Annotated in this window: 202 protein-coding genes and 11 pseudogenes (2 of these 213 cut by a window edge); 87 read left to right on the plus strand and 126 right to left on the minus strand. The window is 58.3% G+C overall.

The window, feature by feature from the left end:
* The 12 genes in view from J3D54_RS19565 to J3D54_RS19620 are tightly spaced (at most 23 nt apart) and all read right to left on the minus strand, a layout consistent with a single transcriptional unit that may run on beyond the window.
* Positions 1–607, minus strand: the beginning of a protein-coding gene (locus tag J3D54_RS19565) for an oligosaccharide flippase family protein (protein WP_253421697.1). The gene continues 698 nt to the left of window position 1, outside the view; the window shows 607 of its 1,305 coding nt (coding positions 1–607); the start codon lies at positions 605–607; its stop codon lies off the left edge, out of view.
* Entirely contained in the window at positions 604–1,617 is a 1,014-nt protein-coding gene (locus J3D54_RS19570; protein WP_253421700.1) for a polysaccharide deacetylase family protein, read from the minus strand. Before J3D54_RS19570 ends, J3D54_RS19565 begins: the two co-directional genes overlap by 4 nt.
* A gap of 12 nt (positions 1,618–1,629) precedes the next feature.
* Positions 1,630–2,766 carry a glycosyltransferase gene (locus J3D54_RS19575; protein ID WP_253421704.1) on the minus strand — a complete coding sequence of 379 codons (1,137 nt, stop codon included), beginning with the start codon at positions 2,764–2,766 and terminating at the stop codon, positions 1,630–1,632.
* Positions 2,759–3,727: a glycosyltransferase family 2 protein gene (locus J3D54_RS19580; RefSeq protein WP_253421706.1), complete on the minus strand. Its 969-nt coding sequence runs from the start codon at positions 3,725–3,727 to the stop codon at positions 2,759–2,761. The genes J3D54_RS19575 and J3D54_RS19580 overlap by 8 nt, the downstream gene beginning before the upstream one ends.
* Complete coding sequence (locus tag J3D54_RS19585) at positions 3,724–5,091, minus strand: O-antigen ligase (RefSeq protein ID WP_253421709.1); 1,368 nt, start codon at positions 5,089–5,091, stop codon at positions 3,724–3,726. The genes J3D54_RS19580 and J3D54_RS19585 overlap by 4 nt, the downstream gene beginning before the upstream one ends.
* Positions 5,088–6,179 carry a glycosyltransferase family 4 protein gene (locus J3D54_RS19590; protein WP_253421712.1) on the minus strand — a complete coding sequence of 364 codons (1,092 nt, stop codon included), beginning with the start codon at positions 6,177–6,179 and terminating at the stop codon, positions 5,088–5,090. Before J3D54_RS19590 ends, J3D54_RS19585 begins: the two co-directional genes overlap by 4 nt.
* Positions 6,176–7,771, minus strand: a complete 1,596-nt coding sequence (locus J3D54_RS19595) for a Wzz/FepE/Etk N-terminal domain-containing protein (RefSeq protein WP_253421715.1) — start codon at positions 7,769–7,771, stop codon at positions 6,176–6,178. Before J3D54_RS19595 ends, J3D54_RS19590 begins: the two co-directional genes overlap by 4 nt.
* Before the next feature lie 17 nt (positions 7,772–7,788).
* Complete coding sequence (locus J3D54_RS19600; RefSeq protein ID WP_253421727.1) at positions 7,789–8,817, minus strand: polysaccharide biosynthesis/export family protein; 1,029 nt, start codon at positions 8,815–8,817, stop codon at positions 7,789–7,791.
* Positions 8,818–8,840: 23 nt separating this feature from the next.
* The gene (locus J3D54_RS19605; protein WP_253421729.1) at positions 8,841–9,485 is read right to left on the minus strand and encodes a CpsD/CapB family tyrosine-protein kinase; all 645 of its coding nucleotides are present in this window, start codon (positions 9,483–9,485) and stop codon (positions 8,841–8,843) included.
* Positions 9,486–10,232, minus strand: a complete 747-nt coding sequence (locus J3D54_RS19610; RefSeq protein ID WP_253421731.1) for a sugar transferase — start codon at positions 10,230–10,232, stop codon at positions 9,486–9,488. It abuts the gene before it with no gap.
* An 11-nt stretch (positions 10,233–10,243) separates the two neighbouring features.
* A complete protein-coding gene (locus tag J3D54_RS19615; protein WP_253421737.1) occupies positions 10,244–11,287 on the minus strand; it encodes an NAD-dependent epimerase in 1,044 nt (347 codons plus the stop codon).
* On the minus strand, positions 11,284–12,636 hold the full coding sequence (locus J3D54_RS19620) for a UDP-glucose/GDP-mannose dehydrogenase family protein (RefSeq protein ID WP_253421740.1): 1,353 nt from the start codon (positions 12,634–12,636) through the stop codon (positions 11,284–11,286). The genes J3D54_RS19615 and J3D54_RS19620 overlap by 4 nt, the downstream gene beginning before the upstream one ends.
* Positions 12,637–13,033: 397 nt before the next feature.
* On the opposite strand from J3D54_RS19620, the gene J3D54_RS19625 reads away from it, so the two are divergent.
* The 4 genes from J3D54_RS19625 to J3D54_RS19640 all read left to right on the plus strand — a co-directional run bounded on the left by J3D54_RS19625 (position 13,034) and on the right by J3D54_RS19640 (position 19,130).
* Positions 13,034–14,731: a sulfatase-like hydrolase/transferase gene (locus J3D54_RS19625; protein ID WP_253421743.1), complete on the plus strand. Its 1,698-nt coding sequence runs from the start codon at positions 13,034–13,036 to the stop codon at positions 14,729–14,731.
* A gap of 197 nt (positions 14,732–14,928) precedes the next feature.
* Positions 14,929–15,597 carry an ABC transporter ATP-binding protein gene (locus J3D54_RS19630; RefSeq protein ID WP_253421751.1) on the plus strand — a complete coding sequence of 223 codons (669 nt, stop codon included), beginning with the start codon at positions 14,929–14,931 and terminating at the stop codon, positions 15,595–15,597.
* Between the two features lies 1 nt (position 15,598).
* Positions 15,599–18,070, plus strand: a complete 2,472-nt coding sequence (locus J3D54_RS19635) for an FtsX-like permease family protein (protein ID WP_253426661.1) — start codon at positions 15,599–15,601, stop codon at positions 18,068–18,070.
* On the plus strand, positions 18,060–19,130 hold the full coding sequence (locus tag J3D54_RS19640; protein ID WP_253421752.1) for a lipocalin-like domain-containing protein: 1,071 nt from the start codon (positions 18,060–18,062) through the stop codon (positions 19,128–19,130). Before J3D54_RS19635 ends, J3D54_RS19640 begins: the two co-directional genes overlap by 11 nt.
* Positions 19,131–19,606: 476 nt before the next feature.
* On the opposite strand, the gene J3D54_RS19645 is transcribed toward J3D54_RS19640, so the two are convergent.
* The 5 genes from J3D54_RS19645 to J3D54_RS19665 all read right to left on the minus strand — a co-directional run bounded on the left by J3D54_RS19645 (position 19,607) and on the right by J3D54_RS19665 (position 25,541).
* Entirely contained in the window at positions 19,607–21,475 is a 1,869-nt protein-coding gene (locus J3D54_RS19645; protein WP_253421754.1) for an ATP-binding protein, read from the minus strand.
* A 516-nt stretch (positions 21,476–21,991) separates the two neighbouring features.
* Positions 21,992–23,017 (minus strand): hypothetical protein, encoded by a 1,026-nt coding sequence (locus J3D54_RS19650; RefSeq protein ID WP_253421756.1) that lies wholly within the window; start codon positions 23,015–23,017, stop codon positions 21,992–21,994.
* 132 nt (positions 23,018–23,149) lie between these two features.
* Positions 23,150–23,755, minus strand: a complete 606-nt coding sequence (locus J3D54_RS19655) for a hypothetical protein (protein WP_253421758.1) — start codon at positions 23,753–23,755, stop codon at positions 23,150–23,152.
* 235 nt (positions 23,756–23,990) lie between these two features.
* Positions 23,991–24,797, minus strand: coding sequence for a protein regulator of cytokinesis family protein (locus J3D54_RS19660; protein WP_253421761.1), 807 nt, complete (start codon positions 24,795–24,797; stop codon positions 23,991–23,993).
* Positions 24,798–25,025: 228 nt separating this feature from the next.
* Entirely contained in the window at positions 25,026–25,541 is a 516-nt protein-coding gene (locus tag J3D54_RS19665; RefSeq protein WP_253421764.1) for an Hcp family type VI secretion system effector, read from the minus strand.
* Positions 25,542–26,012: 471 nt separating this feature from the next.
* Between J3D54_RS19665 and ligD the strand changes: the two genes are divergently transcribed.
* Complete coding sequence (gene ligD / locus J3D54_RS19670; RefSeq protein ID WP_253421766.1) at positions 26,013–28,562, plus strand: DNA ligase D; 2,550 nt, start codon at positions 26,013–26,015, stop codon at positions 28,560–28,562.
* A 78-nt stretch (positions 28,563–28,640) separates the two neighbouring features.
* Here ligD and J3D54_RS19675 read toward each other — a convergent pair whose 3' ends face one another.
* Both J3D54_RS19675 and J3D54_RS19680 read right to left on the minus strand, forming a co-directional pair.
* A complete protein-coding gene (locus J3D54_RS19675) occupies positions 28,641–28,922 on the minus strand; it encodes a DUF3303 domain-containing protein (RefSeq protein ID WP_253421768.1) in 282 nt (93 codons plus the stop codon).
* 212 nt (positions 28,923–29,134) lie between these two features.
* Positions 29,135–29,536, minus strand: a complete 402-nt coding sequence (locus J3D54_RS19680; protein WP_253421770.1) for a hypothetical protein — start codon at positions 29,534–29,536, stop codon at positions 29,135–29,137.
* A 194-nt stretch (positions 29,537–29,730) separates the two neighbouring features.
* Between J3D54_RS19680 and J3D54_RS19685 the strand changes: the two genes are divergently transcribed.
* Positions 29,731–30,075 (plus strand): cupin domain-containing protein, encoded by a 345-nt coding sequence (locus tag J3D54_RS19685; RefSeq protein ID WP_253421771.1) that lies wholly within the window; start codon positions 29,731–29,733, stop codon positions 30,073–30,075.
* 130 nt (positions 30,076–30,205) lie between these two features.
* Here the strand turns inward: J3D54_RS19685 and J3D54_RS19690 are convergent, their stop codons facing one another.
* From J3D54_RS19690 to J3D54_RS19725, 8 genes and pseudogenes are all read right to left on the minus strand, one after another.
* Positions 30,206–31,246, minus strand: a complete 1,041-nt coding sequence (locus J3D54_RS19690; RefSeq protein WP_253421772.1) for a YncE family protein — start codon at positions 31,244–31,246, stop codon at positions 30,206–30,208.
* A 131-nt stretch (positions 31,247–31,377) separates the two neighbouring features.
* The gene (locus tag J3D54_RS19695; RefSeq protein ID WP_253421773.1) at positions 31,378–31,830 is read right to left on the minus strand and encodes a chromate resistance protein ChrB domain-containing protein; all 453 of its coding nucleotides are present in this window, start codon (positions 31,828–31,830) and stop codon (positions 31,378–31,380) included.
* Between the two features lie 161 nt (positions 31,831–31,991).
* Positions 31,992–32,138, minus strand: a pseudogene (locus J3D54_RS19700) (chromate resistance protein); the annotation flags it as partial.
* 68 nt (positions 32,139–32,206) lie between these two features.
* Positions 32,207–34,246 (minus strand): bifunctional DedA family/phosphatase PAP2 family protein, encoded by a 2,040-nt coding sequence (locus J3D54_RS19705; protein ID WP_253421775.1) that lies wholly within the window; start codon positions 34,244–34,246, stop codon positions 32,207–32,209.
* A 310-nt stretch (positions 34,247–34,556) separates the two neighbouring features.
* Positions 34,557–35,180 (minus strand): DUF4157 domain-containing protein, encoded by a 624-nt coding sequence (locus J3D54_RS19710; RefSeq protein ID WP_253421778.1) that lies wholly within the window; start codon positions 35,178–35,180, stop codon positions 34,557–34,559.
* Positions 35,181–35,351: 171 nt separating this feature from the next.
* The gene (locus tag J3D54_RS19715) at positions 35,352–35,852 is read right to left on the minus strand and encodes a GNAT family N-acetyltransferase (RefSeq protein WP_253421782.1); all 501 of its coding nucleotides are present in this window, start codon (positions 35,850–35,852) and stop codon (positions 35,352–35,354) included.
* Between the two features lie 111 nt (positions 35,853–35,963).
* On the minus strand, positions 35,964–36,284 hold the full coding sequence (locus J3D54_RS19720) for an isochorismate lyase (protein ID WP_253421784.1): 321 nt from the start codon (positions 36,282–36,284) through the stop codon (positions 35,964–35,966).
* A 58-nt stretch (positions 36,285–36,342) separates the two neighbouring features.
* Complete coding sequence (locus tag J3D54_RS19725; RefSeq protein WP_253421787.1) at positions 36,343–37,242, minus strand: LysR family transcriptional regulator; 900 nt, start codon at positions 37,240–37,242, stop codon at positions 36,343–36,345.
* 92 nt (positions 37,243–37,334) lie between these two features.
* Here J3D54_RS19725 and J3D54_RS19730 point away from each other — a divergent pair, with 92 nt between their 5' ends.
* Positions 37,335–38,342, plus strand: a complete 1,008-nt coding sequence (locus J3D54_RS19730; protein ID WP_253421790.1) for an aldo/keto reductase — start codon at positions 37,335–37,337, stop codon at positions 38,340–38,342.
* Between the two features lie 109 nt (positions 38,343–38,451).
* On the opposite strand, the gene J3D54_RS19735 is transcribed toward J3D54_RS19730, so the two are convergent.
* The 5 genes from J3D54_RS19735 to J3D54_RS19755 form a co-directional block, all read right to left on the minus strand.
* The gene (locus J3D54_RS19735; protein ID WP_253421793.1) at positions 38,452–41,547 is read right to left on the minus strand and encodes an efflux RND transporter permease subunit; all 3,096 of its coding nucleotides are present in this window, start codon (positions 41,545–41,547) and stop codon (positions 38,452–38,454) included.
* Entirely contained in the window at positions 41,544–42,656 is a 1,113-nt protein-coding gene (locus J3D54_RS19740; RefSeq protein ID WP_253421796.1) for an efflux RND transporter periplasmic adaptor subunit, read from the minus strand. Before J3D54_RS19740 ends, J3D54_RS19735 begins: the two co-directional genes overlap by 4 nt.
* 29 nt (positions 42,657–42,685) lie before the next feature.
* Complete coding sequence (locus J3D54_RS19745; RefSeq protein WP_253421799.1) at positions 42,686–44,281, minus strand: efflux transporter outer membrane subunit; 1,596 nt, start codon at positions 44,279–44,281, stop codon at positions 42,686–42,688.
* A gap of 27 nt (positions 44,282–44,308) precedes the next feature.
* Complete coding sequence (locus tag J3D54_RS19750; RefSeq protein ID WP_253421802.1) at positions 44,309–44,524, minus strand: hypothetical protein; 216 nt, start codon at positions 44,522–44,524, stop codon at positions 44,309–44,311.
* A gap of 133 nt (positions 44,525–44,657) precedes the next feature.
* Positions 44,658–47,555 (minus strand): AAA family ATPase, encoded by a 2,898-nt coding sequence (locus J3D54_RS19755; protein ID WP_253421804.1) that lies wholly within the window; start codon positions 47,553–47,555, stop codon positions 44,658–44,660.
* A 232-nt stretch (positions 47,556–47,787) separates the two neighbouring features.
* Here J3D54_RS19755 and J3D54_RS19760 point away from each other — a divergent pair, with 232 nt between their 5' ends.
* The 7 genes from J3D54_RS19760 (at position 47,788) to J3D54_RS19790 (ending at position 56,542) form a co-directional block, all read left to right on the plus strand.
* Positions 47,788–49,446 (plus strand): bifunctional 3-(3-hydroxy-phenyl)propionate/3-hydroxycinnamic acid hydroxylase, encoded by a 1,659-nt coding sequence (locus tag J3D54_RS19760; RefSeq protein WP_253421807.1) that lies wholly within the window; start codon positions 47,788–47,790, stop codon positions 49,444–49,446.
* A gap of 2 nt (positions 49,447–49,448) precedes the next feature.
* The gene (locus J3D54_RS19765; protein WP_253421810.1) at positions 49,449–50,093 is read left to right on the plus strand and encodes a TetR/AcrR family transcriptional regulator; all 645 of its coding nucleotides are present in this window, start codon (positions 49,449–49,451) and stop codon (positions 50,091–50,093) included.
* 237 nt (positions 50,094–50,330) lie between these two features.
* A complete protein-coding gene (locus tag J3D54_RS19770) occupies positions 50,331–50,945 on the plus strand; it encodes a TetR/AcrR family transcriptional regulator (RefSeq protein WP_253421812.1) in 615 nt (204 codons plus the stop codon).
* Positions 50,946–51,029: 84 nt separating this feature from the next.
* Positions 51,030–52,121, plus strand: a complete 1,092-nt coding sequence (locus J3D54_RS19775) for a VOC family protein (protein WP_253421815.1) — start codon at positions 51,030–51,032, stop codon at positions 52,119–52,121.
* Positions 52,122–52,203: 82 nt separating this feature from the next.
* Positions 52,204–53,160, plus strand: coding sequence for a fumarylacetoacetate hydrolase family protein (locus J3D54_RS19780; protein WP_253421818.1), 957 nt, complete (start codon positions 52,204–52,206; stop codon positions 53,158–53,160).
* Positions 53,160–55,061 carry an acyl-CoA synthetase gene (locus J3D54_RS19785; protein ID WP_253421821.1) on the plus strand — a complete coding sequence of 634 codons (1,902 nt, stop codon included), beginning with the start codon at positions 53,160–53,162 and terminating at the stop codon, positions 55,059–55,061. The genes J3D54_RS19780 and J3D54_RS19785 overlap by 1 nt, the downstream gene beginning before the upstream one ends.
* A gap of 161 nt (positions 55,062–55,222) precedes the next feature.
* A complete protein-coding gene (locus J3D54_RS19790; RefSeq protein WP_253421824.1) occupies positions 55,223–56,542 on the plus strand; it encodes an outer membrane protein transport protein in 1,320 nt (439 codons plus the stop codon).
* A 46-nt stretch (positions 56,543–56,588) separates the two neighbouring features.
* On the opposite strand, the gene J3D54_RS19795 is transcribed toward J3D54_RS19790, so the two are convergent.
* The 7 genes from J3D54_RS19795 to J3D54_RS19825 all read right to left on the minus strand — a co-directional run bounded on the left by J3D54_RS19795 (position 56,589) and on the right by J3D54_RS19825 (position 68,028).
* Complete coding sequence (locus J3D54_RS19795; protein WP_253421827.1) at positions 56,589–56,900, minus strand: hypothetical protein; 312 nt, start codon at positions 56,898–56,900, stop codon at positions 56,589–56,591.
* Between the two features lie 202 nt (positions 56,901–57,102).
* Entirely contained in the window at positions 57,103–57,885 is a 783-nt protein-coding gene (locus J3D54_RS19800; protein ID WP_253426663.1) for a hypothetical protein, read from the minus strand.
* Positions 57,886–58,057: 172 nt separating this feature from the next.
* Positions 58,058–60,604 carry a tetratricopeptide repeat protein gene (locus tag J3D54_RS19805; RefSeq protein WP_253421830.1) on the minus strand — a complete coding sequence of 849 codons (2,547 nt, stop codon included), beginning with the start codon at positions 60,602–60,604 and terminating at the stop codon, positions 58,058–58,060.
* Positions 60,601–62,715, minus strand: a complete 2,115-nt coding sequence (locus tag J3D54_RS19810) for a glycosyl transferase family protein (protein WP_253421833.1) — start codon at positions 62,713–62,715, stop codon at positions 60,601–60,603. Before J3D54_RS19810 ends, J3D54_RS19805 begins: the two co-directional genes overlap by 4 nt.
* Positions 62,716–62,727: 12 nt before the next feature.
* Positions 62,728–64,941: a hypothetical protein gene (locus J3D54_RS19815; protein WP_253421835.1), complete on the minus strand. Its 2,214-nt coding sequence runs from the start codon at positions 64,939–64,941 to the stop codon at positions 62,728–62,730.
* 41 nt (positions 64,942–64,982) lie between these two features.
* Positions 64,983–66,221, minus strand: coding sequence for a non-hydrolyzing UDP-N-acetylglucosamine 2-epimerase (gene wecB / locus J3D54_RS19820; RefSeq protein ID WP_367399652.1), 1,239 nt, complete (start codon positions 66,219–66,221; stop codon positions 64,983–64,985).
* 742 nt (positions 66,222–66,963) lie between these two features.
* Positions 66,964–68,028 (minus strand): alpha/beta fold hydrolase, encoded by a 1,065-nt coding sequence (locus tag J3D54_RS19825; protein ID WP_253421839.1) that lies wholly within the window; start codon positions 68,026–68,028, stop codon positions 66,964–66,966.
* 206 nt (positions 68,029–68,234) lie between these two features.
* On the opposite strand from J3D54_RS19825, the gene J3D54_RS19830 reads away from it, so the two are divergent.
* Positions 68,235–68,699, plus strand: coding sequence for a VOC family protein (locus J3D54_RS19830; RefSeq protein ID WP_253421840.1), 465 nt, complete (start codon positions 68,235–68,237; stop codon positions 68,697–68,699).
* Positions 68,700–68,774: 75 nt separating this feature from the next.
* Positions 68,775–69,044, plus strand: a complete 270-nt coding sequence (locus J3D54_RS19835; RefSeq protein ID WP_253421841.1) for a hypothetical protein — start codon at positions 68,775–68,777, stop codon at positions 69,042–69,044.
* A 102-nt stretch (positions 69,045–69,146) separates the two neighbouring features.
* Here J3D54_RS19835 and J3D54_RS19840 read toward each other — a convergent pair whose 3' ends face one another.
* The 5 genes from J3D54_RS19840 to J3D54_RS19860 form a co-directional block, all read right to left on the minus strand.
* Positions 69,147–70,016, minus strand: coding sequence for an AraC family transcriptional regulator (locus J3D54_RS19840; RefSeq protein WP_253421842.1), 870 nt, complete (start codon positions 70,014–70,016; stop codon positions 69,147–69,149).
* A 433-nt stretch (positions 70,017–70,449) separates the two neighbouring features.
* Positions 70,450–71,046, minus strand: a complete 597-nt coding sequence (locus J3D54_RS19845) for a hypothetical protein (RefSeq protein ID WP_253421843.1) — start codon at positions 71,044–71,046, stop codon at positions 70,450–70,452.
* 253 nt (positions 71,047–71,299) lie between these two features.
* Complete coding sequence (locus tag J3D54_RS19850; RefSeq protein WP_253421845.1) at positions 71,300–71,785, minus strand: DUF3592 domain-containing protein; 486 nt, start codon at positions 71,783–71,785, stop codon at positions 71,300–71,302.
* Between the two features lie 693 nt (positions 71,786–72,478).
* Positions 72,479–72,838, minus strand: a complete 360-nt coding sequence (locus J3D54_RS19855; protein ID WP_253421847.1) for a hypothetical protein — start codon at positions 72,836–72,838, stop codon at positions 72,479–72,481.
* Positions 72,839–73,055: 217 nt separating this feature from the next.
* Positions 73,056–73,502 carry a hypothetical protein gene (locus J3D54_RS19860; protein ID WP_145020947.1) on the minus strand — a complete coding sequence of 149 codons (447 nt, stop codon included), beginning with the start codon at positions 73,500–73,502 and terminating at the stop codon, positions 73,056–73,058.
* 290 nt (positions 73,503–73,792) lie between these two features.
* Between J3D54_RS19860 and J3D54_RS19865 the strand changes: the two genes are divergently transcribed.
* A complete protein-coding gene (locus J3D54_RS19865; RefSeq protein ID WP_253421851.1) occupies positions 73,793–74,356 on the plus strand; it encodes an NADAR family protein in 564 nt (187 codons plus the stop codon).
* A gap of 67 nt (positions 74,357–74,423) precedes the next feature.
* On the opposite strand, the gene J3D54_RS19870 is transcribed toward J3D54_RS19865, so the two are convergent.
* The 4 genes from J3D54_RS19870 to J3D54_RS19885 are packed head-to-tail and all read right to left on the minus strand — an operon-like array spanning position 74,424 to position 77,322.
* Positions 74,424–74,660, minus strand: coding sequence for a hypothetical protein (locus tag J3D54_RS19870; RefSeq protein ID WP_253421853.1), 237 nt, complete (start codon positions 74,658–74,660; stop codon positions 74,424–74,426).
* Entirely contained in the window at positions 74,657–74,926 is a 270-nt protein-coding gene (locus J3D54_RS19875) for a hypothetical protein (RefSeq protein WP_253421854.1), read from the minus strand. Before J3D54_RS19875 ends, J3D54_RS19870 begins: the two co-directional genes overlap by 4 nt.
* A gap of 6 nt (positions 74,927–74,932) precedes the next feature.
* The gene (locus tag J3D54_RS19880) at positions 74,933–76,126 is read right to left on the minus strand and encodes an MFS transporter (RefSeq protein ID WP_253421856.1); all 1,194 of its coding nucleotides are present in this window, start codon (positions 76,124–76,126) and stop codon (positions 74,933–74,935) included.
* On the minus strand, positions 76,123–77,322 hold the full coding sequence (locus J3D54_RS19885; RefSeq protein ID WP_253421858.1) for a serine hydrolase: 1,200 nt from the start codon (positions 77,320–77,322) through the stop codon (positions 76,123–76,125). Before J3D54_RS19885 ends, J3D54_RS19880 begins: the two co-directional genes overlap by 4 nt.
* Positions 77,323–77,440: 118 nt before the next feature.
* On the opposite strand from J3D54_RS19885, the gene J3D54_RS19890 reads away from it, so the two are divergent.
* Entirely contained in the window at positions 77,441–78,373 is a 933-nt protein-coding gene (locus J3D54_RS19890) for a LysR family transcriptional regulator (protein WP_253421861.1), read from the plus strand.
* On the opposite strand, the pseudogene J3D54_RS19895 reads toward J3D54_RS19890, so the two are convergent.
* The 4 genes and pseudogenes from J3D54_RS19895 to J3D54_RS19910 form a co-directional block, all read right to left on the minus strand.
* A pseudogene (locus J3D54_RS19895) lies at positions 78,343–78,541 on the minus strand (DUF3363 domain-containing protein); the annotation flags it as partial. The gene J3D54_RS19890 and the pseudogene J3D54_RS19895 sit on opposite strands and share 31 nt — an antisense overlap.
* A pseudogene (locus tag J3D54_RS19900) lies at positions 78,540–78,689 on the minus strand (LysR family transcriptional regulator); the annotation flags it as partial. The pseudogenes J3D54_RS19900 and J3D54_RS19895, both read right to left, overlap by 2 nt.
* Before the next feature lie 340 nt (positions 78,690–79,029).
* Positions 79,030–79,815, minus strand: coding sequence for an alpha/beta fold hydrolase (locus J3D54_RS19905; protein ID WP_253421864.1), 786 nt, complete (start codon positions 79,813–79,815; stop codon positions 79,030–79,032).
* A gap of 278 nt (positions 79,816–80,093) precedes the next feature.
* Complete coding sequence (locus tag J3D54_RS19910; protein ID WP_253421869.1) at positions 80,094–80,429, minus strand: cytochrome c; 336 nt, start codon at positions 80,427–80,429, stop codon at positions 80,094–80,096.
* A 562-nt stretch (positions 80,430–80,991) separates the two neighbouring features.
* Here J3D54_RS19910 and J3D54_RS19915 point away from each other — a divergent pair.
* The 3 genes from J3D54_RS19915 (at position 80,992) to J3D54_RS19925 (ending at position 83,257) form a co-directional block, all read left to right on the plus strand.
* On the plus strand, positions 80,992–81,246 hold the full coding sequence (locus J3D54_RS19915; protein ID WP_253421871.1) for a hypothetical protein: 255 nt from the start codon (positions 80,992–80,994) through the stop codon (positions 81,244–81,246).
* 401 nt (positions 81,247–81,647) lie between these two features.
* Positions 81,648–82,061, plus strand: coding sequence for a hypothetical protein (locus tag J3D54_RS19920; protein ID WP_253421874.1), 414 nt, complete (start codon positions 81,648–81,650; stop codon positions 82,059–82,061).
* Positions 82,062–82,477: 416 nt separating this feature from the next.
* Entirely contained in the window at positions 82,478–83,257 is a 780-nt protein-coding gene (locus J3D54_RS19925; protein ID WP_253421876.1) for a zinc ribbon domain-containing protein, read from the plus strand.
* 59 nt (positions 83,258–83,316) lie between these two features.
* Here J3D54_RS19925 and J3D54_RS19930 read toward each other — a convergent pair whose 3' ends face one another.
* Both J3D54_RS19930 and J3D54_RS30415 read right to left on the minus strand, forming a co-directional pair.
* A complete protein-coding gene (locus J3D54_RS19930; RefSeq protein WP_253421878.1) occupies positions 83,317–84,093 on the minus strand; it encodes a nucleotidyltransferase domain-containing protein in 777 nt (258 codons plus the stop codon).
* 475 nt (positions 84,094–84,568) lie between these two features.
* Complete coding sequence (locus J3D54_RS30415) at positions 84,569–84,838, minus strand: cytochrome c (protein ID WP_367399620.1); 270 nt, start codon at positions 84,836–84,838, stop codon at positions 84,569–84,571.
* Positions 84,839–85,138: 300 nt separating this feature from the next.
* Between J3D54_RS30415 and J3D54_RS19935 the strand changes: the two are divergent.
* Positions 85,139–85,598 (plus strand): annotated as a pseudogene (locus J3D54_RS19935) (IS66 family transposase zinc-finger binding domain-containing protein); the annotation flags it as partial.
* A 232-nt stretch (positions 85,599–85,830) separates the two neighbouring features.
* On the opposite strand, the gene J3D54_RS19940 reads toward J3D54_RS19935, so the two are convergent.
* The gene (locus J3D54_RS19940) at positions 85,831–86,298 is read right to left on the minus strand and encodes a hypothetical protein (protein WP_253421880.1); all 468 of its coding nucleotides are present in this window, start codon (positions 86,296–86,298) and stop codon (positions 85,831–85,833) included.
* Positions 86,299–86,765: 467 nt separating this feature from the next.
* On the opposite strand from J3D54_RS19940, the pseudogene J3D54_RS19945 reads away from it, so the two are divergent.
* From J3D54_RS19945 to J3D54_RS19970, 6 genes and pseudogenes are all read left to right on the plus strand, one after another.
* Positions 86,766–86,975 (plus strand): annotated as a pseudogene (locus J3D54_RS19945) (hypothetical protein); the annotation flags it as partial.
* Between the two features lie 212 nt (positions 86,976–87,187).
* Positions 87,188–88,384 (plus strand): enoyl-ACP reductase FabV, encoded by a 1,197-nt coding sequence (gene fabV / locus J3D54_RS19950; RefSeq protein ID WP_253421882.1) that lies wholly within the window; start codon positions 87,188–87,190, stop codon positions 88,382–88,384.
* A 222-nt stretch (positions 88,385–88,606) separates the two neighbouring features.
* Entirely contained in the window at positions 88,607–89,044 is a 438-nt protein-coding gene (locus tag J3D54_RS19955) for a hypothetical protein (RefSeq protein WP_253421886.1), read from the plus strand.
* Between the two features lie 273 nt (positions 89,045–89,317).
* Positions 89,318–89,623, plus strand: a complete 306-nt coding sequence (locus J3D54_RS19960; RefSeq protein ID WP_253421889.1) for an NIPSNAP family protein — start codon at positions 89,318–89,320, stop codon at positions 89,621–89,623.
* An 82-nt stretch (positions 89,624–89,705) separates the two neighbouring features.
* Positions 89,706–90,923 (plus strand): annotated as a pseudogene (locus J3D54_RS19965) (IS1182 family transposase); the annotation flags it as partial.
* A gap of 502 nt (positions 90,924–91,425) precedes the next feature.
* Positions 91,426–92,007: a DUF4157 domain-containing protein gene (locus J3D54_RS19970; protein ID WP_253421892.1), complete on the plus strand. Its 582-nt coding sequence runs from the start codon at positions 91,426–91,428 to the stop codon at positions 92,005–92,007.
* 9 nt (positions 92,008–92,016) lie between these two features.
* On the opposite strand, the gene J3D54_RS19975 is transcribed toward J3D54_RS19970, so the two are convergent.
* Both J3D54_RS19975 and J3D54_RS19980 read right to left on the minus strand, forming a co-directional pair.
* The gene (locus J3D54_RS19975) at positions 92,017–92,469 is read right to left on the minus strand and encodes a thiol-disulfide oxidoreductase DCC family protein (protein ID WP_253421895.1); all 453 of its coding nucleotides are present in this window, start codon (positions 92,467–92,469) and stop codon (positions 92,017–92,019) included.
* 179 nt (positions 92,470–92,648) lie between these two features.
* Entirely contained in the window at positions 92,649–92,819 is a 171-nt protein-coding gene (locus J3D54_RS19980; protein ID WP_253421898.1) for a hypothetical protein, read from the minus strand.
* A gap of 226 nt (positions 92,820–93,045) precedes the next feature.
* On the opposite strand from J3D54_RS19980, the gene J3D54_RS19985 reads away from it, so the two are divergent.
* Positions 93,046–93,741 carry a tRNA (adenine(22)-N(1))-methyltransferase TrmK gene (locus tag J3D54_RS19985; protein ID WP_253421901.1) on the plus strand — a complete coding sequence of 232 codons (696 nt, stop codon included), beginning with the start codon at positions 93,046–93,048 and terminating at the stop codon, positions 93,739–93,741.
* A 67-nt stretch (positions 93,742–93,808) separates the two neighbouring features.
* On the opposite strand, the gene tssI is transcribed toward J3D54_RS19985, so the two are convergent.
* Positions 93,809–94,984 (minus strand): type VI secretion system tip protein TssI/VgrG, encoded by a 1,176-nt coding sequence (tssI, locus tag J3D54_RS19990; protein WP_253421904.1) that lies wholly within the window; start codon positions 94,982–94,984, stop codon positions 93,809–93,811.
* 359 nt (positions 94,985–95,343) lie between these two features.
* A complete protein-coding gene (locus tag J3D54_RS19995; protein ID WP_253421907.1) occupies positions 95,344–96,447 on the minus strand; it encodes a polyamine ABC transporter substrate-binding protein in 1,104 nt (367 codons plus the stop codon).
* Positions 96,448–96,585: 138 nt separating this feature from the next.
* Here J3D54_RS19995 and J3D54_RS20000 point away from each other — a divergent pair, with 138 nt between their 5' ends.
* Complete coding sequence (locus tag J3D54_RS20000) at positions 96,586–97,377, plus strand: response regulator transcription factor (RefSeq protein ID WP_253421909.1); 792 nt, start codon at positions 96,586–96,588, stop codon at positions 97,375–97,377.
* A 202-nt stretch (positions 97,378–97,579) separates the two neighbouring features.
* Here J3D54_RS20000 and argC read toward each other — a convergent pair whose 3' ends face one another.
* Positions 97,580–98,509, minus strand: coding sequence for an N-acetyl-gamma-glutamyl-phosphate reductase (gene argC / locus J3D54_RS20005; protein WP_253426665.1), 930 nt, complete (start codon positions 98,507–98,509; stop codon positions 97,580–97,582).
* A 114-nt stretch (positions 98,510–98,623) separates the two neighbouring features.
* Here argC and J3D54_RS20010 point away from each other — a divergent pair, with 114 nt between their 5' ends.
* Positions 98,624–99,508: a LysR family transcriptional regulator gene (locus J3D54_RS20010; protein ID WP_253421911.1), complete on the plus strand. Its 885-nt coding sequence runs from the start codon at positions 98,624–98,626 to the stop codon at positions 99,506–99,508.
* Positions 99,509–99,542: 34 nt separating this feature from the next.
* Here J3D54_RS20010 and J3D54_RS20015 read toward each other — a convergent pair whose 3' ends face one another.
* Both J3D54_RS20015 and J3D54_RS20020 read right to left on the minus strand, forming a co-directional pair.
* Complete coding sequence (locus tag J3D54_RS20015) at positions 99,543–100,157, minus strand: LysE family translocator (protein WP_253421914.1); 615 nt, start codon at positions 100,155–100,157, stop codon at positions 99,543–99,545.
* A gap of 208 nt (positions 100,158–100,365) precedes the next feature.
* Positions 100,366–101,226, minus strand: coding sequence for a LysR family transcriptional regulator (locus J3D54_RS20020; RefSeq protein WP_253421918.1), 861 nt, complete (start codon positions 101,224–101,226; stop codon positions 100,366–100,368).
* A gap of 193 nt (positions 101,227–101,419) precedes the next feature.
* Here J3D54_RS20020 and J3D54_RS20025 point away from each other — a divergent pair, with 193 nt between their 5' ends.
* The gene (locus J3D54_RS20025) at positions 101,420–102,946 is read left to right on the plus strand and encodes an MFS transporter (protein ID WP_253421921.1); all 1,527 of its coding nucleotides are present in this window, start codon (positions 101,420–101,422) and stop codon (positions 102,944–102,946) included.
* 87 nt (positions 102,947–103,033) lie between these two features.
* Here J3D54_RS20025 and J3D54_RS20030 read toward each other — a convergent pair whose 3' ends face one another.
* From J3D54_RS20030 to J3D54_RS20050, 5 genes are all read right to left on the minus strand, one after another.
* Positions 103,034–103,774: a Mut7-C RNAse domain-containing protein gene (locus tag J3D54_RS20030; protein ID WP_253421924.1), complete on the minus strand. Its 741-nt coding sequence runs from the start codon at positions 103,772–103,774 to the stop codon at positions 103,034–103,036.
* Positions 103,775–104,260: 486 nt separating this feature from the next.
* A complete protein-coding gene (gene phnE / locus J3D54_RS20035) occupies positions 104,261–105,028 on the minus strand; it encodes a phosphonate ABC transporter, permease protein PhnE (RefSeq protein ID WP_253421927.1) in 768 nt (255 codons plus the stop codon).
* Positions 105,025–105,852, minus strand: a complete 828-nt coding sequence (locus J3D54_RS20040; protein ID WP_253421930.1) for an ABC transporter permease — start codon at positions 105,850–105,852, stop codon at positions 105,025–105,027. Before J3D54_RS20040 ends, phnE begins: the two co-directional genes overlap by 4 nt.
* The gene (locus tag J3D54_RS20045) at positions 105,846–106,643 is read right to left on the minus strand and encodes a phosphonate ABC transporter ATP-binding protein (protein ID WP_253421944.1); all 798 of its coding nucleotides are present in this window, start codon (positions 106,641–106,643) and stop codon (positions 105,846–105,848) included. Before J3D54_RS20045 ends, J3D54_RS20040 begins: the two co-directional genes overlap by 7 nt.
* The gene (locus J3D54_RS20050) at positions 106,640–107,491 is read right to left on the minus strand and encodes a putative selenate ABC transporter substrate-binding protein (protein WP_253421946.1); all 852 of its coding nucleotides are present in this window, start codon (positions 107,489–107,491) and stop codon (positions 106,640–106,642) included. The genes J3D54_RS20045 and J3D54_RS20050 overlap by 4 nt, the downstream gene beginning before the upstream one ends.
* A gap of 516 nt (positions 107,492–108,007) precedes the next feature.
* Here J3D54_RS20050 and J3D54_RS20055 point away from each other — a divergent pair.
* A complete protein-coding gene (locus tag J3D54_RS20055) occupies positions 108,008–108,601 on the plus strand; it encodes a hypothetical protein (RefSeq protein ID WP_253421948.1) in 594 nt (197 codons plus the stop codon).
* Positions 108,602–109,685: 1,084 nt separating this feature from the next.
* Here the strand turns inward: J3D54_RS20055 and J3D54_RS20060 are convergent.
* The 3 genes from J3D54_RS20060 to J3D54_RS20070 all read right to left on the minus strand — a co-directional run bounded on the left by J3D54_RS20060 (position 109,686) and on the right by J3D54_RS20070 (position 112,683).
* On the minus strand, positions 109,686–109,949 hold the full coding sequence (locus J3D54_RS20060) for a hypothetical protein (RefSeq protein WP_253421950.1): 264 nt from the start codon (positions 109,947–109,949) through the stop codon (positions 109,686–109,688).
* Between the two features lie 77 nt (positions 109,950–110,026).
* The gene (locus tag J3D54_RS20065) at positions 110,027–111,268 is read right to left on the minus strand and encodes an OprD family porin (RefSeq protein WP_253421953.1); all 1,242 of its coding nucleotides are present in this window, start codon (positions 111,266–111,268) and stop codon (positions 110,027–110,029) included.
* A gap of 119 nt (positions 111,269–111,387) precedes the next feature.
* On the minus strand, positions 111,388–112,683 hold the full coding sequence (locus J3D54_RS20070) for an MFS transporter (RefSeq protein ID WP_253421956.1): 1,296 nt from the start codon (positions 112,681–112,683) through the stop codon (positions 111,388–111,390).
* Positions 112,684–112,968: 285 nt separating this feature from the next.
* On the opposite strand from J3D54_RS20070, the gene J3D54_RS20075 reads away from it, so the two are divergent.
* From J3D54_RS20075 to J3D54_RS20085, 3 genes are all read left to right on the plus strand, one after another.
* On the plus strand, positions 112,969–113,916 hold the full coding sequence (locus tag J3D54_RS20075; RefSeq protein WP_253421960.1) for a LysR family transcriptional regulator: 948 nt from the start codon (positions 112,969–112,971) through the stop codon (positions 113,914–113,916).
* Positions 113,917–114,007: 91 nt separating this feature from the next.
* Positions 114,008–114,811: a putative hydro-lyase gene (locus J3D54_RS20080; protein WP_253421969.1), complete on the plus strand. Its 804-nt coding sequence runs from the start codon at positions 114,008–114,010 to the stop codon at positions 114,809–114,811.
* A gap of 82 nt (positions 114,812–114,893) precedes the next feature.
* Positions 114,894–115,454: a hypothetical protein gene (locus J3D54_RS20085; RefSeq protein WP_253421972.1), complete on the plus strand. Its 561-nt coding sequence runs from the start codon at positions 114,894–114,896 to the stop codon at positions 115,452–115,454.
* Positions 115,455–115,596: 142 nt separating this feature from the next.
* On the opposite strand, the gene J3D54_RS20090 is transcribed toward J3D54_RS20085, so the two are convergent.
* The 6 genes from J3D54_RS20090 to J3D54_RS20115 form a co-directional block, all read right to left on the minus strand.
* Positions 115,597–116,628, minus strand: a complete 1,032-nt coding sequence (locus J3D54_RS20090) for an HlyD family secretion protein (protein WP_253421975.1) — start codon at positions 116,626–116,628, stop codon at positions 115,597–115,599.
* Between the two features lie 6 nt (positions 116,629–116,634).
* Positions 116,635–118,110: an MFS transporter gene (locus J3D54_RS20095; RefSeq protein ID WP_367399653.1), complete on the minus strand. Its 1,476-nt coding sequence runs from the start codon at positions 118,108–118,110 to the stop codon at positions 116,635–116,637.
* A 71-nt stretch (positions 118,111–118,181) separates the two neighbouring features.
* Entirely contained in the window at positions 118,182–119,717 is a 1,536-nt protein-coding gene (locus tag J3D54_RS20100; protein WP_253421980.1) for an efflux transporter outer membrane subunit, read from the minus strand.
* Positions 119,718–119,830: 113 nt separating this feature from the next.
* Positions 119,831–120,235, minus strand: coding sequence for a cupin domain-containing protein (locus J3D54_RS20105; RefSeq protein ID WP_253421983.1), 405 nt, complete (start codon positions 120,233–120,235; stop codon positions 119,831–119,833).
* Positions 120,236–120,416: 181 nt separating this feature from the next.
* Positions 120,417–120,896, minus strand: a complete 480-nt coding sequence (locus J3D54_RS20110; protein ID WP_253421986.1) for a carboxymuconolactone decarboxylase family protein — start codon at positions 120,894–120,896, stop codon at positions 120,417–120,419.
* A gap of 86 nt (positions 120,897–120,982) precedes the next feature.
* Positions 120,983–121,732, minus strand: a complete 750-nt coding sequence (locus tag J3D54_RS20115) for an SDR family oxidoreductase (protein ID WP_253421989.1) — start codon at positions 121,730–121,732, stop codon at positions 120,983–120,985.
* Between the two features lie 227 nt (positions 121,733–121,959).
* Here J3D54_RS20115 and J3D54_RS20120 point away from each other — a divergent pair, with 227 nt between their 5' ends.
* Both J3D54_RS20120 and J3D54_RS20125 read left to right on the plus strand, forming a co-directional pair.
* On the plus strand, positions 121,960–123,534 hold the full coding sequence (locus J3D54_RS20120) for a winged helix-turn-helix domain-containing protein (protein WP_253422004.1): 1,575 nt from the start codon (positions 121,960–121,962) through the stop codon (positions 123,532–123,534).
* 14 nt (positions 123,535–123,548) lie between these two features.
* On the plus strand, positions 123,549–124,982 hold the full coding sequence (locus J3D54_RS20125; RefSeq protein ID WP_253422006.1) for a mechanosensitive ion channel family protein: 1,434 nt from the start codon (positions 123,549–123,551) through the stop codon (positions 124,980–124,982).
* A gap of 79 nt (positions 124,983–125,061) precedes the next feature.
* Here J3D54_RS20125 and J3D54_RS20130 read toward each other — a convergent pair whose 3' ends face one another.
* Positions 125,062–125,541 (minus strand): VOC family protein, encoded by a 480-nt coding sequence (locus J3D54_RS20130; RefSeq protein WP_253422009.1) that lies wholly within the window; start codon positions 125,539–125,541, stop codon positions 125,062–125,064.
* A 152-nt stretch (positions 125,542–125,693) separates the two neighbouring features.
* Between J3D54_RS20130 and J3D54_RS20135 the strand changes: the two are divergent.
* A pseudogene (locus J3D54_RS20135) lies at positions 125,694–125,843 on the plus strand (AsnC family transcriptional regulator); the annotation flags it as partial.
* Between the two features lie 133 nt (positions 125,844–125,976).
* Positions 125,977–126,960, plus strand: a complete 984-nt coding sequence (locus tag J3D54_RS20140; RefSeq protein WP_253422011.1) for a GlxA family transcriptional regulator — start codon at positions 125,977–125,979, stop codon at positions 126,958–126,960.
* A 25-nt stretch (positions 126,961–126,985) separates the two neighbouring features.
* On the opposite strand, the gene J3D54_RS20145 is transcribed toward J3D54_RS20140, so the two are convergent.
* Together J3D54_RS20145 and J3D54_RS20150 are read right to left on the minus strand one after the other, a co-directional pair.
* Positions 126,986–128,443, minus strand: a complete 1,458-nt coding sequence (locus J3D54_RS20145; protein ID WP_253426667.1) for a sensor domain-containing diguanylate cyclase — start codon at positions 128,441–128,443, stop codon at positions 126,986–126,988.
* Between the two features lie 210 nt (positions 128,444–128,653).
* The gene (locus tag J3D54_RS20150) at positions 128,654–129,892 is read right to left on the minus strand and encodes an SGNH/GDSL hydrolase family protein (RefSeq protein ID WP_253422013.1); all 1,239 of its coding nucleotides are present in this window, start codon (positions 129,890–129,892) and stop codon (positions 128,654–128,656) included.
* A gap of 109 nt (positions 129,893–130,001) precedes the next feature.
* On the opposite strand from J3D54_RS20150, the gene J3D54_RS20155 reads away from it, so the two are divergent.
* Both J3D54_RS20155 and J3D54_RS20160 read left to right on the plus strand, forming a co-directional pair.
* On the plus strand, positions 130,002–130,907 hold the full coding sequence (locus J3D54_RS20155) for a LysR family transcriptional regulator (protein ID WP_253422015.1): 906 nt from the start codon (positions 130,002–130,004) through the stop codon (positions 130,905–130,907).
* Positions 130,908–131,034: 127 nt separating this feature from the next.
* On the plus strand, positions 131,035–131,943 hold the full coding sequence (locus J3D54_RS20160; protein WP_253426669.1) for a helix-turn-helix domain-containing GNAT family N-acetyltransferase: 909 nt from the start codon (positions 131,035–131,037) through the stop codon (positions 131,941–131,943).
* Between the two features lie 8 nt (positions 131,944–131,951).
* Here the strand turns inward: J3D54_RS20160 and mug are convergent, their stop codons facing one another.
* Positions 131,952–132,458 (minus strand): G/U mismatch-specific DNA glycosylase, encoded by a 507-nt coding sequence (gene mug / locus J3D54_RS20165; RefSeq protein ID WP_253422017.1) that lies wholly within the window; start codon positions 132,456–132,458, stop codon positions 131,952–131,954.
* A gap of 8 nt (positions 132,459–132,466) precedes the next feature.
* Positions 132,467–133,093: a TetR/AcrR family transcriptional regulator gene (locus J3D54_RS20170; RefSeq protein ID WP_253422019.1), complete on the minus strand. Its 627-nt coding sequence runs from the start codon at positions 133,091–133,093 to the stop codon at positions 132,467–132,469.
* Positions 133,094–133,352: 259 nt separating this feature from the next.
* Between J3D54_RS20170 and J3D54_RS20175 the strand changes: the two genes are divergently transcribed.
* From J3D54_RS20175 to J3D54_RS20195, 5 genes are all read left to right on the plus strand, one after another.
* Entirely contained in the window at positions 133,353–134,480 is a 1,128-nt protein-coding gene (locus tag J3D54_RS20175; RefSeq protein WP_253422021.1) for an HlyD family secretion protein, read from the plus strand.
* Entirely contained in the window at positions 134,480–135,964 is a 1,485-nt protein-coding gene (locus tag J3D54_RS20180) for a DHA2 family efflux MFS transporter permease subunit (RefSeq protein ID WP_253422028.1), read from the plus strand. The genes J3D54_RS20175 and J3D54_RS20180 overlap by 1 nt, the downstream gene beginning before the upstream one ends.
* 19 nt (positions 135,965–135,983) lie before the next feature.
* Positions 135,984–137,474, plus strand: a complete 1,491-nt coding sequence (locus tag J3D54_RS20185) for an efflux transporter outer membrane subunit (RefSeq protein ID WP_253422029.1) — start codon at positions 135,984–135,986, stop codon at positions 137,472–137,474.
* Positions 137,475–137,505: 31 nt separating this feature from the next.
* A complete protein-coding gene (locus tag J3D54_RS20190; protein WP_253422030.1) occupies positions 137,506–138,456 on the plus strand; it encodes an aldo/keto reductase in 951 nt (316 codons plus the stop codon).
* A gap of 66 nt (positions 138,457–138,522) precedes the next feature.
* Positions 138,523–139,473: a LysR family transcriptional regulator gene (locus J3D54_RS20195; RefSeq protein WP_253422031.1), complete on the plus strand. Its 951-nt coding sequence runs from the start codon at positions 138,523–138,525 to the stop codon at positions 139,471–139,473.
* Between the two features lie 44 nt (positions 139,474–139,517).
* Here J3D54_RS20195 and J3D54_RS20200 read toward each other — a convergent pair whose 3' ends face one another.
* The 5 genes from J3D54_RS20200 to J3D54_RS20220 all read right to left on the minus strand — a co-directional run bounded on the left by J3D54_RS20200 (position 139,518) and on the right by J3D54_RS20220 (position 144,237).
* Positions 139,518–139,790: a DUF2790 domain-containing protein gene (locus J3D54_RS20200; protein WP_253422033.1), complete on the minus strand. Its 273-nt coding sequence runs from the start codon at positions 139,788–139,790 to the stop codon at positions 139,518–139,520.
* Between the two features lie 270 nt (positions 139,791–140,060).
* Positions 140,061–141,776: an amidase gene (locus tag J3D54_RS20205; protein ID WP_253422035.1), complete on the minus strand. Its 1,716-nt coding sequence runs from the start codon at positions 141,774–141,776 to the stop codon at positions 140,061–140,063.
* Between the two features lie 197 nt (positions 141,777–141,973).
* Positions 141,974–142,201: a hypothetical protein gene (locus J3D54_RS20210; RefSeq protein WP_253422037.1), complete on the minus strand. Its 228-nt coding sequence runs from the start codon at positions 142,199–142,201 to the stop codon at positions 141,974–141,976.
* 141 nt (positions 142,202–142,342) lie between these two features.
* Positions 142,343–143,179, minus strand: a complete 837-nt coding sequence (locus J3D54_RS20215; RefSeq protein ID WP_253422039.1) for an SDR family oxidoreductase — start codon at positions 143,177–143,179, stop codon at positions 142,343–142,345.
* Between the two features lie 74 nt (positions 143,180–143,253).
* On the minus strand, positions 143,254–144,237 hold the full coding sequence (locus J3D54_RS20220; RefSeq protein ID WP_253422041.1) for an aldo/keto reductase: 984 nt from the start codon (positions 144,235–144,237) through the stop codon (positions 143,254–143,256).
* Positions 144,238–144,335: 98 nt separating this feature from the next.
* On the opposite strand from J3D54_RS20220, the gene J3D54_RS20225 reads away from it, so the two are divergent.
* Positions 144,336–145,241: a LysR family transcriptional regulator gene (locus J3D54_RS20225; protein ID WP_253422043.1), complete on the plus strand. Its 906-nt coding sequence runs from the start codon at positions 144,336–144,338 to the stop codon at positions 145,239–145,241.
* A 13-nt stretch (positions 145,242–145,254) separates the two neighbouring features.
* On the opposite strand, the gene J3D54_RS20230 is transcribed toward J3D54_RS20225, so the two are convergent.
* The gene (locus J3D54_RS20230; protein ID WP_253422045.1) at positions 145,255–146,169 is read right to left on the minus strand and encodes a helix-turn-helix domain-containing protein; all 915 of its coding nucleotides are present in this window, start codon (positions 146,167–146,169) and stop codon (positions 145,255–145,257) included.
* 156 nt (positions 146,170–146,325) lie between these two features.
* Here J3D54_RS20230 and J3D54_RS20235 point away from each other — a divergent pair, with 156 nt between their 5' ends.
* A complete protein-coding gene (locus J3D54_RS20235) occupies positions 146,326–147,315 on the plus strand; it encodes an aldo/keto reductase (RefSeq protein ID WP_253422047.1) in 990 nt (329 codons plus the stop codon).
* 125 nt (positions 147,316–147,440) lie between these two features.
* On the plus strand, positions 147,441–148,334 hold the full coding sequence (locus J3D54_RS20240) for a LysR family transcriptional regulator (RefSeq protein ID WP_253422049.1): 894 nt from the start codon (positions 147,441–147,443) through the stop codon (positions 148,332–148,334).
* Positions 148,335–148,372: 38 nt separating this feature from the next.
* Here the strand turns inward: J3D54_RS20240 and J3D54_RS20245 are convergent, their stop codons facing one another.
* The 13 genes and pseudogenes from J3D54_RS20245 to J3D54_RS20300 all read right to left on the minus strand — a co-directional run bounded on the left by J3D54_RS20245 (position 148,373) and on the right by J3D54_RS20300 (position 160,314).
* Positions 148,373–149,161 (minus strand): carboxymuconolactone decarboxylase family protein, encoded by a 789-nt coding sequence (locus J3D54_RS20245; RefSeq protein WP_253422051.1) that lies wholly within the window; start codon positions 149,159–149,161, stop codon positions 148,373–148,375.
* Positions 149,139–149,633, minus strand: a complete 495-nt coding sequence (locus J3D54_RS20250) for a cupin domain-containing protein (protein ID WP_253422053.1) — start codon at positions 149,631–149,633, stop codon at positions 149,139–149,141. The genes J3D54_RS20245 and J3D54_RS20250 overlap by 23 nt, the downstream gene beginning before the upstream one ends.
* A gap of 21 nt (positions 149,634–149,654) precedes the next feature.
* Entirely contained in the window at positions 149,655–150,707 is a 1,053-nt protein-coding gene (locus J3D54_RS20255) for an alpha/beta hydrolase (RefSeq protein WP_253422055.1), read from the minus strand.
* A 63-nt stretch (positions 150,708–150,770) separates the two neighbouring features.
* Positions 150,771–151,865, minus strand: coding sequence for an alpha/beta fold hydrolase (locus J3D54_RS20260; RefSeq protein WP_253422058.1), 1,095 nt, complete (start codon positions 151,863–151,865; stop codon positions 150,771–150,773).
* Between the two features lie 134 nt (positions 151,866–151,999).
* Positions 152,000–152,131, minus strand: a pseudogene (locus tag J3D54_RS30355) (hypothetical protein); the annotation flags it as partial.
* An 83-nt stretch (positions 152,132–152,214) separates the two neighbouring features.
* Positions 152,215–153,375, minus strand: a complete 1,161-nt coding sequence (locus J3D54_RS20265; RefSeq protein ID WP_253422062.1) for an iron-containing alcohol dehydrogenase — start codon at positions 153,373–153,375, stop codon at positions 152,215–152,217.
* 3 nt (positions 153,376–153,378) lie between these two features.
* Complete coding sequence (locus J3D54_RS20270; protein ID WP_253422065.1) at positions 153,379–154,770, minus strand: aldehyde dehydrogenase family protein; 1,392 nt, start codon at positions 154,768–154,770, stop codon at positions 153,379–153,381.
* A gap of 7 nt (positions 154,771–154,777) precedes the next feature.
* A complete protein-coding gene (locus tag J3D54_RS20275; protein WP_253422068.1) occupies positions 154,778–156,151 on the minus strand; it encodes a glutamine synthetase family protein in 1,374 nt (457 codons plus the stop codon).
* 263 nt (positions 156,152–156,414) lie between these two features.
* Positions 156,415–156,777, minus strand: a complete 363-nt coding sequence (locus J3D54_RS20280) for a DUF6124 family protein (protein WP_253422071.1) — start codon at positions 156,775–156,777, stop codon at positions 156,415–156,417.
* A gap of 379 nt (positions 156,778–157,156) precedes the next feature.
* Positions 157,157–158,833: an MFS transporter gene (locus J3D54_RS20285; RefSeq protein ID WP_253422074.1), complete on the minus strand. Its 1,677-nt coding sequence runs from the start codon at positions 158,831–158,833 to the stop codon at positions 157,157–157,159.
* A 239-nt stretch (positions 158,834–159,072) separates the two neighbouring features.
* Positions 159,073–159,453 (minus strand): RidA family protein, encoded by a 381-nt coding sequence (locus J3D54_RS20290; protein ID WP_253422076.1) that lies wholly within the window; start codon positions 159,451–159,453, stop codon positions 159,073–159,075.
* A 170-nt stretch (positions 159,454–159,623) separates the two neighbouring features.
* Positions 159,624–159,950 (minus strand): hypothetical protein, encoded by a 327-nt coding sequence (locus J3D54_RS20295; protein WP_253422077.1) that lies wholly within the window; start codon positions 159,948–159,950, stop codon positions 159,624–159,626.
* A gap of 64 nt (positions 159,951–160,014) precedes the next feature.
* Positions 160,015–160,314: a hypothetical protein gene (locus J3D54_RS20300; RefSeq protein ID WP_253422080.1), complete on the minus strand. Its 300-nt coding sequence runs from the start codon at positions 160,312–160,314 to the stop codon at positions 160,015–160,017.
* Between the two features lie 302 nt (positions 160,315–160,616).
* On the opposite strand from J3D54_RS20300, the gene J3D54_RS20305 reads away from it, so the two are divergent.
* The 3 genes from J3D54_RS20305 to J3D54_RS20315 all read left to right on the plus strand — a co-directional run bounded on the left by J3D54_RS20305 (position 160,617) and on the right by J3D54_RS20315 (position 162,976).
* The gene (locus J3D54_RS20305; RefSeq protein WP_253422083.1) at positions 160,617–161,837 is read left to right on the plus strand and encodes a helix-turn-helix domain-containing protein; all 1,221 of its coding nucleotides are present in this window, start codon (positions 160,617–160,619) and stop codon (positions 161,835–161,837) included.
* Positions 161,838–161,887: 50 nt separating this feature from the next.
* A complete protein-coding gene (locus J3D54_RS20310) occupies positions 161,888–162,520 on the plus strand; it encodes a PQQ-binding-like beta-propeller repeat protein (protein ID WP_007938786.1) in 633 nt (210 codons plus the stop codon).
* Between the two features lie 270 nt (positions 162,521–162,790).
* Positions 162,791–162,976: a hypothetical protein gene (locus J3D54_RS20315; RefSeq protein ID WP_253422086.1), complete on the plus strand. Its 186-nt coding sequence runs from the start codon at positions 162,791–162,793 to the stop codon at positions 162,974–162,976.
* Between the two features lie 29 nt (positions 162,977–163,005).
* Here the strand turns inward: J3D54_RS20315 and J3D54_RS20320 are convergent, their stop codons facing one another.
* Positions 163,006–163,275, minus strand: coding sequence for a hypothetical protein (locus tag J3D54_RS20320; protein WP_253422089.1), 270 nt, complete (start codon positions 163,273–163,275; stop codon positions 163,006–163,008).
* A 459-nt stretch (positions 163,276–163,734) separates the two neighbouring features.
* On the opposite strand from J3D54_RS20320, the gene J3D54_RS20325 reads away from it, so the two are divergent.
* Both J3D54_RS20325 and J3D54_RS20330 read left to right on the plus strand, forming a co-directional pair.
* Positions 163,735–164,823, plus strand: a complete 1,089-nt coding sequence (locus tag J3D54_RS20325; protein WP_253422093.1) for a hypothetical protein — start codon at positions 163,735–163,737, stop codon at positions 164,821–164,823.
* Positions 164,824–164,839: 16 nt separating this feature from the next.
* Complete coding sequence (locus J3D54_RS20330) at positions 164,840–165,193, plus strand: DUF1428 domain-containing protein (RefSeq protein WP_253422097.1); 354 nt, start codon at positions 164,840–164,842, stop codon at positions 165,191–165,193.
* Between the two features lie 13 nt (positions 165,194–165,206).
* Here J3D54_RS20330 and J3D54_RS20335 read toward each other — a convergent pair whose 3' ends face one another.
* Positions 165,207–165,401, minus strand: a complete 195-nt coding sequence (locus tag J3D54_RS20335) for a hypothetical protein (RefSeq protein ID WP_018930099.1) — start codon at positions 165,399–165,401, stop codon at positions 165,207–165,209.
* Positions 165,402–165,526: 125 nt separating this feature from the next.
* Here J3D54_RS20335 and thpR point away from each other — a divergent pair, with 125 nt between their 5' ends.
* Positions 165,527–166,066 (plus strand): RNA 2',3'-cyclic phosphodiesterase, encoded by a 540-nt coding sequence (gene thpR, locus J3D54_RS20340; RefSeq protein WP_253422105.1) that lies wholly within the window; start codon positions 165,527–165,529, stop codon positions 166,064–166,066.
* Positions 166,067–166,250: 184 nt separating this feature from the next.
* On the opposite strand, the gene J3D54_RS20345 is transcribed toward thpR, so the two are convergent.
* The 5 genes from J3D54_RS20345 to J3D54_RS20365 all read right to left on the minus strand — a co-directional run bounded on the left by J3D54_RS20345 (position 166,251) and on the right by J3D54_RS20365 (position 171,747).
* Complete coding sequence (locus J3D54_RS20345; RefSeq protein WP_253422108.1) at positions 166,251–167,348, minus strand: polyamine ABC transporter substrate-binding protein; 1,098 nt, start codon at positions 167,346–167,348, stop codon at positions 166,251–166,253.
* 265 nt (positions 167,349–167,613) lie between these two features.
* Entirely contained in the window at positions 167,614–168,498 is an 885-nt protein-coding gene (locus J3D54_RS20350) for an ABC transporter permease subunit (protein ID WP_253422110.1), read from the minus strand.
* The gene (locus tag J3D54_RS20355; protein WP_253426672.1) at positions 168,495–169,376 is read right to left on the minus strand and encodes an ABC transporter permease subunit; all 882 of its coding nucleotides are present in this window, start codon (positions 169,374–169,376) and stop codon (positions 168,495–168,497) included. Before J3D54_RS20355 ends, J3D54_RS20350 begins: the two co-directional genes overlap by 4 nt.
* A 29-nt stretch (positions 169,377–169,405) precedes the next feature.
* Positions 169,406–170,548 (minus strand): polyamine ABC transporter ATP-binding protein, encoded by a 1,143-nt coding sequence (potA, locus tag J3D54_RS20360; protein WP_018930104.1) that lies wholly within the window; start codon positions 170,546–170,548, stop codon positions 169,406–169,408.
* A gap of 437 nt (positions 170,549–170,985) precedes the next feature.
* Positions 170,986–171,747: a gamma-glutamyl-gamma-aminobutyrate hydrolase family protein gene (locus tag J3D54_RS20365; protein ID WP_253422112.1), complete on the minus strand. Its 762-nt coding sequence runs from the start codon at positions 171,745–171,747 to the stop codon at positions 170,986–170,988.
* Positions 171,748–172,026: 279 nt separating this feature from the next.
* On the opposite strand from J3D54_RS20365, the gene J3D54_RS20370 reads away from it, so the two are divergent.
* The 4 genes from J3D54_RS20370 to J3D54_RS20385 all read left to right on the plus strand — a co-directional run bounded on the left by J3D54_RS20370 (position 172,027) and on the right by J3D54_RS20385 (position 177,421).
* On the plus strand, positions 172,027–173,403 hold the full coding sequence (locus tag J3D54_RS20370) for a glutamine synthetase family protein (RefSeq protein WP_253422114.1): 1,377 nt from the start codon (positions 172,027–172,029) through the stop codon (positions 173,401–173,403).
* A gap of 282 nt (positions 173,404–173,685) precedes the next feature.
* Positions 173,686–175,176 carry an aldehyde dehydrogenase gene (locus tag J3D54_RS20375; protein ID WP_253422117.1) on the plus strand — a complete coding sequence of 497 codons (1,491 nt, stop codon included), beginning with the start codon at positions 173,686–173,688 and terminating at the stop codon, positions 175,174–175,176.
* Between the two features lie 52 nt (positions 175,177–175,228).
* Entirely contained in the window at positions 175,229–176,512 is a 1,284-nt protein-coding gene (locus tag J3D54_RS20380; protein WP_253422118.1) for an FAD-binding oxidoreductase, read from the plus strand.
* 360 nt (positions 176,513–176,872) lie between these two features.
* On the plus strand, positions 176,873–177,421 hold the full coding sequence (locus J3D54_RS20385; protein ID WP_007938772.1) for a cupin domain-containing protein: 549 nt from the start codon (positions 176,873–176,875) through the stop codon (positions 177,419–177,421).
* A 57-nt stretch (positions 177,422–177,478) separates the two neighbouring features.
* On the opposite strand, the gene J3D54_RS20390 is transcribed toward J3D54_RS20385, so the two are convergent.
* Entirely contained in the window at positions 177,479–178,300 is an 822-nt protein-coding gene (locus J3D54_RS20390) for an MBL fold metallo-hydrolase (protein ID WP_253422120.1), read from the minus strand.
* A 62-nt stretch (positions 178,301–178,362) separates the two neighbouring features.
* A complete protein-coding gene (locus J3D54_RS20395) occupies positions 178,363–179,442 on the minus strand; it encodes an SDR family oxidoreductase (RefSeq protein ID WP_253422121.1) in 1,080 nt (359 codons plus the stop codon).
* A 74-nt stretch (positions 179,443–179,516) separates the two neighbouring features.
* Here J3D54_RS20395 and J3D54_RS20400 point away from each other — a divergent pair, with 74 nt between their 5' ends.
* From J3D54_RS20400 to J3D54_RS20420, 4 genes are all read left to right on the plus strand, one after another.
* Complete coding sequence (locus tag J3D54_RS20400; protein ID WP_253422123.1) at positions 179,517–179,906, plus strand: MerR family transcriptional regulator; 390 nt, start codon at positions 179,517–179,519, stop codon at positions 179,904–179,906.
* 444 nt (positions 179,907–180,350) lie between these two features.
* Positions 180,351–182,057, plus strand: a complete 1,707-nt coding sequence (locus tag J3D54_RS20410; protein ID WP_253422124.1) for a ShlB/FhaC/HecB family hemolysin secretion/activation protein — start codon at positions 180,351–180,353, stop codon at positions 182,055–182,057.
* Positions 182,058–182,081: 24 nt separating this feature from the next.
* Complete coding sequence (locus J3D54_RS20415) at positions 182,082–191,210, plus strand: filamentous hemagglutinin N-terminal domain-containing protein (RefSeq protein ID WP_253422125.1); 9,129 nt, start codon at positions 182,082–182,084, stop codon at positions 191,208–191,210.
* A complete protein-coding gene (locus tag J3D54_RS20420) occupies positions 191,207–191,812 on the plus strand; it encodes a hypothetical protein (protein WP_253422127.1) in 606 nt (201 codons plus the stop codon). Before J3D54_RS20415 ends, J3D54_RS20420 begins: the two co-directional genes overlap by 4 nt.
* Positions 191,813–191,905: 93 nt before the next feature.
* Here J3D54_RS20420 and J3D54_RS20425 read toward each other — a convergent pair whose 3' ends face one another.
* Positions 191,906–193,099 (minus strand): IS4 family transposase, encoded by a 1,194-nt coding sequence (locus J3D54_RS20425; RefSeq protein WP_253422129.1) that lies wholly within the window; start codon positions 193,097–193,099, stop codon positions 191,906–191,908.
* 440 nt (positions 193,100–193,539) lie between these two features.
* Here J3D54_RS20425 and J3D54_RS20430 point away from each other — a divergent pair, with 440 nt between their 5' ends.
* From J3D54_RS20430 to J3D54_RS20460, 7 genes and pseudogenes are all read left to right on the plus strand, one after another.
* On the plus strand, positions 193,540–193,776 hold the full coding sequence (locus J3D54_RS20430; RefSeq protein WP_253422132.1) for a hypothetical protein: 237 nt from the start codon (positions 193,540–193,542) through the stop codon (positions 193,774–193,776).
* 83 nt (positions 193,777–193,859) lie between these two features.
* Positions 193,860–197,315: pseudogene (locus J3D54_RS20435) on the plus strand (DUF637 domain-containing protein); the annotation flags it as partial.
* A gap of 4 nt (positions 197,316–197,319) precedes the next feature.
* On the plus strand, positions 197,320–197,568 hold the full coding sequence (locus tag J3D54_RS20440) for a hypothetical protein (RefSeq protein ID WP_155944825.1): 249 nt from the start codon (positions 197,320–197,322) through the stop codon (positions 197,566–197,568).
* Between the two features lie 424 nt (positions 197,569–197,992).
* Entirely contained in the window at positions 197,993–198,637 is a 645-nt protein-coding gene (locus tag J3D54_RS20445; protein ID WP_253422135.1) for an amidase, read from the plus strand.
* 310 nt (positions 198,638–198,947) lie between these two features.
* The gene (locus tag J3D54_RS20450; protein ID WP_253422137.1) at positions 198,948–199,943 is read left to right on the plus strand and encodes an isocyanide synthase family protein; all 996 of its coding nucleotides are present in this window, start codon (positions 198,948–198,950) and stop codon (positions 199,941–199,943) included.
* Positions 199,943–200,659 carry an HAD family hydrolase gene (locus J3D54_RS20455; protein WP_253426675.1) on the plus strand — a complete coding sequence of 239 codons (717 nt, stop codon included), beginning with the start codon at positions 199,943–199,945 and terminating at the stop codon, positions 200,657–200,659. Before J3D54_RS20450 ends, J3D54_RS20455 begins: the two co-directional genes overlap by 1 nt.
* A 27-nt stretch (positions 200,660–200,686) precedes the next feature.
* Complete coding sequence (locus J3D54_RS20460; protein ID WP_253422141.1) at positions 200,687–202,447, plus strand: L-tyrosine/L-tryptophan isonitrile synthase family protein; 1,761 nt, start codon at positions 200,687–200,689, stop codon at positions 202,445–202,447.
* Positions 202,448–202,519: 72 nt separating this feature from the next.
* Here the strand turns inward: J3D54_RS20460 and J3D54_RS20465 are convergent, their stop codons facing one another.
* Positions 202,520–202,813: a fructose-bisphosphate aldolase gene (locus tag J3D54_RS20465; protein ID WP_253422144.1), complete on the minus strand. Its 294-nt coding sequence runs from the start codon at positions 202,811–202,813 to the stop codon at positions 202,520–202,522.
* A 506-nt stretch (positions 202,814–203,319) separates the two neighbouring features.
* On the opposite strand from J3D54_RS20465, the gene J3D54_RS20470 reads away from it, so the two are divergent.
* The gene (locus tag J3D54_RS20470) at positions 203,320–203,742 is read left to right on the plus strand and encodes an HD domain-containing protein (RefSeq protein ID WP_253422148.1); all 423 of its coding nucleotides are present in this window, start codon (positions 203,320–203,322) and stop codon (positions 203,740–203,742) included.
* Between the two features lie 149 nt (positions 203,743–203,891).
* Here J3D54_RS20470 and J3D54_RS20475 read toward each other — a convergent pair.
* Positions 203,892–204,109, minus strand: a pseudogene (locus tag J3D54_RS20475) (PLD nuclease N-terminal domain-containing protein).
* A 1,446-nt stretch (positions 204,110–205,555) separates the two neighbouring features.
* On the opposite strand from J3D54_RS20475, the gene J3D54_RS20480 reads away from it, so the two are divergent.
* The 4 genes from J3D54_RS20480 (at position 205,556) to J3D54_RS20495 (ending at position 207,455) form a co-directional block, all read left to right on the plus strand.
* Complete coding sequence (locus J3D54_RS20480) at positions 205,556–206,344, plus strand: DeoR/GlpR family DNA-binding transcription regulator (RefSeq protein ID WP_253422152.1); 789 nt, start codon at positions 205,556–205,558, stop codon at positions 206,342–206,344.
* A gap of 61 nt (positions 206,345–206,405) precedes the next feature.
* Positions 206,406–206,642: a hypothetical protein gene (locus J3D54_RS20485; RefSeq protein ID WP_253422153.1), complete on the plus strand. Its 237-nt coding sequence runs from the start codon at positions 206,406–206,408 to the stop codon at positions 206,640–206,642.
* Positions 206,643–206,766: 124 nt separating this feature from the next.
* Positions 206,767–206,991 (plus strand): hypothetical protein, encoded by a 225-nt coding sequence (locus J3D54_RS20490; RefSeq protein WP_253422154.1) that lies wholly within the window; start codon positions 206,767–206,769, stop codon positions 206,989–206,991.
* A 65-nt stretch (positions 206,992–207,056) separates the two neighbouring features.
* The gene (locus tag J3D54_RS20495) at positions 207,057–207,455 is read left to right on the plus strand and encodes a DUF5329 domain-containing protein (RefSeq protein WP_253422155.1); all 399 of its coding nucleotides are present in this window, start codon (positions 207,057–207,059) and stop codon (positions 207,453–207,455) included.
* Between the two features lie 15 nt (positions 207,456–207,470).
* On the opposite strand, the gene chrA is transcribed toward J3D54_RS20495, so the two are convergent.
* The gene (chrA, locus tag J3D54_RS20500) at positions 207,471–208,829 is read right to left on the minus strand and encodes a chromate efflux transporter (protein ID WP_253422156.1); all 1,359 of its coding nucleotides are present in this window, start codon (positions 208,827–208,829) and stop codon (positions 207,471–207,473) included.
* Positions 208,830–208,859: 30 nt separating this feature from the next.
* On the minus strand, positions 208,860–209,711 hold the full coding sequence (locus tag J3D54_RS20505; protein WP_253422157.1) for a CAP domain-containing protein: 852 nt from the start codon (positions 209,709–209,711) through the stop codon (positions 208,860–208,862).
* Between the two features lie 182 nt (positions 209,712–209,893).
* Here J3D54_RS20505 and J3D54_RS20510 point away from each other — a divergent pair, with 182 nt between their 5' ends.
* Positions 209,894–210,514, plus strand: coding sequence for a cell wall hydrolase (locus J3D54_RS20510; protein WP_253422158.1), 621 nt, complete (start codon positions 209,894–209,896; stop codon positions 210,512–210,514).
* A gap of 35 nt (positions 210,515–210,549) precedes the next feature.
* Here J3D54_RS20510 and J3D54_RS20515 read toward each other — a convergent pair whose 3' ends face one another.
* Entirely contained in the window at positions 210,550–211,998 is a 1,449-nt protein-coding gene (locus tag J3D54_RS20515) for a PAS domain S-box protein (protein WP_253422160.1), read from the minus strand.
* A gap of 434 nt (positions 211,999–212,432) precedes the next feature.
* On the opposite strand from J3D54_RS20515, the gene J3D54_RS20520 reads away from it, so the two are divergent.
* The 4 genes from J3D54_RS20520 to J3D54_RS20535 all read left to right on the plus strand — a co-directional run bounded on the left by J3D54_RS20520 (position 212,433) and on the right by J3D54_RS20535 (position 218,906).
* A complete protein-coding gene (locus J3D54_RS20520) occupies positions 212,433–214,334 on the plus strand; it encodes a potassium transporter Kup (protein ID WP_253422163.1) in 1,902 nt (633 codons plus the stop codon).
* A 322-nt stretch (positions 214,335–214,656) separates the two neighbouring features.
* Complete coding sequence (locus tag J3D54_RS20525; protein ID WP_253422165.1) at positions 214,657–216,135, plus strand: tyrosinase family protein; 1,479 nt, start codon at positions 214,657–214,659, stop codon at positions 216,133–216,135.
* A gap of 10 nt (positions 216,136–216,145) precedes the next feature.
* Positions 216,146–216,922, plus strand: a complete 777-nt coding sequence (locus tag J3D54_RS20530; RefSeq protein WP_367399623.1) for a DUF2182 domain-containing protein — start codon at positions 216,146–216,148, stop codon at positions 216,920–216,922.
* Positions 216,915–218,906 carry a hypothetical protein gene (locus tag J3D54_RS20535; protein WP_253422168.1) on the plus strand — a complete coding sequence of 664 codons (1,992 nt, stop codon included), beginning with the start codon at positions 216,915–216,917 and terminating at the stop codon, positions 218,904–218,906. The genes J3D54_RS20530 and J3D54_RS20535 overlap by 8 nt, the downstream gene beginning before the upstream one ends.
* A gap of 100 nt (positions 218,907–219,006) precedes the next feature.
* Here J3D54_RS20535 and J3D54_RS20540 read toward each other — a convergent pair whose 3' ends face one another.
* Positions 219,007–219,348, minus strand: coding sequence for a DUF190 domain-containing protein (locus J3D54_RS20540; protein WP_253422171.1), 342 nt, complete (start codon positions 219,346–219,348; stop codon positions 219,007–219,009).
* 14 nt (positions 219,349–219,362) lie between these two features.
* Positions 219,363–219,746 carry a fluoride efflux transporter CrcB gene (crcB, locus tag J3D54_RS20545; RefSeq protein ID WP_253422173.1) on the minus strand — a complete coding sequence of 128 codons (384 nt, stop codon included), beginning with the start codon at positions 219,744–219,746 and terminating at the stop codon, positions 219,363–219,365.
* Positions 219,747–219,961: 215 nt separating this feature from the next.
* On the opposite strand from crcB, the gene J3D54_RS20550 reads away from it, so the two are divergent.
* Positions 219,962–221,011, plus strand: a complete 1,050-nt coding sequence (locus J3D54_RS20550; protein ID WP_253426678.1) for an alpha/beta fold hydrolase — start codon at positions 219,962–219,964, stop codon at positions 221,009–221,011.
* A 135-nt stretch (positions 221,012–221,146) separates the two neighbouring features.
* Here the strand turns inward: J3D54_RS20550 and J3D54_RS20555 are convergent, their stop codons facing one another.
* The gene (locus J3D54_RS20555) at positions 221,147–221,308 is read right to left on the minus strand and encodes a DUF2986 domain-containing protein (protein ID WP_018930247.1); all 162 of its coding nucleotides are present in this window, start codon (positions 221,306–221,308) and stop codon (positions 221,147–221,149) included.
* A 230-nt stretch (positions 221,309–221,538) separates the two neighbouring features.
* On the opposite strand from J3D54_RS20555, the gene J3D54_RS20560 reads away from it, so the two are divergent.
* The gene (locus J3D54_RS20560) at positions 221,539–222,261 is read left to right on the plus strand and encodes a tetratricopeptide repeat protein (protein WP_253422174.1); all 723 of its coding nucleotides are present in this window, start codon (positions 221,539–221,541) and stop codon (positions 222,259–222,261) included.
* 87 nt (positions 222,262–222,348) lie between these two features.
* Here J3D54_RS20560 and J3D54_RS20565 read toward each other — a convergent pair whose 3' ends face one another.
* Complete coding sequence (locus J3D54_RS20565; protein WP_253426681.1) at positions 222,349–222,747, minus strand: hypothetical protein; 399 nt, start codon at positions 222,745–222,747, stop codon at positions 222,349–222,351.
* A gap of 332 nt (positions 222,748–223,079) precedes the next feature.
* On the opposite strand from J3D54_RS20565, the gene J3D54_RS20570 reads away from it, so the two are divergent.
* Both J3D54_RS20570 and J3D54_RS20575 read left to right on the plus strand, forming a co-directional pair.
* The gene (locus J3D54_RS20570) at positions 223,080–223,916 is read left to right on the plus strand and encodes an AraC family transcriptional regulator (RefSeq protein ID WP_253422175.1); all 837 of its coding nucleotides are present in this window, start codon (positions 223,080–223,082) and stop codon (positions 223,914–223,916) included.
* A 108-nt stretch (positions 223,917–224,024) separates the two neighbouring features.
* Positions 224,025–224,621 (plus strand): LysE family translocator, encoded by a 597-nt coding sequence (locus tag J3D54_RS20575; RefSeq protein ID WP_253422176.1) that lies wholly within the window; start codon positions 224,025–224,027, stop codon positions 224,619–224,621.
* A gap of 295 nt (positions 224,622–224,916) precedes the next feature.
* On the opposite strand, the gene J3D54_RS20580 is transcribed toward J3D54_RS20575, so the two are convergent.
* From J3D54_RS20580 to J3D54_RS20590, 3 genes are all read right to left on the minus strand, one after another.
* Complete coding sequence (locus J3D54_RS20580) at positions 224,917–225,435, minus strand: cysteine hydrolase family protein (RefSeq protein WP_253422177.1); 519 nt, start codon at positions 225,433–225,435, stop codon at positions 224,917–224,919.
* 312 nt (positions 225,436–225,747) lie between these two features.
* A complete protein-coding gene (locus tag J3D54_RS20585) occupies positions 225,748–226,173 on the minus strand; it encodes an N-acetyltransferase (RefSeq protein ID WP_253422178.1) in 426 nt (141 codons plus the stop codon).
* A 47-nt stretch (positions 226,174–226,220) separates the two neighbouring features.
* Positions 226,221–227,075, minus strand: a complete 855-nt coding sequence (locus J3D54_RS20590; RefSeq protein ID WP_253422179.1) for a LysR substrate-binding domain-containing protein — start codon at positions 227,073–227,075, stop codon at positions 226,221–226,223.
* Between the two features lie 104 nt (positions 227,076–227,179).
* Between J3D54_RS20590 and J3D54_RS20595 the strand changes: the two genes are divergently transcribed.
* On the plus strand, positions 227,180–227,821 hold the full coding sequence (locus tag J3D54_RS20595) for an FMN-dependent NADH-azoreductase (RefSeq protein WP_253422181.1): 642 nt from the start codon (positions 227,180–227,182) through the stop codon (positions 227,819–227,821).
* Between the two features lie 20 nt (positions 227,822–227,841).
* On the opposite strand, the pseudogene J3D54_RS20600 reads toward J3D54_RS20595, so the two are convergent.
* Positions 227,842–227,982 (minus strand): annotated as a pseudogene (locus tag J3D54_RS20600) (AsnC family transcriptional regulator); the annotation flags it as partial.
* A gap of 335 nt (positions 227,983–228,317) precedes the next feature.
* On the opposite strand from J3D54_RS20600, the gene J3D54_RS20605 reads away from it, so the two are divergent.
* Positions 228,318–228,821, plus strand: coding sequence for a hypothetical protein (locus tag J3D54_RS20605; protein WP_253422182.1), 504 nt, complete (start codon positions 228,318–228,320; stop codon positions 228,819–228,821).
* 241 nt (positions 228,822–229,062) lie between these two features.
* On the opposite strand, the gene J3D54_RS20610 is transcribed toward J3D54_RS20605, so the two are convergent.
* The 3 genes from J3D54_RS20610 to J3D54_RS20620 all read right to left on the minus strand — a co-directional run.
* On the minus strand, positions 229,063–229,662 hold the full coding sequence (locus tag J3D54_RS20610) for an XRE family transcriptional regulator (protein ID WP_253426684.1): 600 nt from the start codon (positions 229,660–229,662) through the stop codon (positions 229,063–229,065).
* A gap of 44 nt (positions 229,663–229,706) precedes the next feature.
* Positions 229,707–229,868 carry a hypothetical protein gene (locus J3D54_RS20615; protein WP_253422184.1) on the minus strand — a complete coding sequence of 54 codons (162 nt, stop codon included), beginning with the start codon at positions 229,866–229,868 and terminating at the stop codon, positions 229,707–229,709.
* Between the two features lie 118 nt (positions 229,869–229,986).
* On the minus strand, positions 229,987–230,686 hold the 3' portion of the coding sequence (locus J3D54_RS20620) for a LysR substrate-binding domain-containing protein (RefSeq protein ID WP_138867784.1). Its footprint extends 161 nt past the window's final position; the window shows 700 of its 861 coding nt (coding positions 162–861); the start codon falls outside the window, past its right edge; its stop codon occupies positions 229,987–229,989.

Consider the following 230,686-nt stretch of genomic DNA (forward strand, 5'->3'; position numbering starts at 1 on the left):
TCAAGGGTTGCGCTCGTTTGAGCCAGACCCAACCGGCCAGCACCACCAGGCTGATGCCGGCCAGCCAACTGATCAGCGCCGCTTCCAGCGCGGCGTCTTTCCACATCCAGAACAGGGCGATAAACAGCAGCAGTGGCGCCAGCGATTCCACCAGCCGCAAGGCATTGAACGCCACCACACCGCCCGACGCGTTGTGCAAGGTCAACAGGCCGCTCTTGAGCACGGTCAGTGGCACCGCCAGCAGCAACAGCCAGGCGAGCAATCCCAATTGTGTGGTGATGTCGAGTTCGCTGCCGAACTGCCGCACCAGCGCCACCACCAGCAACGTCAGCAAACCCGCCAGCAGGCAACCGAACACCAGCACCTGGCTCAGCAGCAAACCCATCGGTCGTTGCTTGGCCGCCTGATAACCCACCGCCGAATTCAGCCCGCCGCTGGTGGCGGCGCTGATCAAATCGGGCAGGGTACTGAGCAGCGCGAACAGGCCGCGCTCGCTGGGCCCCAGAATCCGCGCCAGCAACACGTTGCGCAGCAGCCGCAAGCCGATCATTGCCAGTTTGGTGCCCATGCTCAGGGCCAGGTGTTTGAGGTAGTGGCTGCGACTCATGGCCGGGCTCCGCGGTAGATGCGCCACGACAGCAACTCCGGATTGCGTGCCGTGCGCTGGCTGATGCCGATCCGCGGCAAGGCCAATGGATCGTCGACGCCACGGTAAATCCCGCTGGCGGTGCCCAGGGCAAACGCAAAGTCGTGGTCGGCCACGTGTTCGCGCACGCGCGCATCATGGTCGCCATTGGGGTAGCAGTAGACCGGCAGCGGCCGGTTGCAGCCGTTCAACAGTGCATTGCGGCTGCGGCTCAATTCTTCATCCAGGTGTTGATCGTCAAGGCTGGTGAGGATTGTGTGACTGGCGCCGTGAGGGCCGAAGCGGATCAACCCGCTGGCTTCCAGCGCGCGCACTTGATGCCAGTCCAGGGCCTGGGGCAACGACTCTTCAGGGCATTGGCCGGTGAGCCGGTTCAGTTCGCCCGGCGGCAGGTTTTTCAGGCTTTGCAGAAAATGCAAAAGCGCCAGGCTACGGCGCTGCACATCCAGATCATCGAGCAGCACCGGTAACGGTCGCCCGATCTGTTGCAGGCATTCAATCAAATGCATCCGGGCTTTTTCACCGTGGCTGTGCCACAGGGTTTCCCCCAGGCTTTCCCACCAGAAGCGTTGCCGGCTGCCGATGTAATCGGTGGAGAGAAAAATGCTCGCCGGCATCTGATACCTTTTCAGCAACGGGAAGGCATTCAGCGCGTTGTCACGCCAGCCATCGTCGAAGGTCAGCGCGACTTTGGGACGCTCCGACCTGGGCTCCGATCTCAGTGCGCCGGGTTGCAAGATCTCCATCAGCGGCACGCAATCGAAGTGTTTTTTCAACCAGAGCAGCAGATGGGCAAAGGCCTTCGGCCCGACGCACAGTTCATTGCGATGGGGCAGGTCGGCGGCGCGGTCATTGGGCAACACCCGGTGCAGCATCAGGATCACCCCGGCACCGTGCAGTTGGTGACGGCCTACCGGCGAGTTGAGATAGAGCCAGCCACTGGTGCGTTTTAATAGTTGTTTGATCGCCATGGAGCGGTCCTTTCAACGATTTTGCTCGGGGTTCCACTGCGCGTACCGCTGTCCACGCAGGAACTGCCATAGGCCGATACTCATCCCGGCAAGGGTCACCAGAAAGAATGCGGCGAGGCGAAAGGGTTTGGGCAAACGGTGTTGCACATCCAGCAGGCCGGCGACGGCCACCGCATAACCGAGCAGTTGCGCGATCAGGCTCAGGCGATAGAAGCCATGTACGTTCCACAGCCAGAAGTTGCTCAGCAACAACGGCAGCAACAGGATCGGTACCAGGCGTCGAATCAGTTTGTGGCTGATCAGCGCAATCGCATACAAGCCATGGCGCCAGGGGTTCAACAGTTCCCGACGCTGGGCCAGGCTCTGCAGACCGCCGACGGTGATGCGCAGACGACGGCGCCATTGTTTGTCGATCTCATCGACGCCCTGGTCGATCACTCGGGCTGTGGGCACATAGACAATGCGTTTGAGCGCCACTGGCGCGCAGGTACTGATAAAGAAATCATCGTTGACCTCCGCCGGCACGTTCTGGAACAACTCGCGGCGCAGGGCGAGCAGGGCGCCGTCGGCGGAGACCATGCAGCCGGTGCGATTTTCCACCCGGCGCAGCCAGCCTTCGTAGTGCCGATAAAGGCTGTCGCCCAGGCTCAGGCCCTTGCCCGTCACCGGGATCAACATGTGCCCGGCGCAGGCGCCGACCTGTGGGTCGGCCAGGGGCGCGAGCAACTGGCGGAGGGTGTCGGTCGACCATTGGTTGTCGGCATCGGTAAACACCAGAATCTCGCCCGTGCTCAAGGCGACGGCGGCATTCAAGGTAGCCGTCTTGCCCTGACGGGGCAGGTCGAGCACGCTGATGCGCGGGTCGATGACCTTGTGGGCGCAGGCCACGGTGTCGTCGGTGGAGCCGTCGCTGGCCAGAATGATCTGTAGCGAACGCGCCTGATAATCCTGGGCGAGCAACATGCGCAGCTTTTCTTCGATGTACTGGGCTTCGTTGTGCGCGGCGATGACGATGCTCACGTTCATCGGTTGCGCTGGCTCATAACGGCGCGCCGCAAACAACGGCGAGAGCAGTGTCAGCAGCAGCGGGTAGCCGAGCCAGGCATATACCGGCAATAACAGGCACCACCAGAACACGAATTCAGCCACGGGCGGGTCTCCTGGCATTCCAACGACAAAGGCTCAGGATGAGCGCGGCACCCGCCAGGTGCAGACGCACCCAATGCAGGCCCCAGAGTTGCAGCATCAGGCGCAGGTCACGGTGTTTCAGGCTTTGCCGCAGGCTCTGGGCGAGCGCTGGCAGGCTGGTGACGAACAGCATGAATAGCGCCAGTCGGGGGAAACCGTTGAGCAGGGCGGATAGCGCCGTGAAATCCAACACCCAGGCAATGATCGACAGCATCGGGAAACGCAGTAAGCGCAGATTCATGCCGTGGCTGCGCAGTAATTGCAGGTGACTGCCCTGACGCCAGAACTCCTTGCCCATCCATTCGCGCCAACTGCTCTCGTAACCCCAATGCAGGGCAACGCTCTGGTTGACGGACAACAGGCGTGCGCCGGAGTGGGAAAGACGCATGGTGAAATCTTTGTCTTCGCCGGTGCTCAGGTTTTCGTTGAAGCCGCCGACCTTGTCGAACCATGGACGACGCATCAACAGGTTGGAGCTGGGCAGCCATCGCACGGTTTTCACCGTTTCATCGTTCGGGCGCAACGTGCGGCGTTGCCAGGCATTGGCATACCACGGGGCTTCGGCCGGGGTGTGCAGGTCCAGTCCCAGGACGTCGACCTGAACCGCGGGTTGGATGCTCAACAACAGCGTGAGCCAGTCTTCGGGCATCTCGATATCGGCATCGATGAAGCCCAGCCATTCGCCTGTCGCCATCGCCGCCCCGCGATTGCGCAAGGCGCCGATCCGCAGTCCGGGCAGCACCAGCACCTGCGCCCCGAGCTGGCGAGCGATGTGCGGACCCTGATCGTTGGAGCCGTTATCGACCACGATCAACTCGCATTCCATCCCGGCAGCCTGCGCGGCTTTTTTCGCGGCAAGCAAGGTACGGCCGATGTGTCGGGCCTCGTTGTACATCGGGATGGCGATGCTGATGCGGTTCATGCCCTGGCCTCCGTCGGCGGACGTTCTTCAGCCTTGAGGCGCAGTACCCAGGTCAGGGCGAGCATGATCCACAGGTACTTGTGATTCGGTGCGCTGAGGAACATCAAAAACAGGGTCAACGATAGATAACTGATGCCCAGGTGCGTGATCAGGTCGGCCTGCTCCCAATCCCGTCGCAGCATCCAGGCGTGACGGGCACGGACCAGGTTGTACATCCCGAGGCCCAGCATGCCGACGAACAACAACCCGGCGGGAATCCCCAGTTCACTGAAGATTTCCATGTAGGTGTTGTGAGCGCGACGGTACAAGTCGCCGGGCTTGCGGTTGGCGGAAAACACCTTGGCGTAACCGGAGGTGGCGTAGTGCAGCGGGAAGGTGCCGGGGCCGCTACCGAGTAACGGATGCTCACGAATCATCTGGCCGCCGACCACAAGGTATGACGTGCGGCGGCCGAGGGATTCGTCCTGGCTTTTGGCGCCTTCTTTCAAGACGCTCAAGGACTGGATGCGCTTGAGGTAACCGGCCGGCATCGAATAGATCCCCACCGGGATCACGAGTGCAAGGCCGAGCATGGCAAAACCCAAGTGGCGCGGCCGGATGCGTGGCAGCTGCGCGCGGTAGTGCCAGGCGCCGATCATCAAGCTCAGGAACAGCACCACCAGCCCGGAACGGGAATCGGTTTTGGTCATGCCGCCCAGCAGCAAAATGCAGCAGCCGCCCCAGAACAATCGGTGCAACAGATTCGGGCCGCGGATCACCAGCAGCAGGCCCAACGGCACGGCGAAGGCAATCAGCAGGGCAAACGAGTTCGCGTCTTCCAGCAGCCCGGCGGCACGGCCCTGGTCCTGATACTTGGTGGAGAACATGGCCAGCACAGAGGTCGCGGCGACGCTGAGAGTCACCAGCCGGGCGAACAGATCGAGGTTCAACTCACGGCCGATCAGCAAGGTGATCACAAACAGAACCATGCCGACGCTCATATCCCGCAGATGACTCTGGGACATGTCCATGCTGTCGGTATTGATCATGCTCAACCCGTACAACACGATGAAGCCGATCAGGTAGCGCCAGATGTTGCTGCGCAAGCGCTCGGACGGAATCTGGTGAATGGCCAGTTGCAACATCAGGATCAGGGCCAGTGACGCACCGATGAATTTGGTGCCCGACAACGCGTTGCCCTTGAAGAAACCTTCGAACGGCACCAGCGCCGCGATGCCCAACAACCCCCAGGCGGGTTTTCGGTAGAGCACACCAACAGCGACCATGCCCAGCACCGCGCCTGGCGCCAGATAGGGGTAAGGGCTGGCCAGCAAACCGAGGCAGACCAGGGCGAGCAGACTGACGATCGAGAGCGGAAAGATCATGCGCGTGCCTCCCGTGCAGTACGGATATAAAGCTGCGACCAGCGTTCGGCCAAGGCCTTCAGGTCGTAACGGTCCTGTTGCGTACGTCTTGCGTTGTCGATCAGTTCGCGAGCCAGTGCCGGCTCACTCAGTAGCGTGTCGAGCTGTCGGGCGAGGGCGGCACTGTCGGTGGGGGGCGCCAGCAGGCCGTTGTGCCGATCCTCCAGCACATCGGGCACCCCGCCGACGCTGAACGCCACCACCGGCACTCCGGTCTGCATCGCTTCGAGCAAAATCATCGGCGTGCCCTCGGTGCGCGAGCTGATCACCAGCGCATCGAGTTGCGGCCACCAGCGGTTCATGTCGGTCTGATAGCCCGGCAGGGTGATGCGGTTGTGCAAGCCGGCAGCGGCAATTCGCGCCAGCAGGGTTTCCCGTTCCGGGCCGTCGCCGAGCATCACCGCGTCCAGTTGCGGGTGTTGCTGACACAGCGGAATCAGCGAATCGAGAAACAGGTCCGGGCCTTTTTCATGGGTCAGCCGACCGACGTAGCCCGCAAGCCAGCGCGGGTGTCTGGCGTTGTGGGGCAGCAGGCCGTTGGCCGTTGGCAGACCATTGGGAATCACTTGCAGCTTCTCCGTTCGAACACTGGCCTTGCGGTGCAGCACCGCGATGCTTTCGGCCACGCAAACCACTCTATTCACCGACGCCGTGCGGCACAGTTGCAGGCTCAGCCAGCCGTAGAAGCGTTGCTTGCGACTGCGCGGGGTGAAACCGTGTTGGGTAATCACCAACGGCAAGTCCAACAATGTCGCGCCGACCCAGCCAAACAACAGGCCTTTGAAATTGTGCGTATTGATCAGCGGCTGTTCAGCCCGCCGATAACGTAAATGCCCCAGCAATTGCCCCAGCCCCGTGAAAGCGCGGCAATCGACCCCGGCCTCGCGGAACCGGTCGATCAGGGCCGGCGGCGCATCCAGAAACAGCACCTGATGGTGTCCCGGCGTCGCCAGGCAATGGTCCAGCAACATCCGCTCAGCGCCATAAAAGCCGCCGCTGCTGATCAAATGCATGATCGGCAGCGCGTTGGCGCTGAGCGGCCCGTTCAATGGCGCACCCAATACATGAAGCTAGGCACGGTCCAGTTCTTGTGCGGGTTGTTCGGCAGAACGTCCTGATCGTTGATCACCAACAGCACCGGCAATCCCAGTTCATGGGTGATTTGCGCTGGATGTTTGAAGCTGTGATCGAAGAACTCACGCACGTAGACGAAGGCAATCGCCAGCAGCAGACCGGTCAGCATCCCGAACGGAATGATCAGCAGCGGTTTGGGAAACGCCACCTCGGACGGTTCGAACGGCGGGCTGAGCACCCGGGCGTTGGACAAATCGCTGTCCAGCGCGCGGGCGGTGCTGCTTTCGGCAAAGCGCTGGGCGTAGGTGGAGAACGCCGCGTGCAAGGCATTGATCTCGGTATCCATCTGCTGCAACTTGCTCTGCGCCACTTGCAATTGGTGGATACGGTTCTTGAACTCGGCGATGCGCGCGGTTTTCTGGTTGATCACCGAGGTGACAATGGCCAGGTCGCTGGTGCGCTCCTGAATCCGGTTGCTGACGATTTTCAGGAACTGCTGACGGGTGCGGGTAATTTGTTCGCGGGCCAGCAGCATCGGTTCGCTGCCCGGCTGGAACACCGCCAGGTCGTTCATGTAGCGACTGACTTGAGTCGTCAGTTGCTCACCGATCTGCCGGATCTCCCGGTCTTCGAAGGCAATGTTGTCCACCGTGGTGGTGAAGGTGAAGGGGAAGGTGTAGTCGTTGAGCCGAGAGGTATTGTTGGCCGCCGCCAGCGCGGTTTTCAGGTAGTCGAGCCAGCGCTGGCTTTGCAGCAAGCGATCCTGATACTGGTTGAGGTTCTCTTCCTCGGTGTTGATGGCGTTGAGGCGGAAGGTGATTTCTTCCTTCGGATCGGACGCGCCGATCTTTTCGAGTAACGCCAGTCGAGTGCCTTCCAGGCCATCGAGCCGCACCTGATACTGCTTCTTCTTGGTTTCGTAGAAGCTCTGTGGCAGGTCGATCGATTGCAGTTCCTGACGGCTGGCCAGGTAGTTTTGCAACATCGTCGCGACAAACCGGGTGCCTTGGGCCGGGTCGCTTGAGCTGTAGATAATGGAGATCACGTTGGAGCCGGGCAGGGTGTCGATCTTCAGGTTATCGATGGCTTCCTGGGTGAAGGTATCCAGGGTGGTGTCCCGCACCGGATCGATTGCAAGCCCGAGCGCGCCACGCACCGGATTGATCACGTATTCACGCAAGGGGTTGGTCACGAAGCGCTGGATCGGTACGGTCACCAGTTTGTTGAAGGCCCCGGGGTTGGGCGTGTATTCGCCTTTGGCCTGCAGGTCACTGATGGTCTGACGGATCAGGGCCGGCGAGCGCAGGATGTTGCTCTCGGTTTCCATGTCTGCCAGTGACGGCGGAATGAAAGAGGCGTCGCCCTGGGTCAGGGATGTGGTGGCGTCTCCCTGAGAGAGTTTTTTGGACTGCACGAGCACCTGCGCTGTGATATCGAAGCTCTGTTTGAGCACCAACGGCAGGAGCAGGGCGATCACTGCAAAGCTCAGGAAGATTCGCTTCACCAACCGTTTGTTGGCGAAGAAAATCCTGAAGAACTCATGCAGGTAGTTTTCCTTTGGATTCATGATGGGTCCCCTGAGAGTTAGTTGCTGCCGCTGCTGCCTTTGTTGTCGACACGGTAGGCGAAACTGAAGCCCACCCCCTGAAACAACACCACGTCCGCCAGTTGCCGTGCGAGCTCGCCGGCGCTGGCCAGTTTGGTCTTGGGCACATAGAGCATGTCGTCCGGTTGCAGGTAAGCAATCTGCGACGCGTCACCGGACAAGGCTTTCTCCACGTCGTAGTGCACGGCCTGCACCTGGTTGCCGTTGCGGCGCATGATTACCACCGAATCGAGGCGCGCCTTGATGCTAGTGCCACGGGCCAGGGTTAACGCTTCGAGCACCGAGACCGGGCGGCGAATCGGGTAGGAACCCGGCTGCCCGACTTCACCCAGCACATAGATTTCGTTGCCCGACGTGGATTTGAGCATGACGTCGACCGTCATCCGCCCCGGCAATTGCGCATAACGTTGATTGAGGAACGTTTCCAGTTGGTTCACGGTCATGCCTTGCAGCGGCACGGAGCCGATTTCCGGAAAGCTCGCATAGCCGTCGTTACCCACGGTGATCTCCCGGCTCATGCCGGTGGCGGGGTGGTTCAGGGCGCTCTTGAGGTTTTGCTCGTTGCTCAGCGGGCTGGTCACGAGCACCGTCAACTGGTTGCGATTGGGCTGGAACAGGGCTTTGCGGTTATAGGCGCGCTGGATTTCATCCCGCGCTTGGACCGAGGTCATCCCGCCGATTTTCACCGAGGTGTTGGCCCCCGGCAGTTCGATGGTGCCATCGGGCAGCACCAGTTGCGTGCCGTTGAGCTGGCTGGCCGCGGTGAAGTTCAGCGCGACCTGGTCACCGGGCTGAATGCGGTAAGCCTCCGAGCCACTGGTACTGACGTGGAAGATCACGTCCAGCACGTCCTTGGGCCGCAAGGTCTGTTCGACCTTGGGCATATCGGTGGCCTGGGCGTTAGCCGGCTCGGCCGTGAGGATCTGCACCGGCATGTTCTGGGTTTCATTGGTGCTGGAGCAACCTGCAAGCGGCAGCAACAGCAGGACAAGCACTTTGGCGTTCATGACGTCATCCTTCAGGTGGTTGCTTACAGGTTTTTGTAGAGCCATTTGGGCATGTAGTACTTGCGCCGGTTGAAGACGCTGCCCACCAGTTTTGCGCCGGCCTGGGTCAGGCGCTGGGCCGCGGCCTGGGCCACTTCCCAGCGGGTGTCTTCCGCGCGCACCACCATGATCACGCCGTCCACCAAAGTGCTGATGACCAGGGTGTCGACGGCCTCATACACCGCATCGCCGTCGATCACCACGAAGCGATACCGATCGACCAACTGTTCGAGCAACGGGCTCAGCTGTTCGCTCGTCAGGTGCTCGGCGCCGCGGATGTGCCGCCCGTACGGCAAGATGTGAAAGGGCAGGCTGGAGACGGTCACCAGGCAGTCCTGCAGCAGCGGCGGGGAGTCGTTGAACAGCAGGTCGCGAAAGCCGCGCTCTTTGCTCAGCCCCAGCTGTTGCGTGAGGTTGTCCGCCGACTGGCTGGCGTCTACCAGCAGCACTTGGCCGCTGCTCATTGCCGCCAGTTGGCTGGCCAGCGCCAGGGCACAGGTGGTGGTGCCCGTGCCCGCGTTGGCAGCGGTCAGAAAAAGGATCCGCAGATCCAGGTCGAGCACGGTCGAGGTCAGGTTGGACTCGCTCGGGCTGGCGATGGTCAGGCTTTTATTCGATGAACCGTCCATTTAACTCGCTCCGTGGCCGTTGAATACAATGAAGGGGGTTTTCAAAAGAATCTTCAGATCAAGCAACAGGCTCTGCTCGGCGATGTAGGTGAGGTCCAACTCTACGCGCTGGTCGAAGTCGATATTGCTGCGCCCGGAGATCTGCCACAGGCCGGTCATGCCGGGGTAGATGCTCAGGCGTGCAAGGTGGCTGTCCTTGTAACGACGGGCATTGAATGAGGTCGGTCGCGGACCTACTAAACGCATGTCGCCGCTCACCACATTGATCAGGTTGGGTAATTCATCGAGGCTGCTGCGCCGCAGGAAGCTGCCGATGGGGGTAATCCGCGGGTCGTTGTCGATCTTGAAGTCGATGGCGTCGGCGCCGTGCTTGTTCAGATGCCGCAGGGACTCCTTGAGCTCCTCGGCGTTGGCCACCATGGTGCGGAACTTGTACATGCCGAACATGCGGCCGCGGTAGCCGGTGCGTTTCTGCACGAACATCACCGGCCCCGGGCTGCTGAACTTGATCGCCAGTGCCAGCCCCAGCAATACCGGGGAGATCAACAGCAAAATCACCATTGCACCGAGGCAGGCGAACACTCGATTGGTGCGCGACAGGGTCCAGGGCCGACCACCGTTGCGGCCGGTCACCCAGCCGTGACCCTGCACGTGAATCGCCTTGTCGAGGCGCATTCGGTGCTCGGGATCCAGGCGGTTGTCACGTTGCATGTGATCGAGCAACATGCCTTTTTCATGTCCAGTCATAGAGTCCTCCGCTAAAGCCCGGCCATGTATGGCGTGCGGGCGCTACGCAGTGGGTAGTAGTCACGGAACCAGGCGATGAATCGTCCGAGTCCTTCATCCAGCGCTATCCGTGGCTGGAAACCGATGGCCTGTGCCAGGTCGCTGGCATCGGCGCAGGTGTTGAGCACGTCGCCCGGTTGCTGCGGCAGCAACTCGACGAGGGCCTTTTGCCCGAGGTGCTTTTCCAGCAGCGCCAAGTAGTCCTTGAGCGCTACCGGCTGCTGTCCGCCAATGTTGTAAATGCGCCATGGCGCCATGCTGCTGGCCGGGTCCGGTTGCTCGCGGTTCCAGTCCGGTGCCGGCTGGGGCGCGCGTTCGATCAGGCGGGCGATGCTCTCGATGATGTCGTCGATGTAGGTGAAGTCCCGTTGGTGCTGGCCGTAGTTGAACAGTTTCAGCGGCTGCCCTTCGGCAATCGCCCGGGCGAACTGGATCGGCGACATGTCGGGCCGACCCCAGGGGCCGTACACGGTGAAAAAACGCAAACCGGTGCAGGGAATGCCGAACAGATGGCTGTAGCTGTGGGCCATCGACTCGTTGGCTTTTTTGGTCGCGGCGTACAGCGACAACGGATGGTCGACGTTGTCCTTGACCGAATATGGCGTGTGCTGGTTGGCGCCGTACACCGAACTGGAGGAGGCATAGAGCAAGTGCTTGACCGGGTGATGACGGCAGCTTTCGAGGATGTTGAGGAACCCGCTCAGATTGCTGTTGAGGTAGGCCCGGGGATTTTCCAGGGAGTGCCGCACCCCGGCCTGGGCCGCGAGGTGAATCACCACTTCCGGTTGTTCACACTCAAACAGTGCGTCGAGGGCCTCGGCATCGGCCAGGTCGACTTTTGCGAGGGGGAAATCGCCGACCTGCTCATGCACCCAATTCACGCGGTCATGTTTGAGCTGCGGGTCGTAGTAGTCATTGAAGTTGTCCAGCCCGAACACCTGATGCCCGTCGCGCAACAGCCGCAACACACAATGGGCACCAATGAAACCGGCGGCTCCAGTGACGAGTATCTTCATGATCGTGGCGCCCCGGGAACGATGTGTCGAAGCCCGATGCCGCTGTAGTGCAAACCGGCTGCCGCCACATGTTCCGGGTTGTACAGGTTGCGGCCATCGACGATCACCCGCGCGCGCAGTTTGCTCGCCAGCAGTTCAAAGTCGACCACACGGAAGTTCTTCCACTCGGTGCAGATCACCAACGCATCGGCATCTTCCAGAGTGTCATCGCGGGTGGCGCACAGGTGCAGGCCATTGCGGTAGCCGTAGATGCGCCGGCATTCGGACATGGCTTCCGGATCGTAAGCCTGTACGCTCGCGCCTTCGGCCCATAGCGCCTCCATCAGATAACGGCTGGGGGCTTCGCGCATGTCATCGGTATTGGCCTTGAAGGCCAGGCCCCAGATGGCGATGGACTGACCGGCCAGCCCATTGGGGAATTGCGCCTTCAGTTTGCTGAACAGGATGTGCCGTTGGCTGTCGTTCACATCGGTGACGCTGCGCAGCAGACGCAAGGGCATGCCGTGGTGTTCGGCGGTGTGCAACAGGGCGCGTAAATCCTTGGGGAAGCACGAGCCGCCGAAGCCGCAACCGGGGTAGATAAAGTGGTAACCGATGCGTGGGTCGGAGCCGATGCCTTTGCGCACCGCTTCGATGTCGGCGCCCAGCAACTCGGTGAGATTGGCCAGTTCGTTCATGAAACTGATACGGGTGGCGAGCATCGCGTTGGCGGCGTACTTGGTCAGCTCGGCGCTGCGGTTGTCCATGAACATCAGCTTTTCACGGTTGCGGCAGAACGGTGCATAGAGTTCGCTCAATTGGCTGCGCGCTTCGTCGTCATTGGTGCCGACGATGATCCGGTCCGGGCGCATGCAATCGGCCAGGGCACTGCCTTCCTTGAGAAACTCCGGGTTGGACACCACTCGCACCTTCAGCGCACTTTTGCCCCGGCGTTGCAGCTCTTGACCGGCAGCGCTCGCCACCTGGTCCGCGGTGCCGACAGGCACGGTGGACTTGATGATCAGGGTGCGATCGGCCTCCATGAAGCTGGCGATCTGCCGGGTTACATTCAGGACATGGCTGAGGTCGGCGGAACCGTCTTCATCGGCGGGTGTACCCACCGCGATGAAAATCAGCTCGGCGTGTTCGACCGCGTCGCTGGCCTGAGTGGTGAAGAGCAGGCGACCGGTCTTGATGTTGTCTTCCAGAATGCTGGGCAGGCCCGGTTCGCTGATCGGAGGCACGGCATGCTGCAGTTGTTTGATCTTGTTGCAGTCAACATCCACGCACAGCACGCGATGCCCGACATCGGCCAATGCAGCAGCTTGAATAAGGCCGACGTAGCCCGTACCAAATACGCTCACGTCCATACTGGCGTGCCTCGTAAAACGGTGGATGTAACTGAAATGAGACTGTCAAAAGGGGTATAGCCCAGCCTTGGGAAAGCGTGTCAGCAAAATGACGGGTAGCGCGGGCTGGAAACCCTGATTTCACGGGCTATTTGCTATCAAGTGCTTGCCGTTGCTGGATTTGTCGCGGTTTTGAGGGCTTGCTGAGGTTTTCAAGAAAACGATAAACGGTCGAAAGGCTTGTATTACAAGGGTTACAGGCGTTTTTGCGTGTCAGATTTGAGTCAACGTTTTTTTGACGCTTTTGGCAAAAAACCGGCATTTCTTGCGCTTCCATGACTTGGTGCTAGTGTCAGAAAATGGCTGACAATCATTGGTTTCCATCAGCTAATGACGGCCATGGAGGTACTGCACCACCATGATCCGATACCTTAAGGAACTGTTGCTGGTTCTGTATTTACTCAAGAGTTACGACTATTACCTCGATCGTCTCGACGCATTGGGCATCGGTTTGCCGATGTTGCTGTATGGCGGGATGTTCGTGGTGCTGACGATCGTGCTGTTCATGACCGCGTACATACGACAGACGTTGATCCGTCATTTGTTCGCGCTGGCGATGTTTGGCTCGGCGGTTTTCTTTGACGTCTATACGCATGTGACCGCCAGTTACCTGACTTACAGCAGCTTTGTGTCGCTGGTGTATTCCGGCGGGTTCATTCAGGAGGCGGCTTACCAGTACCGCAATGCGATCATCAGCGCGATGGTCAGTGGCTTGTTGTTGCTGTTGGGTATCGGGCTCAAGCCGCGTCGACGGCTGCCATTGTCGGGACCGCTGTTGGTGGCAGCGCCGGTGCTCGGCGTGCTGCTGCTCAGTGTCGTGCTGTTCGTGAGGGCGGGCGAGGGCGCCCGTGGCTTGCCGATCATGTACACGCCGTTGGCCTATCTGAATCTGTTTACCTATGAAGCGCTGCACAACACCGTCGGCCCGCGCGAACCGGTGAGCCTGGCGCGTGTCGATCAGCCGGTGAGCCACGACATCGTACTGATCATCGACGAGAGCATTTCCGGTAACTACCTGGACATCAACACGCCGTTCGGTGTGCACAGCAACCTCAAGCAAACGCATCCGGGCGTGGACATCTTCAATTACGGCTACGCCGCGTCCATCGCCAATTGCAGCGCCGACACCAACGTCACCCTGCGCTATGGCGGCACCCGCACCGACTACATGCGGATCAACACCACGCTGCCGTCGATCTGGCAGTACGCGAAAAAGGCCGGGCTGCGTACGGTTTACATCGATGCCCAGCGCACGGGCGGCAACTTGCAGAACCTGATGAACAATGCCGAGAAGCAAGACATCGACGAGTTCGTGCAATTCGACCAGACCAGTGTGCGTGACCGTGACATGGCCGCGGCAGCCAAGCTGATCGATCTGCTCAACGACAGCACGCCGGAACTGGTGGTGATCAACAAGGTCGGCGCGCATTTCCCCGTGAACGACAAATACCCGGACGCGTTCATGGCTTACCGCCCAACCTTGCCTCGGGGGCAGTTTGTCGAGGTGGCGGACACCGGTAAGCGCGATGGCTTCAACGGTCAGCCGGATGATTGGGTGCTGTACCGCAATGCCTACAAAAATACTGTGCTGTGGAATGTCGGAGAGTTCTTCGCACGGGTTTTCGCCCAGGCGGATTTACGCAATGCGCTGCTGATCTACACCTCGGACCATGGGCAGGATTTGCATGAGCGCGGTAACCCGGGGCTCAACACTCATTGCGGCAGTGATCCGGTGGAGGAGGAGGGGTTGGTGCCGTTGGTGGTGATTTCAGGCAGTGATTTGAAGACCCTGGACTGGCAAACACAGTTGCCGGCCAACAAGGATCACTCCAGTCACTACAACATCTTCCCGACGTTGCTGCAGTTGATGGGCTACGACCTGGCCGGGATCGAGGCGGTGTATGGCAAACCGTTGAGCGTGTCGACGGCGGATGACTTCACCTTCAACTATCGCTTCAATGCGCGGCTCGGCGCTGTGCCGGCGTGGAAGTACATTGACCTGAACAGCATTGTGACGCCGGGGGCGGCGATGCCGAGTGTGGCGGTGGGGGAGTGAGATGTTGAGTGATTGAGCGGGCCTCTTCGCGGGCAAGCCCGCTCCCACAGGGGGCGATGGTGTACGCAAGGTTTGGGGACACCTCAATCACCTGTGGGAGCGGGCTTGCCCGCGAAGGCGTCAGACCGCTCAACCAAAGATTATCGGGTGTACTCTCTCTATCCTTGCCCCACGCTCATCAAAGAGAGTTTCCCTTCATGCTCCACGTCCAGGGCGTCTTCAAAAGCTACACCACCCCCCAAGGCCCATTGCCGGTGCTGCAAGGCGTCGACCTCACGTTGAAACCCGGCAGCAGCCTGGCGCTGATGGGCGAATCGGGCAGTGGCAAAAGCACCTTGCTGCACCTGATCGCCGGCCTGGACAAGGTTGATCGCGGCAGCATTCGCAGCGGTGAGCATCGGCTGGAGCAGATGAACGAAGGCCAATTGGCCCACTGGCGGCGCACCGAAATCGGCCTGGTGTTTCAGCAGTTCAACCTGATCGGCAGTTTGCGGGTCGAGGATAATCTGGCGTTTCAGGCGCGTCTGGCCGGGCGCCACGATCCGCGTTGGCAGGCGCATCTGGCGCAACGTCTTGGGTTGCTGGATCTGTTGCAGCGCTATCCGGAACAACTGTCTGGCGGGCAACAGCAACGAGTTGCGCTTGGCAGGGCATTGGCCTCACAACCGAAACTGCTGCTGGCCGACGAACCCACCGGCAGTCTCGATGAAGCCACCAGCGATGAGGTGTTGAAGTTGTTGTTGGAGCTGCTCGACGACAGCCCGACGACGTTGTTGATGGTCACTCACAGCCCAAGGGTCGCCGCTCGACTGGCGGAAAAAGTGGTGCTGCACGGTGGCCGTCTGGCTGGCGCGGACGAGCGCTGAAGTGCGGGTTTTTCGCGAGACATTGCGGGCGCTGCTCAGCCATTGGCGGCAACACCCGGTGCAATTTTTCAGTGTGCTGACCGGGCTCTGGCTCGCCACCAGCCTGCTGACCGGCGTGCAGGCGCTGAACAGTCAGGCGCGGGAAAGCTACGCGCGGGCCAGTCAGTTGATCGGCGGCGAACCTCAAGCCAGCCTCAGCGCGCCCGGCGGCGGGGTGTTCCCTCAGCAATTGTTTATCGACCTGCGCCGCGCGGGTTGGCCGGTATCGCCCGTGTTGCGAGGCCGGGTGACGCTCAAGGGCCATGAAGACCAGCGCTTGCAGTTGATGGGCATTGAACCGGTGTCGCTGCCGGCCGGTTCCGCAGTGGCCGGCCGGTCGTTGCCGATCGAGCAGGTTGTCGAATTCTTCACGGCCCCGGGCAGCACCTGGATTTCGCCGCAAACCTTGCAGGCGTTGGGCATGAGCGAAGGTGAAACACCGCTGGCCCAGAGCGGTATCACCTTGCCGCCCCTGCGTGCCCAACCCGACATGGCCCCCGGTGTATTGCTGGTGGACATCGGCTTCGCCCAGCAGATTCTGCAGATGCCCGATCAATTGTCGCGCCTGCTGTTGCCCAAGGATTTCACCGCGACCTTGCCTGATCGGCTCAAGGGCCAACTCCAGCTCATCAGTAGCGGCGAAGAAAACAATCTCGCGCGCCTGACCGAGAGCTTCCACCTGAACCTCGATGCCTTGGGCTTTCTGTCGTTCGTGGTTGGCCTGTTCATCGTGCACGCGGCGATTGGCCTGGCGCTGGAGCAACGTCGAGGCTTGCTCAGAACCCTGCGTGCCTGTGGTGTCAGCGCGCGGATGCTGATTGCTGGCCTCGCCGTGGAGTTGGGTGGTCTGGCACTGATCGGTGGTGTCGCCGGTGTGGTCAGCGGCTACCTGCTGGCCGGTGTGCTGTTGCCGGATGTCGCCGCCAGTTTGCGCGGCTTGTACGGCGCCGAAGTGCCGGGCCAGTTGAGCCTCAGCCCGCTGTGGTGGTTCAGTGGTATCGGTCTGAGCTTGCTCGGCGCGTTGCTGGCTGGTGCCAACAGTTTGTTGCGAGCGGCGCGTTTGCCGTTGCTGGCGCTGGCCGATCCACAAGCCTGGCATCAGGCCCACGCGCGCTGGTTGCGGCGCCAGGGTTGGGTCGCGGCGATGACTGCGCTGATCGCGTTGTTGGCGTTGATGTTCGGCGACAGCCTGAGCAGTGGCTTCGTGCTGATGGCCGCGTTGTTGATCGGTGCCGCACTGGCCTTGCCGGTGGTGTTGAACAGCGTGCTCAACCGAGTGCTGCGGCACAGTCGTTCGGTGCTCGGCCAATGGTTTGTCGCCGACTGCCGTCAGCAGTTGCCGGCCCTGAGCCTGGCCCTGATGGCGCTGTTATTGGCGCTGGCGGCGAACATCGGCGCCGGCAGCATGACCGCCGGTTTCCGCCAGACCTTCAACAACTGGCTCGAACAGCGCCTGACCGCCGAGTTGTATGTCAGTCCGCAAAATCCGGCCCAGGCTCGAGAGCTGCACAGCTGGCTCAAACAACAACCCCACGTCAGCGCGGTACTGCCGAACTGGCAAGTGTCGATCCAGTTGCAGGGTTGGCCGGCGGACGTCTTCGGCGTGATCGATCACCCGACCTATCGCCAGCACTGGCCGCTGCTGGAAGCCTTGGGCGACGACCCTTGGGAGCGACTGGCCAAAGACGACGCGCTGATGATCAGTGAGCAACTGGCCCGGCGGTTGAAGGTGCGCCTGGGTGATCACATGACCATTGCCACGCCCAATGGTCCATGGTCGCCACGGATCGTCGGGATCTACGCCGACTATGGCAATCCCAAGGGGCATCTGTTGGTCAACATCAATCACCTGCTGCGCGGCTGGCCGCAGCTGACACCCACCCGTTTCAACCTGCGCATCGCGCCGGCATCGATTCCCGCGTTCCTGACCGCGCTGCAAGCGCGCTTCGCCCTGGACGACAGCCGCATCGTCGACCAGGCCCGGCTCAAGGGTTGGTCCACACAAGTGTTCGAGCGTACCTTCGCCGCCACCGCCGCACTCAACAGCCTGACGCTTTGCGTCGCGGGCGTGGCACTGTTCATCAGCCTGCTGACCCAGAGCCAGAGTCGCCTCGGACAACTCGCGCCACTGTGGGCGTTGGGCGTGACGCGGCGACAGTTGATGCTGCTCAACCTCGGGCAAACCTGGTTGCTCGCTCTGCTGACGTTGGTGTTGGCATTGCCGTTGGGCATCACATTGGCGTGGTGCCTGGACACAGTGATCAACGTTCAGGCCTTCGGCTGGCGCTTGCCGCTACGGGTGTTTCCACTGCAACTGTTGCAGTTGATGGGCCTGGCCTTGCTCGCCACGTTGCTCGCATCGGCGTGGCCGTTGTACTCGCTGTATCGCACGCAACCGGCGGATCTGCTGAGGACGTTTTGTCATGAAGATTAAAGTCGGCGTGTTGTTACTGGCGTTGCTGAGCGGCTGTGACAACACGCCAGCACCGGAAAAAGGCTTCGCCGGTCTCGGCCATCAGGCCGCGGCATTTACCCCAGTGGTGCCCGGGCGAGTTTTCAATTTCCCGGCGGACCATGGCGCCCACGATGGCTTTCGCATTGAATGGTGGTACGTCACCGCTAACCTCAAGGACGATCAGGGCCATGAGTTCGGCGCGCAATGGACGCTATTCCGCAGCGCCTTGAAAGCGACGCCCGAGCAACCCGGTTGGGCCAATCAGACCATCTGGCTGGGCCATGCGGCCGTGACATCCGCCACAGCACACCATGCCGCCGAACGCTATGCCCGAGGCGGCGTCGGCCAGGCTGGAGTAAGCCTGACGCCGTTCAACGCATGGATCGATGACTGGCGCTTCAGCAGTCAGGCTTCCGATGAAAACCCGTTGGCAGACCTGCAAATCAGCGCCCGCGACAAGGCGTTCAGCTACCAGCTTCGACTGACCTCAACCCGGCCACTGGTGCTCCAGGGAGACAAAGGCTTCAGCCAGAAATCTGAACAAGGCCAGGCGTCGTACTACTACAGCCAGCCGTTTTTCCAGGCCAGCGGCACCCTGGAAATCGATGGCAAAACCTACACCGTCAACGGCCCGGCCTGGCTCGACCGCGAGTGGAGCAGCCAACCGCTGACTGCCAACCAGACTGGTTGGGACTGGTTCTCCCTGCACCTGGACAGTGGCGAACAGGTAATGCTCTACCGCATGCGGCAAAAGGACGGCGCGCCATACCTCACCGGCACCTGGATCGACGCTCAAGGGCAGACGCAGCGGCTGCAAGCCGATGACATCAGCCTCACACCGCAAGATACCGCCAGGGTCGCCGGGCGTTCGATGCCTGTGCGCTGGTCGATCAAAATCCCGGGCAAGCACCTCGAAATCACCATCGACGCCCTCAACGCAAAGGCCTGGATGGACTTGCGCATTCCCTATTGGGAAGGGCCGGTGCGGCTGAGCGGCAGTCATGGGGGGCAGGGGTATCTGGAGATGACCGGGTATTGAGTCGGAACTCTTGGCGCCACGCGGTTTTCCTACGTAATGAAGTCTATTACCGGAGCCTGCCATGGGCGACGACCTCAAACCGCCCGACCTTGCCCTCCAGTATCGAGCTGATCATTACTTGTCCGTATTGATTGTTTTTGTGGGGCGGTTGTATAGAAACAATCAATCTTAAGGGTAGAGCTGGTGGGTTTAAGTAGTTTGTAAGCGTTGTGTAAGCAAAGCCTTACAAAATTTCACGTTTATACATGAGGACATATCTGCCAAATGCTATTAAAATCCTTGCTGTTCGCCCGGTGTCAGGGCTCTTTACCGGTGCATGGATTGCCAGGCCATTACACTGGGCGAACACCTTCTTCGGGAGGTGCTGTTTAAAAGTTTCGGATATAAGAATGGGCGACCTTAGGGGGCGCCCATTTTTTTTGGATGTTAGAACCGGTCCGGGTCAGGCGAACGCCATCAACAGCCAGATTCTGGCGTCAACTTGAAATGGCATCCACTACCCGAGTGCTGGCCTGGCGCTGCTGTCGGTAATTGGCTGCTCGTTGAAGCACTCGGGTCAAGGATTGAAAGTTTGCCGGTTTGGTTAAAATGTCATCGGCTCCGGCGGCCCTGAAACGTTCAATCTCGCTCGAAAAAGCGTTCGCAGTGAAAGCAACGATATAGCAAGTATCGCTCAGTGGTTGTTTGCGGATTTCACGCATGGCCGCTAACCCATCCATAACAGGCATGTTGATATCCATGAAAATGACATCTGGAGTCGATGCCATACAATGATTGACCGCCTCCAGGCCATTTGACGTGAGGTCAGGCGTATAACCCAGTGCCTGTAACATCGCCAGAGCAACTTTCTGGTTAATGGGGTGATTCTCCACCAGCAGGATATCCAGTGGATAATCCTGGGCAAAAGAGGCGTCGAAACCAACCGCTGCATGATTGTTCTCGACGGGTATCTCCGAGATTGAAAAATGCTCCATGGGGAGTGAGAAGGAGAACGTTGATCCGACGCCAGGCTGACTGGTAAAGGACAAAGTCCCCTGTTGCGCCTCGACCAGACTCTTGCAAATTGAAAGACCGAGTCCACTCCCGGTAAAGCGTTGACTGGCCGCCCCTTTAAACTGGGTAAAAGGCTTGAACAGGCTGCTTTGCCGCGCCACGGGGATACCTATGCCGGTATCGTGTATGGAGAAGTCGAGATGGGCTCGAGGGCCGTAGCCACTGGTCGTGACCATGAGTGATACGTGTCCGGCTTCGGTAAATTTAACCGCATTGCCCAACAAGTTGATCAATATCTGGCGGAGGCAATCGCTATCGGCCTTGACCCACGGAGGTACGTCCAGTGAGACCTGGGCCTCAAGGGCGATTGGCTTGTCCTGAATGTTTTGCCGGATTATTTCAATACTGGATGAAACCAGTGCTCTCACGTCAAATACACGAGGCTTCAATTCAAGTTTGCCCGCTTCGATTTTTGCCAAGTCAAGAATGTTGTCGATAAGAGACAACAGGTTTCGTCCACTGGTATGAATCGTTTTTACCAAATTGTTTTGCTCGGGGGGCAGGCCAGACCCAGCCAACAACTCGGTCGCGCCGATGACCCCGTACATGGGGGTGCGGATTTCATGGCTCATGGTGGCTAAAAATCTGGTTTTGGAACGATCAGCGTCCTCGGCGGCATTTTTTGCCTGATTCAATACCTGTTCGTTTAATTGCAGTTGCTGAAGATGCGCACGCATGCGTAAAAGGCTGAAGGCGAGAAACACCAGAATGGCAAGGATGATATTGTGCAGGGACTCCTCATTAAGTTGGTGGTAGTAGTCCGCCAACGTCATCTCCGCCCCCACCACATAAACTGTCCCGTCCTGGGATCTCATTGGGACGAAGACGGCTCGAAAATCCCCCCAATGATCTGAGTAATCGATCCAGTTGGGCTCGGTGCGCTCGAAACTGTCGAGTAAAGCCTGACTGGCATCTGGATAAGGGTCGAAAAAGCGTACGAAATTCTGCTCTTGGATTTCTTTTTTTGATGCGCTGGAACTGACCAGATAAGCTTCTCCAGCGCGTTTGACCACGCTGTAGACAAAGGCGGTGCCCATAGACTCATTGAACCTGGAAAGCCGTTGAATGGCATCCCGGTCCTGTGCTTCCGTTTTCGACTGTTTGTCGATCAGATTGTCATGGTAGCGGTCGCCGAGGATGGCCGAAGCGCCCAATGCGGCATGCAGTAGCTTGCTATTAATCTTTTCGGTGAGATTTTTTTGCGTCTCGGCGTAGAGATAGTAGATATAGCCACTGACACCTACGATGTAGACAAAGAGCAAAGTCCATGTTTTCTGTTTGAATTTGAACATGCATCACAGCCTCCATACTGTCAGTTCAAGCATAGATTGAAGGCTGGCTGAAAGCCATCTTTCTCTATGAGGAAATTACTTGACCGGATGGCCAATTTTTTTGGCTTTCTGGGTGGTCACGATTTTGCGGAAGAGTCCACCGTGGCGGAAGTTTGAAGAATTTTGCTTCTATATCAAGAAACTTGCAGGCGATGTTTTAGCAGCCTCTTGTGAAATGCTGCGTGTATAAATTTGAGGGATGATATTAAACGTCGGATATAAAAATGGGCGATCCTGGAGTCGCCGATTTTTACTGGCTGAATTAAAGCTGCGTCCGTAACCGCCGCCCGACCACGTCCAGCATGCAGCACATCGACAGGCGCTGCGGTGTCGAGCAAGCGGGGAAGGGATCGTGCAGTCGATGCCGTATCGAGTCATGGTTGAACCTCCTGAACGAAATTGGGCAAAGGGCAGATTACCCGTCACGAAGATTTGAATAAGTCTGCCTCTTGCGTTCGCTCATCTAGTTAAAGAAAGTCAGACTTCTTTTCTCCACGCGGAAAAGGTGATGGCTGTTCCTTCTTCCTCGTTATCCTTGATCTCGATCTTGTAGGTGGCACCACCTGCAACGCCTTCAATCAATGCCTGTTCATCGTTCGCACTTAACTCGGCACCCTTGGCATTCTGTTTGTAAAACTCGACGACGTCGGAGAACTCGGTATAGGTTTTCAGCATGACCTCGAAATCATGTCGTGGGCGGCCTGCCAATTCGTCGAAGTCACCGTAAATCGGTGCGCCTTTCATGCCGGGCGTGGTGTACACGCCATCGACGCCGGCGCCCGCCAGATGGGCATTCTTCGGAAGCAACGGGAGCATCGCCTTCGGGAAGTCGGAAGGTAATTGCGAGGCGTTCCAGGAGTCTTTTTTCGGGTCAGTGGTGATGTATTCGATCGTGGTAATTTTTTGCGCTCGAGCACGTGTTTCGGGATCTTCACTTTCGGCCCAATACGCAATCAATGGCGGCAACTGTTTGCTCCAGACAATGATTGGGTCAGCGTCGCTCTTCTTGGCGCCTTTCGCCTGGAAGATGGTCAGCACGGTTTCTGGGCCGGGATTGCAGGACAACGACTCTGTGCGTGATTTGACGGTACAGTGCCCATTGACCAGCCCAACGGCGATCAACTGCCCCTTTTCGTCCAGCAGCAGCGCGCCGCGTTCGTCGCCGTGGTTACCGTCATCCATGGCGGTAAGCATCTTGCGCCCGGCAGGCACACCTTCCTCAAACGTCGAGAACTCTGAATCGAGAGCTTCCAGTACTTGCGTCACGATCAACGAGCCATCGTTTGTGTAGCTGCCTGTCGCGTAACCGATGAAGTCAATCAAGGCGGCGCGTATCGCCGGATCTTCGTTGAGCTGTGGTGCGTGCTCCGGGGCAGGGTCGTTGGTGAGCAGCAGCACAGTGGCACCGTCTTCGCGCTTTTCTGATCGAAGTGACAGCGCAGCGGCGTCAAGAGAAAGGGTCAATGCCAGAAGCATGGCGAATGGTCGTGCAATGGTAACCAAGGGTTCATTCCTTTGTTGGGTGGTGATCCGATTTCTTTGGGAGTGACTTGTCGATGGCTATGCATCGGAAGCAAAAGGGGGACAGATTATTATCATGGTCACGTAGAAACAAATCTGTCCCCCTCATGGTTTTTAATATCGACGAACGCCGAGCGAGCCTGTCTTCTTGGTTAACGCTAAGGTAAATGCCTCCTCCGACGTGAACTTCAGCGTTTCCAGCCAGCTCATAAACCACTCGACGTCCAGTGCCGCGAATATCTTTAGCCACTCAGCTTTTTTGCTTTCGCAAGCGGGTACTGCTGTCCCACTCAGTCCATGACCCTTGCCTTCGAAAAACAAAAAGTAGTCATCGTCGTAGCAGTAGCCGATCAATTTTGGCCAGTCAGCGCTGTGGGGTTGCTCCGGTACAAGATCCTTTTCGGCAATCACATAATAATTTCGGACTTTGTGGGGCTGTAGGGGAGGACGGTAGCTAGAAAGCCAGATCAGGCATTGAGTTGCTTTATCGGCGTCGTCCATCCAAGTCGATACTTTCTTGTCCAGTTCTGTAAATGTTCCTGCTGTGCCCATGCGATAAAACATTAACCAACCGTCTCGTCCTTCGTTGACTATTAAGTAGGTGCACCCATGACCTTCGACGGTCAGCGACCAACAGCCGAAATATACTCGCTGATCCGAGAACTCGGTGACGGTGAATCCAGCATGTTGAACAGCATTTTGCAGATCGGGATAAGGCAATTGGCATACTCCTGGCAAAAGTCTAAGTTCGCACCTTGAATTTTGCGCCATCTCCGTGAGGAGGGGAGACAGGTCAGGCGATTCTCAGGTTTGTTTTCATGAGCGCTTCGGCATCGCTGTCGGCGCTGATGATCAGGTAGAAGGTGTTCACCCCCTGCAGCAGCGGGTTTTCGGATAACCAGACTTATGGGTTGATGTCTTCAGATGTCACGGCAGCCGTCCTTGATGAGTGAATTTAAAAACTCATATCAGCTTCAATATTTTCTTCGTAACTCGAGAACAATTTCATAATGCTTTCGTTCTCGGAGTATTTTTCTTTCAGCTGCTTTAGCTGCTGGTCGGTGCCCTTGCAATATTTATTTATATCGCTAATGACACGATCGAGATTATTCGGGTCGGCGGGGTCCCGTTCAGGAATATCTCCGCGCAAAGAATCACAATTGTCTCTGTTTTTGATGTAGCCGGAGACGTCGGTCGGAACGGACTCAGCATTTTCCGTTTCACAAGCATTTGACGTTGGCTCTACATCGTAACCTAGGCTCAAATACAAGTGACCGTTCAAATTCCCATTTTTTCTCGAGAAGAGATGAACGCCTTCTTGACTCAAGCAGGTGCTGATAGTTGTAGCTTGGTCCTTGACCTCAACGGCTGAGACGCCGTTTTCGGTTGCATTTTTACCAACTACAGCTATGCCGATGAAAGGCGCTGTGTATTGAATGTCAAGCCCATAGATGTGTATATCGGATTCGTTGAGCAAGTCCATTGCATCGACCTGCTGCTGTTTTTTTTCAGTTGTCTTTGTTAACTTGCAGCAAGCAACGGTTCCATCCTGAGGGAATTGGACTGAAATGACTTCGTTGCTTGAAATATTCTGGGTTGTATATAAATAAGTTTTCCCGTCCGGATTGTTTTTAACGAATCCAAATCCAGTGTCTTGGGCAAATACTGCCCCTGAAAAAATAGTCAGAATGATGAAAAGTGTATGTTTAATGTCCATTGGTTGATCAGTGTGGAGGATCGGAAGCAAGCTTTTTAGCTCCATGTGTAGTACCTGCTGGGTTCAAGTTGCTTATAGCCAAAAAGTAGCCAAAAGGTAACAGATTTATTTTCCGCGCCATGAAAATAAATCTGTCACCTTTTCTCCATGTCACCTTTTCTCCACGGCGCACGCCTACACCCAAACCGGGCGCTTGCGGACGCGAAAATTCTTGGAAGGCGCAAATGACATCGACCAGCAGAGCTGGCCGATGTTTGGAACCGTCAGCCGCGATTAAGCGACTGGAGCACGCCAGTCATCGGAACCCGAAGTACCGGATACTTCGTGGGTCCAGGTGATTTTGCGGTAGGTGAATTGCACTTCTTCCAGGTGCGTGAAGTGCGAGTTCGACGGATCCTGGCAGTTGTGCATTTTGTTGTTGATGGCGACGATGATCGCGTCTTCCAGTTTGGTGGTGTAGTAGTGCTCCTGGGTACCTTGAGCCGAAGTGCGGTACCACTGGATAACGATTTCGCTCATGCGCTCGCCGGAGGTCAGCGCCGCTTGCAGCAGTGGCGAAGACTTGTCGTAGACCTTGGTGATCACGACTGGCTTGTGTACACGCTGACCGGTCGGTTGGCCGGACTGAGGGTCACGCGGGATGATCACGTCGTGGCTGAAAGCCTGAACCATGACCTGGTCTTCGTGACCTTCCTGGTAGGTGTTGCCAACGGAGTCGGCGGTGAATGCGCCGGCAGTGATCAGGCCTTGTTTCTCGCCGGTAACGGACATGTACGCTGGTGTAGCCATGGATGTGCTCCTTGCTAAAAGTTAGGGTGCCCGGGAGGCGGTATCGCCCGGTGGGTGCCAGACTGTTATCAAGGAGCGTGCCAGAAATGATTTTTGCCATATAAATCAGGTGGTTGAGGCGATTTTTCAAACGTGGAGAGGTTTTTCAGCAACGATCACCTGAAAAAGTGCGCAACTTCTTGCGCAGTGGTGCGCAAGAAGTTGCGCACTCGGCTGGAGGGCTTGATACATCTGGCTTTCAGCGTTGTGGGGGGGCGTTTGGGGCGAACAACTGCGCAACTTCTTGCGCATCAAGGCCATGAGCCGTCATTCCGACAAACGTTGCAACGGACTGCACAACCCGATGATTAGCGAGCGGCGAGCCGTCTGTCCGGGGAATTCCAATGGTGATGGAATTTTTTTCCTGACCAGTCGCTCTGCTGATGTAGAGACGTGCCGATTCAGCGTCCGGCAGCGAGCACCCGGTAAGCCATGAACAAGACCCTGGACGATTACAACCGCATGCGTGATTTTGTGGCGACTCCGGAACCGGTTGCCGCCAAGCGCACGGGCAAAAAGACGGTGACGGATCATGCGCTGCAATTCTGCATTCAGAAACATGACGCCTCGCACCTGCACTATGACTTTCGCCTGGAGCTCGAGGGCGCGCTGAAAAGTTGGGCCGTGCCGAAAGGCCCGTCGCTGGACCCCAAGGTCAAGCGCCTGGCGATTCACGTCGAAGACCATCCGCTCGATTACGCCACGTTCGAGGGCTCCATTCCCGAAGGGCATTACGGCGCCGGCGAAGTGATTGTGTGGGACCGTGGGGTGTGGATTCCCCGGGACGATCCGGCCAAGGCCTACGCCAAGGGCCGGATGAAATTCGAGCTGCAAGGAGAAAAGCTCGGCGGCCTGTGGAACCTCGTGCGCACGCACATGCCGGGCAAGCAAGAGCAATGGTTTCTGATCAAACATCAGGATGGTGCGGCCAGGCCCGAAAGTGATTACGACGTGGTCGCCGCCGAGCCGGACAGCGTACTCAGCGATCGCACCATTGTCGCCAAGTCGAAACCCAATCCCGTCAAAAAGCCAGCGGCGAGGGCGCGCAGAGAGCGCTCATCAGAGCTGACAGGCGCCCGCAAAGCCAGGCTGCCGGAGCTGATCAAACCCGAATTGGCGACGCTGGTCGAATCCGCGCCGGATGGCGAATGGAGCTATGAGATCAAGTTCGACGGCTACCGGGTGATGGCCCGTATCGACCACGGCGAGGTCAATCTCTTTACCCGCAACGGTCACGATTGGACTCACAAATTGCCAGAGCAGGCCCAGGCGCTAGCGGCGGTGGGCCTGGAGTCGGCGTGGCTGGACGGCGAAATGGTGGTGGCCGACGAGCAGGGCGTTCCGGATTTTCAGGCGCTGCAAAACGCCTTCGATGCCGGCCGTAGTGGCAACATTGTCTACTACCTGTTCGATTTGCCGTACCTCAACGGTGTGGACCTGCGCGCAGTGCCTGTCGAGGAGCGCAGGGCGGCGCTGGCGACTGTACTCAAACTCAATGAGAACCCGTTGTTGCGATTCTCCGACGCGTTCGGCGAGTCCCCGGAGGCCTTGCTCAACAGCGCCTGCGAAATGCAGATGGAAGGCTTGATCGGCAAACGCCTGGGCTCGCCTTACGTGTCCCGGCGCACCAGCGACTGGATCAAACTCAAGTGCAAGCATCGACAGGAATTCGTTGTGGTCGGCTTCACCGATCCCAAAGGCGCGCGCAGTGCCTTTGGCGCGTTGCTGCTGGGGTTGCACGACCGCGACAGCGGTGAATTGCGCTATGCCGGCAAGGTCGGCACCGGGTTCAACGAGGCAACCCTCAAGCGTCTTTATGAACAATTGAAGCCACTGCAGACGAAAAAGCCGTCAGTGGTCAACCCGCCCACCGGGTTCGAGGCCAAGGGGGTGCATTGGCTCAAACCCAGCCTCCTGGCGGAAGTAGCCTTTGCCGAAATGACCAAGGACGGCTCGGTGCGCCATGCTGTGTTCCACGGGCTGCGCGAGGATAAGCCTGCCGAAGAAGTCACCGAGGAGGTGCCGAAAGCCGTGAAGACCCCAGCCAGCAAAAAGCAACCTACTCAAGCCGCACCCGCACCGTCACAAGTCGGCCTGGGGCAGGGCAAGGTGCGCATCACGCATCCGGATCGGGTGATCGATGCCAGCAGCGGCACCACCAAGATGCAATTGGCGGAGTATTACGCCAGTGTCGCCGAGTGGATTCTGCCGCAACTCAAGGACCGGCCGGTGGCGCTGGTGCGCGCACCGGACGGCATCGCCGGCGAACTGTTCTTTCAGAAAAACGCCGAGAACCTGGCCATACCCGGGATGATCACCCTGGACAAGGACCTGACAGGCCAACCGATGATGATCATCAACAATGCCGAAGCCCTGATCGGCGCGGTGCAGATGAGCATGGTGGAGCTGCATACCTGGAACGCCACGTCAGTCGATCTGGACAAGCCCGACCGCTTTGTCCTCGACCTTGACCCGGACCCGGCGCTGCCCTGGAAGAGCATGGTCGAAGCGACCCGACTGACCCTCACGGTGCTCGATGAACTGGGGCTCAAGGCATTTCTCAAGACCAGCGGCGGCAAGGGGATTCACCTGGTCGTACCGCTGACCCGCAAACACGGTTGGGACGAGGTCAAGGACTTCAGCCACGCGATTGTCAGTCACATGGCCAAGCTGCTGCCGGAACGTTTTTCCGCGGTATCGGGGCCGAAAAACCGGGTTGGGCGCATCTTCATCGATTACCTGCGCAACGGTTTGGGCGCCACCACGATCTGCGCCTACGCCGTGCGCACCCGCGAAGGGCTGCCGGTGTCGGTGCCGATCTTTCGCGAAGAAGTGGCTGAGCTCAAGGGCGCTAATCAATGGAACCTGCACACCGTGCATGAGCGCCTGGCCGAGGTCGGCGATGAACCCTGGGCCGACCTGAAGAAAACCCGGCAGATGATTACTGCCGAGATGCGGCGGCGGATCGGGATGAAAAAGTAATGAAGTAGAGCAGGGCGAGGTGCGCCCCCTGTGGGAGCGAGCCTGCTCGCTCCCACAGGGGGGCAAGCTCTTAAATAACTATTGCTTGCCGACTGCGGCAGCGAGCAGCGGTGCCACCTGTTCATCGGTCAATGCGGCGTGGACTTCCATGTTCATGAGGTCGCTCCATTCCAGCACCCACTTCTGAATCGCCACCGGATCACTGGCCTCGGCAATGCCCACACCGCTGGAGCCGCCGACGGCATGCCAGCGTCCCAGCATGCTGACGCCTGCGGGTGGGGCGCCACCGGTCTTGAGAAAACGTTCGATCGCGCTGTTACGTTGTTGCGGACTGATGGACCAACGGACGATGAATAACATCTGCCACCTCCTGCTACGGACTGGCACCGTGTATCTTCGCGTTCCTGGCTGGCGCCGGGGCCACGGTCACGCCTGAGTTTCCAGCGTCGTCCTGGCTGGCCTGAAACCTGTTCTCCCATGAGAAGGCATAGCAGCAGACCGTATCGCGCGTACGACCGCTGATCCTGTTTCAGGGCATTCGGATGAACGTATCGGGATAACGGTGCAAGCCATCAGGTATCACGCAACAAGTCGTTGGCATTGAGCAGCTCGTAGGCAACTTCCGGGTGCTTCTCCAGCCCTCGGCGAATGGCCGCCGGGATCGACTGACGGGTTTTGCGGCACAGGCCCGGCAGTTCGCCGAGGGTGATGTTGATGCCACGCATGGTGCGCACTTCATTGAAGCCTGGAGCAATCTCCACGCGCAGGCCCAACTGCTCATACATTCGCCGTTGCAGACGTTCCAGGTCGCTCAGGCTCTGGAGGTTCTCCAGGCGTTCGATCAGGCGTTTCTCTTCCGACTGGGTCAGGCTCAGGATGCGCAGATCCGTGCCGGGCGTTTCCAACAGCTGCTCACGCTCGCAGATGCAGGCACCTGGAGGGCAGGGTTGGCGGATCGAGAGAGAGGTCGTCATGGGGTTCAATCATAGAGCGCTATGATCGGGTTTGCCCATGGGGTTGTTGTGGCGTTGAACGCGATGTGTCCCGTCGATGCAACATGCCTCCTGTTGACACAGCGTTTAGTGTGTCGCCGGGCGGATTTATACCTCTGTCTGCTCTTAGGGTCTTTACTTCTAGTCAGGCCCTGTATGTACAGAGGGAGAGCACGATGAGCAACGAACAGGTGGCACCCGAAACGCAAGGTGTAGCGGTGAAGTTACTTGCAACGGTTGACCTTGGCCCCGAGATCGAAGGCATGGCAGGGCGCCAACTTAGAATGCGTATGGTGACGATCGAGCCTGGAGGCGTTTTCGGGCCGCTTCACAACCATAAAGACAGACCCGGCACCGTCTACATACTGCAAGGAACAATCACTGACCATCGAAATGGCGTCGCCACGGATTATGGGCCGGGTGTGGGTTGGCCCGAAGACAGGAACACCACGCACTGGCTTGAGAACAGAGGCACGATTGCGGCGGTGGAGATCTCGGTCGATATTGTCAGGCAAGAGTAAGTCCAGGTCCGACATCTAACGCGGTCGGCCGATTGCGGCCCGAAGGGCGGCAAATGACCGATTCTGTTGAAAAAGTCAGCCTTGCTCCATGGTTTGGGATTGTCGACGAAGCTCGAGTCGATTCAATGCGCTACCGGGGCTCCATAATCCGTAGTACCGGGTGCCCGTCGATATCCTTGAGCGGAAAATACGAGCGGTGTGTCGCGGCATCCACGGCCACGACATGCGCGCGTGGGCCCACGCTGCCATTGCCGATTTTCGTGACCACTGCCCCCTTGACGTGGAACATCGACACAATGCCGGCCTCTCCAGCGACATAAAGTGTGTTCAGCACTGGATCGAACGCAAGCACATCGGGGGCTCCCCCAGTATCGAATTCCTGGGTAACCCGCAGGGTGTGCATGTCCAGTACGAGGAGCTTGTCATTACCTTCGCACGCGATAAAGGCAAGCCGGTCACGCGGATTGATCAACAGGCCATGGTTGCCACGTGCCCCCGGCAGATCAATGCGCGCCACGATGTGGTCGGTCGCGGGATCGATCTCGATAAGTTGCCGACGAGTCTGGATATTGACGAAGATGTGTCGTGATATCGGGTCATATTGTGTATTGCCGACTTCACCTCCCAGTGGAATCGTCGCAACACGAGAGTTCGTGTTCACGTCGATCACCGTTTCGGTCTCGCCGTTTTCGTTCGATACGTAAAGCTTGTGAAGGTCAGGCGCATAAGCCATGCCGTCTGGATAGATGCCGCCTGGTATGCGACTGACAATTGCCAGGGTCGCTTCGTCTATTGCAACGATTTCGTTCGTACCCGTCGCTGAAGCGTAGACACGTGACAACTCAGGAATAACGAGCACACCGTGTACCGACGAGACGTTCGCAATGCGCCCGACAACGCGGGACTCACGCATGTCAAAGGCGATAATTTCACCGTCACCAAGATGTGCAATGAACATCAGGTTGCGCTCTGGATCGTAGCTCTCGTAGTCGAGCCGAGTGGCGCCACCGGGCAATGGAATGTCGGCGACGTGCTTCAGTGGCAAGTCGTTAATCGGCAGCTCGTCGGCGGCCTGACAGTAGCGAAAGCTTGCGAAGCCCATAACGGCTAGCACACTCAACAGAATCGCGAAGACTGGCAGAGCGAAACGTCGATTGTCTCGTATGTTCATGAGGCCTTCTCCTGCTCGGACAAGGCGGGTTCAACCGCCTCGCCCAAGTCTCAACAATGCGCAGATCAGAATGTGCAGTGTTTCACTGCTCATGAGCCCAGTTCCGGGCTGGACCTCCGTGTGGACGCCTCTCACATCTGCGGAGGCCAATTATGCGACTCGCCCTGACACTTCTTGCACCAGGCATAGAGGGCGTCATACATGATCAAACCATGTGCCAGCATTTCGTGGTCATCGGCATAACGCTGCGATAGTCCCAGCGAAATCGCATAGAGCCCGGCCGATTGCGGTGTCAGATCCAGGCGGGAGGTATCTGCTCCGCGCACGATTTTGGCCAACTGCTGCAAGGCAGGATCATTGAGTTGGTACTTGTTCAGGAACGCATCAAAGCTGCACAGCTCACCTACGTGGGAAAGCTCAACACCCGGAATGTCATAAGACGTTGCATCTTTCTCGGCGGCAATCTGCAGAACCTCTCTGCTGGGCACGTACAAGAACTCGGCCTGGGGATCGATAAAATGAGTGATCAGCCAGGGACAGGCGATGCGGTCGATCTTGGGTCGTTCACGGGTAATCCACCTCATGGAACACCTCCTGCCTAATTCAGTAGGCTGGGTGATCTGGCAGGCCCGGTGCCCGCCAGGGAATAGTTGATCGTTGCGCGCTCTAGCGCAGCAGGTGCACAGCCAAACCAACGAGTGCGCAGGCCGTCAGTACCTGAATCACACCGCGCTTGAAGCGGAACTGTGATTGGCCGGTTGCGACTATGTGGCTCGTCCGCAGAGAGCGCTCTGCTGACCGCTGTCTCAAGCTCCTGCAACGCCAAGTCGATCTGCTGCTTCGGCTTGCCTGAAAAGTAATCGATGTTGGTCAGCTGATCGTAGGCTTTACGCTTTAGTCCTGATTCAGGCCATGGGGAAGCGCTCCTTCAGAAGTAGGGCGGCAAACGACCCTGAACGGTCATTCATTTCTGTTTTTCACCGTGCGAGCTAACAGAACCTGCCCATCCCAATCCGCATCTGCCGTTCCTTCGGTCCGGGAAACGAGCCGCCCACCGTCAAGAACGGCCGCTAGCATTCTGCACGGTGTATTCGCATCGGGTTGTGTTGACGTCAACGTGACGAGAGAGAGGGGGTGATAGAAACGTTCCTCGACAACCGAGCCCATCCACAGCGGTATTGTTCGCCCGTTTGTGAGCTCGATATCGACGACCCACAATCGAAGCACCAGGCGTGAACCGGCAGATCCACCATCGTTATACGGTCGAACGAGGGTCAGACCGGGAAGGCGACCACTGGCGAAAAGAGGGATGACCGGAAGATCGGCAGGGTCAGCCTGGACGGTAAACCAGTTCAGCGTATTCAACAGTGTCCATGCCGCTGAGGTGCGCCATCCGTTGCGCTGCAGGACCTCTCGCAGATCCGGCAGGCCACCGGCCCATTGAAACGTCAGTGGCTCATTCGTCTCGCCAGTGAGGTCGATACGCCGCACCGGCAGCTGCTGCCAATCCGACGTCCACCAATCGGTGGCAGCCATGGTCAACGTCCCCACCTTGACGGCATAGCGACTGCTGTCCGTCGTATGGTTACGATAGATATTGAAGCCGCCGGCGAGGAGAAGTGTCACACATCCGAGGGCGAGCAGCCCCGCTGAGCCAATGTGCTCGGCCTGCCGCCGCAGGTAGAAGAGGCTGAGTAGTGCCAGCCACGCGGATCCGAATGCCAGCCCCCCGAGCACGTCGGAAAGCCAATGCGCCCCGAGGTAGAGGCGCGAGAATGCAATCAGAAATATCAGGGTGGCGGCGCCAAGAGCGACCACGAGGCGCCGTGCCGGGTGGGTATCACGCGCGATAAGGAAGGCGAGGAAACCGTATAGCACGACATTGATCGTGCTATGGCCGCTGGGGAAGGAAAAGGCACTCCACCCGGAATAGAGAAGTTCTGCGGGGCGAGTTCGATACAACGCTACTTTGATGGCAATGTTGAGCGCCGAAGCGCCGGCGATTGCAATCAGCCAATAGGCAGCGGTACGCCAGGCGCGTTTCCACATGAGCCACAGCAAGACAACAATCGTGACCGCCAGCACGACCTTGGTGTCGCCGAGTTCTGTGATGGCGATCATCACCGCATTGCCTGGTGCAGTGCGAAGATCCTGGAGCGCGCGGTATATCGCGCTATCGGCGAGCAGCAACGGGTCACCGTTGATGACGTCCTCAAGGACACCGAAGAAAAGCCATGCGGCACCGATGAGCAGGACCGTCGACAGTGCGAGAGCCCGTGCTTCGGGCCGTGAAGGATCGAGGAAGTGAGTGAGACTGCGGCTTAGCCAGGTGTCGTGGGTGCCGGCCCAGCTCCGCAACCGCTCCACTCCTGCGATGAGGCAGGGTATGCCGCGACGCAGCGTCCAGCGCACGATATGCAGGACCACCCAGCCCGCCGCGACTAGAATGACCAGCAGGATCGCGAGCGGCTTTGCCGCTGCACCGAGAACGCTGAACGTCGCGCCGACGAGCACACCGGGCAGGATATGCGACGGAGCCCAGGCGAGCGCCGACACGACATTGACGGCATAGAACCGACTGACCGCCATTCCCAGCGTGCCGGCGAGGAGCGGAACGAAGGCGCGGACGCCCGGCGTGAAGCGCGCGAAAAAGATACTTTTATCGCGATGACGGTTGAAAAAGGCTTCGCTGCGCTGAATCAGTTCAGGATGCCGGTTCAGTGGCCAGAGGCCAAGAATCTCGCGATGGTATCGGTGCCCGAGCCAGAACGAAAGACCATCACCCGCAATGGCGCCTGACGTGGCGGCGATCAGCAACGGCCAGAGCAATAACACGCCGCTCGGCACCAGGGTGCTGAGCGCAATGATCACGGCGGTGCCGGGAACGACGACACCGATGATCGGGATTGACTCGGAAAGCGCCAGGAGAAACACGGCCAGATACGCGATATGCGGGTGCGCCGTGAGGAACTCGATGATCGATGAGACCAAGGACGTCATATTTCGCGGCTGCCTATGGAGTAGCAGTGGGGCGGCGATCGACACGGGTGTCTGTAATTCCCGTCTGCACAATCAGTTTGCACAACAGACTAAGCATAGCTACTCATTAACTATCGCTTCGCCCACCGGCTGCTTTTTGGTCCAGCGTCGAGACTCTCGGAGGCTGTGATGGCGAGCGATTGCCTTCGCGATCAAGCGGCCGTGACTGAAATACCCGTCCGGGCAACCAGTGTTTCGGACGCGATCATGAACGGGTGGATGTGCGCTTCAGTCATGCCTGCAGACGGCAGGATTGCCTGGCCGTTTTAACTCAAGGATGTCGAGGAGGTTCTGACTGGGCCACGCTGGCTCTTAGCGCTCTGGCTACCTTGGCTTGAATCTCGTACGCAGGTGCCTCGACGGCTGTGTAATCACGGGTATAGCGAGTGGAAAACTCCCGAACCCCCCATTGCTGGTACTGCTGCACGTGCTTCAATTCATGCGCCCACAGCGCGACATTGTTAAGTGCATCATCGGGACTGCGAAAGACGATGATGTCTATCAGGGTGACTGCAGTGACATCGGGATTCTGCAGCATGGTGTTTGCGGCGTTCAGTTCCACATCATCGCCTACCTTGTAGCGAGCGGAATCAAGCACTTGAATGTCATAGTAGGGTTCGAGTTGGGCGCGGATATTCAGCGGGATTGTCCGAATATCGCCCGTTGCCGCGGTGTTGCGCGATTGCACAATCCAACTCTGTAATCCAGTGGAAGCCATTTGGTTCATGCTTTCAAAGATCGGCCCCATTTCCTCTTTGGAGCCTGGAGCACAAAAACAAGTGACCACGCAGGCTTCGTACTGCCCTGCTGGGCAGGCGTAAACAGAAAACGAAGTGCCAACGGAAAAGAGCAGTACCGATAACCGGAAAACTTGACGCAAAAAGACAACTGACAATGGGGTCTCCCCGAGGTAGTGGCGGTCGGCAGGTGATGCTCTTGGCATCTCGCACCCGGTGTTCAACGACGCGTTCGACCGCTGCGGCCACCGTTTGTTGCTCCAGAGCCCGCAGTCGCGCATTCAAGCGCCAGTTCGGCGCATCACCCGGCACTTGGCGCAGACAATCAGCTAAATCGAAAGACCAAGCCGATAGTCGCGCTCTGTCCCTTCTTGCCGAGACGCATGTTCGATCAAGAAGCCGCACCGTTCGAGCACTTTTGCCGAGCCGATATTTCCAGCGTATACGCTGGCAACCAGCTGTTTAAGGTTCCAATGCAACTGCGCCTCCTGGATCAGATGCCTCACCGCCAGTGTTGCCAGTCCCTGTCCGCAAGCGCTTTGGGCAATCCGATAGCCGACCTCTGCTGACCGCTCGGACATGTCGATGCCTTTGAGGTTCGCGCGGCCCACTATGTTTCCACCGTTATCTTCGATGATGAATGGGTGCCAGGTTCCGGCGGCAAACTCAGCTAAATAAGCTGCAATGTGCTCGGTGACGCCCTGCGCCGAGTAAAAAGCAGAATCGCGCGCGTCAATGTGGCGCTCGAACCATTCGCGGTTGTCCAGCTCGAACGTCAGCAACGCCTCAGCATCAGTACATTGCAGGGTACGAATTCTGACGGGCTTCATAAGGGCGCTCTCCTTGCGGGTAAAACTACTTGGATAATGGAGCAGTGGAACAACTGTCCGCCCTAGGCCGATCGCAGCCTGTCATGGTGGCGGACAGTCAGGACACTTGCGTCAGGCTTCGGCTTGATGAGCCACCCAGTGTTTCATCTCTTCGGCAATGAAGTGGTTGACCAGGTCGCTGTACATCTTCTCGATGGCATCCGGGCTCAGGCCCTCGGCTTCGGCCCACTCGCGTCGTGTCGCCAGCATGGCCTTGAAACGCTCCGGAGCGCGCACCGAAGTCTCCGAGGTTTTGAACTTCGAGGCGGCCAACACGTAGTGAAAACGCTTGCCCAACAGCTTGATAACGGCTTGATCCAAGGCATCGATTTCGCGCCGGATATCTTCCATGCCTGCACACTCTGCGGGCTGCAATTGATTGATGACTTCCATGTAGGTGACTCCGTTTGTTGAAAAAAATCGTGGGCTTCAAGTTTTGATTTTACGACGGCTACGCAGCCTCGCGGGCTCTGATAAATTCGATGAGTGCTTTCAAGGCGGGTGGCACATGGCGCCGGCTTGAGTAGTAAAGAAAGAACCGGCTGGGCGGTGCTTTCCACTCTTGGAGTATTTCTCTGAGATGCCCGTTCCGGAGATCGTCGCGCACCAGCTCCTCGTAGACATAGGCAATACCAGCGCCATCTTTCGCTGCCTGGATCATCAGCGCATCGTCTTCCAGAATCAGCGGGCCGGTGACGGATAACCGTATCGGTTGACCATCGGCTTGATACTCCCAGGCGTAAAGTTTGCCACTGGGAAAACGCCTGGCAATGCACGCATGGTCGAGCAAGTCGCGGGGGACGTGCGCGGTTCCCTTCGCGGCCAGATAAGCATCCGCAGCAACGGTCACGAACGATTGAGGGGCGCCGATCGGGACCGCGATCATGTCACCGGCCAGGCTTTCACCAAAGCGGACTCCAGCGTCAAACCCCTCATTCACGATATCAGTCAATCCATCATCGGTGATCAGGTCCAACTGAATACGTGGATACCTGGCCACGAAGGGCGCGAGCACTTTCGCAAACACGATGCGAGCCGCTGGACGCGCCACGTTGAGGCGAAGTTTGCCAGCGGGCACTTCCTGCATCGAGGTCAATTGCGCCAATGCATCGTTAACCTGGAGCAGGGATGGAACCAGCGTCGCCAATAGCTGCTGGCCGGCCTCGGTCGGGGTCACGCTACGCGTGGTTCGGTTCAGCAGTCGGATGCCCAAACGTGCTTCCAAGGCTCGCATTGCGTGACTCAACGCGGAAGCCGAAACGCCACGCTCGTCGGCGGCCTTGCGAAAGCTGCGATGGCGAGCGACGGCGGCAAAGGCATCGAGTTCAGAGAGGTCGGGGTGATAACTCATGAATATCGTTCAGTAGTTCAAATACGATTACTCATCTTATCGTCACGAGACCTCTGCCGGATACTTCCTCCATCATTAGTGGAGAGGTCGCTATGCAAAAGAATCGTCTTGGATCATCGGATTTTCTGATTTCGCCTATTGGCCTGGGGACATGGGCAATCGCCGGCACCGGCTGGGAGTACAGCTGGGGAGCACAGGATGACAAGGACAGCCTGGATGCACTTGAATATGCCGTCGAGCGCGGCGTGAACTGGATTGATACCGCTGCAGTTTATGGTTTGGGCCATGCAGAGCAATTAGTGGGGCAATTGCTGCGGCGGGTGCCGGCCTCACGGCGTCCTTTGGTGTTCACCAAAGGCAGTTTGGTCTGGGACCCGGTCACGAAGAAAATTTCGCATTCACTGGCCCCTCAATCCTTGCTCGCCGAGATCGACGCAAGCTTGCACCGGCTTCAAGTCGAGACGATCGATCTTTATCAGATCCACTGGCCTGCTTTTCCTGCCGACGCCAGCAGTGAAGGGATTGAAATGGCGCTTTCGGCGTTGGCAGCCGCACGCGATCAAGGAAAGATTCGCGCTATCGGTGTATCGAATTTCGATGTCGCTCAACTCAAGCGAGCGCAGGCAGTGACAGAGATCGTTTCGCTCCAGCCGCCGTACTCGGCCTTGATGCGGGACATCGAGAAGGACGTTCTGCCATTCTGCGAACAGGCCGGGATGGGTGTCCTTGCCTATTCCACGCTTCAATCAGGGCTGCTTTCCGGCAGCATGACGCGCGAACGCATCTCGCAACTGCCCGAAGACGATTGGCGCAAGGCCCGAAGTGCTGATTTCCAGGAGCCCCGTTTGAGTGCGAACCTGGCATTGGTTGACGTCATGGCACGCATTGGAGAAAGGCATGGGGTGGGCGCCGCTGCGGTCGCCATCGCCTGGGTGCTTCGCCAACCGGTAGTGACAGGCGCCATTGTCGGAGCCCGCCATCGCGCACAAGTAGACGGGCTGATTGCGGCTTTGGAGTTGCGCCTTAGCGCTGCGGAAATCGACGAAATTCGACCGTTCCTGCCGGCGGGCATGGGCACGAATGTGCCTGGTGCCGCCTGACACTAATGGCAGAGGTGAGTGTTCAGTTCTTCTATTGAATTGAATGCAGGCGTTCGATGGGTAGTAGAGCGGTCGATCAAGATCGCAATGCTACCCACCGGGGCACTCATCACTCAGCAGCGAGCGCGGTATCTCCCCGTACCTGTTGAGTGTCAGCAACCGTCTGGCGACCCACCTTGAACCATGCGGCGTACAACGCCGGGACGAAGAAGATCGTCAGTAGTGTCGCCACGGTAAGGCCGCCCATGATCGCAATTGCCATCGGCCCCCAGAACACACTGCGCGTTAGCGGGATCATTGCAAGCACGGTGGCCAGCGCCGTCAGCATCACCGGACGGGTCCGGTGAATGGCGGCATCCAGCACGGCATTCCACGGGTCGCGTCCTTCGGCGATCTCGGTTTGCACCTGGTCGATCAGGATGACCGAGTTGCGCATGATCATCCCACCCAGTGCAATGATGCCCAGGATCGCGACGAAGCCCAGCGGCGACTGGAACACCAGCAGCGCCGGCACCACACCGATCAGGCCCAGCGGTGCGGTCAGCACCACCATCCACATGCGAGAGAAGTTCTGCAGTTGCAGCATAAGCAGCAGCAGGATGCTGATCATCATCAGCGGGGCCACCGCCAGCAGCGCCTTGTTGGCCTTGTCGCTTTCCTCCACCGCGCCGCCCACGTCGATGCGGTAGCCCGACGGCAGTTTCGCTTCGATCTCCTTGAGCAACGGCTGGATCTGCTGCGTCACCGATACACCTTGCTCGCCATCCTTCACGTCGGCACGCACCGTGATCGCCATGTCTCGGTTGCGGCGCCACAGCACCGGCTCTTCCAGCTCAGAGTGCACCTGTGCGACTTGCGACAGTGGCACCACCGTGCCCTGGCGGGTGTAGAGGTTGATGTTTTTGAGTGTGTCGAGGCTCAAGCGCTCCTCAGGCACGGCACGGGCCACGATGTCGATCAGGTCCTCGTGCTCACGCAATTGCGACAGGGTTGCGCCGTTCATCACGGTCTGGGTCGCCAGCGACACGTCGGCCGGCGTGAGGCCCAGCGCGCTCGCCTTGTCTTGATCAAGCTGCACTTTCAGCGTGCGCACCGGGTCGTTCCAGTCGAGCTGGAGGTCGCGCACCTTCGGGTTGGACCCGACCACCTTCTCCACGTCGCGCGCGATCCGGCGCACCACCTGGGTATCGGGGCCTACGACGCGGAACTGCACCGGGTAGCCGACAGGCGGCCCCAATTCGAGCCGGGTCACCCGCACCCATGCCTGGGGGAATTGTTGGTCGGCCGAGGTCACCAGCCGCGCACGTACTCGCTCGCGTGCATCCAGGTCCTTGGTCATCACAACGAACTGGGCAAATCCGGGATTCGGCAGCTCGGGGTTGAGCGAGAGATAGAAGCGCGGTGCGCCGGCGCCGGTGTAGGCGGTATAGAAACGCACGTCCTCATCCTTCGCCAGGATCTCTTCCATGTGCTTGACCTGCTCGGTTGTCGCGGCGAACGAGGAGCCTTCCTTGACGCGCAGGTCAATGACCAGTTCAGGACGCGAACTGTTGGGGAAGAACTGCTGCGGCACTAGCTTGATACAAGCCAGCGCAAGCACCAGGGCGCCAAACGTCGCACCGATGACCACCCAGCGGTGCTCGATAGCGGCGTCGATCAGGCGGCGCAGGGTACGGTAGAACTTCGTGTCGTACAGATCACCATGCTGGTGCTTGCCCAAGTCGTTGGGCAGCATCTTGACCGCCAAATACGGTGTGAAGATGCCGGAGCAGATCCACGAGAACAGCACCGCGGCACCGACGATCCAGAAAATGCCACCTGCGTACTCGCCGGTAGTGGACTTCGAGAGGCCAATCGGCAGGAAGCCCACGACGGTGATCAGCGCGCCGGTCAGGCGCGGCATGGCGGTGGACTGATAGGAGAAGGCAGCCGCCTTCAAGCGGTCCATGCCGGTTTCCATCTTCGCCACCATCATCTCGATGGCGATAATGGCGTCATCCACCAGCAGCCCCAACGCGATAATCAGCGAGCCGAGCGAGATGCGTTCGAGGTTCCAGCCCATCGCCAGCATCACCAGCGCCACGCCGCCCAGCACCAGCGGCACCGTGGTCGCGACCACGAGGCCGGCGCGCCAGCCCAGGCTGGCCAGGCTCACCGCGATCACGATGATCAGCGCCTCGGCCAGCGCATGACCGAAGTCCAGGATGGCGTCCTTCACCGTGGTGGGCTGGTCGGCCACGAGCTCCAGCTCCACGCCGTGTGGAAGTTCCGACTGGATTTTGGCGACTGCCGTATTCATCGCCTTGCCAAGGTCCACGATGTTGCCGTCGCTGGTCATCGTGATGCCGAGCATCAGCACTGGCTGGCCGTTGTGGCGCACCGTGTAGGTGGGCGGATCCTCGAAGCCACGGGTAACGGTCGCAATGTCGCCGAGTTTGATCAGCCGGCCGCCCGCGCTGATGGGCACGTTGCGGATAGCCTCTTCGCTGGCGAATTGGCCGCTCACGCGTACCATCACGCGGTCGCCGTGGGTGTCGATCTGGCCTGCGGGCAACAGGGCGTTCTGGCTTTTGAGGCTTTCGGCGATGGCCAGCGGTGTAATGCCCAGCGCTGCCAGGCGCTCGTGCGAGAACTCGACGTAGACACGCTTGGCCTGCTTGCCGATGAGGTCGATCTTCTTGACCATCGGCACCTTCAGCATCTGGCGCTTGATGTCTTCGGCTGCGTCCGACAGGTCGGCGTGGCCGACGCCGTCGCCCTTGACGGCGTACATCAGGCCATACACGTCGCCGTACTCGTCGTTTACGATCGGCCCGATCACGCCGTCAGGCAGCTCGAGGCTCAGGTCGTTGAGTTTTTTACGCGCCTGGTACCAGGCCTCGCGCTGGTCAGCCTTGGAGGTGCCGCCGCGCACGGTGAGCGTCATGCCCGCGTAGCCTTGCCGCGCGTAGGTGACCACCTTCTCGAAGTTGTCGATCTGCTCGAATTTCTTCTCCATGCGGTTGAGGACCTGGTCCTGCATCTGCTGGGCGGTAGCGCCCGGCCAGATGACCATGGTGGTCATGGAGGGCACGGAAAAATTCGGATCTTCGAGCTGGCCGAGCCGGGTGAAGCTGAAGGCACCGGCCACCGCGACGAGGATGAGCATGAACAGGACGATGGCGCGGTGACGCAGCGCCCAGTCGGTGAGGTTGAAGTTGTTCATCGGGCGGCCTGCTGCGTGGTGTTCGCGTCAACAATCGCCGCGCCGGGAAGCGCGACTTTCAGCCCGGATGACATCTTCTGCACCCCGGCGGTGACGACCAAAGCGCCGGCCTGCGGCCCGGAGACGAGCACGTCGTCATTGCGATAGCCCCACACCGCCACCTGCACCAGTTCGACGATGCCTGCCGGACCCTTGCCCGCGGGCGTGACCACCCACAGCGCCGGCTGGCCGCCGCTTTGCGTCAGTGCCGTGGCCGGTACCGCCGCCACGGAGACACCGGTCATCATGCGCTCGGCCGTTACCGTGGCAGTGGCGCCCAGCGGCAGCGCCTGCACCGGCTTAAGCCGTGCGCGATAGGTGCGCGTCTGCGCCGCAGCCTGCGGCGACAGCTCGCGCAGCGTGACATCGAAGACTTCGTTCGGCGCACTGGCCAGCGAAGCCTTGAAACGCGCCTCCTTGAAAACCGACAGCTGATCCTCGGGCACATCGATGACGATCTCTGACTCATCCGGATTCGCAACCGAGACCACCGGTTGGCCTTCGGCCACGACCTGTCCAGCCTCAAAGCGCACAGACGTGACGACACCGCTACGCGAGGCGCGCAACACGGTGTACTTGAGCCGGTTACGCGCGAGCTCGAGCTTACGTGCCTCGGCCTCGGCGGTCGCATGCGCGGTTTGGGCGTTGGTCTGCGCGCGCTCGTCATCGGCCGCACTGACCGAGCCGTCAGCCTTCAGCGCGGTCAGGCGCTGGCGGTCCGAATCGGCTTGGCGTGTCTGCTCGACGGCAACCGTCCATTGTTGTCGCGACGCGTCTTCAGCGAGGCGGTAGTCGCTGTCATCCAGCACAGCCAGGATGTCGCCTTCGCGCACAAACTGGCCGACGTCGACCTTGCGCTGGGCGACCTTGCCGCCCACGCGGAAGGCCTGATCGACTTCGTGCCGCGACTGTACGGTGCCCACGTAACGACTGATGTCGCGGGCATTGTCGTAGTTGATTGCCGCGGTGCGTACCGGGCGTGGCGCCTGAACGGTGGGTTGTTCCGGGCTACAGGCGCAAAGCATGACGGCTACGGCCAGGGCGCCGGCGGCAGTAAGGGAGGTTTTCAAGGCGGTTCCTCTTTAAAAAACGGCAGTTCTCAGGAAAGTGGTGGCCGGTCGGCTTTGGTGGCTGCAGTGGAGGGGGCAGGTTGTTCGAACACCTGCCAGCCCCCGCCCAGTGCCTTGTAGAGCTGCACGCTATCGAGCAGCAGTCGGGTGCTGCTTTCGTTGGCGTTCAAGCGTGCCGCCAGGCGCGCCCGCTGCGAATCCAGCAGCGGCAACAGGTCGATCTGCCCGCGGTTATAGAGCGACTGGGCGCGGTTCTGCGCAGACTCCGCGGACGCGGCGGCCAATTGCAGCGACCCGGAGCGGCGACGCTCCTGCGTCAGCGTGACGAGGGCGTTCTCCACATCCTCGAGCGCCCGTACGATGCCGTCTTCGGCGCGCAGCAGCGCCTCTTGTTGAGCACTTTCGGCAGCGTCGTTGATCGCTTGCGTACGCCCGGCGTTGAAGATCGGCATCGCCAGCAAGCCCGCCACGTTGGTGAAGCGCGCAGCGCCGAGATTTGCGCCGTTCAGGTTCAGGCCCTGGCGACCGAAGGACGCGTCGAGGAAGAGCCGCGGAAACCACTCGGCCGCGGCCTGTTGGCGGCGCGCATTGGCTGCGTCGAGTTGCGCCATCAGCGCCAGCACATCAGGTCGACGTTGCAGCAGCGCGGCGGGCTGGCCCGGCTTGGCCTCGGGCACCACCACATCGCTATTGGAGGACTGGATGTTCGCGGTATTGAAGGACTGGTCGGCGATCAGCACCGCGATGCGATGGCGCGATACCTCCGTCAGCGTTTCCAGCGGCGGAATCTGTGCCCGTGCCGACAAGGCGTCGGTCTGCGCGCGCTCGACGTCGAAGGCGGATGCCAGCCCCACCTGCTGGCGCGCGGTGACCAGACGTAGCGTCTCGTCCTGCATCGCCGAGATGGCGCGCAGGGTCGCGACCTGGCGCTGCGCGCCGATCAGTGTGAAGTAATTGCTGACGACGTCGCTCATCACCAGCAGACGTACACCGCGCATGCTGTCCTCCGCGGCCAGCGCATCGGCATTGGCCGCCGCTGCGCCGGCGCGCAAGCGCCCGCTCAGGTCGAGTTCCCAGGAGACGTCCAGACCCACACTGGTGGTCTTGGTATCCGGATAACCCTGTTTCGTGGCCGAGTTGTAGCCGGTGCTGCGATCACTGCCAGAGGCGGATGCGCCGACGCTCGGGAGCAACCAGGAACGGCTGACTGTTTCGCCGGCGCGCGCGGCGCGCAGACGCTCGGCGGCCATCTTGACGTCGCGGTTCTCGCGCGCTGCTCGGCGCACCAGATCCGTCAGCACCGGGTCATGGTAGACCTCCCACCATGCCGCCTCGGGTTCCATCTCGGAGGCCGTGCTCGCGGCGAAGTTGCTCGGCAGTTCGACCGACGGCTTGACGACCGGCGTGGAGCAACCGCCCAGGGCGAGGGCGATCGAAGTGGCAAGGGCGGCCGCAACAACGGCGAGCCCGGCCCGTTGCAAGGTCGGCCGACCGGTGTGGAGGGGCAGTGGAAAGGAAACTGGAAGTCGCGGCATCGCATTGGACTCGTGTAGATTCGAGGTGGCATCAGCGTAGGGCCCGGTGTGCGCGAAGTCGTCAGCGAAGCGTCGCCATTCGGTCGCCATATCGAGCGCTCATTCAGGTTGGGGGCGTCACTCGCCGTCGGTGTCTGACGCGTGCTCGCCGGCCGCTGACGCGAGGTCCGAGTCAATCGACTCCAGCAACGCTTCGGCGGACGAAAACTTGCTTTGACGCCCGGTGACCAGGTTTTCGAGGCGGCCCACGAGAGCCCCGGGCATGGCATCGCTACGCAGCTTCACGACATACGAGCGACGGTTCGGGTATTTGGATTCAGGATTCAGGCTCATTGCAGACCAGGGGATCAGAAAGTTCGCCGACAGCGTAGGCTGTCCCCCCTGGTCGAGTCGTAAGCGAAAGGTCGGACTTCGGTCGGGACAGACATGAACACCGCAGTCCCACAGGTTTTGCGCCTTTAACTCTTCAAACGGGCCTTGTAGCCTGAAGCAACGAGTGCGCACGTCTCGCCAGTTCGGTTCCCTCGGTTTCAGGCAATTGATCAACCAGCGCCGCCAGGGCCTGGCGGTCCTCGGTTGCAGCGTCGTGGTGCCCGCACAGCTCGACCAGCGCCAGCAACTCCAGCCACGGTGCGGCCTGGGCGCGCGCCTCCTCAATCGCGCGCCGCGCTGCGGTGCTGCCGGCATCGAGCCGGCCCTGCATCCGCGCAATCGCTGCCTCCAGCAGCAACAGTTGCGGCAGGTACACGCGCTCGCCCAGTTCTTCCCCCACCCGTAGTGCTTCCTGTAGTTCGGCTTGCGCCGCGTCGAAATCACCCGCCAGCAGCAGCGCCTCGGCGGCGTAGCCGAGCACCTCGCTGGCACCGGAGCGCATGCCGAGTCCGGTGTGTTCGTTGTAGGCCTCGCGGATGTTGCGGTAGCCATCGCGCGGCGTGCCATTGCGCGCGTCGGCCCAGCCACGCCACCAGCGGCAAGCCGTGCGCCCCAGTGCGAGTGAATACTCGTCGACCAGCGTCTGCATGTCGTCAGCCAGCGCTGCCACACGCACAGAGTTGCCCATCCGCACCTCGATCAACACCTCCTGCCAGGTGGCGACCAGCCAGGTCATGGGCTGGCGAAGCGCCTGCGCGCGGGTCCGTGCCCGCTGGATGTGGTCCCGGCCTTGCTCAACCAGACCGGAACGCACGAGTTCTATGGCCAACATTCCGTGCAGCATGACCTGAGGATCGGCCGCGAAAATCTCATTCGCCCCGATGTCCAGCGGCTCGGCGATTGCGAGGGCGCGCTCTAGCCAATGGCGGGTCGCCTGCGTGCGCCCCTGGAGATGATGCACCTCGCCCTGAACGATGCACGCCACCAGCATGAGCGCCGGGTCGTTCGCCTCGCACGAGAGGGCTTCGGCGCGTTCTGCTACCGCCAGCGCCAGCGTGTAGTCGCCGCGCAGACCGAGCAGATAGCCGAAGCCGTGCAGCAGGCGACCGCGCATCGGATGCTCGGGGATCTCAGTTAGCAGTGTGTACGCGCGTTCGAATGCGTTCCTGGCTTCGTTGCCGACACCGAGCGTATGGAAAGCCGATACGCCCTGCAGCGTCGCCAAGGTAATTTCGAGCGTATCGCGCTCTATCCCTTCCGGTGCTTGCCGCAGCAGAACCTGCGCCCGCTCGGTGAGGCCGATGCACAAGGCCGGGCTGAAGTGCAGCAGCGCGGCTTCCGCGGCCTCGGCGTAGTAGCGCAGCGCGATCATCGGCTGCCGGGCCCGGTCGAAGTGCGTCGCCAATGCCGAGGCAGCAACTGGCACGCCGGCGATGCGCTCGTGTTCAAGCGCAGCGCCAACCTGGTGATGAAGGTGAGTGCGCAATGAGCGCGGCGTGCGGTCGTACAGTACCTGGCGGAAGAGGGCATGCCGGAACGAGTAGGGTAGCTCCGCCATCTCATCAGGTTCGGGGGCCCGCGACCGCGTGAGCCACACCTGCTCGCGCACCAGTTCCTCACAGGCGTGGACCGCAGAAGCGAGGTCGCGTTCGAGGGCCAGCGAAACCGTCTCGACACGAAATTCGACTCCGCATACCGCTGCCGCCGAGAGCAGCGCACGCTGCTCTGGCCCGAGCTTGGTGATGTAGTGATCAATGATGGCCGCAAGGTTTTCGGGAACTGCCATTCCCGTCAGCCGGGCTTCGATGGTGGCGTCGTCGTCCGCAGGGTCCATCACTTCACTGATGACTGACGACACGAACAGCGGCACGCCGTCGGTGCGCTCGTGCAGGGCACGCACGAAGGCTTCATCACGCGCCAGCGACGCCGAACGCAGCGCGACATAGTCAGCGACTTCGGTTTCCGAGAACGGATCGAGCACCACTTCCTCGCACAGACGTTGTTGACGCAGTTCGTGGCGCAACGAGTTGAACGGATGGTCGAGCGCTACCACTTCGGCGACGCGGAAGCTCGACAACCACATAAGCCGCGCGCGGCCACGTCTGCGCGCCACATAGTCGATGAGCTGGACCGTCGCCCGATCGCTCCAGTGCAGGTCTTCGGTCACCAGCAACAGCGGTCGCTGCTCCGTGTAGCGGTCCAGCAGTTCGCCCATTTCCCGCAGCATGCGATCCGGACCGATGCCCGCAAGCTCTCGCCGCAGCGCGTCTCGCTCTTGCGCTGTGCTCAGCCACGGCAGTTGCAGCAGCCAGGTCGGCGCCACGGTGCGCAGCAGTGCCGGCAGGGCAGGGTCGCTGCGGCACAGATCGGCCAACGCCTCCAGCACTGGCAGGTACGGTTCGCCGGTGCCGTAGTGCTCCACGCAGTGGCCGCGTGCGCAGGCGATGCTGCCAAGGCTGGCGAGGAAATGCTCGATCAACGTGGTTTTGCCAATCCCCGGTTCTCCGGCAAGCCAGACCACCGCCCGTTGCCCGCCGCAAGCCCGCTCCCATGCCTGCTGCAGTTTTGAGCGTTTGTCGGTGCGACCAATGAATGGCGGCGACGGATAGGCGACGACCGCCGGCACGGTCGTGGATGCAGACGGTATCGAAGGGGCAGGGGACGGCCCGGCGATGAACCGATAGCCGCGCCGCGACACCGTCTCGATGAAGCGGGGCTGCCTGGGGTCGTCGCCCAGCACCTTGCGCAGATCGCTGATGGCTGTCTTCAACACCGAATCGCTGACAAACCGATGCCCCCACACTTCATCAAGCAAAGCATCCTTGGTCACCAGCGATCCCGGCTGGCGTGCAAGTGCGCAAAGCAGCATGAAGGGCGTTGGCGCCAAAGCCACGGCTTCTCCATTACGTGACAGGCAGGCGTTGGCTTCGTCGAGCTCAAACTCGACGAAACAGAGCTGGACCGGGTTCGGATGGGACTGCGGACGTGCCACGTTGGATTCCTGAAAGCTGAAACAGAGTTATGCGCCGTGAGGCGTGGCTCGTGGTCACTCCAATAACAACGCTGATCGGCTCGGAAGCCAAGCCTCGTCGGTCGGAAACTGGTGTCGGAAAATTAATGACGGTAATTTCAATATTGAAATATGTTTCAATTTTACATACCTTCACCTTGCCTGACGATGGGACCTGCGTGTCTCACGACTTCAATCACAACAAGGGCTCGAGATGAACAACAACAAGAAAGGTTCCGAATTGCCTCCCACCGATGTCGATGTGCTGGTCGTCGGTAACGGTCCGGTAGGGGCGACAATCGCGGCGCTGCTCGGCCGCTATGGTGTAAAGACGCTGGTATTGGACAAGACCCATGAGGTCGTACTGATGCCCCGCGCCATTGCTTTGGACAACGAGGCGCTCCGCATCCTGCAACTCGCCGGACTGTCGGAAGACGCTTTCGAGAAGATCGTTATCCCTGAGGTGAAGATGCACTCTCCGGTCCTCGGGCAATTCAGTCGGGCCAATACCGAGGGGTGTATCGACGGCCATCCCAAACTGGTGACCTTCTATCAACCCGATCTCGAACACGCGATGCGCAAGCAGGTCTCCCGGCTGAAGTCAGTGACCAGCCTGGGTGGATTCGAGCTTGAGAATCTGGTCGAAGAGTCGGAGGGTGTCGTCGCCTCCATACGGGACCAGGATGGCCATGTGCATTCCGTTCGCGCCCGATACCTGATAGGTGCGGATGGTGCAAGCTCCAGGGTCAGGGGCTTGATTGGCCAGGAATTCGAAGGACAAACCTATGCAGAGGATTGGCTGATTGTCGATGCCAGAAACCGGCATCAGTCAGCCATCGATCACGTTGAGTTCATCTGTGATCCACAGCGCCCAACACCGCACATGCCCGCTCCCGGCGGCAGGGAACGCTGGGAGTTCATGCTGCACCCGGGTGAATCCCGGGAAGAGCTGGAAAGTCCGGAAAGCATCGCCCGGCTGATCGCGCCATGGGTCAATCCGCAGGAGCTGGAAATCGAACGCAAGGCGGTGTATCGATTCCACGCGCGGTGCTGCAAAAGATTCAGCAAGGGGCGCATCTTCCTCGCAGGGGATGCAGCCCACATCACGCCGCCCTTTGTCGGGCAGGGCCTGGTCGCGGGGCTTCGAGATGGCGCCAATCTTGCCTGGAAACTGGCCTGGGTCCTTCAAGGTCAAGCCACGCCTGCGATACTCGCCACCTATGATGTAGAACGTCGCCCCCATGCCCAGGCGATGATCAATCTGGCGAAACTCATGGGTCGTCTGGTGATGCCGAGAAACAAGATTGCAGCGTTCTTCATCCACGGCATGATGCGCACGCTGGCGTTGACCCCGGCGTCCAGAAAGTACTTTGAGCAACTGGACATCAAACCGAAGAACATCTTCAAGCACGGTCTGTTCGTGCAGCATCGTCGTGGCGACAGGCTGGTTCGTGGCAGTCTGTTCCCTCAAGCCTGGGTGCGTGACATGCACCAGCAAGTCCAGCTGAGCGATGATGCACTTGGACACAACCTGACGCTGGTTGGATTCGGCGTCGACCCATTGTCACTGCTGACCGCTGCCGAGGTCTTTTCCTGGATTAAGATGGGAGGTCACTTCTTGCAGATCGGATCCTGCGGTCAACGCTCCGGCAGCGGTTGCGACTTCGTTGAAGACCTGAACCATGACATCCTGCCGCGGGCTGCCAAAGGCACCCTCGTTGCGATTCGCCCTGACCGGATCATCATGCACCACGCTCCCGGCGCAGAAGCAGGCAGCCTGGTTCGAGACTGCCTGCTCCTGATGACTGGCGCCGATTCCACTGTCGATAGCGTTTCCATTACCATCAACGAACCCCCTCGATTAAGAGCGTGAAGATGCCTTCCCCCACTTTGCCTTCAGAAGCAACCGAGCAAGAACCTCTCACTCGAGGCCACAAGAAGCGTGAACGCACCCGTCGCGGTCTGGTGGATGCGGCGCTGCGTCTTGTCGCGCGCAAGGAGGTGGGGGAGATTGCACTGCTCGAGGTCGCCGCGGAGGCGGCGGTCTCCAACGGCACCATCTACAACTATTTTCGAACACGCGACGAAGTGCTGGAGGCGGTTGGCATCGCCATGGCAACCGAGTTCTCTGATGCCATTTCCGCCCTGAGTTCGGACGTGCACTGCGGTGCACAACGGCTTTCGATTGGTGTGCGCATGTTCGTACGCCGGGCGGCCTATGATCATCAATGGGCCAACGCGCTGCTGCGCATCATCCATTCCGATCAGACCATGCGCTCGCGCCTGGCTGCTCATGTGCTGGGCGACCTGCGTGAGGGGCTGCACGCGGGCACTTTCGCTTACGAAGACGAAGGGATCGCCCTGGACCTGGTCGTGTCGTGCACAACCGGGGCCATGCGTTCGGTTGTCGAGGGGCGTGCGGCGGCAGAGCATGATCTGTTGGTCGCCGAGATGATTCTCAAGGCTCTGGGCGTGACACCTGCCAAAGCCAGGAAAATCGTCGGCAAGCCGCTACCCTAGCCCTGATGTCGTCCTCGACTTAGCTTTTGCTGGATATCTGAACATTCGTGTTCATTGTGGTTGGCGAATAGAACTCCAAATCCCTTCATAGACTTCGAGAAACTACTCGGAGTATCTGATTCTATGCGGCATAGAAGGGTTTTGTTGGATGGCTTCGTTCTTGATTCAAAAAACGTTGTTGACTGAATATGAACACGCGTGTTCAATTGGGTCATAAGGTAATTTTGGAGAGAGAACGTGGAAACCCTGAATCCGATACAGCGCCGCATTCATCAAGCTGCCTTTCGCCTGTTCGCTGAAAAGGGCACCTCTCAGGTGAACATCCTCGACCTTGCACAAGAGGCAGGTGTGGCGCGTGGAACGATCTATAGCAACATCGACAACATGGAAAGCCTGTTCGAAGCGGTCGCCAGCCATCTCGCAAGAGAGATGCATGAACGCGTCAACAAGAGCTTCAATTCCCTCTCCGATCCGGCTCAGCGCCTTGCCAATGGCATTCGATTCTTCATTCGTCGAGCTCACGAAGACTCCCTGTGGGGGGCATTCATCCATAAATTCGCCATGAGCAATGCTTCGTTGCGCGAAATGTTCAGCAGCCAGGCAACTACCGATCTTCTGAGCGGACTTTCCACTGGACGCTACACGTTTGCGCAGGAGCAATTGCTCTCTGTACTGACACTGATATCGAGCAGTGTCTTGGGCTCGATTTTCCTGGTGCTGGAAGGGCACAGAACGTGGCGCGAGTCTGGCTCTGACACGGCCGAGCTCGTGCTGCGGGCATTGGGTGTGGCACCAGAGGAGGCTCGTGCGCTGGCGACTACAGAGCTGCCAACACTTCCTTCTCTCGACTAGTTCGTAAGCCGATTCAACTCAACGCCTCTGGATTTTCAGGGGTGCGGGGACGGCTTTACCCTAAAAACCCGGAAAACAAGAACAATGAACAACAAAGATGAAATACCCCGGTTGCCGACACAACAACCCGCCCGGCATCCACAGCCGACGGTGAAGGCCCAGGATCTGACTCACCTGATCTTTCAAAGGCCGGACTTGAACGAGGCGGCGCGGTTCCTGTCGGACTTCGGCCTGACGGTCAGTCAGCAGGACGCCGATACACTTTATCTGCGCGCCACCGCCCCCACTGCGTACTGTTACCGAGTCCATCGTGCAGAACAGGCACGTTTTGTCGGGTTCGCACTGGCAGTCCAGTCGCTCAAGGATCTGCAAAAACTGACGCGCATCCCAGGCGCCTCACCGGTAGAAAAATCGGAACATCCAGGTGGCGGGTATTACGTCAGACTGACCGATCCTTCCGGTTTCATCGTGGAAGCAGTTTGCGACCAGACTCCAGGTAAAACGCTGGTACACAGAGCGCCTCTTCCCTGGAATCTGGCGCAGGAGCAACCGCGAATCAATGCTACGCAGCGGCCGCCGATTGCTCCCCCTGAAGTACTCAGACTCGGCCACATCGTCATCGAAGTGGCTGACTACCAGGCGACCTGTGCCTGGTACACGAAGCATTTCGGGTTTATTCCCAGCGATGTGCAGGTACTCCCCGATGGCACGCCTATCGTCGCTTTCATGCGCCTTGATCTCGGTGACGTTCCCGCGGCTCACCATACGCTCGCGATAGCGCAAGGGTTCATGGCCACCTATAGCCATAGCGCCTATGAGGTTGTCGATGCCGATGCGGTGGGAATGGGGCAGCGCGTCCTGCGCGAACGCGGTTGGGAGCACTCATGGGGAATCGGCCGACACATTCTGGGTAGTCAGATCTTCGATTACTGGCAAGACCCCTGGGGCGATAAACACGAGCATTACTGCGACGGGGATGTGTTCACGGCCGCACAGCCCACGGGTATTCATCCCGTGAGCCCCGAGGCAATGGCGCAGTGGGGGCAGCGCATGCCCAAGAGCTTTACAAAACCCAGGATGAGCTTGAGCAAGCTGCGTGCGCTGATCCGTAACCTGCGCCGCAGTCCGGACTTGACCCTTCGCAAGCTGGTAACACTCATGCGGATGTTCGGGTAGAGCTGCCAGCCTTTCCACAGAACAACATCACAGATCTCGCGCTGCCGCGCGCGGGACAAACGCTGCTCCAGGAGTGCCTTCGATGTCTGCTGTACACGTAGTTCGCTTTGAATTTCAGAACGGTATCCACTGGGGCGTGCTACGCCAGGGCCGTATCACGGTTGTTCCCGGTATTTTTGAAACCACCGGTGATTTCATCCGCCACAACCGCATCGACGATCTCGCTCAACTGAAAGGTACGGAGCTGGATGAAGGCGAAGTGAAGCTGCTGTCGCCGATCACCCGTAACCAGCAGTTCGTCTGTCAGGGCGCCAATTATCGTCAGCATATGATCGAGTCGGGCATGGACCCGGATGCGAAGAAATTCAACATGATCTTCACCAAGGCGACCAGTTGCCTGGTGGCAGCGGACAGCGACCTGATCAAGCCGCGCTCCGTGCGCTTCCTGGACTACGAGATCGAACTGGGGCTGGTGATGAAACGCGCGATTACTGGCGCTGTTGCTGTCACCGACGCCAATCTGCATGAGTTCATCGCAGGCGTCGTCATCGTCAATGACTACTCGGCGCGTGACATTCAGATTCCCCAGATGCAGTTCTACAAGGGCAAGAGCTTCCGCACCTTTGGCCCGGTCGGCCCGTACCTTTGCCTTCTGGATGCCAAGAGCATGCCTTACCTCAAGGCACTGCATCTGCGTCTGACGGTCAACGACCAGGTGCGACAGAACGACAGCACGGCCAACCTGGTTTACGGCCCCGCTGAAACCCTTACCGAACTCTCCGCCGTGCAAGACCTCGCCGTTGGAGACCTGATTGCCACCGGTACGCCTGCCGGCTGTGCGCTAACAGTTCCTTCGCCTGCCAAACAGCGCATTGCGGCCCTGATGCCAGAAGCTACCAAGTGGAAGCTGTTCCTCAAGGCGCAAGAAAGCCGGCCGCAGTATCTCAAGCCAGGTGACGTGGTCGAGGCGCGCATTCGCAGCGCTGATGGTGTGATCGATCTCGGTGTGCAACGTAACCGAGTCGTGGAGCAAGCCTGATGGTCGTACAAACCCTGAGCGACATCGAAAGTCTCGAGCAAATCCCCTTGTCGGAGCGTGGCCTGGCATCCAGCACTTATGAAGCGCTGCGACAGGCGGCCCGGCGCACCCCTCAGGCGCCCGCGCTGAGTTTCTTCGCCGATGCCGCCGATTTCAGGCGCACCTACAAATGGAACTACTCCCAGCTCTTCGCGGACATCACCCGCGCCGCGAATGTCTTCCATGACCTGGGCATAGAACCGGGCGAGGTGCTTGCTTTCATCCTGCCCAACCTGCCGGAAACCCATTTCACGATATGGGGTGGGGAGGCGGCAGGCATCGTCATGGCGATCAATCCTCTGCTCGAAGCCAAGCAGATGGCTGGCTTGCTGAATGCCGCGAAGGCCTCCGTGGTGGTGACGCTCGCACCGACTCCGGGTAGCGATCTGTGGTCCAAGCTGGCTTCACAGCTGGATCAGTTACCTGCGGTCAGGTCTGTCGTTTGGGTCAGCATGGAACCCTATGTCGCCGAACCTGTGCGCGGGGCTCTGAAAGCCGCGGCACTGAAGGAGCGAGACTTGCACAGCGGAATCGCGATCCACGATTGGCTATCGTTGATGGATGGTCAGCCGCACACACACCTGAAAAGCGGTCGGCAAATCCGCGAGGATGAGTGCTCCTCCTACATCTGTACGGGCGGCACCACCGGGCTCCCCAAGATCGCCGCGCGAACCCATGGCTCGGAAGTATTCAATGCATGGGCCATGGCCGCTCACATGCAGCCACGCGGTGGTGGCCAGGTTATCTTTTGTGGCCTGCCGCTGTTTCATGTCAATGGACAAATGGTGACTGGTCTGATGCCTTGGACTCAAGGCGACCATGTGATCCTCGGGACGCCTCAAGGGTATCGTGGCGAGGGGGTGATCCCGCGATTCTGGGAGATGGTCGAGCACTTCGGTATCAACTTCTTTTCCGGCGTGCCAACGGTCTATGCCGCACTTCTGCAAAATGAATGGCAGGGTCGCGACCTGTCCAGTCTTCGCTATGCAATGTGTGGCGCGGCCCCCATGCCGGCTGAGCTTCTCCGAGAATTCGAGCGCCGGACCGGGCTAAAGATCCTTGAAGGTTACGGTCTTACCGAGGGCGCCTGCGTTTCCTCAATCAATCCGCCCCATGGCGAGCGCCGTATCGGCTCCATCGGGATACGGATCGCCTACCAGAATATGCGCGCGGTCTTGCTCAATGACGCGGGTGAGTACCTGCGCGATGCCAACGTGGATGAGATCGGGCTCATCACGATCAGTGGTCCGAATCTTTTCGATGGCTATCTGGAGGAGCGTCATAACCAGGGCCTCTGGATCGATATCGACGGTCAGCGCTGGTTGAATACAGGTGATTTGGGTCGCCAGGATGCGCAGGGTTACTTCTGGCTGACCGGGCGCAAGAAGGAGTTGATCATCCGCGGCGGCCACAACATCGATCCCAAGCAAATCGAAGAAGTTCTGCAGGCGCATCCCGCCGTCGCCTTGGCCGCGGCAATCGGCAGCCCCGACGTCTACTCGGGCGAGGTGCCGGTGGCCTACGTTCAATTGCGACCCGGGCAAGTTTGCAATGCCGAAGAGCTGGAGGCGTTCGCCCATCGCCATATCAGTGAGCGGGCAGCCGTTCCCAAGCGCATTGAAATCCTCGAAGCCTTGCCACTGACTGCCGTGGGCAAGATATTCAAGCCCGCATTGCAGCAGCAGGAAATTGCCAGAGTAGTCCAGCAGGAAGCGGGGCGCCTGGGGCTTTCGGATGTTGCTGTTGAGGTCGTGCAGGACACTCGTCGTGGGCCGGTCGCCTGCATCCGGGCCGGGGTTGGCCAGGAAATCCTGGCGCCGCTCTTGGGCCACTATAGCTTCCAGATCGAGTGGCTTAAATGAGTCCCTGATTCGCATCTGTCAGTCCAGCAGTCATGCCCTGGCGCAGTTCCGCCAGGGTCTTTTACACAACTTCGATCAACTCCAACCGGCGCTGAAAAGTACACAGGAAGGCGAAGCTTTGCCTGCGTGAAATCAACAAAAACAATAAACAGAGGTGGAAAATGAAACTGAATAGCCGTGTGAGCCCGTGTCTTTCTGTTCAGCGAAAGAGTGCTGTCTGGATTAAGTTCACCAGTGCCATGGCACTGCTCAGCGCCTCGACAATTGCAGGCGCCAATGGCATTGGCCTCAACGAACAAAGCGCAAGCAGCGCCGGAACTGCTTATGCGGGAAGGTCGTCTTCCGCGCTGGACGCCAGCACCATTTACGGAAATCCGGCAGGCCTGACCAAGTTGCAGCGCAATGAAATTTCCGGCGGGGCCGCAATCGTCTCGGTGAGCGATGACATCAGCGATGCGCAGAGCAGTGCCGCAGGAACGAACAAGGGGGATTCGGTACCTTTGGGGGTTGTGCCCTTCGCCTATATGTCGACACCGCTTGATGATCGTTTTTCGATAGGCTTGGGCCTCTACGCGCCGAGTGGTCTGATCAATGACTACGAGAGCACTTTTCAGGGTCGTTACCATGGTTCTTACAGCACGACCAAAGAGATAACCCTGCAGCCCACACTGGCCTATCGGATCAATGATTACGTGTCCATTGGTGGCGGACCGACCCTGAACCATTTCGATGCAAAACTTCAGAGTTACATGGCAACCGGCGCCCTGAACAACGGCCAGGACACGCTGGTCACCATCAAAGGCGATGACACAGCCATTGGCTACAACGTCGGCCTCTTGGTGGACTTTAGTGAGGCAACCCGTTGGGGGATGACTTATCACTCGAAGGTGAGCTATCACCTCAAAGGGCATACTGAGGTTTCCGGCTCCCCGAGCGTTATCCCACTGGACGGAAACTATGACACCCAGATAGATCTGACGATGCCTGAATCAGTGGACACGTCCATCACTCATCATTTCAATAGTCGTTGGACCGGATACCTGGGGGCCACCTGGACACGCTGGAGCCGGATCCAGAAGGTCGAGGCAATCAACAGCGGTGTTTCCGCCATGGGCGAGGCTGCTGGCCTGGGACGTGTGGCCGAACAAATGAACTGGCACGACATCTGGTCCACTGCGATTGGCACATCCTATCAATTGAACCCACAATGGCTGATACGTGCAGGCTATGCCTATGACCCGGCGCCCGTTGGTAATGCCGATCGCAGCGTGCGTGTTCCGGTCGGGAATCGCCAGGCCGTGACCCTGGGCGGCGCGTATTCGCCGAACCCCGATCTGACGATCGACTTTGCTTATGGTTATCTCTGGGATTCAAAAGTCTCCGTAAAACACTCGAACGACTCCGGTCTTCAACCGGAATACAGTGCCAATTACGAAAATAGTGCGAATGGAATTTCAGTGCAGGCAACGTATCGGTACTAACCGCCGCACCGCACGCTCCCACAGGGCCCGCTTCGCTACCGCTCTATCAGTTTTTGCACTCCGCCAATACCACATGGCAGGTAGTCGGCGAGCCACCAGATTGGCCGGCATAGCGTATGCAATTATCCATGGATCTTTGGCGAGCCATGTCCAAGGTGGAGCCCCAGGCCAAGCCACCTTCGCCGGCAGTGGGTAGTGCTTTTGCGTAGCAGCTTGAGCCTGCGCTTGAGTCTGTATTTGAGGCCGAATAGCGGGCCGTGGCAGCTTTGCCTGCACATCCCGCAGTCAGGGCCAGGTTGATGGCGAGCAGGGAAGGGAGGATCCATGACGAGCATTGACGTGCTGTTTTGCCGATCATCCCGTTTCCCCTGTATCAAGAGGCTGGAGGTGTGTTTGTGGTCGTGTTCTATTCAGATTAGACGGTGTTGTGCCTGCCCTTGGGGTGGTTTCTGTATATTTTTTTGCTCTGATGCTGTTGCCTCAAATATCCAGATCAATCACGCATGAGTCATCAAAATCAGGGCTTTCACTAATGCCGTCTTAAATGGCTGCTTTGCGATTCACCGCACCAGTTGCTCCACCAACTCAGGTGTCACGTAGTGCGGTCCGTCGAACAGGTAGAGCGAATAACCGTCATAGGCTGCGAGTTGCGGTTTGAGCTCGGCCGCGGTCGCGGAGCGGAATCCGCCGCCGAAATTGGGGCGAAAGGCTTCGACGATGATTCGCACACGGTCCTTGCCCAGGCGCTGGCGCATCGCGTCGGCGTAGGTTCGGGCCACTGGTGCGGTGCGGGCGTAGACGCCGACGCCATCCTGGAAGAACACGCCGATGTCATCCGGCAGCCATTGCTTGAGCCAATCGGCGGTGGCGGCGGGGCCGATGTTGGCGCCGTCGTAAACACTGATCCATAACGGTCGCGGCAGCTTGGCCAGCAGGGCGGGCAATTCTTTGGCGCGGCTCCAGCTGGGGTCGACTTCGGCCGGGAAATACCAGCCGGTGACGTGTAGCGGTGTAGGCAATTTGGCGATGCGTTCCGAGACCGCGGCCAGTTGCTCGATGTTGTCCCGTGAGCGTTTCTCGCTGAAGTAACCGGCCAGCCCGAGAATGACATCCTGCGCCCAGGGCGCCTTGGCGATGCGGGCCCAGTCGGGCAACACCGGCACGGTGGGCAGGCCGGTACCGGGAACGAATGCCTGATCGTCGACGACGGTCCACTGCACCAGCAGTTCCCGGGCGCCGAGTTTTTCCCAGTGGCCGTTGATGCCGACAGTCTTGTTGTCCGGCTGCCAGACGATGCCGACAATCCCCGGGTCAATAGCCTTGGTATGTGTCACGTAGAGCATGCCGGAACCTGCGCCGAGGGTTGCGATAAACAATAGGGCGACAACGGTCGCGCGACTGACGGTGTAGCCAAAAAATTTCACAGGGCTGCCTTTTTCAGGGGCGGGGGATGTGCCCACGTCGGGGGCAAGTTAAACCCCAAGCACAAATAATCTCGAACGTTCATACCAGTCCTCAATAAGAGTACGTCAGGCGAGCGAACACGCCTTGAGCACGGTCATCGCCCAGCACCTTCACGCGGTACTGCAGAGAAAAATCCACGTAGGAGCGTGGGGCGTTGTAGGCATCTTCGCGGAACCAGTACCGGACGTTGTTGCCAATGCCGATGCCTGCGGCCTTGCCGGATGATGAGCTCGTGCTGCCGTCGGTATCGGTCTCGCTGTTCATCTTTGAGTCATAGTCGAACGCGGCCACGACATGGGGGAAACTCACCCAGCGCGAACCTGCGCCGCCGATGGCGTAACTGCGGCCGACCTGCCATTCGCTGTTGAAATAGTCACGCGAATCATTGAGGTAGTGACCGGCTTCGGCAAACAACTGCGAGGTCCACCAACTGGAGGTATCGACCCGCAAATCGGTCCCGATACTTGAGCTATAGCCCAGGCGCAGCAGCCAGTCACCGTTGACGTCTGACGACCCCAAGGGGAATGTGCGCTCAACGGCAGCCATCACATTCAACGCGGTGAACGGTTTGACCCGCACACCAACGGCGCCTTGCAGGGCATCGATACCGGTAGCCGAATCGCTGTTCTTGCTCCATAGCGTGTCGGTGACGCGGCCGTAGAGTTCGACAAAACGTGCATTGCGATAGCCCAACGGGCGCCAGGACAGTTCGGTGCTGTTTTGCAGGCTGTCGTTGCTGTTACTGCCGCTGCTCGGCGCGGAACTCAGACCGCTGCTGGAACTGTTGCCGCGATAACTGGTGGTGCTGATCAAGCCCCAGGTACGCGACACATCGGCCACCGCGCGACGGGTGTCGAAGAGCTGCTGCGGGGACATGTCGAGTTCACCGGCATTTTTTGCGTCGATAACTCGCTTGAAATAGGTGACGGCTTGCTCGTCGTCATTGACCCGCATGGCGTTGTAGGCGGCATCCTGCGTTGCCGTCGGTGAGAGCCGGCTGCCAGCATCGGCTTTGCGAAACGATTCACGGGCGAGGTCATCGTCGCCGGCCTGGACCGACAAGTAGGCGATCTGCAGGTCGCTCATCGCTTCCAGTTCGCCGGTGTCCCGCGCCTGTTGCAGCCGTTCGCGCGCAGTTCTTCTCTGGCCGATGGCAGCATACAGACTGGCCTCTTCGTAAGCCGGCAAGCTGCCCAGGGCCAAGGCCTGGGTAAAATCCTGGCGTGCCCCGGCATCGTCCCCCGATTGTTGACGCAAGAAGCCGCGCTGGCTCAGCAGCCGGGCGTCATCGCCATTGGCCTTGAGACCATCGCTGGCCGCCGCGATGGCTTCGGGCACCTGCTTCTGGTCGGTCAGGGCGCTGACCAACAGGCGTCGATACGCCGGGTTCTGCGGCGCGCGGCCGACGGCTTGGTTAGCCTGGACAACCGCCGTTTCGACGTCCTTGCGGGCCAGGGCTGCGTAGGCCTGGGCGGCCATGTCGGTTCCGCCGTCGCGCTGGTTGCCCGGCCAGATATCACACACCAGGCCGAAGGCCGTTTCCTGACAGTTCAGGGCCGGAGCAGGGACGTGAGCTGCAGTGTTCAGATCCCCCTTGTTTTTCTGCCGCAACGCCACTCGTGCGGCGCTGCGTCGGCGGGCTATTTCGCCACCTTCGTCGTCGACCAGTGGCTGCAAATCATCGAGCGCCTGCTGAGGCTCGCCATGGGCCAGCGCGGCGTCGGCGGCGAAGAAACGAATGTCGCGGACTTGCGCTTGCGGCAGGCCATTGATGGCCAGGGCCTGCTTCAGGTCAGCTTGAGCGGCTTGAGTTTTACCCTGCCGATCAAGGGCGTAGCTGCGCAGAATCCATGGTGCGATTTCCCCGTCATCCTGTGCCAATGCAGCCGACGCGGCTTGCTCGGCCCCAGGGTAATCGTTGGCGGCGAGCAGGGCGCTGATCAGCAGTTGCTGGTTGGCGCCGATTTCCGGGGCCCAGGCGACGGCTTTTCTGGCCTGGTCCAAGGCCAAGGGGACATGGCCTTGCTGCAGGGCGCGATAGCCCTGAACCGCCAGCGGCACCGCCAGTTGACGACGAATCGCTGCGCGACGCGTCAGCAATGCGTCGTCGTCCGGGAACATCACAAGCGCCTGGGTGGTGGCTTGATCCGCTTCTTGCAGCTGCGGTTGGCGCTGCAAGGACTCGATCAGCAGCAGTCGATAGTCCATGCGTTTGGGCGCCTGAGCGATGGCTTTGCGTGCGGCCTGGGCAGCAGCGCCGAAGTCATCGCGGTCATAGGCCTTGAAGGCCTGGGCAGCGGCACCGAAGCCCGGAGCCTGACGTGATTGCGGGTAGCGCCTGGGATGATCGCGCAGGTCCTTGTCGCGCTGAGCCAGCACAATCAGTGTGTTCAAACGCTGGATATCGGCGCGCTGACGTAGCGCTTCGCGAGCCTTGGCGATGGCCAGGTCATAGTCTTTGCGCGCGTAAGCGCTGTACGCCTCGTTGGCGGTGACATAGGCCGGACCGGTCAATGGCAATGGCAGCGTCTGGGCATGAGCAAACGCAGGTATCAGGCTCAGCCCCGTGGCCATGAGGGTCAGTAAGGGGCGATTCATGCAGGAAGCTCCGCAGGGTAGTGGCTGTGCTGACGTGCCACGGCTTTTTCGATGGTGGCGCGAGGCAGCACGCCGCTGTCGACCAGATAGTCGCCGATGCGGCCGTGATGCTGCGGGCGGTACTGCAACATCGCGCGGCTGAACACATCGCGATCCAGCAGGCCCATTTCGATCAACAGGTCGCCCAGCAATGGCGCTCGGGCATCCGGCACGGATTGGCCTTCGCGCACGTTCAGTCGACGCAACTGCGCGACGATTTCGCTCTCCCGGGCAATCAGCTGCACTGGTTCGCTGCCCAGTTCGTCGCTGACCTGTTGCAGGCCTTCGGCCGGCAGTGGGCTGGCCACGGCGACTTGCGCGCAGCCGTCGGCATTCAAGCCAAGCGGTACCACGCGCCAGCGCAGGGCGAATTCATCGTCCAGCGTCTGGTTCGAATCCCGCGCCTTGGCGGCCACATCGAACACCCGCGGCAAGTCGTTCTGGAAGGCGATGGCTTCCGCGAGCGTTTCGTCGTCCAGCCAGCCGTTGCTGAGCAGAATCCGCCCCAATGGCATGTGCCGGGTTTTCTGTTCGACGAGAGCATTTTGCAGGTCGGTTTCGTTGATCGCCTGCCAGGACAGCAACACGCTGCCCAGCTTGCGCGGTGCGGCAGCGACCAGGTCGGTGGACGGGAAGTCGTGCATGGTCTTGTCCCACACCAGTTTGCGGTTCAGCGCCTTGCCGACCAGGAACATGCGCCAGGCCCGTGACGCGGCCATGAAGTTGACGAAGTTGCCCACGACCATGCGCGGGATCGACAGCAAACCATGCTGCCAGCCGTACAGCACGGTGGTGAAATAGCAGCGATGCGCGATGCGCCAGGCCAGCGCGATACCGTTGGCCAGCAGCAGGTATTGGATAAAGCCGTTGGTTTCAAACGGCGTCGGGAAACTCACGTCCCACAGACCGCTCTGGCGCAAAACAATCAGGCCCAGCAACTGCACCAGAATCACGTAGGCGATGATGCTGACGAACGCCGTCACTACGCCTTTGCGGTCGCGAAACAGCAGATAACGGTTGGCCAGCGAGCCGCTCCAGCCCATTTGCTCCCAGCCTTGCAGCCCGATGCCCAATGTCCAGCGGGCTTTCTGGCGGAACGCGGTGCGGAAGGTATCGGGAAAGAATTCGCGCACACACAACGGCATCTTCAGGGTCGATTCGTAAGGCTTGCGAAACCAGGATTTGCGCAACACGCGAAACTGCACCGGGAAGCGCACGAAGATCGCATTCATGCCGACCTTGGCCAGGCGTGCGCCGACGTCGTAGTCCTCGGTGAGGCTGTCGGTGTTGAACGGCTGGTTCTGGGTTTCCCCGGCCAATACTCGCAAGGCACGATGCGAAAAACAGGTGCCGACCCCGGCAGACGGCACGGTGTCGGTCATGCTTTCTCGCACCACCAGGTCCTTGCCGTGCCATTCGGCGAATTCGTCCATGTAGGTGCCGGCCACCCATTCGTACCAGTTGCGTTCCAGCGAAACCACGGGCAACTGGATCATGTCCTTGCGTGGCAACAAGTAGTTGAACAGGCGCAGTTCCAGCGGGTGCAGCACGTCTTCGCTGTCGTGCAGCACGACGCCGGCGAAGGTTATGCCGTGGGTTTTCTCGTGCAGGAAAATCGCCTGGATCACCCAGTTCAGGCAGTCGGCCTTGCAGGTCGGCCCGGCATGCGGGACTTCCACGCGATGCAGCTGCTTGTAGCGCCGACGCATGCGCTCCACTTCATCGATGGTGCGTTGGTCGTTGATGTAGGTGCCGACGAAGACCACATAGTTCTGGTAGTCCAGGGTCGACACCATGTTCTCGATCATCGGCGCGATGACGTCGTATTCCAGCCAGGCCGGAACCATGATTGCCAACGGTTGTTCATCCCGGGCCATCAGTTGCTCGGCGGTCAGCGGCCGGTACTTGCGGCCCACGGTGAATGTGCGAAACAGGCGACGAGACCAGTACCACAGGTCAATGAACAGATCGTCCAGGCTGGAAATCAGAATCAGCACCGCGACCACGATGGTCGAGATTTCCAGGAAGCTGTAGTAGTGGGCCAGCCAATAGGGCCAATAAAGCGACGTCATCGAGGGTTACCGTTACTGGCGATTGCGACGGGCGTTACGGCCGGCCAGCAACAGGATGAGGACCAACAGGATGCCACCGGGAATCAGCCACAACAGCGACGGTGTGCGCCAGGCGTCCAGCCCCTTGGGTTCTTCGTGATCGATCAATTGGCTGCCACTGGGATCCTGAGTGTCGAAGGTAGTCAGAGCGCCGTTGTCACTGAGGATGGCGACGTCGCCGCGACTCAGCAGAATCTGCCTGGCGAAGCGGGGCGCGTCTGTACCCAGGGTGCGATAGACCAGGCCGTGCTGGCCGCCGCTCTCCACGGCTTGCAACAAGGCCAGGTGGTTGAGGGGATGCACGTCGAGCAACACCTGATCCTTGTGATTGATGCGCAGGCGGCCCTGCTCGTCGGCCTGCACCGATTCTTTGCCGTCCTTGATCGGCAACTCGAAGGCCAGGAAGGCTTTGTCTGGCGTGACTGAGGCTTTCGGGTCGGCGCTGACATTCAATTGCGCACGCAGCGGCGACACACCGGCGGCGTCAGCCACCGAAATCACCTGCGGCAAGCTGCTTGCCGGGTGTTCGAGGTAGGCCTGCGGCACGAGGATCTGCGCGTTCACGGCAAAGCGTGCAGCCGTGCCGGAGAAGTCATCATCCAGCGCAGTCTTTTCCAACACGATATGGCTGGTCGGCAGCACCGAAACCGGGAAGGCTTGTGGCGTTTCGAGGCAGCGATCACTGACCGGCTGGCGCTGGAACGACACGCGCAGCACGTTGGTCGAGCCCATGGCGTAACGTGGGATCCGCGCTTCAATGCGTTGCTGTTCTCCGTTGGCCACGAGCTGTTGTGCGCCAATCAGATAATCGTTGAGAAACAGCGAGGCCACCGGCGCGGTGTCTGAGGCACCGGGTGCGGCCGAGACATCGATCACCGCCTTCACCGGCAGACGACCGTCGTAGGCCACGCTGCCCAGAGGGAACGAGGTGCTCCAGTCGGATTTGGCCAGCACGTCGATTGCGCCGGGTTTGCCGCCCAGGCGCGACAAGGCCACACGGCCGTCGGCGCTCAATGGCAACTGTGCTTCGCTGACGGTCAATTGGCGGCTGCGTGCCAGTGTGTTCCAGGCCGAGCTGAACAAGGCCAAGGCCTTGCCTGTCGCTTGCGGCGCGATCGTCAGCACCGGGCGGGTACCCAGCAATGCCAGTCGCACATTGTCTGTGCCGGTGGCGGCCAGGCCTGCATTGATATGCCGTACACGCCATTGCGCGAAGGCGCTGGCTGCGGTGGCGTCGAGACCTTGAATCTGACTTTGCAGCGCGTCCAGAGACTCATTGACGGCCTTGAGCAGTTGCGGGTCGTTGATGGCCAGATCCGCCTGGACGTTCGGGGTCTGGCCCAATATCAGCAGCGCGCCGATTTGCGCCGGGTTCTCCAGAACGTGCGGGCCTTTGCCGTTGAGGCTGGCGAACGCTGGAATAGTTTGCAGTTCGGCCGGGATGCGCAGACCGGTCAGGTCAACGCTGTCCTGTACGGCAGGGAAGGGCAGGATGCGGCTGTGCTTGCCGATCCGTTCCAGTGCCACGCCCAGACGCCAGGTGGCGTCGTAGGTTTCGGCGGATAAGGTGCCCGGCGCGACCATGATCCCCGGTTTGCCGGGCAATGCCGTCCAGGCCGCACCAACGTCCTGTAGCTGGCTGGCGTCGTAGCTGTAGTTGAGGCGGGTGCCCGGTTCGATACGCAGTACGTTGCCGATGGCGCGTTCGTCTTCACACAACACGCGGGACACGATCGACGACCAGGCAATACCCAGGCGCACCGAACCGCTGTCACGCGCGGTCTTGTCCACGCCCAGCGTGGCGCTGGCGTCACCTTGAGCTTCGCTGAGCCCTTCGGCGCGCACCGGATAGCCGTCCAGCGACAGCAGCAACGTGTTGCGGCCGCCTTCGCCGTTGAGGTAGCTGGCGTCGAAATTCAGCGTGGCATCGGTCAGTGGTACACCCGCCGGCACGGGTAAATACAATTCGCGCCGGGCATCGGTGGAACCCAGGATGATGGGTGTGTCGATCCCCAGATCGCTCAAGCGGATCTCACGCTCCTGCCGAGTGTCGGCGTTGAGTCGGTTGATCGCCTGGGTGAGCGGGCTGTCCGCGGCCAAGGCGAAGGCCGGCATGAGCGCGAGCAGGCTCACGCCCCAGGCAAGGGCGCTGAGCGCACCCGTATGGATGGCAACGGAAGACTTCATTCAGGTAGATCTCGAGCTGATAAGGGGAGGAGCGGTTCGGTTTAGTGAGAGGTGAAAGCCGGGTAATTTTCCTCGGGCACAGGTACCGCTGTCGGGTAATGCAGGAACTTGGGCAATGACTGCCGAGCGACGACGAACTCATCGACCGGACGCCCCATCAGCGCGTCGACGATGCGCGCACTGGCGCTGCCATCGCCGTATGGGTTGGCCGCCTGGGAGCATCGACGCCACAGCAACTCGTCATCGAACAACGCGTTGACACTCGCGATGATCGAGTCCGGCGAGGTCCCGACCAGGCGCACAGTGCCCGCCGCGACCGCTTCGGGGCGCTCGGTAACGTCACGCATGACCAGCACGGGTTTACCCAGTGAGGGGGCTTCTTCCTGCACGCCACCGGAGTCGGTGAGGATCACGTGTGCCCGTTGCATCAGGTGCACGAAAGCCAGGTAGTCCAGTGGCTTGATCAGGTGCACATTGGGCAGGTCGCCCAACTGCTCGGTGACCGGACCCATGACATTGGGGTTCAAGTGCACCGGATAGACGATCTGGATGTCGGCACGCCGGGCCAAATGGCTCAGGGCCTTGCAGATGTCGAGGAAGCCTTCGCCGAAGTTTTCCCGACGATGCCCGGTGACCAGCAATACCTTGCGGCCAGGTTGCAGGAACGAGAATTGCTCATCCAGGCCTGCGCGCAGGTCAGCGTCCTGTTCGATGCGCTGAGCGGTCATCTGCAAAGCGTCGATCACCGTATTGCCGGTCACGAAAGAGCGTCCCTGCAAACGCTCGTCGAGCAGGTTTTTTTGCGACTCGTGGGTCGGCGCAAACAGCATGTCCGCACCCAGGTCGATGCAGCGACGATTCATTTCTTCCGGCCACGGGCTGTAGATATCACCGGTGCGCAGGCCGGCTTCCACATGGCCGACCGGGATGCGCCGATGGAACGCAGCCAACGCGGCCACCATGGCCGAGGTGGTGTCGCCATGTACCAGCACCCGGTCCGGGTGGGCCATTTCCAGCACGGGATCAATCGCTTCGTATAGCGCCGCGGTCAGCGAATTAAGCGTCTGGTGCGGCGTCATCACATCGAGGGTGAAATCGGCCTTGAGGTCGAACAGATCCAGCACCTGTTTAAGCATGCTTTGATGTTGGCCGGTGATGCATATTTGCGAATGAATGCCAGGTTCCGCAGCGAGGGCTTTGACTAAAGGCGCCATCTTGATGGCTTCAGGACGGGTACCGAAGATCGAAAGGACTTTAAGCCTTGAATGATGGCGGACGATGATGCCTCCCTCGCGCAGTTTTAGTGCGCAACACAAAAGCTGCCCTAAGTTTTATTGGAACTTGAGCCACGCTAGCGTTATTTGAGTTTAGTAAAGGCCGGGATAGTCAACGTGAGCGCTGATGTTCACTTCATGTGAGAGGTACGTCGCCTGGAAACCCGGAAGCTGCCGGATTATTAGCATCAAAGGTGAGCATTTTAAAGCGTTATATGTGGTTTTTTTTATTTAATTAAAAAGTTTGAAACTTTTATATTTGCGCTCGGTCACTTATGGTTTTTAATTATTTTAAGATGTTTTTATTTGAATCTTGTTTTGATTTTATATTATTGATTTATATAGTTATTTTATATTTTTACTCCGTTCGTCGGTGCGTATGAATTATTCATTGATTGTCAGGGTCGCGTGGGTGCTGTTAAGTGTCTGTCTCTCTGGAGAATGGTGGTTGTGGCGGTCACTTAAATGACGCCTGAATATTGTCGTGATGCAGTAGGGTAATAAGTTTCTGTGAAATGGTAAATGACGTATTAATAGGAAGCGGATGTTTGTTAGTGGAGGAAAGCATTCACCAGGGGCCGCAAACACTTTCACGTAGTGGGCAAGCTACAGGTGCCCGGAGGCAAACCGGAGCGGTCAGGGACTTACTTGATTACCCTGACCTCGCCCTGAAAGGCTGCTACAGATCGCATTACAACGTAACTGACGGGCATTGCCTGTTCAGGGGGGCACGGAGCTTGGATTAGCCTCAAAGGTGATCCGCATCAATCACAGCCTTGGCGAACGCCTGCGGATCTTCCTGCGGCAGGTTGTGGCCGATGCCGCCGCTGATCAGCCGGAACTCATATTTACCGGTGAAGCGCTTGGTGTAATCCTCGGGGGCAGGGTGCGGTGCGCCGTTGGCATCGCCCTCAAGGGTGATGGTCGGCACGCTGATGGAAGGCGCCGTGGCCAGTTTCTGCTCGAGCGCCTCGTATCGGGTCTCGCCTTGAACCAGGCCCAGGCGCCAGCGGTAGTTGAACACGGTGATGTCGACATGGTCGGGGTTGGCCAGCGCCTTGGCGCTGCGGTCGAAAGTGGCGTCATCGAACGCCCATTTCGGCGAAGCCAGTTGCCATATCAGCTTGGCAAAGTCGTGGGTGTTTTTCTCGTACCCGGCGCGACCGCGGTCGGTGGCGAAGTAAAACTGATACCACCACTGCAATTCAGCCTTGGGTGGCAACGGGTTCTTGCCAGCCGCCTGATTGCCGATCAGATACCCGCTGACCGAGACCAGCGCCTTGACCCGCTCCGGCCACAGCGCCGAGACGATGTCGGCCGAGCGCGCGCCCCAATCATAACCACCGAGCACGGCTTGTTTGATCTTCAGCGCATCCATGAAGTCGATGACGTCACTGGCCAGCGCAGCCGGTTGGCCATTGCGAACGGTCTTATCGGACAGAAAATGCGTATCGCCATAACCACGCGCATACGGCATCAGCACTCGATAGCCCTTTGCGGCAAGCAACGGGGCGACCTCGTCATAGCTGTGAATGTCGTACGGCCAGCCGTGCAGAAGAATCACCACCGGCCCGTCAGCCGGGCCTGTTTCGGCGTATGCCACGTCCAACAGGCCGGCATTGACATGCTTGAGCGGGCCGAACGGGGAGGGTGTTGCATGAGTGGCGTCAGCATTGATCGCGGTTGGCTGCGCGGCTGCGGTCGTTTGTGCGTGGGCCGCACCGAGAACGCCGAACAGGGTAAACGCGAGGATCGACGAGCCGACCAGGCGGTGGCGGGTTTTGCCGGTTTTGTTCTGCAGTGCCATCTTCATGTGATGTCTCCGTTGCAAGCCGTTGGCCAGGGGCTCTGGCTGATCCCCTCGAAACCTTGCTTGCATTTGAACGCGTCGACGTATCTGGCCTGTGTCGAATTGCAGGCCAGGTGAAAAACCATGTATCAAGAGGCTGGTCAGACACACTGTGATACATAGCAGAGAGATCTCGGTATCAAATCGCATATCTGAAAAAGGTGAGGCCATTGAAATTAAAGTTCAGCCACGTCGATGTGCTCGTCAAAGACCTCGAGGGAGCGTGCAGGTATTACGCCCGTGTCCTCAGCGCCAAAATTTCAAAGACACTTGATTGGCAGCGCGACGGTTTGCATGTGCGCTATGCGATCGTCATGTTCGGAACGGAGCGCCTTATGCTGGTGCAACCGTTCACCGGAAATCTCAAGGCTCTGATGGACGCCAACGGCGAAGGCACAATCTACCGGCACTGTTATTCCACACCGGATATCGAGGCAGCCTACGACGAATTGATCGACGCAGGCGTTCAGCCGGAAAATGAGAACGGCAAGCCGCTGTCTCGCGACAATCTCCAGTCGCCAAGTGGGACGCGCATACTCTGGTTACCAAAACGCTTCGGGCATTTTTCTATTGAGCTGCTTGAAGAGAAAGAGCTGGAGGCATTTATCAAGGATGCATTTGCCGAGGAGAGATGAGGGAAGGCACTCGGTATCACCAGGCTGCGAGTTTATATAATCTCGCGAGATCTCTTGCACACTGAGGACTCCTGAATGCAGTCTGACCAGACTAGGCTACTCGCGCTTGGGCTACTTGAAATCAGGACATTGCTTGCTGATTACCTGGGCAGTGAAGTAGATGCTCCAATGAGCGTCCGCATCGCGGCTCATATGGCGTATGCACTCCACACTGAGGCGGAGGCTGCGTACAGCAACGCTGATTTTCATCTTGGTCACGCAACCATGAAAATCGCTGCGATCGATCAGATTCTTGGTGTCACGGATGCTGCCGCGTTATTGCGCAGGTTTAACGTCAAAGCATAGATATGTTCCGGATAACGTTTATCCCGGATGTCTGCTTTTGGCCGCTGCAACCCTGAGCGGACACTCGTCAATGTCCGTCAGGGGCGAAAGTTGTTTGCTCCGCTATTGCAGCGGAACATACACGTCAGTTTGCCATTGATCCTGCGGCGTCTCGGGATAGACGCTCAGGTAATTGAAGAACAGCGGGTGGTCACGCAGTTCCTCTCCACTGGCAGGAAGCCAATCGCGGTAAATCGGATAGATCGTTTCACCGATGTGATCCGGTGACCCCATGTGTCGAACCACGACGCAGCGACCGCCAGGAATGACGATCTCGCGCACACCGGACTCATTCGGCGCCACAGCCTCGTGAATCTCGCCGCAGATTGCGAAGCGGAATGCTTGTGGAGGTGTCGTATCGGGGTTGCCATAGGGAATGCCGAAGGTGCGACTCGATGCCACCGGCGACTGTCCGCTCTGCATACGCCATTCGATGAACTTGCGCACGCTCTCATTGACGAGCCCGGCGGGTCCGCAGTGTTCAAGCGCTGCTACCCTGATTTCAGCGAATTCCACGATTCGTACTTGCATGATGATAGTCCTGGAAAAGTGAGGGATTGCGAATACCGCATTCCAGACCTGCCAGTTCGGTTCCTTCCTGAACGCACTCGGCGTCATACCGAATGCCCGCCTGAACGCCCTGCAAAATGCCTCGGGGCTTTCAAAGCCGGCACCGAGTGCGGCGTCCAGTATCGAGTGATCCGCTGAGGCGGCCAGGCGATGTGCCGCGCGTCGTAGCCGCATCAGTTGCACATAACGTGAGACCGGCACTCCTGCGAACGCGGTGAACTGTCGATGGAAGTGAAACGCCGAAAAATTCGCCACGTGGCTCAACGTCTTCACCGACAGGTCACCTTCGAGATTGGCATCAATGTAGGTGAGTACGGCGTTGAAGCGTTTGGTGTAAGCGAAGTTGCTCGGCATGTCAGACACTGGGAAAAGGCTCCTGGAGGTACGGTCGGCAATAGAATCGACTATAGCGGCGTGAACGCGCCTAGCCGCGGTTGCTCAAGGTACGTTTTGGGTGGGCCAATGCGATCTCTCCCAAGGCGATGTAAAGGTCGGGGGGTATTCAAGGTGCCCAGTTCTGGCCGGTTGCTGTCTATCGCGAAGGGATGCAATCGACCGATTCTGTTGAAAAAGTCGGTTCTTCCAGACTGCCGCATATTGACCGCAGAAAATGCCTTTTTTGCGCGCTGCTACGCGAAATCCGAGCCCGGAATCCTCTGCTCAATGTAAAGATTTCAATCTCAAACGCGTACTTTTCTACCGTGGAAACCATCGCCGACTTTTTCAACAGAATCGACCCATAGCTGTCCTTCGCCAAGGACAGCAGATGGCCAATCTCCGGGCGAAAGCTCAACGACTAACTTTGGTTTTTACAGACGTTGTAAACCCGATTCTGGTCCATTAATTCAACGCGCTGCCCATATCCTGTCATCATAACGAGCTTTCGTTCAGTGATCCCGGTTGGCTGATAGGACTTTCCCTGGGCATCGATGTGAGGACGGAAGCCGGCGGCTGTCATCTCATCGATCAGCTTTTTTCGTAGGGGGACGTCAATAAGCCCTCTGTTGTTGCCGGTAGTAAGAAATACGGGGCGATCGGCTTTCAATAACCACACCGGCTGCGCGCTTACATCACCGTTGAAAATGTACATGCAGTCGGTTGAGGCACTGGTGAATTCAGCCTGGCGAACGTAATGGCCTTTCTCATACCCGACAAGTGTGAGTAAGCCGGGTTGGACCAGCGCAAGTGTATCTACCGTATCCATGCCTTCCTTTTGAACGCCATACTCAAAATAGGACCATTTCAGAGGGAGCATTCCTGGCGGTAAATGCTCCAAGTGAAGGTCTTGTTTCATACGGGCTAAATCTTCAGGTGATTCATAGGGAACTGTACTGCTGCATGCAGCAATCAGCGCGGCGCAGCTTCCAGCTAGTAGCATGTTTAGGAGGTTCACTGTCACTCTCCGTGTGTCCAAAAATATGTGTCGGCATTGGCCAACTGAATAGGTGGCCGGATGCTATCAGAAAGACGGCAGATTTCATGTTTAGAGCTTTCCATTTTGGCCGTTTTCTTCTCGTTATCACGGGCTACTCCAAGTCTTTGGCTACGCTTCTCAATGACCTTTTGGCCGATTGCTGTCGGTTGTCAAACCGTTGGCAGGGGCGATCAGATCAATGCAATACATGAGCAATAGCCGACTGTACACCTCAGTAGAAGCGATCTTCCTGCTTCATGGCAGAAATGCGGCTTATTGTTCTGAACGAGATGCCAAGAAACAACAATGCCAGCAATACACCGCCAGTCATGATGAAAAAGCCGGGGCGGTAGGTGTGTAGTTCGGTTGTGATACTACTGACTCGCGGGAACCAGCGTGAGTAAAGCAGCGAAATATCCTGACCCACTTCATATTGGGGGCGTTCGGCATAACGCTCGTCCCAGTATTCGCCATCGTGAACTTGGCGGTCGTAATCGACATATTGGTAGTGAATTATTTTGGCCATGTTGGTTCTTGGGATATTTTCCAGCTGCGTCACTGTGCCCGTGACCTCAACCGCGCTAAATTGGATGGTCGCATAGATTGATCCCTGGTGCCGTGCCATAGCGGCCAGTGATAGCAGTACACAGCAAGCAATGGTCAGCAGGATTATTCGGTTGTACAGATGATCTTTTTCTGCTTCGCGTGGATAAAACATCTTACGGTCCTTTGCATGAGGGCATTCAGCAACCGTGTCGGCGACTAAACCGGTTACTTGAGGTACTTCAGCGTTTATGGCTATTTTCGGACATTCCGTCGGCGGGCGAAGACGGCGTGTCCTGGGATCGTTCGGAGAGAGACTGAGCGTGCATGGCACACCGTATATCCAGTTTCATCGCAATCACTGAGTGAGCACTTTTGATCGACTGTTGCCCGTTGTAAGGGCCGCCATCGACTGGAAGTGGACTTTCAAGCTTAGTCATCGCGAATTGGTTTTACGAGCAACAGTTCGTAGGTCAAATCTCCTTCATAAAATGTGGTGCACCATTCTTGAAAGCCCGACCGGGGCTCGCACAATAGACGGACGATGAGTCAGTACTCCGTACTAAAAGTTTCTTTGACGACTGCGATATCTCCAGGCACCGCATCACGAGCATTTATCCAATCAAAATACACAGCCTTCGTAGAATCGACGTGGGTCAGTTTTATGAAGTCGCCTTTGGAAAGTGTCGTAGCTGTCGTTAATGCCTCATACAGGTTCAGATAAGGACCTCGTTCGAGTGACCGCTACTGGCCGATATCTGCCTGTCTCCACGTGCTGCAACCGAACCAGAGGTGTCAGCAACCAGTGTCAGTACGGAAGCCGGGGCTCGCTCCGTATTCTCCACTGAGAACCATCGCCTTCTTCCGACTACCACACCAAGATGGGAAATATATCGCGCCGCGTACTCACGACATAAGACTCCAATCCATTTTTCTCAGGAAAGATTTTCAAGATCATTTTCGTACTGAAGGTGATGGTGAAAACCCCAGAATTATCAATTGAAAAACTTTCTACATCGAGGTTTAGAAAGTCGAAAAGTAAAGGGCTGGTGGCAGAGTCTTCACCATGCCCCCACTTGCATACCCTATTGATATCACAAACGAATGGGCACTGAATTAACACGCTAGCCATATCACCAAAAAGCAGGATCTGCGAACCGATCCCGACAGTTACACCTGTTAGCGCGGAAGGAATCATTTCGGCCAAATCTGAATCATTTATCATCATTCCGTGCTCTTTTCATACAGGTGGTTATCGAAGAATCATAGGCCTGAATCGGCTCTCATTTGATAGGCAGATCATATGTCCATTTGTTAGGGCGGCCACCCAGGCTGACCGTCCGATTCTGGCCGCTCTTGGCCGGTTGCTCGCGGTCGCGAAGGTCTTCAATGGGCCGAACTCGGCCGACCGCATTGAGGGCACCTAGTGATAGAAAGGTTGAGCATCAGATACGGTCAAATTCTTCGATGCCGGTGACCTGCCCGTGAAGTCCAACCACTGTCCGTTTCCATGGCCCAGCACATGCGAATTTAGCCGCAATCTCAAAAATGAAAGAAACGACTTCGCCAGAGGTTGGCCATTCAGTACAAGGTATGGTCATTTCATCCACGAATCTTTGAGTCTCGGACAGAATTGTGGCCGTGACTATAACTGTTGGCTTAGTATGAAATGAAGACTTATCCAATTCCATTTTAGCCGCCCCAAGACAATCAAGAACGCCTAGAGCATCTTCAAAGTAGTCGCCTTGTGGCGCAGACCGGCCACTAAGAACCATCGCGTAAGCAGCGATGGCACGTTTGGCATCATCGCCCAATACTCGTCGTTGGAGTAACGCCAGCTCCGAGAGGCTTTGGCAACCGGACGCAGGACCAAATATTTCGCGTTCATTCATTCTATGAGAATCCATATTTTCTTTTGCGGTGACCGGCAGGTTCTAGCCGTTTTCTGCCTGTCGCCACTGGCAGTTATGGGTCGTTTTCTGCCTGTCGCGAGAGGCAGAAAACGACCCAAAGCTGCCTTTTGTGAGCTGCTAACGGACAGAATAGGTCTAACGTATCGCTGTTTGGTTTACATTCGAGAACCCGAGACTGAATTTGTCAGCCGAAGACCTACCAAGCTTCGTGGTTGCCTTGGCCAGCACTGTAGCTGTAACTTCGATCTTCAGTTAGCGAGGGTATCTCATTGAACGACTCAGAACATCTGAAAGAACTGTGCGCCCGTTTCAACTCAGGAGAACATCTGAGCTTTACGTTTTTCTGGGGGCACCAGCGTAACAAAATTGTCGTCACGGCTTCGTGCTTCAGCCAATGGTTCGAGGCCGGGTTTATTGTCGAGGGTCAACATTACCCGACGGCCGAACACTTCATGATGGCCGAGAAAGCGGCCTTGTTCGACGATCAGGAAATTCGTGCGCAGGTGCTCCGCGCTCCTACTCCTAATGCCGCCAAAGCACTTGGCCGCAACGTGCGCGGATTTAATGATAAGGTTTGGCTGCAACACCGATACGACATCGTCGTTCGAGCGAACCAGGCGAAGTTCTCTCAGAATCCGCAGTTAAACGAATATCTTCTACAAACCGGTTCGCGTGTTATTGTCGAAGCGAGCCCGGTTGATAACATCTGGGGTATAGGGCTCGCACAGGACAACGCGGATGCGAACAATCCAAATCTGTGGAAAGGCTTGAATCTACTGGGATTTGCGCTGATGCAGGTGCGGGACGGGGCCAGTATGCCAGCCCCAATGTAGCGACCTGACCTTACTCGCAAAACGCCGAAGCCTTGGCCAACGCCAGGGCTTCTTGCGTGCGGCCTTATTAAGACAGCGCGTCAATCAACAAAAGCGGAGTCACCGAATTTTCGTCGATACCTTCGAGCGGCTGCTTTTGGCCGACTGCTGCCTGTTGCGAAGGGCAGCAGTCGACCGATTCTGTTGAAAAAGTCGGTTCTTCCAGACTGTCTGCATACTGACCGCTGAAAACACCTTTTTTGCGCGCCGCTACGCGAAATCTGAGCCCGGAATCCTCTGCTAAATGTAAAGATTTCAATCTCAAGCGCGTACTTTTCTGCCATGGAAACCATGGCCGACTTTTTCAACAGAATTGACCCAAAGCAGCCCTCGGGAAAGGCAGTTACGGCCAATGGCGGACATGAAGAACGGCACCTGCGCTGGTGGTGTACGCACGGCATCGGGATGGTGCTGCATCCGATCATTGATCGAGATTGCGGTGACTTCTCGATATGCCGCCGCTCGGCGGCACGGGCGAAATGACGTATCTTCGGCGACGGCGATGAAACACCGCAAATGGCGCAGCGCCATCCAGCTTCATCTCCCCATTGCCGGAAAGCCGCGATGCCTGGCAGACCACACCACGACAAGCGTTGCCAGCAGCAGCAACAGTAGCGCAGGAGAGAACGCGCCGACGCCGAGGCGATCCAGCAACAAGCCGCCGATGATGCCGCCACCTGCGATCGCCATGTTCCAGGCCGTGACCAGCATGGACTGTGCGATATCCGCCGCGTCCCCGGCTGTTTGGGCAATTGCAGTCTGGAACAGGGTCGCGGCACCACCGAAGGCAAGGCCCCAAGCCCCGATCGCCGCATAGACGGCGACAGGTTCATTGCCCATCACGCCCAGCACCAGTGCCGCGAATCCGAACAAGGCCGTGCTGACAAGGGTCAGCGCACGCAGGTGACGGTCAATCAGTACGCCAATGATCCAGATGCCCAGTAACGACGTGACCCCGAACACCAGCAGGACCAGATCCGTCCGTTCCCCCATGCCGGCCGCCGCCAGAAACGGGGCGATGTAGGTATAGAGGATGTTGTGCGCGAGTACGAAGGCCAACACCACGAACAGCACCGGGCGGATACCCGGCAGAGTAAACACATACTTCAGTGACAACCGCTTGCCCATGGTCTGCCCGGAGAAGTCAGGCACCTTGAAGCGCACCCATACCATCAGGATCAGTGCCAACAAGCTCATGATGCCGAAGCACATGCGCCAGCCAACCAGGTTGCCGAGAAAAGTGCCTGCCGGCACACCCAGCGACAGCGCCAGTGGTGTACCCACCATGGCGATCGCGATGGCCCGTCCCTTTTGATGTTCGGGCACCATCCGGGCGGCATAACCAGCCAGCAGCGCCCAGAGCAGCCCAGCCGATACGCCCGCCAGGAGTCGGGCCACCATCGTCAAGGTAAAGCTGGTGGAGAGAGTCGTAAGGGTATTGGCAATGGCAAAGCCCGCGATGGCGGCCAGCAGCAACGGCCTGCGCCGCACTCCCTGGGTCGCTGCCATCAACGGGATGGCGGCGACCAGAGAGCCGATCGCATAGATGGTGACGAGCTGACCCGCGAGCGATTCGGACACCATCAGCCCGGCGCCGATCTGCAGAAGCAGGCCCGCTGGCAGCGCTTCGGTCAGGATCGTGACGAACCCCGCCAAGGCGAGCGCCAGCAATGCTGTGATTGGAAGCTGGGCGGGTCTTCCGGCTTCGCTGCAGCGGTCGCTGGCGTTCATTCGCGTGGCTCCGCAGGGACGGTACCGTAGACCGCATCGCGCAGGTCGGTGACAAAACGCCCGGACATGCCCTCGTACAAGGTGTTGGTGAAAGCCACCACGCTCAGGCCGCGTGCGGGATCGACGAACCATGCGTGGCCGTAGGCACCGCCCCAGCGCCAGGTGCCCGGCGATTCCGGCGACGCGGCGGCCACGGGGTCGCGCAGCACCGAGAAGCCCAGGCCGAAGCCGAATCCTGGCGCATTGGGCAATTCCAGTCCCCCGGTCTGGTCGCTCCCCATTTCCTTCACCAAGGTAGAAGGTAGCAATGGATCGCCGCCCTGGCGCAGCGCTTCCAGCAAGCGCAGGAAATCTCCGGCGCTGCCGACCATGCCGGCACCACCAGACGGGAACGCCTCGGCGTCGAAGACGCGCGCCGGCGCGTAGCGGATTCCAACAGAGCCCTCGAAGGCGGACACGACATCCACGTTGCGCATGCGGCGCGGTGCCGGTGTGCCGTTGACGTAGGCCGCCGCCAGCCGGCTGGCATCGCGCGCGACGAAGGCGGTGTCGTCCATGCCCAGTGGGCCGGTCACCAGCGCCTGCACCGCCTTGTCCAGCGACTGGCCGCAGACCCGCTCGATCACCGCACCAAGCACATCGATAGCCAGCGAATAGCCCCAGGTGGTTCCCGGCGGATACAGCAGCGGCACGCTGGCCAGGCGGCGCAGGTTTTCGGCCAAAGTGATGCCAGACTGGTCCATGCCGTCGGACACGCCGGCCCGGGCGTAGGGGCCGTTGTCGTCGGCCTCGAAGAAACGGTAGCCCAAGCCGGCCGTGTGGCTCAGCAACTGCCGCGCCGTGATCGACGGCATACTGCCATCGGGCAAGCACGGCCGGAAATCCGGCAGCCAGCGCTCGATGCCTTCGTCCAGGGCGAGCCGCCCCTGCGCCACCAGCACCATCGCCGCGATGGAGACGATCGGTTTGCTCACCGACGCCAGCCGAAACAGCGCGTCCTCGTTCATCGCCCGGCCCGCTTCACGGTCGGAGTTGCCGGCGGCGCGACGGTAGATCAGTTCACCGTCCTTGGCGACGAGCACCACCGCGCCGACCAAGCGCTGGTCGGCCAACGCCTGATCAACGACGGTATCGACACGGCCGGGTAAGCGCGCGGGCGGAACGCCGAGGCGCAACGGAGACGGAAGAGTTGGCATGCGGATTTCCTTGGTTCATGGATAACCCCTGAACGATAGGATTTCCGCGATAAAAGAAAAAGCAGGGTAGAGTTCCACGGTATGCGGAAATATTTGTCCGCAATTAGGGGGCAGGAACATGGATAGCCTGAATGGATTCACCGTATTCGTCCAAGTCGCCGAAACGCGCAGTTTCGTAGAGGCCGGCCGTCTGCTGGGGGTATCGGCATCGGCCGTGGGCAAGAGCGTGGCGCGGCTGGAAGCTAGGCTCGGCGCGCGGTTGTTCCACCGCAGCACGCGCAGCATCGCGCTGACCGCCGAGGGTGCTCAATTCTTGGAACGCAGCCGGCGCATCTTGGCCGAGATCGAAGCTGCGGAGCTGGAACTGTCGCATGCCACCACCGCGCCGCGCGGGCGCTTGCGCGTGAGTCTGCCGCTGGTCAGTTCGCTCGTGCTGCCAGTGCTCGGCGATTTCATGCGGCAGTACCCCGAAATCGAACTGGACCTGGACTTCACCGACCGTATGGTCGATGTGATCGAGGAAGGTTTCGATGCCGTCGTGCGCACCGGCGAGCCGGCCGATTCACGGCTGTCGGCGCGGCGGTTGGGCGAGTTCCAGATGATACTGGTGGCCTCGCCCGAATACCTAGAGCAGCGCGGCACGCCGCAGCGGCCCGCCGACCTGGCGGAGCATAGCTGCTTGCACTATCGCTATCCGAACACGGGCAAGCTGGAAGTCTGGCCCCTGCGTATCGCGCCGGATGAGCCGGAATTGCAACTGCCGACCTCGATGATTTGCAACAACATCGAGACGCGCGTTTGCTTCGCGTTGCAGGGACTGGGCATCGCCTGCCTGCCGGATTTCGCCATCCGTGACGCCATCGCCGATGGCCGCTTGCACACCGTGCTGGACCCGTATGTGCAGCGCACTGGCGCCTTCCATGTGCTGTGGCCTTCCGGCCGTCAGGTATCGCCCAAGATCAGGGTGTTCATAGACTTTCTGAGTGAACGGGTGTTTCCCGTCGCTGAAGCGAAGACCCATCAAAAGCCGAAGCGGCACGTCAGCCGATGAATGGCCTTCTCTGTCCACGATACACCACCCTCGCGGACCGTCGCTGCCACCGGCTGTCCAAGCCGCTGTTCGATCACCGGCTTCCACGGCACACTGCACGAGGCTGAATCCCTTGCCGTCATCGAGCATCGCGTAACACCCGCTGGCAAGCATCACTCTGTGCCGGTACCTCGTCAGACTGCACGAACCCGGCATTGAACAGGTCGCTGTTTAGTCCTTTGATCTGCAGCGACAGCGACGTTTCCGACAACCGAATTTCCACTTTCGGCTCTTCCGTTCGGAATTGGGCGAGCAATGCCGAAATTCGCGGCTGAAGGGGCAATTTGTAAAACTCACATAAATCGCGATTTTCCTAAACAACTACCGTAAGGCCACGCTGTCTTCCAAACACTTTGACAGACCGGTTTTGGCCGTTTTCTGCCTGTCACAGTCGGCAGAAAACGACCCATAGTGGTCAACGAGGTGCGAAATCACATGTCATAGACTCAATGTTGCTTCGTACTCTCTTAACTATGCTTTGATTTTTTTTCATCTCTACGCGGTTTGCGCAGAGTATCCGGCGAGGTTAGGAGCGATATGCCTCCGGTTGTCTGGCTTCTATCCGAGAGGCACGGGGCCACACAATCAGTCCGACGCGGTGGCAACAAGTGCTCCGCTCACCCGCAGGCCAGATGTCTCTCGATCAACCTCGCCACTTCGGCTGCGTGAGTAAAGCCCAGACTGTGATCGGCGCCAGGGAAAACGTGTAGTTCAGCACGGGGTAACAGTTGAGCAAGGCGCTGGCCGACGCGAACGGGGCTGATCAGATCAGAATCTCCCCAGAGGAGCAGGACTGGCATGCGCAACTCGACCAACCGGAGCGTGAGGTCGGTGCGGTCGTCGAGAAACCAACTCGGCAGTGTCGGGTTGGCGGCAGCAAAATCCGGGCGCCAGTCATGCGCGCCCAGAGCAGACATATCCACCCCGCCAGAGGTAACGGTCAGCGTCAGGTGCGTGATCAGCTCAGGGCGTTCAAGCGCCGCAAGCACAGCGACTATGCCGCCCATGGACTGTGCCACCAGCGCTGTGGGGCGGTCGATCTCGGCCAGCACGCGCGCCACCAGATCATCCATGCCAGTCACGCCAGGCAAGGGCGGAGTGTCTCCAAAGCCGGGCCAGCCGATATGGACCTGCTGCGCCGGGTGGGCCAAGCGCTCAGCAACCGGATGCCAAAACCGGGTGTTACCTGAGGCTCCGGGCAGGAAGAGGAGTTTGGCGGGGGATGCGATCACAGGTTCGGTCCTTGAAGGTGGGATTGAAAGAGTCAGCAGGAGGAAAAAATGGATACCACGAGGTTCGATGACCACTTCGGAACGAGAGCCGCCGGTAGTGAAGGGCAACTCGCGCCCCAAAGCAGCCCACCATAACAGGTAGCCTCCCGACCTAACGTAGCCCAGCTCCATCCGTACTACTAGATGCCTTGGGCGCGTTTAGGTTTGTGGGATGCCAACCACTCTTTCTGCTCAGCGTCGATGAAGCTGCCGAAGATGCGAAACATAGACGTCAGGTATGGCCACTTCTCCTTTGAATCAGGAAAGCGTAGCAGCCAAAAAAATGGCCCGCATGCGGGCGGGCCAAATGGGGATTCTTCAAAGGAGCAGGGATAATCTGCGCTCCATTCTGTGAGCACTGCGTGAAAAGCATGTCGCCGAAACGAAAGTATTCGGTCGAAGCAAACACACTACTTTTGCTGATGCAGGTATTTCTGAATTGCATCAATTTCAAGTTTGCCTGGCTTTACACCGTTGTCAGATTTGAAGCTAGCGCTAGCCCAATGCGGCATTGGCGCCTTCAGAGGCTTCCCATGGTCGTCGATACCGCTCAGCACGGCTCGCTCAAAAACTTTTGATTTCCACTCACTGGCATCTCCGGCCAGCTTAGGTGCCGATCCTCCCGTGCCTCGAGGCCCGTGACAAACAACGCAGTTATCTTGAAAAAGTTTTTCACCATCTGGCGGTGATGCCATTGCCGATGAGCAGGTGAGTAGGGCTATAAACATCAGAAATGCGCATTTCATTTTAGGCTCCTGGCGACCCAACGATGACGTGAGCTGCTTAGGGACGCTAAGTGAGAGCGTAGCAGGAGGCGAATGACGATGGGCGAGAGGACTTCAGGTAGCGAATCCCGACGCTGGGCCGGACTGCTTTCTCATGCGTGCTGGATTAGCTTGATCTGCCGCTGGACTGCGGTAAGCGACTCGCCAGCCTCCTTGACGGCTGATCGTATCTCATTCTTGGAGACCACACATTTTTTGTGCCCAGTACTTAAGCTCGCTACCGTCCCTAACGTGAACTCTGATCTCGTCTGTGCCGCAAATGTGTTTGCGCTACTCCATAGGGCTCTCCGTGTCTTGTTCATGGTGTGAGGCGATTAAAGGATTTTAGGTGTTCGGCGCGTGTTCGCGCCGCTACGCGAAATCTGAGCCCGGAATCCTCTGCTCAATGTAAAGATTTCAATCTCAAACGCGTACTTTTCTACCGTGGAAACCATGGCCGACTTTTTCAACAGAATCGGCCGAAATCGGACGTCGGTATGGTTAGAATCGGTGGCGCCCTCTATCGTTCAGGACACAGAATTCGATGAGCAGACTTTCAATGCTGATCGCGGAAGCTCGATCAGGGCTTTCCACCCAGGAGCGGATCCCCCATGAAAAATGGGCAGCGATTGCGTCGCAATGCGGAGCCGCGGAAACTGTAGAGATAGAGAGGCGCGTCGCATCCCTCAGGGCCGAGTTGGAAACGATCGAAGCGTGGGATGGCGACACGATGGATGACATCAACATCGCGATCAACCATTTTTCTCAGCTACTGAGAATGGCTGCTGGCGCGCTCTAATCATTCACGGGCCGGGCTCAAGAGTCAGATCTGTCTGTGTGGGATCAGAAGCAGTCGGGCATGACTGCTCCCGAGCCAAAGCGGACGTCATCGAAAGTCCCGGGACCCGCCCTGGGTGGGAAGAGTAGCTGCATGAAGCGCCCGGGTTGGGCGTGTAAAAAATATGTTCCTGTAGCGGAAACTTGGTGCGCGGCGCTCAGTCTGTATTGGTAGTGGCAGGCTGCCACCCTTGCTGATTCGATCAGCTGCGCAAGGCTGCCCTGTCCCAGGCCTGCTCAAGGAGTTCGAGACACCAAGCCATTCAACCCTCTTTTGTATGCCAATGCACAAGCGCCCGAGTATGGTCCGCGCGGGCGTGATGACTTTGCCAGTGATTTCGAGACATCTCGTAAGGAACTTTCATGAAGCTTAAGGTTGTTCTGCTAGGTTCGATTTTGATTGCTTCGCCGCTGTATCAAACCTTTGCAGACAGTTGCAGTGCAAATATTACAGGCGGTTACGATTGTAGATACGATGATGGAACAACTTCTTCCAGCAGCGCGAACATTATGGGAGGGCAGGACACCCGCTACAGCGATGGCCGTACATCGCAAAGCAGCGCGAACATTATGGGCGGGCAAGATACCCGTTATAGCGATGGTCGCACGTCGCAAAGCAGCTCGAACATTATGGGCGGGCAAGATACCCGCTACAGCGATGGCCGCACGTCGCAAAGCAGTGCAAACATTATGGGAGGTCAGGATACCCGCTACAGCGATGGTCGTACGTCCCAAAGCAGAGCGAACATTCTGGGTGGACAGGATACGGGTTATTGAAACAGCGCATTACCGCGCGAGTTTGGGTGTTGGCATCGGAAATTAATTCAGCCCTCTTGGAGGGCCGGGCATTTGCCCTCCAGGATATTGCAGTAATACTCTCGCGACAGCGTGGCAACCTACCTCTCTCTCCATTGGACATAAAGGCGCACGGTTATTGAACACGTTCTCCGTGTAAAAGTGGTACGAACCTGCGCCTGAAACTCTGGCGATGGATGGCACAGTGATGGCCAGGAAACAGGATCTATGATCCAATCCGGGTAAGAGGTTTACGGAGATGCTCTGTAGCGAAGGCCGCAAGCATCGCGTGAGAACGGACAGTGACTGACCTGGTCAATCATTGCTCAGGTGAGTGGATGCAGTAGGCCGGCCACGATAGCCGGCTTTTTCATGGATATAGATAGGAAAGGAAAAAAATGGCGTTAACACCTTGTAAGTCCTGTAAACACAAAGTTGATACCTCTGCGAAAACCTGTCCCAGCTGTGGAGTAGCGAACCCTGGCGTTACGTTAGTAGGGAAGATCGGTGCACTGGTAATCCTGGGGATCGTCATTGCTTTGGGGGTCTTGATGTGGACAGGGACTAGCAAAGAAAAATCCGTGGAGAAGGTATCGCAGAGCGCCGACATACCTAAGTATTTGATCACTGAGGACGAATTTCGTGAAGGTGGGCCGCGGCGGGTACAGGTTCTTTTGAATCAGCGATTTACTGATGAGCAGCTAGCTGAGGTTGCCAATACTATTCATGCCAATTCCAAATCTAATGCGATAAGAACTTTCATAGGATTTCGCGTCGAAGGGCAAAGCAACAAGTCGTACTGGGCACAGGCTAAATTCGATCCTGATTACGAAAGCACGCTCTACGGTCTCAGCGTCACGGAATACCAGTACCTGAAAACGTTGAGCTTGAAAGACTATCCGGATCGAATCGGCACCTGGCTGAATGACGGTGCGCTTGGCCACGTGATGGTGCTTTACCAGCGTGATGGAAAATATCTAATCGATAACATATTCCCTACTGGTGGGAAAAATACGGAAAGTTACGTCGCACAAACGCTCCCCGATGGCGGATTGCGCTTGCAGACCCCCGATAATGCTTTCGGTCAATACTATGTTGTTGATGCTAAGGGGACATTGCAGGGGGGGGGAGAAAACGGTGTTTACCTGACTCTGTCTCCGCACAAACCAGCGCTATAAAGGTATGTGTGCAACTATTGCTGCCTGTCGCGAGGGGCAGCAATCGACCCAAAGCGGACCTAACCGGTTTCTGTAGCCATCCAGGTCAAAAAATTATGGAGCCGAGTCGTAAACTCTTTTGGTTTAGCGTACGGGTTCCTTGCCTGGGACAAGAAAAAAGAGATCTGCATTCTCATGCACGGGAAATGCTGAACAAACAGCTCGACATGCTCTTCCAGTGTTTGCGGCCACATCAGGTCCTGTTCAGAGCGAAGTACTTGAGTTGACCGGATGAGTTTGCGCGAGGCTTCGCGTTGCAAGCGTAGCGATTGCGTCGGTGTGGTCGCCTGATCGATAAGATCGGCATATCGGGTCAGTACGGATTCAAAATCACCATTCACGGCAATGGCGATATCACGCGACGGCTTGAACCGGTCGAAGCGTTTGGTCAGATCATTCCCCCATAAGCAACGACAGTGATGCTTGAGCCAATACCCCCAGCTCAATCGATTGTCAGCCGCCAATACTTCAGAACGACTACCGATGTCGAAATCGATCTTGATGACTTCGGCATGCCGACTTTCCAGCGTGCGCCTTTTCGACTCCAGCATTTCCAGATCCTGCGACGTAGGAGGGCTGTGCAGAACAAGGGCTAGGTCCAGGTCAGAAACCCCCGGCACAGCGTCGCCTCTAGCGACGCTGCCATAAAGATAAATCCCGTCCAGCAGAGGTTCCGATCGAGCGAGCGTCATGCGAACGTCCACCAGTAAATCCTGAAACTGTGGCTGCACCTCGACGTTGAGCACGGTGAGGATATAACCGTCTGCATCAATGCCACGAGGATGGAATCGTTCCATGAAGCTGTCCGTGAGTTGTGTTCAGAGAGGTACTTTAACAGAGCCGATAGTGGCTGCTTCTGGACGGTTTCTGTCTGTCGGCAAGGGCAGCTCTCGACAGCCCTCCATAACAGGTAGCCTCCCGACCTAACGTAGCCGCCAGTGCTAAATGACTTTTTACGATGGCCCGCAGTCTGGATCTGGCCGCCAGCTCCATCCGTACTACTAGATGCCTTTGGCGCGTTTAGGCTTGTGGGATGCCAACCACTCTTTCTGCTCAGCGTCGATGAAGCTGTCGAAGATGCGAAACATAGACGTCAGGCATGGCCACTTCTCCTTTGAATCAGGAAAGCGTAGCAGCCAAAAAAATGGCCCGCATGCGGGCGGGCCAAATGGGAATTCTTCAAAGGAGCAGGGGTAATCTGCGCTCCATTCTGTGAACACTGCGTGAAAAGCATGTCGCCAAAACGAAAGCAATTTGGTCGAAGCAAACACACTACTTTTGCTGACGCAGGTATTTCTGAATTGCATCAATTTCAAGTTTGCCTGGCTTTACACCGTTGTCAGATTTGAAGCTAGCGCTAGCCCAATGCGGCATTGGCGCCTTCAGAGGCTTCCCATGGTCGTCGATACCGCTCAGCACGGCTCGCTCAAAAATTTTTGATTTCCACTCACTGGCATCTCCGGCCAGCTTAGGTGCCGATCCTCCCGTGCCTCGAGGCCCGTGACAAACAACGCAGTTATCTTGAAAAAAGTTTTTCACCATCTGGCGGTGATGCCATTGCCGATGAGCAGGTGAGTAGGGCTATAAACGTCAGAAATGCGCATTTCATTTTAGGCTCCTGGCGACCCAACGATGACGTGAGCTGCTTAGGGACGCTAAGTGAGAGCGTAGCAGGAGGCGAATGACGATGGGCGAGAGGACTTCAGATAGCGAATCCCGACGCTGAGTCGGACTGCTTTCTGATGCGTGCTGGATTAGCAATTAGCGCCTCGGCCTGCTGCCGCAGGCGATCTGCTTTTGTAAAATCCAGGGCATGACTCTTCCTCGCCCAACCTCGACCAAATGACCCCCGACCAACTGCGTGCATTCGCTTCGCAGTTGATGTCGAAGGTCGACACCATGGGCAGAAAGATCCACCGCGATCAAACCATCATCGAGCAACTGACCCACGAGATCGCCATCCTCAAGCGGCACAGGTTTGCCAAGCGCAGCGAGCAGATCAGCCCTGAGCAAGGCAACTTGCTCGACGACCTGCTCAACACAGATCATCGGCGAAGACGTCAGCGAGAAGCTGGATTACACGCCGGGCGTGTTCACCGTCGAACAGCATGTGCGCGAAAAATGGGCCTGCCGTCAGTGCGAAACACTGATCCAGGCACCAGTGCCGGCCCAGGTTATCGACAAGGGAATTCCAACCGCAGGCCTGCTGGCTCATGTGATGGTGGCGAAGTTCGCTGACCACTTACCGTTGTACCGGCAGGAGAAAATCTTTGGCCGAGCCGGCTTAGCCATCGCGCGTTCGCGCTGGGTCAACATCCAGTCGTGCAGGGCTTTCACTAACGGCGCCGCTTTTTCTTGCCATATCCGCAAGCGATCCTCATCACTCATGTCCCGTTCCCAACGGATCAGCGACGGCCGAAGCCTTAGTCAACTGTGGATGCCGGCCTAGTCATGCAAGACGGATTGGCTGGACGCTTGCGGTCTAGGGAATGGCCTGAGGCGATGAACGAGCGACGGCGCCCACCTTATCGGCATCATCCTGGGCAGCTCAACTGTTCAGGGTGAAGCTCAATGGAAAAGAGTGTGCTGTTCCTGGCCAGGTAGTAATGCTCCTGGTGAAACTTGAACCTGCGCATCATCGCCAGCAACTGCGGTTCCTTGCAGGCCAGTTGCTCCAGATCACGGCGCATTCCCGCCTCCATGCTGGCCTTGCGTTCCTCGGAGAGGCTGCTCGCTGCTAAGTCGACCCTGTAGCGGTAGAAGATCGTGTCACCGTACGTCAAACCGACGTACTCAAGGGTGGTAATTGCATCCAGTTGCTTTGGCAGGGTCGCGTCCAACTGGGCGAGGCGCTCGACCAGCAGCGCCTGTTGGGCCACCTTCTCCTGCTCGGCCTTGAGCGCGAAATAGCGTCCAATCCCGGCAATCAGTACCACCGCAGCGATACCCAGATAGAAATTACGCGGGTTGCGCCGCTTCTTCGGCGCCAGCTTCATCAACATCTTGAATGACTCGTCCTGAGCATGAAAAAGCCCCTAGCGAAACTAGGAGCTACGGGTGAAAACGGCATAGCCTGACACAATACCCCCGGGGGGAGCACTCGGCCAATCCGGGGTGGTTATCAGGGCGAGCACTGCGTGAGCTGTCTGCCCAGGCCTGAACTGACTTCGACGCGCCGCGGCTCCGAATCGAGAAGCCAGGAAAAATCTCTAGCCAACCTTCAGTTGCCCAGTATGTTGCAGTTCAGCGCTCAGGGTGGTCACTGGCCCACTATCGCTCTTAATGCTGGAGTTCGAAAGGTGAATTGGCCGGACGTACATGGACGCCCCTGTTTGCCAAGGGCAGAATCGACCCAAAACTGCCGGTGGCGATAGATAGTCAAAAACGGCCAAGTGCGGACTGACATACGGATTCCGTCCATTTGCGCGAACCAATGGGCACTCTGTAACAACCGCTGAACCTAACGACTTTCGTAGAGAGGTTGCCGATGCAGGACACACCAACCATGTACGGTACCCACATGCTACGGAGAACCAAGGTATCGCTAATCTATCGCAGGACGAAGAACCTGAGAGCAGTGCGACTCCTGCTTGGCCGTACGAAGCTTGAATGTACCGTCAGATACCTGGGGATCGAGGTCGATGACGCCCTGGAAATGGCGGAACAGACGGACGTCTGACCACCCACTGCAACGGTCGAGGCTAGACCATCGCAGTCTCTTGCCAAGCTCGAGGTCGGCCAATGCCATATGACCAGAAGGAAGGATTTGTTCAAGCATTGCTTGGCGAGGCACCAATCGCTGCAGATCTTCCATCGTGACGTTCCAGCTTTCCAGGCGTCTACAACTTTGTAGCCAAGGTTGGCTCTCATCCTGGAAGAGGGAGAACTTTTATGATCATTAAACCGCGCGTTCGCGGCTTTGTCTGTGTGACTACCCACCCCACTGGCTGCGAAGCCAACGTCAAGAATCAGATCGATTACGTTACTACGAAAGGATTGATCACCGGAGGGCCAAAGAGCGTACTCGTGATCGGTGCATCGACCGGATACGGACTTGCTGCGCGGATAACGGCAGCTTTTGGTTGTGGCGCCAGCACTCTCGGTGTGTTTTTCGAACGTGAAGGCGATGAGGGCAAGCTCGGCACCGCCGGCTGGTACAACACAGCGGCCTTTCACACGTTTGCCGAGTCCGACGGCCTCTACGCCAAGAGCATCAACGGCGATGCTTTTTCCGATGAGATCAAACAGAAGACTATCGACGTTATCAAGCGCGACTTCGGGAAGGTCGACCTGGTTGTTTACAGTCTTGCCGCACCGCGCCGGACACACCCCAAGACGGGTGAAGTATTCAGTTCGACCCTCAAGCCGCTCGACAAGGCCGTGACCTTGCGGGGCCTGGATACTGATAAGGAAGTGGTCAAGGACACCACGCTACAACCCGCGATCCAAAGCGAAATCGATGGCACGGTGGCCGTGATGGGCGGCGAAGATTGGCAGATGTGGATCGATGCCCTGCACGAAGCGGGTGTTTTGGCTGATGGGGCGAAAACGACCGCGTTCACTTATCTGGGCGAAAAGCTGACTCATGACATCTACTGGAACGGCTCCATTGGTGCGGCCAAGAAGGACCTGGATCAGAAAGTCCTTGGTATCCGTGAACGGTTGGCTGTTCTGGGAGGCGACGCGCGGGTCTCGGTATTGAAAGCGGTGGTTACCCAGGCAAGTTCAGCTATCCCGATCATGCCGCTGTACCTGTCATTGTTGTTCAAAGTCATGAAGGCGCAGGGCACACACGAGGGGTGCATCGAGCAGGTCTACGCGCTCTACAAAGACAGCTTGTACGGTCATTCTCCAGTGATGGATGAAGAGGGCCGCCTGCGCGCGGACTACAAGGAGCTGGCTCCCGAAGTCCAGGACCGGGTCAAGCAACTTTGGGATCAGGTCAGCAATGACAACCTTTATGAACTTACTGATTTTGTCGGTTACAAAGCGGAGTTCCTGCGTCTCTTCGGTTTCGGGATCGAAGGGGTTGACTACGAGGCTGAGGTAGATCCGGACGTCAAGATCTCCAACCTGTTCCAGGCTTAGGTCGTAAGTATGGATAGCTGCCTCGATGCCCCATGCAGAGGCAGCTGCTGCCCAAGAGGGATTGTAACGGGATGTCCGTTTTTGGGCCGGTTGCCGCCTGTTGCGTCCACCGGTTGAATCCACAACCCTGAGCAGTGGTTCGACCTAAGCAAGAACTGACTGATAGAGTTGAGTACTCCCAGTGCGGGCAGTTCGGCTGGATTGATTTTTTGGAGTCTGATGATGGGGTTCTCAACAACACTGTGGGAGTGGTACGGCCAGGATGAGTACAAGCGAGTTCTCGCCGTGTGTGAGGCAATCCCAGCCCTTCAATTCCTGGCACTGACCCCGGATTCGCAGCGGAACGCAATCCCATACTGTCCGGCATGTGAAGCCTGGTCCGAAATGATGCTGCCGTTGAACGAGGTTCTTTCAATCTGCGGCAGCGCGTTACCAACGGAGATCAGAACACGGCTACAAGGTATCTGGGAGCTATGCGATAGCCTTACTGAGGCTGCATTTCACTGTGATGATTGGTTCATATTTGATCATGACGAATGGTGGCCGATCAGAACTGCTGCTGAAGAGCTGGTGGATCTAATGGAGTTGCTGGAAATCAATCCCTTCCTGGATGACTTGTTATTGGATTGTCGGAATGCTGTTCGCGGAATAAAGCGTTGATCTTTTGAGAAGCCCTATCACGGTGTTGAGCGTGTATGGCGCCGCACGTCCTATGTAACTGACCGCTTTTGGCCGAGACTGTGTAAAAACACCGGTTCGGCTCTGCCCAAACTATTTTAAGGTTGCCGAAGCGGTGAGGCTTGGCTTCCTAAATGGGGGGCAGTTTATTAGACCACTACAGGAAGCACTCTCTGAAGTTAACCGCCGAGCAGGAATATTCAGATCAACGCTCAATTGGTAAGCTCCTTCCTTTATCGAACAAGGACAGCTCGTGTGATTACCTGCCATGTGAAGTATCTGATTGACCCTTACCAAATTCCTGCTTTTGAAAGCTATTCACGATTGTGGATCCGGCTGGTGACTCGAATGGGAGGCTTGCACCATGGCTACTTCCTTCCTGCCGAAGGCGCAAACAATATCGCGTATTGTCTGTTCAGCTTTCAAAGCCTCGCGGACTACGAACGCTATCGCAAAGAAGCCGAAACCGATGCCGAATGCGTCAATGCGGTGACGTTGGCGGTAGAAAAGAAATTCATTGTTAGCTATGAGCGTAGCTTTATGCGTCCCGTGCTCGATTGACCTTGCTATCGGCCCAAAAGCTGTAAAAAAACGCCTCAATCCCTTGCTATGATTTCGGAAGATTTCATCGCAGGGATAGCCCATGAAGCGCTTTATTCAAGGTGAACATCGAGGCCAAAGCACCTTACTGCCCGAAAGCCTCGACGATTACGTTACGGATACCAATCCGGTGCGCGTAGTCGACGTCTTTGTCGACGAACTCGACCTGGTAAAGCTGGGTTTTGAAGGCGTCATACCGGCCGACACTGGCCGGCCTGCTTATCATCCTGCGATCCTGCTGAAGATCTACATCTACGGCTATCTCAACCGCATTCAGTCAAGCCGGCGCCTGGAGCGAGAAGCCCAGCGCAACGTCGAGTTGATGTGGCTGACTGGCCGCTTGATGCCTGATTTCAAGACCATCGCTAACTTCCGAAAAGATAACAGCAAGGCCATCCGAGGTGTCTGCCGAAAGTTCATCGTGCTGTGCCAGCAGTTGGGATTATTCGCAGAACATCTGGTTGCCATCGACGGCAGCAAATTCAAGGCGGTCAACAACCGCGACCGCAATTTCACCAGTGCCAAACTGAAGCGGCGAATGGAAGAAATTGAATCGAGCATCGACCGTTACCTGACCGCGCTCGATGCTGCTGATCGGAAAGAACCCACTTCTTCTGAGGCCAAGGTGGTGCGGCTGGAAGAAAAAATCGCCAAGCTGAAGACGCAAATGAAGGAGCTACAAGCGATTGAAATCCAGCTCAACGAGTCGCCGGATAAACAGGTCTCACTGACCGATCCAGACGCCCGCTCCATGATGACTCGCGGCACTGGAATCGTCGGCTACAACGTGCAGACAGCGGTCGATACCCAGCACCATTTGATCGTTGCGCACGAGGTCACCAATACCGGCTCCGACCGCGATCAACTTAGCTCAATGGCCAAGCAGGCCCGCGAAGCGATGGCGTCAGAAACGCTGTCGGTAGTGGCTGACCGAGGTTACTTCAAAAGCGAAGAGATCCTGTCTTGTCACGATGCAGGTATCACCGCCTATGTGCCCAAGCCGATGACCTCCCGGGCCAAAGCGGACGGGCGTTTCAATAACGATGCCTTCATCTATGACGCTGCAAAAAACCAGTACACATGTCCAGCGGGAGAGAAGTTGATCTGGCGTTTTTCCAGCGTTGAAAAAGACCTGAAGTTGCACCGTTACTGGAGTTCCAATTGCCAAGGCTGCGCACTGAAATTGCAATGCACACCGAGCAAGCAAAGGCGAGTCAGGCGCTGGGAACATGCCAACAGTTTGATTAAGGCATTGTCGGCGTAAAAGCAGCCTGTTTTCACCCATTCAAAGGACTCTAAAGCGGCGTTGGAGCGTTGCAGGTCGCTACGATGCAATCCGTGGCATTGACCTCGCGATGACTCGCCAACGAACTTCGATGCTCCGAAAATCTGAGGGGCATTAGCGTTTTTAGCCGACACCGGCAGTTATCGGCCGATTCTGTTGAAAAGGTCGGCCATGGTTTCCACGGTAGAAAAGTACGCGTTTGAGATTGAAATCTTTACATTGAGCAGTGGATTCCGGGTTCAGATTTCGCGTAGTAACGCGCAAAAAAGGAGTTATCAGCGGTCAGTATCCGGGCAGTCTGGAAGAACCGACTTTTTCAACAGAATCGGCCGGAAACTGCCGGTCGCGAAGGGCTACAATCGACAACCCAAAGCAGTCATCGAGAAGTGACCCGATAGGGATACGCTAAAATTATGCGGGGCGGCGTCGATCAATTGTGACCCCACTGTTCATGCTGCTTCCGTCCCCGGAGGGCCCAATGCCGCCCATCATCACATTCCTGGTGGCGCTGTCTGTTCTTGGCCTGACTCTTGTAGTTCAAGCCCAGACCAACACCTGCCCAGCCGGCGAGAAACAAGTGTGCCTGAACGGCTGCATCTGCCTGCCAGATCTGGGGCAGGTGCCTGATGGCATCTACCAGGTCGCGGCACCTGCCCTGGCGCTGTGGCTGACCCAAGCCCGCGCTGAAGCAGCCAGCGCCGACATCCAACCCATTCCACTGCACATCCGGGAGCAACTGCTGCGCTGGTATGCCCCCAGCGTCCTCGATGCCGCGCACTACAAAGTGGACAACGGCCAATTCAACGCCGCCACTACCATGCTGCAAAACCCCGATGTCGGTGCCGTGACGCTGATCGACATCATCCTCTTCCGGGACGCTCAAGCCGCAGAACAGGACATCGTGCTCTGGGCTCACGAACTGAAACATGTGCAGCAGTTTCAGGAATGGGGGGTAGAAGGATTTGCCCAGCGGTATACACAAGATTTCAATGCTGTGGAGGCGCCGGCTTATGCCATACAGGCTGAGGTCAGACGGGTGGTGCGGGAAGGGGCTCACTGACAAGGGCGTTTATAGGGGCGCTTTCAAAAAGCGCTGTTCATGATCAGGATCCGGCAACAGGCACGTGGCGTATTTCCCGAAGAGCCAATAACGATTAAGCGCAATGCGGTCGTATGCCCAATCTCGAAGCGTGCGAGGGAAGATGCGCAACAGGTTCACTGGACGCCAGAGTGCGGGCAACTGGGCGATGACTTCGAAAAATGCATCCGAACGCTCCCAGTAGTGTCGGTCGCGGATCACCGCCATGGTGTCGAATTGATCCACGGGCAAACCAGCCCACGCGAGCAGAGCCTGCCCCTCGGGTGACTGAACCGCCGCCAACCGCACGCGTCGCTGGCGGTCATGGCGAATCAAGAACCTCGCCCAGCCATTGCACAGCTTGCAGACACCGTCGAACAAGACCACCGTCTCTCCTGGTTTGAGCAGCGGCGCGGGAGAGGGGCGGATTTGCGAGGCGGGCATAAGCGTGGGTCCAAGGCAACCTGATTATCCCGGATCATAACCGCGTACCAGCGTTAAAGTCTGCTTTTGGCCGGAGGCTGATTGTTGGAATCGGCTGAAGTCGCCCCGCAGTAGTCAAGCCTACAAACGTGCGGATGATTCAAGGTGCGCATCACTTCCTGCCAGGCGCCGTAATCCGCTTACATCGGCGAACCACTGATGGGATTGAAGATTGTGGAATGCATCATGTGTCCCATATCCCCAGGCGACGCGCCAAAGGCGATACCGGCAGTCGCTGCTGCTTCACCAGTAAGTCCAGGCGGCTGCTTGTGCTGGGCGATTATTTCAGCCGACTGATTGGAAAGGCGCATTATTCCTGCTCCGGAATCTGCCCGGAAGGAGAAAGTGGCTTAACGCTTGAGGAGGGGGCTGCTCCTTGCCAGCAGTCAGGGTTCGCTTTGGGCCGGTACGTAAGCGATAGGTACGGGGCGAGCGATGGCCCTGGTCACATAAATTTGAAATGCATGGCGTTGCTCGACAGAATCGCAACCCGATCTGGCCAAGGTGCCGGACGTTCGTGGTGAAAAGGGGCTGCAGTTGAACCAACAGACATTGTCCATGCGCCTGGAGCGCGTGGCAGCGCATGTGCCAGCAGAGGCGCGCCTGGCCGATATCGGCTCGGATCACGGCTACCTGCCTGTGGCATTGATGCGTCGCGGCGCCATCGCTGTGGCGGTGGCCGGCGAGGTGGCATTGACGCCGTTTCGCTCGGCCGAACGCACCGTGCGCGAAAACGGCCTGGACCAGCGGATCACCGTGCGCCTGGCTAATGGCCTGGCGGCGATCGAGCCGGGAGACGGGATCACGGCGATCAGCATCTGCGGCATGGGCGGCGAGACGATCCGCGACATCCTCGACAGCGGCAAGGCGCGTCTGAGCGGCCAGGAGCGCCTGATCCTTCAACCCAACGGCGGCGAGCAGCCATTGCGCCAATGGCTGATGGAAAATGGCTACCGCATCCTCTGCGAGGAAGTGCTGCGGGAAAACCGCTTCGACTACGAAATCATCGTCGCCGAACGCGCCGGGCCGGTGATGTACACCGCCGAGGAGTTGTATTTCGGCCCGCTGCAGATGCAGGCGCGCAGCCCGGCGTTCCTGGTCAAGTGGCAACGACTGCTGCGCGAGAAGCAGCGGACCCTGAGCAACTTCGCTCAGGCGCGGCAGGCCGTGCCCGAGGAGAAGGTGCAAGACGTTGCCCGGCAGGCTCGGTGGATCACCGACCTGCTGGCTTGAGCCCTTAACCAAGTAATTGCAGAGGTAAAGTTCAACCTGGCGATTGCTGCCCTAATAGGGTTTGCGGTTAGCGGCAACACAGGCAGCCGCTGATCAGCGGTTGATCGGGGTCGCTTTCGAGAAATCTGACCATGACCTCCATTCCCGTTCGGGGGGGCGTAATTTCACAACTCCAATTGGAGGCCCCACCCAGCCAACAACTACTCTTGTCGTCAAATCTATCTTCGCGGTCCCAGGGGAACTTGACCTTGACCCTTCCGAGGCGCCGATCACTTTGGATCTCCTCGTCTTCCAGAGCGATGATCACAGCGGTCTGGTTACTTGGCATCTGAGGTTTCTTGTGAGCCAAAGGCGGACGGTAAAACACATCCCATGGAAGAACCATAAAGTGGTTGCGGTAACCCTGATGAAAGTCATCATCGTTGTCAGTGTTGCCGTGGGCGACGTTCTTACCCAATACCTGTGGTTGCTTGCCTTCGTGGATGACCTGAGTCAGTAGCCATAGGTCGTTCCATTCCTGGCGCGGGTGCCCAGAGATTTCCAGAGCATGGCCACTGACTAACCGGGTCTGGTCACCTTGCCCTTCAGCTTGACGATAAGCCGCGTAGGAGTGCCCCATAGTGCGCAGATTTATCCTGGCGCTCTCTTGTCTATTAGCAGTGTGTTGCCCAATCCTGGGAAAAACTGCCTGATCATCGCCGAAGACCAGCACGTGGCCTTGAGCGCTATGTTGGAAGTGGAAGTGAATACCTTCTTCTTCGCACAAGCGCTGAATAAAGTGCAAATCCGTTTCGTCATACTGGGTGCAGTAGTCACGTTCGGGGTAGGTCGACCCCAGATGAAACCGATAAGCGTCGCCCAAAATCCCGTGCTCTTCCAGTATCAAGGAGACGATTTTCGGCACCGAGAACTGTTGATAGATCCTCCGATTAATGCGGTGGCGCAAGTAGGACAGGTGCGGTACGAGAGCCAGCTTGTAGCACGTCAAACGCTGACCATTCCCGCTTTGAGCGATGTGATAAACCCGCCCATGAATGCCGTTGCCCTTCGTGTCGAAGGTCAGAAAAGCCTCTATGTCGAAGAGGCCTTCGAGATCCAGGTCAGACCGGTCGCTAACAAGCTCCACGTTGAAGAGGTAAGGCCTGCTGATCGCCTCCTCTCCGGTGAATGCGAGCACTTGAAAATCGTGCTCAAAACCGTCGATTGTCAAACTGAAAGGCGTTTGATTGGCTGAGCTGAACATCCACTGTTCTCTTCTTACATAAGGTGTTGAATTGACGCTGTCGCAGACAGCAATGTCAGCAAGTCGGGTGAATTCAGCCCAGGGCTAGACCTATAACCGAGAGAGGCTCAGCCAGTTTTACAAACGATTCTGCAAGGCGAGTGTGTTCCACCGGGCGTTTAAACAATGGACCGGAGAGCACTCTGGGTAATGCCGGACAAAGTGAAGTAACAGACACTAACCCACTGGCTCAGCGTCCGCTGTATATCGGCGTTTGTGTCTTACTCTTCGGACATAAATAGCGTCAACCTGCTGCTCGCCCCACGCCCACGTATAAAATAAGGACTTGCATCGAGCAACAGGCGACAAATCAAGTCAGATCACACACCACTCTTCACTTTGGTCCAGATCCGTGTGCGGATTCGTTCCAGCTTCAATGGCAGTGGCTCAAGTGGAATAAGTGTAGCAATAGTCTTTTTGTCCGGATAAATCCAAGGATTGTCTCGCAGCTTCTGTTCGACAAACTCAGTGGCATCTTTATTAGCGTTAGGATATAGAGTGTGGTTTGAGGTCTTGGCAATAATTTCTGGTCGCAACATATAATTAATGAACGCCATACCTTCCTTCGGGTGGGGAGCGTCTTTTAGCAGAACCAGATTTTCCGACCAGACCAGCGCCCCTTCGCGAGGAAGGCTGTAGTGAATCTTGCGTCCAGTATTGGCCTTCTCGTTGATGGCCTGCGCAGCAAGGGCACCATTGGCCCATCCCACAACTACGCAAATATTGCCGTCAGCCAGGTCAGCGTCGATTTTGGATGAGTCGAAATAGAGGACGTAGGGGCGGATTTTTAACAGCAAGGCTTGAGCTTTCTGGTAATCATCCGGGTTCCTGCTGTTGCCAGGGAGTCCAAGGTAATGCAAAGCAATCGAAATGATCTCACTTGGAGAGTCAAGCATTGCCACACCACACGACTGGAGCTTGCTAATGTTTTCCTCTTTGAAGATCAAATCCCAGCTATTCACCGGAGCATTATCACCCAATGCCGCTTTGACTTTGTCAGCGTCATAGCCAATGCCGGTAGTGCCCCATAAATAGGGCACAGCATAGCGATTACCAGGATCATTGACCGCGACCTGGGACAAGATATCAGGGTCGATATGCGACAAATTACTTAGTTGATCACGATCCAACGGCTGAAGTAATCCCGCCTGGATCAGGCCTGGCAACACATTGGAGGTAGCCACAACCACGTCATACCCAGTGTGCCCAGCCATTAACTTGCTTTGCATGATTTCGGCGCTGTCGAACGCATCCATATGCATCCTGGTGCCGGTTTCCTGCTCAAACTCCTTTGGGGTCTCCGGTGCGATAAACCCGAACCAGTTGTACAGATACATCCCAGACTCTACAGCCCCCACTGATGTGCTCATCCCTGCACAGAGAAGCGAGGCTGAAAAAAGAGTTCGCAAATGTGATTTTCTCATGCAACATCCTTGTCAAGACGATGTGCCCTCATGGCCATCGTAAGCCCTGCCAGTGAATATACCGGGCATTACCGAATAGTAAATACCTACGAATACTTAGCTCTGACCTACGAATCCCTAACCCTAAAGGGGTAGAAAATGCCGTTCGACCTTCATAGCCTGGCGTGGCACCGATCGATTGGGAAGCTGATCATGCAGTTGAACCGTCCAGAATTCTGGAGTTCGCTTATTCGTACATTGAATGAATACGTGCAAGTCGATAATTGGGTTGTATTGATTTTCAGCAGTCAACAAGTGCAAGTTGTTAGTCTTCCTGAGGTGGCAGATGCGGAGGAGGTAGATGCGTTCATTCATCGCTATGTTACAGGGTTGTATTTGCTGGATCCATTTTATATAGCTAATCGAGAAAACCCACAGAGCGGTTTCTTTCATCTGCTGGATATTGCGCCGGAATACTTCCTTGAAACTGAGTATTATCATCAATATTTTGCACAGTATATCTCTGTCGATGAGGCGCAGTACAATGTCCAGCTCGACTCCGATAGAACGTTATGTATTTCCGTTGGTAGCAAGGTCCGTTTTAATCAAGAGCAAATAACAATGCTTGATATTATCAAGCCGTGGGTGATTGCATTAATGCAACAGCGCATGTGTTTTGAAGTTGATGTAGAGAAAAAACTGACTGAACCACCTCTATGGCCAGAAACGATTACCCAGCTTGGTACACAAATAACAACGCGCGAAAGTGATGTGCTCAGGTTGTTGCTTAGTGGCTTCTCTAATAAAGAGATAGCCGGAAAGCTTTCTCTCTCGGCGGAAACGATAAAAGTTCACCGTCGTAATATTTATGCCAAATTAAATATCAAGTCGCAGTCCGAATTGTTTGCTCGATTTTTTACGCCAAAACAGGATGTTTTCTCTACAAATTGAAGCCTGTGTTTTTGTCTGGGTATTACCTTTAAGTGGGGGGGCGGCTTCAGGTACGAACCTGGCTTGACCACAACTTCATCTGCCGGCTCATTGCGACCCGCATAACGAGGCAGTTCCTGGGGGGGGCTCATCGTACCCATGGTACTGCCTCTAATCCTGGCTCGAGACGAGGATGTCACGCTGATTTTCGCGGTAATCTGAGTCATGTTCCTGCAAGCATCAAATCCAGATTCTGCACTGCCGCTCCAGCTGCTCCCTTCCCAAGATTGTCGAACACCGCAGCCAACAAAACCTGGCCCGTTTCATCATTCTCAAACACTGACAATCGCAAACCATCAGTCCCGTTCAGCGCCTGAGGATCAAGGTACGTCAACCCTTTAGCCTCCTGCATCGACATCACCTGCACATGGCTCGCATCGACGTAGTGCTGCATCAGACACGCATGCAACTGCACCGCACTCACACCTGGCGCCAACAACCGTGTTTGCAAGGGGATGGTCAGTACGATCCCCTGCCGAAAAGCGCCATAGGCCGGCACAAACATCGGCCGCTCTGTCAGACCGCTTTGCTGCTGAATCTCCGGAATATGTTTGTGTGCCAGCCCCAGCCCATAGACCTGAAACGCCGAAGCCTGTGCTGCGCCTTCTCCTTCATGCTCTTCCACTCCGACACGTCCTTTCCCGGAATAACCCGACACGGCATGAATGTTCATCGGGTAATCCCTGGGCAGTAATCCGGCCTCCAGTAACGGGCGCAGCAACCCTATCGCCCCCGTTGGATAGCAACCGGGATTGCTGACCCGTCGCGCGGCGGCGATGCGTCGGGTCTGCCGCGGATTCATCTCCGCGAAACCATAGGTCCATTCTGGATGGGTACGGTGTGCCGAACTCGCATCGATCACCCGCACGGCGGGGTTTTCGATGGTCGCTACAGCGTCGCGTGCGGCTTGGTCGGGCAAGCAGAGAATCGCGATGTCGCAGTTGTTGATGGCTTCGGCGCGACGTTGCGGATCCTTGCGATATTCGGGGCTGAGTGTGTTAAGCCGCAGATCCTTCCGGTCGCGTAGGCGTTGATGGATTTGCAACCCGGTGGTGCCTTGGTCGCCATCGATGAATACAAGGGGACTTACCATGGAATGCTCTCGGACATTGGAATTCAGGAGTTCCAATCTTCAGCGAGGCGTTAAGATAGGAAAAGTTGAATTTACAAACGATGAAAGTCAGTTTTTCTGAACAAGGAGTCACTCATGCGTGAAATCAGCCTGGACCGTCTGCGCACGTTGGTGGCAATTGCCGACCTGGGTTCGTTTGCCGAGGCGGCCCGTGTGCTGCACCTTGCGCCACCCACCGTCAGTTTGCATATCGCCGACCTGGAGTCGCGCGTGGGCGGCAAGCTGTTATCGCGTACGCGTGGGCGCATTCAGCCTTCAGCGATAGGGAGAACACTGGTGGAACGCGCGCGGCGCCTGTTGGCGGATGCGGAGCAGGCGCTTGAGGACGTGGAGCGTCAGGTACAGGGATTGGCCGGGCGTGTGCGGCTAGGTGCCTCCACAGGGGCCATCGCACAGTTGATGCCGCACGCTTTGGAGACGTTGAGCCAACGCCATCCCGCGATCGATGTGCAGGTCGCGGTGCTCACATCGCAGGAAACTTTGAAGAAGCTTGCCGAGGGCTCTTTGGAGATCGGTTTGGTCGCGCTGCCGCAGCCTCCGGTGAAGGGCTTGCGGATCGAGCCGTGGCGACGGGACCCGGTCATGGCCTTCTTGCCGGCTCGCTGGGAAGCCCCGGAGGTTGTGACTCCCGACTGGCTGTCTGCTCAGCCATTGATTCTGAATGACAACACCACTCGTCTTTCACGCTTGACTTCGGAGTGGTTCGCCAGCGGCGGACGGCAGCCTGCGCCGCGTATTCAACTGAACTACAACGATGCGATCAAAAGCCTGGTGGCGGCTGGCTATGGTGCGACGTTGTTGCCGCATGAGGCCTCCACGCCATTGCCTGATACCAGGATCGTCATGCGGCCATTACAGCCCTTATTGTGGCGTCAACTTGGTATTGCCCACCGTAGTCAGGACATCGAACGGCCTACGCAACATGTGCTGGATGTGCTGTGGGAGTTGAGTGCGGGGTAGGGTGATTTTGTCAGGCGAATCAATCGCGGGATTGCTAAACCAACTGGCGGACCCCCAGAGACAAAATCAAACCGCCGCACAGTCGATCGATGGCTTTTTTCCTCCCTTGATACGTGGAAGCAATCTTAGGTTGCGATAGAGCGATTGCGACCATTCCATACCAGGTCATTGAAACCACCACTACAACTGCCAGCATCGACAAAAACGTGCCTGGCGAAACGTGAGCGGGGGCTGCGGCTGAAAAGACAGCGGCATAGAAGGCCATGGACTTGGGATTGCCAATGTTGGTAATCACCCCCTGAAGAAAAGACTGCCGGCAACTACCGGCGACGGCATCATTTGGCGGGCCAAGCGCATTCTTCCCTGCGTTGATCAGCAGTCGGAATCCGAACCACATCAGGTAGGCGGCGCCCAGAACCTTTACAACAAGCGCAGCCCAAGGGAGCGCAGCAAATACAACCCCGAGACCTGCAATTGCACAGGTGGACCAGAACAAATTGACCAGTACGATGCCCGCTACCAAGGCCAGAGCTTCTGAACGTGTAGCAGCCACCGCTTTATGCACCACTGCAACGAAATTTGGCCCTGGGATAACGACACCGGCCAAGTAGATCAAAAAGACTGTCAAAACGGCGGAACCATCGATCATGTGCTTGCTCGCGAGTCCTGTGGACGGTGTTCGTCACGGAAATGAGATGTTCCAAAAGCAAGGTCGCTCGTGACCTCAACGTCCATCGAGATAAGAGTTTTACACAGGGCTCTCGAGATTTGGGGCTTTTTACACACTCTGGACTTAAAGCAACCCTTCGCAATCAACAGCGCACCTACTCTGGAATGCCAATGGCAGCCAGCTTGTTCTAGATCGATGGCGACTCAGACATCTCCACCAGCAGTTGTCCAAAGGCATTGGCCGCGGGCGTCTTTCCCGTGACACTCCATATCAGTCTGAAATCAGCATCCAGCAGCGGTGGCAGGCCATGTTGACCGTCAATCACCACCATTCCGGGCTCTAGATCGCCCAGCGGTAGGGCGGTGACGGCAAGTCCCGCCAATACCGCCGCTCTCAGTCCTTGTTGACTTGGAGAGGTAAAGGCGACCCGCCAATCCACGGTGGAACTCTCCAACGCATCAACGGCGACCTGGCGGTGCAAGCAGGGCGCTGGGGCAAACGCCAACGGCAAAGGGGCATCGCCGGTAAAGTCGAAACTCTGCGCAGCGGCCCAGACAAACCGGGTTTCGCGCAGCACGGTACCGCCGACCTGGCTGCCTGGCAATGCCATGACTACGGCCAGATCGAGCCCGTCGGCATCAACCAGCGCGCGCAGATCGAGGTAGGTGCCGACGGTTACATCCAGGCGTACGGCGGGAAATTGTCTGGCGAACCGAGTCAGTAACGGCGGCAGGCCGTCGCCGATAAAGTTTTCTGGCACACCGAAGCGCACGGCCCCGGATACCGGCGACGCTTCGAAACGTCGGGAGAGGGCGTCTTGTGCTCTGAGGATTTGTTCGGCATGGCGCAGAAAATCTTCGCCATCTTCCGTCAGCGTCAAACGTCGGGTGGTGCGTACCAGTAGCGTGGTACCGGCCTGTTCTTCCAAACGGCGGATCTGATGACTGATCGCTGACTGGCTCAAGTGCAGCCGCTCTGCAGCACGAGTGAAACTACCGGTGTCCTTGATCGCGACAAAAGCACGCAACAGAGCTGGGTCGAAGTCCATTAAGTCAACTCATGACGAATATTAATAAAACTTACGAAATTAAATCATTTCTGTCATTTTTTAATTACTTCCAGAATGCGGCCGGTCACTTGGACTTGTGCCGGGTGACGCTGGCGAGGCTCTCGCGTCTCTACGCCTGATGGCGTTCAGTGCGGTCTTGTCAGTGCCCATCAACTTGATCTGGAAGATCACGATGCAGTTCTCTTCTTCGCAAAAGGATATATTCACCATCGCCGCCGTGTGCTTGGCGTCGTTGATGTTCGGCCTGGAAATCTCGAGCGTGCCGGCAATCCTGCCCACTCTTGAATCGGTTCTGCACAGCGATTTCAACGATATGCAGTGGATCATGAATGCCTACACCATCGCCTGCACCACGGTACTGATGGCCACCGGCACACTGGCGGATCGATATGGGCGCAAGCGAGTGTTTGTCATCAGCCTGGTGCTTTTCGGCATAACCTCACTGGGCTGTGGATGGGCGCAAAACGCCAGCGTGTTGATCGCAAACCGATTCCTGCAAGGCATGTCCGGTGGTGCGATGCTGATCTGTCAGGTGGCCGTGCTGTCTCACCGATTCCAGTCGGGGGCTGCGCGCGGCAAAGCGTTCAGTGCCTGGGGAATCGTGTTCGGCATCGGTTTGGGATTTGGCCCGATAATCGGCGCCGTTATCGTGGCGTTGTCGAGTTGGGAATGGGTGTTTCTGGTGCATGCGCCCATTGCCGTGTTCGCGCTGGTGCTGGTGATCGCGGGTGTCGATGAGTCACGTGATCCGCAGCGTCGCAGGCTGGATGTGTTGGGCATTATTTCGTTGTCACTGGCTGTGTTAGGCCTTTCCTGGTTCATCACTCAGGGCGCGGGGGAGGGTTTCTCCAGCGGTTCGGCCATCACCAGTCTGATTGTGGCAATGGTCAGCTTCATCGTCTTTGTCGTTGCGCAGCGACGCTATGTCGATCCCATGTTCGACTTCTCGGTATTGCGCATCCGTCGCTTCTCGGGTGCGTTGCTAGGGTCGGCAGGCATGAACTTCAGCTTCTGGCCGTTCATGATTTACCTGCCCCTGTACTTTCAAAATAGTCTGGGCTACGCCAGTGTCGGCACCGGTCTGGCACTGCTGGCCTATACGCTGCCGACGCTGGTTGTTCCCCCGATAGGTGAACGGCTGGCGATGCGCTATCGACCTGAGGTGGTGATTCCCGCAGGTTTGTTCACCATAGGTTTGGGGTTCCTGTTGATGAAATGGGGCAGCAGTGTCACGCACGCCAGCTGGCTGACGATGCTCCCGGGCTGCCTGATCGCCGGAATTGGACTGGGGCTGACCAATACGCCTGTTACCAACACCACCACCGGATCGGTGCCCAGTGAACGTGCTGGCATGGCATCGGGCATCGATATCAGCGCTCGCATGATCAGCCTTGCAATCAATATCGCGCTGATGGGACTCATCTTGATGGAAGGTATCCGGTCTTCCTTGCGCGACCAGTTACCTGGCTCGCCCGATGAGGTGCAACTGAGATGGCTGGCGGAGAATATTTCGGCCGGCAACTCTGCCGTGCTGGTGCAAACTGGCCAAGGGATCACGATTCCGGTCGATGTCGCCAACGCAGCTTTAGCGCATGGGTTTGGCTGGGTGATGCTGTATGGCGGTATTGCTGCATGGGTGCTAGTGGCGGCGAGCTGCCTGGTCTTTCGTTCGAACAAAGCCGTTCATGCTCAGCAGTGACTGTCATTTGAAGGACTGCTTCTGGCCGTTATCTACCTGATGCAAAGCCAGTGATTCCTGGCAACGCAGCCGGCCCGATGCACTCGGCTATCGGTTCAGCAGAGGTGCCAACAGTGCACACATGCCGCGCCAGTGCGAACCCTCCCAGTAAATCCGTTGGCAGGCGTCGCAGCGCAGGAAGTGCGAATAGAGGACGCCAACGCGTGGTGGCACCTGCGGCCGGGCCAGTTCCGGGCTGATCTCGTGCAGCGGCAGGTTGCAATGAAGGCACAGGCTGAATGGCCGCGCGCTACGCGCCAGGTCGAGGCGCTCGTACAATTCGCGCAACTGCAGCGACGGTTTCAGAGCGTGCACGTAACAGCCGTGACTGATGATCCGCCGCTTGAGCAGTTCGCGGTCGCGGGTTAACACGATGCGTCCTTGCTGCGCAGCGATCTCGGCGATCTCGGCATCATCGAAGCCATTGTCGTAGAGGGTGTCGAAGCCGCTCATGCGCAGCAGGCTGGCCAGCCCGCCAAGGTGCGCATCAGCGATGAAGCGCAGCACCCGTAAAGGTTGTGCACGAACCTTGAGCAACGGGCTGATGTCCAGCGCTTCGAACTTGGGATACACCGCCAGCCGGTCACCGTCGAAAATCACTCGCTCGAAACCCACCGATTCGCCGTTGAGCAAGACCATCTCGACTTCGGTGTGCGGTATCCCGAGCGCCTCGATCATGTGCTTGACCGTCGCCCCTTGCGCGCACTCGCAAGTGAAGGACTGCCGCCGTCGCTCGGCCGGCAGGAAATCGTTGAGCTCCTCGTAGAAGCGGAAGGTTGCACGGGTCATGTTGAACAGTATGGCAGGGCTGCGGGATGAGCGAGTCCAGTGCGGACATCTTCTCCGGCAGGGCACAAACTACAATTGTAATCGTGTTGAAATTGACGCTTTGCTCAATTACTGCCGTCACTATGGACTATTTAGGCATCAAAATTGCTGTTTTTGCGCATAAGAACGAATGATCGAGCAGTTTGACTCATAACCTTCTAGTGGCAAGTTCTTAATTATTTTTGCATATTTTTCCATCTCGGCGGGGTCCTTGGACATGGCCACGACTTGTGCTTGATCGGAAAGATTGCCAATGAGTTCTGAGTAACACAGATTTGTATCGAAAGATGTTATGAGGACACCCGCATAGTAGGAAATCGCGCACGGCAGAATCATGCCTAATCCAACTATTATGTTTTTCATTGTGCGAGTGCCCACGTTAAGAAGAAAGACATTAAAAGAGCTATTGCACCCACCATCCTTAGAGTCTTCAGGTAATTGCTTGACTCATGCCTTGACCCAACGCTGACGGCTCCAGCTACTCAATGTATCGACCGCCAACACCAATAACAGCATCGCCAGAATAACCGTGCTGGCTTGAGCTTCCTGGAACAGGCTGAGGTTGACATAGAGCATTTGCCCCAAACCACCGGCGCCGACGAAGCCGAGCACGCTGGCCATGCGGATGTTGTTTTCCCAGCGGTACAGGATGTACGCCAGTAGCTGTGGCAACAGGTTGGGCAGGGTGCCGTAACAGAAAGCCCATACGGCATTGGCGCCCTGCAAACGGATGGCGTCGGCGGGTTCGGGTGGGGTGTTTTCCAGTGCTTCGGCAAACAGCCGGCCGAGCACGCCGGTGGTGTGCAGGGCTAAGGCCAGGGTGCCGGCGTTGGGGCCGAGTCCGGCGGCCAGGACCATCAGCGCGGCCCACACCAGTTCCGGCACCGCGCGCAAGGCGTTGAGCACCAGACGTGACGCGCTCTGCAAAGGCCAGCCATAGCGCCCGGCTGCGGGCAATGCCAATAACAGGCCGAATACCGCCGCGAGCAGGGTGCCAAGGGCAGACATGGCAAGGGTTTCCAGGGCACCGTGGCCGATGGCTTGCAGATGGCCCGAGCTCAGGTCCGGGCTGAGAAAACGCAGGGCATAAGCACCCATCTGTTTCAGATTGCCGGTGCCGCCGAGCTCGCGAAGGTCAATGCCCAGGTAGTTGAACGAGGCGACGACCGCTGCGCCGATGCACAGGAGCAGTGCCAGGTTGAACAGGCGATTCATGTCAGCCTCCAGCGCAGCAGGCGGCTGAGTTGATCGGCGAGCAGCACCAGGACGAGGAACGTCAGTAACAGACTGGCCACTTCACCACCGGCGAACATGCGCAACGACAGATCCATTTGCTGGCCCAGGCCGCCGGCACCGACGAAGCCCATCACCACCGAGGCGCGGATTGCGCATTCCCAGCGGTACACCGTGTACGACAGCAGTTCCGCAGCGACATTGGGCAGGATCCCGTAGCAAAAGGCTGCGAACCGACCGCTGCCGGACTGCAGTAGCGCGTGTACCGGGCGCTGGTCGACCGACTCGAAAATTTCCGCGTAGACCTTGCCCAACATGCCGCTGTAAGTGATGGCAATGGCCAGTACTCCGGCCGTCGGGCCGAGGCCGACCGCGCGCACGAATAGCAGCGCCCAGACGATTTCCGGCACGCTGCGAAGGAAGATCAGTAAGCCGCGTATGGGCCAACGCAGCAGTTTGCCCCAATAGCTCGGATGGCCAGCGCGGGAGGCAGCGGACAGCGACAGAGCACGACTGGCAAGCAGGCTGGCGGGGACTGCCAATAGCAACGCCAGGGCCATGCCGGCCGTGGCGATGGCCAGGGTCTGCAGGGTGGCTTGCAACAATAGCTGGATGAACTCTTCGCCATGGGCCGGTGGCCAGAACGCGGATACAAACCGGCCCATCTCGCTCTGACTGTCACTCGCCACCAGCACACGGAGGTCCAACTCGCTGAAGCGGATACCCGGCCACAGCAGGGCAAGGGCCAGCAGACTGAGCAGCAGACGGGGCAGGGCGGCCGGATCGCGGGTGCCAGACGTCAGCATCGGGGAATCTGCACGCTCAAGGGAGGCAGAGGAACCGGCGAGGATTGCAACTGCTCATTGGCGTAGAGCTTGTCGAGCAGCTCGCGGTCGACGGCGCTGGCCGCCAGGTCGAACAGGATCTGGCCATCACGCAAGCCGATGATGCGTGAAAAGTGCGCCAGGGCCAGCTCCACCGCATGCAGGCTGGCGACCAAGGTGACGTTCTGTTCCCGGGCATGGCGGCACAGTACCGAAAGCGTGTGCTGGGCCAACACCGGATCCATCGCCGATACCGGCTCATCGGCCAGCAACACCTCGGGCGCTTGATACAACACGCGGGCAATGCCTACGCGCTGTAGCTGTCCACCGGACAGTTGCTGGCAATGCGCGAACAACTTGTCACTCAGGTCCAGCCTGGCCAATGCCGCGCGTGCGCCTGGAACATCCAGTGGATGCAGCAGGTTCAGCAGGCTTTTGCCCAGCCCCCACTGACCCAGCTTGCCGGCCAGAACCGCGGTGACCACGCGCTGGCGTGGGGGCAGGGGAGGCGCCTGATGAATCAGACCGATGCGCGCGCGCAGCCGCTGGCGCTGACGGGCAGAAAGCTGCCAGACGCGCTCGCCGAGCACCTGCAGCTCGCCGTTGCCCGGTCGCAGGGCGGTGGCCAACAGGTTGAGCAGACTCGACTTACCCGCGCCGGACGGGCCGATGATCGCGACCTGTTCGCGTGCACCGATGTGCAGATCCACGCCACGCAGCGCCTGGACACCGTTGGCGTGGGTAAGGCTGACCTGGGTCAGATGCAATGTCATTTGAGCAGTTCGGCGGCGCGTGCGGCTTCCTCGATGCCCTTGTAGTTCTCAGGCTTGGTTTCGATGAAGCGGCTGGCGGCTTGCAGGTCCAGAATCTCCTTGTCCCTCGGGTTCGCCGGATCGAGCGCCAGGAACGCAGCCTTTATCTTGGCCGCCAGCGCCGGGTCGAGGGTTCCGCGCACCGTCCAGTTGTAGTCGAAGTAGGCTGGGGTGGTCGAAAACACTTTGACCTTGGTGGTATCGACCTTGCCGGCGGCGACCAGTTTTTCCCACACGCTGGCGTTGAGCACCCCGGCGTCGACCTTGCCGGCCTGGACCCAGGCGACAGTGGCGTCATGGGCACCGGAATAGCCTACGCGACTGAAATAGCTTTCCGGCTTGATGCCCTCCTTGAGCATGAAATAGCGCGGCATGAGACTGCCGGAAGTGGAGGACACCGAGCCGAATGCAAAGGTCTTGCCCTTGAGATCGGCGAGGGACTTGACGGCTGGGTCGGCGGTGATGAATTTGCTGGTGAATTGAGCGTCCTGTTCGCGCTGCACCAACGGAATGGCATTGCCGGTTTTCAGGCGTGCCTGCACGAACGTGAAGCCGCCCAGCCAGGCCAGGTCGATGCGATCGGTAGCCAGCGCCTCGACCACCGCCGGATAGTCGCTGACAGGCACGAACTCAACCTTCATGCCCAATTGTTGTTCCAGATAGGCGCCAAGCGGCTTGAACTTGCGCAGCAGTTCGGTCGGGGCTTCATCGGGAATCGCGCTGACTTTCAGGGTCTCGGCGGCTTGCGCCAGCAGGGTGCAAAAAGACAAGGACAAGCCGACGGCCACTGCCAGGGTACGCTTGAGCATGGAAGATCTCCGGTGCATTTACGGAAGAATGTCGAGGCGCCAAGCACACGGTGATTGCTGCGTGGCGCTGTGTGAGGGTAGCCGAAATGGAGCGAAATTGACTGCTTTTGGGCTATTGCTGTTTATTGCGAAGAGCGGCCACACGACCGATTCTGTTGAAAAAGTCGGTTCTTTCAGACTGCCGCATATTGACCGCAGAAAATGCCTTTTTTGCGCGCTGCTACGCGAAATCCGAGCCCGGAATCCTCTGCTCAATGTAAAGATTTCAATCTCAAACGCGTACTTTTCTAACGTGGAAACCATCGCCGACTTTTCAACAGAATCGACCCAAAGCTGCCAGTGAGTACAAACCTGAAATAGTTATTCAAATGCCCCGATGGCGTGGCCCCGAGATCAGGGCCCCTTTGCTCCAACGAATATTGCGCTCTACTCCCAGCAGAGCCAGCAAAGCCCACACCGGATGACGGCGTTATACCCACTAGTGTTACCATCGCGCTGAATTGTCTGGGGGTATCTATGCGTCTTTTACCGCTGATTTATCTGGTTGCCAGCCTCACGCTTGCTGCCTGCAGCATTCCGTACCAAACCCCACAGGCTAGGGCTCAGATAGAGCAGGACTTGGGCGTTTCAGCCAATGACATTGTCGCGATATCTGAGTCAGGTTTTTGCAGGCTGAAGTACGGCAGTGAAGCGGTCTGCGATGCAGAGCATGGTCTGGCAGTGCTCACCCGGCAGGAGCTGATTCTTAGTCTCTATAAAAACGACAAATATGTTCCAGCACATGTTCTGAAAACCGCTGATGTGCTCTGTGGCCATACAGCCACATCGCGAGAGGCGGCAGAAGCACTAAATATGTTCACTACGGACTATACTTTTGTATTGCTACCAGTAGATGCTCAACACAAATGGAATGGACCGATGCATAGACAAATGATTGATTATTTATTGGCTGACGGTCAGCCGCTGCTGATCGGAAGAGGAGGGAAATCTTCTAGGTTGAGCGATAAAGAAAAAATGGTGAGCGGGATGATTCCAGGAACAAAAATTCCTTTTTTTACTGAGTTTAAGTACTCCGAGCAGTTCAATCCTTGCCCCGTTGCCAAAGGCTGAGACAGGTCAAGCATAGGCATTTCATCTACTGCCGTCTAAGGTTTGACGCGAAGGGAATGCACAAACGTGACGCCACCGAAGAGTTGCTCGTGAGAAATTGACCGAGTAGATATCGATCGATTCATTGACGTGTTAAGTCCTTAGCCAATCTGTTGCATCGACCGGTTGAATCCACAACCCAAACCGGTCATTCGCAGACGGCGGATATTGGCCGGTGCCCGCGAACATTCATCGGCTAACTCAATGGAGGTACTTGCGTCGCAAGAGATGGGTGACGACCATCAGCACAAATAAAGACACAGACCCAAAAACCAATAAATTAAGAAGGTCTGATTGTGTCAAGGTTATATATGAAAATGCGCCATGATTATTAACCAGAATCTGATGCGTTGCATCTAAGCTTTTCGTGCCTTCCCATGCATAACAAACAAACAAATAATTTCGATAAAAGAACAGTGAGGCGCCAGAAATCCCAGCGGTAAATTCAAATATGATGGTAATTGTCTTTATTCTCATCACGATAAATTCCCGGCAGTCCCAGAATTGTATTCGCTCGCCCAGCAAAAGCCCCCTCTGTGTTAAATTGTTGATGTTATGAGTAGTCACACCATTGGCAGTGAACATACTTCGTGGTGAGGAGCGGGACAAATCGAAGCGCCTTATTCCCGCACCTGGGGCAGCGCACATTTGAGAGTTTTATTAGTAGTGTGAAAGCAACGATTCCCCAGCCAATGTTAAGTGCGGTAAATACCCATTCAGGTGGTTCTCCCCAAAAAAAATCTATTGATGTTATAGCTATAAAGTCAATCAAAAAGCCAATAGGGAGCCAAAGCCAGAACATTTTGCGGCGCCGACGTACATCTTTTAAAAGTGGATTTTCATCGTAGGGCGTCATGTTTATTTAATCTCAGGTAGTAATACCGTATCCGACAATAATAGACCTCTATGCCATCATTTTCCTGGTCGGTGTACTGCTGGCTGCTAACACGGGTGGCTGATGCTGTTGGTCTGGCCATAGGGCGCGCAGGTGTATTTGCGGTGAGCACTCCGGCGAGGAGGTTGGCCCGTACCGGTGAGGTGCTGCCTATGGGCTAGAGACAGGATGAATAAGCCAGGCATATTGCGCCAGCAGTCCCGCAACCAAACCGATTCCTCCTTGAATGCGCACCCACCGAATGGCCGCTCTACTACCAAGAGATTCGCTTGTAATACTGAATATGGTTTTCATGTACCCCATCCAGATGCGACTTTGTTGTACATAAGCCAGCACACGTTTCGGTGCAAACGCCATTGCAGCCGATAGGAATACACACCACAAAATAATCAATAACAGGAACAGCCTGAGCATTTATGCCTCCCGTTGCGCTTCCCCAATGCTTTGTTGGCTAGTAATCACCCTATACCTCGCCACGCTGCGACTGGCATTTACCAAAGCGCCAGGGTGTAGCTGAGGATCAAGCGGTTCTCATCCAGATCATTACCGAAGTTCGAACGCACTGACGCGTTGCGCCATTTGAGGCCCAGCCCCTTCAACGTACCGTCCTGCACCACATAAGCGATATCGGTATTGCGCTCCCATTCCTTGCCTTCACCTGGCGCTGCGCGTTGCACATTGTCGCCAGAGATGTAGCGGGTCATAAAACTCAGCCCCGGCACACCGAGTGCCGCAAAGTTGTAGTCGTAGCGTGCTTGCCAGGAATGCTCGTCGATGTTGGCGAAGTCGCCGATTTGCACGAAGTTGACCAGGAACGGATCGCTGCGCCCGATATACGGAAACGGATCGTCGCCGCTCATGCGCTGGTAGCCGAAGCCCACAGCATGGCCACCAAGGCTGTAGGTAAACAGTGCACCAAAGGCCTGGTTGTCGAGCTTACGGAAACTGCCGTCTTCGGTACTGCGCGCATAGCGCACGTCGCTCTTGAGCGACTGGCCCTTGCCCAGGTCCAGCGAGTGCACCAGCCCGAGGTAGTTCTGCTGGTAGATATTTTCCAGCTTGCCGTAGCGGTACTGCGCAGTCAGGTTCGGCATGAACTGATAGTCAGCCCCGGCAAACTGGAACTTGTCACTTTGCCCGCCGATGCGGTTGGCGGTCATGTTCTGATAATCGGTGGAGTCAACAACATTGATCTGTGTGAGTTGACCGGCCGTGAGCTTCAAATGGTCGATTTCCTGCACATTGACCACGCCGCCCTTGAAGGTAGACGGTAACAAGCGAGTGTCATTGGAGTTCACCACCGGGTCCTTGATTTGCAAAGTCCCAAGCTTCAGGGTGCTGTTGGACAAGCGCACTTTGGCGGTCATGCCCAATTTGCTGTAGCTATTTTGGGAGCCACCGGACAAATCCGCCGGCAACAGATTGGTGCCCGCAGTCCCTCCACCAGAGTCCAGTTTGAAACCGGCCATGCCCAAGGCATCCAGGCCAAAGCCCAGAGTGCCGGCGGTGTAACCAGACTCCATCCGCAACAGGAAGCCTTGCGCCCATTCCTCGGCCTTGTCCCGCGAATCGGCCTGGCGGAAATCGCGATTGAAATAGAAATTGCGCGCTTCCAGGCTGCCTTTACTGTCGGCAATGAAGTCCGCCTGAGCAGCCGGTGCACAGAGCAGGCTCAAGCCCAGCAATGTGCCCGCCGGGACGTACAAGCGTTGGGTGGAAATCAAATCGTTCATGCCGTGCTCCTTTTGCAGGCGCGAGCGAGCCCTCTCGGGGGCGTTGCGCTCGCGACCGATGTTGTCGATAAGAAGTGGATCAGCGACGTCTGGGCCGTCTTGCTCAGACGTGTCGGGGCTCAGGGCTCGAGTTGTCGACCGCGGGTTTCCGGCAGACTCAACGCCGCCAGAATCACCACGCCATAAGCACCGGCTGCGAAGATTCCGATACCCGTACCAATTGGCAGCTTGTCGCTCAGCGCACCGATGAACAACGGGAACAGCGCGGCGATGGAGCGTCCGGCGTTGTAGCAGAAGCCCTGGCCCGAACCGCGCATGCGAGTCGGAAACAACTCGGTGAGAAATGCCCCCATGCCGGCAAAGATCCCTGAGGCGAAAAAGCCCAGCGGGAAACCGAGCCAGAGCATCAAGCTGTTATCGATGGGCAACTGGGTGTAGGCCAGGACAATCGCCATGGAACCGACAGCGAACAGGATGAAGTTCTTCTTGCGACCGATGGCATCGGTCAGCAGCGCACTGGTCACATAGCCGATGTACGAACCGACGATAACCATCGCCAGATATCCGCCGGTGCCGAGCACGCTCAGGCCCCGTTCGGTTTTCAGGTAGGTCGGCAACCAGGTGGTGATCGCGTAGTAGCCGCCCAGCGCGCCGGTGGTCAACAACGACGCACGCAAGGTGGTGCTGAGCATCCGTGGTGAGAAAATTTCGAAAAACGCCCACGGCGAGTCCTGCTCAGGTTTGGCCTTGCGCTCGCGCCGGGTGTGCTCAAAGGTGTCCGATTCCTTGACTAGCCGGCGAATCACCAGCACAAACAACGCAGGCACCAAGCCGATCATGAACAGCGCCCGCCAGGCTTCTTCCGGCGGTAGAAAACTGAACAACCCGGCATAGAGCAACGCCGTCAGCCCCCAACCCAGAGCCCAACCGGCCTGAACCATGCCTACCGCTTTGCCCCGATCCTGTGAGCGAATCACTTCGCCGATCAGCACCGCGCCCGCCGTCCATTCACCGCCGAAGCCAAAGCCCATCAAGGTCCGGGCCACCAGCAATTGCTCGTAGTTCTGCGCCAGCCCACACAAAAAGGTGAAGAGCGCGAACCACAGGACCGTCAGCTGCAGGGTTCGTACCCGGCCGATGCGGTCGGACAAAATCCCGGCAACCCACCCGCCTGCCGCCGAGGCCAGCAACGTACAGGTGCCGATCATTCCGGCATCGCCCTTGGAAATGCCCCAGGTGGCGATCAGTGTGGGAATCACGAAACTCAGCATCTGAGTGTCCATGCCGTCCAGGGCATAGCCGATCTTGCAGCTCCAGAATGTGCGTTTCTCATTTTTTGACAGAGGGCCGTACCAACTGAACGGGCCGGCGCGGCCCGTGCCTGAAGGCACGCTGTCAATTATGGTCTTTTCCATAGGGGTTCCTGCGGCAGCAAGCGAAGATGACGGACACGCCTCATTGTTTTTTTGTGAAGGCGGTGTCGTGGGGGGCCAGACGCAGTGGCTGCGTCATGGGGTGGATTCTTCGCGCCGCGGCAGAATGACGTCAAACGGGAAAAAGGCGAGGTTGCACATAAGAAAATTTGATACCTGTGCGACGGCTTCTGGAGTAACAATTGCCAGGTGCCGAACATGTTTCCCTATGGGAGAGCAGTGTCTGCACCCCCAAATACAAAAGCTGCGAAAGCCATGAGAGTCGCCATGAACCTCAAATTCCTCGAAACCTTCGTCTGGGTTGCCCGACTGCAAAGCTTTAGCCTGACCGCGGAGAAAATGTTCAGCACTCAGGCCGCTATCTCCAGCCGGATTGCCTCGCTGGAAGAGGAGTTGGGCCTGCGTTTGTTCGTGCGTGATTCGCGTGGGGTGTCACTGACACCCGAAGGTGTGAAAGTGCTCGACTATGCCGAGCAGATGCTTGAGGTTCAGCGAGCGTTGAAGCACTCGCTGGACAACACCAGCCAGCAGCAGGGCCTGGTGCGTATCGGCGTGATGGATACAGTGATCCACACTTGGCTCAGCCCGTTTATGTCGACCTTGATGCAGACTTTCCCCACCGTGGAAATCGAGATCAACGCCGACGCCGCGCGCAACCTGTGCGACCAGCTGCAAAAAGGCTATCTGGACATCGTGTTCCAGACTGACCTGATCCGCCACGAAAGCGTACGTAATCTCGAATTGGCGCACTATCCCATGCACTGGATCGCCGCCAGCAACTCGATCTATGCCCGCCCCTTTGCCTCCCTTGCCGAGTTGGCCAGTGAGCGCATCATCACCTTCGTTAAAAACTCACGACCCCATCAGGATGTACTCAACCTCCTGCACGCCCATGGCATCAGTACGCCGCGAGTCAGTTGCGTCAACTCTGTTTCAGCCATGACCCGGTTGATTCGAGACGGCTTCGGTATTGGCGCATTACCGGCCGCATTAGTGGCTAAGCCCTTGGCCAGTGGCGAGCTGATTCAGCTGGAACCGGGCACAAGCTTGCCACAATTGGATGTCGTGGCTTCGTGGCGCGCCGGAGTCGGCCTGGAATTGATCGAGAGCATCGTCAACATGAGTCGCCAAGTGGTTTGCCAATACGCTGAGGATGTCGGCCCGCTTCGAATGGTTCCAACGCCCGGTCTCAACAGCCGACAGCCCATTGAATAACTATTAGTTGTTCGGGGGTAACAACATTCCTAGTTGGACGGCATCGTCATGGTTTTCTAAAAAGAGTCATCGAACCTGAAGAGATGCCGTGATGAATCAGTCAGTCCTGTCCTTTGAGCAATTGCAGCAGCGTTCTCCTCTGGCTCTGCGCCAAAGCATTGCCGCCGGGCAATATCGGGGCCATACCAGCGGCTTGGCCCAAGGTCGGGTGCAAGCCAATATCGTGATTCTGCCCAATGATTGGGCTAACGAGTTTCTCCGGTATTGCACGCTCAATCGGCAGGCGTGTCCGGTGCTCGACGTTACCGAACCGGGTGATCCGCATTTTCGTAATCTCGGGACGGCCATTGATATCCGCCATGACGTGCCCCGATACAGGGTCTATCGCCATGGCGAGCTGAGCGAAGAACCGTCGGATATCGAGCATTTGTGGCAGGACGACATGGTCGCCTTTGCCCTCGGCTGCTCGTTCTCTTTTGAACAACCCCTGCTTGAGGCTGGCATCCGCCTCAGGCACATAGATCTGGGGCGCAATGTCGCGATGTTCCGGACCAACATCGACACACGCTCGACCGCTCGCCTGTCCGGCAAACTGGTGGTGACCATGCGCCCGATGAAAGCCGCCGCGGCGATCCAGGCGATTCAGATCACCGCACGCATGCCCAATGTCCACGGGGCGCCCGTACACATCGGTGATCCGGCGCTGATTGGCATCCATTCGCTAAGCAACCCGGACTACGGCGATGCCGTACCGATCGAAGCCGACGAAATCCCGGTGTTCTGGGCCTGCGGCGTGACCCCGCAATCGGTGGTGCAAGCTTCACGTCCGCCGCTGTGCATCACCCATGCCCCCGGTTGTATGCTGGTGACGGATTTATGGAATAGCGCTTTATAAAGGCGTACGGGCTCATGTGTCATAGTCATGTGAGCCTCGTATAAGGCGGCACTCAACCCAGTATGGATGCGACGAACAAACAATGAACACGGCTCAACTATCGATTCGACAGTACATCAACGCCAAGGACGGCAACCGTCCACATTTGTTACACCAGGCCTTTGCGCCAGACGCGATACTGGACATGGTCGTGCACACCGGATCTATCTCGTTTCCACCCCACGTTGAAGGCCTTGGACCTATCGGTGATGTGCTGGTCAGGCGATTCGGTCAGACCTTCGAAAATGTTTATACCTTCTGCCTGGGACGCCCACCTGAACCGCAGGCCAAAACATTCCAGTGTAAATGGCTGGTCGGCATGTCCGACAAGCACTCCGGTGAAGCCCGGGTCGGTTGCGGTTTGTATGAATGGCAGTTCAGCCCCGAGTCGGGACTTGTCCAGAGTCTCACTATCACCATCGAGCACATGAAAACCCTGCCAGCGACTGATCTGCACTGCATCATGGAATGGGTATCGCATCTGGATTACCCCTGGTGCCGCCCGGAAGTGTTAGTGAGCAATGCTCCAGACATAGACCTGCTTGATGAGGTGATCCAGTACGTTGCGGCCAATATTCCCACTGCGCTAATGCCGTCTGCCTGACGTACGCAGATTCTGGTTTTACGACTGTTATGCAGCCGAACGCAGCCTTAGGCAGCGGCTACAGATAGCCTTGCGGATCGATACCGGGTGCGATGATAAAGATCGCGCTGGGTTTACGGGCGGCAGTGGGTTCTTTGTTCATTTACCGGATACGGATTTTCGGTATCACGGACATGCCGACTCGCAGCTTCGCCGCCGCGGGCTGGTCGGGATTAATGTGAATGCGCACCGGCAAGCGCTGGACGATTTTCGTGAAGTTGCCAGTGGCGTTGTGTGGCGCAACGGCGGAGTAGCTGACGCCGCTGGCCGGTCCCAGGCTGTCCACCGTTCCTTGCAGCGTCTCGCCCGGCAAGGCATCCACCTCGATATCCACGGCTTGACCCTTTTGTACGCGCGCCAGTTGCGTCTCCCTGTAGTTGGCCGTGACATAGACGGCATCGAGCGGAACAATCGCCAGCAAGGGTTTCCCTGCATTGACGAAGGCACCGATACGTACCGATTTCTGCCCGATCGTGCCGCCGATCGGCGCAGTGATACGGGTATAGGAAAGTTTCAGCTCTGCGATGGCTTGTGCGGCTTGCGCGTGGGCAAGAGCCGCCCTGGCGTTCTCCAGATCAGCTTTCAGGATATCCACTTGCTGGCGAGCCGCCTGTAAACCCGCTTGGCTCTTTTCCCCCCGGGCCAGTTGAATACTCAATTGCGCTTCGGCCTGTTGCCGCGCTTGCACCGTTCCTGAGCCGTCGGTGGCCAGGTTGCGATAACGCGTCTGATTGACGCTGGCCAGCTTGAGCGCGGCGTCGTCTGCGGCAACTGCCGCTTGGGCCTGGCGGATGGCGGTTTCCTGCTGAATCAGGTGCGCTTGCAGGCTGGCGATGCCGGCCCGGGCGCTGGCGACCTGGGCCTTCGCCGCGTTCACGGCCACCACGAAATCACGGTCGTCAATGATCGCGAGCAGATCGCCTTTCTTTACCTGTTGGTTGTCTTCGACCATTACCGTATCAACCGTTCCCGATATCTGCGGTGCGACGGTGGTGAAGTCGGCGAGGACGTAGGCATCGTCCGTGGACTGGGTCGATGCGCTGGATTCGGGGCGATTGAGATAGAGAACACCGCCGATCGCCACCGCAAGCAGTAGCACCGCACTGATGATCCTGGCTTTCTTTGGTAAGGCCATGATGGGTTATCCGTGTGAGGAAGATGAAGGAGAAGAAGAGGGCGCGGGGATGTAGGTCAGCCGCAGCACCAGAGGAATCAACAGCAGTGCCAGAATGCCCAGCACGCGATAGGCGTCGGCGATCGACAGCACCAGCGACTGCTGACCAATGAGACCCATCAGTTGGGAGGGCTCAAGCGCAAGGGCGTTATCTGTCAGGGCCGCATGGTCCAGCAGCATTTCCCCATGGAAACGACCGCGCACGGTCATCAGCTGTCCGACCACCGCAGCACCGATCAGCGACCCGAAGGCGCGCAGGGTATTGATGGTGCCGGACACATAAGGTCCTTCGTGGGGTTGCACAACGCTGGTGACCAGAAACAGCATCGATACCACCGCCATTGGCTGACCAAAGGCTTGCAGCGTTTGCACCACGACGAACTGCTCGCGGCTCCAGTCGGAGGTCAATTGCGCGCCGCAAAAGCACGCCAGCGCGATCAACAACAACCCCAACGCAAACACGATTCGCGCATCGACCCACTTCTGGTACAGCAGCAGCGCCACCACAGGCCCCAGGACCAGTTGCGGCAAGGCGACGATCAAACCGATCGACGCCATTTGCAGGGGCCGGTAGTTCTGCAGAGGGCTGAGATAGCTGGCCGGCAAGAGTGAGCTGGACATCAGCACCACCAGCAGGCAGACGAACAGAATGCAGCCCAGCCCCAGGTTGCGGCGGCCGAGGATCTGCAATTTGATGAAGGGCGAGGGGTGATACCACTCGGTCAGCAGGTAGACGGCCAGCAGGGCCAGCCCGGCCACCAGCGATAAGGTGATCAACGGCGAATGAAACCAGTCCAGCCGTACGCCTTGATCGAGGGCAACGGTGATCAAGCCGAGCGCCGGCACGCCGCAGACCATCCCGGACCAATTGGGCTGCCCAAAGCGTGCGATCTGGATGGGCTCTCGCGGCAACCCCCACCCGACCAACAATCCGGCGATGATGGTCAGGGGAATGATCTGCCAGTACACCCAGCGCCAGTCGAACAGCCCATCCGTCCAGTACCCGGCCAGCCAGATCGAGAGATTGGGTGCGAAGGTCGCAGTCATCGCATACAGCGCCAGCCCATACAGCCGTATGGGCGGTGGCAGGAATTTCAGCGCCGCCATCATCAGCAGCGGGATCGTCGTGCCGCAGGCAATGCCTTGCACAAAGCGCAAGGTCAGCAGCAGGTTCAGATCGTGGATGAAGGGCAGGATCACCGCCAACAGCGCACAACTACCGAGCATCCACAGCTCGAAGCGGCGCAGCGAAAGCGTAATGGCAGACCACGCCGCAAAGGGCATGGCAATCAATTCCCCGGCGCTGTACGCGGTGGTCAGCCAAGAGGCGTCGTCGAGGCCAAAACCGAGCGCGCCGCGTACATCCGCCAGCGCCAATGCGCCGACACGGGTGTTCAACCCCGCCATCATGGCCGCGATGAAAATCCCGACCAGACCTGCCATGGGGCGTTTCGAGGGCTTGGCCAAGGACGCACCGGAAGCGGGGACGTCCGCTGGCGACAAGGCGACGTCGTTCATTGATCGGCCTTCGAGCGTGAAGCAACCGGCGTCACAAGGGCAACCGGGCGATCCGATGAAGGTGCCGTCGAATGATCGATGCCAGCCTGCGGGTCCCAACCGCCACCCAGCGACTTGTAGAGGTTGACCACGGTGAGCGTGGCGTTGGTCGCGCTGTCATTGAGACTGGTTTGGCTGGCAAGCACATTGAGCTGCGCCGTCAGTACACTCAGATAGTCCGTAGCGCCTTGCTGATAACCTCGCTCGGCAGCTTGCAATGCCTGCTTGTTCTGTTCATACGAATCCAGCAATTCAGCGTGCCGGCGCTGTTGGGCAGCCCAGGCGTCCAGGGCATTGTCCACTTCATGCCAGGCTCGCAACACCGTTTGCCGATAAGCCAGCGCGGCGGTTTTTTGCCGTGATTCGTTCAGGGCCAGGCGCTGCGTCAACCGACCTCCCTGAAAGATCGGAAGGTAAACCGTCGGGCCGACGGAAAAGAAGCGCGAGTCCCAACTCGCGAGATCGCCGCTTTCAAAAGCTTCCACGCCGACTTTTCCTTTCAAGCCGATACGCGGGTAGAAATCAGCCTTGGCCACACCGATGGCGGCAGTTGCGGCATGGAGCTGGGCTTCGGCGCGCAGGATGTCGGGTCGCCGGTGAGCCCATTCAGAAGAGACGCCGACCGGTACGCGGGTTGGCAGTGAAGGCAAGGGCATGGCTTCACGCAGTTGCGCATCGAGCGCACGCGGTTGTTCTCCCAACAACAATGCAACTGCATTCATCAGGGCGTAGCGACGCTGGGTCAGTTCGGGAACCATGGCCTTGATCGTCGCCAACTGTGCGTGAGCGGACGAGGTTTCGAAGCGCGTAGCGACGCCGTTACGCTCGCGGCTTTCGGCCAGGCTGAGGGTGCGTTCGGCAATCGTCAGATTTTGCTGCGCGATGTCCAGTTGTGCCTGCGTTCCGCGCAACTGCAAATAGGTTCGCGCCACTTCGGCGGACAAAGTCACCCGCGCTGCTTCGCGGTCATACACTGTGGCTTCCAGGGTCGCCGCAGCACCTTCGCGCGCGCGTTGTGCGCGGCCCCACAGATCGAGCTCCCAACTGGCATCGAATCCAAGCTGCCAGAAATTGTTGGGAGCAGTGGGCGCTCCCAGGGCGGCGAACTTGCCGTGTTCGCTGAGCCCCTCACGCGTGTAGCTGGCGTTGGCCGCCACGCTGGGCAGCAACGGCGAGGAGGCAATGCCCAGTTGCGCCCGGCTTTGTTCGATGCGTTCGGAGGCTAATTGCAGATCGAGGTTGTCTGCCTGCGCACGTGATTGCAGCTCGGCGAGCACGGCGTCGTTGAACAACAACCACCACTGGGAGGGCACTGCGGCGTCGGAAGTCAGGGGGACGCTCGCTTGGTCTTGTCTGGGCGCTAGCACTGCTTCGCGGAGACCGCTCTCAGGCTTCACGAAGTCGGGGCCGACCATGCAGCCGGCCAGCGAGACTGCGCCTAGCGTTGCGATTGCGCACTGCCGTAATTGTGAAAGCAGCCGTTGTGAGGTCATTGCAGCGTCCTGTCGAGGAAGGGATCGCCCCAGGCCGATATCGTTGAACGGATGATGTCGGCCGAGTAGGGCGTCACCGAGCACGCAGCTGGCCGCGTGTGCGGGCGGTGCTGTCAGTGCACCGGAGTAAAAATGGGCTTACTCTTGTCCTTCAACAGGACGACCAGAAACTTGGCGGGTTTGGTGAGGCTGGCGTTGCGCCCGACCGTGTGGATGTCGTCCGGGCCTTCGTAGAAGGTCTGGCCCGGTGTCAGCGTGACGGATTCGCCGCCGCGCACACCCATCACAATCGAACCCTCCAGCACATAGATAAATCCGTGTGCATTGTGCCGATGCACGGGATCGCCTCCACCCGGTGGAAACTCCACGGTGATCATCACCGCTTCCTTGCCGGGATAGTCCGCCAGTGCTTTGGTCATCAGCGGTGTTACCTGCGCCGGTGGTGGTGGCGCCGCTTGTGCGCCGGCGGCGCCGGTGGTCAACAGGAGCCCTATGGCGAAGATTCTGAACATGGACATGGCGTGTTCCTCGTTGTCGGTCCGGTAGGGGGTAATGTCGGTAAGTTACTGTGGCGAGGGGGCTTGTCGGAACGCCGCACCGCCCCGTTGGGCTGCGAAGCTGCCCAAAAATCTCTGATGTATCAAAAGTCTTGTGAGTGCTGCGCACTCAAACGGGGGCAAGCCCCCTCGCCACACCTGATCAGGACAGGCCGGACTTGTCTACGCCGAATGCCTTGTCGTACGTGCCGGGCACGACCTGGAAGCCCACGTTGATGCGATTCCAGGCATTGATCGACATGACCAGGAAGGTCAGATCGGACAATTCCTTCTCGGACAGTTGTATGCGAACACGCTCATAGAGCTCATCAGGCACGCCATGGGCGGGAATCTGGGTGAGGATTTCGGTCCACGCCAAGGCAGCGCGCTCGCGTGGGCTGAACAGCGTTGACTCACGCCAGATGGCGACATGGTGAATCCTGAGTGGCCGCTCGCCATGGATCGTGGCTTCCTTCACATGCATGTCCACGCAGAAGGCGCAGCCGTTGAGTTGCGATGCCCTGATATCCACGAGATCGCGCAGCGACTCCTCGATGGCACATTGCTTGAAGGCAAGGCTGAACTCGACGAACTTCTTGAACAGCTCGGGGGATTGCTTCTGGTAATCGATGCGCTGAGTCATGGTGAATCCTCTGTGTGAGAAGTACGTAGGTGGAAATTCGATGGCGTCCTGCCCCTGGCCAGTTGGCCAGCTGACTGGCGCGATCCTTAAGCCGATGTGCGACTGAGCCAGTTCAGGAAACGTGTCGGACCGATGTGCGAGTCGTCACCCGCGACCAGGGATCGATCATTCAACTCATTGCCGAAGTAGCGCGCATGCACGTCGGCGATGACCTGCCGCTTGTCGTGGTGCGCGGCAAGAAACTTGCGCGCCAGTTCATCGAGAGGGAAACGATCAGGTCCGCCCACCTCGACGATGCCGTTGACCGGTGCCCCGACCGCAAGATCGGCCAGCACCGCCGAGACGTCATCCGATGCGATGGGCTGGATAAGGGCAGGCGAGAGGTGAATCGTGTCGCCCTCTGCCCCTGAGTTGACAATGCCTTCGATGAACTCGAAGAACTGCGTCGAGCGCAGGATGGTGTAGGGGATTTTCGACGCCTTGATCAGCTCTTCCTGGGCGACTTTTGCCCGGAAGTAACCGCTTTGCGGCAGACGATCGGGGCCCACGACAGAGAGCGCGACATGGTGCTCTACGCCAGCGGCCGCTTCGGCTGCAAGCAGGTTTCGACCGGACGTTTGAAAGAATTCCATGACGGCCCGGTCTTCAAATGAGGGAGAGTTCGCCACATCGACGACGACCTGAGCACCGGCAAGCGCTTCGGCCAGCCCCTCGCCAGTGAGGGTGTTCACGCCTGTGCGTGGCGAGGCCGCCACCGTCTCGTGTCCATTGAGACGTAGCCTGCTGACAATGTTCGACCCGATCAGTCCGCTACCGCCAATAACGACAATTTTCATGTCCCGCTCCTCGGTTGGGTGTCGATCAAATTTCGTTGCAGTGATCGATATAGGGAGCATGCTCGCCAGTAGGGCGTAATACTTTGCCGAAGCCTTGGGTTTCCATTGAATTTGGCTTGGCTATTTGTCCAGGAACCCGTGTTATAAATCACGTCGCCTGGCCGCCAATCGTCGGCCGGTAACCACGGGCATGTGCCCGGCGCGTGAGTACGGGACAGGAGCCCTGAATGCTATTGGTGTTTGATGACTGCGTGCTCGACCTGGACCGGCGAGAACTCCTTCGGGCCTCCCAGGTCGTTGCCACTGCGCCCCAGGTTTTCGACCTGCTGGTCTACCTGGCGCAGAACCGCGAGCACGTCGTCAGCAGGGACGATCTGATCAATGCGATATGGGCCGGACGAATCGTCTCGGAGTCGACCCTGGCCAGCCATATCAATGCGGTGCGCAAGGCGGTCGGCGATAACGGTCAGCAGCAGCGTGTGATTCGAACGGTGGCTCGCAAGGGATTCCGGTTCGTCGCCGAGGTCAAGCCGGTGGAGGACGTTGGCCTTCCCGGCACCGAGCCCGCCCCATCGGTTGCAGTTTCTGCACCCGAGCCGGCCCTGCCTGCCAAACCGTCCATCGCGGTCTTGCCGTTCGTGAACTTGAGCGGGGACGAAGAGCAGGACTACCTGGCCGACGGCGTGGTAGGGGACATCATCGCGGCGCTGTCGCAGTATCGCTGGCTGTTTGTCGTCGCGCGCAACTCGAGCTTTACCTACAAGACCCGTACGGTGGATGTGAAACAAGTCGGTCGCGAATTGGGCGTTCGCTATGTGCTGGAGGGCAGCTGGCGCAAGGCCAAAAATCGTGTGCGCATCACGGCCCAGCTGATTGATGCGACAACCGGGGCCCACCATTGGGCGGGCCGTTTCGAAGGTGTGCAGGGAGACATTTTCGAACTGCAGGACCAGATCACCGAAAGCGTGGTCGGCGCGATCGCGCCACAACTTGAGCGGGCGGAGATCGAACGTGCGAGGCACACGCCCACCGAAAGCCTCGACGCCTACGATTATTATCTGCGTGCAATGGCCAAGCTTCATCATGGCACCAGGGAGGCCATCGACCAGGCGCTGCCGCTCTTCCATAAGGCCATAGAGTTCGACGCGGATTTTGCATCGGCCTATGCGATGGCGGCCTGGTGTCATAGTTGGCGCAAAGCCAATCGCTGGATGACTGATCACTCACGGGAGGAAGCGGAGGGTATTCGACTCGCTCGCCGAGCGGTGGAGCTGGACAGGGGCGATGCGGTTGCTCTCACCCGAAGCGGCCATACGCTTGGCTATCTTGCTGGCGACCTCCGGGGTGGCATCGCATTGCTGGACAAGGCACTCATGCTCAATCCGAACCTCGCCGCCGCATGGTTCCTCGGCGCGTTCCTCAGGCTCTGGCACGGCGAAACCGATGCAGCCATCGAGTACTTCACGCACGCCATGCGGTTCAGCCCCCTCGACCCGGAACTGTATAGAATGCAAGCCGGAATGGCGGTCGCGAATCTCTTCGTGGGGCGCTTTGATACGGCGTCGTCATGGGCAGAGAAAGCGCTTCGGGATTTGCCAGGTTTTCTGTTGGCCGTCGCCATTCTCGCTGCGAGCCATGCGCTGGCCGGACGGATGGCCGAAGCGCGCTATGCGATGGACCATTTGCGTAAACTCGATCCTACGTTGCGCCTGTGCAATATCTCTGATTGGCTACCGATCCACCGGCCGGAGAATCTCGCCACGCTGGTGGATGGTCTACGCAGAGCGGGGCTGCCGGAATAAAGGAGAAATCATTGATGTTCACGTTCTTGCAGGCTCACCCCTTGATCTGCGCCGCCATCCTGATCGTGATTGAACTGGCGCTCTGGCAGTTCATTGGTGCCTCGCGGCGCAACCTGCGAATAGGCGTGCGCGTCAGTATTTTTGTGTTGTTCTGCTGGGTGATGCTGTCTGTCGGCATCAGCCCCTTGCAACCACCACTCTGGCCGGAGGATCCCGTACTGAACCTGATGGCCACGGTGTTGGGCATCAGCTGGTGGCTGTTTGCGGCCAGAGTACTGACCGTGATTCTGGGCAATGGCCTGATCTCTCGTGCCGGCCAAAGCGCTCGATTTCTCTACGATCTGATGGGGGCGTTGATTTTCCTGATTGGCATTGTCGGCGCAGCGGCCTATGTCTTGCAGCTGCCGGTCAAGGGCTTGCTGGCGACTTCCGGGGCGATGGCGATCATTATCGGTCTGGCGGTGCAAAGCACATTGAGCGATCTGTTTTCAGGGATCGTGATCAACACCACGAAGCCTTACCAACTGGATGACCAGATCTCCATTGATGGTACCGAGGGGAGGGTGGTTGAAATTGACTGGCGCTCGACGCATTTGATCACCGATATGGGCGGCATTGCGGTGGTGCCCAACTCTTTGGCAGCGAAAGCGCGAATTATCAATTTCAGTCGTCCCGGGAATGTACACGGGGTCAGTGTGATCGTTGCAGTGCCTAGCAGCGTGCGGCCGCGCCGCGTCATTGATGCGCTGGAAAAAACCTTGCGCGGGACCCAGGCGTTGTTGCCGGCGTTCTCCGCTAAAGTTTCGGTAAAAAGCTCTCACCTCGACTACACCGAATACGAACTCAAGGGTTTTATAGCGTCACAAAAGCACAAGACCGAAGTGTGCAACCTGATGTTCGACCTCGCCCATCGTCACCTCGAAGCCGCGGGTGTCGCCTGGGATGCCGGTCAGGAAAAACAGCCCTGGAATCGTCAACGCCAGTTGCTCGAAGACGTACGTATTTTCCGCTCGCTGAGCAGCGATGAGCGTGAACGGCTCGCCGGTGAAATGACCCCGGTGGACTATAAGGCCGATGAGGTGATTCTGGCTTTCGGTGAGGTTGCCGATTGCCTGATGATTATCAGCACCGGGGTGGTCTCCGTCTCGATTCACGACGGTGAAAAACTGATTGAGGCAATGCGTATGGGGCCGGGAGAGGTCATGGGCGAAGAGGGGATTCTCGCCGCAGGTCCTTCGCGAGGAGAGTTTCGCAGTATCACCAGTGGCCGGCTTTTCAGGATTGAAAAAACCACGCTCGACAACCAGTTGGAGCACCTCAGTGATTTGAAATCTGCCCTGAGCACTCTACAAGATCAGCGCCTGGAAATCCGTCAGACCGTGGTCATGCAAAAGCCTGTGGAGATCAAGAAGAGCGGGTTGTTACACTGGTTGCTGCAGAGGAAGTGAAAGACGTCAGCGCGAGGGCGGGGCATCTGGAGCAGCCAGCATTCGACCTCTCTAAACGCCCAGCCCCAAGCCGCGCTGGTTAATGCCTTAGAGCCGCTTGGATCGCAGCGATGTCGACCTTTGTCATTCCCATCATGGCGTCGAACGCGCGCTTGGCTGCTGCCCGATCAGGATTGGCTATCGCGCAGGTCAGGACGCGTGGCGTGATCTGCCACGACAGTCCCCACTTGTCCTTGCACCAACCGCATACATTTTCCTGGCCGCCGTTTCCGACAATCGCGTTCCACAAACGGTCGGTTTCGGCCTGGTCGTCGGTCGCCACCTGAAACGAGAAAGCCTCGTTGTGCTTGACCCCCGGCCCGCCGTTCAGCCCAAGACAAGGGATGCCCATCACCGTGAACTCCACCGTCAAGACGTCGCCCTGTTTGCCCGCTGGATAGTCGCCAGGCGCGCGAAGGACGGCTCCCACGGCGCTGTCCGGAAACGTCTCGGCGTAAAACGTCGCAGCGTCCAGCGCGGTGCCGTCGTACCAGAGACAAATCGTGTTCTTGCTGATCATCTTGGTTCTCCAGAGTTGGGACAGGTACGTGGATTCTAGCAGTGCAGGCAACCGCATATTCCTGATCTACGCTACAGGGCAGAACCGAGCGGCCTGTCTATGAGGTTGGGTTATGTCTGAGGACAATTATGGGCGCAGCAGGACAAGTATTTTCTTACGTAATCCTGGGTTATCGCGCACAACTCGCCCCCAGCGCACTCGGCTTTAACTTCACGGCAATGGTGTTTGCGACGCTTCGCGAGGGCGATCAGCGGGCGGTTGAAGCATTCGAGGTTGCGCTTCAGGAGATACCCCAAATAGTCGGCTTTCAACTGGCTTGATCGGTCGCAGAATGGTGCTAGGGCTTTTTGCGCTTCTGCAGTTAGCATTAGGCTTTATCTACGCAGTCACCGAGTGGGTCGAACTTTGATTGAACGACGCCAATTTAGCGGAGGCATGAAGGGGAAAAATCTCCGCTATCTGAATGAAAACCCTGATGAGCCTGCTCGAATGACCCGAGCAGGCTTTGTGCTGCTCGAGCATTTCTCGTTGCCTGCGTTCACCCAGGCACTGGACACCATTGTCACCGCGAATCTTCTACGACCCAGGTTGTTCTCTTCGCGAACGTTCGGCTTGAGCGATGGCGAGGTCATCAGCGATCTGGGTCTGGTCATTCGGCCGGATGCACGTCTGGATGCTTCAGCCATTCACGATCTGGATCTGCTGGTCATTTGTGGCGGCTACAGGACAGCGCTCAAGGCTAATGATGAGTTCATCAGCCTGTTGCGAACGGCGGCGGACCAGGGTGTCAGTCTGGCCGGGTTGTGGAATGGCGCATGGTTCCTGGGCAGCGCAGGTTTGCTCGATGGGTATCGTTGCGCCATTCACCCCGAACATCGCCCCGCACTCGCGGAAATCTCCAAGGCGACACAGGTCACCAGCGAGCCCTACGTCATTGATCGTGACCGCCTCACGGCTTCCAGCCCTTCGGGGGCATTCCATATGGCGCTGGACTGGATCAAGGGCCTGCACGATAAAGCCCTCGTCGAGGGGATCGAGGACATTCTGGCGTTCGAGGAGTCTCGTTACCGGCGCATCAAACCGGCTGAAAATATCTGTGTGAGCGCGCCCTTGCGCGAGGTGGTCAAGCTGATGGATGCCAACCTCGAAGAGCCTCTGGAGCTGGAGCAACTGGCGGTCTATGCCGGCCGTTCCCGGCGACAACTGGAGCGTTTATTCAAGGAACAACTCGGTACAACGCCGCAGCGGTATTACATGGAGCTGCGCATCACCGAAGCGCGGCGACTGCTGCAGCACACAGAACTGTCCCAGGTAGACGTGTTGGTGGCCTGTGGTTTCGTGTCGCCCAGTCATTTCAGCAAGTGCTATAGCTCGTACTTCGGGTACAGACCCTCCAAGGAAAAGCGGCTCGTCAAATAAACTCAGTCAAGGCGCTCCTACAGCCTTATCCGGCCTCGATCAAAGACAAGCAGGCAGTCTGATTCCGGCCTGAGCGTTTTGCCAGGTACAGTGCCGAGTCCGCCTGTGTCAGCAGGTGTTTATATTCGGCAGTCTCCGGTATGCAGGTATGAACCCCTAAACTGACGGTCACCCGTCTGGCGAGGTTGCCATCGTGTGTAATGGCAAGGTTCAGCACCGCGAGCCTGATGTCTTCGGCAATGGAGTAGGCACCTTTGGCATCTGTATCAGGTAGCAATAGTGCAAACTCTTCGCCACCGTACCGCGCGGCTAAATCGGATGGCCTGTGAATGCATTGCGCAATTGCCTGTGCAACGGAAGCGATGCAATGGTCGCCGGCAATGTGCCCGTATTGATCGTTGAAGCTTTTAAAATAATCAATGTCGAGCATTATCAAACTGATCGCAGATTGATGTCTTACCGCGCGAAGCCATTCCTGTTGCAAGCTGTTTTCGAGGTGGCGTCGGTTTGCAAGTCCGGTGAGAGCATCCTGCAATACCAGTTTTTCCAGGGCTGCCCGGGTCTGCTTCAAATGATTTTCTACCGAGACGCCGTAACGTATTTTCTTGATGAGCAAGAGACCGACGAGAAGGTTCACCAGCAGCACTGCGCCAATCATTAATGCCATCTTGATTGTTCCGGTTTTCCACTCGGCAAAAATGGCTTCCCGTGAATTGGCGGCAGCGACGACCAACGGATATTTTTGAAGCAGTCTGTAGCCGAAGAGTCGATCAACGCCATCGATAATCGATTTGATCATGACGGTATCAGCCGGAGACTTGGGTAAATAGATGGAAAATATTTCCCCTTTGGCTAGCGATGCACCGATAAATTCTTCAGCAAAAGGCCGCCTGGCGATTATCGTTCCGTCGGGAAGGGCCAGGAAAATGGCGCCTTTGCGGTCAATGGAGAACGTTGAGAAGAACTTATCAAAGTAGGCCATTTTGATCGTGGCCAGCGCGACACCCTTAAAATGGCCTTCGCTATCGTTGACTCGTCGGGAGAACGGAATAATCCATTCTCCGGTCGTGCGGCTGCGTATGGCCCGGCCGATGCGAGGCGACAGGGTTACGTTGTTTTTGTGAAAGATGAAGTAGTCACGATCGGCATTGTTGGGGGCTTCAGGTTTCGAGTCGAACGAAGTCAGGATCCAGTTGCCGTTTTCATCATAGTAAAAAAGGCCGTGCAACTGCTCGGTGGTAAAGACTCTGCGCTTAAGCAGTTTTTGCGTTTTGTCGAGCTGTTGGGCGCTTGGATTGTCTTTTATTCTGTCGATCAGTTCATCCAGGATCAGGTTGGCTTCATCAAACGTATCAGTCGCTTGTTGGGCTATCGACCACGTCAAATTGCCTGACACCCGTTTTGCTTGTGAGAGTTCATAGGCTTTACTTTGGGCGGCTTGAAGCCAGTAAATACTAAGTATCGAAAGGGTGACTAAAGCCATGAACACGACGGAGATCGCTGTTGCCGGCAGTCTTCTCGATTGCAATGGTGGCTGGCGGGTCTTGTCTTCGGAGCGGTTTTCCACAAAAACCCCTAGGATGAATTTCGACTACCTTATCTGCTGATCTCCATCGGTGCCAACAGTTCATGTCATTCTCGAACTTCGGGCAATTCAAGATCCCTATGGGCTTTCACGTTTTGTTCTAAACGGCTAGATCAGCGTTTTCAGGTCGATAACCTCGGCCATCGCCTTGTTGCCGGCATCGCCGGGATGTAAGTGATCCCCAGAGTCAATGGGCGGCAGTAAGCGACTTGGGTGTTCAGGGTCACGGGTCATAAGGTCGAAGTCGATCACGGCATCGAATGCGTGGCTGGTACGTATCCAGTCATTAACTGCCTGGCGCAGTTGTTCTTTCTCCGCGTTGTGATAATTCTTCACGGTCGTTCCATCCAGAGCGCCTTCGACCGGCATCAGGGTTGTTCCAATGATGCGAATATTGTTCTGGCGCGCTTGATCGATCAGTTGCCGATAGCCCGCAATCAACTGTTCCTTGGCTGGCAGGTGTTCGTTCGGCGCGAAGGAGGAGCCCGGCCAACTGATGTCATTGATGCCGAGCATCACAATCACCGTTTTTACCCCAGACTTGCCGAGTACGTCGCGCTCGAAACGCTTCAGCGCGCTGGCACCCATGCCATCTTCAAGTAGGCGAGCCCCGGATATCCCTGCGTTGAGCACCGCGAGCTTGCGCGTGGTCAAGCGTTGAGCGAGGAAGTCCGGCCAGCGTCGATTGCTGTCCAGGGTCGAGCCATTGCCATCGGTAATCGAGTCGCCGAGTACCACCAGGGCGCGGGTGTCGACCGGTGTATCCACCAAAATGTCGCTGAGAAACAGCCGCGCCTCCACCTGCTCGCTGCCTTCCAGTCGCTGAGCGTCGACGTGTTTGCCGGGGGCGATAAATGCGGTTTGTTTGCCATCCCAATGGAAGGTCGTCAACGGCGTGTGTTGCGGCAGATAAAGAGAGATCGCGAGCTCACTGAGTGCCGGCACCGCCAGTTCTATCGGGTCACTGATCCGCGTTTCACCCGCAGCGAGGGTGACCTGTTCCTGATCGCTGAACTTCAGGGGATGCCCGGAGCCTGCGTGAATGCGATCGACACCCTCAACTAAGGCGATACGCGCGGCACCGATGACCAGCGGTTGCTTGCCATATTCGTTGGAAACCACCACCCGTACCCGGCTGCCGCCGCTGCTGATGCGCACCTTCTGGTGAAGGGTGCTGTCGGTCAGCGCTTCAGGAGTTCGCGTGGGCAGCGGTAATTCGTTGCCCCAGGTGGGTTGAGGGCTGGCCATCCAGGTGGTGACCCAATTTTCCGCCGCCATGACAGGGCTTGCGGCAAGCAGGGCAGTCAGGGCGAGAGGCAGCGGGATTCTTGAGTGAAAGGCTTTCATTCAGGTGTCTCCTTGGGCGGTGATGGTTCATGAAGGCCAGATTGGTCTATTCAAAATGCGTGTGCTAGAAGGGTAAACCGCATACAGCCCATTCCTGAATCGAATACCCATGGACAGTCTTAAAGCAATGCACTGTTTCGTCCGCGCCGTTGAGCTTGGAAGCCTGTCGTCAGCCGCCCGTGAATTGGGCAGCACTCAGCCCACCGTCAGCAAATTGGTCGCCGCCCTGGAAAAACAATTGGGGGCCCGGTTGCTGATTCGAGGCACTTCCGGGCTGATACCTACTGAACCGGGAAAGCGTTTTTACGAGCGTGCCAAAGGCGTGCTGGAGGAGTACGGCGAGGCCGTTGCGGATGTGCGTGGCCTGACCGAACGGCCCGAGGGGTTACTGCGCGTCAACGTTCCGGTCAGCCTCGGCGTGTTGCGTTTGAATGCGTTGCTGTTGTCGTTCATGGCGCAGTACCCGGCCATTGAAGTGGAGCTGATCCTCAATGATCGTTTCGTCGACCTCACTGAAGAAAACGTCGACCTGGCCCTGCGCCTGGGGGGCAGCCTGCCACCGAATGCCGTCGCCCGGCGCATAGCGACTTCACCGCGCTACCTGGTGGCCGCGCCTGAATACCTGCGCAAACATTCCCCGTTGAAAACCCCGGCAGACTTGAGCGAACACAACTTCCTGCGTTTTGCATGGTTGACCGCGGGCGACCGTCTGGAGCTGACCGGCCCCCTTGGTGAACAGGTCAGCGTCACGACTCAGGGGCGTTATCGAACCAACAGCTCATTGGCCATTCGCGACGGTCTTCTGCAGGGCGCCGGGCTTTGCATCACGCCGGCCTGGCTGGTCAGCGACCTGCTTGAAAGCGGGCAGTTGGTACGTGTGCTGCCCGACTGGAGCGGCCCGTCGAACGACGCGTTTCTGATCTATCCCGAGCGCCGCTACCGCCCCTTGCGTACACGTTTATTCATGCAGTACCTGGCCGAGCGGGTGGCGCAGCTACCAGGCTTCATGCCTTAACCGGCAGCCGTCAATTGACGTTTATTTGGTTGTGCTATACAACTAAATAAACGTTTTGTTCGAGGTGCTTGCCGTGACCCATTCCCAATCAGACCTGATTGACCAAGTCCGTTCGGCGTCGCGTCTCATGGTGCGCGAGTTGGGGTTCATGCAAGCCACGCTGGCGGCGACGGACTATCCGCCCTCATCCGTGCATACGATCGTGGAGATCGGGAATCGGGAATCGCTGACGGCAGGGGAGCTTGTGGAGCTTCTCGGTCTGGAAAAATCCAGCGTGAGCCGGATGGTGCGCAAGCTCATTGAGGCCGGCGAGCTCGAAGAAATTGCGCATGAGGAGGATGCGCGCTCCAAGAAGCTGCGACTCACGGCACAGGGCCAGAAAACCCTGCGAGACATCGAGTCGTTCGCCAGGCAACAGGTGGGCGCTGCCATGACTTACCTGACGAACGAGCAACAGCAGGCAGTGAGTGAGGGAATCGCCAACTACTCCATGGCCCTGAAAGCCCATCGACTCGGTACAGCGCCGCCGCCCGCGCCGCAGCTGGACATCGCTCGGGGCTACCGACCCGGAATCATCGGCCGCATCGTGCGAATGCATGCTGACTACTACGTCAGGCATTCGAATTTCGGCCAGCCATTCGAAAGTCTGGTTGCATCAGACATGGCGGAGTTGATGGGGCGTTTGCACAACCCACGCAACGAAGTCTGGGTGGCTCTGGATGGCGAGCGAATTGTCGGCTCCATCGCGATAGACGGCGAAGGAGAGGGCGGCGAAGCGATTCTGCGCTGTTTCATTCTTGATGACTCGGCGCGAGGCAAGGGCGCGGGCAAACGCTTATTGGCCGAAGCGATAAAGTTCTGTGACGAGCACGGCTTTTGCGCGACGCGGCTTTGGACGTTCAAAGGTCTGGATGTGGCTCGTAAACTGTATGAAGACTTCGGTTTTAAATTGGACCAGGAGCAAGAGGGGCAGCAGTGGGGGGCAACGGTTATCGAGCAGTGTTTTGTGCGACCTGGCCCGGCCGCGCAAGCTTGAGCCAGTCTTTAGCCTGCCGCTAAATGGAGTTGGCGATACGCATCCACCAGTTGATCTTGCGTGAACGCGCGATTTCGCCCGCTGGGATTGGGCAGGACCCATACCGAGGCATCACCAAACGTCTTTGACTGAAGCCCCCACGTAATTTCCCGTTGACCGGATAACGCGCTATACGCAGCTTTGCCGAGAAACGCTACAAAACGTGGCGCATAGCGTGCGATCTTTTGTTCAAAATCCGCGGCGGCAGCGGTGAATTCATGCACTGACAGTTGGTCCGCTCGCGCCGTAGGCCGTTCAACCACGGCTGTTAATCCACACTGATATTGCAAGATCGTCCGGTCGTTTTCCGGGCGCACCTCTGTAGGCGTAAAGCCGGCGAGATGGAGTGTGCGCCAGAAGCGATTGCCTCGACCCGCAAAATGATGGCCCTGGGCGGCGGCACTCGCGCCCGGATTAATGCCACAAAAAATCACCGCAAGCTGTTCGGTGAGAATGTCTTCGAGTCCTTCACCCACCCTGCACCTCATACACCGCACATCACGTTGACCGCATTGCGCACAAGCTCCGTCAATTCCGCTCGGGATTTGCCCGCCCGTGCCCGTACCGAAATGCTATGCAGCAGGGATGACGCGAGTACGGCGAGGGCGGCTGGGTCGACATCGTCTTTCAACTCACCGGCGCTGACTGCCACACGCAGACGTGTTTCGAGGTCGGCATCGAGCCGGCTGAGCCGGTCCGAAAGAATCTCTCGTATTGCAGAATCCTCGACGGCTTCGGTCGTCGCCGTGCCAATCGCAAAGCAGCCACGCGGTTGCCCCTCGCCCGAGAAGTAGATCGACAACTGCCCCTCATAGAAGCGCATCAGCGCCTGCTTCAATGTCAGGTCATTGTCCGTAAGCGCCTCCTGCATGGCCGCGGAGGCAGACTCCCAATACTGCTCAAGCGCCTTGATGTAGAGCGCGTGCTTGTCACCGAATGCCGCATAAAGGCTGGGGCGATTCATGCCGGCTGCCGTGGCGATGCTGTCCAGGGAAGCGCCGGAATATCCGGTACTCCAAAAAACCCCAAGTGCCTGCTGCAGCGCTGTCTGCGGGTCATATGCGCGGGGGCGGCCTCGGCCTTTGCCCTCTGTAATCTTTTTTTGTGCCATATCGTACAAAATCCTTGAATGCGGATGGGTTGCTCTATATTCTTACATCATCGCACAAAATTAAGGAACCAGAAGTTCCTGAATTCAGGTTTGTTGTGGCGGAGCTCGAACTGGGTGTTGCAGCGACGAAACCGGTGCGGTGGAGCGATCCTCCCTGACCGTGCACGGGTTTGCTTTCTCACAGCAATTTTTGACATCAGGGCTGCAGGCGATTCTCGCAGGTGCTGGCCCGATTTCCCGGTTAAAGGTGTATTCGATCATGACTAAACAGTTCGACATCCCGGCTACGCAGACCTTCGAGCACGCAAGGCCCGACGCGCCGATCAAAAAACCGTTCAAGCAGAAATTGCGGCCATTGCTGATTGTGGGTTTGCCGGTGCTCTTCGCAGCGCTGGGTTACGCCCGCTATCAAGCAGGCGAGGCCTTCATTTCGACCGATAACGCTTATGCCCGAGTGGCGAAGGCGTCGATCAACGCGCGCATTTCCGGACAAGTCGTCGAAATCGCGGTCGAGGACAATCAACCGGTTCACAAAGGCCAGATGCTGTTTCGGATCGACCCGAAACCGTTCCAGATCGCGGTTGACCGTGCGCAAGCACAACTGAGCGTGGCGCGGCTGCGCATCGATGGGCTCAAAGCCAGTTACCGGCAGCAGCAGGCTGAACTGCAATCGGCCAAAGAGTCGGCCGATTTCGATCAGCGCGAGTTTGCCCGCAAGAAAGCGCTGGTGGCCACCGAGTTCGTCTCGCGGGCGATTTATGAGCGTGCTGACACCGACCTTAAAGTTGCCCGGCAACGCATCGCGTCGATCGAACAACAGATCGCCAGCACGGTTGTCGCGTTGAACGGTAATCCAGACATCGAAGCCGATAACCACCCGACGGTTCGTGAGGCCAAGGCGCAGTTGGACGAGGCCCAGCTCTACCTCTCGTACACGACGGTGTATGCGCCGGACGATGGCATCGTGGCCAAGGTCGACGATTTGCAGGTTGGCAACTACGTCAACAACGGTGCGCCGGCGTTTGCGTTGTTGTCGGATCGGCAGATTTGGGTCGAGGCCAACTTTCGCGAAACGCAGGTGACCCACATGCGTCCAGGCCAGGAAGCAACCATCAGTATCGATACCTATCCTGATCACGTTTTCAAAGCCCACGTAACCAGCATGAGCCCTGGTGCCGGATCGGACTTCGCCTTGCTGCCACCCGAAAATGCCACCGGCAACTGGGTCAAGGTTGTCCAGCGGGTACCGGTGCGCCTCGAACTCGATGAGGCCGACCCTGCGTTTCCGCTTTTCTCGGGCACCAGCGCCACGGTCAAGGTCGATACCGGGTATCACACGCCATGGTGGCATCCGCTCAAGGCGCTGTTGACCGCAGGTAACTTCTGATGAACGCCAACCTTGCCGGACCTCAAGGTGCGGGAACATTAAGGTTCGCCGCGCTGCTCGCCACTTACATGCAGTCGGCGAACCTGCCGTTGCCGAATGCGGTACTCAGGTTTATCCAGGGCAGCCTGTCGATGACTGATGACCAAGCAGGCTGGGTATTCACCTCGTACCTTGCAGCGAGCGCTATCACCATGCCGGTTGCGCAGTGGCTCGCCGGGCGTTATGGCTTGAAGCGGGTTTATCAAGCGGCGCTGGCCTTCTTCGTCCTTGGCTTGCTGCTCGCCACGGCTGCGACGACACCGCTGGAATTCGTCGGTGCGCGGATTATCCAAGGCCTGGCGAGTGGCGTGCTGGCGCCGCTGTCGATGGCGATTTCAATGGAGACGTTGCCACTGGAGAAGCGTGCGAAATTTGGCGCGACGTGGACGGCAATCGTGCTCTTGGGCATCGTCAGCGGCCCGAGCATCGGTGGTTGGGTCGGCGAGCATTTCGGCTGGCGCCCGATCTTCTACATCAGTCTTCCGCTGTCGGCATTCATCTTTCTGGTGATGGCGCTTTTGCTTGCCGAGAAGAAGGCAGAGCAACGTCCGTCGTTCGACTTCTTCGGCTTCGGCAGCTTCACGCTGGGGTTGATCAGCCTGCAAATGTTGCTCGACCGCGGTGAACGCCTGGACTGGTTTGCCTCGACCGAAATCTGGCTGGAGGCGGCGGGCTGCGCGTTGGGGCTCTACCTGTTCGCGGTGCATCTGTTGAGCAAGCAGGTGCATTTCCTCAACAAGCGTCTGTTCAAGGACCGCAACTTTGTACTGTCGACGATTATCTTTTTCGCCGTCGGTTTCGTGCTGTTGTCGACCATGGCACTGACGTCGCCGATGCTGGACGAGATTCTCGGCTACCCGCCTGATGCGACAGGTTCGCTGACGATACCGCGTGGTGTAGGGCTGGTAGGTGCGTTCCTGCTGATGGGCCGTGTTCCCGAGCGTTTCGACCGTCGGTTGTTCGTGGCGATTGGCGTGGCCATGGTGATTTACGCCAACTGGTTGATGCTCGGTTATTCGCCGTTGATGGACTGGTCGCCGGTGGCGATCGCCGGGGCAATCCAGGGGATTGGCATCGGCATCTTGATGCCGTCGCTCACCAAGATCGCGTTCAGCACGCTCGACCCCAAGTTACGCCCGGAAGGCACCGGTTTTTTCAATCTGTCGCGTGTTTACGGGAGCACCCTCGGCGTTGCGATCGTGCAGATTGTCTTCTTCAACAATACGCAAGCGATGCACCTGGCACTGGTCAGCCATCTGACGCCTTATCGCGGCGTTGCGCATGCCGCGCCGATGTCCCTGCAAGCACTGGCGGGGCTTAATGAAATGATCACCGGCCAGGCGGCTTTTATCGCGGTGATCGACCAGTTCAAGCTGTTGATGGTGGTGATGCTGGTGGTCAGTCCACTGGTTGTCTTTCTTCGCAAGCCCGTTCCGACCAACTAGTTTTTGTGGAGTTCGCCCAATGAAATCCAATGCACGTTTCATCAACAGACAGACGTTCAAAACCACGTTCGGTGCGGTGTCGGTACTTGTGTTTCTGACGGCCTGCACCGTCGGCCCCGACTATCAAATGCAGCCGCCGAGCCTGTCGCAGCACTACGACCAACAGGCCGAGCAGCGTCTCGGCCAGAGCGGCAACCAGCCTGGCGAGCAACACATCAATCTTGGCCAAAAGGTCAGCGGTGACTGGTGGAGGGCCTTCCATTCGCAAAAGCTCGACAAGGTTGTACGTCGCGCCATCGAGGGCAATCTTGAACTCGTGGCGGCGGATGCCACGATCCGGCAAGCAGCCTCCTCGGTTGCGGCGGCGGAGGGTGCACTTTATCCGCAGGTCGACTTTGGTGCTCAGGCGGGTCGCCAGCGGGTACACAACGCGAAAGCGCCTTCGATTTCCAATTTCTACGCGATCGGGCCGCGGGTCGGTTTCGACCTTGATGCGTTTGGCGGTAACAAGCGGCGGGTCGAGCAGCAGCAAGCGTTTGCCGATTTTCAGAAGCACCGATACGAAGCGGCGTACCTGACCCTGACGGGGAATGTCGCCAGCCAGGCGTTGTTGGTGGCGTCTGCCAACGCGCAGATGGCAGCCGTCGAAAAGTTGCTCGCCAATGACGCCAAGAACCTCGACCTGGTGCGCAGGGCACACGCCAGTGGCGTCACCACGCAGATTGACGTTTCGCTGGCCGAGACCCGGCTGGCTCAGGACCGCACACTGTTACCGCCCCTCGCTCAGCAACGTGATGCCGCGCGTCATGCGCTGTCGATTCTCACCGGCAAAGGCCCCGGCGACTGGATCGCGCCGGACTTCGATTTTGCCGAGTTCGTATTGCCGGCCAACGTGCCAGTGAGTGTGCCTTCGGAAATGGCTCACGGTCGACCGGACGTACTGCAAGCAGAGGCCGAACTGCACATGGCCAGCGCCGCAGTCGGGGTCGCGACCGCGAACCTCTATCCCCATGTAACGCTGTCCGCGTCGCTGGTACAGGCGGCTTCCGGCAATGGCGGTGCGGCGCTCTGGGGCTTCGCAGCGGGGCTGGCGGGGCCGATCTTCGATGGCGGAACGCTCAAGGCTGAACGTCAGGCTGCCGTCGACGGCTACAAGGCGACACTCGCCGGCTATCAGCAGACCGTCATTCAGTCGTTCGGCCAGGTCGCGGACTCGTTGCAGGCGATCAACCATGACGCCGAGCAAAATCTGGCGCAGGAAGACGCGTTGCGCGCTGCTGAAACCAGTTCTCGGTTGAACCAGCAAGCCTATGCGCAAGGCGAGAACAGCATTCTCCAGGTGCTGGAAGCGGAACGTGCCTATGAGCAAGCGTTGTTGGGGCAAATCCGGGTGAAGACTGCGCAGTATCTCGACACGGTGCAGCTGTATGTAGCACTCGGTGGGAATTCGGTGGGCGCGTTTGAGCAACGGGTTGCCAGTCGCGAAGCACAGAACCCTTCGTATCAATAACGGCTACGGCCCCGAGCATTGGAATCAAGAAATGTCTTACGAACCTTTTTACGATGCGCTTCGCGATACCCGATTTGCGCTGAACCACGGCTCTGGTGAAATACCGGCCGTTGGGTTTGGCACGCTGTTCAGCGACCTCAGCGTCACCACACAAGCGGTCAAAGACGCGCTTGAAGCGGGCTTTCGTCATTTCGATTGTGCGGAGCGCTATCGCAATGAGGAGCGTGTCGGCGTTGCGTTACAAGAAGTGCTGGAGGCGGGCAAGATCGGCCGGGAGGACGTGTTCATTACCACCAAACTGTGGAACACCAACCATCGTCCCGAGCGAGTCAAACCTGCTTTTGAGGCCAGTTGCCGGCGCCTTCAAGTGGACTCTATCGACTGCTACCTGATCCATACGCCGTTTGCTTTTCAACCTGGCGAGAATCAGGACCCGAGAGACGAACAGGGTCGAGTTATCTATGACTCCGACGTGACACTGATCGAGACCTGGAGAGCACTTGAACACTTGGTGGATGAAGGCCGCTGCAAGTCCATCGGCTTGTCGGATATCACGTTGGAAGCGTTAAAAGAGATTGTGGCAGTGGCCCGGATCAAACCTGCCGTGGTGCAGGTCGAGTCCCACCCTTATCTGCCGGAATGGGAACTGCTTGAGTTCTGCAAACAGCATGGAATCATCCTCCTTGCGTTCGCGCCACTGGGGCATGGCATGGAGCCGAAAGTGTTGGAAGATCCGGTGATGACAGGGATCGCCAAGCGCTTGCAGAAAACCCCGGCTCAAGTGGCATTGGCCTGGTCTGTACAACGGGGCGTTGCTTTTCTGACCACGTCCGCTACACCAAGCCATATCAAGGAAAACTTCGATATTCCCACCCTGCCGCATAGGGCGATGCTTGAGATCAAGGAAGATATTACGACCAGGGTACGATTCAACTCGGTAGTGGAAACCGGTGTGCCTGGATTTATTCCACGGAAGAAGTGACACATAACGAGAAGGGCGGTCTTCTGTAAGGCCGCCCCTGTTATCCATGCCCTTGAGGTGAAAACGATGGACGTTTTCCAAACCATGCGTTTTTTCATTACGGTTGCCCAGAGCGGCAGTTTTACCGCGGCAGCCGAGCTATTGGACACCACGACAACCAACGTCTCCAAAGCCGTTTCCAGTCTGGAGGCCAGGCTTCAAACCCGTCTGATTAACCGCACCACCCGACGCCTGGCGTTGACCGAAGCCGGGGCGCGCTATCTGCAACGATGCGAGAGGATTCTGGAGGAGGTACGTGAAGCCGATGAGGAAGCAGGGACCGCTCACGTCATGCCCGTTGGCAGGCTCAAGATTCACGCGATGGGAGCCATCGGTAATCATTACGTGATCGATGCCATTGCCAGGTATAGAGAGACTTATCCCTCGGTCACGTTTGATTTGACACTGACCAATCGGCTACCTGACTTGCTCGAAGAGGGGTATGACATATCGATTGTTTTAGCGCGCGATCTTCCCGATTCAGGCTTTGTCGCTCAGCGACTCGGCACCACTTACAGTATTCTCTGCGCCTCGCCAGCGTACCTGAAGAAACGCGGGATCCCCGATTCTCCGGGAGCTCTTTGCTCACATGATTGTTTGAGGATTGTTAATACGGTCATGCCGGTTGAAAACTGGGCATTCGAGGGGCCCGAAGGCGTGGAGACCGTCAACATTCCATTGTCTCCCTTTCACGTCAATACCGCCGATGCCATGACCGTGGCCATAAAGAATGGGATGGGTATCGGTATTCAGCCTATTGTCTCTGCTGTCGACGGACTCAGGGCCGGCACGTTAGTGCGCGTACTGCCGGAGTATCATTTTGAAGAGTTTAATTTATTTGCAATTTACCCATCACGAAAGTTCGTGGATGCAAAAATAAAGACATGGGTAGAGTTTCTTAAAGATTACATTCCAGGCTTATTGGCATCCGATGAAAAAATAGTGGGCTCACCCCAAAAAAATAACAAAGTTCGCTAGTGCTGCAGGCATGGAGTGTCGACCCTCCATCGCCCGCACAGTACTCAACCGTTTGAACATCCAGTGCCCATGACTTGATATTGCATGACATGCTGTTGGTCGTGAGAGTCTTCGTACGTCATTTGCACTGAGACCGGTTTGCACTCGTCTGGAATCGCGGTGAGGTTAATGACTTTCTTAATGTCGAGCTTCGTTTCGTACGTGTAGGTTTCAACAGGTGTTTTGCTGGTCGCGTTAGTGGAATGACCGTCGTCTGCAAAGGCGTGTGCGCCCAGGCTGGCAAGAGCAAGAACAACCGCAATTTTTAAAGTTTTCATTATCTTCACCGTATCGTCCAAGGTTTACTCTGGGGCCGAGATGATCGTAAAACTCATCTCGGATTTTCGAGTGGCTACCTCGTGAGCTAATGGACACTGACGCTATTGGCTCACTGGGTAGAGACGATGTTAGGTGTCTGAACTTCTTTCAAATAGCGGCCGACTGGACAAACACTGTTGCCGGATTTCGCATGAATGGCCCAAAGATCGCAGGCTCCTGCAGGGCATGGGTACGGGTGTACTCAACCTCTGCAGGAACCTGCGATCTTCCTATTTTTGGCTACCCGACAATGGCGGGGTGCGAGGCGGGATCAAGCGTTTCGTCCCCGTCGACTCGAACGCCGAAGCCAGGCGAAGCAGCGTCGAATCGTCGTAGGCACGACCAGCAAATGTCAGCCCCACAGGCATGCCGATGTCCGGCATGACGCCCATCGGCACCGTGACCGTTGGAACGCCCAAATGGCGGATGGCGAGATTGCCATTGGCAACCCATACCCCGTTACTCCACGCGATATCCGCAGACGTCGGATCGACATCGGCATTCGCCGGCCCAACGTCGGCCACCGTCGGGAAAATCACCGCGTCGAGTCCCAGCCGATCCATCCATTCCTCCAGATCGATTCGACGGGTCTGTTCCAGCCCGCGCAGTCCATCCGGCAGCGTGTCGATCTGGTTCCACGGCGTGATGCCGCGTTCGGCCATCCGCACATACTCGTCCATGCCCGCGGCAAGATCGCCCTCGCGGTTGGGCAGCGTCCCCGGGTCGTGCGGGAAAATCAGCGGCCCGTTCACGTCGACCAGACGATGCAGTTTTGGATCACCGTTGGCCTGGAGAAAATCATCGAACGCCCAAGCCGTCAGGTCCCACAACTCATGGTGCTGGAACTCTTTGGACACCAGGCCCCGGTTAAACACCGTCGGTGCGCCAGGACGATCGCCCTCGCAATTGGAAACCAGCGGGAAATCGACCTCGAGCACTTCAGCGCCGGCCGCTTCGAGTGCCTTGCGCGCCTGCTCCCAGAGCCCGATCACGGAGGGGCGGGTGTTGATGCGCTGGCCCGTCGGCCCACCGATGCCAGGCGCATCGCTGGTGCCCGCATCGGGATCGGCGTTGATGTACATGCGAGGCACGCCAAAGCGCTTGCCGGCGAGCGCATCGCTTTTCGCGGCCAGCGACCCATAGGACGTGGGGCGCACCGAGGCAACGCTTGGAATCGGCACCCAGGGTTGCATCCGCCACAGATCGCCCCGTGTGTCGGGATCATTGGCCACCACCACATCGAGCACCTCGAGCAGGTCCGCCATTGTCCGGGCATACGGCACGACCACGTCCATCGTCGGCGTCAACGGCCAGTTGCCGCGCACCGAGATCACTCCGCGCGAAGGCGTATAAGCACACAAACCATTGTTCGAGGCAGGGCCACGTCCGCTCGACCAGGTTTCTTCCGCGAGACCAAATGCCGAGAAACTGGCGGCGGTTGCCGTGCCGGCGCCATTCGATGAGCCAGAGGCGAAAGGGGCCGTAAGGTAGTCGGCGTTGTACGGGCTCTCCGCACGGCCATACACCCCGCGCTGCATGCCGCCGTTGGCCATCGGCGGCATATTGGTCTTGCCCAGGCAGATCGCCCCGGCAGCACGAAGCCGTTCGATGGTGAACGCATCGCGATAAGCAATCAGATTGGCAAAGGCGGGACTTCCAGACGCGGCGGTCAGGCCCTTCACCAAGTAACTGTCCTTGGCCGTGTAGGGGATGCCATCGAGCGGCCCCAGCGTCTCGCCCCTGGCCCGACGGGCATCGGAGGCCTGCGCTTCCTTGAGCGCATCGGGGTTGCGAACCACCACTGCGTTCAGGGCGGTAGGCGTGTCGGCGCCGTCGTAGGCGTCGATCCGGGCGAGATAGGCCTGCACAAGCTCAACCGCCGTGGTCTGGCCGGATTCGAGCGCAGCCCGCAACTCGGCAATGGAAACCTCGGTGACCTCGATCATGCTGTTACCGCCTGCTGCTGGCGGGTAGCGTGGTGAAGGTTGCTGTTACGCCGGGTTTTCGGCTCAGGGACATCACTTATTTCACAATGGGCTTTCATTTCGGTTCTCATTGCACTGCATTACGCGACAGTATCGGAGAACTCATTGCCCTCTGTCATTCGCCTGTGCCCTGAACCTGATGAGGGGCGTGTATTTTCCTAATTGCCATCCGCCACCTTGCGTTCGATCTCGGCTATTTTCCGACTGCGCTCTTCAGCTTCCTGCTTCTGGGTTTTAGTCGTGGCCTGATCTTCACCGTCGAGGTCACTGTCGCTGTCCTCAAGCTCTCTTTCGACCACATCGACGGGTTTATCAGATGTAGCGGTGGGCGGGGTGTTCGAGGTTGGTTCTGATTCGACGTCGTTAACACTGTCATCGTTGTTCATTTCGCTTACCTCCGTTGGCCTACACATTGGATTCAGCGATAGGGTCTGAGTTCGAGATTTTTCCGGCATGCCGGAATAATGGATGCCGGAAACTTGATCGCTATTCTCGCGATTGACCGTAGAGAGAGCCCGGGCTTCAGGTTAACTGGGAGCCAAATCGCCGTACCAGTACGCCGCCGTGACACCACCATCCATCAGAAAATCGCTGCCGGTAATGAATGTGCCCTCAGGTCCCATCAGCAGCGCGCCCAAGGCGCCCACCTCATCCGGCGTGCCGCCGCGTCCTGCCGCGCTCAGTTCGATCATGCGCCGGTAACCCTCACCGCGTGGGCCGCTCAATTCGTCCCGCGCCAGCGGTGTAAAGATGATGCCGGGGCTGATCGTATTGACCCGCGCGCCGCGTTTGCCCCAACGCACTGCTTCAGCCATGACTCGCAACGAGTTGCCACGCTTGGATATCTGGTAAGCGTTCAACGGATCGGTGACTTGATCGGCTTGCAGCATCGGGAGCGCGAGCAAATCGTCCGCTGGGGTTGTCGCCAGCGCTTTGTTTTGTTCGGCGCTCAATGCGGGCAAGCGATGGCCGGATTGTGATGCGATCACGATCGCGGAACCGCCTTCGGCGATGACATTGCCGAACGCCTCAAGCACGACTGCCGTGCCATATAAATCAACCCGCAAAATGGTTGCAGCCGGCGCTTGAGAGGGTGAAACCCCCGCAGCGTGGATGACACCGGTGATGTCGCCAATGGCCGTCGCGGTCTGCACCAGCGCCTGGACTGATTCACGAGAAGAGACGTCTACGATGGCCGTGGTGACCTCGAATCCTGCCTCAAACAAGACCTTTGCCGCTGCATCGGCGTTCTCCTGTTTCAGATCCGCCAGCACAACATGCTTGCCGGGACTGACTCGGCGGGCAATGGCCTGGCCGATTGAGCCGGCGCCAATAACGACAATCACTTTCGTAAGATTTTTCATGGGTATCTCTCTCGTCAGGCTCCAATTGACTGACCCGACTGGGCGTCGGATCAGACCTCCTGCGGTGCATGGGATCAACGATCGACCCGTTGTTGCAGGTGCGCGGGGTAACGGTCGCCGATAATCTGAATACGCTCTAACGCCGATTCGATGGCGGCAAGATCCTGTGGGGTCAGCTCGATGGACGCAGCGCCGTTGTTTTCCTCAAGACGGTGCAGTTTGGTTGTACCCGGAATCGGTACGATCCAGGGTTTGCGTGCCAGCAGCCAGGCAAGGGCGATCTGACCCCGAGTCGCGTTCTTGCTGTGGGCGATGTGGCCGAGCACCTCGACCAGTTGTGCGTTGGCGCGGCGGTTTTCTTCGCTGAAGCGCGGCACGATGTTGCGAAAATCGTCTGGCGCGAAAGTTGTTCCGGCATCGATGGCACCGGTCAGGAATCCCTTGCCCAGCGGGCTGAAGGGCACAAAACCAATGCCGAGTTCCTCAAGCGTCGGCAGGATCTCTTTTTCGGGCTCACGCCACCACAGCGAGTATTCGCTCTGCAGGGCGGCGACGGGTTGTACGGCGTGGGCCCGACGAATCGACTGCACGCCGGCTTCGGAAAGGCCGAAGTGCTTGACCTTGCCTTCGGCGATCAGCTGTTTGACTGTACCGGCGACGTCTTCGATCGGCACGTTGGGATCGACGCGATGTTGGTAGAACAGATCGATGCGGTCAGTCTTCAGGCGCTTGAGCGAGGCCTCGGCCACCGCACGGATATTTTCTGGACGGCTGTCGATACCTTGCGCCACGTCGCCGTTCTTGAAGCCAAATTTGGTGGCAATCACAATCTGATCACGAAATGGCGCCAATGCTTCGCCCAACAGCGCTTCGTTGGTGAATGGGCCGTACGCTTCGGCGGTATCGAAGAGTGTCACGCCGTGCTCGAACGCGCTGCGGATCAGTTGAATGGCGGCTGTATTGTCCATCGCAGGGCCGTAGCCGTAGCTGATGCCCATGCAGCCCAAACCGATGGTTGAAACTTCAAGGCCGCTGTTGCCCAAAAAACGCTTTTGCATTTTTTCGTCTCCTCTCGTAGGGTTCCATCACCTTATATTGCTGTTGAAAGCTCAACAATATAGCCTTGGCTGCATAGGTTGGTGAGGTAAATTCATAAATGATGCGCGCAGATCTGCCGGGGCTTACAGCCTTCATCGCCATTGCTGAACAGCGCAGTTTCAGTGGCGCGGCTCGCGTGTTGGGTGTGTCTTCTTCCGCGCTCAGTCACTCCATGCGTAACCTGGAGGCGCGGTTGGAGATGCGCCTGTTCAACCGTACTACACGCTCGGTTTCATTGACTGAGGCGGGGCAGCAATTGCTCGACGGTGTACGGCCGCTCATGAATGATTTGGCGAATGTGGTCAACGAAGTCACCTCCACCCGGATCACACCTTCAGGTTCCATCCGCATCAGCGCCTCGGAGTCATCCATGCGGCCGCTGATTCGCCATGTCGTTCCTGACTTCGTCGTCCGCTATCCGCATATCCACATCGAGTTCGTGGTCGACGGCAAGCTGCAAGATATTGTTGGCGATGGTTTCGACGCAGGCATCCGGCTGTTTGATGACGTGCCACGCGACATGATTGCCATACGTTTCGGGCCGGATTTACGTTTCGCGGCCGTTGCTTCACCCAGCTATCTTGAACGCCATCCTGCTCCCCAGGTGCCGCAAGACTTGAAAGCGCATCGATGCATACGCTTTCGCTTTACCAGTGGCGGACTGTTTCGCTGGGATTTCAAACACGAAGCGCAAAGCGCCAGCCTTGATGTTGAAGGGCAAATCACCCTGGACAACATCAACCTCATGATTGAAGCCGCGCTGGCGGGTGTTGGTGTCGCGTGGGTGCCCGAAACACAGGTTGCCGATCATCTGCGGGACGGACGGTTGATCCACTTGCTAGCGCAATGGAGCCCGAATTATTCGGGGCTTTGTCTATATTACCCAGCCAACCGTCATCCACCGATTGCCCTGCGGCTTTTCGCCCAGGCAGTCCGCGATTGGGCGAGCCGACCTGAATCGTAAGCGGCGGGCGGGACTAACGCTGGCGCCGGTAGTCGCTGGGGGAGAAGCCGGTGTCTTTGCGAAAGATACGGGAGAAGTGACTCGGGTTGGAGTATCCGACTTCATTCGCGATCGTCACGACGGTCATCTCCGTTTCGCGTAGCAGACGTCGGGCCGCATTGATCCGCAGCTTGATCTGATACTGCGACGGCGGAATACCCACCGCGCGTTTGAACAGGCGATTGAAGTGGTACTCGCTCATACCCGCCTGTTCGGCCAGCAGCGCCAGGCTGAACTCTTGCGCCATATGTTCGGCCATCCAGGCGGTGATCCGGCGCAGCTTGAAGGCCGGTAGCGATGACGCCTCCTTGCTCGAGCTATTATCGAGTTCTACATAGTTGCGTGCGAGATGGATGCATAAGGCCTGGGCGACACCGCGCGTGAACAGTTTACTGGCCTTGGGGCGGTCGGCTTCTTCGCGCAGGCATTGCAGCAAACTGACCAGCTGTGGGTCTTCGAACCCCGAGATATCCCGAAGTGTGGCATGGGCCGCATTAGCGCCGTAAACGTCTTGCAATGCCTCCTCGAACAGGGCCAGGCCCAGCAGGACCATGACCACCTCGAACGGTTCGGCGCTCAACCGTTTCCAGCGAAATTCATAAGGCGCACCGGCGGCGGTCACAAACAGCGACCCTCGTTTTATCCGGCTGGTCATCCACGGGCCGTCTTGCTCGCGCTCCTGCGTTTCGGCCTCTCCCGAGGTCACCCAGACGATAAAGGGCTCGGCCACAGCCGGCATGTTGAAGGCCTCTGAGGTTGAGGTCAGCGAGAACACCGAAAGACGTACGTCTCGCCAGGCCGGGCCGCTGGTGGTGCTGATTCTCTGGCCGGCGGGGTAGGCATCGAGGCTCTCTGCCGAGGTCATCTGCGGGACGGACGTGAGGCTCATGACGCTCTCCGATACGACAACAGGGCATGCGCGCCGCCCAGTCCTGAATATAAAAGCAAAATCACAACAGGTCGGGCAAAAGCGCGGCGGAGCGCCACCCTTGATGGGCACAAACTGGCGACATCCAATCTTACCGTTAACGCAAAAGGTGAAGAAATGAAGACTCGCAAATTAGGCAACAGCGGCCTTGAAGTGTCTGCCCTGGGCATGGGCGTGATGAATCTGAGCTTCGGCACCGGAAAAGCCGTTGAGCAAAGCCAAGGCGTCAAGGTTATCCGCGGTGCTGTGGAGCGGGGTATCAACTTCTTCGACACGGCGCAGGCATACGGCCCCTATACAAACGAAATGTTGCTGGGTGAAGCCCTCGTTCCGTTCCGTGATCAAGTCATTATCGCGACCAAGTTCGGCTTCAAGCTGGAGAACGGCGGCATTGTCGGCGCCGACAGCCGGCCAGAGACCATTCGAGCGGTGGCTGAAGCTTCGCTGAAAAGCTTGAAGACGGATTACATCGACCTTTTCTATCAGCACCGCGTTGACCCTAATGTGCCCATCGAGGACGTGGCGGGAACGTTGAAAGACCTGATCGACGAGGGGAAAGTGTTGCACTACGGCTTGTCCGAAGCTGGCGCCACGACCATCCGCAGAGCGCATGCCGTGCATCCGGTTACGGCGGTGCAGAACCAGTACTCCATCTGGACACGGGAGCCGGAAGCAGAGGTGATCCCGGTGTGCGAAGAACTCGGCATTGGTTTTGTGCCTTGGGGCCCGCTGGGGACAGGATTCTTGACCGGCACCATCGACGCCAATACGAAATTTGACAGCGCCACCGACCTGCGAGCGAACTTCCCGCGTTTCACTCAGGCAGCGATGCAGGCGAACATGCCGGTGGTGGACATGCTCCGCGCAATGGCCGCGAAAAAGAACGCAACCCCGGTTCAAATTGCGCTGGCCTGGCTGCTGGCCCAGAAACCGTGGATTGTGCCCATCCCGGGCATGGACAAAATCGAATACCTCGACGACAACATCAAATCGATCGAGCTTGAGTTGACCGCAACGGACCTGCGCGAGATCGATGAACAGTTGTCGGCCATCAACATCCAGGGTGGACGACTGGACGAAGGTCTGCTGTCGATGTCCGAGGACTGAACCGGCGAGCGGGTCTCGGCAGAAATACGACTTCTACCGAGCCATGTCAGGAGGGCAATGTAGAGTCAAACGATTGGTCATGATCGATGGCATAATCGCCGAAGGTTCATAACCAGGGCGTATAAATGACCGCTGAAAGCTACGACCAACTCGCGATCTTCGCGGCCGTGGCACAGGAGCGCAGCTTCACCCGCGCCGCCGCCAGGCTCGGCATGTCGCAGCCCGCGTTGAGCCGGGCGATGCGTCAGTTGGAGGAACGACTGGGCGTCAGGTTGCTTGCGCGCACCACTCGAAGCGTTTCCCCCACGCAAGCGGGCGAACATCTGTTGCAGGTGATCGCTCCCAGGTTCGAAGAAATCAACAGCGAGTTGGCATTGCTCAGCGAATTCCGCGACAAGCCGGCAGGCAAACTGCGCATCACGGCCGGCGAGCATTCCGCGATCACGATCCTGCAACCGGTGCTCGCAAAGCTGCTGCCCGACAACCCCGATCTCAGCATCGAGATCATCGTGGACTATGGTCTGACCGACATCGTGGCGGAAGGCTTCGATGCCGGTGTCCGGCTGGGTGAACAGGTCGCCAAGGACATGATCGCGGTGCGCATCGGCCCCGACATGCGGATGGCGGTTGTCGGTTCTCCAGAATATTTCTCCCGGCACCCGAGGCCAAAAGTCCCGAGCGATCTGATGCAGCACAACTGCATCAACCTGCGCATGCCGACATACGGCGGCATCTTCTCCTGGGAGTTCGAGAAGAAGGGGCAAAAACTTAAAGTGCGCGTCGAGGGCCAACTGGTGTTCAACAACATCGCCATGCGTCTGGAGGCTGCCCTCAAGGGGCTGGGGCTGGCCTACATGCCGGAAGACCTGGTGCAGACACATGTCGCGCAGGGGCGGTTGATTCGCGTGCTGGCGGACTGGTGCGAACCGTTTTCGGGATACCACCTCTACTATCCAAGCCGCCGCCAGAGCTCTCCCGCCTTTGCGTTGTTGCGCGATGCGCTGCGTTACGCGGGTTGATTCCTGATACATGGCAAATGTGCAGGAGTCGTACCCGGTTACGGGGGAGTGCGTCCAGGTAGATGTTTATCCAACGCCTCGCGGGCGCGCTGGGCGGCATCGGCATCGCCGTGGTCGGCCAGCACCTGGATCAGTTGACGCAATTGCGCAGCGCTCAGGCCGACCCTCATGCTGGCGGCCATGTGCGAGCGCAGTTGCGGCTCCACGCCGGGCGTGGCGGCCAGCGCTCCGACCGTGGCCAGCTCGCGACTTTGCCAGTCCAGGTTGTCGCGCTCGAAGATGTCACCGAACAAATGCGCCTGCAGGTACTGATTGATAACGGGGGCGAAGTCGAACAGCGGGCCCTGGACGGGCGCGCCCGCAATGCGCGTCTGGTTAGCCTTGCCCACTGCCAGCAATTCGTCGCCGGTGGGAATGACGCCAGCGGGCTCGCGCCCCGGGGCGTCCTGGAGGCCGCGTTGTTTGCGTTCCTCCAGCACCTTCATCAGCTCGCCGAGTGCGTTGAGACTGCGCGGAAAGCCGACGTAGGCATAGAGTTGCACCAGGATTTCCTTCGCCTCGCTGACGGTCAGGCCCGCGTCCAGCCCTTGGTTCAAGGAGGTATTGAGCCCGGGCATGTTGCTCGTGGCCATGAACGCCGCAATCAACGGGATCGCCTGCTGTTTGGCGGACAACGTCTGGGAAGCGGGTTGTGCGGGGGACATGGCTTGTAACTCCAAAGGGTTCTGGTTAGCGTGGCTCGGCGTGCTCGCCAGCCCCAGGCTCAGCGCGAATGCCGCTACCAGCACGCCGGGCTTGTGATACCTAGCGGGCGTTGTATTGGTCATCGGTGACTTTCTCCAGCCATTGCACGCTCTTGCCATCCACCGCGCCAGTCACGGCCAAGTGCGTCATTGCAGTGGTCGGTGCGGCACCGTGCCAATGCTTGACGCCCGGTGGGCATACGATCACGTCTCCCGGATGGATTTCCTGCACGGGCTTGCCCCATTCCTGCGTCAGCCCCACACCGGAAACCACCACCAATCGCTGTCCTGCAGGATGGGTATGCCAGGCCGAGCGCGCGCCCGGTTCGAAGGTGACATAGGCGCCGGATGCATTGATTTCGCCGCTGGCGGGAAACAAGGGATCGACGCGCACTCGCCCGGAGAAATAATCCGCCGGTCCCGTTGCCGAAGCCTGGGTGCCGGTGCGGCTGATCTGCTGGGCGGCCAAGGATTCAGCGGCATTGTCAGGTTGGCCGGCTGCGCCGGCGAAGGGCGTCGCGGCGCATACCGCGATTCCCAAAAGGGTTTTGTTCATGATGACGGGTCCTTGCTCAGCTCAGAGCGTTCTCGCGTAAAACGCAGTCAACTTGCCCATTGCGGCGTCCACATACGCGGGTACCCAATAGGTTTCGATATGGGTTGCGCCATCGATCTTGAACAGTTCCTTGTCCTTGGTGCCGGTGGCCTTGGTGAATGCATCCTCGGTCATGTACAGGCTGTCGGCCTTGCTGCCCGCGATCATCAGCAACGGCTGCCGGATCAGTTCGATCTGGTCAGTGGCGTCGAAACGCATCAAGTCCAGCAAGCTGCTCATGGTGTACTTGAAGGTCGAGTTGGGATGCGCATGCGTCTTCCAGTAATACTCGTAACCCTGGCGATACAGATCGAACGGCAATTTGGCGATCTGCTCATCCGTCAGGTTGGCATCCCCGGCATAGAGAATTTCCCCGCCGGCCGCTTCCTGAGCTCGGGCAGCGGAAGCCTGCTCCAGGCGTTGCTGGACAGTGTCCAGTTGCGAATCGTTGTAGCCATTGCGACGAACCCGCCCGGAGTTGAACATGCTCACCGTCGCAATCGATTTGAATCGCTTGTCGGTTTTCGCCGCAGCCAGCGAGTAGCCGCCACCGCCGCAGATGCCGAGCAAGCCCAGATGCGCACTGTCGACGCCTGGATAGCGGGCGATGAAGTCCGCCATGCCATGGATGTCCTCGATGCGGTAGGCGGGTTTGTCGACGTTGCGTGGCTGACCGCCACTGGCCCCCTGATAAGCGGCATCCGCGGCGATCGTGATGTAGCCCTGTTCCGCCAATCGTTGGGCATACAGACCGGCGACCTGTTCCTTCACCCCGCCATTGGGATGCGCCACGACGACGGCGTGGTATTTCTTCCCCGAGTCATAGTTCGCGGGGGTGTAAACGTTGGCGGCAATGTCCAGGCCGTTGAGCTTGTATGTGACGGCACGGATGTTGACCTTTCCCGGTTCGTTCTTGGTAATCGCGCCGCCGTAGGTCAACGTGAAGGGATTCTGCTTGTAGTCCGCCGCCTCAACGTCGGCTGCCGAAATCCCGACCATGGCGGCGAGGAGGGTGGCCTTTATCGTTGTTCGCATCGTATGAGTACTCCTGCTACTTCCTGTTTCTGAAAGACATGGCAGCCATCGCCATGCTCGTCGTCAATCCAGCGCTTTCTCTGCAAGGAACTTCGAAACCAGATCCGCGATCTCGACGTTGTTGATGTCCGAGAACGGGAAGTGGGTATTGCCCTTGACCCCGATCTCCGGCAAATGGATGAGCGTTACGTCACCGCCATGGCGGTTCACCGTATCGCGCCACAGGCGCGCCATCTCAAGTCGGGCGCGCCAGCTGTCTTGTGCCGGTAAACGAACCGGTTTGGCGGGGATGTTGTCGCCATAGAAAATGACGATGGGGATGCGGGTCAGCGCTTCGAACTGCGCCGTCGAGACGACATGGGCCGAAAGCGTGTCGAACGCGCTGGGAATCGGCGCGGGAACCTCTCCCTCTGGAAACACGAAACTGCTGCCCGGTTCGAACGCCACGATGGCCCGCACGTTATGACTCTTGATCGCCGTCAGCCAACCGGGCCCGCCGCCTTGCGAGTGGGTGAACAGGATGGCGGGCCCCGTCTTTTCCAGTAGGGCGGATACGCCATCGGACACGACCTCAATGTCGTAGGGGCCGGTGTTGGGCGTCATCGAACGGAAGAATTGCTCCTGCGCTTCCTGCCCACGTGGAAACTGGCTGCCCTCGAAAGTGTCGGGCCACAGACCGATGCGGAATTGGTTGAACCACATCTGTTCGTCGGCAACCGGCTTGATTGTCGTTTCAACCAGGCTGCGACCTGCATCGCCACGTCGTGGCTGGTCGATCAGATACGTGGAGAAGCGGCGACGCAGGAAGATGTTCTGGAACCCTTCACGTCCGTCGGCCGTGGTCTCCCAAGACTTCGCGGACTGTCCGGCGCCATGCCACATGACGATCGGGAGCGGACGTGCGTCCACCGGAACCTGGTAGAACGCATACACATGGTCGCCGTGATAGCTCTGGCCGTCGGGCTTCATGGGGTGGTAGGGATCGAAGACGCCCGGCTGAGCGATCAGCCCACCGCCAGCAAACAGGCTTCCCTGATCCTTGATGACCAGCGGACTGCGATCGTCCGCACCAGCGACTGCACCGGTGCACAGAGCGAAACAAAGGGTGCCCGCCCGGGCTGCTGCGGGCATGCACTTGCGGAGGATGTCTGGGGTCATGGATGGCTCTCGACTTGAAATCGCAGAGCAGCAACTTACCCTTGGGTCATTGATTGATAAATGGCGCTAATCGTATAGGACTGATATCAGAATCATATAAGTGTGGTGTACCCCGCTTTTTTGGGCTGTGGTAATCAGCCCCCCGCCTGTTTATTCAACGCCTCTTCAACCGCCGCGTTTTCTGCCTGACGCTTGATGATCATGTCGCCCACGGGCGGGCCCTGGAAGCGTCGTTTTTCGAAGGTGAACCAGATGATGGCCGTCAACGCCCATGCCTAGCGAGAGTTGCTGAGCAAAGCCCATGTTGTGCAACACCTTGATGTCGTCGTCTTGTGGCGCGGTGGCCGTTCTAAAGACGGCCGTGATAAGCCGCTTCGAAAATTTCTGCCGCGCCATTTCGTGTCAATGGCAGCGGATTACCGCCGGCACAGGGGTCGACAATCGCCATATCCGCGATCAGGTCGGCCTGCTGATCATCCACCCCCAGCTCCACCAGCGTATGCGGCACGCCGATGTCCTTGCGCAGCTTGAGGACGAAGGCCATAAAGCTGTCGAAGCCCGGAGAGGGCAGGCGCAGATACGCCGCCAGACGGGTGATGCGTTCCTCGATGGCCGGGCGATTGAACTTCAGCACATAGGGCATGAACGTGGCATTGGTCATGCCGTGGTGGGTGTCATACAGGGCGCCCACCGGATGCGAGAGCGCGTGCATGCCTCCCAGGCCTTTCTGGAACGCAGTGGCGCCCATCGCCGCCGCCGCCAGCATTTGTGCGCGCGCGTCGAGATCGGAAGGGGTGTGTACCGCCCGCACCAGAGCATTGGCTACCAGGCGCATGCCTTCCACCGCGATGCCTTCGGCCATGGGATGAAAACCGGGAGCGCAGTACGATTCCAGGCAATGGGAAAACGCGTCCATGCCAGTGCCGGCGGTGACCTTGGCCGGCATGCCGACGGTAAGGGCGGGGTCGCTGATCACCACCTTCGGCATCATCTTCGGATGGAAGATGATGCGTTTGGTGTGCGTGCGCTCGTCGATGATCACCGCCGCACGGCCGACTTCGGAACCGGTGCCGGCCGTGGTCGGCACCGCGATGACCGGGGCGATGCTGCTTTCGTCGGCGCGTGTCCAGTAATCGCCGATGTCTTCGAAATCCCACACCGGTCGGGTCTGGCCACTCATGAAGGCAATGAGCTTGCCCATGTCCAGGCCGCTGCCACCGCCGAACGCCACCACGCCATCGTGTTGACCGGCGCGCCAGGCGTCGAGCCCACCCGCGAGGTTGGCTTCAACGGGGTTGGGCTTGAGGTCGCAGAACAGTGCGACACCGAGGCCGGCGGCGCGCAAGGATTCCAGCGCCGCGGTGGTGATCGGTGCACGTGCCAGGCCGCTGTCGGTGACCAGCAACGGTCGCTGGATCCCTTGGCTGCGGCAGACTTCGGCCAGTTCGGCGATGCGGCCAACACCGAAGCGGATGCTTGTGGGGTAGTTCCAGTTCGCGGTCAGGCTCATGGCTCAGATCTCGTGGCGCAAGTGGAAGGATTTGGCTCGGGTCAGGTGTTCATAGCCCAGGCGCGACAGCGTGACGCCGCGCCCGCTGTTTTTCACCCCGGTCCAGGCCAGGGCCGGGTCCAGGTAATCGCAGCGGTTCATGAACACGGTGCCGGTGGCGATCTCGTTGCCGATGCGTTCGGCGGCGGCCAGATCCAGGGTCCAGATCGAGGCGCTGAGCCCGAACTCACTGTCGTTCATCAAGGCGATGGCTTCCTCGTCGCTGCTCACCGGCATGATGCCCACCACCGGGCCGAAGCTTTCCTCGCGCATTACCGACATGTGATGGGTGACGTCCACCATTACCTGCGGTGCGAGGTAGGCGCTGCCCGGCGTGTCGGCGGCGAAGTCCTTTGGATCGATCAGCGCCCTGGCCCCTTGTGCCAGGGCATCGGCGATCTGCTTGCGAACGAACTCAGCGGCGCTCGGTGTGACCAGCGGCCCGAGGGTGGTGGCTTCGTCCAGCGGGTTGCCCAACACGTATTGGCGGGTCAGGGCAGCGAAGCGCTCGACAAAGGCCGGGTAGATTTTTTTATCGACATAAATACGTTCGACGGCGCAGCAGCTCTGCCCGGAATTGAAGAAGCTGCCGTCCACCAGGTTTTCCACCGCATGCTCAAGGTTGGCGTCTGCCCGGACATAGGCCGGGTCTTTGCCGCCAAGCTCCAGCCCCACGCTGAGGAAACCTCCGACAGCCGCATGTTCCATGGCCTCGCCGCCGCTGACAGAACCGGTGAAGTTCACCTGCTGCACCCGTCCAGAGGTAATGATCGCCGCTGCATAGACATGACTGAGCAGCAGGTTATGGAACAGCCCTTCGGGCAGATGAGCACGGCGAAAGGCTTCGGCGAAACGCTCCCCGACCAGCAGCGTTTGCGTGGCGTGCTTGAGGATCACGCTGTTGCCCGCCATCAGCGCCGGGATGATCGTATTCACCGCTGTCAGGTAGGGGTAATTCCACGGTGCGACGACCAGCACCGTACCCAGCGGCTCGCGTTTGATGTACCGCCGAAACCCCTCAATAGGCGCGGGTTCCACCGCTGTCAACGCTTCAGGCGCAATGGCGATCATATGCCGCGCACGTTCTTCGAAGCCGCGCAGCTCGCCAGCGCCGAAGCGTATCGGGCGCCCCATCTGCCAGGCCAGTTCCGGCACGATCTCATCCTTCATCGCCAGCATCGCGTCCACGGCAGCACTGCAAAAGGCCGCGCGTTCGCTCAGTGGCCGGTGTTTCCATTGCGCCTGGGCGGTTTCGGCCGCCGTCAGGGCCTGCTCGATCTGTACCGCATCGGCACGGCGGCGTTCGGCATAGACCCGGCCGTCGACCGGGGAGATAAGTTGAACGGTCTCAGTCATGGCGTGCTCAATAGCGCTCGAAGCCGCGCTGCAGTTCCCAGTCGGTTATCCGTCGGTCGTACTCTTTCTGTTCCCAGTCGGCGGTGTGTACGTAGTGGTCGATCACTTCATCGCCGAATGCCTCGCGCAACATGCTCGACGCCTTGAGGGCGGCGCAGGCCTCGCGCAGGGTCTTCGACACTTCAGGCAAATGCTCATCGATATAGGCATCGCCCTCGAACGGCGGCGCGAGTTCGAGCTTCTCGTCGATCCCGGCCAGGCCCGCGGCGATCAACGCGGCGAAGGCCAGGTAGGGGTTGAGGTCGGCACCACCGATGCGGCATTCGATGCGGATGGATTTGCTGGCTTCGGCGCACAAACGAAAGCCTGCGGTGCGATTGTCCCGGCTCCAGACCGCCCGCGTTGGTGCGAAGGTGCCGGCCTGAAAGCGCTTGTACGAATTGATGTAGGGCGCGAGAAAACAGGTGATGTCGTTAGCGTATTTGAGCTGCCCGGCCACCCATGAACGCATCAGCTTCGACATGCCGAACTCAGCCTTAGGGTCGAAGAACAGCGGCTTTTTCGCATGCTTGTCCCACAGCGAATTGTGGATATGGCTGCTGGAGCCGGCGGCGTCATAGCGCCACTTGGCCATGAACGTGATCGCCTTGCCTTGCAGTTGCGCGATCTCTTTGCAGGCGTGCTTGATGATCACGTGGTGGTCGGCCATGGTCATGGCGTCGGCATAACGGATGTTGATTTCTTCCTGGCCCGGCCCCCATTCGCCCTTGGAGTTTTCCACGGGAATGCCGCAGGCCTGCAGGTGCTTGCGAATCGCCCGTAGCACCGGTTCCTCGCGAGTGGTCTGCAGGATGTTGTAATCCTCGATGTAGTGACCGGCGGTTTTCGGCTGGTGGTAGTTGCGCTCGTGGATCGCCTGGTAACTCTCGTCGAACAGATAGAACTCCAGCTCAGAGGCGAACATGCCGGTATAGCCACGCTCGCGCAGGCGCTCGACCTGTTTTTTCAGGATCGCCCGCGGGCTGTGGGGCAGGTCTTTTCTGTGGTGATGATCGAGCACATCGCACAGCACCAGCGCCGTGCATTCCAGCCACGGCACGCGACGCAACGTGGCCATGTCGGGTTTGAGCACAAAGTCGCCGTAGCCTTTGCTCCAACTGGCAGCGGCGTAACCCGGCACCGGTTCCATGTCGATGTCGTCGGCCAGCAGGTAATTGCAGCAGTGGGTTTCTTCGTGGCCGCTGTCGATGAAAAACTCGACCTGGAAGCGCTTGCCAACCAGTCGCCCCTGCATATCGACCATGCACACCAGCACGGTATCGATCTCGCCGGCGGCAGCGGCGCGTTTGAGTGCTTCGAAACTGAGGAGGGGCTCGGTCATCGCGTCAGTCCTGCGTGAATGATCTGGACCTGTCTGAAATAGCTGCTGCAGACGCTCTCCAGAAAAAAACCAAACCTGCAGACGCGAGCATCGTGAGCAATAAGCTGCTGAAAGCTTAGCCTACTGCTGGTGTGCGCAAGTTTCGGTGATCTGAGCTTGATGAGGTTTGTCTGTTGCTGGGGCTGGCGCCGGTGTTGCTGATGTCTTGGCAGGGTGGTGTTGAATGTGGCGAGGTGCTACCGCCTCGCCACAGATCCTGTCGATTATTCCTTCGGTTCGACGTGATCCAGTGCCTGGTTCACCGCCAGTTCACCGAGCATGACCACTTGCGCAATGCCCAGCAGGGTCTTGCGATGTGAGGTTTCCAGCAATGCTGCGAAATTGTTGAGCATGAGGGTGGCCGAGCCGAGTGTTTCGCTGGCGTTGGCCAGCAGGGATTCGGTGTTGTAATTCGGGTTGGCGAAGTACATGGGCTCGGGTTCGTTGGCCGTGGCCATGATTTGGGCGGCCGGGTTGAGGTAGTGGTCGAGGGCGCGCTCGGCGGCTTCGTGGAGTTTTTTTGAATCGAGTGATTCGTAGGGGGATGTCGGGTCTGTGGCAGGCGGATTGGGCGTAGGTTTGAACATAGATGAAACTCCTGGGAAAACTATTTGAGGAGCCATCACCCTTTGCTACCAAACGAAGGGTGGCGGCCATGCACAGGTTGGTAGACCGGTCCAGGAACCCGGCGCGCCCGAAGGAGCCCTACGCATGGCCACCATAAAAACAGAGATGAAAATCAACCTCTGCTAAAGGCGGCGCTATGCGCCTGGAAATACCGGGCTACCAAACCCGATCACTGTTTTTCAGTGACCGGGAAACGATAAAACCCGAGCCCAAAGCGCACAAGCCGGCGGATTCTGGCGCAGTCGTAGGCAATGACGCAAGGCGTTGTAGCCTTGATGAAGTAACACCGGGTGTCTTTAAACACCCGGCTTAAACACCGTTGCTGTATGGCCTAAACGCTTACGTGTGATGAATCTCCCGATCCTTGGTTTCCGGCAGGAAGAACGTGCCAAGAATGGCCGTCATCACCGCGATGACGATCGGGTACCACAGCCCGTAGTAGATATCACCCGTGGCCGCGACCATGGCGAACGCCACTGTCGGCAGGAAGCCGCCGAACCAGCCATTGCCGATGTGGTAGGGCAGCGACATCGAGGTGTAGCGGATGCGCGCCGGGAAGAGCTCCACCAGCCAGGCAGCGATCGGGCCGTAGACCATGGTCACGTAGATCACCAGGATAGTCAGGAGCAGCAGCACCATCGGGTAATTGGTCTTGGCCGGGTCGGCTTTCTCGGGGTAGCCGGCGTCCTTGAGGGCGGTACCGAGGGTGGCGACAAAGGCGTCGTTGCGGGTCTTGAAGTCGGCGGCCGGCATGCCGGTGCCCTCGAAGCTCGGGATGACCTTGTCGCCGACTCGCACCTGCGCGACGGCGCCAGGCGTAGCCTTCTCGTTCTTGTAGGGTATGGCCTTCTTCGCCAGCACAGTCTTGGCGAGGTCACAGGAACTGGTGAATTTGGCCTTGCCCACCGGGTCGAACTGGAACGAGCACTGGGCGGGATCGGCGACCACCGTGACCGGATTCTTCGCCTGCGCGGCGAACACGTCGGGGTTACCGTATTCGGTCAACGCATGGAAGATCGGAAAGTAGGTCACGGCGGCGAGGATGCACCCGGCCATGATGATGCCCTTGCGGCCGATACGGTCGGACAGGCTGCCGAACACAACGAAAAACGGCGTGCCGATCAGCAGGGAGCCGGCAATCAATAAGTTGGCGGTCTGCGGGTCGATCTTCAGCGTCTGCAGCAGGAAGAACAGCGCATAGAACTGCCCGGTGTACCAGACCACGGCCTGGCCGGCAGTGCCGCCTAGCAAAGCCATGATCACTATCTTGAGGTTTTCCCAGCGGGCGAAGGATTCGGTCAGCGGCGCCTTGGAGGACTTGCCTTCTTCCTTCATCTTCAAGAACACCGGTGACTCGCTGAGTTGCAGGCGGATGTAGACCGAGACAATCAGCAACAGGATCGACATCAGGAAGGGAATCCGCCAGCCCCAGGCCTCGAAGGCTTCGGTGCCGAGAATAGTGCGGCAGGCGAGGATCACCAGCAACGAAAGAAACAGGCCGAGGGTCGCGGTGGTCTGAATCCACGAGGTGAAGTAGCCGCGCTTGCCTTTGGGCGCATGCTCGGCCACGTAGGTCGCCGCGCCGCCGTACTCACCACCCAGGGCCAGGCCTTGCAGCAGGCGCAGGCTGATCAGGATGATCGGCGCCGCCACGCCGATGGTCGCGTAGCCGGGCAGAAAACCCACGACGGCGGTGGAGACACCCATGATGACAATGGTGATGAGGAACGTGTGCTTGCGCCCGATCATGTCGCCCAGTCGGCCGAACACGATGGCGCCGAAGGGGCGCACCGCGAAGCCTGCGGCGAACGCGAGCAGGGCGAAGATGAAGGACGTTGTTTCATTGACGCCGGCGAAGAAGTGCTTGGCGATGATGGCGGCAAGGGAGCCGTAAAGGTAGAAGTCGTACCACTCGAACACAGTGCCTAGGGACGAGGCGAAAATGACCTTGCGCTCCTCCTTGGTGATGCTGTGGTGGGGCGCGCTGCCCGTGGATGTGTTGTCGATTGCGGCCATGAGTCTTCTCCGTCGTTCTTGTTGTAGGCCGGAGTACCTCACTTTCTTTTTTTGCCGCACCCAGGCCCAAGGGCTGATGTCGTCGGATTACGTATTGCGCCAAGCATGCACACAGGCTGACGGCCTCGCATCGCTGCAAGGGTTTCTTGAAGCATAATCGGCTTCGCGCAGATATCCACTCGCCAGCCTGCCCGGCGGCGGCCGCTCGCCGAGCAGGGCCGCCGGACACGTTCACGGACTTAGCCTTTGGCCGCCATCGCGGTGACTTCCACGCGCATGCCTTCGACCGCCAAAGCGGCCACGCCAACAGCGGCGCGAACCGGCCAGGGCTTGGCGAAGAAGCGCTGGTAAACCTCGTTGAACGCGGCGCGGTCGGCCATGTCGGTGAGGTAGATGGTCAGATGCAGCACCCGGTCCATGGAACTGCCGGCTTTCTCCAGCGCTACCTTGAGCGCCTGCAGAGTGCACTCGCTTTGCAGGGTGATGTTACCCAGTTCCAGGCTGCCGTCGGCACGGGTAGGGATCTGAGTGGAGACCAGCAAGCCGCCGAAACCGGCAACATCGGAAGAGATGGATTCCGCGTCGGGATCGGGGAGGAACGTGATGTCGTGGTTTGCCATGGGGATCTCTTGTTTGTGGGGGTGAAGGGGCGCCGGGGTATTCAATGACACAGCGCCTTTTTTGCGTGGCCAGTTTACAGCCCTATTGTCGAGCTGTTCGTGAATCAGCTCGAAAACTCGGAAGGCAAGCAGGCGGGTGCTCCCCGCGGCATGGTAGCCGCCTAACGTAGTTAGCTGAGCGAGGTTATTTTCAATGTCGCAATAACATCTTTTGGCTTGCGTTTATAACAACGAACCATGTGGTCACAATAATCGCCGACCGTGTAAATGGTCAGGTTGCCCGAGCTGATGGTCTTGTAAGTCTCTCTGTCACATACATCAAGAACGTCGCCTTCAATTGCATCATATTCATTTCTTCGGAATAGACCGGAAGAGCGGGTGGCTTTCAAGTCTTCCCCAAATACGGCCTCTTCATTAAGAAGGTTCACGGAAATGTTGAAGATGTTCGCAATTCTCTGTAAGGCAAATTTACGAACGATTTCATCTGGATCGCTCATGATGCACGCTCATCTTATTGCTTCAATAAATACGGTCGCCTGATAAATAGCGCATGGCTCCAAGTCATGCTCCACGAGTGTTTAAAATTATAAATAGTGAAAGTGCTAATACAAAAATAGCTGTGACTGTGGCATAGCAAAGACCAAAACCGATTTTTATGAGGGGTATTTCGTCTGTCAGGGCTTGATAGCCGATATAACCTCCAAGCAATGCAGAGGTGGCGATTCCGATGATGAGAATGTAGTCGGTCTTATAGGTGGGGGCAAATGCCGGGATGACAACTGCATACGATCCGCTTATAAGGGTGGTGAATATGACAATAATTTTTATTGCAGAAATAATGCTGCTTTTTGTCGTGCTCATTTTTTTGTTTTTCTCCTGACAAAATACCTCGGGACGTTCTGGGTCTGCTGCTGACCACTAAACACTTTCAGCCACATCAATCTGCAACGAAAGCATGAGCTTCGCCGCGCTGACCCACGCTGGATTTATCCCTGCATCCACCATAGCCCTGAACGCCGTTTGCGCCAGTGCCTCGACTGGATGTGGCAGCACGGCTTGAACGATGGCGAAGCGCCCCCCAAACCCGGCGTGCGGTTGAGCAGTCGTGGGATAGACTGATCAGCGAACATCGGATGCAGGGGGTGCCAGGTGGCGCGAATCAGATGGACTCGCTGATCACCGCAGCGGCGCGTGCGCTTGCAGCGGGTGATCCGCTCGGCGCCCTGAACCGCATCGCCTTGCGCAACGACGCGCCTGCACTCGCGCTTCGAGGCATCGCGATGGCGCAACTGGGTGACCTTGTGCGGGCGAAGGCGCTGGTGCGAAGTGCCGCGCGGGCGTTCGGTGCGAAGGAGGCCTTGGCCCGCGCGCGGTGTGTCGTCGCCGAGGCCGAGATCGCGCTCGCCTCGCGTGATCTGAACTGGCCGGTGAAGGCGCTCGACGCTGCGCGGGCGACGCTTCAGGCACACGGCGATTGGGTCAATGCCGCCCATGCGCGCTATCTCGAGATTCGCCGCTTGCTGCTGATCGGGCATCTCGACGAGGCTGAGGGCCGTCTCGCCGAACTCGACCCCACGCCATTACTGCCCGCGTCGAGGGCCGCTTACGAACTGGTTCTGGCGGGCATCGCCATGCGCCGTCTGCAAACGAAAGCGGCGCGCGCGGCACTTGAGCGGGCCGGGCATGCTGCACAGCACGCGGGCATTGCGGCACTCACCGCCGAGGTCGAAAGCGCCTCGCATATCCTCGATACGCCAGCGGCGCGGCTGATTATCGATGGGCAGGAACGGCCGCTGCTACTCGATGAAATTGAAGCGTTATTGGCATCCCCCACACTGGTGGTGGATGCCTGCCGGTATATCGTGCGCGACGCAGGCTCGGCGGTTTCGCTTGCCCGGCGACCGGTGTTGTTCGCGCTCGCCCGGGCGCTGGGCGAAGCGTGGCCCGCCGATGTGCCGAGGCAAGCGCTGATTGCGCGAGCCTTCCGGATGAAGCACGTGGATGAGTCCCATCGCGCGCGGTTGCGCGTCGAACTCGGGCGGCTGCGTGGGGCGCTGCGCCTGATCGCCGATGTGGTCGCGACCCCGCGAGGGTTTGCACTGGTGCCACGCGTTGCACCTGACGTCGTGGTGCTGGCGCGGCCAGTCGAAGAACCGCATGCGACGCTGCTCGCCTTCCTCGCTGACGGCGAGTCGTGGTCAAGCTCGGCCCTGGCGTTGGCGCTCGGCGCCAGTCAGCGCACCGTGCAACGAGCCCTCGACACGTTGGCGGCTGCCGACAAGGTGCAGTCGTTCGGTCACGGCCGGGCCCGTCGCTGGATGACCCCGCCGGTCCCGGGATTCGCGACGGTATTGTTACTCACCGCGCTGCTGCCGAATGACTAGCATCCTCTTCACTAGCCCAGTGAACGCAGTCAGTAAACGAGGAGTAAGACATGAAACATTCAACGGCTGAAATCATCCGCGAATACGGGCCTTTTCCAGGCATCGACCATGTGCACGGCGTCACCCATGACGGTCAACGCGTCTGGTTTGCCTCCGGCGACAAACTCAACGCCCTGGACCCGGCGAGCGGCAAGACCCTGCGCTCGATCGATGTCGCCGCCCATGCCGGCACCGCCTTCGATGGCCAGCACCTGTTTCAGATTGCCGAGGATCGTATTCAGAAAATCGACCCGCAAACCGGTCGCGTGCTCTCCACCATCCCCGCGCCCGGTGGCGGTGGCGACTCAGGGCTGGCGTGGGCCGAAGGCACGCTCTGGGTCGGTGAGTATCGCGAGCGCAAGATCCATCAGGTCGACCCCCAGACCGGGGCGGTGCTGCGCACCCTGGAATCCAATCGCTTTGTCACCGGGGTGACCTGGGTCGAGGGCGATCTGTGGCACGGCACCTGGGAAGGTGATGAGAGCGAGCTGCGACGAGTCGATCCGGCCACGGGCGAGGTGTTGGAGAGCGTCCAGATGCCGGCTGGCGTCGGCGTGTCGGGGCTTGAGTTCGATGGCCACGACCGCTTTTTCTGTGGTGGCGGCAACAGCGGGAAGGTGAGGGCCGTGCGCCGGCCTGAATGAAAGGCCGCGACTATAAAACGGCTTTGTATCAGGGAGTTTGCAGAGACAGCGAGTGCAACTGCCGCCGTTCGAGAACGGCTTGGGCCGTGCCCTGCGGGGGAGACTCGGAAATAACCGATTGGGCCGGCCCCTGAAAAAGCTGTGGAATATGAGTGATTTACGATACAACCATTACCCATTCTTTACGTTGGCACAGTGCTCAAAGCCCCGCAAACACTGTCTGAAAGGCCGAGAACGGTAGTTTTTCTCGCCTAAACAGAGAGTGACGTAATGAAGTTGAACAAAGTTGTAAAAACGGCAGTGGTCTTCGCCTTGTTGTCGTCCTTGTCGGGTTGCTGGATGTTCTTCCCGCCGGGTGGTGGTGGTGGTGGTGGTGGTGGTGGTGGTGGTGGTGGTGGTGGTGGTTTCGGCCATCCTGGAGGTTTCGGCGGTGGTCCCGGTGGCGGCCCGCGCTGACCAGCCATCAACCAGTGTTACCCATCCTGTCAGAAGGTGAACGCTTGCGCCGACCGTGACGGACGCTCAGTCATCTCGGTCTCCAGCAGATGCTCAACCAGTACGTCATTCAAAAAGCGAAACTGATCGTTGAGCCCGACCACTTCGTTACTGAAGTGGTTGGTGGCTGCCGGCATCAGCAAGGTTTCAAATTGCTTGTCGAACACCAGCGCGACGGCTTTGCGAGAGACGACCTGCTGCAAATAGTAGTTGCTGCCGAACACTGGAAAGCTGAACGCGAGGCTGACGGAATAAATCATGATGTCGGCTCCTCGGTTTGACCGATATCCAGCACCAAGCGGGAAAACAGGGTCGGGGTGATGGCCGTCAGGGCCAGGCAGGTCAGAAGGTGGATCAACATGGTGTGCCCCTCCGATGCGGGGTTTTCACTGGGGACGAGGTTGATCCTGCGCCTGGCGTTTTTTTTGCGGAAGGCATTCGTGGCGATGGTGAATATCGACGTGGATGATGGTGGTAATGTCCGGTGGTCTTGAGGGCTTATTCGCGAGCAGGCTCGCTCCCACGCTGGCTCTCCTGCGTGCACGAATCTTGTGTCCGACAGTGATCCAATGTGGGAGCGAGCCTGCTCGCGATGGCATTTTTGAAGGCGCCACCACGCTTCCTGACGGACGGTGCCCGGCGCCGACCTATACTCAAATCAACCTGTTTTTTTGCGCGTCGAACACTCTGTTCGACGCAGACTGAAGGACATCGCGATCTTGAACCTGCGTTCGCTGATCGTCGTTTTTTTGGTGGTACTGGCGGGATGCGTCACCTCTGCGCGTGCCCCGGTAGCCGTGGCGCCGGTAGTGGTTTCCCAGAGCACCTGGCAGCAGGTGGACGAGGAAATTGTCGCCGCTTCGCAGCAGGCCACCGAACAGACCAGGGTGTATGCCCGCGGATCCATGGAGCATTGGCGCTCGCGGGTTCACGAACAGACCGAAGAAGTCTTCATTCCGTGGTTCAGCAGCTATTGGACCCAGGAATGGCTGTCGATGAAGGTCAGCTGGTACACCCTCAGTGCCGGGGGCGAGCAGGACGCCTCGGCCAAACGCCTGGCGGCCTATCTGTTGGAGCAATATCACCGCAAAGTGCTGGACCCTGTGGCGTTGGAGACCGATCCCGACGAGATCCTCGGGCAGGCGACAGCGTATTACGTGCAATCTCTCGGCCAGCAACTTCAGGTCATCTCCCAGCGTCATGGCGTGTCGATGGCGCAGCTCAACGAGCGTATCCAGAAGATTCCGGCGATTTCGCTGGGCCCGCCGCCCGCCCGTGATGCGTCGCTGTATCAGGTGGTGCACAGTGAATCGCTGACTACGTTGCCGGCCTACGCGGCGTTGATCGACAAGATCCACACGGCAGGCGGTGAGAAGGGCATTGCCTCGACGGACGCCGGCATGACGCCGGTGGCCAAACGCGCAAGCAAGCGGATGGAAGCCGAAATGGCCCCACGAGGCGCGGCCGGTGCCGTGGCGGCAGCGGCGGGGAAGCTGGCCGGGGCGATGATTTCCTTGGGAGTGGCCGGGGTGCGCGCGGTTATTCAGGCCAACGATCGGCCTGATAGCGAGGCGCTGATCCGCAGCAGCCTGGGCGATTCATTCGACAAGGCGTGGCTGAAGCTGGTGCAAAACCCCACCACCGGCGTCATGGCCGGAACGCTGTACATGGCCGGGCAAATCGAAGGCAGTCTGGCCCAGCCCCTGGCCCAACCTGTTGCACAGCCCGTCGAACCGTCGGTCGGCTTGGGTGCGGGATCTGTCAATTGGAGCCACGCTGGATCGACTACCCAGCAGATCAACCCATAACCCGAGGAGAACGATCATGGCTTACGTTGATGGCTTCGTTGCAGCAGTACCCAAGGCCAACCGCGAAAAATTCAAGAAACACGCGGAGTCCGCCGCCGCGATTTTCAAGGAGAACGGCGCGCTCAGCCTCGCCGAATGCTGGGGCGACGACGTGCCTGAGGGCAAAGTGACGTCGTTTCCCATGGCGGTCAAACTCAAGGAAGACGAAACCGTGGTGTTTTCCTGGATCGTCTGGCCGGACAAGGCTACCCGCGACGCCGGCATGGCGAAACTGATGAGCGATCCGCGGATGCAACCGGACGTCAATCCGATGCCGTTCGACGGTCAGCGGGCGATTTTTGGCGGTTTCGAGATGCTCGTCAAAGCCTGAAGGGGCGGCAGGATCACTCCGGCGTCGGGGTGATCCTGCAGCTTTTGCGGTTACGAATCTCGCTGTCCGACGGCCGCTCCTTGATGAACTCGAAGCGCGGCTCGCCTTCGTTGTAATGAACCAGCCAGCCCCATTCCAGCTCGGACTCATCCTGGCCGGGCTTCGGTGGCACGGCCCACCATGGCTCTTTGCTGATGACCTGACGCATGGCGTCCTCCCGTCGATTCGGTTGCTTCAACTATAACGCGCATGCCGGCAGCTGCCAGAAATGGGCTTGCCGGCGTGGTATCCCTTTGTAAACTCAGAGGGTCCCCACGCATTGAGGTGCCCGACATGAGCGATGAAACCCGCGAGCCGTTCAAACGGCTGTTTTTCGCCCTGAACTGCGCCCCCGAACAACGCCGGGCCATCGCCCAATGGCGCAGCGCGCTGGGGCTCAACGTCGGGCGCCCGGTGCCGGCGGAAAACTTTCATCTGACCCTGCTGTTTCTCGGCACGGTCGGCATGGCGCAGATAGCGGGTATCTGCAAGGCCGCCGCGAATATCCGCACCCCCGGCGTGCCGTTGACAGTAGTGCTTGATCGGCTGGACGTCTGGCGTCGCTCCGGGGTGTTGTTGCTGGCCCCCGCTCAGGCAGCACCGGAGTTGCTGCGCCTGGTGTATGCGCTGGAGCAGGCCATGCTGCCGTTCGGTTTTGAAGACACCCGTCGGGAATTCCGCCCGCATTTGACCCTGATGCGCGACTACCGCGCGCCGATCCCCGAATCCGCGACGCCGCCGGAGTTTTACCTGCGCGCCGATCGCTTCAGCCTGTTCCAATCCCATAAAGGCCGGTACATAGCGCTGGCCGAGTGGCCGCTGGTCGCTGCATAAACGAACACAAAAAAAGGCGCCCGAGGGCGCCCGAAACTCACCTTGACCGAGGAGCCAGGTGAGGCCGTTCTTCTGAGAGGAGTGCAGCGGTGGTAAGGCGCTGCGTGAACGGAAAATGGAAAGCGATGATCGTTCCCACGCGGAGCCTGGGAACGATCAGGCGGGTTTGCGATGCCAGTGGGGGTTACTTACCGAGCTTCACCCGCGTCCAGCCCCGAGTCATGATCCGTTGCGTGGCAATCGGCATGTCAGGAATGGCATACAACGTCGCCATCACCGCTTGCGGCGGATACGACCCCGGGTCGTCGCGAATCGCTTCATCCACCAACGGTGTGGCCGCTGCGTTGGCATTGCTGTAACCGATGCTGTTGGTGACTTCGGCGATGATGTCCGGGCGCATCAGGAAGTTCATGAACAGGTAGGCGTTGTCGACGTTGGCGGCGTCCCGGGGGATGGCGACCATGTCGTAAAAGCTGCCGGCGCCTTCTTTAGGGATGCTGTACTCGATCTTGACCTTGTCGCCGGCTTCCTGGGCGCGGGCCTTGGCTTGCAGCACATCGCCGGAGTAACCGACAGCCACGCAGATGTTGCCATTGGCCAGGTCGGAGATGTATTTCGACGAATGAAAGTAGGCCACCGACGGCCGGATCTTCATGAACAGCGCCTCGGCTTCGGCGATTTGCGCCTTGTCCCGGGAGTTCACCGGATAGCCCAGATAGCGCAGGGCGGCCGGAAGCATTTCGGTCGGCGAATCAAGAAAGCTGATGCCGCAGGCTTTGAGCTTGGCGGCGTTTTCCGGTTTGAACAGCAAGTCCCAGGAATTCACCGGGGCATCAGTGCCGAGCACTTCCTTGACCTTGGCCGGGTTGTAACCGATGCCGATCGAACCCCACATGTACGGGAAGGCGTGGCTGTTATCCGGGTCACTGGCAGAGGCGTTTTTCAGCAGCACCGGGTTGAGGTTTTTCCAGTTCGACAGCTTCGATTTGTCCAGTTCCTGATAGACCCCAGCCTTGATCTGCTTGGCCAGGAAACTGTTGGACGGCACCACGATGTCATAGCCAGATTTCCCCGCCAGCAGCCGCGCCTCAAGGGTTTCGTTACTGTCGAACACATCGTAGGTCACGCGGATGCCGGTCTCGTCTTCGAACTTCTTGACGGTGTCCGGGGCAATGTAGTCCGACCAATTGTAGACGCGCAGAACCTTGTCATTGGCCTGGGCGCCAGCGGTCATTGCGCCCAATAAGGACAGTGTCAGCAGAGTCCTGCCAAACATTTTCATTGGTACAACTCCATTTTCTTTTTATTCAAATCACATAAAGCAAAGGTCCAGTGAACACAAAACCTGTGGCGAGGGAGCTTGCTGTGGCGAGGGGGCTTGCCCCCGTTGGGCTGCGAAGCGGCCCCCAAACCTGTAAACGAGGTGTATCAAGCACACTGAATTCGCTGGTTTACGACTGCTTCGCAGCCGAACGGGGGCAAGCCCCCTCGCCACAACAAGCTCGCTCGCCACAGGATGGTGCTCATTTAACTGAGCATCAGTGGCGCTAGGCCGTCGTTTCTACCAATTGCTTTTTCGGTTGCTGCCACGATTCGCTGGCGGTCTGGTCCATCGCTTCCTGAATCGCCCGTTTGCGGGTGGCTTCGGCCCTGCGGCTGAAGTACCAGACCATAAACGTGACGATCGACACCGCCAGCAGTATCAGGCTGGCCACCGCATTGATCTCAGGCTTCACGCCCAGACGCACCGCCGAGAACACTTCCATCGGCAGGGTCGTCGAACCTGGCCCCGACACAAAGCTCGCCAGCACCAAATCATCCAGCGACAAGGCAAACGACATCATGCCGCCGGCCGCCAGTGACGGCGCGATCATCGGGATGGTGATCAAAAAGAACACCTTGAGCGGCCGCGCACCGAGGTCCATGGCGGCTTCTTCGATCGACAAATCCAGCTCACGCAAACGCGCCGACACCACCACCGCCACATACGCTGCACAGAACGTGGTGTGAGCAATCCAGATCGTCACCAGACCGCGTTCCTGCGGCCAGCCGATCATCTGCGCCATGGCCACGAACAGCAGCAACAGCGACAGACCGGTGATCACTTCCGGCATCACCAGCGGCGCGGTGACCAACCCGCCGAACAGCGTGCGGCCCTTGAAGCGCGTCACGCGGGTCAGCACGAACGCCGCCAAAGTACCGAGTGCCACCGCGGCAATCGCCGTGTAGCAGGCGATTTCCAGCGAGCGCACCACCGAGCCCATCAGTTGCGTGTTGTCGAGCAGGCCGACGTACCACTTCACCGACCAGCCGCCCCACACCGTCACCAGCTTCGAGGCGTTGAACGAGTAGATCACCAGAATCAGCATCGGCAGGTAGATAAACGACAGGCCGAGCACCAGCATCAATCGTGAAAATCCGAAACGGTTCATCCCCGTCCCTCCATCTCTTTGGCCTGGCTACGGTTGAACAGCAGAATCGGCACAATCAGGATCGCCAGCATCACCACCGCCAGGGCGGACGCCACCGGCCAGTCGCGGTTGTTGAAGAACTCCTGCCACAACACGCGGCCGATCATCAGGGTTTCCGGGCCGCCCAACAGTTCCGGAATCACGAACTCACCGACCACTGGAATGAACACCAGCATGCAGCCGGCGATGATCCCGTTCTTGGCCAGCGGCACCGTGATTTTCCAGAAGTTGTTGAAGTTGCTCGAACCCAGATCCGACGCTGCCTCCAGCAGGCTGCCATCGTGCTTCACCAGGTTGGCGTACAGCGGCAACACCATGAACGGCAGGTACGCGTAAACCACCCCGATGTAGACGGCGGTGTTGGTGTTGAGGATCTCGACCGGCTGTGACGTAAGGCCGGTCCACATCAGGAACGCGTTGAGCAGACCGTTGTTGCTGAGGATGCCCATCCACGCATACACGCGGATCAGGATCGCCGTCCAGGTCGGCATCATGATCAACAGCAGCAAGACGTTTTGCGTTTCCTTGTTGGCCTTGGTAATCGCATAAGCCATCGGGAAGCCGATCACCAGGCACATCAGCGTGCTTAAAAACGCGACCTTCAACGAGCCAAAGTAAGCCGAGATGTACAGCTCATCTTCGGTCAGCAGCGAGTAGTTGCCGAGGTTCAGCAGCAGCTGAAATTTCTGTTCGGCGAAGGTGTAAATCTCGGAGTAGGGCGGAATGGCCAGGGCTGCTTCCGAGAAGCTGATCTTCATCACCAGGAAGAACGGCAACAGGAAAAACAGGCACAGCCACAGGAACGGAATGCCGATGACCAGTTTGCGGCCGCTGGGCACCAAGCGCAGGAATTGCTGATTGAAGGTTCTCATGAGCGCAGTACCACGCCGCTGTCGTCTTCCCACCACACGTAGACCTGATCGTCCCAGGTCGGACGCGCGCCACGGCGTTCGGCATTGGCCATGAACGACTGGACGATCTTGCCGCCGGGCAGCTCCACGTAAAACACCGAGTGGCCGCCGAGGTAGGCGATGTCATGCACCTTGCCTTCGGACCAGTTGTAGCGGGTCTCGGGCTTGAGGGTGCTGACCAGCATTTTTTCCGGGCGGATGGCGTAGGTGATCGACTTGTCCTGCACCGAGGTGCTCACGCCGTGGCCGACGTAAATCTTCTGCGCAAGGTCCGGGCTGTGGATGATCGCGTGACCTTCCAGGTCTTCCACAACGGTGCCGTCGAAGGCATTCACGTTGCCGATGAACTCGCAGACCATACGGCTGACCGGCGCTTCATAAATGTCCACCGGGCTGCCGATCTGGGCGATCCAGCCCAAGTGCATGATCGCGATACGCTCGGCCATGGTCATGGCTTCTTCCTGATCGTGGGTCACCATGACGCAGGTCACGCCGACCCGCTCGATGATTTCCACCAGCTCCAGTTGCATCTGCGAACGCAGCTTTTTATCCAGTGCGCCCATCGGTTCATCGAGCAGCAACAGCTTCGGCCGCTTGGCCAACGAACGCGCCAGCGCCACACGCTGACGCTGACCGCCAGACAACTGATGCGGTTTGCGTTTGGCGTATTGGGTCATGTGCACCAGGCGCAGCATTTCTTCGACACGGGCGTCGATTTCGCTGGCGGGCAAACGGTCCTGTTTGAGGCCGAAGGCGATGTTCTGCGCCACGGTCATGTGCGGGAACAGCGCATAGGACTGGAACATCATGTTGATCGGCCGTTCGTAGGGCGGCATGTCAGTGATGTCGACACCGTCGAGCAGAATCCGCCCTTCGGTCGGGCGTTCGAAGCCGGCGAGCATGCGCAGCAGCGTCGATTTACCCGAGCCGGAACCACCGAGCAAGGCGAAGATTTCGCCTTGATGGATCTCCAGGGACACATCGTCCACGGCGGTGGTTTCGTCGAATTTCTTGGTGACGCGGTCGACTTTCACCAGCACCTTTTTCGGTGCCTGGTGACCATCAAGAGCCTTCCTGTAGATGCTGGAGGCGTTTGCCATATGAAACTCCCAACAGGTTTCAGTCGTCGGGCCAACACGGCCTGACTTAGTAGTTGATTGCAAGCCCACGCCGTACGGTGCCAGTCATAACGCGACCCCCTGTAGGAGCGAGGATTGTGTGGCGAGGGGGCTTGCCCCCGTTGGGGGGCGAAGCGCCCCTGAATCAGTCGCCGCGATCTTGAATTAGAAAGCGGTGACCGATTTACGATTGCTTCGCAATCGAACGGGGGCAAGCCCCCTCGCCACACAAGCCCGCTCCCACAGGGATTTGCATTTGAATCACTGGCCCATACCGCTCGGGCTTATTCGGCACCGCCGTCCTGGCTGCCTGGTCGTACTTGTTGTTATTGCGGTTCATCTATTACGTGAGCCACCGGCGCGCAAAGGCACGCCCGCCAGACTCACGGGGGCAGTCAATCGATGGGTAATGTTTGAAGTCAGCGCGTATTACGCAGCGCCGCCCGTTGCCGGCACGCCTGGCCAAACGCCTGGAAAATTCTCAAATAAGGGGGATTTGAAAGCACCTGCCATTCCGGGTGCCATTGCACACCGATGGCGAAGGTCTTGCTGTGCTCGACGGAGATCGCCTCGATCAAACCATCCGGCGCGATCGCCTCAGCGCGCAGGCCTGGCGCGAGTCGATCGATGCCCTGGCTGTGAATCGAATTGACCATGAACTCAGCAGGCAACTCCAGCGCTTCGAACACGCCGCCCGGTTGCACAGTCACCGCATGGGCCGCTGCGTACTGCACGGCCAGATCGGGACTGTCCGCTTCCCGGTGATCGAGCATGTCGGGCAGCTCATGCACCTTCTGATGCAGGCTGCCACCGAACGCCACGTTCATTTCCTGAAAGCCCCGGCAGATGCCGAGCACCGGAACACCGGCGGCAATCGCTGCGCGCAATAAGGGCAGGGTGGTGGCGTCCCGTTGCGGATCGTGATCCGTTCCGGGAGCGCTGGCCGGGCCTTGATAGTGGAAGGGCTCCACATTCGATGGCGAGCCGGTCAGCAACAGACCGTCGAGCTGCGCGAGCAGCGCATCGATTTCGGTCAGATCGCCTAAGGAAGGAATGACCACCGGCAGCCCCAAAGCCGCGACGCTGACAGCACGCAAATACTTGTCTCCGCTGACATGGTAGGGGTGCAGGCCAATCTGTTTGACGCACGCAGTAACGCCGATCAATGGCTTGAATGCCATTTTTATCACCTCGAAGTTTCACACTTGAACGAGCTTTTCCGGAGCTTAGCCTTGTTGATTTTAATTAACAACTCTCATGTAAAAAATTCTAAACGCCGAACGTCCGATGCTGATGATTTGCACGGTGCGCAAGCCTGATATGGCACTATGGCGCCCAAAAAAGGCCATAAAATAAAGGCTAAAGGGTCATCTGTTCGCTATTGACTTCACTTTGCCGTTCGGGTTGACTGGCTCTCGCAAGTGAAGTGAACATAATAATTAACAGCTAATAGGTGCATCATGTCGGTCCCTCTGCGTGCCGTTCAACTCAACGAAGCAAACGCATTCCTTAAGCAACACCCTGAGGTTTTGTACGTCGACCTTCTGATTGCGGATATGAACGGCGTGGTGCGCGGCAAGCGCATCGAGCGCACCAGTCTCCATAAGGTCTACGAAAAAGGCATCAACCTGCCGGCGTCACTGTTTGCCCTGGACATCAACGGTTCTACGGTGGAAAGCACCGGCCTGGGTCTGGACATCGGCGACTCGGATCGCATCTGCTATCCCATCCCCGATACCCTCAGCATCGAACCCTGGCAGAAGCGTCCGACCGCGCAGCTGTTAATGACCATGCACGAACTCGAAGGCCAGCCGTTCTTCGCTGACCCGCGCGAAGTGCTGCGTCAGGTAGTCAGCAAGTTCGATGACATGGGCCTGACCATCTGCGCGGCGTTCGAGCTGGAGTTCTACCTGATCGACCAGGACAACGTGAACGGTCGTCCGCAGTCGCCACGCTCGCCGGTGTCCGGCAAACGTCCGCACTCGACCCAGGTGTACCTGATCGACGATCTGGACGAATACGTCGACTGCCTGCAAGACATCCTCGAAGGCGCGAAAGAGCAGGGCATTCCGGCTGACGCCATCGTCAAGGAAAGCGCCCCGGCGCAGTTCGAAGTCAACCTGCATCACGTCTCCGACCCTATAAAGGCCTGCGACTACGCGGTGCTGCTCAAGCGTCTGGTGAAGAACATCGCCTACGACCACGAGATGGACACCACGTTTATGGCCAAGCCGTATCCGGGTCAGGCGGGCAACGGTTTGCACGTGCACATTTCGATTCTCGACAAGCAAGGCAACAACATCTTCGCCAGCGAGGATCCCGTGCAGAACGCCGCGCTGCGTCACGCGATCGGCGGTGTGCTCGAGACCCTGCCGGCGCAGATGGCGTTCCTCTGCCCGAACGTCAACTCGTACCGGCGTTTCGGCGCGCAGTTCTATGTGCCGAACTCGCCGAGCTGGGGCATCGACAACCGTACCGTGGCAGTGCGCGTGCCCACCGGTTCGGCGGATGCCGTGCGCATCGAACACCGCGTTGCCGGCGCCGATGCCAACCCGTACCTGCTGATGGCCTCGGTACTGGCCGGTATTCACCACGGCCTGACCAACGAAATCGAGCCGGGCGCCCCGGTGGAAGGCAACAGCTACGAGCAGAACGAGCAAAGCCTGCCAAACAACCTGCGCGATGCGTTGCGCGAGCTGGACGACAGCGAAGTTATGGCGCGCTACATCGACCCGCTGTACATCGACGTGTTCGTGGCGTGCAAGGAAAGCGAGCTGGCCGAGTTCGAAAACTCCATTTCAGACCTTGAGTACAACTGGTACCTGCACACGGTTTGATGGGCGGAAAAGCCGTCAGTCAAGAATGAAAGGTGGGTGTACACAGTTCATGTGTACACCACCAACCCCTGTGGGAGCGACCTGTGGCGAGGGGGCTTGCCCCCGTTGGGCTGCGAAGCAGTCCTAGAGTCTCTGGTGTACTAAAGATTTTGTGAGCGCTACGCACTCAAACGGGGGCAAGCCCCCTCGCCACAGGTCGCTCCCACAGTGATCGTAGTTCTCTGATCGTTATTGGTCGGCTTTAGTCCGACGACTACTTATTCCTTGCGTCGAGTCACAACCATGACAAACACTCGCAGCGACTGGGAGCAACGCTTCCAGTCCTTGACACTAGAAGGCCGCGCATTCATCGACGGCCACTACCTCCCGGCACTCAGTGGCGACACCTTCGAATGCGTCAGCCCGGTCGACGGCCGCTTTCTGGCGAACATCGCCAGCACCGACGAAGCCGACGCCAATGCCGCCGTGCAGGTTGCACGCCGCACATTCGAATCCGGCATCTGGGCCAAGCTGCCCCCGGCGGAGCGCAAGCGCATCCTGATTCGTTTCGCCGATCTGATTCTGCAAAACCAGGAAGAATTGGCGCTGCTGGAAACCCTCGACATGGGCAAACCCATCAGCGACTCCATGGCCATCGACATTCCAGCGACCGCCAATGCGATCCGCTGGAGCGCCGAGGCCATCGACAAAATCTACGACGAGGTCGCCGCCACACCACACGACCAATTGGGCCTGATCACTCGCGAACCCGCAGGCGTTGTCGCCGCGATCGTGCCGTGGAACTTCCCGCTGATCATGGCCAGCTGGAAGTTCGCCCCAGCCCTGGCGGCAGGCAACTCGTTCATCCTCAAACCTTCGGAAAAGTCGCCTCTGACGGCGATCCGCATCGCGCAACTGGCCCTCGACGCCGGCATCCCCAAAGGCGTGTTTAACGTCTTGCCGGGTTTCGGTCACACCGTCGGCAAGGCGCTGGCGTTGCACATGGATGTCGACGTGCTGGCCTTCACGGGCTCCACCGCGATTGCCAAGCAACTGATGATCTACGCCGGGCAAAGCAACATGAAACGGGTGTGGCTGGAGGCGGGTGGGAAGAGCCCGAACGTGGTGTTCGCCGACGCGCCGGACTTGCGCGCAGCCGCTCAGGCAGCGGCTGGTGCGATTGCCTTCAACCAGGGCGAAGTCTGCACCGCCGGCTCGCGGCTGCTGGTGGAGCGCTCGATCCGCGAGCAGTTCATTCCGTTGCTGGTGGAAGCCTTGCAAGCCTGGAAACCGGGGCATGCCCTCGACCCGGAAACCTCCGTCGGAGCCGTCGTCGATCAGCGCCAATTGGACAATGTGCTGCGCTACATCCAGGTCGGCAAAGACCAGGGCGCGCAACTGATTGCTGGCGGCAATCGCACCCTCGAAGACACCGGTGGCCTGTACGTGGAACCGGCGATTTTCGACGGCGTGACCAACGCCATGACCATCGCCCGTGAAGAAATTTTCGGCCCGGTGCTGTCGCTGATTACCTTCGACACCGCTGAAGAAGCGCTGGCGATTGCCAACGACAGCATCTTCGGCCTCGCCGCCGGCGTGTGGACCAGCAACCTCAGCAAGGCCCACACCTTCGCTCGCGGCTTGCGGGCCGGCAGCGTCTGGGTCAACCAGTACGACGGTGGCGACATGACCGCGCCGTTCGGCGGGTTCAAGCAGTCGGGTAACGGTCGGGACAAATCGCTGCATGCGTTCGACAAATACACCGAACTCAAAGCGACCTGGATCAAGCTCTAACACTTTTACAGCGGCGGTCGCGGGCACATGCCTGCGGCCCTCGGAGAAATGTATGAAACAAGCACATGTAAACAGCTACTACGCCGCGACCCGCAACCAGACCGGCGATTACCCGATACTTGAAGAGCTGGTGGAATGCGATGTCTGTGTGATCGGCGCCGGCTACACCGGGCTGTCCTCGGCATTGTTCCTCAGCGAAGCGGGCTACAGCGTCACCGTACTGGAAGCCGCCAAAGTCGGCTTCGGCGCCAGCGGTCGTAACGGCGGCCAACTGGTCAACTCCTACAGCCGCGACGTCGATGTGATCGAAGAGCGCTACGGCGACAAGACCGCCGAAGTCCTGGGCAGCATGATCTTCGAAGGCGCCGACATCATCCGTTCGCGCATCAAGGAGTACGACATCAAATGCGACTACCGCCCCGGCGGCATCTTCGCAGCGCTGAACAAAAAACAACTCAACGGCCTGGCCGAGCAGAAGCGCAATTGGGAACGCTACGGCAACCGCAATCTGAAAATGCTCGACGCGGCTGACATCCAGCGTGAAGTCGGTTGCGACAACTACGTCGGCGGCCTGCTGGACATGCAGGGTGGCCACATCCATCCGCTGAACCTGGCCCTCGGCGAAGCTGCCGCGATCATTCGCCTGGGCGGCAAAATCTACGAACAATCCGCCGCCGTGGACATCTCCTACGGCGAGCCAATCACCGTGCGCACCGCCAAAGGCGTGGTGCGGGCCAAGTACCTGCTGATCGCCGGCAACGCCTACCTGCCGCAAGACCTCGACAACCGCGTCACGCGCAAAAGCATGCCTTGCGGTTCGCAAATCGTCGTCACCGAGCCGCTGTCCGAGAAAGTCGCCCGCAGCCTGATTACCAATAATTACTGCGTCGAAGACTGCAACTACCTGCTCGACTACTACCGCCTCACCGCCGACAACCGCCTGCTGTACGGCGGCGGCGTGGTCTACGGCGCCCGCGAGCCGGACGACATCGAACAACTGATCCGCCCGAAAATCCTCAAGACCTTCCCGCAACTCAAGGACGTGAAAATCGACTACCGCTGGACCGGCAACTTCCTGCTGACCATGTCGCGCATGCCGCAATTCGGCCGCATCGAGAAAAACGCCTACTACATGCAAGGCTACAGCGGCCACGGCGTCACTTGCTCGCACCTGGCCGGCAAACTGATCTCGGAAATGATCCGCGGCGACGCCGAACGCTTCGATGCTTTCGCATCGTTGCCGCACATGCCGATGCTCGGCGGCCGCACCTTCCAGGCCCCACTCACCGCCATGGGCGCGGCGTATTACGCGCTGCGCGATCGTTTCGGCATCTAGGTCTGACGCAATCCCTGTAGGAGCTGAGCTTGCTCGCGAAGACGGCCGCACAGTCAACATTGATGGCGCCTGACACACCTCCATCGCGAGCAGGCTCACTCCCACAAGGGACTTGGCGCCATACACAAATTTTGCGAACAATACCGACCACTGTGGGAGCGGGCTTCGTACATGGACGGACGACTATCGTTCGCCTATTCGATTTATCTGCCGTTTATCGAACCTGCTGAGCAACACCAACAAACGTGATTTAATACCCGCCTTCCACGGTTCCGGGACGGGAAACGGCGTACTCCGCGGCCACCAGTCGCCCGCCACCCACCCCCATTTCCCCTTAAGTAGTGCTCACATAAGGCTGTCATGGACACGGGCTCACGACTCAAATTAGTACGCGAAAGCTACAAACTGTCCCAGCGCGAGCTGGCCCGGCGTAGCGGCGTTACCAATGCCACCATCTCCCTGATCGAACAGAATCGCGTCAGCCCCTCCGTCAGCTCTCTCAAAAAACTGCTCGAAGGCATTCCCATGTCTTTGGCGGACTTCTTCACCTTCGACCAACCACCACGTGAGCATCAGTACGTGTTCCGCGCCAATGAACAGCCGGATCTCGGGCGTCATGGGTTGCGGTTGTTGCTGATTGGCGCTTCGGTGCCGAGTCGGCAGATGCGGCTGTTGCGTGAGCAATACGCGCCTGGGGCGAGTTCGGGGGAAGAACCGATTGTGCATGCTGAAGGGGAGGAGTGTGGGCTGGTTACCCGTGGCACGGTTGAGCTGACTGTTGATGGTCAGGTGAGCGTGTTGAATGCCGGGGATGGGTATTACTTTCCGACAACGTTGCCGCATCGGTTTCGCAATATTGGGGCGGATGAGGCTGAAATCATCAGCGCCAACACCCCGGCTAACTTCTGAGTGTGCGTCCGGCAAAGTCATCTATCGAAGCCTTTTTGAACCCGAATGCCAACTATTTCAGCAGGGCTGGCCATTTTCCAGGTACCTACTCCCGCTCCTTACGGTTCGGATATTCAGTACCTCACCGTCACATGGGATGAGCAATCGCTTAGCGACTTCCGCGCGCTCTGCCGCCATTGCTAGCTCTTCGCGGGACACCGGACAATGATTAAGGGCCTCCAAATGGTTGGCAATGACCCTGCCAGCAACCGACCGTGTGAACTCGATGACTTCTTCAACCCCCATGATTATCTCGCTACCGACATCCAGACACGCACCACCGGCAGGAACGACCGAAACCGCAGGCTGATGAAGAGCCACAAACCGTCGAATCTGGTCGGTGAGTACCGTATCGCCGGCTAGGTATAGGGTGGGCTCTCCCACAATCTCGATGAAATACCCGACACCATGTTCCATGAGTCGACCGACAAGCCCCCGCCCATGGGTGCATGTAACAGTCCTGATCTTGCCGCCGAGAAATGGCTGCGGACAGTGATGATCGTCTGGCAATGATGCGACGTTCAATCCACGCCGGATCAAGTACCTGGCGTCATGCGGTGTACAGATCACTGGAATTTGTTTCTCACGCAACCATTTTATTGCTGCCCGATCCAGATGATCGAAGTGGCCTTTCTGGCAGTGCGTTATCAAACAGTGCGTGATCGACTCGAGCAGCACATTTGCAGTCGCTGGTAACGGCACCGTTGGATTGCGCTGCCTGTTACTGAAGACCTTTAGAGACGGATATGCACCCTGTTCTCCCAGCATAGGATCGACAATGACTCGACAAGGGCCGATTTCAAGCACGATGGTTGCACTTCTAAGTTGATGAATCCGCATTACTTACCTCAGGAAAGTCCATTTAATCGGGGCTAACGGCTTTGTCGCCCTCAAGGGAGAAGTCAGCGGGCCTTGCCCTTGGCTATGCAATATGAGTTGACGAACGTTGCAGTGTGCTGCAAAGACTGACGTATATCCGGTTTGGCTATTCCATGCCTGTTGGCAAATTGCTCGACCGCCGCTGTATCAAAACGAGTGGTCTGGATAAAGTCCAAGGCTTCGGCTTTTGTATTCAAAAACCGCGCGACGGGAGGAATACTCAGTAGCAACTTCAGCAATCGGAGCGAAATGTAATGCTTGGGAGACTTTAAGCCAATGGGTTGTGCCACCTGTACCAGGAGTTCTCGCAAGTTGGGAGTTTGGTCATCAAGCGCCAGCAGTTCCTGGCCCGCCATGGCAGGATCAAAAGCACAAACCGCCACCAGCTCAACCAGGTAATCCACGGTGACCAGTGGCAGCCAGTGCTCGGCGGTACCGGGCACTGCAGTCAGCTTTCCCTGCACAAGGTTGCGTATCAGCTCCACCAGCGGCTGACCGTCAAGGATATGTCCCGTGCGGCTGTGGCCACAAACCGTCGCGGGGTGGACAACGGTAATCTCCCCGCCCTTGGCGGACATGACCTCCAGGGTCGCAAAATGCGCCTCCAGCTTGCTCCCCTCGTAACCACCGACATGTCGGTAGACGGCAGGCCAATTCGTCAACTCCGGATGACGAGGATCAATTCCGATGCGTTGCAGATGTTCATGATTTTTCAGCATGTAGCCGCCGATCATCACTAACCGGCTTTTTTGCTCAGCCGCCAACAGCGCCACGCGCTTTGCCCCTTCCACATTCACTGCACGAGAATGCTCCACTGAAAGCCCCCATGCGAAGTGGGCGCCTAGGTGGAATATGACTCTGGCGTGCCTTAGCACTTCTCGGTCAGCAAGACTCAGCCCGAGGTTGTCCCGTTCCAGATCGCCAGCTACGGCAAATACCCGGGTTGCGCACCCTCCCAGATTGTCGACTTGCTTGCGCAGTGCAGCTAGTCGCTCTGGGCGACGCATCAACACCCGAATGGTGTGACCTTTTGCACTCAGGTACGCCACCAAATGTTGACCGATGAAGCCGGTACCCCCCGTGACAAAGCATTCCACGCTCATTTCCCTGTTCCTTGTTTAAGGTGAGAAATCAAGCGTAAACTATCGACCCAACTCTATAGTCAAGCGGTGTTTTCATGAAAATCGGCGAACTCGAGGCCCGCAGCGGCGCCAGCCGCCATACGCTGCGTTACTACGAGCAAATCGGCCTGATCTCACCGCTGCGGCGAACTAACAACTATCGCGTTTACACAGCGCAAACTCTTCAGGATCTGCACTTTATCCAGCGCGCGCAAAGCATGGGGTTTTCCCTGGGGGAAATAGGCGAGATTCTGGATGCGCAGCGGAACAAGCTGATCGATTGTGCTGACGGCGCTAAGCTAATTGAAAAGAAGATGGCAGAAATCAAACAGAAAATCGCCAACTTCCAAAGCGTTTATCGGTATCTGGATGAAGAGCGTGCAAAGCTCGAAGCCAGTGCTGCCAAGCAACTTGAGCTTCAGCAGCTGAACAACTCTTCCAACTGAACGGTCAGCCTCTGGAAAACGGAAGCTGCAGCCTGCTTCCAGTTTCAAGCCCCCTTACGCATTGTCTAAAACCTTCTGGCCAGGCCCTGGACAGTAAGCGCCCGCCCAACAGACCTTGCGTGGTTAAACGGGCGCCCATCTACGCGGCAGCAACTCGGTAATCTCACTCACCCGCTGCGTCGGCAGTCGCGTGAGTACGCCCTTTAAATACGCCCCCCGCTCAAGTGCCGCAGCACCGGCTGCGGATTACAACGCCTTGGTGTTGTGAGCCATTTTTCTACACCACATCAGGAAATGTCCTGCGCTCTCGTCGGAAGCGCCCGATTTAGCCATTACAACTCATCCCTTAACCTTCTCGAATGGATCCATTCATTGACGTCAGAATAATGGCCATCTAATATCGCGCCACTATTGTGCCATTACTCTCCATTCGAGGGATCGAACATGTACCCACCCGCCCTCGTGGCGAGGTTGTGCCTGGCTTTGCTGTGCCTTTCTCCGCTAACTCTTGCTCACGCTGCACCCACCCCCGGTGAAACCGATCTGATCCGCGAACGTCAGGATCGCTTGCTCGACGAGCAGCGTCGGCGTCTCGAGGAGCTCAAGGAATTACCCGGCAAGGCAGCCAAACCCGCGCCTCCGACGGCCCCGGCCGACGCCCGGTGTTTCCCCATCCAGGACATCGAACTCAAAGGCGCCGACAGTCTTTCGGACAGCGAGAAAAATCGCCTGCTCAAGCCTTACATAGGTCAGTGCCTGGGCGTTACGCAGCTCAACGAACTGCTGAAAGTCATCACCGATCTGTACATCGAGAAAGGCCTGGTCACCAGCCGTGCCTACTTGCCGCCGCAGGATTTGTCCGCCGGGCATCTGAAGGTGCTGGTGGTCGAGGGCCGGCTCGAAGGGTTGAAGGGCGCGGAGGGCAGCCAGCTGTCGGACCGCGAACTGGGGATGGCTTTTCCTGGCAAGAGCGGGGAGCTGGTCAATCTGCGGGAAATCGAGCAGATGGTGGATCAGCTCAACCGCTTGCCGTCGAATCAGGCGCAGATGGAATTGTCCCCGGGCAAGAACGTCGGTGGCAGTGAAGTGCTGGTCAAGAACACGCCGCAGAAGCCGTGGCGCGCCGGGTTGTCGCGCAGTAACGACGGCCAGCGCAGCACCGGCGAGCAACAGTGGGGCACGACGTTCGATTGGGACAGCCCGCTGGGCCTGGCCGATCAGTTGATGCTGCGCGGCGGTCACGATGCGATGAGCGATCACCAGCACACCTCCAACAACGCGATGCTCAATTACAGCCTGCCGTGGGGCTGGTGGAACTTCAGTTACACCTACAGCCAGAGCGAATATCGCTCGCAAGCCCAGGCCAACGGTTTCAATTTCAAGCAAACCGGCGACAGCGAAAACCATCAGTTGCGCGCCGAGCGGGTGATCCATCGCGACGCCCTGAGCAAGACGTCTCTCAGCACCGGCCTCTCGTACCTGCGCACCAACAACTTCATCGAAGACAGCAAGCTCAGGCTGAGCAGCAACCGCATCAGCGAAGCACAGTTCGGCATCAATCACGGCCGGCGGGTCGGCAGTGCGTTCGTCAACCTCGACCTGGGCATGCAACAAGGCATCGGCGCGTTCGACGCCCAGGGTAACGGCGATCCGGGCCCCGGCGAGCCGAACGCCCGTTACCGCAAATACACCGCCACCGCGAGTTATCTGCAGCCGTTCAAGCTGTGGGGCGAGTCCTTCAGTTTCAGCAGCCTGATGACCGGCCAGCGCAGCGAAGACGTGCTGTTCAGCCCGCAGCGCATGAGCCTGGGCGGGCAGTCGTCGATCCGCGGTTACAAGGACCAGTCCTTGTCCGGCGACAGTGGTGGCTACTGGCGCAACGACCTGCGCTGGAGCCGCCCGATCACTTTGGAATGGCTGCACCCGGTGTTCGCCGAATACGGCACCAGCCTGGGTTACGACCAGGGCGTGATCCGTGGTGACCGCTATAACGGCGATCAGCACGGGCGCATGTCCAGCGACTCGTGGGAGCTGTTCGCCCGAGGTCAGCATGTGGCGGCCAGCGTGACCTTTGCCCATTCCCTGGAACGCCCTGACGTGCTGACCGAGCGCGAAGCGCCGATCTACTTCCGCGTGGATTTCTTCCTCTAAATTCTGCTTTAACGAGACTCGATCATGGATGTTCGCCAACTGGCCTTTCTGGCCGGCCAGCCCGCTGCTGCCTTAAAAAACCGTGAGCACTTCTGGGGCATGCCCAAGCGCGGGCTGGCGTTCCTGTTGGCCAACGTCATGTTCTGGCAGCCGATGTGGGCCCAGGCCGACGGAATCGTGGTGGCCACGACCGGCACCAGTCTCGGGCAGGCGGGCAATGGCGTGCCGATCATCCAGATCGCCACCCCCAACGGCACGGGCCTGTCGCATAACCAGTTTCACGATTACAACGTCGGCACCCAGGGGGTGATCCTCAACAACGTCGCCAACCAGACCGGTGCGACGCAACTGGGCGGGATCATTGTCGGCAACCCGAACCTGACCAACGGGGTCACCGCGCAAACCATCCTCAACGAAGTGGTCGGCGGCAGTCCCAGTCAGTTGCGCGGTTACACCGAAGTGGCGGGGCAGTCGGCGCGGGTCATTGTGGCCAACCCCTACGGCATCAGCTGCAACGGCTGCGGCTTTATCAACACCCCGCGCGTGACCCTGACCACCGGCAAACCGGTGCTGGATAACGGACGTCTCGATCGCTTCCAGGTCGATCAGGGCAGCGTCACTATCGACGGCGCCGGGCTGAACGCCAACAACGTCGACCGCTTCGAAATCATCACCCGCAGCGCGAAGATCAATGCCGAGATCCAGGCCAAGAACCTGACCATCATTGCCGGTCGCAACGACGTCAACGCCGACAGCCTCAACGCTACAGCCCGTGCCGATGACGGCAGCGCCAAACCACAACTGGCGATCGACTCTTCCGCGTTGGGCGGCATGTACGCGGGGGCGATCAAACTGGTCGGCACCGAAGCCGGGGTCGGGGTGAAACTCGATGGCAACCTGGCCGCCAGCGGTGGCGATATCCAGCTCGATGCCAACGGCCATCTGAGCCTTGCGCAGACTTCTGCCACAGGCGCCGTGAACGTCAAAGCCGCGAGCCTCGACGCTCGCGGCCCGGTCTACGGCGGCACCGCCGTCAACGTGCAAACCCAAGGCAACCTGACCAACCAGCAAACCCTCGCCGCACGAGACAGCATCGCGCTGACGGCCGGCGGTGTGCTGACCAACAACGGCATCATCGAAGCCGGGGTCAATGCTGATACCAGCCGTAATGCCAATGGCGATGTGAGCCTGAGCGCGCAGAACCTTACCAACACTGGCAAAAGCGTTATCGCCAGCCGCAACCTGACGGTCAATACCGCGCAGACGTTGAATAACCAGGGCGGGACGTTAAGCGCCGGGCAAACCGCCAACATCACCGCCGCAACTCTGGACAACCAGAACAACGGTCGAGTGTTGAGCAGTAGCAACCTCAATCTCACGGCCAATCAGGTGCTCAACGGCAACGGTCTGATCACCAGTACCGGTCATCTCGACGCCACCCTCGGTCACCTGAACAACCGCACTGGCGAGCTCTCGAGTCTGGCCACTGCGACGCTGCGCATGGCCACACTGGATAACGTGGCGGGGCTGGTGAACGCCGGTCAGGCCTTGAGCATCACCGCCACGGGGGCGGTGAACAATCAGGGCGGCAAACTGACCAGCCTCGACGCCCTGAGCCTCAACGCCGAGTCGGTCGATAACAGCAGCAAGGGCCGGATCGCCAGCAACAAGGCCCTGACGGTCAGTGTCAGCAGCCTCGACCAACACGATGGCGGGCAACTCACCAGTGGCACGTCGCTGACCCTGGACCTGAATCACGGCGAGCTGAATAACCAGAACGGTTTGATCAATGCCCCGGTGCTGGTGCTGAAAAACCTCGCGCAGGTGAACAACCGCAACGGCGAAATTTCCAGTGCCCAGGCGTTTACGCTGGCGGCCGACAGCCTCGACAACAGCAACGGCAAACTGCTCGGCAATCAGGCCGTGACCCTGCGCGTGCAGCAGGCGCTGACCAGCGTCAAAGGCTTGATCGCGGCGGCAAGCGTCGATGTGCAGGCCGGTAGCCTGAACAACAACGGTGGCACCCTGACCAGTCGCGCCGGCCTCGAGCTTAAGGTTAACGGCCAGCTCGACAATCAGGACCAAGGACTGATCAACGCCACCCAAAACCTGAACGTCAACGCGGCGAGTTTGAACAACCAGAACGGCGGCTCGTTGCTCGGCAGCGCCATTGCCATCAACTTCAGCGGCGCCATGGGCGACCTGAACAACGCCAACGGCCTGATCACCACCACCGGGCAACTGAGCATCCGCAACCTGCGGGACTTGAACAACCGTGGCGGTGAACTCTCCAGTAGCCAAAGCTACACCCTGACGGGCCGCAACCTGGACAACAGCGACGGCAAACTCATCAGTCGTCAGCAACTGGACCTCACCGCCGATGTCACCACGAACCTCAATGGACTGATTTCCGGCTGGCAGAGTTTGAGCCTTCTGGGCGGCAGCCTCGACAACCGCAATCAGGGCACCTTGTCGAGCCGAGACGGTGACGTGCTGGTGGACCTCACCGGCGCTGTGCGTAACAGCAACGCCGGTGCTCTGGTCAGTAACGGCACGTTGAAGGTCACGGCGGCCAGCCTCGACAACAGCGACAACGGCATTCTTTCCAGCGCCGGTGCGCAAACCTTCGTCATTGCCGGAACACTGAATAACGCCCAGGGCGGTTTGATCGACAGCGGCGCCGCACTGGATATTCAGGCCAAAACCCTCAGCAACGCCAATGCAACCATCAATGCCCAGCAGGACATCAGCTTCACCGGCACCGATCTGAACAACAGCGCCGGTACCTTGGCCGGCAAGGGCGCGATCACCCTCGATTTGCTCGGCACCCTGACCAATACCAACGGCAAACTGGCGAGTAACGGCCCGTTGGGGATTCAGCGCGCGCGGCAGATCGACAACCAGGGTGGCCAGCTTGCAAGCCAGGGTTTGCTGAGCCTGTTGACCGGTGGCCTCGATAACCGCAATGGCGGCACTGTCGCGGCCAGTGAGTTGTTGACGATCACGGCCAGTGGCGTCGTACAGAACAGCGCCAACGGTCAGATCTTCAGCAGCGCCGCAGGCCTGACGCTCAACGCTGCCAGCCTCGATAACGCCAAGGGCACCCTGCAAAGCCAGGGCGGGCTGACGGTGGAAACCAGCGGCGCCATCGATAACCAGAGCGGGCGCATCGTCACCAAGGACGGCAACCTCGACATCACCGCCACCAGCCTCGACAGCCGTGGCGGTGTGCTCTCCAGCCTGCAAGGCGCCTTCAGCAGCCATATCACTGGTGTACTGCGCAATGGCTATGACCTGAACAATAACCGTCAGGGCGGGATCATTCAGGCCCAGAGCCTGGACCTCAAGGCACTGGCCGGCCTCGACAACTATGGCGGGCGGATCACCGCGCAAACCGGTGATGCCATCGTCGACACCGGCACCAACGGCAACTTCGACAACCGCAATGGCGGCCTCTACGCCAAGGGCCGGGTCAGCGTCACCGGTAAAGACTTCGACAACAGCGGCGACAACGACGGGCAGATCGGCGGGCAACAGATCGACCTGAGCCTGCGCGGCGCATTGAACAACCGCTTGGGCATCATCGAAAGCGAAAGCACACTGACCATCACCGCCGCCAGCCTCGACAACCAGACCGGCCAACTGCGCGCATTGGGCAGCACTGGCAAAACCGCCTTCACCATCGGTGGCGTGTTCGACAACCGCAACGGCACCGTGGAATCCGCCAACAACGACCTGAGCCTCGGCGCCGGTGGTTTGCTGAACGTCGGCGGCAACGTGCTGCACGTCGGCACTGGCCTCTTCGACATTGCCACCGGACAACTGGGTGGTGCCGGCGGCAGCTTCGTCACCCGCGGTGGCCTGACCCTGACCGCTGACGGCTGGACCAACAGCAGCGTGATCCAGGCTGATCGCCTGACCGTCAATATCAACAGCCTCAACCAGACTGCCAATGGTCAGCTCTTGGCTGTCAGCCAACTGACTGGCAGCGGCGGCAACTGGAACAACGATGGCCTGATCGCCAGTGACGGCAACTTGAAGATCGACCTTGGCGGTACTTATTCGGGAAGCGGTCGGCTCAGCAGCCGGGGAACGCTCGGCCTGAGCGCCGCACAACTGAACCTCAACGCGGCCGCCAGCATTGCCGGTGGAGGGGACACCACCGTGTCGGTGGGTGGCCAACTGAACAATGCCGGGCGCTTGACGTCGGCTGCCAACCTGACCGTGAACGCCGGCGGGATCAACAACTTCGGGACGCTGGCCAGCGCTCAACAACTGACCGCCACCACCGGCTCGCTGGTCAATGATCGCGGGCTGATCTTCAGCGGCGGCAACATGGGCCTGCGGGTCAATGCGCTGAACAACAGCTACGCCAACATCTACAGCCTGGGCAACCTCACGATTGACCGTAACGGACAAGGCGCCCAGGCCGACAGCATCGTCAACAGTTCTGCGTCGATTCAAAGCGACGGCAGCATGAGCCTGGCGGCAAGCACGATACAAAACATCCGTGCGCTGTTGACCATCAGTAATGGCGGTATCTACACCGCCAGGATTGATGAGGGTGCGTGCAACCGGCCGCATTACCACAATGACTGCGGCGGTCCCGTGGTAACTCATACCTGGGAAATCACCCAGCGTGAAAAACTGGAAGTGACCGCCGCCAGTGCGGCGTCCAGCATCACCGCTGGCGGTAATCTGAACATCAACGGCGGCGAGCTGTTTAACCAGAGCAGCACCATCGCCACCAGCGGCAACCTCACCGCTACGCTGAACAACCTGACCAACACCGGCGTAGAGACCAACGATACCGAAACGGTGAGGGTGTACCGCAGCGAACGGACCGACGACGCCGGCGGCTTGGTTGATGCCGCCAGCGCCTTCACCGATCAGTACTGGTTTGCCAGCAGCGGTTATGACGCCAACCACCTCACCGGCCTGGAAGCGGCAATGGCCCACTTCATCGGCGCCACCGAAGTCGAGATGCCCGAGTTTCGCCAGGTCACCCAGTTGGCCACCGGCGATCAGAGCTATGCCGCCATTATCCAGGCCGCCGGTGCGGTCAATATCAACGCTCAGAACAACATCGACAACAGCGTCGTTCGCCCTGGCTACACCTACGTGGGCAGTGGCCCCCGCACGGGCACCAGTGCTTCGGGCAGCCAGTTCTCCACGCGCATCACCCTGAACCAACAACTACCACCGGACCTGGCGCAACAGCAGGTTAACCCGGTGAGTCTGCCCGGCTTCAGCCTGCCCTCCGGACAGAACGGCCTGTTCCGTTTGAGTCAGGAAGGCAGCACCAACCCGAACGGCACCGGCCCACAAAGCTGGAGCCTCACCGGCGCCACTGTCACCGCGTCCACCAGTGCGCCAGTCACCCTCAACCGCGTGCAAGGCTTGCCGAGCAATGCCGGCAAATCCCAACCGCACAAATACCTGATCGAAACCAACCCGGTACTCACCGACCTCAAGCAATTCATGAGCTCGGATTACCTGTTGTCGAACCTGGGCTACGACCCCGACCAAAGTGCCAAGCGTCTGGGCGATGGTCTTTATGAACAACGCCTGATCCAGCAAGCCGTGGTTGCCCGCACCGGCCAGCGCTTCATCGATGGCCAGACCTCCGACGAGGGCCTGTTCAAGTACCTGATGAATAACGCCATCGCCAGTAAGACGGAGCTCAACCTGTCGCTGGGCGTCAGCCTGACCTCCGAACAAGTCGCGGCCCTGACCCACGACATTGTCTGGATGGAAAATGCCGAAGTGAACGGCGAGCAAGTGCTGGTGCCGGTGCTGTACCTGGCCAACGCCAACAATCGCCTGGCCGCCAACGGTGCCCTGATCCAGGGCCGCGACGTGACCCTGATCGCCGGCAAAGACCTGAATAATGCTGGCACCTTGCGCGCTTCCAACAACCTGTCGGCGACGGCCTCCAACGACCTGGTCAACAGCGGCCTGATCGAGACCGGCAATCGCCTCGACCTGCTGGCCACCAACAACCTGACCAACAAGGCCGGCGGCATCATCGCCGGCCGTGATGTCTCGCTGACCGCCACCCGGGGCGACGTGATCAACGAGCGCACCGTCACCACTCATGAAAGCGCTAGCGGTTATCGCAGCGAGCGCACGGACTTCGCCGACAGCGCCGCACGCATCGAGGCGGCCAACGACCTCACCGTGAAGGCGGGGCAAGACATCAACATTGTCGGTGGTGTCATGCAAAGCGGTCGTGACATGAGCCTGAATGCAGGACGAGACCTCAACGTGTCTTCGGCGCAGGTCACCAACAGTGTGTTCAAGGACAGCAACCACAACAGCAGTGACATCACTCAATTGGGCGCCCAGATCAGCGCCGGACGTGATCTGTCGGCCGATGCCAAGCGTGATATCAACGTCAGCGCCAGCCAGATCGATGCCAAGCGCGACATCGCTATGGCGGCGGTCGACAACCTGACCATCAGCTCGGCAGCGGATGAAGAGCACTCCCTGTCCAAGAGCAAAAAACTCACGGTTCAGGAAGACCACGTCAGCCAGGTCATGTCGGGTGTCACGGCGGGTGGCAACGTGAAGTTGGATGCCGGTAAGGATCTCGCGGTTATCTCCAGCCGCATTACCGCAGGCGATGAGGCGTACCTGGTGGCGGGTGACAACCTCGATATTCTTGCGGCGAAAGACAGCGACTACTCGCTGTATGACATGAAGAAAAAGGGCTCCTTCGGCGCGAAGAAAACCCAGCGCGATGAAGTGACCGATGTGAAATACATCGGCAGTGAAATTACCACCGGGGGCAACCTGACCTTGGTCAGTGGTGGGGATCAGCGGTATCAGGTGGCGAAGCTGGAGAGTGGCAAGGACATCACGCTTGACAGTGGTGGGGCGATTGTTTTTGAAGGGGTGAAAGACCTGCATGACGAGAGCCATACCAAGAGTGATGGAGACGCCTTTTGGACCTCATCGAAAGGCAAGGGCAATACCGACGAGACACTGCGCCAGACCCAGATGATTGCCAAAGGCAACATCACGATCAAGGCCGTCGAAGGTCTGCGAATCGACCTCAAAGAGGTGAATCAGCAAAGCGTCAGCCAGACCATTGATGCGATGGTCCAGGCCGATCCGCAACTGGCATGGCTGAAGCAAGCCGAAGCACGGGGTGATGTGGACTGGAGGCAGGTCAAGGAGATTCATGAGTCGTTCAAGTACAGCAACTCGGGACTAGGGCCGGCTTCGCAGCTGATCATTGCGATTGCACTGGCTGCCGTCATGGGGCCGATGATGGCCAGCATGAACGCGATGATGCAGGCGGGCGCCTTGAGCGTGGCGACCAAGGCCACCGTCAGCACCATCGACAACCGCGGCAATCTTGGCAAGGTCATCAAGGACGTTACCTCGAAAGACAGTATCAAAGGTTACGTCGTAGCCGTTGCCACGGCGGGCGTCACTCAGGGCCTCAAGTACGATCCAGGCAAGATTGGCTTCGATGCCAATAGCCTGAACACCGTGGCGATCAAGGTGACCGCCGATGCGGTGATCAAGACGGCAGTCTACGGAGGAAGCTTCAAGGACAATCTGGCCAGTTCGGCTGTCAGCGTAGCCGCCAGTATTGGTGGCGCGGTCGGCGCCGGGAAAATTGGCGATCTGCCCCTGCCAGAGGGCGGTTTGGAAAAAATCCTGCTGCATGCGGGTTTGGGTGGCTTGCTGGCTGAAGCGATGGGCGGTGATTTCCGCACCGGAGCGCTGGCAGGTGGCGCCAACGAAGTGTTGGTCGGATTGCTGGGCGACAAACTTTTACCCTCAAACCTTGTTCCGGGTTCTGCGGAGTACAACCAGGCCCAGGCCAATATTCTCGCGCTATCGCAAATTGTCGGTGTGCTAGGTGCGGCAGCTTCGGGTGGGGATGTCGGGGTTGGTGCTGCGGTGGCGGCGAATGCTACGCAGTACAACTTCTTGGGCGATCACGCCGAAGCCAAACGTGATCGAGCACGTGAAGAGTTCAAGGAAACAAATGGTATCGGGGCCGCCAGACAATTGGTGGAATTGGAGGGCGCTGATCAACGAAGCGACAACCTTCTTGCGAAGTATCGACTGGACAAAAGCTCGCTCTCGGCTGCGGAACTTGCGGAGCTAAATGCGTATGTGCAGGTTTACACATACGATATGGCGCTCAAATACGGTGAGGATGTAGCTCGTACCCTTGCGAATGCTTTGATCCAGAATGGTCCTGATTCCGTTGGCATTTACCCCTATGCCGGGACCACCGAGGCAAAAAACGCCTTCGCCGACGCGTTGCGAGCACAGCTGGGAGGCTGGGGCGAGCAGTTGGCTTGGATCAGGCCAAAAAGTGAAAACGAGCTGGTCTATAAAGACGCCCAAGGCTATTTGCAGATTAACAACGAGCAACAGGGCCTTTCGAACCTCGGTAGTCCGGCGTTGTACGGCCTTACCGGCTCATTGGGGGCTGGTATACGAATCGCGGCAGCGGCCAATGGTGTCCTCCAGGCGGCTTATGGTGCGGATCAGGCGTTTAATGGTGATCTCTGGAACGCTGCTGGAAACATTGTGGTGGGGGCTCTGGGCGTAGCCAGCGTCAGAATCCCCAGTACAAGGTCACCGAATTCATCAGGTGTCAATACTGCACCGGTTTCAAGCCCATATTGGAATAGCTCGCTTGTGTCTGGTGAGTCGGTTGGGCTGTTTGATAGAACCGTGCTGCATGTCCCTGTAAATGATCAATTCTCTGCACGTGCAACTCAGGAGTTGCTGGATGCCATCAATGCATTTCCTAGTAATACCCAAGCGTCTAAAGTCGCTACAATGATCGGTGCTTATGACCCGGTATCAGGAAAAATAGCTGTGGGGAGCAGCAATGGGAAAATTACTGCTGAAACTCTGGATGTGCGCACAGTTAATTATATAGAGAATCAACTAGGTGTTAAAATTGGCGATCTCACTAGTTTGTGTCGAAACGCGGCAGGCGCATGCGCTGAGGTAGCAGCTGTTGACAAGCTGGTAAGGTTGGGAGTAAATCCGGCAGGTGTAAAATTTACGGATGCTTTGCGTCCAAAGACAGTCAGAGAGGAAGGGGGAATCACCCCGAAAGCGATTATTGATACCTGTCCGAACTGCAAGGTTGTCTGGCCGGAGAAGAAATGATGACACTGAATAAGTACTGGAAGCCCGGGTTTGGCGAACTGATTACTTGGTTTGCAATGGATAAAAACGGAGCTATTGCAGTTATGGTGAATAACTGCTTTGGGGGGCTCCCAGCTATACTTTTAGAAGTTTCCGATGTAGATGAAAAACTCGATAGCTTTAATGAGTTTATGTGGGGGGAATCCGCTGAGTTTGATGAGGGCTCGGAAAATAAAAAAGGGCAGACGATACTGGGTTTTTATTCAGCCTATGCTTATAGGCATACTTCATCTCGGCGAGAGGTTGAAGAATGGGTTGCCAACAGATCATTATTTAGTGGAAGGTTGACGGAGTATAGTCTGCCATCAATTAAAGGTTTTTACGTTTTTCATGGTGTAGAAGGAAGTGTGTCAGGTGAGGATTTTCCTGTTGGGTATGATGGGGGGACTGTAATGGGTGACTACTTTCGATACTTGATGCCCACTGTATTTGCTAGGGTGGAGGATATTCCCGTTGAGCTCAGAGGCTTGATTGCGGTATCCGATTCTTTGGAGTTTTCCAAAAGCTCTGTCATTTTTAATGAGGAAATTGATCACTTATTTACCCATCTTTATGGGGGGTAGGTGGTGGTTTTTGTGGAGAGTGTTTACGGGGACAGACCTTGTGAAAACGAAAGGGGCGAAAACGGGGGCAGACCCTGAGGGATCCCCACAAATCTACTCCAGCGCCTGCGCCTGTTGATGTACCTCGGCTCGCAACGCGCGCTCAAGTCTCTCCAAGGTTTTTCGAGAGCTTGGGCCGCGTCCATTGCGCCAGTATTCCAAACCCAGCCGCCACAGCGACAACACCCGTCGGCGTTTCAGGCTATTGCTTTGAAAGCGATGTTCATGACCCGCTTCACGGGCCTGCAACCCCGTTAAACAAATGATGTAGTTAGCCAAAGCTGAGATCAGTAAAAGCACTTCGATTCGGCGCGGGCAGTGACTCCGATGGCGAGCCACGCCAACTCCAAAGTGCTCGCTTTTTACATCCCTGACGCCTTCTTCTATCCGCATACGCTGCTTGTAAATGGCCACGATTCTCGATGGATTCCATTGATCCTCCGGCAGGTTGCTGGCCAATAACCAAGGCTCTCGTTCACTATTAGCCGATTGTCTGCTGAGTTTGTTTTTAGCGATTGAACCGGTGACACGCTGGTGTTTACGACCCTTTGCCGAATGCCTGACGCAGTACAAATGGATGAAGTGCGGAGCGCTTTGGGTCATCTCGATCTGACCCAGTGATTTCGGTGAGGACGACGCCAGGGCGTAGAGGTTTTTAACCGGCAGCCAAGTGTGTGCGTCGTTGCGGTAAAGGTCCCGGTTACGCACTCGCCCCACGTAATACCAACCTTGCGCCTCGACGGCTTTGATCCATGGCCGGCGAAAACCCGCATCAGCGACAAGGATCGGAACGCAGTCTTTGGGGAGCATTTCGGCCAAGGTTTGCAACAACCGTTTTTGATATTTCGGACAACCCTCGCGTTCATGAACACTCTCGTAAATGGGGAACGAACGTCCTGCCAAAGGAATGGCAGCGCGCAACAAAAAGAACTCTCCAGCCGCATCGATCGGCGACCAATCGACCAGGATCAACGGATGTCTCAGCGACCCCAGCAAGGCTCGCAACATGACCCAGTAAAACAGCGAGCGCTCGGTTTGCAGATGCCGATTACCCAGCAACCGATCTACTCGTTTGATGGCGTGTTTGGGGTAAGCCTTGCCTGACATGAATCGACCAAGCCCCGTCAGAGTGAGCCGACGTCCTTGGAGTAATGCGCTGACACAACACATCAATGTTTTCAGACGACGAGAATGGACAGTGGGAAGTGCTTGGGCGAGCGCACTGTGTAAGAATCGGATGGCCTGCATGGGTTCGGGATCTTGTTTTTGTGTGGTGCAATACAAGCTGCCGACCTATGCAGGTCTCTACAATTCCCAACTTCTTGATTTCTCGTAGGAAAAAGCGGGGATTTCTCAGGGGCAGACCACATTTATCGAGGGCTGGATAATGCTCCTTCAATTTAATCGTGGTCTGTCCCCGTTTTCCGTAAATGTGGTCTGTCCTTAATTTTTCTTTAAGGATCATGTGAAACGTGATGGAAGTGTAAGTCGTTTTGATCCAGATACCGGTATCGCTGAAGCATGGTCGAGATTTAAAAAAGGAACCTACAAGGCAGAAAGCGTCCAGCTGTTTAAGTATGAATATTTTGAATCTAGATTTGAAGGTGTTTTTAGGGCTGACTATGGTGCTTCTCATGATAAAACACAGATTCGGTACCCAGGTCCACTAGGTAACTGGGAAGGGTAAAATGGCATTTTATATAGAAATGGATAAGGTTGTAGAAGCTGAAGAGTATGTTGAGTACACGTTTGGCCGGAATTTGGAGGTTGGGATAATTCGATTGGGGAAAAATGATGAAACTATTCATGTATTGAAAGAGTGTCCCCTGGATGTAAATGGGGAATGGTCGAAAAGAGCTGCTATGAAGCTAATTCGTCTTTGGAAAAGTGGAAGTTTTCCTGAGAAAACTCAGTGGGCTTCTTGACGAAAGGATAAACGGGGACAGACCACGTTTATCGAGGGTGGGATACTGCTCCTTCAATTTATTTGTGGTCTGTCCCCGATTTCCTGAACCAACAACTACCACCGGACCTGGCGCAACAGCAGGTTAACCCGGTGAGTCTGCCCGGCTTCAGCCTGCCCTCCGGACAGAACGGCCTGTTCCGTTTGAGTCAGGAAGGCAGCACCAACCCGAACGGCACCGGCCCACAAAGCTGGAGCCTCACCGGCGCCACTGTCACCGCGTCCACCAGTGCGCCAGTCACCCTCAACCGCGTGCAAGGCTTGCCGAGCAATGCCGGCAAATCCCAACCGCACAAATACCTGATCGAAACCAACCCGGTACTCACCGACCTCAAGCAATTCATGAGCTCGGATTACCTGTTGTCGAACCTGGGCTACGACCCCGACCAAAGTGCCAAGCGTCTGGGCGATGGTCTTTATGAACAACGCCTGATCCAGCAAGCCGTGGTTGCCCGCACCGGCCAGCGCTTCATCGATGGCCAGACCTCCGACGAGGGCCTGTTCAAGTACCTGATGAATAACGCCATCGCCAGTAAGACGGAGCTCAACCTGTCGCTGGGCGTCAGCCTGACCTCCGAACAAGTCGCGGCCCTGACCCACGACATTGTCTGGATGGAAAATGCCGAAGTGAACGGCGAGCAAGTGCTGGTGCCGGTGCTGTACCTGGCCAACGCCAACAATCGCCTGGCCGCCAACGGTGCCCTGATCCAGGGCCGCGACGTGACCCTGATCGCCGGCAAAGACCTGAATAATGCTGGCACCTTGCGCGCTTCCAACAACCTGTCGGCGACGGCCTCCAACGACCTGGTCAACAGCGGCCTGATCGAGACCGGCAATCGCCTCGACCTGCTGGCCACCAACAACCTGACCAACAAGGCCGGCGGCATCATCGCCGGCCGTGATGTCTCGCTGACCGCCACCCGGGGCGACGTGATCAACGAGCGCACCGTCACCACTCATGAAAGCGCTAGCGGTTATCGCAGCGAGCGCACGGACTTCGCCGACAGCGCCGCACGCATCGAGGCGGCCAACGACCTCACCGTGAAGGCGGGGCAAGACATCAACATTGTCGGTGGTGTCATGCAAAGCGGTCGTGACATGAGCCTGAATGCAGGACGAGACCTCAACGTGTCTTCGGCGCAGGTCACCAACAGTGTGTTCAAGGACAGCAACCACAACAGCAGTGACATCACTCAATTGGGCGCCCAGATCAGCGCCGGACGTGATCTGTCGGCCGATGCCAAGCGTGATATCAACGTCAGCGCCAGCCAGATCGATGCCAAGCGCGACATCGCTATGGCGGCGGTCGACAACCTGACCATCAGCTCGGCAGCGGATGAAGAGCACTCCCTGTCCAAGAGCAAAAAACTCACGGTTCAGGAAGACCACGTCAGCCAGGTCATGTCGGGTGTCACGGCGGGTGGCAACGTGAAGTTGGATGCCGGTAAGGATCTCGCGGTTATCTCCAGCCGCATTACCGCAGGCGATGAGGCGTACCTGGTGGCGGGTGACAACCTCGATATTCTTGCGGCGAAAGACAGCGACTACTCGCTGTATGACATGAAGAAAAAGGGCTCCTTCGGCGCGAAGAAAACCCAGCGCGATGAAGTGACCGATGTGAAATACATCGGCAGTGAAATTACCACCGGGGGCAACCTGACCTTGGTCAGTGGTGGGGATCAGCGGTATCAGGTGGCGAAGCTGGAGAGTGGCAAGGACATCACGCTTGACAGTGGTGGGGCGATTGTTTTTGAAGGGGTGAAAGACCTGCATGACGAGAGCCATACCAAGAGTGATGGAGACGCCTTTTGGACCTCATCGAAAGGCAAGGGCAATACCGACGAGACACTGCGCCAGACCCAGATGATTGCCAAAGGCAACATCACGATCAAGGCCGTCGAAGGTCTGCGAATCGACCTCAAAGAGGTGAATCAGCAAAGCGTCAGCCAGACCATTGATGCGATGGTCCAGGCCGATCCGCAACTGGCATGGCTGAAGCAAGCCGAAGCACGGGGTGATGTGGACTGGAGGCAGGTCAAGGAGATTCACGAGAGCTTCAAGTACGACAACTCTGGGCTTGGGGCCGGGGCGAAGATCGCCATTGCCATCTTGATGTCTTTCATCATGGGCCCGGCGGGGCTAGGTCTGGTGGGCGGTGGCGCCGGGGGCGTTTTTGTCACCAGCCTGGCGACCACCGCTGTTACCAGCACCATCAGCAACAAAGGCAATCTGGGCGCGGCGTTCAAAGAAACATTTAGCGCTGACAGCCTGAAAAGTGCCGCCATTGCTGGGTTCACTGCGGGCATGCTCGATTACGCGGACACTAATTGGTTTGCCGGGGCGGCGGAAGGTGCAAAGTCCGCGAACATTCTTACCAGCACCAATTTCACCGACATTGCGACACGAGTAGCTGGCCGTGCGGTGATTTCCAGCAGCATCTCAACCGCGATTGGTGGCGGCAACTTTGGCGATAACCTCGGTGCGGCGCTGTTGGGCGAAGCTGGCAATGTGGCCATGGCGACCGGGTTTAACTGGATTGGCGACATTACGATCAAGTTCCCGGAAGGCAGTCTTGAGAAAGTCGTTGCTCATGCGTTGATGGGCGGCTTGCTATCGAAGGCGATGGGGGGCGATTTTGCCACCGGCGCAGCGGCTGCAGGGCTCAACGAAGCGATGATGAATCAGCTGAAAAGTCTTGCGAATGGCAATGATCAGTTGCAAGTAATGATGTCGCAGCTGACGGGGCTTGTGGCCGCTGCGGCGGTGGATGGGGATCTTCAGCATGGAGCCAGCATTGCGGGGAATGCCACGACCTACAACTATCTCTATCACCGCGAGGTGAAAGAAATGCTGGCGGAAATGGACAGCAAGGAGACCGAGGAAGAGAAGCGAGCTGTAAGAGATCGATACGCCGCCCTCGACAGCCAACGAGAGGCGGAGCGTGAAGAGCTTTGCAAGCGATCCCCCCAAATCTGTCAAACAATTGCACATGGTCTGGTGGATGACGATCAGAAACTGACTGCGCTGATTGAGCAGCTGAGAACTGAAGGTAAAGGGGGGGCAGCTTTCTACGTAGGTCATATACAGGAGGGGAATCTAAGCTCAGCAGGGTCCATGGCGGCTGATGTGAGTTCTTTGAACGGTAGCGCCCTGACTAGGGTTGCTGCAGATTTTGTAAAAATGGGCATCGGAATTATTCCTGGTCTAGGAGCTGGAAAGGGAGCAACTACACCGAAAGAGATTGGGACCATTACGACAAGAACAACAAAAAATGAAACCCGTCTAGGTGGTCAACCGGGGGAGCCTGGTGTAAAAATAGTATTCAAGGATGGCACCGAGTTTGATATGACGCGAACTAGAGTTAAGGAAACAGAGAGTAATCCTTATGTTCCAGGTCGCACTAGACCAGTAAAATTTGACGATGCTGTTAATAAACAAGGTGATAAGCGAGCTCCGACTAAAGCGGAGTTAGAGTGGTTTGATAGTATTAAATGGGACTGATGAGATGATTGACTCAAAAACTGGTGAGCGAATTTTGGTCCAAATGGATGAGGTATATGGTCCTTATATTCGCGTGTCAACATTTCAAGATGGTGGCGCCTTGGAAGAAGTTTTGGATGAGATTTATTATGTGCTTTATTGGAAGGGAACCCCTGAGGATCTCAAAGATTTTGGCGGTAATGAATACTACTTTGGTGGTGCTGCTGATCCGGTAAAGTTGCAAGCTATTCTCGATGCTATTGAATTTCACTGACGGCGGATGTCCGTAACGGAGAGGATTTATTTTGCTAGGGGGGCACCGTGAGGGTGGGAAAAAGAAGAAAAGGGGAAAGAAAAGGGGCCGCCCATTAGCCGGTCTCAAGTCAAAGAGAAAAGGGGACGGATTTATTTGTTTGCTAGAACAAAACGATTTTGCTCTAGTTACAGTGGATGCAGGTTTATTATGTAAAGTCTGATGGGGGATGGGGATGCCCATTAGCCGGTCTTACGTCAATATCCAAAGCCTACCCGACCTGCTTTTTAACGGCTGTCCCGTCCTGAATATGGTTACACCTTCTGATCTATTTTCAGGAGGGCGTAATGGAAGCAGGTGAATAAATTTGTATACCCCATATGAAACAGGGGGCAGAAAATAAATCTGTCCCGAATGGCAGTCAAATTCGTACAAGAGTCAAAACATGCACCTCAAGAAAAAAACGCTCATCATCGCCTTCTCTCTACTCACCGCCTGCAGCATCAAACCACTGGAACCCTACATCGAACCCGCGTCGGACGTTCCGACGGCGAAGCTTCGGGTGATTACCAATGGTTATGTGCGTGGCAATGCATACACGGGGTGTAGCGCGGATACCAAGGTGTTGGCGAAGGCGGGTCGTTTTTTCGGTGAGCATCAGCCTAGCGTGAACTACCCACAGATGCCTCTCGCGCCACAGCAACTGAATATGGTTACGCGCTTCGCACCGAAAATGCCGGAGTATCTGGGGGCGACGAGAATGGCTGAGGGTGCCTACACCGAGATGGCCCCTGAATACCTTGTCCCGGCGGGTAAGCCTTTTTTGTTGGAACGTTTGAAGCTTTTCGCTGGCAGTTACGGCAGTACGTACCAGTCCTGCCCCGAAGCCACGCGGCTTTTTGTCTTTGAAGAAAACAAGAGCTATGAAGCCTATATCGGCCTTGTTTATCGGCCCACCGCTGAGGGCAACGGACAGGCAATATGTGCGTTTAGTGTGTATGAGGTGGTCCCGTCCGGGAAATCTAGTCGTCCATTGTCGAACGTACTCAATTTTGAGCCTCCCGCTGATTCTAACTGTGGCCGGCACTGACCAGATTGTCAGGCTAACGAGAAAAGGGGACGGTGTCCCATCCTGAACAAGGTTTACACCTTCCGATCTATTTTTCAGGAGAGCGTAATGGAATCAGGACCAGACACACTTGTGTGGCCGCAGTATGGCCTTGCCAGCCTGGACGTTGCATGAGCCTGTGTGAGGGTTTTTCGGTGATTTTGGTGCCGTAATATTCCGGATTGCCACGATTGACAGTCCTCACGACTTGTAGGAATTTAGCCGCCCGCAGGTAAGGGATATCTGCCGATGGCCACAAGATGGCCGTTGTTCACCACACAAAGGATTGTCTATGCAAGGTTCAAACACCGTCGCTCAACAGGTGTGCGGTCAGCTGGTGCACGAGCATCAACACACCTCACACATGAACATTGCCGAGCAAATCCTTGAATGCCTGTTTCGCCGTCGTAGCCTCGCCCCGGGGCAGGATCACGAACTGTCGTCGCAGGTGCTGGAACCCCATCTGACCAAGGTCATGCAGGCGGTCGAGAGTGGTCGCAAGATTGAAATGGTCTTGCCAGCCTTTCCCGGCAAGTCGCCCAGCCGCAAGAAAACCCTGAGTCATCTGCCCGATCTTGCTGAGCATCATGCTATCGATGAGTTAAACCGCCTGTGCACAGAGATCCAGGAGATCTACACACCGGGCGCGCTGATTCATATTTGTTCCGATGGCTATGTGTTCTCTGACTTGGTGCATGTTCCCGATGCGGACGTTAAGGCCTACACCGACGCTATCCAGGACTACGCCGAACAGCACTATCCCGGCACGTTCGCCCATTTCGACCTCAGGGATGCCTATCCTCCGCTTGATTGTCTGGACGCCATGCGTGAGGAGATGATGATCGAGCACGGCCAGTCATTGGTCTTGTTGCAGCAGCGCTTCAAGAATGATCCGCACATGATGTTGATGTACTGCGGCATCCATCGCTTTCTCTCCGAGGATTACTCGGGACTGAAAGTATTCGCTGGCATGAGCCTCAACGCAGTGAAGAAGGTCGCCAAACCGGCCTCGCAGCGGGTGATCCAGCGCAGTGAAGCCTGGGGTGCGCTGTTGCAGGCGCGCTACCCGCATTGCTTGCGCCTGTCGATTCACCCGCAACTGGCGGTCTCGACGAAGATCGGTATCCGGTTGGTGCCAACCAGTGATCTGTGGCGTACGCCCTGGCATTCGGTGGCCATCAAGCGGCGGGGTGTGGTCACCCTCGAAAAACGCAGCAATGTCGATGAGCGCTACCACCGTCTGGTGTTCCGCAAGGGGCGTCCTTGTCACTACGCCAGTGCTCAATGATGACGTCTCGGTTGCGGGTCGAAGCCGTACTCTTCGATTTGGATGGGACCCTGGTCGATACCTTGCCTGACATCACCTGGTGCTTGAACCAAGTGCTGTTCGAACACGGTTGCCCGGCGCTGACCGCGCAAACAGTGCGCGGTCACATCGGCGGCGGCACCACGGCGATGATCGAGCGAGTTGCCACGCAGTTTGGTGTCGCTGATGCGCTCGCCATGCACCAGCGCTATGTAGCGCTCTACCAAAACAACCTGGTTCAATTTTCCCGGCCATTCAGCGGCGTATTGGAATTGCTCGAAGGCTGTCGCCAGTTGGAAGTGCCGCTAGCTATCGTCACCAACAAGGCTGACAAAATGGCCCGGCAAGTCGCCGATGCACTGCTTCCACAGAATACCTTCGGGACGATTCTGGGGCATCGCGCGGGCAGGGCGCTCAAGCCTCAGCCGGATGTGGCATGGGAAGCCGCCCGGCGATTGTCGGCTGATCCGCACCACTGCTTGTTCGTCGGTGACACCGAGATCGACCTGCAAACCGCGCGTGCCGCAGGCATGCACTCGGCGGCGGTCACTTGGGGGTATGGCATGCCCTCTACATTGCAGGCCCAGGCCCCGAACTTCTGCTGTGAACACCCGGCCGAATTGCTGCGCATTTTGCAGCAAGCCTGCGGGGCTGCGCATGCATTCACCGAGCATGGCGACACCGTTAAATCCTATTGATACACACACCCTCAAGGAAATTGTTCTATGGAACATAGAGATGCCTGGATCGCTGCCGTCAGCGATTTGCTGGCCGGTTATCTGCTCAAAGGCACGGATGATTGTTTCGACACACAAGGCAGGGCACATCTGGCGCTTCGATTGGGGCACTGCTTCGATCAGGGCCTGCCAGTGCGTCTGGTTTTGCCAGGCTTTCCCTGCAAGTCGCCGAACGCCAGCGACCAGACCTTCGGCGTGCTGCCGGACTACGGCGAGGTCATGGCCATCGAGCGTCTCGACCAACTCGGCCAAGCCATCGCCGCGTTGCACGCACCGGGCTGCGTGGTGTCGATCCTCAGCGACGGCACGACCTTCAATGACATCGTCGGCGTGGCCGACGACGTTCGCGCTGCCTACAACCGGGCGTTGCGTGAACTGTGCACCACCCACACGATTGAGTGGGTTAGCATGGAAGACCTGTTTCCCCAGGCCCAAAGTGCCGAGTCGGTTCGCGCCAGCCTGATCAAGCAGGCCCGTTTACCGTGGAAAAACCTTGGTGAGCTGATCGAGCAGAGCCGCGACGATGAATCCCTCAGCCGGGCGCATGACAACCTCTGCAGTCACCTCTACAACGATCTGCGTCTGTGCCGCGAAGACGGGCAGAGCGAGGACGAGTACCTGCAACAAATCAACTTCAAAGCCTATCAAATGATGTATCGCGGGCACGCATTGAACGCGGCAGTGGACCGCTTCTTCGGCGATGACATTCGCTTGTCGGTCCATCAATACAGCAATGCCGGACCCAAATTCACCTTCGGCCTGGCCGAAGGGCTGACCCGCGCGGACAGCCCCTGGCACGCCGTGCCTGTGTGCAACCTCGATGGTAGCCAAACCCTTCGTACCCGCGCCCAAGTCGACCTCGACCACCATGTGCTGGTCACCTATGAAGGGCGGCCATGGCTCTACCATCAAACAGAAAACCCGCAGGCCCAAGGCTTCGAGTACGAACTGCAAAAACTTCCGCTGTTTGGCCTGATGGTACGAGACCCGTTGGGGCTGGGTTTCGAACGACTGTCCACCGGCCTGCTGGAAGCTCTGGTGGAAACCTTCGGTTTCGTCTGCCTCAAAGGCTGCCGTTTCGACGACCAGGATAGCTTTGCTCGCAGCTGCGAACGCTTCGGCACGCTCTACGAATGGGCCTTCGGTGCCGTCCACGTGGTCAAGCCTGCGGACAAACCCCAAGGCGTGGTGCACTCGCTGGAGAAAACACCGTTGCACTGGGACCTGAACATGCTGCCCGACAGCGACGCACAGGTTCAGCGCAACCCGAAATTCTGCGCCAGCAAATTCATGCTGTACTGCAAGACCGCGCCGCAGCCGGGCGAGGGCCAGACCACTGTCGTCGACAGCCGCAACGTACTGCGCAAAGTCGGGCAGCAAGTCGCCCGACAATGGCAGGGCGTGAACATCACCTACTACACCAAAATGACCTACTTCGGCGGCTCGCCGCGCATGTACAGCCTGGTGGACCATCATCCCCGCAGCGGCGAGCTCATCCTGCGCTACCAAGAGGGCACCGACTCGACATTGCAGACCTTGAGCCAGTCAGTGCAGGACCATGACGAGCAGGCTCAGCAGACGTTGCTGGAACAGGTCAATGCGCTGGTTTATGACCCGGAGTGTCTGATTGCTCATCAATGGAGTGAGGGGGATCTGGTGCTGATCGACAACTATCGGACGTTGCATGGGCGGCTGCCGATGTCGGCGGGTTCTTCGTCGCGGGAGTTGTGGCGGGTGCAGGTTTACTGATTGTTGTTGTCAGAGTCGGAGCAGGAAGCAGAAAAACCGCAGTAATGCGGTTTTTCTACGACTGAAATTTAATCACTGCCCCTTGGGCGTATCGAACCCACGTTGCTCAATCACCCGAAACACATCACTCACATCCTGAACCAGGATCCGGGCGATATTGGTGACGGTGTTGATGTCGTGTTCGGCATAGTCGGGGAGGCTGGTGCAGGCCATAAGGTTCAGGTATTTGAGGACGGCATTGAGGCGTTCGCTGAGGCAGCTGTGGAGTTCGCGTATCGGGGCGTCGGCGTCGATGAGGAGGACGGGGTGGTCGGTGGCGAAGTGGGACATGGGGGTGTAGTGGCGGAGCGGGTTTTGAGTCGTCATGGTGTTAATCCTAATAAAAGTAGAATTGCCACCGTTCTGCTGCGAAACAAAATGGGTGGCAGCTATGCGCGGGTTCGCAGACCGGAGGATTAACACCAGGACCCGGCAGACCCGAAGGTCTCCCACGCACAACCGCCATAAAACGATACTCAGCCGGGAGTCGGCCGTGCTTGACGGATCAAGGTGTCAATCTTAAGGGCTGCGAAACCCTATCGCCAACCGATGTCAGCGACAGACCCACTCTAGGCAGCGATTTTGGTAGCCGCAACCGAGGTGTAGGACGTTCGGATGGTCATTTCGCAAAGTGGCTTTTCTCCACTTCATGGCGAAAACGCAGTAAAACCGGGCATCGCAGTGTGTCTGAGGAAACGGGCTAGCAGGTTTTGGGGCTGCTTCGCAGCCCGACGGGAGCAAGCTCCCTCGCCACAAAGGGCAGATTCCTACATATTTTGCAGACTTCCAAATCATGGCCGCGACGTTACGGCATTTAACCCGAGGAGAGTCCCATGAGTCAGACACTGGAACGCGCCATCGCCATCGCCGCTGCGGCGCATGAGGGGCAGGTGGACAAGGGCGGGGCGCCTTACATTCTGCATCCGCTGAAGGTCATGCTGCGGGTGAACACGCTGGAAGAGCGCATCGTCGCGGTGTTGCATGACGTGGTCGAGGACTGTGGCATCAGCTTCGCCGATCTGCGCAAGGAAGGCTTCAGCGAAACGGTGCTGACGGCGATTGCGTCGGTGACCAAGGTGCCGGGCGAGTCTTATGAGGCGTTCGTCGAGCGCGCGGCGCAGAACCCGATCGGGCGGGTGGTGAAGCTGGCCGATCTGGAAGAGAACAGCGACTTGTCGCGGATTGCGCAGCCGTCCTGGGAGGATCTGGAGCGTGTTGAGAAGTATCGGCGGGCGATGGGGGTGTTGCGTTCGTAGTGAGTGTTGGCACCGGGTGCCGGCGCGAGTGCCGATCATTCCGGGATTTGCGGAGGGAGTTCCAGCCCGAAATGACAAGCCCCAAATCATCAGGGCTTTGTCGTTTGAAATTGCGCAGTTCTCAGATCGTTACCACACGCCGTCCGGCGTTATTGTCTGGCCTGCTGTGAGTGCGGGGTCTTGGCAATGTGCTTCGGTCCCGCCAAGGCCCATGCGATCAGCCCGAACAGCGGCACAAACACGATCACCACGATCCACACCAGTTTGTTGCTCGATTTGCCCTCGGCTTACGCACCCTGTTGATCGCCCACAACTCAATCAGCAAAAGTACTGCTGCGAGTACGATCCAGATTGTTTCGATTTGCATGAGTCACCTCCTGATAGTCATTCAGTTAGGCGAGTGGGGGTGGGCGGGGTTCATTAAATTTGGGGTGGCTTGGGCTTAAGATCAAAAGATCGCAATCTTCGGCAGCTCCTTGCCGATCGGGTAGGCGTTTGGATTTTGGACAGTCCACGATTTTTCGCTCAACGGTTTTTGAAATCGTGGACCGTCTCGGTGTTTCGCACTCGGTAGCTATTTTGTGCCCTGGCAGCCTCGCGAGCGGTCTCAACGTGATTCGACTCTGTCTGTCGACTGCCATTGCCTGACCATTGGATTTACGGATGAAACCAACGATGCGACTCCCGTTCCACGCCAAGAAAATCATTGCCATAACAGCCATGTTCCTGTCTCTCTCTGGTTGTGTCGGGGTGGTGGTGACAACGCCGGAACCGGAAAGAGAACGCATGCCCCTGACCTATCAGAAAACAGATGGCGACCTGACTACGCGGGCGTGGTGTGGCGTAACGTTATGGGCGGTGATTGTACCTGTCCCCTTGAAGTTACCCGTCTGCAAGCTTCACGAGGGGCAGTCTTTAACATCGTCCTTTTCTGCTTGCGGTCCACTGATGGCCCTGGGACCTATCTCTCAGGGTTATCAGGGAAATGCCCTGTGTGGGACATTTCACGGCTGGTGAACATGACGGTGGTGTTCGAAACTGACGCTCGTGAAATACCGGAACAGACCACCATTTCTCCGTTCAACGATGTTTGAAATCGTGGACTGTCATGGGCTGAAGATCAAAAGATCCCAGCCTTAGGCCGTTCCTACAAGGGGAACGGCTTGCCGGCGATGGCGTTTTTGAGGGAGTCTTCGCCGGCAAGCCTGGCTCCTACAGGGTTAGAGGCTGTTGGCCAGTTTTCCGATAGACAGCCGACGTTTGTAAGCGGTGTCGCGATTCGCCAGCCACCAGAAGCCCGTCCCGCGGCGTTAGTATTTTTCCATTTACCCATCATTCCCCTTGAAAATAATCAGTCTAAAAACCCCGCCCCAAGCCTCGAACGGTTTGCTATTCTGAGGTTGTAGGTGAAGACGCAGACTGATGCGCAAAGGGATAGCGAGGAGGCGTGGGGCGCGCTCCCAAGGGTACACGGTTAGAAAGATCTCCGCGCTGAGATCCAGCCCTTATGCCGTGTGAGGCAGAACAGCCTAAAGCTAAAAATCCTGTTCTGTGAGAGGCCCGATAAACCTTGTAAGCCAGAGACCAGCACTGGCCACCTACATCGATTTCCAAAGCCCGCCTTGTGCGGGCTTTTTCGTGTTCGCGATTCGTAGCAGCTGCCCAGCCTGCGAGGCTGCGTTCGGCTGCAAAGCAGTGCGTTGTGATAGGCACCCGGCAAGCCCACTCCCACAGGTTTCATGCCTGGCATGCTGGTTGTGTTCATCCTGATGTTTGGCTAATCTCGCACAAACACGCAAAAACAGGCATAACCATGCACGCCGAGCATTCCTCCGTCGAACTCCCCCAACTGCGCCGCCAAAAAATCCTGCTGATCCTCGAACGTGACGGCAAGGTTATGGCTTCTGAGCTGAGCCAGCATTTCGCCGTGTCCGAAGACACCATTCGCCGGGACCTGTCGGAGCTGGCCAGTGCCGGGCTGGTGCAGCGGGTGCATGGCGGGGCGTTGCCACGACCCAAGGACACGGGCAAGGATTACTTCACCCGGATAAGCGAAACCGACGAGGTGAAAACCCGGTTGGCGCAACTCGCCGCGCGTCGGGTCAAAGACGGTCAGATCGTGATGTTCGATTCCGGGAGTACCACGTTGCAGATCGCACGCTCGCTGCCTGCGGACATTGTCATTACGGCCGTCACTGCGTCGCCGATGATCGCGATCACATTGGCCGAATATAAAGGCATCACAGTGATCGTCGCCGGTGGTCAGCTCAACCCTGCGACGATGTCTTCCAGCGGGTATGAAACCCAGCGGCTGATTGAGGGTATCAAGGCCGACCTGGTGTTCACCGGGGTCTGTGCCATTCATCCGGAAGTCGGCCTCAGTTCGTTGCATTTCGATGAGGTGCCGGTGAAACAGGCGATGCTCGCCAGCGCCTCCCACGTAATTGCCGTGACCACCGCGGACAAACTGGGGGCAGTGGAGCCCTTTGTGGTTGCGCCTTGTGCCCATGTGCATACGCTGATCACCGAGCGTCATGTGGCCTCGGGCAATGTCGAGGATTATCAAAAGCTGGGGATCGAGGTGGTGCAGGCAGACGCCTGAACGTCATCGCGCCCGGCGCAGCATGGGTTACGCTGATAGCTACGACGAGAGGAATGCAGTCATGACTGAGCGCCACGTGATCCACTCGGAAACGCTATCGAACGGATGCACGATCAAGGTTAAGGCCGAGATATTGAGAGACGGTTCGCTGGGGATGTTCATCGGCGTTTATTGGCCGGATGGTTCGGCCATCGTTGAGGACAAACACCCCTCACCGCATCTGCTGGATATGGAAGCGGCGATGGAGTGGGCCATCGAAAAAGCCAAAACCATCGGTAACAGCCAAAGGACGCTATAAGGGCCGGCGTTAACTGAATCATTGATCGGCTGGAAGGTCGTATCTGTGGGCTTGAACGCACTGCGATTGAATTCACAGGGAGCGTCACCTCATCCCCGTAGCTCTGACCTTTTAGGATGTCCAAATGAAGCGCACCGCGATAATGACCCTGGCCATTGCAAGTACTCTCCTGTTGGGAGGCTGCTGGCCTTACTGGGAAGAGGGAGACAGGTACGATCACGACCACCGCCGAGAATACCGTCGTGACCATGACCGAGGCTATGATCAGCGTGATGATCGAGGATACGATCGCGATTATGATCGTCGTGATGATCGCCGTCGTCACCGTGACAACAATGATGACGATTGACGCTTGATCACCCGATTTCAGAGCGGGGGGTATTACCGCTCTGAATGTCCTTGCGAGGTATAACCATGCGTATTCTGACTGGATGTATCGTTCGCCCCCTCAGCCATTGGCTGATTGCAACAGGTATCGCCCTGACGGCCATGGCTCTTGATGCCCAGGCCCAAATCCCACCTCAAGCCACTCAGGAAATAAACAGCTTGCTGGACTTTGTCGAGCACAGTGACTGTCGGTTTGTGCGCAACGGCAGCGAATATCCAGGTACTCAGGCGCGGGCACATCTGCAGAAGAAGCTGGAGTACCTTGAAGAGCAGGACAGGGTGAACAGCGCTGAAGACTTCATTGAGCTGGCGGCCACCCAAAGCAGTATGAGTGGCCGCGCCTATGAAGTGCGCTGTGCGACAGGTGTTCAGCCGGCCAGCCTCTGGCTGAAGACCGAGTTGCAGAGGCAACGTCAGCGTCATTGATTGTCTTGTCGGGCGCTAGCGCAGCAGATGCACCGCCAACCCAATCAACCCGCAGCCCATCAGCACCTCGATCACGCCCCGTTTGAAGCGGAACAAGGCGATGGCCGCTGCGATGGCGATCAGCGCCGAAGGCCAGTCGAGTTGGCCGCTGAAGCCCTTGGGCCAGAGCACGTGGTAGCCGAAGAAACATGCCAGGTTAAGGATCACACCGACCACCGCCGCGGTAATCGCGGTCAGTGGCGCGGTGAGCCTGAGTTCGTTGTGGGTCGACTCCACCAACGGGCCGCCCGCGAGGATGAACAGGAACGACGGCAGGAAGGTGAACCAGGTGACCAGCGTGGCGGCGAGGGCGCCAGCCAGGAACATTTGATCCGGGCCGAACACCTGATGAACATAGGCGCCGACAAAACCGACGAAGGCCACCACCATGATCAGCGGCCCGGGAGTGGTTTCGCCGAGCGCCAGGCCATCGATCATTTGCGTGGGCGTCAGCCAGCCATAGTGGCCGACAGCGCCCTGATACACATAAGGCAGCACGGCATACGCGCCGCCGAACGTCAGCAACGCGGCTTTGGTAAAGAACCAGCCCATTTGGGTCAGGGTGCCGTCCCAGCCGAACAGGGCGGTGAGAATCCCCATCGGCAGCACCCACAAGACCGCGCCCACCAGCAACAGGCGCAGGAGTTTGAAACTGCTGAAACGGGCGTGTTCGGGAGTGGGGGTGTCGTCGTCGATCAAGGCCGGGCCGAAGGATTTTTTCGCCGCGCCGTGGCCTCCGGCCCTGAACCGTTCAGGCGCCAGGCGCCCGCCGAAATAGCCGATGATTGCGGCGCCCAGCACAATCAACGGGAACGGCACATTGAACACGAAGATGGCCGTGAACGACGCCGCGGCAATCCCCCACAGCCAGTTGTTCTTCAATGCCCGTGAACCGATCCGGTGGGCCGCCTGCACCACAATCGCGGTCACGGCCGGCTTGATCCCATAAAAAAGCCCGGCCACCGCCGGCACTTCGCCAAAGGCGATGTACACCCACGACAATCCGATCAGGATGAACAACGACGGGAGTACAAAGAGTCCGCCGGCAATCAGGCCGCCCCACGTCCGATGCATCAGCCAACCGATGTAGGTTGCCAGCTGCTGAGCCTCCGGCCCGGGCAGCAACATGCAGTAGTTGAGGGCGTGCAGAAAGCGCCGTTCCGAGATCCAGCGTCGGCGCTCCACCAACTCCTGGTGCATGATCGAGATCTGTCCGGCCGGCCCGCCGAAGCTGATGAAGCCGAGCTTGAGCCAGAACAGGAACGCTTCCCGTAGGCTAATTGCTTCAGGCTTCGACAGATCCTGTTCGACGGTCGAAGAGGGGGCTTTATTCAACAGGCGATTCCTTTTTCAACAGGCGATTCTTCACGGCGTGCCAAACATCGCCGTCCAGTAAATACCAGCGTCACTCTTCGGGTCCACCGCATAGGCTGCACCCAGTTCGCGAAATTGTGGGTTCATCAGGTTGGCGCAATGGCCCGGGCTGGCCAGCCAGCCATCGACCACCTTGCGTATTGTGTCCTGCCCGGCGGCGATGTTCTCACCGACCTGCTGACCGGCATAACCCGCCAGTTCGGCCCGATCACCCGGGGTGCGGCCATCGCGGTCCTTGTGATCGAAAAAGTTTTGGTTGGCCATGGCCCGGCTGTGGGTCTCGGCGGCTGACCCGAGCGTGGCGTTCCAGGCCAGCGGCGTCGTGGCGGCAAAGGATTGGGCGCCACACTGGCGCGCCTGCGTGCGGGCGCTGTTCATCGCTTCGAGCAGTTTCTGACCCTCCGCCTGCCAGTCGCCCAAGCGCCCGGACAACAGGGGGCGCGCCAGCACGATGCGCCACTCACGACCTTCCCGGCTGACGCCGACGTCGACAAATTGCGGGTCCAGCACCACCCGGCAGAAGCTCTCCTGAATCGCCTTCATCGCGGCAGCTGCATCACGCGGGCCGGATAAGCTGATCGCCTGCACGTTAACCATCGGATACGCCGCGCGGGCCAGTGCCTGTTGCAGGTCGCCGATGCTGTTGGCGGACAGCACCAGACGCGGATCGCTGGCCAGCGGTGGCAACTCCGACGACGCCTGACCGGCACAGCGCTGCACCTGGCTGCGGTAAACGTTGATCGACTCGACGAGCTGCTGTTCATCGGCCGCCGACGCGATGACGCTGAACACCAACCCGAATGACAGCACACCAAGATGCAAAACGGATGACAGGCTGCGCATGAAAATCTCCCTTGAACGGACTGTGCCCATGATGCGCGATGTCCCCCCTCCGGATGCAATGCCTTTTCGCGCCCAAATGCAGTTTATTGCCTGCCTGTTGGTATGAATTCCGGCGACTACAATCAACTCAGGTCTGCGATCGTTTTGTTGTTCACATCGGTTTCAATCAGAAGGATCGGAACATGCGATTTAAAGGGGTAGCCACCTGCTTCGCAATCATCCTTCTGTGCGGCCAGGTGTGGGCGACAGATCAGGAGCAAAAAAAGGAAGTGGCTGAAGACAAGGCACAGGTCCTGGAGCAGAAAGCGGCAGAGAAGGGGAGTGACGTTCCGATACCCAAGTCCGAGACCATCACCACCTCTGAAGCACAGGCGGTCGATCCGGCGGGCACAGCGCCGTTGGAGGATGCCATTACATGCCTTGCACGCAGCATCTACTGGGAAGCCAAAGGGGTGACGGATGCTGACATGGAGGGCGTCGCCGGTGTGGTCATGAACCGGCTGGGCCATGAAGGTTTTCCGGATACGGTGTGCGGCGTGGTCAAGCAAGGTTCTGAAAAGCACGCCTGCCAGTTTTCATGGTGGTGTGACGGGCGTGCAGATCAGGTAAAGGAAGACGACGAATATGCCCACGCCAAGGAAATCGCGCGCAAGGCACTCAACAAGCAACTCACGGACCGCACCCATGGTGCTTTGTATTTCCACGACAGAACGGTGAAGCCCGACTGGGCGAAGCAGTACATCAAGACAGGCGAGACCCCGAAATTTCTGTTCTATAAGCCTGGTGGCGGGACGGCAAAGTAGGTGTGAATCGCTTCACACCACCTGGAGCCAACCCTCTACTGGCCGCGAGTGCTACGGGTGGGAAACGCTACGGTGATGGTCAGCCCCTCGCGCTTCCAGTCACGGCGGATTTCGCCGTGAAGCTGGCCCTGCACGGTCGCTTTGGCGAGAAGTGTGCCGAAACCGGTGCTATCGGGTTCCCGGTCAATGAGCGGCCCATTCCTTTCGCTCCAGACAACGGTGAACAGCTCCTCACTCTCGCTGCAGACAATATCCAAAAGCCCTTCAGACAAAGACAGCGCCCCATATTTCGCAGCGTTGGTTGCAAACTCATGCAACAGCAGAGCGAAGCTTGTGACGGATGCACCGTCAATCGTTATGTCAGGGCCGGTCACGAAGGCGCGTGCCTGGCTGTTATCCTCGCCACCGGCATAAGGCGCGAGAATGGTTTGAATGAGTGTATGCAATGTCGTGGGCTGCTCGTTGCTCAAACCGTGCGGTATGGTCAGGGTGTGCGCTCGCGCCAATGCGTTCAGCCTTGCGCAAACGGCGGAGGCGAGTTCACCGGAGGTCGTTGCCGAACGGGCGCTCAGTGAGACCACGCTGTTCGCCAGGGAGAACAGGTTTTTCACCCGGTGATCCATCTCTCTGATGAGCAGGCTCTTTTGTTCTTCCGCCTGTCGGCGCTCGGTGATATCGCGAGCGATTTTGGCCGCTCCGACAATACGGCCTTGCCGATTTCTGATGGGGGAGACGGCGAGAGATATCTCGACAAGGCTGCCGTCTTTGCGCCGCCGCAGGGTTTCATAGTGTTCGATGCGCTCGCCTCGACGAATGCGCGCCAAAATGTGGGGTTCCTCATCCTGCCGATCCAGGGGAATGAGCATGCCAATGGGTTGGCCGACGGCTTCTTCGGCGGTGTAACCGAAGAGTCGCTGGGCGCCAGCGTTCCAGTTGGTAATCGTGCCGTTCAGGTCTTTGGCGATGATTGCATCGGAGGACGATTCGACCAGCGCGTCATGCCTCAGCGCGGCTTCGTCGGCAACGGTCTGGTCGGTCATATCGATCAGCATGTTAACGGCGCCTATCAGACCGCCTGCTGCATCGAAGATCGGCGAGGGGCACGCCAGAAAGCGAACGCGTGTGCCATCCGGACGTTCGGCGATGGCCTCAAGCCCTCTGACAGGACGTTGTTCCTTTAATGCCATGGCCATGGGGCATTCATCGTGGGGCAGCGGCGTGCCGTCAGGCCAATAGAGCTTCCAGGAGCCGCAAAAGGTGCTCTCCCCAAGCGCCGGGCTCACTCCCCACAGCGCCACAGCCGCATGGTTGTAAAAGGTGATCAGGCCCTTGGCATCGGTTGTGTAGGTGGCCTCGGGCAGTGCCTGAAGGACATCAATCAACCCCAGGTCGTGAAGGGATGGGGAGGTTTGCTCGCTACCTTCTGAGGAAATACAGGTAGATCCAATAGCGGTGTCGTCCTCATAGATAGGCCCTCGGCTCATTCGCTAACTCCATGCTGGTGGTGCCTTGGCACTCGATTCAGGTGATACGGGTTGAAAATACGGGATATAACGAAGTGGCTAGGTCCCAGAAAGAACCTTGCCTCCAATTAAGGACTATTTTTGGTCGTGCACAAGAAATTTGATCGAAATTTGCCCGTTGATCCGTAGCAGGGCTTGCCCGAACATTTTTACGGTTTCTTTACGGTAGGCGTTTTCCCCTGCGATGATACTTGCCACGCTTTTTTTTGATCGTCGACAGGCCTGCAAAACTCGCCAGGTTGCCTGAACGAACGGCGTGCCCCCCATGGACTAATCTGATTATCAAACTGTGGGATTACATGGCTGAGTCCAAACGTTTGCCAGGTGACCTCGCAAACCCTCTTGGCTCGAAGGTGGCATGCCATTTCTTTCCTTCCACTTCAGAGAAGCTACCCGTGAGCGAAACAGCGACCCCTGCCCATGAAGACTCCCACGCCAAAACATCCGGGGTGGGCTTGCTCGTCGCCGCGGTCGGCGTGGTTTATGGGGACATTGGTACCAGCCCGCTTTACACCCTCAAGGAAGTGTTCGCCGGCCACTATGGCGTCCAGGCCAATCAGGACGGTGTACTGGGCATTCTGTCGTTGATTTTCTGGTCGCTGATCTGGGTCGTCTCGATCAAGTACGTGCTGTTTATCCTGCGCGCCAACAACCAGGGCGAGGGGGGCATCATGGCCTTGACGGCCCTGGCACGTCGGGCCTCGGCGCCGTATCCGAAAATGAGCAGGATCCTGGTGTTACTCGGGCTGTTTGGCGCGGCACTGTTTTACGGGGACAGCATGATCACCCCGGCCATCTCGGTGCTCTCCGCGGTTGAAGGGCTACAGCTTGCGTTCGAGGGCATCGGGCATTGGGTCGTTCCACTGTCCGTTATCGTTCTGGTCGCACTTTTCCTGATCCAGAAACATGGCACGGCGCGTATCGGCATTCTGTTCGGCCCGGTCATGGTGCTGTGGTTCGTGGTGTTGGGCATTCTCGGTATTTACGGCATTCTGCAACGCCCGGAAGTGTTGCAAGCACTCAATCCTGCTTGGACCGTGCGATTTTTCGTGGTTCATCCGGGCATTGGCATCGCCATTCTGGGGGCCGTGGTATTGGCATTGACCGGTGCTGAAGCGCTGTATGCCGACATGGGCCATTTCGGTCGCAAACCGATTGCCCGTGCCTGGTTCATGCTGGTGCTGCCTGGCCTGGTGCTCAATTACTTTGGCCAGGGTGCGTTGATCCTCGGAAACCCGGAAGCGGTACGCAACCCATTCTATCTATTGGCACCCGACTGGGCGCTGCTGCCGATGGTCGCGCTGTCGACACTGGCCACCATCATCGCCTCCCAGGCGGTGATTTCCGGGGCGTTCTCACTGACTCGCCAGGCCATTCAGCTGGGTTACGTACCGCGTATGTTTATCCAGCACACCTCCAGTCAGGAGCAGGGGCAGATTTACATCGGTATTGTGAACTGGGCGCTGATGGTCGGCGTCGTGTTGCTGGTCATCGGCTTTGAATCGTCCAGTGCGCTGGCGGCGGCGTATGGCGTGGCGGTGACGGGGACCATGTTGATCACGACCATTCTGTCTTCGGCCGTCGTCCTGCTGCTCTGGAAAACACCGCGCTGGCTGGCGATTCCGATGCTGTTGGGTTTTCTCGTGGTCGACAGCCTGTACTTCGCCGCCAACATATCGAAGATCTTCCAGGGCGGTGCGTTCCCGGTGATTGCCGGTATTGCCCTGTTCATTTTGATGACCACCTGGAAACGCGGCCGCAAGATCATTGTCGAGCGACTGGACGAAACCGCTCTGCCGCTGCCGTTGTTCATCAGCAGCATCCGCGCGCAACCACCCCATCGCGTGCAGGGTACGGCGGTATTTCTGACGGCCAGATCCGATGCTGTCCCCCATGCCCTGTTGCACAACCTGTTGCATAACCAGGTGCTGCACGAACAGGTGGTGTTACTCACCGTGGTGTCTGAAGACCGCCCGCGTGTGCCTGCGGATCAGCGGTTCGAGGTCGAGTCCTATGGCGAAGGGTTCTTCCGGGTCAGTCTGCACTTTGGTTTTATCGAAGAGCCCGATGTGCCGCTGGCGTTGAGTCTGTGCCATTTGGAAGAGCTGGATTTCAGCCCGATGCGCACCACCTATTTCCTCAGCCGCGAGACGGTCGTCCCGACCAAGCGTATCGGCATGGCCCGTTGGCGCGAGACCCTGTTCGCGTTCTTGCTGAAGAACGCCAACAGCAACCTCAAATACTTCAATTTGCCGCTCAATCGCGTGATTGAGCTGGGTACGCAGGTCGAGATGTAGCCGGCTGCAGTCAGTCAAATGCATATCCCTGCTGTTACCGGCGAAAACCCAACGGTTCATCGAGTTTCTGCGTGAGCAATTGCAGGATGCTTAGCGGGTGGTGACTGCCTTTCATCGCCTGCGGCAAATATCATGTGAATTTGCCAAGACAATTTTGCCGGGCTTCTATACTGAATCTCGCAGAGGCGCGCATCACCGCAACTCAGCGAGCCTCGTGAGCGCAGTTCCGCCCTTAACATGACGTCGTGAACTGCAAAGGATTGCAATCGGTGTGACGACACGGTCGCCACGCCAGCGAAATGTTGCAAGGGAGGGTACGTTCATGAGTACGGCTCGACAAGATGTCGCGACACTCGGTTCCGGCTGGAACAAGGTTCTGCTCAACTATGCGCTGGCGATGCGCGAGCTGGACAAGCTGCCGATAACCGATCACAACAGTTGGAAATTCCTGGGCGCCATCCACGGGTTCGATCGGCAATTGTGGATTGACGAAAACGTGCTGGGTGAGGACGACCCGATTCCAAAGGATCTGACCAACTATACCTATGGCAGTCAGTGCCAGCACGGCAGTTGGTATTTCCTTTCCTGGCACCGCGGTTATGTGTTTGCATTCGAGGCGATCGTCGCTGCGAAAGTGAAGGAACTGACCGGCGACGAATGGGCGCTGCCGTACTGGAACTACCTCAACAGCGGCAACCCGGATGCGCGGCATGTTCCAGATGCTTTTCTGGAAGAAACCTTGCCCGACGGCAGCCCGAACCCGCTCAGCAAATACCCCCGTCGACAAGGACTTACCAAACTGCAGCCAGGCCCACGCGATGCGTTCAGCCTCGCCGCGATGGAGGAGAACGATTTCCAGGTCGGCAATGATGGCAGCATCGGATTCGGCGGCGGCGTCACCGGCGATTTCGTTCAGTTCGCCCGCTGGACCGGCGATCTGGAGAACAACCCGCACAATACGGTCCATCGTCTTATCGGCGGCGACCAGGGATTCATGGCCAATCCGTATCTTGCGGGCCTGGACCCGATCTTCTGGTTGCACCATTGCAACATCGACCGGCTCTGGGAGGCGTGGATGAACACGCCGGGCAAGACGATGGTTCGCGATCCGCGCTGGCTCAACGGCCCGGCTGACCGCACCTTCATCATGCCGGTGCCGGGTGGCGCTGCTGGAATGAAGTTCTCCGGCCGCGACACACTGATGGATGGCAAATTGCACCGTAGCTATGCGGACTTGCGCATCGGCACCGGTGTAACACCTGGAGCAGAGGCTGTGGCACGGGTCAAAATGGGTGCGCCGGATCAACAAAGCATCGAGCCAATCGGTGCCAATGCGGCGGCGGTCAGGGTTGGTGGGGCGCCGGTGCGTACGCAGGTCGACCTCGATCAGCAAGCCACCACCGCCGGCATCGCCGCGATGGGCGCGATGGAGCCGGGCAGGGAGGTGACCCGGCTTTACCTGGCGCTTGAATCGGTGCGCGGCTCCGCGCCTTCTCCTCTGCTGGAGGTGTACGTCAATCTGCCGGAAGGCGTTGATCCCCAGCTCCATCCCGAGTGCCATGCCGGCAGCCTGACGCTGTTCGGCCTGAACGTCGCCTCGCGGCCGGACGGCGGCCACGGCGGCAACGGGCTTGGCTATACGATCGACATTACCGACCTGGCCCAGCGGCTGACGGATGCTGGCGACTTTGATCCGAACCATCTGCGGGTAACCCTCGTTCCGGGCGAGCAGATATCGGAAGCCAAGCCCGTGACCGTGGACCGAATCAGTGTTCTCAAGCGAAGTGGCGTCGTGAGCTGAGTACCCGCTCATGCGGCCAGGTTCGGTATTGCGCAGCTTCACCCAGGCGCCCTGGCCGTTGCTGTTCGCAACGGCTGGGCTCGGTCTGGCCCTTAGCGTTTACAACGCCGGGCACGTTGCACACCCGACCTTCTGCAGCTCGGTGGTGGGGCTGTCCATCGTGACGCTCTGGCCCACCGTGTTGGAGGCAGAGTTCGCCCTGAATCCACTGAACCGCCTGCTGGCCGACTGGGCGCTGATGCTTGTCGCGATGATGCCGCCGCTTCTGGCCATGCCGCTCATGCATGTCTGGCGCTCCAGCCTGCCTCGCAGACGCCTGCGCGCATCAGTCGGGTTCTTGCTCGGTTACGGTGCGTTATGGATGGCCGCCGGGCCGATCCTGACCGTTCTCGCCTTGTTGTTGCAGCTCACCGTCGCAGAGGCGGCCCTTGCCGGTGCACTGCTGATTGCGATGCTGTGGAGTGCCAGCCCGTGGCACCGCGCGGCGCTTAATCGTGGCCACCGGATGCGGCGGATCGGTCTCTTCGGCTGGGCCGCCGACAGGGATTGTCTGATCTTCGGCATGACGCATGGGGTTTGGTGCATTGTGTCGTGCTGGGCGTGGATGTTGGTGCCACTGCTTGGCGGGGCGTGGCACATCCCGATCATGTTGTTTGCAGGCGCAATAATGTTGGCTGAGCGCCTGACTCCTGCCGATCGGCCGCGCTGGCGTTGGCCGGCGAGTTTCCCCCGACTTGATCCCGGCTCTGTCCTCTCTGCGCGAAAGGTGGCGCGCCCGCATGACTAGGCGGGCCTGCCTGACGATCGGGGTCAGCACGCTGACTCCGACCTCAAACCAGACACTGCGCTTCGCGTACCTGGACGGCGCCGTGCTCGCCGCCCGTTCAATCGGCGACTGGGCGCTCCGCTCGGGCTTCGGCGCCGACAACGTGAGAATCGTCGACGACGGCCTCGCTGGCGATATTCCAGTCACCCGTGAACGGGTACAGCAAGCGGTCGATGAACTGTTTCCGAGTGGGGCGGAGGTGGTCGAGCAGTTGATCCTGGCGTTTTGCGGCCATGGCCTCACCGATGCGAATATCGGTTCGATCTCGTGGCTGTTCAGCGATTCCCTGCGCTTGAAGTACCGTGTTCTGGCCGACTTGTTCTACACCGAACTGTTACTGCATGGCGTCCAGCGCATCACACTGATTACCGATGCATGCCGCGAAGCGCCGAAGAATATCGACCTGATGCGCCTCGATGCCGTGCGCGGGATCGTCGTGCAGGGCACACAAGTCGACAGCCCCAGGTTTGATCGTCTGGCCTCCTGCCAGGACGGACAACTCGGCTATATGGTGTCTGATCCGATGTCCGGCGCTCCCGGCAAGTGTGTGTTTTCTGGCGTGATCGCCGACGCGCTCTGGGGCATCGAGCCGGCCGCTATCATTGAGGGTGTGATCACCACGGAGACACTGGGCAAATGCGTGCGGTCGCGCACCACCGAGCGCGCGAAAGAGTATCGCCTGAAGCTCAACCCGCAATGCCTGGTCGATCCGGAACCGGCCGTGCTCTACAACGCCGCCAATCCACTACAGGGCGCTGCCGAATTGCAACCCTGGCCGCGTACGGGAAATGCCACCACCCTGGGCGCGGTCGAGGCGGTTGGCGCACCGGGTGCCGCCGAGCAAATTCTTGAGCGGGTGCATACCGACACAGACTTTCGCGAGCGGATTCTCGGCACCGGTTTTGGCTTCAAGGGGCGCGATCTGGCGGTGCCAGCCGACCACTTCATCACCATCCCCGACGACAGTAAGGATCTACTCCAGGATCTGTTCGAGCTGCGGCACCAGACCACTCACACGCCTGAAAAAACGCAAAAGGTACAGGCACTGGTTCAGCGACTGGAGGCCGATTCGGCTGCCGATGTCCGCAAGACTGCGGCTGGAGAGGTTCGGCGCAGGCTGGAGCAAGTCAACGATCCAGGCCGGGCGAACGTAATCGTCTGGGGCAATCAAGCGAGGCTTTTGTCCCGGGAGCCGATCGAACGACTGGACGCAACGCCCGGGTTCGAGACCTTCCGTATCAAGAGCGATCCGCAGGGGATGCCGGTGTTGGTCGAGTTGGCCGATGGCACATTCACACCGGTTGTTCCATACGATGACCTGTATGCCGTCGTGGCACCCAGTACCGCCGGCGACGTTTTCCAGGCCTATGGCATGCGCAATGCTCCCGAGAGCTATCAAGGGATGCTCGGCGCAATCGACGACTTCGCCGCCGGCCGACTCCAGGCCGACAGCATTGACCGGCTCGCCGCCGACCTACGGAACCAAAAGCACGCGGATCCCATGCTGGGGGTGATCTGCGCCTACCTGTATCGTGCCGTTGCCGACTACGACAGCATCCGTCGCATGGCGTATTTTTATGTTGCCCATGACCAACCGGTGCCCTTTGACATCGCGCTGCTCGGGGCGATGCAAGTGACCCGAGAAGTGAAGGGTGCTCTGCAGCTGAATGTGCCGGCCGTGAAGGCGCGCCAACCCCGACCGGATGCGCCCGCACTCCCTGACTACGTCATGCAAGCAACCCCGGCCGTGCAGGCCTGGATCGGTGGGCGATGCCCGTGGCTGGGATTGGGGTGGGACTATGTCAAGGACCCGCGACCGGAATGGGCTGTGCTCGTTGAAGGACTTGCCGATTATGTCGGGATGGTTCGTCGTAGTGGGTCGACGGTGTTGCCTGATAAGGCTGCGTATGAGCTTGCAGCGGTTTGGAATCTTCAGTTGGGTTGAGATGGACAATACCGGACGCCGGGCCAAAGTCTGCTACCCGTTGAATCCACAGCCAAAAGCGGGCGTTCGATTGCAGCAACACATCTACCTTCTTCATGTTTCAAGGCTGGTGACTGGGCTGGTTGGCCTGTCTACCGACGGCTCCGAATTCAACCGGGGTCTTTATGTAAAACAGGGAGATATCTTCGACCTCAAGTCGTTCAAACAGGCGAACGAACTCCTCTTCGGTCATTGCCAAGCGGATTTCGGTAGGTTGATCGGCCAGCTCAAAAAAATGCGAGGAATGCAGTTTCCCTGAATGCCCGAAGCCTTCGATACCCGTTGCCAGGGTGGCACCGCGTAAACCCATCTCTTTGGCCAGATCGACGAGCCATTCACCCAGCATTTTTCCGTGATGTCGACGGTTCTGTTGGGTAAAGAAAATCACCAAAAAGCCTTTCATGACTCATCACCTCTCTAGCGTGTGCCAATCAGTTGAAACGAAATAAGCCCCGCAACGGTCATCGCCAGTGAACCTGCCACGTGTAGCAAAATGGCGCCAATTGCCCAAAGAAGCCTGCCTTCCTGAATCAAGGTGACAGTTTCGGCTGAAAACGTAGAAAAGGTTGTCAGGCCCCCACAGAAGCCGGTGATGATCAGAAGTCGCCATTCAGGACTCAGTGATGGCGTTGCAGCCAGCCACGCAATCGCAAAACCAATGATGTATCCCCCGATCATGTTGGCAATCAGGGTTCCTGGCGGAACAGTCGGGAACAGGGCATTGAGTTTGATGCCCAGTAGCCAGCGTAACCAGGCCCCGAGGGATGCGCCGATAGCGATAACGAGTAGTGATTTCAGCATAGCTGTCCGTCTCCTAGCGGCATAAGCTGGCGGCTTCGACCGACCTTGGGCGGCAAACGCTTTTATGAAGAGATTTACGCCCGTCGATTCGATTGTGGGCTTTAATGTCTGTGCTTACTATGCAGCCACGTTAGCTTCGACTCCGGACGAAGGTGGATGCGCCTAACGGCGGGGTCAGGTTGCCATGCATTTGTCTAATCAAGGAAGAAACGACATTGAAAATAGCTTTCGGCGTCCTGTTGTTCACCTGGCTGACTTCTATCGCATTCGCTGACGAGAACCCTGTCGGCTTCCAATCTTCCACACTGGCGGACTCGCAAAATGACCGCGCACTGGAGATGGTCGTCTGGTACCCCGGTGCAACTACCGCAGCCACGCAATTGATCGGCGATGATGCGGTGTTCGTCGGGGCTTCTGCCGTTCGTGACGCGCCGCCCGCTGCTGGCAAGCATCCATTGTTGGTGCTCTCCCACGGGTACAGAGGTAATTGGAGCAACCAGATCTGGCTTGCCAGTGCTCTGGCTCATAGGGGGTATATCGTCGCCGCAATCAATCACCCTGGCACCACCACTCATGACCGTAGCCCTCAAGCGGCGGCGCAGTTATGGCAGCGCCCCGTTGATTTACGCCGAGCCATAGATGCGGTCACGACTCAACCTGAAAAATTCGGCTTGGTCGCCAATGACCGAATTGCAGTAGTGGGCCATTCACTCGGTGGCTGGACCGCCCTGGAGATCGCCGGTGCTCGTTTCGATCCAGAGCGCTTCGCCCATGACTGCAAAGCCCACCCGCAGATATCAAGTTGCACTGTCTATGAAAAGATAAACCCCGCAAGCACCTCGGAATCAAAGGCCGCGTTGGCCACCGATTTGCGCGATAAACGCGTCACTGCCGTGGTTACATTGGACCTGGGTCTTTCACGGGGCCTGACTGATGAAAGCCTGGCCGCGCTGCCGGTACCAACGCTGGTGATCGCTGCCGGTGTACCGTCGCGCGAGCTACCTGCTGAGTTGGAGTCTGCCAACCTGGCCAAACGCTTGCCAGCGGCGTCAAGCCGTTACGTCGAAATCAGCGACGCAAGCCATTTCAGCTTCTCGTCGATGTGCAAACCTGGCGCGCAGAAAATGCTCGAAGACGATGTACCAGGCGATGGCATCATTTGCCTGGATGGCGACGGCGGTCGCTCACGTGGGGTGATTCAACAGCAGATCACATCGCTGATAGCAGAGTTTCTTCAGTCATCCTACAAAGAAGAAAGTTTGTAAAGTCGTGGTACGGGAACTGCTGCAGCTCAACAAAAAAACGCTGTAGCAGTTTTGGCGTCCGCGCAATCTGTCAGATCGGTTGGGCAGGGAAGTGGGCTCTGCGGCGGAAGCGGTCGGTCGCGAAGGCTACGTAGATCAGCTCTCAGCGCAAGTGATTGAGTCCTGACCGGCTTCAGCCGCCAGCTTCAATCGGTCAGCTTTACTAATGTATTTAGTCTTGCTTTTCGGTGCCAATTTGGCGCTGGCCTTTTTGGCGTTAGCCTTTAATAACTGATTTATTTTTTTACGACGATTCATGTTTTCTGCTCGAGTTGTCAGTGCTTGAATGATACCAGCTTAAAATTTCCAGTAAAAAATGATACCGGTTGCGGTGACCTGCGGATTCCACACCGTCCGCAGTGGCCGTTGCCGCGGGAACTTCAGGGTACTGGCCAGGGTCCATGGGGGCCCTATATCGCAGATGCTGAGCAGCGCTGGTGGCCTGTTTGACGACAGTGCCGTCCGAGATCAGCCGAGTCCGCCCCCTGATGCCAACCAAGAATTTTCTGCCGGGTCTTATCCTGGCGTTCTGCGTCGTCGCCTCGCTTTGTTCGGTTGCTGCCGAGCGAAGGGCGCCCTCGCAAAGTAACAGCGCATCAACCACTCTGATCGAAACCGCCTCGCGGCAGTATGGAGAGGGTCAGTTGGACCAGGCCGCTGCCACGCTGGAGCGAGCCCTGCATATCCAGCCGAACAATCCCGCGACGCTGCATTACCTCGGTGTGTTGCGTCTTCAGCAGGGGCAGTACCAGCAGGCTGAAACGTTGGCGGTGCGCTCGAACATGAGGGTTGGTAGCAACGTAGCGTTACGCAACCGCAACTACCAATTGATCCAGGCGGCGCAGCAGGCCAAGGATTCGAGCACTTCACCCAACGCTAAAGAGGACCAGATCGCAGTACAGAAGGGGCTCGAAGAGGAGGCCCAAAGGCTGCGCGAAGCAGAAATGGCCGCTGCTGAACAATCCACTCCGGACTCCGGGCGCGACGCTGGCAACTTCGCTCGCACAATGCCCGAAGGAGAATTGCAATCGACTTCTGCCGAGCCGGCGCCCGCGCACGATGGCGTTGAGATTCCCCGCGGCCATTGGCCGCCTCCGGGGAAATGCCGAATCTGGTTTCCTAATCGCCCGCCCGGGCATCAGCCCCCACCCGGCAAATGCAAGAAGCTGCGGCATCGGGTTCCGTTGGGAGCCTATCTGGTGCACGGTTGAGCGACGGTCCAGCTTCGACCGTCGCGTCACATTGAATGGTCACATTTTCCGTCTGTTCCGCCATTCGCAGGTTGGCGGAGCATCGCACTAGCGACGATAGTAGCGGTGATCGTCCTCGTAGCGGTGCTGCATGGGCCGATCCTCGTGGCGCTCCCAATAACGATGGCGTTCAGCTTCTCGACGGGCTTGCTCTCTACGCCACTGTTCTCTACGCCAGTCGTCTCGGCGCCAATCGTCTCTACGATCGTGCCAACGGCCGTCATGCCAGTATCGGTCATCATGGGCCAGCAAGGGACCTGGCTGTTTGCCAGCCATACTGGCCAAGGTTGGCCAAGGGTTGCCAGCGGCCTCGACCGGAGCTTGAACGGCTGCCACTTCAGTTGCGAAAACAGGGGTTGAGGTCTTCATTTGTGTTGCTGATGCGGAGCCCACCGCCGCGAGCGCGAACAGGCCGAAGAGCACCCTCCGTGGGTCATGGAATTTCATGAGCGAAGACAACCTCTGATTGACAATGGATGTGTGGCCATCTGACTGCGGGAAGCCTGCGAGGTCGCGCTTACCGAGGATGTGCCTGTCCACATAGACCGATAAATAAAGAAAAGTTCTCGGATGCCAAGGTGAGGAAGAGTCCATCCCATTGCTTCTGGCCGATTTGTGGCGGTCACGACTGACGGCAATCGACCCGTTTTCTGCCTTCTCGGCATAGGCGGCCATGGCTCAGCATCAACCTGCACAAATCTTCTAAACGTCCTATTCAAAAGCGCGGTAATTTAGTCGCCCGCACAGTTCAAAACTGAACCCTACCTCTGGAGCCTTCCGTGGATAAACGCAACTGGATTGAGCTGTCCCAGGATGCCGATACCGGGATTGAATCGATTCGTGCCCATTTTCAGGGGCATGCCTACGATCCGCACTGGCATGACAGTTTTCTGGTGGGGGTCACCGAACAGGGGGTGCAGCAGTTCAATTGCCGACGCGTTCGCCATCTTAGTACGCCGGGCAAGGTATTCATGCTGGAGCCGGGGGAAATCCACGATGGGCATGCGCCGACCGAGGAAGGGTTTACTTATTCCATGCTCTACCTCGATCCTCACTGGCTTGAACGGGAGTTGCATGCGTTGTTCGAGCACGCGCCGGCCAACAGTCAGCCGGGCTTTGCCGACACCCTGAGCCAGGATCCGCGCCTGGCCACTGCCATTTATCAAGCTTTCCACGTGCTCCACGAGGGTGACTTGCGCATCGTGCGTCAGAGCGCCATCGATACCTTGTTGGGGGCGCTCACTTGCCACCTTGATTGGCGCAAGCGGCGGGCCGTTGATCCGCGTCTGCCGTTGGTGGCCCAGGTTGCGCGTGACTATCTGCATGCCCATGTCTACGAGGACATCGGGCTGGATGATCTGGCTCAAGCCTGTGGTGTTGATCGCTTTCGCCTGACGCGGGCCTTCAAGGCAGCCTTTGGAATGGCGCCTCATGCTTATCTGATTCAGCTGCGCCTGGCCAAGGCGCGGCAGCTACTGGCGCGGGGCGAGTCGCCGGCGCAGGTGGCCAGTGCTCTCGGGTTTTCCGATCAAAGCCATATGGGGCGCTGGTTCCGCCGTGCCTACCAGCTCACGCCAGCGGACTACCGCAAGCGCTGCTCAAACCTTCCAGACTGAATCCAGCTGACCCGCGACCATGGTCTCCTATCTGATCAAGGAGTCCATGCCATGTCTTTTTCGCTGTTCTTTACTGCCCCTTCGATGTGTCCTCAGGGAGTCTGAGCCATGGAATCGCTATTGCCTTTCCTGCTGTTTGCGTTCGTTGCCTCGATCACTCCGGGGCCGACCAATATTCTGGTGCTGAGCCACAGTTCGCGGTGGGGGCTGGGCGCTACGCTGCCGATCATTATTGGCGCATGCGTGGCGGCGGCGCTGATTGTGTTTGCAGTCGGGCTCGGCGTGGGCGAGACGCTGCTGCGGTTTCCACGAGTGCAGCAAGCGATGGCCTGGGCCGGGGTGCTCTGGTTGAGTTGGCTGGCCTGGCAGATCTTTCAAAGCGCGCCACCGTCTCTGAATCCAGCTACCCCGCGCGACGAGGGTCTGAGCGTGTTCGGTGCCGCCACCCTGCAATTGCTCAACCCCAAAGTCTGGATGATGGCGGTGGCGGTGGTGAGCGTGTTTGCCGGTGGCGGCGACAAGGCCATGCGGCTGGTGTTGTTGTCGCTGGTGTTTCTGTTCGTCTCCTTGCCATGCATGACCCTGTGGGCGTTGCTCGGCGTGGGTAGTGCTCGGTTTTTTGGTTCGCCACAGGCGTTCAAACGCGTGAACCATGCACTGGCTTTTTTGCTGCTGGCGTCGGCCTGGTTGACCGTGCTGGTGTAGGTCGAACATTGCCTGGGCAGGGCGCTTTAATCAGCAGCCAGCCCCCCGCCAGATCTTGGGGGGAAGAAGGCCTGTATGGAGAAATGGCGGGCAGAATGCGTTCGTACAGAGACTTCAAGGGGGTATTGCCAGGCCGACTGTAGTCTCGATTGTTCAGTAACGTTCTGGTTCTGACCGTTTTACTTGCTCTAAATCGTTTTTACACAGCTTCGGCCGATTTCTGCTCGTCTCGACTGACCGAAATCGACCCAAGCGGACAGATCGGCCCTGACTCGGACCGGTCTGTCGATGGCGGTTAGAAACACCAGTCCTCAGCATGTACGACACGACAAAATGGTCCCGCCAGGGTCGCATTGTGATGAGCGATAATCTCTTCGGCCTTCAGTGCAGGGGTGTCGTTGCAGGTATGACCATCGGCGATCAGCACTGCATCGAATCCGAGATCTCGTGCAGCGCGGCAAGTGCTGTCGACACAGTATTGGGTCTTCATTCCAGCAATGACCACGCCCTGAGTTCCACAAGCCCGTAGCTGATCGGCCAGAGCTGTCTTGGCGAAGGCGTTGGGTCGGCTTTTCTCGAAGATCACTTCGTCGCCCTGCAGCTCCAGTTCCTGCACCAGGTGCGTCAACGGACTTCCAGACTCGATAGGCGAACCAGGTGGACCAATATGGCGTGCGAGAAAAATCGGCGCGCCTGCACGCCGGGCTTTACTCAGCAGGTTATTCAACGTGTCTAGCAGCGCTTCGCCAGCCCATGGTTTTTCCGGACCATGAAACAACCCAACCTGCATATCGAGAATCAACAGTGCATACATAGTGCTTTTCCTTGCGTTTTGGCCAGCGACACAAGGGCAAAAGAAAGGCCCTATCCATCACTGGCGGGCCTTTGAAGTTCGTGCGTTATTGGCTCACGACACCTCTCACGACCCGCCTCTGGCGGTCGTGGTAGTCGTGGTCAAGGTAATTCGTGGCTGCTTCATAAAGCTGACAGTAGCTGCATCGTACCGGGTTGGCAAGTGAGCGCTACGAGGGTGAAGACTGATTCAAGTATCGATCGTTGAGGTCCGCTTTTGGCCGATTACTGCCCGCTACAAAGCACAGCTATCGGCCCAAGATCCAACGCGCGGTCAGCACAACGACTTCTGGTAATAGAGCCGGGTATGTCCCGGTGGATAGTCTGCCAGGCGTCCGAATTCGGAGTAACCAAGTTTTCGATAAAAACCGGGAGCCTGAAAGCTGAAGGTCTCCAGCCAGATACCAATGCAGTGTTTTTTCTGCGCAACTTCTTCAGCCATGCGCATTAGCCGTTCTCCGATACCCTGACCACGCATCGACTCGGGAACGCTGACAAGATCGATGAGCAGCCATTGATAAGAGACCTTGCCATACAGCCCACCAATAACTTCGTTACTGTCAGCGTCTCGTAGCAATAGAGCAAAAGTTTCATAGGCGTCGTCCCCACCGTTGGCCAGGTTATGGGCCAGCAATGGGGTCAAAATGCCTAGTCGTTCTGCTTCAGTCGCATTTTCCGAAAGCTGGATTTCTACAGACATGGCGCTCTCCCTGAGCAGTGAGTAATGGGGTCAACAAGGTATGATTCTTAAGCCCTGCGCGCAGAGCAATACTCCACAATGAGCTGAGTGACCGCTGCCACAATTGTCTGATCCGCTTCAGGTGCGCTGAACAACCGAAACTGCGCATCCGGCAAATCCGGCAATCCTTGTTCTGTGCCAAGAACCGCCAGTCCTTGCCCCAACTGGCTGACTGGCATGGGCGCTACCGCGAAGCCAGCCAGCGCCGCCGCTCGCAATCCGGCCGTGCTGCTGCACAACATGGCTGTTCGTTGGGTGATCCCTGCCCGAGCCAGTCGTGTCAGGGCCACCTCGCGATAAGGGCACGGCTCGGGAAACAGGGCCAGCGGCAACGGTGTCGGTAACTGGGGGACGGGTTGCGCCGACCAGGCCCACACCAGCGGTTCTTGCCAGAGCAGCAGCCCTGTGTCGCTGGTTTCGCACAGCGAACCAATGACCAATTCCAGATGCCCTTGCTTCATCAAGGCCAGCAACGTGCCCGGAATGCCCACCTGCACGTCGATCTCCATCCCCGGGTACTGCGCGGCGAAATCCTGAAAAGTCCGCATTAACCGCGACTCGACAAAATCTTCGGATAGCCCGATCCGCAGTCGCCCGTGAAACGGCGTGCGTGTCAGTTCTGCCCAGGCATCACGGTTCAGCGCGAGGATCGTGCGCGCATAAGCCACCAGGCGCTCGCCATCGGGCGTCAGTTGCTGGGAACGGGTGGTACGCCTCAACAGGGGTTTACCAATCTGTTCTTCCAATCGCCGCACGTGCCCACTGACCGCGGACTGGGTCAGGTGCAGCTTCTCGGCTGCACGGCTGAAGCCTTCTTCATCGACGACTGTGACAAATGTCTTGAGCAGCAGAGCATCGAACATAGTTTTAGATGTGATTAATGGCCTATTTATTTGCGATTTATATTCTAAATAAAACTATGTTGCAATGTTTGCCGCCCCCCATCTCCCATCACCCGAGGCGTGCCATGACTACTCTTCTGCATATCGAATGTTCCCCGCGCAAACAGCGCTCGGCCTCCCTTGAAGTCGCCCGCAGCTTCATTGCGCGCTATCAGGAAAACACCCCGGACACTGAAATCATCACCCTCGACCTTTGGAACATGGCGTTGCCGGAATTCAATGATCTGGCAATGGAAGCCAAATACGCCGGACTCAATGGCACGCCCTTGACCTCGGCACAGCAAGACGCCTGGAACACCTTGAGAACTCTGGCCGCTCACCTGTACAGCGCGGATGTGCTGGTGATGTCCGTGCCACTGTGGAATTTCAGCATCCCGTACAAACTCAAGCACTTCATTGACCTGGTGTCGCAGAAAGACATCCTGTTCAGCTTCGATCCGGAGCGCGGTCTGGAAGGCATGCTGCACAACAAGACCGCTGTGGTGATATATGCCCGTGGCCTGGATTTTTCGGCGCAATCGATCACCCCGGCAGAGCGCTTCGACTTCCAGAAGCCCTATGTGGAAGCCTGGCTGAAATTTATCGGCGTGACGGATGTGCACTCGGTGATTGTGGAGAAAACCATACTGGGGGAAGACGTTGACCTCAGCGCACGTGAAGCCGCGACTCGGCAGGCCAGGGGATTGGCGGACAGTCTTGGTTGCTGACGCTTCCACTGCACCGTAGGTTATTCAGCGCCCAACGGGATGTTCAAACCCAGCTTCACGGTGCTCATCGAAACAAGGGTTTTGAATCGTTTGACGTTATTGCTCTCAAAGAACAACTCGCGGGTCAGGTCGGTGCACTGCTGCATGTTCCTGACCGCAACAGCGCCAGCAGGCCTGGTTGCGAATGCACAAGCATTGCTAGCTTCCCTTGCAGGTAAAAAACTCTGCGCTGTTTAGATCAATTATTTCTTTCGGTTCTTTACATAGCGCTGGGTCGAATATCCATAACCGATAAAACCATGTCTTCGCTTTGATTCTGTATGCGATCAATTCCATAGGGGCGCTACAGCAGACAACGGCGTCCCCGCCACGGCATTAAAGCGGTTTCAACATCAATTCCTGCTGCTCGGCCATCATCTTGTCGTCCCTTCGCCAGTCCTTAGAATCCGCCCCCATCAGCTTCGTCCAACTATCGAATCGCTTAGGGAGTTACACCATGATGAACGCCATGCAGATGCCAATGCCGATGATGAACGCCAACATGCCGATGATGGGCATGCCAATGATGATGGCGACCATGAGCTGCGAAATGATGGACGACGGCATGATGTGCAAAATGATGCCGGCCGCTGGCATGGACATGGCGATGTTCAAGAACAGCGCTGAAATGATGCAGATGATGATGAACTGCGGCATGCCGATGATGATGCACTGCGGCAACATGAGCATGATGTGCATGTCCGGGGCGAGCATGGCCATGCCGATGATGAACATGATGATGCCGATGCCCATGATGGGCATGCCGATGCCGTCGATGAAGTGCGTGATGGAATGCACCATGATGGCCGACGGCATGATGTGCAAAATCATGCCGATGGCCGGCATGAACATGGACATGATGAAAAGCTGCTGCGCCCTGATGATGAAAATGATGAACGATTGCAGCATGCCGATGATGATGAGCTGCAACGGCATGCCAATGATGTGCTGCACCTGCTGATCCCGGGCAGCAGACATTTAAAAGCCCCCGCGACCTAACGGTTGCGGGGGCTTTTTCATTCATTCCAGCAGGCACTGCTGTTCCCGCACCTTGATTACCGCTACACACAATTACCGCGCTCAACCAAAATCCTGTGGGAGCGGGCTTGCCCGCGAAGGCGGTGTGCCAGGCGACATCAATGTTGAATGTGATGGCCTCTTCGCGGGCAAGCCCGCTCCCACAGGTTCATCGCTTCAGGGGGTTAGTCCAGACGTTCCGGGTAGGTCACCACCAGATAAGCCACCGCCTCACTGTCGGCGGGGTTGCGATAGCGGTGGGGCTGGTCGGCGTAGAACAGGATCGAGTCGCCGGTGGACAGCAGATAACGCTCATCGTTGACGCTGATTTCCAGTACACCCTGCGACACCACCAGGTTCTCCTGCACACCGGGGCCATGCCCCTCGGAGTGGTCTTCGCCCAACGGGCTCAAGCGCAGTTCGTAGAATTCCGATTGGCGTGCCACGTCGAACGGGAACAGGGCGCGGCTGACGAAGGCACCACTGGCGCTGACCAGGCGTTTGCTTTGGCTCGCCGACAGCACGGCCACACCTTCGAAAGTCCGGTGCTCGAGAAACGCCGCCACCGAAACCTTCAAGCCTTTGGCAATTTTGCACAGCACTTTGATCGACGGCACGCTGCGTCCGGATTCGATCTGCGCGAGCATGGCCCGACTCACGCCACATTGCCGGGCCAGGGCGTCGAGGGACAGATGACGCTTGCCCCGCAGCCGTTGCAGGTTCTGCGCGACCCGCTCGCAGATCGGGTCTTCTTCCAATTGTTCCAGGCTATTGAAGTCCGTCACGGGTTCGTCTGCGCTCACCAGAAAACGCGAGGGTTGCTGCGCGTTCACGCGTGACGGGTCTCGGTCGGTTGGGCGGCCTGGATCCACTGAAAGGCCTGCAGGCCGGCGTTGCGTGCGTACATTTCCCACATGGCCCGTGCCCGATGCTGAGCCTGTTTGCGTTTGCGGTAGCTGGCGAAGTCAATGAGGTTGTCAGTCGGATTCATGGGGCACTTCACTGTGGTGATGAATGACGGGATGAGCTGAGAGTACGCGGATATTTTTATAACGATAAATACTGATTTTGTATTTATTAATGCTCTTTGGTTCTTATGAGTAGCCGCGTCAAAGCCCCCGACTGCTCCTGATCAACTCATAGGCCCGACGCACCAGCGGGTTCACGGTGTTGGGTCGAATCCACAAGTGGTAGGTCACGTCCGGCAGCCGTGGCAGGCCATCGTTTTCGCCAAGCACGCGCATGTCCGGGCCGAGCATTTCCATGCTTCTGGGCGTGACGCCCAGCCCGGCACGCGTTGCGGCCTTGATGCCGATCAGGTTCGACGCCAGGTACGCCTGGCGCCATGGAATGTTGGCGCGCTCCAGCGCCTCCAGGGCGTAGCGACGATAGATACTCGGTTCATCCACCAGAATCAGCGGCAAGGGTTCTTCCGGCGTATGAATGTACTGCGCCGAGCAGATCCACCACACCGGCGAGGTGCGCAAGGCGAAGCCTTCGAGCGTCGGGTCTTCACGGGTGGAGATCACCATGTCGACCTTGCCTCGGTGCAGGTCGTCCATCAGAAACGGGCTGCGGCCGACATCGATCTCCAGGCGCAAGCGTGGGGCCGAGCGGGCGATGTGGCTGAGGATCGGCGGCAGGATGGTGTCGGCGATGTCGTGGGGCGAGCCGATCCGCAGCACGCCGCTCAAGTTGCTTTCGCGCAGGGAGTTCAGCGCATCGTCGTTGAGCGAGAGCATCTGCCGCGCATGACGCAACAACTGCAAACCGGCTTCAGTCAGTTGCTTCTGACGCCCGCGCTTCTCG

The sequence above is a fragment of the Pseudomonas sp. GGS8 genome, assembly GCF_024168645.1.
GTDB lineage: Bacteria > Pseudomonadota > Gammaproteobacteria > Pseudomonadales > Pseudomonadaceae > Aquipseudomonas.

What these genes read in the sequence shown, in the direction of transcription:
- J3D54_RS20420 (WP_253422127.1), top strand. Translation starts at nt 191,207, where the DNA reads ATGATGACACTGAATAAGTACTGGAAGCCCGGGTTTGGCGAACTGATT.
- J3D54_RS20375 (WP_253422117.1), top strand. Translation starts at nt 173,686, where the DNA reads ATGACAAACACTCGCAGCGACTGGGAGCAACGCTTCCAGTCCTTGACA.
- J3D54_RS20040 (WP_253421930.1), bottom strand. Translation starts at nt 105,852, where the DNA reads ATGCTGACGTCTGGCACCCGCGATCCGGCCGCCCTGCCCCGTCTGCTG.
- J3D54_RS20585 (WP_253422178.1), bottom strand. Translation starts at nt 226,173, where the DNA reads ATGTCTGTAGAAATCCAGCTTTCGGAAAATGCGACTGAAGCAGAACGA.
- J3D54_RS20290 (WP_253422076.1), bottom strand. Translation starts at nt 159,453, where the DNA reads ATGGCAAACCACGACATCACGTTCCTCCCCGATCCCGACGCGGAATCC.
- J3D54_RS20105 (WP_253421983.1), bottom strand. Translation starts at nt 120,235, where the DNA reads ATGTCCATGTTCAGAATCTTCGCCATAGGGCTCCTGTTGACCACCGGC.
- J3D54_RS19910 (WP_253421869.1), bottom strand. Translation starts at nt 80,429, where the DNA reads ATGAAATGCGCATTTCTGATGTTTATAGCCCTACTCACCTGCTCATCG.
- J3D54_RS20270 (WP_253422065.1), bottom strand. Translation starts at nt 154,770, where the DNA reads ATGACTGAGACCGTTCAACTTATCTCCCCGGTCGACGGCCGGGTCTAT.
- J3D54_RS20560 (WP_253422174.1), top strand. Translation starts at nt 221,539, where the DNA reads ATGCCAACCAAGAATTTTCTGCCGGGTCTTATCCTGGCGTTCTGCGTC.
- phnE (WP_253421927.1), bottom strand. Translation starts at nt 105,028, where the DNA reads ATGAATCGCCTGTTCAACCTGGCACTGCTCCTGTGCATCGGCGCAGCG.
- J3D54_RS20090 (WP_253421975.1), bottom strand. Translation starts at nt 116,628, where the DNA reads ATGGCCTTACCAAAGAAAGCCAGGATCATCAGTGCGGTGCTACTGCTT.
- J3D54_RS20275 (WP_253422068.1), bottom strand. Translation starts at nt 156,151, where the DNA reads ATGACCGAGCCCCTCCTCAGTTTCGAAGCACTCAAACGCGCCGCTGCC.
- J3D54_RS20245 (WP_253422051.1), bottom strand. Translation starts at nt 149,161, where the DNA reads ATGACCAATACAACGCCCGCTAGGTATCACAAGCCCGGCGTGCTGGTA.
- J3D54_RS20115 (WP_253421989.1), bottom strand. Translation starts at nt 121,732, where the DNA reads ATGAAAATTGTCGTTATTGGCGGTAGCGGACTGATCGGGTCGAACATT.
- J3D54_RS19605 (WP_253421729.1), bottom strand. Translation starts at nt 9,485, where the DNA reads ATGGACGGTTCATCGAATAAAAGCCTGACCATCGCCAGCCCGAGCGAG.
- J3D54_RS20185 (WP_253422029.1), top strand. Translation starts at nt 135,984, where the DNA reads ATGAAATCCAATGCACGTTTCATCAACAGACAGACGTTCAAAACCACG.
- fabV (WP_253421882.1), top strand. Translation starts at nt 87,188, where the DNA reads ATGATCATTAAACCGCGCGTTCGCGGCTTTGTCTGTGTGACTACCCAC.
- J3D54_RS20050 (WP_253421946.1), bottom strand. Translation starts at nt 107,491, where the DNA reads ATGCTCAAGCGTACCCTGGCAGTGGCCGTCGGCTTGTCCTTGTCTTTT.
- J3D54_RS20285 (WP_253422074.1), bottom strand. Translation starts at nt 158,833, where the DNA reads ATGGCCGCAATCGACAACACATCCACGGGCAGCGCGCCCCACCACAGC.
- J3D54_RS20170 (WP_253422019.1), bottom strand. Translation starts at nt 133,093, where the DNA reads ATGGCACAAAAAAAGATTACAGAGGGCAAAGGCCGAGGCCGCCCCCGC.
- J3D54_RS20330 (WP_253422097.1), top strand. Translation starts at nt 164,840, where the DNA reads ATGGCTTACGTTGATGGCTTCGTTGCAGCAGTACCCAAGGCCAACCGC.
- J3D54_RS20575 (WP_253422176.1), top strand. Translation starts at nt 224,025, where the DNA reads ATGGAATCGCTATTGCCTTTCCTGCTGTTTGCGTTCGTTGCCTCGATC.
- J3D54_RS20410 (WP_253422124.1), top strand. Translation starts at nt 180,351, where the DNA reads ATGTACCCACCCGCCCTCGTGGCGAGGTTGTGCCTGGCTTTGCTGTGC.
- J3D54_RS20260 (WP_253422058.1), bottom strand. Translation starts at nt 151,865, where the DNA reads ATGACCCCAGACATCCTCCGCAAGTGCATGCCCGCAGCAGCCCGGGCG.
- J3D54_RS19850 (WP_253421845.1), bottom strand. Translation starts at nt 71,785, where the DNA reads ATGTTTTATCCACGCGAAGCAGAAAAAGATCATCTGTACAACCGAATA.
- J3D54_RS19645 (WP_253421754.1), bottom strand. Translation starts at nt 21,475, where the DNA reads ATGTTCAAATTCAAACAGAAAACATGGACTTTGCTCTTTGTCTACATC.
- J3D54_RS20365 (WP_253422112.1), bottom strand. Translation starts at nt 171,747, where the DNA reads ATGGCATTCAAGCCATTGATCGGCGTTACTGCGTGCGTCAAACAGATT.
- J3D54_RS20525 (WP_253422165.1), top strand. Translation starts at nt 214,657, where the DNA reads ATGAGTACGGCTCGACAAGATGTCGCGACACTCGGTTCCGGCTGGAAC.
- J3D54_RS20235 (WP_253422047.1), top strand. Translation starts at nt 146,326, where the DNA reads ATGAAGACTCGCAAATTAGGCAACAGCGGCCTTGAAGTGTCTGCCCTG.
- J3D54_RS19730 (WP_253421790.1), top strand. Translation starts at nt 37,335, where the DNA reads ATGCAAAAGAATCGTCTTGGATCATCGGATTTTCTGATTTCGCCTATT.
- J3D54_RS19880 (WP_253421856.1), bottom strand. Translation starts at nt 76,126, where the DNA reads ATGAACGCCAGCGACCGCTGCAGCGAAGCCGGAAGACCCGCCCAGCTT.
- J3D54_RS20020 (WP_253421918.1), bottom strand. Translation starts at nt 101,226, where the DNA reads ATGGACTTCGACCCAGCTCTGTTGCGTGCTTTTGTCGCGATCAAGGAC.
- J3D54_RS19835 (WP_253421841.1), top strand. Translation starts at nt 68,775, where the DNA reads ATGCAGTCTGACCAGACTAGGCTACTCGCGCTTGGGCTACTTGAAATC.
- J3D54_RS20615 (WP_253422184.1), bottom strand. Translation starts at nt 229,868, where the DNA reads ATGAATCCGACTGACAACCTCATTGACTTCGCCAGCTACCGCAAACGC.
- J3D54_RS20485 (WP_253422153.1), top strand. Translation starts at nt 206,406, where the DNA reads ATGACTGAGCGCCACGTGATCCACTCGGAAACGCTATCGAACGGATGC.
- J3D54_RS20240 (WP_253422049.1), top strand. Translation starts at nt 147,441, where the DNA reads ATGACCGCTGAAAGCTACGACCAACTCGCGATCTTCGCGGCCGTGGCA.
- J3D54_RS20065 (WP_253421953.1), bottom strand. Translation starts at nt 111,268, where the DNA reads ATGAACGATTTGATTTCCACCCAACGCTTGTACGTCCCGGCGGGCACA.
- J3D54_RS20430 (WP_253422132.1), top strand. Translation starts at nt 193,540, where the DNA reads ATGGCATTTTATATAGAAATGGATAAGGTTGTAGAAGCTGAAGAGTAT.
- tssI (WP_253421904.1), bottom strand. Translation starts at nt 94,984, where the DNA reads ATGTTCAGCTCAGCCAATCAAACGCCTTTCAGTTTGACAATCGACGGT.
- J3D54_RS20190 (WP_253422030.1), top strand. Translation starts at nt 137,506, where the DNA reads ATGTCTTACGAACCTTTTTACGATGCGCTTCGCGATACCCGATTTGCG.
- J3D54_RS20155 (WP_253422015.1), top strand. Translation starts at nt 130,002, where the DNA reads ATGGACAGTCTTAAAGCAATGCACTGTTTCGTCCGCGCCGTTGAGCTT.
- J3D54_RS20400 (WP_253422123.1), top strand. Translation starts at nt 179,517, where the DNA reads ATGAAAATCGGCGAACTCGAGGCCCGCAGCGGCGCCAGCCGCCATACG.
- J3D54_RS20140 (WP_253422011.1), top strand. Translation starts at nt 125,977, where the DNA reads ATGAAGGGGAAAAATCTCCGCTATCTGAATGAAAACCCTGATGAGCCT.
- J3D54_RS19825 (WP_253421839.1), bottom strand. Translation starts at nt 68,028, where the DNA reads ATGAAGATGGCACTGCAGAACAAAACCGGCAAAACCCGCCACCGCCTG.
- J3D54_RS19665 (WP_253421764.1), bottom strand. Translation starts at nt 25,541, where the DNA reads ATGGCTACACCAGCGTACATGTCCGTTACCGGCGAGAAACAAGGCCTG.
- J3D54_RS20370 (WP_253422114.1), top strand. Translation starts at nt 172,027, where the DNA reads ATGTCGGTCCCTCTGCGTGCCGTTCAACTCAACGAAGCAAACGCATTC.
- J3D54_RS19775 (WP_253421815.1), top strand. Translation starts at nt 51,030, where the DNA reads ATGAACAACAAAGATGAAATACCCCGGTTGCCGACACAACAACCCGCC.
- J3D54_RS19995 (WP_253421907.1), bottom strand. Translation starts at nt 96,447, where the DNA reads ATGAGAAAATCACATTTGCGAACTCTTTTTTCAGCCTCGCTTCTCTGT.
- ligD (WP_253421766.1), top strand. Translation starts at nt 26,013, where the DNA reads ATGAACAAGACCCTGGACGATTACAACCGCATGCGTGATTTTGTGGCG.
- potA (WP_018930104.1), bottom strand. Translation starts at nt 170,548, where the DNA reads ATGGCAAACGCCTCCAGCATCTACAGGAAGGCTCTTGATGGTCACCAG.
- J3D54_RS20460 (WP_253422141.1), top strand. Translation starts at nt 200,687, where the DNA reads ATGGAACATAGAGATGCCTGGATCGCTGCCGTCAGCGATTTGCTGGCC.
- J3D54_RS19760 (WP_253421807.1), top strand. Translation starts at nt 47,788, where the DNA reads ATGAACAACAACAAGAAAGGTTCCGAATTGCCTCCCACCGATGTCGAT.
- J3D54_RS20590 (WP_253422179.1), bottom strand. Translation starts at nt 227,075, where the DNA reads ATGTTCGATGCTCTGCTGCTCAAGACATTTGTCACAGTCGTCGATGAA.
- J3D54_RS20395 (WP_253422121.1), bottom strand. Translation starts at nt 179,442, where the DNA reads ATGAGCGTGGAATGCTTTGTCACGGGGGGTACCGGCTTCATCGGTCAA.
- J3D54_RS20530 (WP_367399623.1), top strand. Translation starts at nt 216,146, where the DNA reads ATGCGGCCAGGTTCGGTATTGCGCAGCTTCACCCAGGCGCCCTGGCCG.
- J3D54_RS20055 (WP_253421948.1), top strand. Translation starts at nt 108,008, where the DNA reads ATGCGTCTTTTACCGCTGATTTATCTGGTTGCCAGCCTCACGCTTGCT.
- J3D54_RS20350 (WP_253422110.1), bottom strand. Translation starts at nt 168,498, where the DNA reads ATGAACCGTTTCGGATTTTCACGATTGATGCTGGTGCTCGGCCTGTCG.
- J3D54_RS19920 (WP_253421874.1), top strand. Translation starts at nt 81,648, where the DNA reads ATGAAGCTTAAGGTTGTTCTGCTAGGTTCGATTTTGATTGCTTCGCCG.
- J3D54_RS20595 (WP_253422181.1), top strand. Translation starts at nt 227,180, where the DNA reads ATGACTACTCTTCTGCATATCGAATGTTCCCCGCGCAAACAGCGCTCG.
- J3D54_RS20535 (WP_253422168.1), top strand. Translation starts at nt 216,915, where the DNA reads ATGACTAGGCGGGCCTGCCTGACGATCGGGGTCAGCACGCTGACTCCG.
- J3D54_RS20265 (WP_253422062.1), bottom strand. Translation starts at nt 153,375, where the DNA reads ATGAGCCTGACCGCGAACTGGAACTACCCCACAAGCATCCGCTTCGGT.
- J3D54_RS19765 (WP_253421810.1), top strand. Translation starts at nt 49,449, where the DNA reads ATGCCTTCCCCCACTTTGCCTTCAGAAGCAACCGAGCAAGAACCTCTC.
- J3D54_RS20010 (WP_253421911.1), top strand. Translation starts at nt 98,624, where the DNA reads ATGCGTGAAATCAGCCTGGACCGTCTGCGCACGTTGGTGGCAATTGCC.
- J3D54_RS20280 (WP_253422071.1), bottom strand. Translation starts at nt 156,777, where the DNA reads ATGTTCAAACCTACGCCCAATCCGCCTGCCACAGACCCGACATCCCCC.
- J3D54_RS19640 (WP_253421752.1), top strand. Translation starts at nt 18,060, where the DNA reads ATGAAGATTAAAGTCGGCGTGTTGTTACTGGCGTTGCTGAGCGGCTGT.
- J3D54_RS20120 (WP_253422004.1), top strand. Translation starts at nt 121,960, where the DNA reads ATGCTATTGGTGTTTGATGACTGCGTGCTCGACCTGGACCGGCGAGAA.
- J3D54_RS19630 (WP_253421751.1), top strand. Translation starts at nt 14,929, where the DNA reads ATGCTCCACGTCCAGGGCGTCTTCAAAAGCTACACCACCCCCCAAGGC.
- J3D54_RS19685 (WP_253421771.1), top strand. Translation starts at nt 29,731, where the DNA reads ATGAGCAACGAACAGGTGGCACCCGAAACGCAAGGTGTAGCGGTGAAG.
- J3D54_RS19860 (WP_145020947.1), bottom strand. Translation starts at nt 73,502, where the DNA reads ATGAATGAACGCGAAATATTTGGTCCTGCGTCCGGTTGCCAAAGCCTC.
- J3D54_RS20150 (WP_253422013.1), bottom strand. Translation starts at nt 129,892, where the DNA reads ATGAAAGCCTTTCACTCAAGAATCCCGCTGCCTCTCGCCCTGACTGCC.
- J3D54_RS20205 (WP_253422035.1), bottom strand. Translation starts at nt 141,776, where the DNA reads ATGATCGAGGTCACCGAGGTTTCCATTGCCGAGTTGCGGGCTGCGCTC.
- J3D54_RS20295 (WP_253422077.1), bottom strand. Translation starts at nt 159,950, where the DNA reads ATGAGCGATCCAGATGAAATCGTTCGTAAATTTGCCTTACAGAGAATT.
- J3D54_RS19715 (WP_253421782.1), bottom strand. Translation starts at nt 35,852, where the DNA reads ATGAAGCCCGTCAGAATTCGTACCCTGCAATGTACTGATGCTGAGGCG.
- J3D54_RS19610 (WP_253421731.1), bottom strand. Translation starts at nt 10,232, where the DNA reads ATGACTGGACATGAAAAAGGCATGTTGCTCGATCACATGCAACGTGAC.
- thpR (WP_253422105.1), top strand. Translation starts at nt 165,527, where the DNA reads ATGAGCGATGAAACCCGCGAGCCGTTCAAACGGCTGTTTTTCGCCCTG.
- J3D54_RS19705 (WP_253421775.1), bottom strand. Translation starts at nt 34,246, where the DNA reads ATGACGTCCTTGGTCTCATCGATCATCGAGTTCCTCACGGCGCACCCG.
- J3D54_RS19915 (WP_253421871.1), top strand. Translation starts at nt 80,992, where the DNA reads ATGAGCAGACTTTCAATGCTGATCGCGGAAGCTCGATCAGGGCTTTCC.
- J3D54_RS19785 (WP_253421821.1), top strand. Translation starts at nt 53,160, where the DNA reads ATGGTCGTACAAACCCTGAGCGACATCGAAAGTCTCGAGCAAATCCCC.
- J3D54_RS19680 (WP_253421770.1), bottom strand. Translation starts at nt 29,536, where the DNA reads ATGACGACCTCTCTCTCGATCCGCCAACCCTGCCCTCCAGGTGCCTGC.
- J3D54_RS19580 (WP_253421706.1), bottom strand. Translation starts at nt 3,727, where the DNA reads ATGAACCGCATCAGCATCGCCATCCCGATGTACAACGAGGCCCGACAC.
- J3D54_RS20540 (WP_253422171.1), bottom strand. Translation starts at nt 219,348, where the DNA reads ATGAAAGGCTTTTTGGTGATTTTCTTTACCCAACAGAACCGTCGACAT.
- J3D54_RS19675 (WP_253421768.1), bottom strand. Translation starts at nt 28,922, where the DNA reads ATGTTATTCATCGTCCGTTGGTCCATCAGTCCGCAACAACGTAACAGC.
- J3D54_RS19570 (WP_253421700.1), bottom strand. Translation starts at nt 1,617, where the DNA reads ATGGCGATCAAACAACTATTAAAACGCACCAGTGGCTGGCTCTATCTC.
- J3D54_RS19615 (WP_253421737.1), bottom strand. Translation starts at nt 11,287, where the DNA reads ATGAAGATACTCGTCACTGGAGCCGCCGGTTTCATTGGTGCCCATTGT.
- J3D54_RS20255 (WP_253422055.1), bottom strand. Translation starts at nt 150,707, where the DNA reads ATGCGAACAACGATAAAGGCCACCCTCCTCGCCGCCATGGTCGGGATT.
- J3D54_RS19745 (WP_253421799.1), bottom strand. Translation starts at nt 44,281, where the DNA reads ATGGCGACCGAATGGCGACGCTTCGCTGACGACTTCGCGCACACCGGG.
- J3D54_RS19980 (WP_253421898.1), bottom strand. Translation starts at nt 92,819, where the DNA reads ATGCGCCTTTCCAATCAGTCGGCTGAAATAATCGCCCAGCACAAGCAG.
- J3D54_RS19735 (WP_253421793.1), bottom strand. Translation starts at nt 41,547, where the DNA reads ATGAACAACTTCAACCTCACCGACTGGGCGCTGCGTCACCGCGCCATC.
- J3D54_RS20145 (WP_253426667.1), bottom strand. Translation starts at nt 128,443, where the DNA reads ATGGCTTTAGTCACCCTTTCGATACTTAGTATTTACTGGCTTCAAGCC.
- J3D54_RS20110 (WP_253421986.1), bottom strand. Translation starts at nt 120,896, where the DNA reads ATGACTCAGCGCATCGATTACCAGAAGCAATCCCCCGAGCTGTTCAAG.
- J3D54_RS19595 (WP_253421715.1), bottom strand. Translation starts at nt 7,771, where the DNA reads ATGAATCCAAAGGAAAACTACCTGCATGAGTTCTTCAGGATTTTCTTC.
- J3D54_RS20180 (WP_253422028.1), top strand. Translation starts at nt 134,480, where the DNA reads ATGAACGCCAACCTTGCCGGACCTCAAGGTGCGGGAACATTAAGGTTC.
- J3D54_RS20320 (WP_253422089.1), bottom strand. Translation starts at nt 163,275, where the DNA reads ATGATTTATTCCGTCAGCCTCGCGTTCAGCTTTCCAGTGTTCGGCAGC.
- J3D54_RS20070 (WP_253421956.1), bottom strand. Translation starts at nt 112,683, where the DNA reads ATGGAAAAGACCATAATTGACAGCGTGCCTTCAGGCACGGGCCGCGCC.
- J3D54_RS19940 (WP_253421880.1), bottom strand. Translation starts at nt 86,298, where the DNA reads ATGTTGATGAAGCTGGCGCCGAAGAAGCGGCGCAACCCGCGTAATTTC.
- J3D54_RS20030 (WP_253421924.1), bottom strand. Translation starts at nt 103,774, where the DNA reads ATGACCCGTGCAACCTTCCGCTTCTACGAGGAGCTCAACGATTTCCTG.
- J3D54_RS20380 (WP_253422118.1), top strand. Translation starts at nt 175,229, where the DNA reads ATGAAACAAGCACATGTAAACAGCTACTACGCCGCGACCCGCAACCAG.
- J3D54_RS20075 (WP_253421960.1), top strand. Translation starts at nt 112,969, where the DNA reads ATGAACCTCAAATTCCTCGAAACCTTCGTCTGGGTTGCCCGACTGCAA.
- J3D54_RS20385 (WP_007938772.1), top strand. Translation starts at nt 176,873, where the DNA reads ATGGACACGGGCTCACGACTCAAATTAGTACGCGAAAGCTACAAACTG.
- J3D54_RS20345 (WP_253422108.1), bottom strand. Translation starts at nt 167,348, where the DNA reads ATGAAAATGTTTGGCAGGACTCTGCTGACACTGTCCTTATTGGGCGCA.
- J3D54_RS20440 (WP_155944825.1), top strand. Translation starts at nt 197,320, where the DNA reads ATGATTGACTCAAAAACTGGTGAGCGAATTTTGGTCCAAATGGATGAG.
- J3D54_RS20220 (WP_253422041.1), bottom strand. Translation starts at nt 144,237, where the DNA reads ATGCAAAAGCGTTTTTTGGGCAACAGCGGCCTTGAAGTTTCAACCATC.
- J3D54_RS20555 (WP_018930247.1), bottom strand. Translation starts at nt 221,308, where the DNA reads ATGAATCGTCGTAAAAAAATAAATCAGTTATTAAAGGCTAACGCCAAA.
- J3D54_RS19585 (WP_253421709.1), bottom strand. Translation starts at nt 5,091, where the DNA reads ATGATCTTTCCGCTCTCGATCGTCAGTCTGCTCGCCCTGGTCTGCCTC.
- J3D54_RS20490 (WP_253422154.1), top strand. Translation starts at nt 206,767, where the DNA reads ATGAAGCGCACCGCGATAATGACCCTGGCCATTGCAAGTACTCTCCTG.
- J3D54_RS20565 (WP_253426681.1), bottom strand. Translation starts at nt 222,747, where the DNA reads ATGAAATTCCATGACCCACGGAGGGTGCTCTTCGGCCTGTTCGCGCTC.
- J3D54_RS20015 (WP_253421914.1), bottom strand. Translation starts at nt 100,157, where the DNA reads ATGATCGATGGTTCCGCCGTTTTGACAGTCTTTTTGATCTACTTGGCC.
- J3D54_RS19695 (WP_253421773.1), bottom strand. Translation starts at nt 31,830, where the DNA reads ATGAGGTGGATTACCCGTGAACGACCCAAGATCGACCGCATCGCCTGT.
- J3D54_RS20100 (WP_253421980.1), bottom strand. Translation starts at nt 119,717, where the DNA reads ATGACCTCACAACGGCTGCTTTCACAATTACGGCAGTGCGCAATCGCA.
- J3D54_RS20300 (WP_253422080.1), bottom strand. Translation starts at nt 160,314, where the DNA reads ATGAGCACGACAAAAAGCAGCATTATTTCTGCAATAAAAATTATTGTC.
- J3D54_RS20465 (WP_253422144.1), bottom strand. Translation starts at nt 202,813, where the DNA reads ATGACGACTCAAAACCCGCTCCGCCACTACACCCCCATGTCCCACTTC.
- J3D54_RS19810 (WP_253421833.1), bottom strand. Translation starts at nt 62,715, where the DNA reads ATGACGTCGCTTTATTGGCCCTATTGGCTGGCCCACTACTACAGCTTC.
- J3D54_RS20175 (WP_253422021.1), top strand. Translation starts at nt 133,353, where the DNA reads ATGACTAAACAGTTCGACATCCCGGCTACGCAGACCTTCGAGCACGCA.
- J3D54_RS20215 (WP_253422039.1), bottom strand. Translation starts at nt 143,179, where the DNA reads ATGAAAAATCTTACGAAAGTGATTGTCGTTATTGGCGCCGGCTCAATC.
- J3D54_RS20250 (WP_253422053.1), bottom strand. Translation starts at nt 149,633, where the DNA reads ATGAACAAAACCCTTTTGGGAATCGCGGTATGCGCCGCGACGCCCTTC.
- J3D54_RS19815 (WP_253421835.1), bottom strand. Translation starts at nt 64,941, where the DNA reads ATGAAGTCTTCCGTTGCCATCCATACGGGTGCGCTCAGCGCCCTTGCC.
- J3D54_RS20025 (WP_253421921.1), top strand. Translation starts at nt 101,420, where the DNA reads ATGCAGTTCTCTTCTTCGCAAAAGGATATATTCACCATCGCCGCCGTG.
- J3D54_RS20210 (WP_253422037.1), bottom strand. Translation starts at nt 142,201, where the DNA reads ATGAACAACGATGACAGTGTTAACGACGTCGAATCAGAACCAACCTCG.
- crcB (WP_253422173.1), bottom strand. Translation starts at nt 219,746, where the DNA reads ATGCTGAAATCACTACTCGTTATCGCTATCGGCGCATCCCTCGGGGCC.
- J3D54_RS19780 (WP_253421818.1), top strand. Translation starts at nt 52,204, where the DNA reads ATGTCTGCTGTACACGTAGTTCGCTTTGAATTTCAGAACGGTATCCAC.
- J3D54_RS20230 (WP_253422045.1), bottom strand. Translation starts at nt 146,169, where the DNA reads ATGAGCCTCACGTCCGTCCCGCAGATGACCTCGGCAGAGAGCCTCGAT.
- J3D54_RS20335 (WP_018930099.1), bottom strand. Translation starts at nt 165,401, where the DNA reads ATGCGTCAGGTCATCAGCAAAGAGCCATGGTGGGCCGTGCCACCGAAG.
- J3D54_RS20305 (WP_253422083.1), top strand. Translation starts at nt 160,617, where the DNA reads ATGGACTCGCTGATCACCGCAGCGGCGCGTGCGCTTGCAGCGGGTGAT.
- J3D54_RS19690 (WP_253421772.1), bottom strand. Translation starts at nt 31,246, where the DNA reads ATGAACATACGAGACAATCGACGTTTCGCTCTGCCAGTCTTCGCGATT.
- J3D54_RS20060 (WP_253421950.1), bottom strand. Translation starts at nt 109,949, where the DNA reads ATGCTCAGGCTGTTCCTGTTATTGATTATTTTGTGGTGTGTATTCCTA.
- J3D54_RS19800 (WP_253426663.1), bottom strand. Translation starts at nt 57,885, where the DNA reads ATGCTCTACGTGACACATACCAAGGCTATTGACCCGGGGATTGTCGGC.
- J3D54_RS19600 (WP_253421727.1), bottom strand. Translation starts at nt 8,817, where the DNA reads ATGAACGCCAAAGTGCTTGTCCTGCTGTTGCTGCCGCTTGCAGGTTGC.
- J3D54_RS19890 (WP_253421861.1), top strand. Translation starts at nt 77,441, where the DNA reads ATGGATAGCCTGAATGGATTCACCGTATTCGTCCAAGTCGCCGAAACG.
- J3D54_RS19875 (WP_253421854.1), bottom strand. Translation starts at nt 74,926, where the DNA reads ATGGCGCTGCGCCATTTGCGGTGTTTCATCGCCGTCGCCGAAGATACG.
- argC (WP_253426665.1), bottom strand. Translation starts at nt 98,509, where the DNA reads ATGGTAAGTCCCCTTGTATTCATCGATGGCGACCAAGGCACCACCGGG.
- J3D54_RS19885 (WP_253421858.1), bottom strand. Translation starts at nt 77,322, where the DNA reads ATGCCAACTCTTCCGTCTCCGTTGCGCCTCGGCGTTCCGCCCGCGCGC.
- J3D54_RS19750 (WP_253421802.1), bottom strand. Translation starts at nt 44,524, where the DNA reads ATGAGCCTGAATCCTGAATCCAAATACCCGAACCGTCGCTCGTATGTC.
- J3D54_RS19905 (WP_253421864.1), bottom strand. Translation starts at nt 79,815, where the DNA reads ATGGAGCTGGGCTACGTTAGGTCGGGAGGCTACCTGTTATGGTGGGCT.
- J3D54_RS20125 (WP_253422006.1), top strand. Translation starts at nt 123,549, where the DNA reads ATGTTCACGTTCTTGCAGGCTCACCCCTTGATCTGCGCCGCCATCCTG.
- J3D54_RS20445 (WP_253422135.1), top strand. Translation starts at nt 197,993, where the DNA reads ATGCACCTCAAGAAAAAAACGCTCATCATCGCCTTCTCTCTACTCACC.
- J3D54_RS20495 (WP_253422155.1), top strand. Translation starts at nt 207,057, where the DNA reads ATGCGTATTCTGACTGGATGTATCGTTCGCCCCCTCAGCCATTGGCTG.
- J3D54_RS20450 (WP_253422137.1), top strand. Translation starts at nt 198,948, where the DNA reads ATGCAAGGTTCAAACACCGTCGCTCAACAGGTGTGCGGTCAGCTGGTG.
- J3D54_RS19795 (WP_253421827.1), bottom strand. Translation starts at nt 56,900, where the DNA reads ATGATCGGCAAAACAGCACGTCAATGCTCGTCATGGATCCTCCCTTCC.
- J3D54_RS19975 (WP_253421895.1), bottom strand. Translation starts at nt 92,469, where the DNA reads ATGCCCGCCTCGCAAATCCGCCCCTCTCCCGCGCCGCTGCTCAAACCA.
- J3D54_RS20510 (WP_253422158.1), top strand. Translation starts at nt 209,894, where the DNA reads ATGCGATTTAAAGGGGTAGCCACCTGCTTCGCAATCATCCTTCTGTGC.
- J3D54_RS20605 (WP_253422182.1), top strand. Translation starts at nt 228,318, where the DNA reads ATGATGAACGCCATGCAGATGCCAATGCCGATGATGAACGCCAACATG.
- J3D54_RS20505 (WP_253422157.1), bottom strand. Translation starts at nt 209,711, where the DNA reads ATGCGCAGCCTGTCATCCGTTTTGCATCTTGGTGTGCTGTCATTCGGG.
- J3D54_RS30415 (WP_367399620.1), bottom strand. Translation starts at nt 84,838, where the DNA reads ATGGTGAAAAACTTTTTTCAAGATAACTGCGTTGTTTGTCACGGGCCT.
- J3D54_RS20515 (WP_253422160.1), bottom strand. Translation starts at nt 211,998, where the DNA reads ATGAGCCGAGGGCCTATCTATGAGGACGACACCGCTATTGGATCTACC.
- J3D54_RS19925 (WP_253421876.1), top strand. Translation starts at nt 82,478, where the DNA reads ATGGCGTTAACACCTTGTAAGTCCTGTAAACACAAAGTTGATACCTCT.
- J3D54_RS20045 (WP_253421944.1), bottom strand. Translation starts at nt 106,643, where the DNA reads ATGACATTGCATCTGACCCAGGTCAGCCTTACCCACGCCAACGGTGTC.
- J3D54_RS19620 (WP_253421740.1), bottom strand. Translation starts at nt 12,636, where the DNA reads ATGGACGTGAGCGTATTTGGTACGGGCTACGTCGGCCTTATTCAAGCT.
- J3D54_RS19660 (WP_253421761.1), bottom strand. Translation starts at nt 24,797, where the DNA reads ATGGAGCTAAAAAGCTTGCTTCCGATCCTCCACACTGATCAACCAATG.
- J3D54_RS19805 (WP_253421830.1), bottom strand. Translation starts at nt 60,604, where the DNA reads ATGAATCGCCCCTTACTGACCCTCATGGCCACGGGGCTGAGCCTGATA.
- J3D54_RS20200 (WP_253422033.1), bottom strand. Translation starts at nt 139,790, where the DNA reads ATGAAAACTTTAAAAATTGCGGTTGTTCTTGCTCTTGCCAGCCTGGGC.
- J3D54_RS20085 (WP_253421972.1), top strand. Translation starts at nt 114,894, where the DNA reads ATGAACACGGCTCAACTATCGATTCGACAGTACATCAACGCCAAGGAC.
- J3D54_RS20315 (WP_253422086.1), top strand. Translation starts at nt 162,791, where the DNA reads ATGAAGTTGAACAAAGTTGTAAAAACGGCAGTGGTCTTCGCCTTGTTG.
- J3D54_RS19720 (WP_253421784.1), bottom strand. Translation starts at nt 36,284, where the DNA reads ATGGAAGTCATCAATCAATTGCAGCCCGCAGAGTGTGCAGGCATGGAA.
- J3D54_RS20580 (WP_253422177.1), bottom strand. Translation starts at nt 225,435, where the DNA reads ATGTATGCACTGTTGATTCTCGATATGCAGGTTGGGTTGTTTCATGGT.
- J3D54_RS19790 (WP_253421824.1), top strand. Translation starts at nt 55,223, where the DNA reads ATGAAACTGAATAGCCGTGTGAGCCCGTGTCTTTCTGTTCAGCGAAAG.
- J3D54_RS19725 (WP_253421787.1), bottom strand. Translation starts at nt 37,242, where the DNA reads ATGAGTTATCACCCCGACCTCTCTGAACTCGATGCCTTTGCCGCCGTC.
- J3D54_RS20225 (WP_253422043.1), top strand. Translation starts at nt 144,336, where the DNA reads ATGATGCGCGCAGATCTGCCGGGGCTTACAGCCTTCATCGCCATTGCT.
- J3D54_RS19970 (WP_253421892.1), top strand. Translation starts at nt 91,426, where the DNA reads ATGCCGCCCATCATCACATTCCTGGTGGCGCTGTCTGTTCTTGGCCTG.
- J3D54_RS20095 (WP_367399653.1), bottom strand. Translation starts at nt 118,110, where the DNA reads ATGGCAGGTCTGGTCGGGATTTTCATCGCGGCCATGATGGCGGGGTTG.
- J3D54_RS20390 (WP_253422120.1), bottom strand. Translation starts at nt 178,300, where the DNA reads ATGCGGATTCATCAACTTAGAAGTGCAACCATCGTGCTTGAAATCGGC.
- J3D54_RS20470 (WP_253422148.1), top strand. Translation starts at nt 203,320, where the DNA reads ATGAGTCAGACACTGGAACGCGCCATCGCCATCGCCGCTGCGGCGCAT.
- J3D54_RS20310 (WP_007938786.1), top strand. Translation starts at nt 161,888, where the DNA reads ATGAAACATTCAACGGCTGAAATCATCCGCGAATACGGGCCTTTTCCA.
- J3D54_RS20455 (WP_253426675.1), top strand. Translation starts at nt 199,943, where the DNA reads ATGACGTCTCGGTTGCGGGTCGAAGCCGTACTCTTCGATTTGGATGGG.
- J3D54_RS20195 (WP_253422031.1), top strand. Translation starts at nt 138,523, where the DNA reads ATGGACGTTTTCCAAACCATGCGTTTTTTCATTACGGTTGCCCAGAGC.
- J3D54_RS19930 (WP_253421878.1), bottom strand. Translation starts at nt 84,093, where the DNA reads ATGGAACGATTCCATCCTCGTGGCATTGATGCAGACGGTTATATCCTC.
- J3D54_RS19955 (WP_253421886.1), top strand. Translation starts at nt 88,607, where the DNA reads ATGGGGTTCTCAACAACACTGTGGGAGTGGTACGGCCAGGATGAGTAC.
- J3D54_RS20000 (WP_253421909.1), top strand. Translation starts at nt 96,586, where the DNA reads ATGCCGTTCGACCTTCATAGCCTGGCGTGGCACCGATCGATTGGGAAG.
- J3D54_RS19855 (WP_253421847.1), bottom strand. Translation starts at nt 72,838, where the DNA reads ATGATGATAAATGATTCAGATTTGGCCGAAATGATTCCTTCCGCGCTA.
- J3D54_RS20130 (WP_253422009.1), bottom strand. Translation starts at nt 125,541, where the DNA reads ATGATCAGCAAGAACACGATTTGTCTCTGGTACGACGGCACCGCGCTG.
- J3D54_RS20480 (WP_253422152.1), top strand. Translation starts at nt 205,556, where the DNA reads ATGCACGCCGAGCATTCCTCCGTCGAACTCCCCCAACTGCGCCGCCAA.
- J3D54_RS20415 (WP_253422125.1), top strand. Translation starts at nt 182,082, where the DNA reads ATGGATGTTCGCCAACTGGCCTTTCTGGCCGGCCAGCCCGCTGCTGCC.
- J3D54_RS20080 (WP_253421969.1), top strand. Translation starts at nt 114,008, where the DNA reads ATGAATCAGTCAGTCCTGTCCTTTGAGCAATTGCAGCAGCGTTCTCCT.
- J3D54_RS20425 (WP_253422129.1), bottom strand. Translation starts at nt 193,099, where the DNA reads ATGCAGGCCATCCGATTCTTACACAGTGCGCTCGCCCAAGCACTTCCC.
- J3D54_RS20160 (WP_253426669.1), top strand. Translation starts at nt 131,035, where the DNA reads ATGGTGCGCGAGTTGGGGTTCATGCAAGCCACGCTGGCGGCGACGGAC.
- J3D54_RS19625 (WP_253421743.1), top strand. Translation starts at nt 13,034, where the DNA reads ATGATCCGATACCTTAAGGAACTGTTGCTGGTTCTGTATTTACTCAAG.